Annotated in this window: 209 protein-coding genes, 1 tRNA gene, 2 pseudogenes and 1 riboswitch (2 of these 213 only partly in view); of the genes and pseudogenes, 81 read left to right on the top strand and 131 right to left on the bottom strand. The window is 70.5% G+C overall.

Annotated features, from left to right (window positions below):
- From QSV35_RS14680 to QSV35_RS14670, 3 genes are all read left to right on the top strand, one after another.
- Positions 1–1,065: the 3' portion of a cytosine permease gene (locus QSV35_RS14680; RefSeq protein ID WP_286289532.1), read on the top strand. 441 nt of this gene lie to the left of the window's left edge; the window shows 1,065 of its 1,506 coding nt (coding positions 442–1,506); its start codon lies off the left edge, out of view; its stop codon occupies positions 1,063–1,065.
- Positions 1,065–1,523, top strand: a complete 459-nt coding sequence (locus QSV35_RS14675; RefSeq protein ID WP_286289530.1) for a nucleoside deaminase — start codon at positions 1,065–1,067, stop codon at positions 1,521–1,523. The genes QSV35_RS14680 and QSV35_RS14675 overlap by 1 nt, the downstream gene beginning before the upstream one ends.
- Positions 1,524–1,599: 76 nt before the next feature.
- Positions 1,600–2,532 carry a carbamate kinase gene (locus QSV35_RS14670; protein ID WP_286289529.1) on the top strand — a complete coding sequence of 311 codons (933 nt, stop codon included), beginning with the start codon at positions 1,600–1,602 and terminating at the stop codon, positions 2,530–2,532.
- 71 nt (positions 2,533–2,603) lie between these two features.
- Here the strand turns inward: QSV35_RS14670 and QSV35_RS14665 are convergent, their stop codons facing one another.
- Both QSV35_RS14665 and QSV35_RS14660 read right to left on the bottom strand, forming a co-directional pair.
- On the bottom strand, positions 2,604–3,263 hold the full coding sequence (locus QSV35_RS14665; RefSeq protein WP_286289528.1) for a GntR family transcriptional regulator: 660 nt from the start codon (positions 3,261–3,263) through the stop codon (positions 2,604–2,606).
- 19 nt (positions 3,264–3,282) lie between these two features.
- Positions 3,283–4,752, bottom strand: a complete 1,470-nt coding sequence (locus QSV35_RS14660) for a chlorohydrolase family protein (protein WP_286289527.1) — start codon at positions 4,750–4,752, stop codon at positions 3,283–3,285.
- 251 nt (positions 4,753–5,003) lie between these two features.
- Here QSV35_RS14660 and QSV35_RS14655 point away from each other — a divergent pair, with 251 nt between their 5' ends.
- The 6 genes from QSV35_RS14655 (at position 5,004) to QSV35_RS14630 (ending at position 12,090) form a co-directional block, all read left to right on the top strand.
- Positions 5,004–6,017: an ABC transporter permease gene (locus QSV35_RS14655; protein WP_286289526.1), complete on the top strand. Its 1,014-nt coding sequence runs from the start codon at positions 5,004–5,006 to the stop codon at positions 6,015–6,017.
- Between the two features lie 61 nt (positions 6,018–6,078).
- Positions 6,079–7,794: an ABC transporter substrate-binding protein gene (locus QSV35_RS14650; protein WP_286289525.1), complete on the top strand. Its 1,716-nt coding sequence runs from the start codon at positions 6,079–6,081 to the stop codon at positions 7,792–7,794.
- A 58-nt stretch (positions 7,795–7,852) separates the two neighbouring features.
- Positions 7,853–8,854, top strand: a complete 1,002-nt coding sequence (locus tag QSV35_RS14645; RefSeq protein ID WP_286289524.1) for an ABC transporter permease — start codon at positions 7,853–7,855, stop codon at positions 8,852–8,854.
- Positions 8,854–9,882 (top strand): ABC transporter ATP-binding protein, encoded by a 1,029-nt coding sequence (locus QSV35_RS14640; RefSeq protein WP_286289523.1) that lies wholly within the window; start codon positions 8,854–8,856, stop codon positions 9,880–9,882. The genes QSV35_RS14645 and QSV35_RS14640 overlap by 1 nt, the downstream gene beginning before the upstream one ends.
- A complete protein-coding gene (locus QSV35_RS14635) occupies positions 9,879–10,892 on the top strand; it encodes an ABC transporter ATP-binding protein (protein WP_286289522.1) in 1,014 nt (337 codons plus the stop codon). Before QSV35_RS14640 ends, QSV35_RS14635 begins: the two co-directional genes overlap by 4 nt.
- 1 nt (position 10,893) lies before the next feature.
- Positions 10,894–12,090 carry an amidohydrolase family protein gene (locus QSV35_RS14630; protein ID WP_286289521.1) on the top strand — a complete coding sequence of 399 codons (1,197 nt, stop codon included), beginning with the start codon at positions 10,894–10,896 and terminating at the stop codon, positions 12,088–12,090.
- A 289-nt stretch (positions 12,091–12,379) separates the two neighbouring features.
- On the opposite strand, the gene tyrS is transcribed toward QSV35_RS14630, so the two are convergent.
- Together tyrS and QSV35_RS14620 are read right to left on the bottom strand one after the other, a co-directional pair.
- Positions 12,380–13,687: a tyrosine--tRNA ligase gene (tyrS, locus tag QSV35_RS14625; protein WP_286289520.1), complete on the bottom strand. Its 1,308-nt coding sequence runs from the start codon at positions 13,685–13,687 to the stop codon at positions 12,380–12,382.
- A gap of 45 nt (positions 13,688–13,732) precedes the next feature.
- A complete protein-coding gene (locus QSV35_RS14620; protein WP_286289519.1) occupies positions 13,733–14,701 on the bottom strand; it encodes an aldo/keto reductase in 969 nt (322 codons plus the stop codon).
- A 53-nt stretch (positions 14,702–14,754) separates the two neighbouring features.
- On the opposite strand from QSV35_RS14620, the gene QSV35_RS14615 reads away from it, so the two are divergent.
- Entirely contained in the window at positions 14,755–15,144 is a 390-nt protein-coding gene (locus tag QSV35_RS14615; RefSeq protein ID WP_286289518.1) for a MerR family transcriptional regulator, read from the top strand.
- A 4-nt stretch (positions 15,145–15,148) separates the two neighbouring features.
- The gene (locus QSV35_RS14610; RefSeq protein WP_286289517.1) at positions 15,149–15,742 is read left to right on the top strand and encodes a hypothetical protein; all 594 of its coding nucleotides are present in this window, start codon (positions 15,149–15,151) and stop codon (positions 15,740–15,742) included.
- Positions 15,743–15,745: 3 nt separating this feature from the next.
- Here QSV35_RS14610 and QSV35_RS14605 read toward each other — a convergent pair whose 3' ends face one another.
- The 13 genes from QSV35_RS14605 to QSV35_RS14545 form a co-directional block, all read right to left on the bottom strand.
- On the bottom strand, positions 15,746–16,381 hold the full coding sequence (locus QSV35_RS14605) for a SatD family protein (RefSeq protein ID WP_286289516.1): 636 nt from the start codon (positions 16,379–16,381) through the stop codon (positions 15,746–15,748).
- 77 nt (positions 16,382–16,458) lie between these two features.
- Positions 16,459–17,901 (bottom strand): argininosuccinate lyase, encoded by a 1,443-nt coding sequence (gene argH, locus QSV35_RS14600; RefSeq protein ID WP_286289515.1) that lies wholly within the window; start codon positions 17,899–17,901, stop codon positions 16,459–16,461.
- A complete protein-coding gene (argF, locus tag QSV35_RS14595; protein ID WP_286289514.1) occupies positions 17,898–18,857 on the bottom strand; it encodes an ornithine carbamoyltransferase in 960 nt (319 codons plus the stop codon). Before argF ends, argH begins: the two co-directional genes overlap by 4 nt.
- Positions 18,854–20,065 (bottom strand): acetylornithine transaminase, encoded by a 1,212-nt coding sequence (locus tag QSV35_RS14590; RefSeq protein ID WP_286289513.1) that lies wholly within the window; start codon positions 20,063–20,065, stop codon positions 18,854–18,856. The genes argF and QSV35_RS14590 overlap by 4 nt, the downstream gene beginning before the upstream one ends.
- Positions 20,062–20,961 carry an acetylglutamate kinase gene (argB, locus tag QSV35_RS14585; protein WP_286289512.1) on the bottom strand — a complete coding sequence of 300 codons (900 nt, stop codon included), beginning with the start codon at positions 20,959–20,961 and terminating at the stop codon, positions 20,062–20,064. The genes QSV35_RS14590 and argB overlap by 4 nt, the downstream gene beginning before the upstream one ends.
- Complete coding sequence (gene argJ / locus QSV35_RS14580; protein ID WP_286289510.1) at positions 20,958–22,115, bottom strand: bifunctional glutamate N-acetyltransferase/amino-acid acetyltransferase ArgJ; 1,158 nt, start codon at positions 22,113–22,115, stop codon at positions 20,958–20,960. Before argJ ends, argB begins: the two co-directional genes overlap by 4 nt.
- Positions 22,116–22,158: 43 nt before the next feature.
- Positions 22,159–23,208, bottom strand: coding sequence for an N-acetyl-gamma-glutamyl-phosphate reductase (argC, locus tag QSV35_RS14575; protein ID WP_286289509.1), 1,050 nt, complete (start codon positions 23,206–23,208; stop codon positions 22,159–22,161).
- A 224-nt stretch (positions 23,209–23,432) separates the two neighbouring features.
- Entirely contained in the window at positions 23,433–24,188 is a 756-nt protein-coding gene (locus QSV35_RS14570; RefSeq protein ID WP_286289508.1) for a dienelactone hydrolase family protein, read from the bottom strand.
- A 233-nt stretch (positions 24,189–24,421) separates the two neighbouring features.
- Positions 24,422–24,760, bottom strand: coding sequence for a GIY-YIG nuclease family protein (locus tag QSV35_RS14565; RefSeq protein ID WP_286289507.1), 339 nt, complete (start codon positions 24,758–24,760; stop codon positions 24,422–24,424).
- A 308-nt stretch (positions 24,761–25,068) separates the two neighbouring features.
- The gene (gene pheT / locus QSV35_RS14560; protein WP_286289506.1) at positions 25,069–27,591 is read right to left on the bottom strand and encodes a phenylalanine--tRNA ligase subunit beta; all 2,523 of its coding nucleotides are present in this window, start codon (positions 27,589–27,591) and stop codon (positions 25,069–25,071) included.
- Positions 27,591–28,631, bottom strand: a complete 1,041-nt coding sequence (gene pheS, locus QSV35_RS14555) for a phenylalanine--tRNA ligase subunit alpha (protein WP_286289505.1) — start codon at positions 28,629–28,631, stop codon at positions 27,591–27,593. Before pheS ends, pheT begins: the two co-directional genes overlap by 1 nt.
- Positions 28,632–28,674: 43 nt before the next feature.
- On the bottom strand, positions 28,675–29,373 hold the full coding sequence (locus tag QSV35_RS14550; RefSeq protein WP_286289504.1) for a response regulator: 699 nt from the start codon (positions 29,371–29,373) through the stop codon (positions 28,675–28,677).
- On the bottom strand, positions 29,370–30,986 hold the full coding sequence (locus QSV35_RS14545) for a sensor histidine kinase (protein WP_286289503.1): 1,617 nt from the start codon (positions 30,984–30,986) through the stop codon (positions 29,370–29,372). Before QSV35_RS14545 ends, QSV35_RS14550 begins: the two co-directional genes overlap by 4 nt.
- 184 nt (positions 30,987–31,170) lie before the next feature.
- On the opposite strand from QSV35_RS14545, the gene QSV35_RS14540 reads away from it, so the two are divergent.
- The 3 genes from QSV35_RS14540 to QSV35_RS14530 are packed head-to-tail and all read left to right on the top strand — an operon-like array spanning position 31,171 to position 34,120.
- Complete coding sequence (locus QSV35_RS14540) at positions 31,171–32,022, top strand: ABC transporter ATP-binding protein (protein WP_286289502.1); 852 nt, start codon at positions 31,171–31,173, stop codon at positions 32,020–32,022.
- Positions 32,019–32,966: an ABC transporter permease gene (locus QSV35_RS14535; RefSeq protein ID WP_286289501.1), complete on the top strand. Its 948-nt coding sequence runs from the start codon at positions 32,019–32,021 to the stop codon at positions 32,964–32,966. The genes QSV35_RS14540 and QSV35_RS14535 overlap by 4 nt, the downstream gene beginning before the upstream one ends.
- Before the next feature lie 59 nt (positions 32,967–33,025).
- Positions 33,026–34,120, top strand: a complete 1,095-nt coding sequence (locus QSV35_RS14530; RefSeq protein ID WP_286289500.1) for an ABC transporter substrate-binding protein — start codon at positions 33,026–33,028, stop codon at positions 34,118–34,120.
- A gap of 155 nt (positions 34,121–34,275) precedes the next feature.
- Here QSV35_RS14530 and QSV35_RS14525 read toward each other — a convergent pair whose 3' ends face one another.
- The 4 genes from QSV35_RS14525 to infC all read right to left on the bottom strand — a co-directional run bounded on the left by QSV35_RS14525 (position 34,276) and on the right by infC (position 36,666).
- A complete protein-coding gene (locus QSV35_RS14525) occupies positions 34,276–35,076 on the bottom strand; it encodes a TrmH family RNA methyltransferase (RefSeq protein WP_286289499.1) in 801 nt (266 codons plus the stop codon).
- 75 nt (positions 35,077–35,151) lie between these two features.
- On the bottom strand, positions 35,152–35,532 hold the full coding sequence (rplT, locus tag QSV35_RS14520) for a 50S ribosomal protein L20 (protein WP_286289498.1): 381 nt from the start codon (positions 35,530–35,532) through the stop codon (positions 35,152–35,154).
- A 29-nt stretch (positions 35,533–35,561) separates the two neighbouring features.
- The gene (rpmI, locus tag QSV35_RS14515; protein ID WP_172990219.1) at positions 35,562–35,756 is read right to left on the bottom strand and encodes a 50S ribosomal protein L35; all 195 of its coding nucleotides are present in this window, start codon (positions 35,754–35,756) and stop codon (positions 35,562–35,564) included.
- 94 nt (positions 35,757–35,850) lie between these two features.
- A complete protein-coding gene (gene infC, locus QSV35_RS14510) occupies positions 35,851–36,666 on the bottom strand; it encodes a translation initiation factor IF-3 (protein ID WP_286289497.1) in 816 nt (271 codons plus the stop codon).
- A gap of 88 nt (positions 36,667–36,754) precedes the next feature.
- Between infC and QSV35_RS14505 the strand changes: the two genes are divergently transcribed.
- Entirely contained in the window at positions 36,755–37,132 is a 378-nt protein-coding gene (locus QSV35_RS14505) for a DUF1844 domain-containing protein (protein ID WP_286289561.1), read from the top strand.
- On the opposite strand, the gene QSV35_RS14500 is transcribed toward QSV35_RS14505, so the two are convergent.
- Genes QSV35_RS14500 through QSV35_RS14465 form a run of 8 tightly spaced genes read right to left on the bottom strand, consistent with a single transcriptional unit; the run spans position 37,125 to position 43,934 of the window.
- Entirely contained in the window at positions 37,125–38,504 is a 1,380-nt protein-coding gene (locus QSV35_RS14500; RefSeq protein WP_286289496.1) for a pyridoxal phosphate-dependent decarboxylase family protein, read from the bottom strand. The genes QSV35_RS14505 and QSV35_RS14500 overlap by 8 nt on opposite strands.
- Positions 38,505–38,542: 38 nt before the next feature.
- Positions 38,543–39,541 carry a class I SAM-dependent methyltransferase gene (locus QSV35_RS14495; RefSeq protein ID WP_286289495.1) on the bottom strand — a complete coding sequence of 333 codons (999 nt, stop codon included), beginning with the start codon at positions 39,539–39,541 and terminating at the stop codon, positions 38,543–38,545.
- Between the two features lie 47 nt (positions 39,542–39,588).
- Positions 39,589–40,410 carry an SseB family protein gene (locus QSV35_RS14490; RefSeq protein WP_286289494.1) on the bottom strand — a complete coding sequence of 274 codons (822 nt, stop codon included), beginning with the start codon at positions 40,408–40,410 and terminating at the stop codon, positions 39,589–39,591.
- Complete coding sequence (priA, locus tag QSV35_RS14485) at positions 40,394–41,140, bottom strand: bifunctional 1-(5-phosphoribosyl)-5-((5-phosphoribosylamino)methylideneamino)imidazole-4-carboxamide isomerase/phosphoribosylanthranilate isomerase PriA (protein ID WP_286289493.1); 747 nt, start codon at positions 41,138–41,140, stop codon at positions 40,394–40,396. Before priA ends, QSV35_RS14490 begins: the two co-directional genes overlap by 17 nt.
- A gap of 54 nt (positions 41,141–41,194) precedes the next feature.
- Positions 41,195–41,830, bottom strand: a complete 636-nt coding sequence (hisH, locus tag QSV35_RS14480; protein ID WP_286289492.1) for an imidazole glycerol phosphate synthase subunit HisH — start codon at positions 41,828–41,830, stop codon at positions 41,195–41,197.
- On the bottom strand, positions 41,827–42,432 hold the full coding sequence (hisB, locus tag QSV35_RS14475; protein ID WP_286289491.1) for an imidazoleglycerol-phosphate dehydratase HisB: 606 nt from the start codon (positions 42,430–42,432) through the stop codon (positions 41,827–41,829). Before hisB ends, hisH begins: the two co-directional genes overlap by 4 nt.
- Complete coding sequence (locus tag QSV35_RS14470; RefSeq protein WP_286289490.1) at positions 42,429–43,511, bottom strand: histidinol-phosphate transaminase; 1,083 nt, start codon at positions 43,509–43,511, stop codon at positions 42,429–42,431. The genes hisB and QSV35_RS14470 overlap by 4 nt, the downstream gene beginning before the upstream one ends.
- Positions 43,512–43,571: 60 nt before the next feature.
- Entirely contained in the window at positions 43,572–43,934 is a 363-nt protein-coding gene (locus QSV35_RS14465) for a LysM peptidoglycan-binding domain-containing protein (RefSeq protein WP_286289489.1), read from the bottom strand.
- Between the two features lie 259 nt (positions 43,935–44,193).
- Here QSV35_RS14465 and lexA point away from each other — a divergent pair, with 259 nt between their 5' ends.
- A complete protein-coding gene (gene lexA / locus QSV35_RS14460) occupies positions 44,194–44,889 on the top strand; it encodes a transcriptional repressor LexA (RefSeq protein ID WP_286289488.1) in 696 nt (231 codons plus the stop codon).
- 142 nt (positions 44,890–45,031) lie between these two features.
- Entirely contained in the window at positions 45,032–46,666 is a 1,635-nt protein-coding gene (locus QSV35_RS14455) for a hypothetical protein (RefSeq protein WP_286289487.1), read from the top strand.
- A 59-nt stretch (positions 46,667–46,725) separates the two neighbouring features.
- Here QSV35_RS14455 and metE read toward each other — a convergent pair whose 3' ends face one another.
- Entirely contained in the window at positions 46,726–49,041 is a 2,316-nt protein-coding gene (gene metE, locus QSV35_RS14450) for a 5-methyltetrahydropteroyltriglutamate--homocysteine S-methyltransferase (protein WP_286289486.1), read from the bottom strand.
- 97 nt (positions 49,042–49,138) lie between these two features.
- Positions 49,139–50,089 (bottom strand): methylenetetrahydrofolate reductase, encoded by a 951-nt coding sequence (locus QSV35_RS14445; protein WP_286289485.1) that lies wholly within the window; start codon positions 50,087–50,089, stop codon positions 49,139–49,141.
- A 206-nt stretch (positions 50,090–50,295) separates the two neighbouring features.
- Between QSV35_RS14445 and QSV35_RS14440 the strand changes: the two genes are divergently transcribed.
- A complete protein-coding gene (locus tag QSV35_RS14440; protein ID WP_286289484.1) occupies positions 50,296–52,191 on the top strand; it encodes a dipeptidyl-peptidase 5 in 1,896 nt (631 codons plus the stop codon).
- 144 nt (positions 52,192–52,335) lie between these two features.
- Here QSV35_RS14440 and hflX read toward each other — a convergent pair whose 3' ends face one another.
- Complete coding sequence (gene hflX / locus QSV35_RS14435; protein WP_286289483.1) at positions 52,336–53,844, bottom strand: GTPase HflX; 1,509 nt, start codon at positions 53,842–53,844, stop codon at positions 52,336–52,338.
- Between the two features lie 82 nt (positions 53,845–53,926).
- Between hflX and QSV35_RS14430 the strand changes: the two genes are divergently transcribed.
- Both QSV35_RS14430 and QSV35_RS14425 read left to right on the top strand, forming a co-directional pair.
- Positions 53,927–54,568 carry a class I SAM-dependent methyltransferase gene (locus tag QSV35_RS14430; RefSeq protein ID WP_286289482.1) on the top strand — a complete coding sequence of 214 codons (642 nt, stop codon included), beginning with the start codon at positions 53,927–53,929 and terminating at the stop codon, positions 54,566–54,568.
- Between the two features lie 8 nt (positions 54,569–54,576).
- Positions 54,577–55,269: an RIO2 family protein gene (locus QSV35_RS14425; RefSeq protein ID WP_286289481.1), complete on the top strand. Its 693-nt coding sequence runs from the start codon at positions 54,577–54,579 to the stop codon at positions 55,267–55,269.
- Here QSV35_RS14425 and dapF read toward each other — a convergent pair.
- The 11 genes from dapF to QSV35_RS14370 form a co-directional block, all read right to left on the bottom strand.
- A complete protein-coding gene (gene dapF / locus QSV35_RS14420; RefSeq protein ID WP_286289480.1) occupies positions 55,256–56,110 on the bottom strand; it encodes a diaminopimelate epimerase in 855 nt (284 codons plus the stop codon). The two genes, QSV35_RS14425 and dapF, sit on opposite strands and share 14 nt — an antisense overlap.
- Positions 56,111–56,326: 216 nt before the next feature.
- Entirely contained in the window at positions 56,327–56,749 is a 423-nt protein-coding gene (locus QSV35_RS14415) for a GNAT family acetyltransferase (protein WP_286289479.1), read from the bottom strand.
- Complete coding sequence (miaA, locus tag QSV35_RS14410; RefSeq protein ID WP_286289478.1) at positions 56,746–57,663, bottom strand: tRNA (adenosine(37)-N6)-dimethylallyltransferase MiaA; 918 nt, start codon at positions 57,661–57,663, stop codon at positions 56,746–56,748. Before miaA ends, QSV35_RS14415 begins: the two co-directional genes overlap by 4 nt.
- Positions 57,660–59,207, bottom strand: coding sequence for a tRNA (N6-isopentenyl adenosine(37)-C2)-methylthiotransferase MiaB (miaB, locus tag QSV35_RS14405; RefSeq protein ID WP_286289477.1), 1,548 nt, complete (start codon positions 59,205–59,207; stop codon positions 57,660–57,662). Before miaB ends, miaA begins: the two co-directional genes overlap by 4 nt.
- A gap of 51 nt (positions 59,208–59,258) precedes the next feature.
- Positions 59,259–60,008, bottom strand: coding sequence for a regulatory protein RecX (locus QSV35_RS14400; RefSeq protein WP_286289476.1), 750 nt, complete (start codon positions 60,006–60,008; stop codon positions 59,259–59,261).
- On the bottom strand, positions 60,008–61,060 hold the full coding sequence (recA, locus tag QSV35_RS14395; RefSeq protein ID WP_286289475.1) for a recombinase RecA: 1,053 nt from the start codon (positions 61,058–61,060) through the stop codon (positions 60,008–60,010). Before recA ends, QSV35_RS14400 begins: the two co-directional genes overlap by 1 nt.
- Positions 61,061–61,296: 236 nt before the next feature.
- Positions 61,297–61,530 (bottom strand): DUF3046 domain-containing protein, encoded by a 234-nt coding sequence (locus QSV35_RS14390; RefSeq protein WP_286289474.1) that lies wholly within the window; start codon positions 61,528–61,530, stop codon positions 61,297–61,299.
- A gap of 2 nt (positions 61,531–61,532) precedes the next feature.
- The gene (locus QSV35_RS14385) at positions 61,533–61,841 is read right to left on the bottom strand and encodes a helix-turn-helix domain-containing protein (RefSeq protein ID WP_286289473.1); all 309 of its coding nucleotides are present in this window, start codon (positions 61,839–61,841) and stop codon (positions 61,533–61,535) included.
- Positions 61,842–62,002: 161 nt separating this feature from the next.
- The gene (locus tag QSV35_RS14380; protein ID WP_286289472.1) at positions 62,003–62,488 is read right to left on the bottom strand and encodes a CinA family protein; all 486 of its coding nucleotides are present in this window, start codon (positions 62,486–62,488) and stop codon (positions 62,003–62,005) included.
- A complete protein-coding gene (gene pgsA / locus QSV35_RS14375; protein WP_286289471.1) occupies positions 62,485–63,051 on the bottom strand; it encodes a CDP-diacylglycerol--glycerol-3-phosphate 3-phosphatidyltransferase in 567 nt (188 codons plus the stop codon). The genes QSV35_RS14380 and pgsA overlap by 4 nt, the downstream gene beginning before the upstream one ends.
- 84 nt (positions 63,052–63,135) lie before the next feature.
- On the bottom strand, positions 63,136–65,922 hold the full coding sequence (locus tag QSV35_RS14370) for an FtsK/SpoIIIE family DNA translocase (protein ID WP_286289470.1): 2,787 nt from the start codon (positions 65,920–65,922) through the stop codon (positions 63,136–63,138).
- A gap of 119 nt (positions 65,923–66,041) precedes the next feature.
- On the opposite strand from QSV35_RS14370, the gene QSV35_RS14365 reads away from it, so the two are divergent.
- Together QSV35_RS14365 and QSV35_RS14360 are read left to right on the top strand one after the other, a co-directional pair.
- Positions 66,042–66,794 (top strand): Pr6Pr family membrane protein, encoded by a 753-nt coding sequence (locus QSV35_RS14365; RefSeq protein WP_286289469.1) that lies wholly within the window; start codon positions 66,042–66,044, stop codon positions 66,792–66,794.
- 140 nt (positions 66,795–66,934) lie between these two features.
- Positions 66,935–72,190 carry an SCO7613 C-terminal domain-containing membrane protein gene (locus tag QSV35_RS14360; protein ID WP_286289468.1) on the top strand — a complete coding sequence of 1,752 codons (5,256 nt, stop codon included), beginning with the start codon at positions 66,935–66,937 and terminating at the stop codon, positions 72,188–72,190.
- A 6-nt stretch (positions 72,191–72,196) separates the two neighbouring features.
- Here the strand turns inward: QSV35_RS14360 and QSV35_RS14355 are convergent, their stop codons facing one another.
- The 3 genes from QSV35_RS14355 to QSV35_RS14345 form a co-directional block, all read right to left on the bottom strand.
- Entirely contained in the window at positions 72,197–73,873 is a 1,677-nt protein-coding gene (locus QSV35_RS14355; protein ID WP_286289467.1) for a ribonuclease J, read from the bottom strand.
- 37 nt (positions 73,874–73,910) lie between these two features.
- The gene (dapA, locus tag QSV35_RS14350) at positions 73,911–74,888 is read right to left on the bottom strand and encodes a 4-hydroxy-tetrahydrodipicolinate synthase (protein ID WP_286289466.1); all 978 of its coding nucleotides are present in this window, start codon (positions 74,886–74,888) and stop codon (positions 73,911–73,913) included.
- Positions 74,889–74,953: 65 nt separating this feature from the next.
- Entirely contained in the window at positions 74,954–76,318 is a 1,365-nt protein-coding gene (locus QSV35_RS14345) for a M50 family metallopeptidase (protein ID WP_286289465.1), read from the bottom strand.
- 63 nt (positions 76,319–76,381) lie between these two features.
- Here QSV35_RS14345 and QSV35_RS14340 point away from each other — a divergent pair, with 63 nt between their 5' ends.
- Positions 76,382–78,055, top strand: a complete 1,674-nt coding sequence (locus tag QSV35_RS14340; protein WP_286289464.1) for a Mur ligase family protein — start codon at positions 76,382–76,384, stop codon at positions 78,053–78,055.
- Between the two features lie 186 nt (positions 78,056–78,241).
- Here QSV35_RS14340 and dxr read toward each other — a convergent pair whose 3' ends face one another.
- Together dxr and QSV35_RS14330 are read right to left on the bottom strand one after the other, a co-directional pair.
- Positions 78,242–79,324: a 1-deoxy-D-xylulose-5-phosphate reductoisomerase gene (gene dxr, locus QSV35_RS14335; protein ID WP_286289463.1), complete on the bottom strand. Its 1,083-nt coding sequence runs from the start codon at positions 79,322–79,324 to the stop codon at positions 78,242–78,244.
- Between the two features lie 74 nt (positions 79,325–79,398).
- Positions 79,399–80,355, bottom strand: a complete 957-nt coding sequence (locus QSV35_RS14330; RefSeq protein WP_286289462.1) for an FKBP-type peptidyl-prolyl cis-trans isomerase — start codon at positions 80,353–80,355, stop codon at positions 79,399–79,401.
- A gap of 125 nt (positions 80,356–80,480) precedes the next feature.
- Between QSV35_RS14330 and QSV35_RS14325 the strand changes: the two genes are divergently transcribed.
- A complete protein-coding gene (locus tag QSV35_RS14325; protein ID WP_419956846.1) occupies positions 80,481–81,266 on the top strand; it encodes a lysophospholipid acyltransferase family protein in 786 nt (261 codons plus the stop codon).
- A 17-nt stretch (positions 81,267–81,283) separates the two neighbouring features.
- Here the strand turns inward: QSV35_RS14325 and QSV35_RS14320 are convergent, their stop codons facing one another.
- Entirely contained in the window at positions 81,284–81,760 is a 477-nt protein-coding gene (locus QSV35_RS14320) for an OsmC family protein (RefSeq protein ID WP_286289461.1), read from the bottom strand.
- A 43-nt stretch (positions 81,761–81,803) separates the two neighbouring features.
- Between QSV35_RS14320 and QSV35_RS14315 the strand changes: the two genes are divergently transcribed.
- Both QSV35_RS14315 and ald read left to right on the top strand, forming a co-directional pair.
- Positions 81,804–82,793 carry an asparaginase gene (locus QSV35_RS14315; protein WP_286289460.1) on the top strand — a complete coding sequence of 330 codons (990 nt, stop codon included), beginning with the start codon at positions 81,804–81,806 and terminating at the stop codon, positions 82,791–82,793.
- A 62-nt stretch (positions 82,794–82,855) separates the two neighbouring features.
- Positions 82,856–83,971 carry an alanine dehydrogenase gene (gene ald / locus QSV35_RS14310; RefSeq protein ID WP_286289459.1) on the top strand — a complete coding sequence of 372 codons (1,116 nt, stop codon included), beginning with the start codon at positions 82,856–82,858 and terminating at the stop codon, positions 83,969–83,971.
- 40 nt (positions 83,972–84,011) lie between these two features.
- On the opposite strand, the gene QSV35_RS14305 is transcribed toward ald, so the two are convergent.
- The 5 genes from QSV35_RS14305 to QSV35_RS14285 all read right to left on the bottom strand — a co-directional run bounded on the left by QSV35_RS14305 (position 84,012) and on the right by QSV35_RS14285 (position 92,680).
- A complete protein-coding gene (locus tag QSV35_RS14305) occupies positions 84,012–86,858 on the bottom strand; it encodes an FtsK/SpoIIIE domain-containing protein (RefSeq protein WP_286289458.1) in 2,847 nt (948 codons plus the stop codon).
- Between the two features lie 58 nt (positions 86,859–86,916).
- The gene (locus QSV35_RS14300; protein ID WP_286289457.1) at positions 86,917–87,741 is read right to left on the bottom strand and encodes a PP2C family protein-serine/threonine phosphatase; all 825 of its coding nucleotides are present in this window, start codon (positions 87,739–87,741) and stop codon (positions 86,917–86,919) included.
- A gap of 57 nt (positions 87,742–87,798) precedes the next feature.
- Positions 87,799–89,838 carry an ABC transporter ATP-binding protein gene (locus tag QSV35_RS14295; protein ID WP_286289456.1) on the bottom strand — a complete coding sequence of 680 codons (2,040 nt, stop codon included), beginning with the start codon at positions 89,836–89,838 and terminating at the stop codon, positions 87,799–87,801.
- Positions 89,835–91,568, bottom strand: coding sequence for an ABC transporter ATP-binding protein (locus QSV35_RS14290; RefSeq protein WP_286289455.1), 1,734 nt, complete (start codon positions 91,566–91,568; stop codon positions 89,835–89,837). The genes QSV35_RS14295 and QSV35_RS14290 overlap by 4 nt, the downstream gene beginning before the upstream one ends.
- A 137-nt stretch (positions 91,569–91,705) precedes the next feature.
- A complete protein-coding gene (locus tag QSV35_RS14285; protein WP_286289454.1) occupies positions 91,706–92,680 on the bottom strand; it encodes an aldo/keto reductase in 975 nt (324 codons plus the stop codon).
- 176 nt (positions 92,681–92,856) lie between these two features.
- Here QSV35_RS14285 and QSV35_RS14280 point away from each other — a divergent pair, with 176 nt between their 5' ends.
- On the top strand, positions 92,857–93,399 hold the full coding sequence (locus QSV35_RS14280) for a DUF4870 domain-containing protein (protein WP_286289453.1): 543 nt from the start codon (positions 92,857–92,859) through the stop codon (positions 93,397–93,399).
- Positions 93,400–93,445: 46 nt separating this feature from the next.
- Here the strand turns inward: QSV35_RS14280 and QSV35_RS14275 are convergent, their stop codons facing one another.
- From QSV35_RS14275 to QSV35_RS14260, 4 genes are all read right to left on the bottom strand, one after another.
- On the bottom strand, positions 93,446–94,900 hold the full coding sequence (locus QSV35_RS14275; RefSeq protein WP_286289451.1) for an aldehyde dehydrogenase (NADP(+)): 1,455 nt from the start codon (positions 94,898–94,900) through the stop codon (positions 93,446–93,448).
- The gene (locus QSV35_RS14270; RefSeq protein ID WP_286289450.1) at positions 94,900–96,084 is read right to left on the bottom strand and encodes an acyl-CoA dehydrogenase family protein; all 1,185 of its coding nucleotides are present in this window, start codon (positions 96,082–96,084) and stop codon (positions 94,900–94,902) included. The genes QSV35_RS14275 and QSV35_RS14270 overlap by 1 nt, the downstream gene beginning before the upstream one ends.
- Complete coding sequence (locus QSV35_RS14265; RefSeq protein WP_286289449.1) at positions 96,081–97,229, bottom strand: CaiB/BaiF CoA transferase family protein; 1,149 nt, start codon at positions 97,227–97,229, stop codon at positions 96,081–96,083. The genes QSV35_RS14270 and QSV35_RS14265 overlap by 4 nt, the downstream gene beginning before the upstream one ends.
- A gap of 81 nt (positions 97,230–97,310) precedes the next feature.
- Positions 97,311–98,279: a helix-turn-helix domain-containing protein gene (locus QSV35_RS14260; protein WP_286289448.1), complete on the bottom strand. Its 969-nt coding sequence runs from the start codon at positions 98,277–98,279 to the stop codon at positions 97,311–97,313.
- 137 nt (positions 98,280–98,416) lie between these two features.
- On the opposite strand from QSV35_RS14260, the gene QSV35_RS14255 reads away from it, so the two are divergent.
- From QSV35_RS14255 to QSV35_RS14230, 6 genes are all read left to right on the top strand, one after another.
- Positions 98,417–102,232, top strand: a complete 3,816-nt coding sequence (locus QSV35_RS14255) for a S8 family peptidase (protein WP_286289447.1) — start codon at positions 98,417–98,419, stop codon at positions 102,230–102,232.
- 73 nt (positions 102,233–102,305) lie between these two features.
- Positions 102,306–103,076, top strand: a complete 771-nt coding sequence (locus tag QSV35_RS14250; protein ID WP_286289445.1) for a GntR family transcriptional regulator — start codon at positions 102,306–102,308, stop codon at positions 103,074–103,076.
- Positions 103,057–103,773, top strand: coding sequence for a PDC sensor domain-containing protein (locus tag QSV35_RS14245; protein WP_286289444.1), 717 nt, complete (start codon positions 103,057–103,059; stop codon positions 103,771–103,773). The genes QSV35_RS14250 and QSV35_RS14245 overlap by 20 nt, the downstream gene beginning before the upstream one ends.
- 114 nt (positions 103,774–103,887) lie before the next feature.
- The gene (locus QSV35_RS14240; protein WP_286289443.1) at positions 103,888–105,438 is read left to right on the top strand and encodes a S53 family peptidase; all 1,551 of its coding nucleotides are present in this window, start codon (positions 103,888–103,890) and stop codon (positions 105,436–105,438) included.
- 210 nt (positions 105,439–105,648) lie between these two features.
- Positions 105,649–107,013 carry an NAD-dependent succinate-semialdehyde dehydrogenase gene (locus QSV35_RS14235; RefSeq protein ID WP_286289442.1) on the top strand — a complete coding sequence of 455 codons (1,365 nt, stop codon included), beginning with the start codon at positions 105,649–105,651 and terminating at the stop codon, positions 107,011–107,013.
- Positions 107,014–107,151: 138 nt separating this feature from the next.
- Positions 107,152–108,666: an APC family permease gene (locus QSV35_RS14230; RefSeq protein ID WP_286289441.1), complete on the top strand. Its 1,515-nt coding sequence runs from the start codon at positions 107,152–107,154 to the stop codon at positions 108,664–108,666.
- Positions 108,667–108,718: 52 nt separating this feature from the next.
- Here the strand turns inward: QSV35_RS14230 and QSV35_RS14225 are convergent, their stop codons facing one another.
- The 9 genes from QSV35_RS14225 to atpB all read right to left on the bottom strand — a co-directional run bounded on the left by QSV35_RS14225 (position 108,719) and on the right by atpB (position 116,219).
- Positions 108,719–109,471, bottom strand: a complete 753-nt coding sequence (locus QSV35_RS14225; protein WP_286289559.1) for a YaaA family protein — start codon at positions 109,469–109,471, stop codon at positions 108,719–108,721.
- Positions 109,472–109,544: 73 nt separating this feature from the next.
- On the bottom strand, positions 109,545–109,805 hold the full coding sequence (locus QSV35_RS14220; protein WP_286289440.1) for a F0F1 ATP synthase subunit epsilon: 261 nt from the start codon (positions 109,803–109,805) through the stop codon (positions 109,545–109,547).
- A gap of 1 nt (position 109,806) precedes the next feature.
- Positions 109,807–111,258 carry a F0F1 ATP synthase subunit beta gene (gene atpD / locus QSV35_RS14215; protein ID WP_286289439.1) on the bottom strand — a complete coding sequence of 484 codons (1,452 nt, stop codon included), beginning with the start codon at positions 111,256–111,258 and terminating at the stop codon, positions 109,807–109,809.
- A 21-nt stretch (positions 111,259–111,279) separates the two neighbouring features.
- Complete coding sequence (locus QSV35_RS14210) at positions 111,280–112,173, bottom strand: F0F1 ATP synthase subunit gamma (RefSeq protein ID WP_286289438.1); 894 nt, start codon at positions 112,171–112,173, stop codon at positions 111,280–111,282.
- 19 nt (positions 112,174–112,192) lie between these two features.
- Complete coding sequence (gene atpA / locus QSV35_RS14205) at positions 112,193–113,830, bottom strand: F0F1 ATP synthase subunit alpha (protein WP_286289437.1); 1,638 nt, start codon at positions 113,828–113,830, stop codon at positions 112,193–112,195.
- Positions 113,831–113,892: 62 nt separating this feature from the next.
- A complete protein-coding gene (locus tag QSV35_RS14200) occupies positions 113,893–114,684 on the bottom strand; it encodes a F0F1 ATP synthase subunit delta (protein ID WP_286289436.1) in 792 nt (263 codons plus the stop codon).
- The gene (locus tag QSV35_RS14195) at positions 114,684–115,235 is read right to left on the bottom strand and encodes a F0F1 ATP synthase subunit B (RefSeq protein WP_286289435.1); all 552 of its coding nucleotides are present in this window, start codon (positions 115,233–115,235) and stop codon (positions 114,684–114,686) included. Before QSV35_RS14195 ends, QSV35_RS14200 begins: the two co-directional genes overlap by 1 nt.
- A gap of 26 nt (positions 115,236–115,261) precedes the next feature.
- Positions 115,262–115,483, bottom strand: coding sequence for a F0F1 ATP synthase subunit C (atpE, locus tag QSV35_RS14190; protein ID WP_286289434.1), 222 nt, complete (start codon positions 115,481–115,483; stop codon positions 115,262–115,264).
- Between the two features lie 43 nt (positions 115,484–115,526).
- Complete coding sequence (gene atpB / locus QSV35_RS14185; RefSeq protein ID WP_286289433.1) at positions 115,527–116,219, bottom strand: F0F1 ATP synthase subunit A; 693 nt, start codon at positions 116,217–116,219, stop codon at positions 115,527–115,529.
- Here atpB and QSV35_RS14180 point away from each other — a divergent pair.
- A complete protein-coding gene (locus QSV35_RS14180; protein ID WP_286289432.1) occupies positions 116,209–116,343 on the top strand; it encodes a hypothetical protein in 135 nt (44 codons plus the stop codon). The two genes, atpB and QSV35_RS14180, sit on opposite strands and share 11 nt — an antisense overlap.
- A gap of 144 nt (positions 116,344–116,487) precedes the next feature.
- Here QSV35_RS14180 and QSV35_RS14175 read toward each other — a convergent pair whose 3' ends face one another.
- The 4 genes from QSV35_RS14175 to prmC are packed head-to-tail and all read right to left on the bottom strand — an operon-like array spanning position 116,488 to position 119,737.
- Positions 116,488–116,967 carry a Cg1360 family ATP-synthase-associated protein gene (locus QSV35_RS14175; RefSeq protein ID WP_286289431.1) on the bottom strand — a complete coding sequence of 160 codons (480 nt, stop codon included), beginning with the start codon at positions 116,965–116,967 and terminating at the stop codon, positions 116,488–116,490.
- Positions 116,964–118,130 (bottom strand): MraY family glycosyltransferase, encoded by a 1,167-nt coding sequence (locus QSV35_RS14170; protein WP_286289430.1) that lies wholly within the window; start codon positions 118,128–118,130, stop codon positions 116,964–116,966. The genes QSV35_RS14175 and QSV35_RS14170 overlap by 4 nt, the downstream gene beginning before the upstream one ends.
- A complete protein-coding gene (locus tag QSV35_RS14165; RefSeq protein ID WP_286289429.1) occupies positions 118,127–118,822 on the bottom strand; it encodes an L-threonylcarbamoyladenylate synthase in 696 nt (231 codons plus the stop codon). The genes QSV35_RS14170 and QSV35_RS14165 overlap by 4 nt, the downstream gene beginning before the upstream one ends.
- A 42-nt stretch (positions 118,823–118,864) precedes the next feature.
- A complete protein-coding gene (gene prmC, locus QSV35_RS14160; protein WP_286289428.1) occupies positions 118,865–119,737 on the bottom strand; it encodes a peptide chain release factor N(5)-glutamine methyltransferase in 873 nt (290 codons plus the stop codon).
- A 152-nt stretch (positions 119,738–119,889) separates the two neighbouring features.
- Between prmC and cysK the strand changes: the two genes are divergently transcribed.
- The 3 genes and pseudogenes from cysK to QSV35_RS14145 all read left to right on the top strand — a co-directional run bounded on the left by cysK (position 119,890) and on the right by QSV35_RS14145 (position 122,488).
- Complete coding sequence (gene cysK, locus QSV35_RS14155; RefSeq protein WP_286289427.1) at positions 119,890–120,828, top strand: cysteine synthase A; 939 nt, start codon at positions 119,890–119,892, stop codon at positions 120,826–120,828.
- Positions 120,828–121,397 carry a serine O-acetyltransferase EpsC gene (gene epsC / locus QSV35_RS14150; protein ID WP_286289426.1) on the top strand — a complete coding sequence of 190 codons (570 nt, stop codon included), beginning with the start codon at positions 120,828–120,830 and terminating at the stop codon, positions 121,395–121,397. Before cysK ends, epsC begins: the two co-directional genes overlap by 1 nt.
- A gap of 33 nt (positions 121,398–121,430) precedes the next feature.
- A pseudogene (locus tag QSV35_RS14145) lies at positions 121,431–122,488 on the top strand (DNA polymerase IV).
- Between the two features lie 34 nt (positions 122,489–122,522).
- On the opposite strand, the gene QSV35_RS14140 reads toward QSV35_RS14145, so the two are convergent.
- Positions 122,523–123,308 (bottom strand): SDR family NAD(P)-dependent oxidoreductase, encoded by a 786-nt coding sequence (locus QSV35_RS14140; protein ID WP_286289425.1) that lies wholly within the window; start codon positions 123,306–123,308, stop codon positions 122,523–122,525.
- 104 nt (positions 123,309–123,412) lie between these two features.
- Between QSV35_RS14140 and QSV35_RS14135 the strand changes: the two genes are divergently transcribed.
- Positions 123,413–124,000, top strand: a complete 588-nt coding sequence (locus tag QSV35_RS14135) for a TetR family transcriptional regulator (protein ID WP_286289424.1) — start codon at positions 123,413–123,415, stop codon at positions 123,998–124,000.
- Here the strand turns inward: QSV35_RS14135 and QSV35_RS14130 are convergent.
- The 16 genes from QSV35_RS14130 to QSV35_RS14055 all read right to left on the bottom strand — a co-directional run bounded on the left by QSV35_RS14130 (position 123,997) and on the right by QSV35_RS14055 (position 141,799).
- Positions 123,997–124,395 (bottom strand): phage holin family protein, encoded by a 399-nt coding sequence (locus tag QSV35_RS14130; protein WP_286289423.1) that lies wholly within the window; start codon positions 124,393–124,395, stop codon positions 123,997–123,999. The genes QSV35_RS14135 and QSV35_RS14130 overlap by 4 nt on opposite strands.
- A 90-nt stretch (positions 124,396–124,485) precedes the next feature.
- Positions 124,486–125,409 carry an endonuclease domain-containing protein gene (locus QSV35_RS14125; protein ID WP_286289422.1) on the bottom strand — a complete coding sequence of 308 codons (924 nt, stop codon included), beginning with the start codon at positions 125,407–125,409 and terminating at the stop codon, positions 124,486–124,488.
- Positions 125,410–125,652: 243 nt separating this feature from the next.
- On the bottom strand, positions 125,653–126,732 hold the full coding sequence (gene prfA / locus QSV35_RS14120) for a peptide chain release factor 1 (protein ID WP_286289421.1): 1,080 nt from the start codon (positions 126,730–126,732) through the stop codon (positions 125,653–125,655).
- Between the two features lie 32 nt (positions 126,733–126,764).
- Complete coding sequence (rho, locus tag QSV35_RS14115; protein WP_286289420.1) at positions 126,765–128,900, bottom strand: transcription termination factor Rho; 2,136 nt, start codon at positions 128,898–128,900, stop codon at positions 126,765–126,767.
- Positions 128,901–129,039: 139 nt separating this feature from the next.
- Complete coding sequence (thrB, locus tag QSV35_RS14110) at positions 129,040–129,978, bottom strand: homoserine kinase (protein ID WP_286289419.1); 939 nt, start codon at positions 129,976–129,978, stop codon at positions 129,040–129,042.
- Complete coding sequence (gene thrC, locus QSV35_RS14105) at positions 129,975–131,060, bottom strand: threonine synthase (RefSeq protein ID WP_286289418.1); 1,086 nt, start codon at positions 131,058–131,060, stop codon at positions 129,975–129,977. The genes thrB and thrC overlap by 4 nt, the downstream gene beginning before the upstream one ends.
- A gap of 1 nt (position 131,061) precedes the next feature.
- Positions 131,062–132,381 carry a homoserine dehydrogenase gene (locus QSV35_RS14100; protein WP_286289417.1) on the bottom strand — a complete coding sequence of 440 codons (1,320 nt, stop codon included), beginning with the start codon at positions 132,379–132,381 and terminating at the stop codon, positions 131,062–131,064.
- Positions 132,378–133,808 carry a diaminopimelate decarboxylase gene (lysA, locus tag QSV35_RS14095; RefSeq protein ID WP_419956845.1) on the bottom strand — a complete coding sequence of 477 codons (1,431 nt, stop codon included), beginning with the start codon at positions 133,806–133,808 and terminating at the stop codon, positions 132,378–132,380. The genes QSV35_RS14100 and lysA (QSV35_RS14095) overlap by 4 nt, the downstream gene beginning before the upstream one ends.
- A gap of 124 nt (positions 133,809–133,932) precedes the next feature.
- Positions 133,933–134,682: an LmeA family phospholipid-binding protein gene (locus tag QSV35_RS14090; RefSeq protein WP_286289416.1), complete on the bottom strand. Its 750-nt coding sequence runs from the start codon at positions 134,680–134,682 to the stop codon at positions 133,933–133,935.
- The gene (locus tag QSV35_RS14085; RefSeq protein WP_286289415.1) at positions 134,679–135,767 is read right to left on the bottom strand and encodes an LmeA family phospholipid-binding protein; all 1,089 of its coding nucleotides are present in this window, start codon (positions 135,765–135,767) and stop codon (positions 134,679–134,681) included. Before QSV35_RS14085 ends, QSV35_RS14090 begins: the two co-directional genes overlap by 4 nt.
- A 122-nt stretch (positions 135,768–135,889) precedes the next feature.
- The gene (gene argS / locus QSV35_RS14080; RefSeq protein ID WP_286289414.1) at positions 135,890–137,554 is read right to left on the bottom strand and encodes an arginine--tRNA ligase; all 1,665 of its coding nucleotides are present in this window, start codon (positions 137,552–137,554) and stop codon (positions 135,890–135,892) included.
- A gap of 26 nt (positions 137,555–137,580) precedes the next feature.
- Positions 137,581–138,369: a transglutaminase-like domain-containing protein gene (locus QSV35_RS14075; protein WP_286289412.1), complete on the bottom strand. Its 789-nt coding sequence runs from the start codon at positions 138,367–138,369 to the stop codon at positions 137,581–137,583.
- Between the two features lie 124 nt (positions 138,370–138,493).
- Positions 138,494–140,059, bottom strand: coding sequence for an ABC1 kinase family protein (locus QSV35_RS14070; protein ID WP_286289557.1), 1,566 nt, complete (start codon positions 140,057–140,059; stop codon positions 138,494–138,496).
- A gap of 56 nt (positions 140,060–140,115) precedes the next feature.
- On the bottom strand, positions 140,116–140,688 hold the full coding sequence (locus QSV35_RS14065; protein WP_286289411.1) for a PadR family transcriptional regulator: 573 nt from the start codon (positions 140,686–140,688) through the stop codon (positions 140,116–140,118).
- Positions 140,689–140,745: 57 nt separating this feature from the next.
- Positions 140,746–141,108, bottom strand: coding sequence for a DUF2200 domain-containing protein (locus tag QSV35_RS14060; protein WP_286289410.1), 363 nt, complete (start codon positions 141,106–141,108; stop codon positions 140,746–140,748).
- A gap of 10 nt (positions 141,109–141,118) precedes the next feature.
- Positions 141,119–141,799 (bottom strand): DUF899 family protein, encoded by a 681-nt coding sequence (locus tag QSV35_RS14055; RefSeq protein ID WP_419956844.1) that lies wholly within the window; start codon positions 141,797–141,799, stop codon positions 141,119–141,121.
- Positions 141,800–141,871: 72 nt separating this feature from the next.
- Here QSV35_RS14055 and QSV35_RS14050 point away from each other — a divergent pair, with 72 nt between their 5' ends.
- A complete protein-coding gene (locus tag QSV35_RS14050; protein ID WP_286289408.1) occupies positions 141,872–142,477 on the top strand; it encodes a TetR/AcrR family transcriptional regulator in 606 nt (201 codons plus the stop codon).
- A 4-nt stretch (positions 142,478–142,481) separates the two neighbouring features.
- On the opposite strand, the gene QSV35_RS14045 is transcribed toward QSV35_RS14050, so the two are convergent.
- Positions 142,482–143,756, bottom strand: coding sequence for an ATP-binding protein (locus QSV35_RS14045; RefSeq protein ID WP_286289407.1), 1,275 nt, complete (start codon positions 143,754–143,756; stop codon positions 142,482–142,484).
- A 19-nt stretch (positions 143,757–143,775) separates the two neighbouring features.
- Entirely contained in the window at positions 143,776–143,958 is a 183-nt protein-coding gene (locus tag QSV35_RS14040) for a hypothetical protein (RefSeq protein WP_286289406.1), read from the bottom strand.
- A gap of 55 nt (positions 143,959–144,013) precedes the next feature.
- On the opposite strand from QSV35_RS14040, the gene QSV35_RS14035 reads away from it, so the two are divergent.
- The 3 genes from QSV35_RS14035 to QSV35_RS14025 all read left to right on the top strand — a co-directional run bounded on the left by QSV35_RS14035 (position 144,014) and on the right by QSV35_RS14025 (position 146,997).
- On the top strand, positions 144,014–144,829 hold the full coding sequence (locus QSV35_RS14035) for an SDR family NAD(P)-dependent oxidoreductase (protein WP_286289405.1): 816 nt from the start codon (positions 144,014–144,016) through the stop codon (positions 144,827–144,829).
- On the top strand, positions 144,826–145,212 hold the full coding sequence (locus QSV35_RS14030) for a DUF302 domain-containing protein (RefSeq protein WP_286289404.1): 387 nt from the start codon (positions 144,826–144,828) through the stop codon (positions 145,210–145,212). The genes QSV35_RS14035 and QSV35_RS14030 overlap by 4 nt, the downstream gene beginning before the upstream one ends.
- Positions 145,213–145,347: 135 nt before the next feature.
- Positions 145,348–146,997: an MFS transporter gene (locus tag QSV35_RS14025; RefSeq protein WP_286289403.1), complete on the top strand. Its 1,650-nt coding sequence runs from the start codon at positions 145,348–145,350 to the stop codon at positions 146,995–146,997.
- Here the strand turns inward: QSV35_RS14025 and QSV35_RS14020 are convergent.
- The 5 genes from QSV35_RS14020 to QSV35_RS14000 form a co-directional block, all read right to left on the bottom strand.
- Positions 146,987–147,973: a carbohydrate ABC transporter permease gene (locus tag QSV35_RS14020; RefSeq protein ID WP_419956843.1), complete on the bottom strand. Its 987-nt coding sequence runs from the start codon at positions 147,971–147,973 to the stop codon at positions 146,987–146,989. The two genes, QSV35_RS14025 and QSV35_RS14020, sit on opposite strands and share 11 nt — an antisense overlap.
- Positions 147,958–148,881, bottom strand: a complete 924-nt coding sequence (locus QSV35_RS14015; RefSeq protein WP_286289402.1) for a carbohydrate ABC transporter permease — start codon at positions 148,879–148,881, stop codon at positions 147,958–147,960. Before QSV35_RS14015 ends, QSV35_RS14020 begins: the two co-directional genes overlap by 16 nt.
- Positions 148,881–150,269: an ABC transporter substrate-binding protein gene (locus QSV35_RS14010; protein WP_286289401.1), complete on the bottom strand. Its 1,389-nt coding sequence runs from the start codon at positions 150,267–150,269 to the stop codon at positions 148,881–148,883. The genes QSV35_RS14015 and QSV35_RS14010 overlap by 1 nt, the downstream gene beginning before the upstream one ends.
- 41 nt (positions 150,270–150,310) lie before the next feature.
- A complete protein-coding gene (locus QSV35_RS14005; RefSeq protein WP_286289400.1) occupies positions 150,311–152,032 on the bottom strand; it encodes a glycoside hydrolase family 13 protein in 1,722 nt (573 codons plus the stop codon).
- A 105-nt stretch (positions 152,033–152,137) separates the two neighbouring features.
- Complete coding sequence (locus QSV35_RS14000) at positions 152,138–153,154, bottom strand: LacI family DNA-binding transcriptional regulator (protein WP_286289399.1); 1,017 nt, start codon at positions 153,152–153,154, stop codon at positions 152,138–152,140.
- A gap of 162 nt (positions 153,155–153,316) precedes the next feature.
- On the opposite strand from QSV35_RS14000, the gene QSV35_RS13995 reads away from it, so the two are divergent.
- The 7 genes from QSV35_RS13995 (at position 153,317) to QSV35_RS13965 (ending at position 158,751) form a co-directional block, all read left to right on the top strand.
- Positions 153,317–154,198 carry a S1C family serine protease gene (locus QSV35_RS13995; RefSeq protein ID WP_286289555.1) on the top strand — a complete coding sequence of 294 codons (882 nt, stop codon included), beginning with the start codon at positions 153,317–153,319 and terminating at the stop codon, positions 154,196–154,198.
- 88 nt (positions 154,199–154,286) lie between these two features.
- Positions 154,287–154,670 (top strand): ArsR/SmtB family transcription factor, encoded by a 384-nt coding sequence (locus tag QSV35_RS13990; protein ID WP_286289398.1) that lies wholly within the window; start codon positions 154,287–154,289, stop codon positions 154,668–154,670.
- 3 nt (positions 154,671–154,673) lie between these two features.
- Positions 154,674–155,111 (top strand): SRPBCC family protein, encoded by a 438-nt coding sequence (locus QSV35_RS13985; RefSeq protein WP_286289397.1) that lies wholly within the window; start codon positions 154,674–154,676, stop codon positions 155,109–155,111.
- A 36-nt stretch (positions 155,112–155,147) separates the two neighbouring features.
- Positions 155,148–155,483 (top strand): YciI family protein, encoded by a 336-nt coding sequence (locus QSV35_RS13980; protein WP_286289396.1) that lies wholly within the window; start codon positions 155,148–155,150, stop codon positions 155,481–155,483.
- A 54-nt stretch (positions 155,484–155,537) separates the two neighbouring features.
- Entirely contained in the window at positions 155,538–156,929 is a 1,392-nt protein-coding gene (locus QSV35_RS13975; RefSeq protein ID WP_286289395.1) for an NAD(P)-binding protein, read from the top strand.
- A 151-nt stretch (positions 156,930–157,080) separates the two neighbouring features.
- Entirely contained in the window at positions 157,081–157,515 is a 435-nt protein-coding gene (locus QSV35_RS13970) for a VOC family protein (protein ID WP_286289394.1), read from the top strand.
- A 93-nt stretch (positions 157,516–157,608) separates the two neighbouring features.
- Positions 157,609–158,751, top strand: a complete 1,143-nt coding sequence (locus QSV35_RS13965; RefSeq protein WP_286289393.1) for a trans-sulfuration enzyme family protein — start codon at positions 157,609–157,611, stop codon at positions 158,749–158,751.
- A 12-nt stretch (positions 158,752–158,763) separates the two neighbouring features.
- On the opposite strand, the gene QSV35_RS13960 is transcribed toward QSV35_RS13965, so the two are convergent.
- Entirely contained in the window at positions 158,764–159,006 is a 243-nt protein-coding gene (locus QSV35_RS13960; protein WP_286289392.1) for a hypothetical protein, read from the bottom strand.
- A gap of 141 nt (positions 159,007–159,147) precedes the next feature.
- Between QSV35_RS13960 and QSV35_RS13955 the strand changes: the two genes are divergently transcribed.
- Entirely contained in the window at positions 159,148–160,368 is a 1,221-nt protein-coding gene (locus QSV35_RS13955; RefSeq protein WP_286289391.1) for a hypothetical protein, read from the top strand.
- Positions 160,369–160,419: 51 nt separating this feature from the next.
- Here QSV35_RS13955 and QSV35_RS13950 read toward each other — a convergent pair.
- Together QSV35_RS13950 and QSV35_RS13945 are read right to left on the bottom strand one after the other, a co-directional pair.
- Positions 160,420–160,492, bottom strand: a tRNA-Arg gene (locus QSV35_RS13950).
- 34 nt (positions 160,493–160,526) lie between these two features.
- Positions 160,527–161,360, bottom strand: a complete 834-nt coding sequence (locus tag QSV35_RS13945; protein WP_286289390.1) for an alpha/beta fold hydrolase — start codon at positions 161,358–161,360, stop codon at positions 160,527–160,529.
- Positions 161,361–161,399: 39 nt separating this feature from the next.
- On the opposite strand from QSV35_RS13945, the gene QSV35_RS13940 reads away from it, so the two are divergent.
- Complete coding sequence (locus QSV35_RS13940) at positions 161,400–162,041, top strand: TetR/AcrR family transcriptional regulator (protein ID WP_286289389.1); 642 nt, start codon at positions 161,400–161,402, stop codon at positions 162,039–162,041.
- On the opposite strand, the gene QSV35_RS13935 is transcribed toward QSV35_RS13940, so the two are convergent.
- Positions 162,032–162,949 (bottom strand): GbsR/MarR family transcriptional regulator, encoded by a 918-nt coding sequence (locus tag QSV35_RS13935; RefSeq protein WP_286289388.1) that lies wholly within the window; start codon positions 162,947–162,949, stop codon positions 162,032–162,034. The two genes, QSV35_RS13940 and QSV35_RS13935, sit on opposite strands and share 10 nt — an antisense overlap.
- A gap of 147 nt (positions 162,950–163,096) precedes the next feature.
- Between QSV35_RS13935 and QSV35_RS13930 the strand changes: the two genes are divergently transcribed.
- Positions 163,097–163,366: a hypothetical protein gene (locus tag QSV35_RS13930; protein WP_286289387.1), complete on the top strand. Its 270-nt coding sequence runs from the start codon at positions 163,097–163,099 to the stop codon at positions 163,364–163,366.
- Positions 163,363–164,343, top strand: a pseudogene (locus tag QSV35_RS13925) (serine hydrolase domain-containing protein); the annotation flags it as partial. The gene QSV35_RS13930 and the pseudogene QSV35_RS13925, both read left to right, overlap by 4 nt.
- A gap of 402 nt (positions 164,344–164,745) precedes the next feature.
- On the opposite strand, the gene QSV35_RS13920 reads toward QSV35_RS13925, so the two are convergent.
- From QSV35_RS13920 to QSV35_RS13910, 3 genes are all read right to left on the bottom strand, one after another.
- Entirely contained in the window at positions 164,746–165,066 is a 321-nt protein-coding gene (locus QSV35_RS13920; RefSeq protein WP_286289386.1) for a DMT family transporter, read from the bottom strand.
- A gap of 9 nt (positions 165,067–165,075) precedes the next feature.
- A riboswitch (guanidine-III (ykkC-III) riboswitch) is annotated at positions 165,076–165,140 on the bottom strand.
- A 52-nt stretch (positions 165,141–165,192) separates the two neighbouring features.
- The gene (gene trmB / locus QSV35_RS13915) at positions 165,193–165,921 is read right to left on the bottom strand and encodes a tRNA (guanosine(46)-N7)-methyltransferase TrmB (protein ID WP_286289385.1); all 729 of its coding nucleotides are present in this window, start codon (positions 165,919–165,921) and stop codon (positions 165,193–165,195) included.
- A 26-nt stretch (positions 165,922–165,947) separates the two neighbouring features.
- Complete coding sequence (locus QSV35_RS13910) at positions 165,948–166,784, bottom strand: DUF3097 domain-containing protein (protein ID WP_286289554.1); 837 nt, start codon at positions 166,782–166,784, stop codon at positions 165,948–165,950.
- Positions 166,785–167,074: 290 nt separating this feature from the next.
- Here QSV35_RS13910 and QSV35_RS13905 point away from each other — a divergent pair, with 290 nt between their 5' ends.
- From QSV35_RS13905 to QSV35_RS13890, 4 genes are all read left to right on the top strand, one after another.
- Complete coding sequence (locus QSV35_RS13905; protein ID WP_286289384.1) at positions 167,075–169,060, top strand: TPM domain-containing protein; 1,986 nt, start codon at positions 167,075–167,077, stop codon at positions 169,058–169,060.
- A gap of 50 nt (positions 169,061–169,110) precedes the next feature.
- Positions 169,111–169,953 carry a PspA/IM30 family protein gene (locus tag QSV35_RS13900; RefSeq protein ID WP_286289383.1) on the top strand — a complete coding sequence of 281 codons (843 nt, stop codon included), beginning with the start codon at positions 169,111–169,113 and terminating at the stop codon, positions 169,951–169,953.
- Positions 169,954–170,023: 70 nt separating this feature from the next.
- Positions 170,024–170,851: an arginase family protein gene (locus QSV35_RS13895; RefSeq protein ID WP_286289382.1), complete on the top strand. Its 828-nt coding sequence runs from the start codon at positions 170,024–170,026 to the stop codon at positions 170,849–170,851.
- Positions 170,848–171,279 carry a Fe-S oxidoreductase gene (locus QSV35_RS13890; protein ID WP_286289381.1) on the top strand — a complete coding sequence of 144 codons (432 nt, stop codon included), beginning with the start codon at positions 170,848–170,850 and terminating at the stop codon, positions 171,277–171,279. The genes QSV35_RS13895 and QSV35_RS13890 overlap by 4 nt, the downstream gene beginning before the upstream one ends.
- A gap of 124 nt (positions 171,280–171,403) precedes the next feature.
- Here the strand turns inward: QSV35_RS13890 and QSV35_RS13885 are convergent, their stop codons facing one another.
- From QSV35_RS13885 to QSV35_RS13875, 3 genes are all read right to left on the bottom strand, one after another.
- Complete coding sequence (locus QSV35_RS13885) at positions 171,404–171,871, bottom strand: SIP domain-containing protein (protein WP_286289380.1); 468 nt, start codon at positions 171,869–171,871, stop codon at positions 171,404–171,406.
- 65 nt (positions 171,872–171,936) lie between these two features.
- Positions 171,937–172,647 carry a tyrosine-protein phosphatase gene (locus QSV35_RS13880; protein WP_286289379.1) on the bottom strand — a complete coding sequence of 237 codons (711 nt, stop codon included), beginning with the start codon at positions 172,645–172,647 and terminating at the stop codon, positions 171,937–171,939.
- Positions 172,644–173,123 (bottom strand): carboxymuconolactone decarboxylase family protein, encoded by a 480-nt coding sequence (locus QSV35_RS13875; RefSeq protein ID WP_286289378.1) that lies wholly within the window; start codon positions 173,121–173,123, stop codon positions 172,644–172,646. Before QSV35_RS13875 ends, QSV35_RS13880 begins: the two co-directional genes overlap by 4 nt.
- Before the next feature lie 58 nt (positions 173,124–173,181).
- Here QSV35_RS13875 and QSV35_RS13870 point away from each other — a divergent pair, with 58 nt between their 5' ends.
- The 6 genes from QSV35_RS13870 to QSV35_RS13845 all read left to right on the top strand — a co-directional run bounded on the left by QSV35_RS13870 (position 173,182) and on the right by QSV35_RS13845 (position 179,184).
- Complete coding sequence (locus QSV35_RS13870; protein WP_419956842.1) at positions 173,182–174,129, top strand: alpha/beta fold hydrolase; 948 nt, start codon at positions 173,182–173,184, stop codon at positions 174,127–174,129.
- 115 nt (positions 174,130–174,244) lie between these two features.
- Positions 174,245–175,753, top strand: a complete 1,509-nt coding sequence (locus tag QSV35_RS13865; RefSeq protein WP_286289376.1) for an ABC transporter substrate-binding protein — start codon at positions 174,245–174,247, stop codon at positions 175,751–175,753.
- Positions 175,750–176,700, top strand: coding sequence for an ABC transporter permease (locus QSV35_RS13860; RefSeq protein WP_286289375.1), 951 nt, complete (start codon positions 175,750–175,752; stop codon positions 176,698–176,700). Before QSV35_RS13865 ends, QSV35_RS13860 begins: the two co-directional genes overlap by 4 nt.
- Positions 176,697–177,578, top strand: coding sequence for an ABC transporter permease (locus QSV35_RS13855; RefSeq protein ID WP_286289374.1), 882 nt, complete (start codon positions 176,697–176,699; stop codon positions 177,576–177,578). The genes QSV35_RS13860 and QSV35_RS13855 overlap by 4 nt, the downstream gene beginning before the upstream one ends.
- Entirely contained in the window at positions 177,575–178,390 is an 816-nt protein-coding gene (locus QSV35_RS13850; protein ID WP_286289373.1) for an ABC transporter ATP-binding protein, read from the top strand. Before QSV35_RS13855 ends, QSV35_RS13850 begins: the two co-directional genes overlap by 4 nt.
- On the top strand, positions 178,387–179,184 hold the full coding sequence (locus QSV35_RS13845; protein ID WP_286289372.1) for an ABC transporter ATP-binding protein: 798 nt from the start codon (positions 178,387–178,389) through the stop codon (positions 179,182–179,184). The genes QSV35_RS13850 and QSV35_RS13845 overlap by 4 nt, the downstream gene beginning before the upstream one ends.
- 162 nt (positions 179,185–179,346) lie before the next feature.
- Here the strand turns inward: QSV35_RS13845 and QSV35_RS13840 are convergent, their stop codons facing one another.
- The 7 genes from QSV35_RS13840 to QSV35_RS13810 all read right to left on the bottom strand — a co-directional run bounded on the left by QSV35_RS13840 (position 179,347) and on the right by QSV35_RS13810 (position 185,032).
- Positions 179,347–180,774, bottom strand: a complete 1,428-nt coding sequence (locus tag QSV35_RS13840) for an FAD-binding oxidoreductase (RefSeq protein ID WP_286289371.1) — start codon at positions 180,772–180,774, stop codon at positions 179,347–179,349.
- A 161-nt stretch (positions 180,775–180,935) separates the two neighbouring features.
- Positions 180,936–181,547, bottom strand: coding sequence for a GNAT family N-acetyltransferase (locus QSV35_RS13835; protein ID WP_286289370.1), 612 nt, complete (start codon positions 181,545–181,547; stop codon positions 180,936–180,938).
- Between the two features lie 24 nt (positions 181,548–181,571).
- Positions 181,572–182,273: a uracil-DNA glycosylase gene (locus QSV35_RS13830; RefSeq protein WP_286289369.1), complete on the bottom strand. Its 702-nt coding sequence runs from the start codon at positions 182,271–182,273 to the stop codon at positions 181,572–181,574.
- A 1-nt stretch (position 182,274) separates the two neighbouring features.
- On the bottom strand, positions 182,275–182,775 hold the full coding sequence (locus QSV35_RS13825; RefSeq protein WP_286289368.1) for a phosphoribosyltransferase: 501 nt from the start codon (positions 182,773–182,775) through the stop codon (positions 182,275–182,277).
- Positions 182,772–183,494 carry a type 1 glutamine amidotransferase family protein gene (locus QSV35_RS13820; RefSeq protein ID WP_286289367.1) on the bottom strand — a complete coding sequence of 241 codons (723 nt, stop codon included), beginning with the start codon at positions 183,492–183,494 and terminating at the stop codon, positions 182,772–182,774. Before QSV35_RS13820 ends, QSV35_RS13825 begins: the two co-directional genes overlap by 4 nt.
- A gap of 93 nt (positions 183,495–183,587) precedes the next feature.
- Entirely contained in the window at positions 183,588–184,121 is a 534-nt protein-coding gene (locus tag QSV35_RS13815; protein WP_286289366.1) for a DUF6611 family protein, read from the bottom strand.
- Positions 184,122–184,258: 137 nt separating this feature from the next.
- Complete coding sequence (locus tag QSV35_RS13810) at positions 184,259–185,032, bottom strand: SDR family oxidoreductase (RefSeq protein WP_286289364.1); 774 nt, start codon at positions 185,030–185,032, stop codon at positions 184,259–184,261.
- Between the two features lie 63 nt (positions 185,033–185,095).
- Here QSV35_RS13810 and QSV35_RS13805 point away from each other — a divergent pair, with 63 nt between their 5' ends.
- Complete coding sequence (locus QSV35_RS13805; RefSeq protein WP_286289553.1) at positions 185,096–186,463, top strand: bifunctional o-acetylhomoserine/o-acetylserine sulfhydrylase; 1,368 nt, start codon at positions 185,096–185,098, stop codon at positions 186,461–186,463.
- 201 nt (positions 186,464–186,664) lie between these two features.
- Here the strand turns inward: QSV35_RS13805 and QSV35_RS13800 are convergent, their stop codons facing one another.
- Positions 186,665–187,192, bottom strand: coding sequence for a hypothetical protein (locus QSV35_RS13800; RefSeq protein WP_286289363.1), 528 nt, complete (start codon positions 187,190–187,192; stop codon positions 186,665–186,667).
- Between the two features lie 83 nt (positions 187,193–187,275).
- The gene (locus QSV35_RS13795) at positions 187,276–188,205 is read right to left on the bottom strand and encodes a prenyltransferase/squalene oxidase repeat-containing protein (protein WP_286289362.1); all 930 of its coding nucleotides are present in this window, start codon (positions 188,203–188,205) and stop codon (positions 187,276–187,278) included.
- Between the two features lie 76 nt (positions 188,206–188,281).
- Here QSV35_RS13795 and metX point away from each other — a divergent pair, with 76 nt between their 5' ends.
- A complete protein-coding gene (metX, locus tag QSV35_RS13790) occupies positions 188,282–189,493 on the top strand; it encodes a homoserine O-acetyltransferase MetX (protein WP_286289361.1) in 1,212 nt (403 codons plus the stop codon).
- Between the two features lie 106 nt (positions 189,494–189,599).
- Here the strand turns inward: metX and QSV35_RS13785 are convergent, their stop codons facing one another.
- Together QSV35_RS13785 and QSV35_RS13780 are read right to left on the bottom strand one after the other, a co-directional pair.
- A complete protein-coding gene (locus QSV35_RS13785; protein WP_286289360.1) occupies positions 189,600–190,337 on the bottom strand; it encodes an NUDIX hydrolase in 738 nt (245 codons plus the stop codon).
- Positions 190,338–190,367: 30 nt separating this feature from the next.
- Entirely contained in the window at positions 190,368–190,691 is a 324-nt protein-coding gene (locus QSV35_RS13780; protein WP_286289359.1) for a thiamine-binding protein, read from the bottom strand.
- Between the two features lie 93 nt (positions 190,692–190,784).
- Between QSV35_RS13780 and QSV35_RS13775 the strand changes: the two genes are divergently transcribed.
- Positions 190,785–191,588, top strand: coding sequence for a MerR family transcriptional regulator (locus QSV35_RS13775; protein WP_286289358.1), 804 nt, complete (start codon positions 190,785–190,787; stop codon positions 191,586–191,588).
- Between the two features lie 52 nt (positions 191,589–191,640).
- Positions 191,641–192,516: a TrmH family RNA methyltransferase gene (locus QSV35_RS13770; RefSeq protein ID WP_286289357.1), complete on the top strand. Its 876-nt coding sequence runs from the start codon at positions 191,641–191,643 to the stop codon at positions 192,514–192,516.
- On the opposite strand, the gene QSV35_RS13765 is transcribed toward QSV35_RS13770, so the two are convergent.
- The 6 genes from QSV35_RS13765 to guaB1 form a co-directional block, all read right to left on the bottom strand.
- A complete protein-coding gene (locus tag QSV35_RS13765; protein WP_286289356.1) occupies positions 192,485–193,708 on the bottom strand; it encodes a glycosyltransferase 87 family protein in 1,224 nt (407 codons plus the stop codon). The two genes, QSV35_RS13770 and QSV35_RS13765, sit on opposite strands and share 32 nt — an antisense overlap.
- Before the next feature lie 67 nt (positions 193,709–193,775).
- Positions 193,776–194,618, bottom strand: coding sequence for an ADP-dependent NAD(P)H-hydrate dehydratase (locus QSV35_RS13760; protein ID WP_286289355.1), 843 nt, complete (start codon positions 194,616–194,618; stop codon positions 193,776–193,778).
- Between the two features lie 189 nt (positions 194,619–194,807).
- Complete coding sequence (locus QSV35_RS13755) at positions 194,808–195,875, bottom strand: hemolysin family protein (RefSeq protein ID WP_286289354.1); 1,068 nt, start codon at positions 195,873–195,875, stop codon at positions 194,808–194,810.
- On the bottom strand, positions 195,872–197,179 hold the full coding sequence (locus QSV35_RS13750; RefSeq protein WP_286289552.1) for a hemolysin family protein: 1,308 nt from the start codon (positions 197,177–197,179) through the stop codon (positions 195,872–195,874). Before QSV35_RS13750 ends, QSV35_RS13755 begins: the two co-directional genes overlap by 4 nt.
- A gap of 212 nt (positions 197,180–197,391) precedes the next feature.
- Complete coding sequence (pnuC, locus tag QSV35_RS13745; protein WP_286289353.1) at positions 197,392–198,090, bottom strand: nicotinamide riboside transporter PnuC; 699 nt, start codon at positions 198,088–198,090, stop codon at positions 197,392–197,394.
- A gap of 12 nt (positions 198,091–198,102) precedes the next feature.
- Positions 198,103–199,560, bottom strand: coding sequence for a GMP reductase (gene guaB1, locus QSV35_RS13740; protein WP_286289352.1), 1,458 nt, complete (start codon positions 199,558–199,560; stop codon positions 198,103–198,105).
- Between the two features lie 166 nt (positions 199,561–199,726).
- Between guaB1 and QSV35_RS13735 the strand changes: the two genes are divergently transcribed.
- Positions 199,727–203,416, top strand: coding sequence for a multifunctional oxoglutarate decarboxylase/oxoglutarate dehydrogenase thiamine pyrophosphate-binding subunit/dihydrolipoyllysine-residue succinyltransferase subunit (locus QSV35_RS13735; RefSeq protein WP_286289351.1), 3,690 nt, complete (start codon positions 199,727–199,729; stop codon positions 203,414–203,416).
- A gap of 13 nt (positions 203,417–203,429) precedes the next feature.
- Here QSV35_RS13735 and QSV35_RS13730 read toward each other — a convergent pair whose 3' ends face one another.
- Positions 203,430–204,794, bottom strand: coding sequence for an APC family permease (locus tag QSV35_RS13730; protein WP_286289350.1), 1,365 nt, complete (start codon positions 204,792–204,794; stop codon positions 203,430–203,432).
- Between the two features lie 187 nt (positions 204,795–204,981).
- Positions 204,982–206,526, bottom strand: a complete 1,545-nt coding sequence (locus tag QSV35_RS13725; protein ID WP_286289349.1) for a glycerol-3-phosphate dehydrogenase/oxidase — start codon at positions 206,524–206,526, stop codon at positions 204,982–204,984.
- Between the two features lie 25 nt (positions 206,527–206,551).
- Here QSV35_RS13725 and QSV35_RS13720 point away from each other — a divergent pair, with 25 nt between their 5' ends.
- The 3 genes from QSV35_RS13720 to QSV35_RS13710 all read left to right on the top strand — a co-directional run bounded on the left by QSV35_RS13720 (position 206,552) and on the right by QSV35_RS13710 (position 210,002).
- A complete protein-coding gene (locus QSV35_RS13720) occupies positions 206,552–208,201 on the top strand; it encodes an FAD-binding oxidoreductase (protein WP_286289348.1) in 1,650 nt (549 codons plus the stop codon).
- On the top strand, positions 208,198–209,106 hold the full coding sequence (locus tag QSV35_RS13715) for a diacylglycerol kinase (RefSeq protein WP_286289347.1): 909 nt from the start codon (positions 208,198–208,200) through the stop codon (positions 209,104–209,106). Before QSV35_RS13720 ends, QSV35_RS13715 begins: the two co-directional genes overlap by 4 nt.
- Positions 209,107–209,174: 68 nt before the next feature.
- The gene (locus tag QSV35_RS13710) at positions 209,175–210,002 is read left to right on the top strand and encodes a GntR family transcriptional regulator (RefSeq protein WP_286289346.1); all 828 of its coding nucleotides are present in this window, start codon (positions 209,175–209,177) and stop codon (positions 210,000–210,002) included.
- A 54-nt stretch (positions 210,003–210,056) separates the two neighbouring features.
- Here QSV35_RS13710 and nikE read toward each other — a convergent pair whose 3' ends face one another.
- From nikE to QSV35_RS13695, 3 genes are read right to left on the bottom strand one after another with little or no spacing between them, the layout of a single operon-like run.
- A complete protein-coding gene (gene nikE / locus QSV35_RS13705; RefSeq protein WP_286289345.1) occupies positions 210,057–211,802 on the bottom strand; it encodes a nickel ABC transporter ATP-binding protein NikE in 1,746 nt (581 codons plus the stop codon).
- The gene (locus QSV35_RS13700) at positions 211,799–212,752 is read right to left on the bottom strand and encodes an ABC transporter permease (protein WP_286289344.1); all 954 of its coding nucleotides are present in this window, start codon (positions 212,750–212,752) and stop codon (positions 211,799–211,801) included. The genes nikE and QSV35_RS13700 overlap by 4 nt, the downstream gene beginning before the upstream one ends.
- On the bottom strand, positions 212,749–213,705 hold the full coding sequence (locus QSV35_RS13695) for an ABC transporter permease (protein ID WP_286289343.1): 957 nt from the start codon (positions 213,703–213,705) through the stop codon (positions 212,749–212,751). The genes QSV35_RS13700 and QSV35_RS13695 overlap by 4 nt, the downstream gene beginning before the upstream one ends.
- Before the next feature lie 120 nt (positions 213,706–213,825).
- Here QSV35_RS13695 and QSV35_RS13690 point away from each other — a divergent pair, with 120 nt between their 5' ends.
- From QSV35_RS13690 to QSV35_RS13665, 6 genes are read left to right on the top strand one after another with little or no spacing between them, the layout of a single operon-like run.
- Positions 213,826–215,481 carry an ABC transporter substrate-binding protein gene (locus QSV35_RS13690; RefSeq protein WP_286289342.1) on the top strand — a complete coding sequence of 552 codons (1,656 nt, stop codon included), beginning with the start codon at positions 213,826–213,828 and terminating at the stop codon, positions 215,479–215,481.
- Positions 215,481–216,740, top strand: coding sequence for a M17 family metallopeptidase (locus QSV35_RS13685; protein WP_286289341.1), 1,260 nt, complete (start codon positions 215,481–215,483; stop codon positions 216,738–216,740). The genes QSV35_RS13690 and QSV35_RS13685 overlap by 1 nt, the downstream gene beginning before the upstream one ends.
- A gap of 51 nt (positions 216,741–216,791) precedes the next feature.
- Positions 216,792–218,177: an aspartate aminotransferase family protein gene (locus QSV35_RS13680; protein ID WP_286289340.1), complete on the top strand. Its 1,386-nt coding sequence runs from the start codon at positions 216,792–216,794 to the stop codon at positions 218,175–218,177.
- 9 nt (positions 218,178–218,186) lie between these two features.
- Complete coding sequence (locus QSV35_RS13675; protein WP_286289339.1) at positions 218,187–219,635, top strand: xylulokinase; 1,449 nt, start codon at positions 218,187–218,189, stop codon at positions 219,633–219,635.
- Positions 219,632–220,963 (top strand): diaminopimelate decarboxylase, encoded by a 1,332-nt coding sequence (gene lysA / locus QSV35_RS13670; RefSeq protein ID WP_286289338.1) that lies wholly within the window; start codon positions 219,632–219,634, stop codon positions 220,961–220,963. The genes QSV35_RS13675 and lysA (QSV35_RS13670) overlap by 4 nt, the downstream gene beginning before the upstream one ends.
- Positions 220,960–222,594, top strand: a complete 1,635-nt coding sequence (locus tag QSV35_RS13665) for a serine hydrolase domain-containing protein (protein ID WP_286289337.1) — start codon at positions 220,960–220,962, stop codon at positions 222,592–222,594. Before lysA (QSV35_RS13670) ends, QSV35_RS13665 begins: the two co-directional genes overlap by 4 nt.
- Before the next feature lie 6 nt (positions 222,595–222,600).
- Here QSV35_RS13665 and QSV35_RS13660 read toward each other — a convergent pair whose 3' ends face one another.
- Both QSV35_RS13660 and QSV35_RS13655 read right to left on the bottom strand, forming a co-directional pair.
- The gene (locus QSV35_RS13660) at positions 222,601–222,870 is read right to left on the bottom strand and encodes a zf-HC2 domain-containing protein (RefSeq protein ID WP_286289336.1); all 270 of its coding nucleotides are present in this window, start codon (positions 222,868–222,870) and stop codon (positions 222,601–222,603) included.
- Positions 222,867–223,514: a sigma-70 family RNA polymerase sigma factor gene (locus QSV35_RS13655; RefSeq protein WP_419956850.1), complete on the bottom strand. Its 648-nt coding sequence runs from the start codon at positions 223,512–223,514 to the stop codon at positions 222,867–222,869. The genes QSV35_RS13660 and QSV35_RS13655 overlap by 4 nt, the downstream gene beginning before the upstream one ends.
- 94 nt (positions 223,515–223,608) lie before the next feature.
- On the opposite strand from QSV35_RS13655, the gene aroA reads away from it, so the two are divergent.
- The 3 genes from aroA to bcp all read left to right on the top strand — a co-directional run bounded on the left by aroA (position 223,609) and on the right by bcp (position 226,611).
- On the top strand, positions 223,609–225,000 hold the full coding sequence (aroA, locus tag QSV35_RS13650; protein ID WP_286289335.1) for a 3-phosphoshikimate 1-carboxyvinyltransferase: 1,392 nt from the start codon (positions 223,609–223,611) through the stop codon (positions 224,998–225,000).
- A 21-nt stretch (positions 225,001–225,021) separates the two neighbouring features.
- Positions 225,022–226,065, top strand: coding sequence for a ribosome small subunit-dependent GTPase A (gene rsgA / locus QSV35_RS13645; RefSeq protein ID WP_286289334.1), 1,044 nt, complete (start codon positions 225,022–225,024; stop codon positions 226,063–226,065).
- Between the two features lie 78 nt (positions 226,066–226,143).
- The gene (gene bcp, locus QSV35_RS13640) at positions 226,144–226,611 is read left to right on the top strand and encodes a thioredoxin-dependent thiol peroxidase (protein WP_286289333.1); all 468 of its coding nucleotides are present in this window, start codon (positions 226,144–226,146) and stop codon (positions 226,609–226,611) included.
- Here the strand turns inward: bcp and QSV35_RS13635 are convergent, their stop codons facing one another.
- Entirely contained in the window at positions 226,612–227,022 is a 411-nt protein-coding gene (locus QSV35_RS13635; protein WP_286289332.1) for a histidine kinase, read from the bottom strand.
- A gap of 248 nt (positions 227,023–227,270) precedes the next feature.
- Between QSV35_RS13635 and QSV35_RS13630 the strand changes: the two genes are divergently transcribed.
- Positions 227,271–227,519, top strand: a complete 249-nt coding sequence (locus tag QSV35_RS13630) for a WhiB family transcriptional regulator (protein WP_286289331.1) — start codon at positions 227,271–227,273, stop codon at positions 227,517–227,519.
- A gap of 109 nt (positions 227,520–227,628) precedes the next feature.
- Here the strand turns inward: QSV35_RS13630 and QSV35_RS13625 are convergent, their stop codons facing one another.
- Positions 227,629–228,758, bottom strand: partial view of a sensor histidine kinase gene (locus QSV35_RS13625; RefSeq protein ID WP_286289330.1) — the 3' portion only. Its footprint extends 385 nt past the window's final position; only the last 1,130 of its 1,515 coding nucleotides appear in the window; its start codon lies beyond the right edge, outside the window — the gene reads right to left on this strand; it ends in the stop codon at positions 227,629–227,631.

Raw genomic sequence — 228,758 nt, 5'->3', positions numbered from 1 at the left:
GACGTCGTGTTCGAGCAGATCTGGCCCGGATACCGGAACTTCGCGGGGAGGGCAGAGTTCCTCGGGCTGCCGATCCCCACGCTGATCTCGTTCCTCATCATGCTGACGATCACGATCGCGCTGTACCTCGGCGGGCAGAAGTTCCTCGGGAAGTTCTCCAACTGGTCGTCGCCCGCCGTCTACGTGCTCGCGGTGATCGCCGTGGTCCTCGCGCTCGTCAACGCGGGCGGGTTCCAGAAGGCATTCGAGTTCCACCCGGTGGACACGCCGGTCACCCCGATCATCTTCATCGCGTGCGTCTCGGCGCTCGTGTCGAACTGGGCGGGTCCGATCGTGAACATCTCCGACTACTCGCGCAACGCGAAGGCGGCGCGCTACCCGGCGATCGGATTCCCCGTCGGCATGATCGTGTCCTACATCCTGTTCGCCGTCGTGACGGTCTCGTTCATGGCGAGCCTCAACGCGACGACCGGCGGGAAGTTCGACATCAACAACCCGGCGGTGTTCGTGGATGCGATCGGCTCGATCGGCAACCCGTTCGTCATCGTGCTGCTGATCCTGGCGTTCAACACCGGGGCGACGGCGTTCTGCGTCTTCGGCAACATGCTGCCGAGCGGACTGCAGCTGACCGCGTCGCTGCCCAAGGTCTTCACCGTGAAGACCGGCGGGCTCGTCGCCGCGGCCCTCGGCACGCTCATGCTCCCGTGGCTGTTCGTGAAGAGCACCGGCATCCTGTTCCTGTTCTACGGGTTCATCGGATCGATGTTCGGCCCCATCGCGGGGCTCATGCTGGCGCACTTCTTCTTCACGCGCCGCGGCCGGCTGCGCCTCGAGGACATGTACACGGCGGCCGGCTCCCACGGCCTGTACCGCCGCGGCATCAACACGAAGGCGGTCGTGATCCTGATCGTGAGCTTCGTGGTGACGATGGCGGGTGCGTTCACGCCTGAGATCGCGTGGCTCCACACGATCAACCAGTTCGCGTTCTTCGTCGGACTGATCATCGGGTTCGTCGGCTACCTCGTGGCGGGCGGCGCGCAGACGCAGACGGGGAAGGAGTCCTGATGGACGAGTACTTCCGGCTCGCGTGCGAGGCGACCCTGGCGGGGATGGATGCGGGCACCGGCGGTCCGTTCGGCGCGACGCTCGTCGACCCGGACGGGAAGGTCGTCGTCGCCGTCGGCAACACCGTCGGGCGCGACCTCGATCCGTCGGGGCACGCCGAGCTCGTGGCGGTGCGGGAGGCGTGCCGGACGCTCGGCACGCTCGACCTGTCCGGCCACACGATGTACGCGACGTGCGAGCCGTGCCCGATGTGCGTGGCCGTCATGATGCTCGCGGGAATCACGACGTGCCACTACGCCTCCACCGACGCGGATGCGACCGACGGCGGGTTCCCGGTCGATCACATCCGCGACTTCCTCGCCGGCACGCGGCCGGAGGCGTTCACCCTCGTCCACGAACCCGACGGACGTGAGGACTGCGCCGGCATCTGGACGAGCTGGCACGAGAAGACCGACTGAGACGGATGCCGCGGCCTGCGCAGCTGCCCGGCCGCTGCATCCCCTCCCCTGAACCACTGACAACGGAGAACATGACATGCGAATCGTCGTAGCCCTCGGCGGCAATGCCCTTGCCCGCCGCGGAGACCCCATGACCGCGGACCGGCTGCGCGCCAACGTCCGCTCCACGTGCGAGGCCCTCGCCGGCCTCGCCCGCGAGCACGAGCTCGTGATCACCCATGGCAACGGCCCCCAGGTGGGTCTGCTGGCGCTGCAGAACCTCGCCTACCGCGACGTCGCGGCGTACCCGCTCGACATCCTCGGCGCGGAGACGCAGGGCATGATCGGGTACGTCGTGCAGCAGGAGCTGTCGAACGCCCTCGACGGCGAGCGCAACGTCGCCGGCATCATCACGACGACCGTCGTCGACGAGAACGACCCCGCGTTCGAGCGTCCGACGAAGCTCATCGGCCCGCAGTACTCCGCCCATGACGCCGCCGAGGCGGCCGCGGAGTACCGCTGGACGATAGCGAAGGACGGCAAGGCGTTCCGCCGCGTGGTCCCCTCGCCGAATCCGATCCGGATCGTGCAGGCGCCGCTCGTGAAGCAGCTGCTGGAGAGCGACTACCTCGTCGTGTGCGTCGGCGGCGGCGGGGTTCCGGTGCGCACCGACGCCACCGAGAAGCGCCACTTCGGCGTGCAGGCCGTGGTCGACAAGGACCTCGCGAGCGCAGCGCTGGCCGCCGACCTCGAGGCCGACATGCTCATCATGCTCACCGACGGCGACTTCGTCAGCCAGGACTGGGGCACGCCGCAGCAGAAGGACATCCTCACCGCCTCCGTCGACGCGATCTCGGAGCTCAAGTTCGCCGAGGGCTCGATGCAGCCGAAGGTGGATGCCGCGATCCGCGTCGCGCGCGCCGGCGGCCGCGTCCTCATCGGCCCGCTGGACCGTCTCGACGAGCTGATGGCCCGCACGATCGGCACCGAGATCCGCCCGGAGCTCAAGGAGGGCATCGTCTACGTCTGACGATCCTCACGATGCAGCGCCCGCTCGGTTCGCCGGGCGGGCGCTGTGCTGTCGTGCGTGTCTCGGAGCCGCTACCAGCCGAGCCGGACGGCGAGGGCGCCCATGACCGACTCGCGGGCGAGTTCGAGGTGCGCGTGGGTGTGGGCACCGGCGGCCTCGACGTTGCCCTCGGCGACCGCGTGGAAGATGCGGCGGTGCTCCTCGTTGTGCTCGCTCTCGCGAGTCGTCGGCGTCAGCCGGAAGACCCACTCCATGCGCCCGAGCATCGGGGCGAGCGCGCGCATGAGGAGCGAGTTACCGGACAGCCGCACGACCTCGGCGTGGAAGTCGAGCGTCGCCTGCCCCGTGACATCGGCGTCGCTCGAGTCGATGCTGCGCCCGAGGGACTCGGAGAGGTCGTCGACCGCCTGCCCCTCGGTGCGCACCCGGCCTGCCGCCCGGCGCGCGGCGAACGGCTCGATGCACAGGCGCGCGTCGAACAGCTCCTCGATGTCGGCCCGGCCGACCTCGGCCACGCGCGCCCCGCGGTTCGGGAGCGCGACGACGAACCCTTCGGACTCGAGCCGCTGGAGCGCCTGACGGACCGGGATGCGGGACACGTCATGCTGCTCCGAGAGGTCGCGCTCCTTCAACCGGCTGCCCGGCTCCAGATCGCCCTCGACGATGCCGCGCCAGATCTCGCGGTACACGCCTTCGGCCCTCGCCGCGGCGGCGGGAACGCTGCTCAGCATCCACTTCCTCCGGCGGTTTCTAGGGCTGCTCGGCGGCTGTGAAGACGGGTGGGAACAGCTCGGTCTGCAGGTCCTGCCGGTAGTCGCGCTCAGGGTAGGCGGCGCGCATCTTCGCGAAGAGCACCTGCATGTCGCGGCGCACCGCGTCGAGGTCGACCCCGGGGATCTCGCCGTCGCGCATGACCGTGCGGCCGGCGACCATCGTGAGGCACGCGTCGCGGGCGCTGCCGGCCAGGACGAGCGTGCGCAGCGGGTCGTCGACGGCGCCCATCCGGACATCGTCGAGCCGGAAGGCGGTGAGGTCGGCCTGTGCGCCCACGGCGATGCGGCCGAGGTCGGGGCGGTGCAGCGCTGCAGCTCCGCCCAGGGTCGCCGCCTCGATGTAAGCGGCGAGGTCCCCGAACGAGAGGTCGTGGTTCTGCACCTTCGCCACCGATACGCCCGTGTCGATGCCGCGGATGAGGTCCGGCGGGAAGGAGTCGGTGCCGAGGGAGATCGTGAGCCCTGCGGCGCCGTACCGCGCGAAGGTCTCCAGCTCGGACCCGTAGCGGGCATTGGTGAGCGGGCAGTGCACGATGCTGACGCCCGCCTCCACCAGACGCCCGAGATCGCCCCGGTCCTCGCCGTGGACGCGCGGGTTGACATCGAGGAAGACGCCGTGCGGGACGATCAGGCGATCGTTCAGCAGGCCGCTGTCGGCGATCAGCTCGAGCGGCGTGCGCCCGAAGCGCTCGATGACGTACTCGCGCTCGAACTCGCCCTGCAGCGCGTGGAGGCGGACGAGCGCCCCCCGCGCGGCGGCCGCGGCCGCCGTGGCCTGGAGAAGCTCGCCGGTGAGGGTCTCGATCCGGCACGGGAGGAAGACACCGGTCAGGAGGGGATCCTCGCGCGCGGTGATCTCGTCGACGAAGCGTGCGGCATCCTCGAGGCCGCGCCATCCCTCCTGCTCGTCGAAGAGCACGTCGCGCGTGCCGTCGGCCTGCACGACGTTGACGCCCGAGCGGTAGCTGGGACCGAGGAATCCGCGCAGGCCGATGCGGCTTGCGAAGTCGGCCATCGCACGCAGCTCGTCGGCAGGCTCCGCCCATGCGGAGTGGACCTCGGAGGCGATCGGCATGAACGACGTGATGCCGTGCAGCGCGAGCTGGACGAGCGCGATCTCCCGCGTGCGGGCGCGCTCCTCCGGGGTGAAGACGGCGTGGCGGCGCTGGAAGTAGTCCGCCGACCACTGCAGGCGCCGCGCCTGTGCGGCATCGCCCCAGGAGTCCAGGATCAGGTGATCGATGTCCGACAGCGCATCGAGGTCGATGAGGCCCGGCATCAGGACGCTCTCGCCGAGATCGATCCGCTCGTCGTGGGCGGGCGCCTGGGCGGACGGCCCGACGAAGGCGATCCGGTCGTCCTCGACGAGGACGGCGCCGTCGGACAGCGTCCGGTGACCGGTGCCGTCGTACGAGATGACGTGGTCGGCGGTGACGAGCGTTCGCATCTGGCTCCTTCGCGCGGATGTGATTTGGTATCCCGATTGTAGGGAGGACCTCGCGTGTCTGGCAAGCGTCGTCGGCCGCGCCGGTGGATTTTCGATGAAGCTCCGCGAGTCTAATATCCTGATCAGGAGCTGGTTCTTGCCTGTTCAAGTCGAACTGAGACATGGTCAGATGCGCATCGTCGCTTGTTTTGGTATTCCACGTTGGTATACAGTTTGGCCATCCCCCTAGCCCGTGAGCATCAAGGAAGATTGTGACGGCAACTACTGCGGCGACGCCGAAGACGGAAGTCCTGCCCATCTCCTCGACCAAGGTCAAGACCGGCCGTTCGCTGCTGGGCACCGCCTGGCTGCGCATCCGGCGCAGCAAGATCGCGCTCCTCGCGCTGGGCGTCGTGGTCGCGCTGATCCTGTTCGCACTGCTCGCGCCGCTCCTGACGGCGATCGAGGGGCAGGACCCCTATACGACGCACACCGGGCCCGAGTACCTCGACAACTTCACCACGCCGGGTCTGCCGCTGCCGGGCTTCATGTACCCGTCCGCCCAGCACTGGCTCGGCATCGAACCGGGGCTCGGCCGCGACCTGTTCGCCCGCCTGGCGTACGGCGCCCAGATCTCGCTGCTCATCGCCCTGCTCGCGACGATCGTGTCGGTCACGATCGGCACCCTCATGGGCGCTGCGGCCGGCTTCTTCGGCGGGAAGGTCGACGCGTTCATCAGCCGCACGATCGACCTGTTCCTCGCCTTCCCGCACCTGCTCCTGGTGCTGTCCCTGACGCCGATCCTCGCGTCGCGACTCGCGAACACGCCCCTCGGCAAGGGCAGCTTCGTGCCCGTCGCCTCCCTCATCATCATCCTGGGCTTCTTCGGCTGGGCCTACCTGGCACGCGTCGTCCGCGGCCAGGTCCTCAGCATCCGCGAACAGGAGTACATCGAGGCGGCGCGCTCGTACGGTGCGAACCACCGCACGATCATCCTCAAGCAGGTCGTCCCCAACGTCATGGGCGTCGTCCTCGTCTACGCCACGATGATGATCCCGATGAACATCACCGCCGAGGCGGCGCTGTCCTTCCTCGGTGTGGGCGTCAAGGACCCGACCGCCTCGTGGGGCCAGATGCTCAACGCCGCGCAGACCGGCAACTGGTATCTCGCCGACCCGTGGTTCCTGATCGTCCCCGGCACCGCGCTCGTCATCTGCGTCCTCGCCTTCAACCTCCTGGGCGACGCCGTCAGCGACGCCCTCGATCCCAAGGCATCCCGCCACTGACCCGCGCCCGCATCCGCGGGCGTCCCCCCTGGAAACCCACATCACAGAGATGAGGAGAGGCATGAAACCTCGCAGCACAGCCATCATCGCGGTCGCCGCCGCGCTGGCCGTGACGATCACCGGATGCTCGGCGTCGAGCTCCGCACCCCAGCAGGCCGCGGCGTCCAAGGACCCGTACGCCGCGCACACCGTCAGCCCCGGCTTCACGACCAAGGGCGGCAACATCAATGTCCTGATGTCGAGCGACTTCCAGACGCTCGACCCGGGCAACAGCAACTACGTGCAGACGGCCAACGTCGGCCAGCTGTACTACCGGACGCTCACGATGGCGAAGGAGACCGCCGGCAAGCCGCCGACCATCGTCCCCGACCTCGCCACCGACACGGGCAAGGTCTCGTCCGACGGCCTCACGTGGACGTACACCCTGAAGGACGGCCTCACCTTCGAGGACGGCACGCCGATCACGTCCGCCGACATCAAGTACGGCGTCGAGCGCACGTACGCCCGCGACGTCTACACGCAGGCGCCCCAGGAGCTGAACGCCGCGCTCACCGACGACACGTACAAGGGCCCCTACACGGGCGGCGACCTCAAGGCCGTCGACACCCCGGACGCGAAGACGATCGTCTTCCACCTCAAGCAGCCGAACCCCGACTTCCCGGCGCTCGCGTCGCGCTCCAACACCGCGCCGGTCCCGCAGTCCAAGGACACCAAGCAGGATTACACGAACCACCCGGTCTCCTCGGGCCCGTACAAGATCGCGAGCTACGAGCGCGGGCGTGAGCTCAAGCTCGTACGCAACGACAAGTGGGACCCGAAGACCGACGCGAACCGCACGGCTCTGCCCGACACATTCACGTTCTCGCTGTCGACCGCCCAGGCCACGATCAGCCAGCAGCTGATCGCCGACAACGACCCGACGGCGCTCACGCTCGACTCGAACGGCGCCCTGCAGGCGTCCGACACATCGCGCCTGACCGACTCCGCAGTCGCCGCGCGCACGGCATCCGGCATCCTCGGCTGCACCGACGTGCTCGACATCAACACGACCACGGTCACCGATCCCGATGTGCGCCACGCGATCGCCCTCGCGATGGACCGCGCCGCGATCCAGGTGCAGTACGGCGGCCCGCGCTTCGGAAAGCTCACGAACTCGTACCTGAACGACGCGCAGGTCGGCTACGTCAAGGAGACCACCGACCTCGACATCACGGGCAAGCCGAACCTCGCGGAGGCCAAGAAGCTGCTCGGGGGGAAGACCATCCCGACGTCGCTCACGTACGGCTACTCGAACGCGACCGACCGGTACAAGAACCTCGGCACGGTGCTGCAGCAGAACCTCAAGGAGCTCGGCATCAACCTGCAGATGGTCGCGATCCCCGCGGCGAACTACTACACCACGCTCGCGGGCAAGGACATGCCCGACCTCGCTCGCGCCGGCTGGTGCGGCGGCGCCGCATCCGGTTCGACGCGCACGACGGTCGACCCGAACGTCGGCCCGAGCCTTGACGGCACCACCTACGGCTTCAGCAACATCCCGCGCTACTACGACGCGAAGGTGTCGAAGGAGATGTACGACCTGCGCGCCAAGAACGGCACGTCCGAGGAGATCAACACCGACTGGTCGAACCTCTACAACGAGGCGATGAAGACGTACCCCCTGGTGCCGCTCATCCGCTCGTTCACCAACAGCGTCGTCGGATCGAAGGTCCGCAACGCCCAGGTGGGGTACTTCTTCGGAAGCATCGACCTGTCCACCGTCGGCGTCGAGCACTGATTTCTCGCTGAAAGGAAGGGGCCGGCCGTGAGCGCGGCCGGCCCCGAACACCACTGACATGGTCGGATTCTTCACTCGCAGGGTGATCGGTCTCGTCATCCTTCTGCTGGTCGTCAGCTTCGTGACGTTCGCCCTCTTCCAGATCGGCCCGACGGATCCCGCAGCCGCCTCGTGCGGCCAGGAGTGCACGCCGGAGCGCATCGAGCAGGCGCGCATCGCGCTCGGGATGGACAAGCCGTTCCTCACGCAGTACCTCACGTACCTCAGCGGCTTCTTCCACAGCCGCATGATCGGCCCTCCCGGCGCGCAGCAGATGTGCTCCTGGCCGTGCCTGGGCATCTCGTTCCAGACGAACGAGCCCGTCACCACGATCATAGGGCGGGCGCTCCCGTTCACCCTGTCGATCGCGGTCGGCGCGATCGTCCTGTGGACCCTGTTCGGCGTCGGCTTCGGCCTCCTCGCGGCCCTGCGGCGCGGCAAGGGCACCGACAAGGCGATCGTGGGCGCCGCATCCATCGGCGTCTCGCTTCCCGTCCCTGTGACCGGCCTCGTCCTCCTCCTCGTCTTCGTCAGCACGCTGCACTGGCTGCCGTTCACGAGCAACACGATCTCGTCGCCGTTCGGACCCGCCGGCCCCGGCGCATGGGCGGCGAACTACTTCCTGCCCTGGGTCGCCCTCGCGATCCTCTTCAGCGCCCAGTACGTCCGCATCACGCGCAACAACATGATCGAGACGTTCGGCGAGGACTTCATGCGCACCGCCCGGGCGAAGGGGCTCTCGCGTCAGCGCATCGTGTTCCGCCACGGCGTCCGCGCGGGCATCACCCCGATCATCACGATGCTGGGCCTCGACATCGGCGTTCTCCTCGGCGGCGCCGTCCTCACCGAGCAGATCTTCTCGGTGCCGGGCCTGGGCTTCACCGCCGTGCACGCGGCGGTCGCCGGAGACCTCCCCGTCACGATGGCGATCACGATGCTCGCCGCCTTCTTCATCATCGCCGCGAACGTCGTCGTCGACGTCGTCTACGCCGGGATCGACCCCCGAGTGAGGATCAGCTGATGACCGCTCCCCTGCTGGACGTGCGCGATCTGCGCGTGACGTTCCCCACGGACGACGGGCTTGTGCACGCCGTCAACGGGATGGACCTGCAGGTCCGTCGCGGCGAGACCGTCGGCATCGTCGGCGAGTCCGGATCGGGCAAGACCGTCACGAGCCAGACCCTCATGGGCCTGCTCAAGGAGACGAACGCCCGGATCACGGGCAGCATCGAGTTCGACGGCGTCGACCTCGTGCCCCTGACCGAGACCCAGATGCGCCCGTACCGCGGGCGGAAGATCGGCATGATCTTCCAGGACCCGCTGTCGGCGATGCATCCGTTCGACAAGGTGGGCGTCCAGATCGCCGAGGCGTATCGCGTCCACAACAGCACGAGCAAGAAGGATGCGCGCAACCACGCGATCGAGATGCTCCGCAGAGTGGGCATCCCCGATCCCGTCGCGCGCTACGACAACTATCCGCACGAGTTCTCCGGCGGGATGCGGCAGCGCGCCATGATCGCGATGGCCCTGATCTGCGAGCCCGAGCTGCTGATCGCCGACGAGCCGACCACGGCCCTCGACGTCACGGTGCAGGCGCAGATCCTCGATCTCATCGCCTCGCTGCAGGCGGAGACCGGGTCGGCGGTCATCTTCATCACGCACGACCTCGGCGTGGTCGCGGAGGTCTGCGAGCGCGTCGTCGTGATGTACGGCGGGCAGGCGATCGAAGAGGGCGACGTGCGGGACATCTTCTTCCGCACCGAGCATCCGTACACCAAGGGGCTCATGGCGTCGATGCCGTCCATGACGGACGACGCCGGGCGCCTGACGCCCATCCCGGGGTTCCCGCCGTCGCTCATCGACCTTCCGCACGGCTGCATGTTCGCGGAGCGCTGCCCCGTCGCCCACCTCATCCAGGACGGGCGATGCTTCACCGATCGCCCGGCGCTGCGCGTCGTCGGCGACGGGCACCGCGCGCGCTGCCATCTCTCCGGCGACGAGGGGCGTGCGCTCGTCTCGCTTCAGGGCTCGATGGAGGTGGCCTCGTGAGCGCGCCGCTGCTGGATGTCGAAGGCCTCACGAAGCACTTCCCGATCAAGAAGGGCCTGGGCAAGCCCAAGGGCGTGGTCAAGGCGGTCGACGGACTGTCGTTCACCCTCGAGCGCGGATCGACCCTCGCTCTCGTGGGCGAATCGGGATGCGGCAAGTCCACGACCGCGCGTCTGCTCATGCGGCTGCTGACGCCCACGAGCGGTCAGATCCTGCTGGACGGCAAGGATGTCGCGCAGCTGAAGGGCAGGGAGCTGCAGGCGTTCCGGCGCCGCGTGCAGATGGTGTTCCAGAACCCCGCCTCGTCGCTGAACCCTCGGCAGAGCGTGGGGGCGGCGATCGCCGCTCCGCTGCGCGCGCAGGGCATCGAGCCCGAGGGCGGCGTGAAGCGCCGCGTCGAGGAGCTGATGGACCGTGTGGGCCTGCGGCCCGAGCACTACAACCGGTTCCCGCACGAGTTCTCGGGCGGCCAGAAGCAGCGCGTCGGCATCGCCCGCGCGCTCGCCCTGGCGCCGGACATCGTCATCTGCGACGAGCCGGTCTCGGCGCTCGACGTCTCGGTGCAGGCGCAGGTCATCAACCTGCTCCAGGACATCCAGGCCGACATGGGCATCTCGTACGTGTTCATCGCGCACGACCTCTCGGTCGTCAAGCACTTCGCCGACGAGGTCGCCGTGATGTACCTCGGCAAGATCATGGAGTTCGGCACGCGCGACGAGGTGTTCGAGACGCCGCGGCATCCGTACACGCAGTCGCTGCTGTCTTCGGTGCCGGCCCCGAACCCGGACGCCGACCGCACCCACCGCATCCGGCTCAGCGGCGATCTCCCCCACCCCTCGAATCCGCCGAGCGGCTGTGTGTTCCGGACACGCTGCCCGTTGTACGCGATGCTCGACGAGGAGCGTCAGAAGATGTGCCACGACATCGTGCCCACCGGTGCGGTCGCGTGTCACCACCTGGACCGAGACGATGATCTCGCCCTCGCCACCCCGATCCTCGAAGGAGCCTGACTTGCTGATCCGAGACGTCCGCCCCTGGGGCGCCGACCCCGTCGACCTCACCGTCGAAAGCGGTGTGATCACCGGCATCCGGCCGCACGACCCGTCGGACGCCGCCGACGTCGACGGCCGCGGCCGCCTCGTCCTCCCGTCGTTCAGCGACGTGCACGTGCACCTCGACTCGACGCGCGTCGGCCTGCCGTTCCGGCCGCACACGGGCGCGCCGGGCGTCTGGGCCATGATGATGAACGACCGGCTGAACTGGCGGAACACCGACATGCCCCACGCGGACATCGTCGCCGGGACCCTCGAGCGCATGATCGCGCACGGCACGACGCGCGTGCGCTCGTTCGCCCAGGTCGACGTCGACTGCAAGCTCGAGAAGTTCGAGTCGGTCGTCGCCGCGAAGGAGAAGTTCCGCGACCACGCCGACGTGCAGATCATGGTGTTCCCGCAGGCCGGCATCCTCCTCGAGGAGGGCACGCCCGACGTCCTCGAGGACGCCCTGCGCGAGGGCGCCGACGTCATGGGCGGCATCGACCCGTGCCAGCTGGACCGCGACCCGGTGCGCCACCTCGACATCGTGTTCGGCCTGGCCGAGAAGTACCAGGTGGATGTCGACATCCACCTGCACGAGCCCACCGACCTCGCGGTCTTCAGCACGGAGCTCATCATCGAGCGCGTCCGCGCGCTCGGGATGCAGGGCCGCGTGACGCTCTCCCACGCCTACGAGCTGGGCGGACGTTCGGAGAGCGCGAACCGCGCGCTCATCGAGGAGCTCGCCGAGCTCGACATCTCGATGACGACGGTCGCGCCGTCGGTGCGCAAGCAGCTGCCGCTCGTGGACCTCGTCACCGCGGGCGTCCGCGTCGGCCTCGGCGAGGACGGTCAGCGCGACTACTGGAGCCCCTACGGCAACTGCGATCTCCTCGACCGCACGTGGCAGCTGGCCTTCACGAACAACTACCGTCGCGACGACCTGTTCGAGCTCGCGCTCGCCGTCGCCACGATGGGCGGCGCCTCGATCATGGACCGCTCCGTCGCCCGCGTCGCGGGCCTCGGCGACCGGCCGGGCATCTCCGTGGGCGACCGCGCCGACCTCGTGATCGTCGACGGCGAGACGCCGACGAGCGCCGTGATGGACCGCGGCGCCGACCGGACGGTCATCCACGACGGGCGCGTCGTCGCCGACGGCCTCCGGGTCGTCTGATACCTCCGCTGCCGTCGTCGGTCGGGTCGCCGGCGGCAGCGGAATCGCGGAAGGCGGGCGGGGATGCGATCCCCGCCCGCCTTCTTGTCGATGGCGCCTCGCGACCCCGGCGCCTCGTTCTCCCGCCTTCTCGTGCAGACGAGCGGAGTCGATTCGACGAACGGAGTGCGTTTTGGCGGAAATCAAGACTCCGCCCCTCGAGCCGACTCCGCTCGTCGGTCGTGCCCGGACGAAAGCGAGAAGCGGGCCAGGGATGCAGCATCCCCGGCCCGCTCTCGTGAACTGCGACTCAGCGCTCGCCGACGAACACGCCGGCGAGGGTCTTCTTACCCCGCCGCAGGACGGACACCCCGCCGGGCAGCGTGCCGGTGACGAACGCGCCCTCGTCGGTCACCCGCTGTCCGTCCAGCGTGACCCCGCCCTGGGCGACGGCGCGGCGCGCCTCGCTGAGGCTCTGCACGAGACCCGTCTCCACGAGCGCCTGCGCGACCGACGTGTCGAGCGACACCTCGGCGTTCGGCAGCTCGCGCAGCGCGCTGCGCAGGACGGACGGATCGAGAGCCGTCAGGTCGCCCTGACCGAACAGCGCCTCGGAGGCCGCGATGACGGATGCCGTGGCATCCGTCCCGTGCACGAGGGTCGTGACCTCCTCCGCGAGACGGCGCTGCGCCGCGCGTCGGTACGGCTCGACCTCGACGAGGCGCTCGTACTCGTCGATCTCGGCGCGGGTCAGGAACGTGAAGATCTTCAGGCGCTCGACGACATCGCGGTCGTCGGTGTTGAGCCAGAACTGGTAGAAGGCGTACGGGCTGCACATCTCGGCGTCCAGCCAGATCGCGTTGCCCTCGCTCTTGCCGAACTTCGTGCCGTCGCTGTTGGTGATGAGCGGCGTGCCGATCGCGTGGACCGACCGCCCCTCGACACGGTGGATGAGGTCCGTGCCGCTCGTGAGGTTGCCCCACTGGTCGGAGCCGCCGGTCTGCAGGACGCAGTCGTACTGGCGGTGCAGCTCGAGGTAGTCGAAGCCCTGCAGGATCTGGTAGCTGAACTCCGTGTAGCTGATGCCCGCATCGGAGTTCAGGCGCGCGGCGACCGCATCCTTCTTCAGCATCGTGCCGACGCGGTAATGCTTGCCGATCTCCCGGAGGAAGTCGATCGCAGACAGAGGCGCCGTCCAGTCGAGGTTGTTGACGATGCGCGCCGCGTTGTCGCCGTCGAAGCTCAGGAACCGCTCGACCTGCGCGCGGAGGTTCCCGACCCACTCCTCCACGGTCTCGCGCGTGTTGAGCGTGCGCTCCGCGGTCGGACGCGGGTCGCCGATGAGGCCGGTGGAGCCGCCGACGAGTCCGAGCGGCTTGTGCCCGGCCAGCTGCAGACGCCGCAGCAGGATGAGCTGGACGAGGTTGCCGAGGTGCAGGCTCGCGGCGGTCGGGTCGAAGCCGCAGTAATACGTGATCGGGTCCCCGGCGAGCAGGGCGCGCAGCGCCTCCTGGTCGGTGGACACATGCACGAGTCCGCGCCACACGATCTCGTCCCAGACGTTCTCGAACGTCGGATCGTTGGCGGGCGCCGTCGCGCTCACGATGGTTTCAGACACCGATTCAGATTATCAGCGACGGATGCCGCGGCCCGGCGGACGCGGTCACGCCGGCGCATCCAGACGGGCGACCTGATCGGCCGTGAGCACGCGGCCGACGGCATCCATCGCTATGTCCAGCTGCTCGATGCGGCTGCCGCCGAGCATGGGACGCACGCCGTGTGCGACGTGCCACGCGAGCACCGTCTGCCCCCGCGTCGCGCCGAGCTCCCTCGCGACCTCGTCGAGCGCCTCGAGCCGGCGCGCGTTGCCAGGGTGGTCGTACTCCTCGGGCACGGGCTTCTCGGCGTTGTCGTATGCGCCCGACAGCAGCGGGGTGTACGCCCAGAGCTCGAGTCCGTGCGCGTCGGCGAAGTCGCGCTGCTCGTCGCTGAGCACGCCGAAGGGGTGGGAGGTCGGGTTCGTCCCGGGACGGGGCCGCAGATACGTGGCGTTCAGCTGCAGAGCATCGATCGGCACAGCGCCGACCGCGCGGGCGTGCGCACGAGCGCGCTCGACACGCCAGGCGGGGTGGTTGGATGCGCCGACACGGCGCGCAGCACCGGAGGCGGTGAGCTCGGAGAGCGCCTCGACGGTCTCCTCGATCGGCACGGAGCGATCCTCCTGGTGCAGCCACAGCAGGTCGACCGCCTCGACACCCAGCCGGTCGAGACTCCCCGCGAACGCGTCGCGGACGGCGCGCGCCGAGAGCCCGCTGCGAGACGCCGGCCACGATCCCGCCCATCGCGGTTCGGCCCCGAGCTTCGTGGAGATCCTGACGCGCTCGCGCGCTCCGGGGCGCTCGGCGAGCCAGCGGCCGATCACCCGCTCGCTCGCTCCGCCGAGGCCGTCGGCGCTCGCCCAGAAGCTGTAGCAGTCCGCGGTGTCGATCCAGACGCCGCCGCGCTCGACGAAGCGGTCCAGCAGCGCGAACGAGGTGCTCTCGTCCACGCGGGTGCCGAACATCATGGCGCCGAGGACGAGGGCGGATGCGGGGGCGGTCGAGGATGCGTAAGAAAGGGTCGATTCACTCATCCCGCCACTATGGGAGCTGGAGCGCGCTCCAGGTCAAGCCCTATCGTCGGATCATGGCGTCCACGTTCACCCCCGCGCAGGCTGCGGCCCGCTCCGGCTTCTCGCTCGACACGCTGCGCTACTACGAGCGCGAAGGCATCCTGCCGCCCGTGTCCCGCACCGCCGGCGGACAGCGCGCGTACTCCGAGGCCGATCTCGGCACACTCGGATTCCTGAAGTGCCTCCGAGAGACGGGCATGCCGATCGAACGGCTGCGGCGCTACGGGGAGCTGTGCCGGGACGACAGCACGCTTGCGCAGCGGATAGCCCTCCTCGAGGAGCACGCGACCGCGGTCGAGCGCCGGATCGAGGAGCTCCGCGTGCAGCGCGCGCGGCTCGACGAGAAGCTCGAGTGGTATCGCGCCGAGCTCGACCGGGACCGTCGGGGCCCCGTGCGAGACTGAGCGCATGCTGGTCGTCCCCCAGGCAACCCTCGTCGCCGCGCTCTCGATCTTCCTGTTCCTCGTGCTGTGCGGGGCGCTCGTCCTGATCGTGATGAGCCTCCGCCGTCCGACGACGCTGCCGCTCATCATCGCGGGATCCCTCGTGGCCTTCGCGCTCGTCGTCGTCGCCATCGCGCCCGTCAAGCTGCCGGCGCTGATCGGGATCATCGTCGCCCTCCTCGGCACCGCGGTGGCCGTCCTCGGCGGCAATCCGGTGACGCGGCGCGTGCTGGAGATCGCCACCCGCGGGCGCGTGCGCGAGACGGAGGACGGCGGCATCCTGGTCCCCGCCCCGGATGCCGCGGAGGGCGACGAGGAGGCCGTGCGGACGCTCATGCGCGGCGGCACGGTCATCGGCTACCTCGAACGCATCGCGGTCGTGCTCTCGATCATCGCCGGGTACCCCGAGGCGATCGCCGTCGTGGTGGCGGTCAAGGGCATCGGCCGGTTCCCGGAGCTCGCCGCGTCCGAAGCCCGCGAGCGGTTCATCATCGGCACGCTCGCGAGCCTGCTGTGGGCCGCGGTCATCGGCGGACTCGTGCGGCTCGCGATCTGGTGAGCCCTACGGCACGAGCAGGCGGTACCCCTCGACGACAGCGGAGGCTCCGGATGCGGCGAGCAGCTGCGACACGGCCGACTGGGTGACCCCCTCCTGAGCCGCCAGCGCGCGCTGCGTCGCGCCGAAGCAGCGGCCGTATGTGAGGCGCCGGGCGCGCTCCGACATCCCGCCGACGACCTGATCCCGCACGAGCAGATACGCGTTCGCGCGACGTGCCTCGGCGTGGACCGCATCCGACTCCCCCTGGTGGGCGATCACCCACGTGCGCGCGCTCGGCACGGCGCGCTGCTCCAGCGCGTGGACGTGGTCGATCGCGGGCCGGGCGGCCCACCAGGCCGGGCCGTCCGGGATGTCGCCCGTCGCCGACGGGACGAGCCCGGTCGGGCCGATGCCGAGCCCGAACCGGCACTCGACGATGTCGGGCAGTGCCAGCTGGACGAGGAGAGTCGTCGCCAGCGCCGCGTCGAGGGTCGGATAGACGCCCTGCAGTTCGTCGCCGACGGTGGGATGCAGCGGCGTCTGGGCGACCGGGAGGTCGGCGGCGACGCGAGCGATGGCGTCGTCGAGCGCACGCTGCGCCGCCTCGCGGTCGGGCATCCGACGCGAGCCGACGATATCGACGGTCATCGCCACAGGCATGCGATCAGTGTACAACTGATATCGTCAGAAAATAAGCTATTGGCTGATCATTTGTGAATGATCAGCTGCATCGGCGTTCAGAGCCCGAGCGCGTGCGCGGCTCCCTGCGACCGCGCGATGAGCTCCGCACGCTGCTCGGCGACGCGCACCGGAGCCGTTCCGCCGGCACCCGAACGCGACGCGACCGATCCCTCGATCGTGAGCACGTCGCGCACCGACGGGTCGAGGAGCGGCGAGACCTCCGCGAGGAGCTCGTCCGACGCATCCTCGAGCCCGATCCCGCGCTGCTCGCACGCGCGAACGAGTGCTCCGGACACTTCGTGGGCGTCACGGAACGGGACGCCCCGCCGCACGAGCCAGTCCGCGACATCCGTCGCGAGAGAGAAGCCTTCGGGCGCGAGCGCCGCCATCCGCCCCGTGTCGAAGCGGAGCGTCGCCACCATGCCGGCGAAGGCGGGCAGGAGCACCTCGAGGGTCGCCACGGCGTCGAAGACGGGTTCCTTGTCCTCCTGCAGGTCGCGGTTGTACGCGAGCGGCAGACCCTTCAGCGTCGCAAGGAGCCCGGCGAGGTCGCCGATGAGGCGCCCGGCCTTGCCGCGCGCGAGTTCGGCGATGTCGGGGTTCTTCTTCTGCGGCATGATGCTCGAGCCCGTCGAGTACCCGTCGTCGAGGGTCACGAAGCCGAACTCGCGCGTGTTCCAGATAATGACGTCCTCCGCGAACCGCGAGACGTCGATGCCGATCTGCGCCGCGATGTAGGCGAACTCGGCGACGACGTCGCGCGCCGCGGTGCCGTCGATCGAGTTCTCCGCCGGACGGCTGAGGCCGAGCTCGCGGGCGACGAGCGCCGGATCGAGGCCGAGGCTGGATCCCGCGAGCGCTCCCCCGCCGTACGGCGAGACGGAGGCGCGGGCCGACCAGTCGCGAAGGCGCTCGAGGTCGCGCACGAGCGGCCACGCGTGGGCCTGCAGGTGGTGGGCGAGCAGGATCGGCTGGGCGTGCTGCAGGTGCGTGCGCCCCGGCATGATCGCGTGCTCGTTCGCCTCCGCCTGCACGGTGATCGCGTCGATGAGGCGCAGGACGTCGCGCGCGATCGTACGCGAATGGTCGAGCAGGTACATCCGCGTGAGCGTCGCGATCTGGTCGTTGCGGCTGCGGCCGGCGCGCAGTTTGCCGCCGAGCTCCGGGCCGACCTCGGCGATGAGCGCCTGCTCGAGGGCACCGTGCACGTCTTCGTCGCCCGGCTGGGCGACGAGCGTGCCGTCCTGCACGCGTGCGGCGAGCCGGTCGAGCCCGCGATGCATCGCGACCGCCTCGTCGGCGGTGAGGAAGCCCGCAGCCTCGAGCGCCTTCGCGTGCGCGTGCGAGCCCGCGATGTCGTACAGCGCGAGCGCCCAGTCGAAGTGCGTCGAACGGCTCAGCTCCTGCAGTTCGGGCGACGGTCCGGACGCGAAGCGGCCGCCCCACAACGAGCCCTCGTTCGTGCCGTGCCCTTCATTCGTGCTCGGCGACGTGCTCATGCGGCAGCCCCCTCCTCGGACGAGGCCTCCGCGGCGCTCGCACGCAGCAGCCACACGAGCATCGCCTTCTGGGCGTGCAGGCGGTTCTCCGCCTCGTCCCACACGACCGACTGGGGGCCGTCGATGACCTCGGCATCGACCTCGTAGCCACGGTCGGCGGGGAGGCAGTGGATGAAGATCGCGTCGTCCTTCGCGAGCGCCATCAGCTCGTTCGTGACCTTGTACCCGCCGAGATCGCGCAGGCGCGCCAGCTTCTCCTCCTCCTTGCCCATCGACACCCACGTGTCGGTGACGACGACGTCGGCACCGGCCGCCGCCTCGTTGGGGTCGGTGTAGAGCGTGACCGATCCACCGGTCTCGGCCGCGCGGCGGTCGGCATCCGCGATGACGTCCTCGCGGGGCGCGTAGTCGACCGGGGAGGCGACGCGCACGTGCATGCCGGCGGTCACACCCGCCAGGACGTACGAGTGGGCCATGTTCGACCGGCCGTCGCCGAAGAAGGCCAGCGTGAGCCCGGCGAGCGAACCCTTGTGCTCACGGATGGTCAGGAGGTCGGCGAGCAGCTGACACGGGTGGAAGTCGTCGCTCAGCGCGTTCACGACCGGCACGCGCGTGCCGCGGGCCATCTCCTCGAGGCCCGCCTGCGCGTAGGTGCGCCACACGATGGCGGCGACCTGGCGCTCGAGGACCCGCGCGGTGTCGGCCGGCGTCTCCTTGCCGCCGAGCTGGCTGTTGGCGGTCGAGATGATGAGCGGGGAGCCGCCGAGGTCGGCGATGCCGACCGCGAACGACACGCGGGTGCGCGTCGAGGACTTGTCGAAGATCACCGCGACCGTCTGAGGACCGGCGAGGTCCTTGTTGGCCCAGCGGTCCTTCTTCAGCTCGACGGCGAGATCGAGGATCTCGGTCTGCTCGGCCTGGGTCAGGTCGTCGTCGCGCAGCAGGTGGCGGGTCATGCGGAGACCTCCAGAGAGGAAGAGACGGATGCGAGGGAGTCGGCGAACAGACGGGCGAACTCGTCGATCTCGACGTCGCCGATGTTCAGCGGCGGCGCGATGCGCACCGTCTCGTCGTTGGCTGCGTTGACGATGAGGCCGCGTTCCTGCGCGGCGGACACCACGAGCCCCGCGACGGCAGAGGTCAGCCGCACGCCGATGAGGAGGCCGCGACCGGTGCATCCCGATACGAGCGGGGAGCCGATGGCAGCCACCGCATCCCGGATCTGCGCACCGCGCACCGCGGCGTTCTCGACGAGCCCCGCGTTCTCGATCTCGCCGAGGACCGCCGCGGCGACCGCGGCGCCGAGGGCGTTGCCGCCGAAGGTCGAACCGTGCGTGCCCGGGTAGAACAGGTCGCTCGCGTCGCCGAAGGTGACGAGCGCGCCGATCGGGAAGCCTCCGCCGATGCCCTTGGCGACCGTGATCGCGTCCGGGACGATGCCGGCGTGCTGGAAGCCGAACCAGTCGCCGGTGCGACCGGCGCCGGTCTGGATCTCGTCGACGATGAGCAGGGCGCCGTGGCGCGCGGTCAGCTCACGCGCCGCCTGCAGGTAGCCGTCGGGGAGGTCGATGACACCCGCCTCGCCCTTGATCGGCTCGACGAACAACGCCGCCACGCGATCGTCGAGCGCCGCCTCGAGCGCCTCGATCGTCGAGTCGATGTGCTCGACGCCCGGCGTCATCGGGGCGAACGGCTCCTGCATCGCGGGCTTGCCGGTGAGGGCGAGCGTGCCCATCGTGCGCCCGTGGAAGGCGCCGGTGAGCGCGAGGATACGGGGTCGCACGACACTGCCGTCGGAGGCGAGACCGTGCAGGCGGGCGAGCTTGAACGCCGCCTCATTGGCCTCCGCGCCCGAGTTGCCGAAGAAGACTCGGCCGCGCTCCCCCGTGCCTGCGAGGCGCTTGAGGGCCGCCGCGAGCTCCAGCTGGGGCGGAGTGGCGAAGTAGTTCGACACGTGCGCGAGCGTCGCTGCCTGGCGGGAGACCGCCTCGACGAAGACGGGATGCGCGTGCCCCAGCGAGTTCACCGCGATGCCGGCGAGGAAGTCGAGGTAGCGTCGGCCGTCGGCATCCCACAGATACGCGCCCTCGCCGCGCACGAACAGCTCCATGCGGGGCCCTGAGTTCTTGACGAGATCCCGTGCGACGTCTTCGCGCCATGTCATTGCGAAACCACCTCCGTGCCGATTCCCTTCTCCGTGAACATCTCGACGAGCACCGAATGCGGGACGCGCCCGTCGATGATCGCCGCGGTCTCGACGCCGCCTTCGACGGCGTCGAGACAAGCCTGCATCTTGGGGATCATCCCCGACTCCAGCCCGGGCAGGAGCTCCCGCAGCTCGCCCGTCGTCAGATGCGACACGAGCGACTCGCGGTTCGGCCAGTCGGCGTACAGCCCGGGCACGTCCGTGAGGACGACGAGCTTAGAGGCGCCGAGTGCGATCGCAAGTGCGGCCGCCGCGGCGTCCGCGTTGACGTTCAGCGAGTGGCCCGGATTGTCGCGATCCGGCGCGATGCTCGAGACGACGGGGATGCGGCCCGCCGCGAGCTGGTCGAGTACGGGCTGCGGATCCACCTCGACGACGTCTCCGACGCGGCCGAGGTCGTGCTCGACGCCGTCGATCACGACGCCGCGGCGCTGGCCGCTGAACAGGCCGGCATCCTCTCCGGACAGGCCCGCCGCGAGCGGTCCGTGGGCGTTGATCTTGGCGACGAGCTGCGGGTTGATCTGGCCCGTCAGCACCATCCGGACGACCGTGATCGCCTCGGTGCTCGTCACCCGGTACCCGCCCTTGAACTCGCTCGGGATCGCGAGACGGTCGAGCATGCTCGAGATCTGCGGACCGCCGCCGTGCACCACGACGGGATTGACCCCGACGTAGCGGAGGTAGGCGATGTCCTCGGCGAAGGCGTTCTGCAGCTCGTCGGAGATCATGGCGTTGCCGCCGTACTTGATGACGACGATCTGGTCGCGGTACAGGCGCAGCCACGGCAGCGACTCGATGAGGGTCGCCGCCTTGGCGGACGCCTCGGCGGGGTTCGTGTGCTGCAGCTCGGTCATGAGGCGTAGGCGCTGTTCTCGTGGACGTAGTCGTGCGTCAGATCGTTCGTGAGGATCGTCGCCGCCTCCGCGCCCGCCCTGAGGTCGATCAGGAGATCCGTCGCGCGGGGCGTCAGGTCGACCTCGTCGCGCGGCCGGTCGGGGCCGCCCGCCGTGCACACGCGGACGCCGTTCATCCACACGTCGACGTCATAGGGGTCGAACGCGGCCTTCGTCGTGCCGATCGCGGCGAGCACGCGGCCCCAGTTCGCGTCGTTGCCGAAGATCGCGGCCTTGAAGAGGTTGTTCCGGGCGACGGAGCGGCCGACCTCGACGGCGTCTTCGACGGATGCCGCGTTCGTCACGCGGATCGTGATGTCGTGGCTCGCGCCCTCCGCATCCCGCTGCAGCTTCTCGGCGAGCTCGCCGCACAGCTCGGCGAGGGCCGCGGCGAACTGCACGGGGTCGGGCACGACCCCGCTCGCGCCGCTGACGAGGAGCGACACCTGGTCGTTCGTCGACATGCAGCCGTCGGAGTCGAGACGGTCGAACGTGGTGCCGGTCGCCGCGCGCAGGTGCGCGTCGGCCTCCTCCGCGGTCAGCACCGCGTCGGTGGTCAGCACCACGAGCATCGTCGCCAGGCCGGGGGCCAGCATCCCGGCGCCCTTCGCCATGCCTCCGATCGACCAGCCGTCGCCCTGTCGCACGGCGGTCTTCGCGACGGTGTCGGTCGTCATGATGGCGTGGGATGCGGAGTGGCCGCCGTCCGCCGACAGCTCGGCGATCGCCCGCGTGGTGCCGTCGAGCACCTTCGCGCGGAAGACCTCGTCGCCCGTGCCGATGAGCCCGGTGGAGCACACGAGCACGTCGCCCGCGCTCACGCCGAGGAGCTCGGCCGCCTTCTCCGCCGTCTGGTGGCTCGTCTGGAAGCCGAACGGACCGGTGAAGCAGTTCGCGCCGCCGGAGTTCAGGACGATCGCCTCCACGACGCCGTCCTGGATCGCCTGCTTCGACCAGATGATCGGGTTCGCCTGCGCGCGGTTGCTCGTGAAGACCGCGGCGCCCACCTTCAGCGGGCCGCGGTTGACGACGACCGCGACATCGGGCTTGCCGGTGGACTTCAGACCCGCGGCGACTCCCGCCGCCTCGAATCCTGCGGGGGCGGTGACGGTCACGGGGCGACACTCCTCTGATTGCGGTTCTTGTCCGCAGCGGCGCTCACGGTGCCACCGCGTTCACGGTCAGCGCGGTGCCTTCGGGAAGGCCGAGCGCGAGGTTCATGGACTGGACGGCGGCGCCCGCCGTTCCCTTCACGAGGTTGTCGACGGCGGTGACGACGGTCACGCGGTTCGCCTCCCGGTCGATGTGCAGGCCCATGAGCGCGGTGTTCGCGCCGAGGACGTCCGCCGTGCGGGGGAATCGTCCGTCCGGCAGGACGTGCACGAAGGTCTCGTCGACGTACGCGTGCTCCCACGCATCCCGGATCTGGTCGTCGGTCGCGCCCGGCGCGATCGGCGCGGAGCTCGTGGCGAGGATGCCCCGCGCCATCGGCACGATCACCGGGGTGAACGAGATGCGGACCTCGGTCGGGTCGGCACCGGCGGCCGCGAGCGCCTGCCGGATCTCCGGGATGTGGCGATGCACACCGCCCACGGCATAGGGGTTCGCGGTGCCGAGGATCTCGCTGCCGAGGAGGTGCGGCTTGAGGCTCTTGCCGGCGCCGGACGGACCGACCGCGAGGACGCTCACGATGTCGCCCGGGTCGATGACACCGGCGGCGACGCCCGGCGCGAGGCTGAGACTCACGGTCGAGGCGTTGCATCCGGGGGCGGCGATGCGCGAAGCGCCGATGAGGTTCGACCGCTGCTTGCCGTCGCCCGAGGGCAGTTCGGGCACCCCGTACGCCCACGGTTCGTGGAACGCGCCGCCGTAGAACCTGTCCCACGCGCCCTGCGACGTAAGACGGTGATCCGCGCCCGCGTCGATGACGAGCGCAGCGTCCTCCAAGGCGTCGGTGTACTGCCCGGACTGGCCGTGCGGCAGGGCGAGGAAGACCACATCGTGCCCGGCGAGGATCTCGGGCGTCGTGTCCTGGAGGGTCAGGTGAGCGAGCGAGCGCAGGTGCGGCTGATGATCGATGAGCGGCTGTCCCGCGTTGGAGTGCGCCGTGACGGTGCGGATCTCGACGTCGGGATGGGCGGCGAGGATGCGGAGGATCTCGCCCCCCGCGTAGCCGGAGGCGCCGGAGACGGCGACCGAATAAGGCATGCTTCAACCTTAGAGTCTGGGTGCTGGACCAGTGGACGGGCTCAGGTGCCGGCGACACCCACCCGAGACCTCTTCAGGTCCGCACGCAGGGGTCGCCTAGAGTCGGCGTCCGCCCAGACGTCGGCGCGCGGGAACGACGCTCGTGAGGAGCGTCGTGAGTCCCTGGGTCGCCGAAGACATGCCGCGACCATACCGGCCGGGCCGCGGCATCCGCAAATCGGGCGTCACACGTCGACCGGATCGAGGTGCTCGCCGAAGAACGTCAGGGTGCGCTGCCAGGCGTCGGCGGCTTCGCCGGCGCGATAGCGTCGGCCGCGGTCGTTGAAGAACGCGTGACCGGCCTCAGGGTAGACGACGGTCTCGAAGTCGACCCCTGCTCGGGTCATGGTCTCGCGCACGTCGGGCAGCGCGTCAATGAGACTCGGGTCGTTCTGCCCGTAGAACGCGAGCACCGCGCCGGAGATGTCCGGGATGAGCTCGGGGCTCGGCGCCGCGCCGTAGAACGGGACGGCGGCTCGGATGCGGTCGTCCGACGCCGCGAGGAGGTAGACGTACGTGCCGCCGAAGCAGAAGCCGACAGCGCCGATGCGTCCGGACGCGCCGTCCTGTCCCTCGAGCCAATCGACGACGGCCCGCAGGGCGCCGATCCCCCACTCCGCATACGCGGGTGCGCGGACGCCGGTCATCGCATCGCGCATCCGCGGCTGCGCCGCGACGCGGACCTCCTCGTCGGGGTCGTTCGTGAGGGCGAAGAGCTCGGCCCCGAGGGCGGGGGCGACCCCGGCATGGCTGAGGATGTCGGGGGCCGCGACGAGATAGCCCTGGGCGGCGAACCGGTCCGCGACATCCCGGGTGTGCGCGACGAGTCCCCAGATCTCGTGCACGAGGACGATCCCGCCCCGCGGCACGCCCGCCGGCCGCGCGACATACACGTCGAATGCGGTGCCGTCCGGGGCCTCAAAGGCGATCGTCTCGTTCATGGCCCCACGGTACGCCCGCTCCCGCCTCACCGGGCATGGTCGACGCGAGCGCAGTGACTACCGGTCCCCGAGCCTGTCGAGGGGTCGCGCCGAGTCAGCCCAGCTCATCGCTGTCGCAGATCCCCGAGCCCGTCACAGGTCGCAGTGAGCCTCGGCGCTTCAGACGCTCCGGTCCCCGAGCCTGTCGAGGGGTCGCCGCGCGCAGACGACGTCAACCGCTCGCCGTGAGGCGGCTACCTATCCGAGTGCCCCGACTCCGCGTCATCCGCCAACTTCGCGGAGGCTGCTGGCCCCGACCGCGCGAGGCGCGGCAGGTCGTGCCCACGCTCCTCGATCAGGGCCTCCTTCTTGGCACGACTCCAGTTCTGCACCTGTTTCTCGCGAGCGAAGGCCGCGCTGATCTGCTCGAATTCCTCCAGGTACACGAGGACCACCGGGCGCCTCTTGATCGTGTATCGCGCGGCGAGATGCTCGTCGTTGTTGTGTTCCCAGACACGAATCTCAGGATCCTTGTCCGTACTGCCTGTGTAGTACGAACCATCCCGGCAGCGAAGTATGTACACGTGCGGCATCCGCACATCGTGCACCGCCTGCTGCAACGCGCCCCGCGTGCGTATCCGATTAGTGGATAAGTCGCGGCTGCGACCCACGGTGGACGACCCCTCGACAGGCTCGGGGACCGAACGCGCAGCGGACGACCCCTCGACAAGCTCGGGGACCAGAATCAGATCAGCCGCGGCACGGCACAGCACCCGTCGCCGGCCGCCGAGCCTGTTCGAGGCGTCGCCACCCGCTGCTCAGCGGACGACCCCTCGACAAGCTCGGGGACCACAAACACACGACCCCTCGACAAGCTCGGGGACCAGAACTCCCTGCGCCGTCAGTCGCGGAGCTTCGCGCCGAAGCGCTCCTCGGTCACCGCGACGCCGGAGAGCTTCGCGTCGGTCGCCTCCGCGGCCGTCAGCGTCCGGTCGGCCGCGCGGAAGCGCAGCGCGAACGTGAGGCTCTTTGACCCCTCCGGCACCCCGGATCCGCGGTAGTCGTCGACGATGTGCAGCGACTCGAGGAGCGCGCCCGCGCCCTCGGTCAGCGCTGCGGCGACGGCCGCGGCCGGAACGTCCGCGGGGACGACGAGCGACACGTCCTGCGTGGCCGCGGGGAAGCCCGACAGGGATGCCGCGACGACCCGCTCGCCCGCGAGCGACAGCACGAGGTCGAGATCGAGCTCGGCGACGACGACGCGACCGGGCAGATCTGCGGCCTCGGCGACGGCTGGGAGCAGCTCGCCGACGTAGCCCACCTCGGTGCCGCCGACGCGGAGGACGCCCGCGCGACCCGGATGCAGCGCCGCACGCTGCCCCTGCTCGACGTCGATGTGCACGCCCGCGGCCGCCGCGACCGTGCGAACGGCGTCGAGCGCGTCGGACAGCCCGGCCGCGACCGCCTGCTGGCCGGGCTGCTTCGCGACGCGGTTGCCCGTCAGCAGGACCGCCACGTGCCGGTGCTGCGGCGGGATGGAGGCGTCGAGGTGTGCGAGGGTCGCCGCATCCGGTCGCACCGCGAGAGGCGGGACGGACGACGTGCCGTACGCGACACCGGGCTCCGGGAGGAAGACCAGCCCCGTCTCGAACAGCGCGAGATCGGTGAGTCCGCGCGACTCGTTGCGGTGTGCGACCTGCAGGAGACCCGGGACGAGCGAGCGGCGCAGATACGGCGCCTGGCCGTCCAGCGCGTTCGCGAGCTTGACGCTCGGCACGCTCTCGCCCGATGCGGACCCGTGCAGGTCGTTCTGCTCCTGCGTCGTGAACGGGAAGGACGGCGTCTCGACGAGCCCTGCGGCCGCGAGCGCATTGGCGACACGGCGACGGCCCTGCTGAAGGGGCGTCAGCCCGCGGCCCGACGGCGGGGTCGGCAGGATCGACGGGATGCGGTCGTACCCCTCGATGCGGCCGACCTCCTCCGCGAGGGTCCACTTGTCGGTCAGGTCGGGGCGCCACGTCGGCGGGATGACGTGCCACCCCTCGACAAGCTCGGGGACCGCGGATGACGCAGCCTCGACCTCGCAGCCGATGAGCCGCAGCGCGGCCTCGATCTCGCCGGCGGTGTAGTCGACGCCGATGAGGTCCTGCACGAACGTCGGCGGGAGGTGGATGCCGGCGACGAAGATCTCCGCGAAGAGCGCTCCACCGTAGTCGGGGTCGATCGTGCCGCCCGCGTACTCGACCATGAGGTCGGCGACGCGGCGAGAGGCGACGAACGGCATAAGGGGGTCGACCCCGCGCTCGAAGCGGCGGGACGCCTCGCTCGGCAGCTTGTGCCGGCGCGCGGTGCGCGCGATCGAGACGGTGTCGAACGCAGCCGCCTCGACGAGGACGTTGCGCGTCGTCTCGCTCATCTCGGTCGGTCCACCGCCCATGACGCCGGCGAGGCCGATGGGGCCGGACTCGTCGGTGATGAGGAGGTCCTCGACATCCAGCGTGCGCAGCTTTCCGTCGAGCGTCTCGATCTTCTCGCCCGGCGTGGCGCGGCGCACCGTGATGCCACCCTGCAGCTTGTCGAGGTCGTATCCGTGCGTGGGCTGACCGAGCTCGAGCATCACGTAGTTCGTGATGTCGATGAGGATTCCGAGCGAGCGGATGCCGGCGAGGGTCAGGCGCGCCACCATCCAGGCCGGCGTCGGCTTCGTCGGGTCGACGCCGCGCACGACGCGGGCGACGAACTCCGTCGCCCCGACGCGACCGCGGATCGGCGCGTCGTCCTGCACGGCGATCGGGAAGCCCGTGCCCGGCATGAGGTCGTGCGGGGCGTGGTCTGCCGGATCGCGGAATGCGGCGCCCGTCGAGTGCGAGTACTCGCGCGCGATGCCGCGGATGGACAGCGCGTACCCGCGGTCGGGGGTGACGTTGACGTCGACAGCCACGTCGTCGAGGCCCAGGAGCGCGATCGCGTCGGTGCCGGCGGGCGCGTCGATGCCGAGCTCGACCAGACGCAGGATGCCGTTGTGCTCCTCACCGAGGCCGAGCTCGCGCGCCGAGGCGATCATGCCGTCGGAGACGTGTCCGTAGGTCTTGCGCGCCGCGATCGGGAACGGGCCGGGAAGCACGGCGCCCGGGAGCGTCACGACGACCTTGTCGCCGACGAAGAAGTTGTGCGCGCCGCACACGATGCCGCGGGGCTCGGACTCCCCCACATCCACCTGGCACCAGCGGATCGTCTTGCCGTTGGACTGCGGCTCGTCGACGAACTCGAGGACCTGCCCGACGACGATCGGGCCGGAAAGCTCGAAGCGGTGGACGTCCTCCTCTTCGAACCCGACCCGCACGAGGGCCGCGAGGATGTCCTCCGGCGTCGCCTGCGCGGGGACCTCGACGTATTCACGCAGCCACGAAAGCGGGACGCGCATCACACCACCATCCCGAACTGCTCGCTGAAGCGGACATCGCCCTCGGCCATGTCGCGCATGTCCTGCACGTCCGAGCGGAACATCACGGCCCGCTCGACTCCCATCCCGAACGCGAACCCGGAGTAGACGTCCGGATCGATCCCGGCCGCCCTGAGCACGTTGGGGTTCACCATCCCGCATCCGCCCCACTCGATCCAGCGCGCGCCGCCCTTGAAGGTCGGGTGCCACAGGTCGAGCTCGGCGGACGGCTCGGTGAAGGGGAAGAAGTTCGTGCGGAAGCGGGTCTTCGCCTCCGGGCCGAAGAGCTGGCGCGCGACGTGGTCGAGCGTGCCCTTGAGGTTCGCCATCGTGATGCCCTTGTCGACGACGAGCCCCTCGAACTGGGTGAAGACGGGCAGATGAGTGGCGTCGAACTCGTCGGTCCGGTACACGCGCCCCGGGCACAGCACGTAGATCGGCAGCTCGCGCTCGAGCATCGAGCGCACCTGCACGGGGCTCGTGTGCGTGCGCAGCACGAGGTGCCGCGAGACGGGGTCGACGTAGAAGGTGTCCTGCTCCTGACGGGCCGGGTGATCGGCGTCGAAGTTCAGAGCGTCGAAGTTGTACCACTCGTGCTCGAGCTCGGGGCCTTCGGCGATCTCCCACCCCATGCCGACGAAGATGTCGGCGATCTCCTCCTGGAGGAGGGCGACGGGATGCCGTGCCCCGACCCGCGCGTGCTGGGCGAGCGCGGTGATGTCCACGCGCTCGGCCTCGAGGCGCGCGGCCGTCTCTGCCTCGGCCAGTTCCCCCTCGCGCGCGGCGAGGGCCTGGTTGACGCGGCCCCGCGCCTGGCCGACGAGCTTGCCGAACTCGGCCTTCTGCTCGGGGGCGACGTCGCGCAGGCTCGCGTTCAGGCGCGCCAGCGGCGAGCCTTCCGCGGTGTGTGCCGCGCGGGCGGCTTTCAAGGCTGCCGTGTCGGTGGCTGCGGCGAACGCCGCAAGCGCGGCATCCACCGCCTCGGCGACGGTCTCGGGGCTGATCTGGGGTGCGTCGGACACGAGAACCGAGTCTACCGGGGTGTGGCATACCGCCCTGCGGCCCTCAGCGGCGGACGGAGTACCTGTGCTCCGGGCGCCCCGTCGAGCCGTAGCGCAGCTCGAGGCGCACGAGTCCGGACTGCTCGAGCTGGGCGAGGGCGCGCTGCGCGGTGGCGCGGCTGATGCCCGCCTGCGTGGCGACGTCGGTCGCCGACACTCCCCCGGCGCCGGCCACGACGTCGTAGACGAGCCGCAGCGTCGGGGCGAGGCGGGAGGTGTCGACGGATGCGGCGGCCGCGGGCGGCGGGCCGGGAGCCGGCCGCATGAGGCCGAAGATGCGGTCGACGTCGGCTTGGGTCGCTTCCTCCGGGATCTGCCGCATGCGCGTATGCGCCTCACGGAATGCGACGAGGCGCTCGGCGAGATCCGTGAACCCGAAGGGCTTCACGAGGTAGTGGACGGCGCCGAGCTGGACCGCGGTGCGGAGGGATGCCGCATCCCGCGCCGCGGACACCACGATGACGGCGGGCGCCTGAGGCCCTGCGAGCAGGGTGCGCGTGACGTCGAGCCCGTCGCCGTCGGGCAGATAGATGTCCATCAGCACGAGGTCGGGCGACAGCCGCGCCGACTCGGCGATCGCCTCGGCCGCGGTGTGGGCCTCGCCCACGACCCGGAACCCGGAGACGCGCTCGACGAACCCGGCGTGCACGCGGGCCACGTGGTAGTCGTCGTCGACGACGAGGACGGAGATGTCGTCGGTCACGGCGCCTCGCCTCCTCCGGCCGTCGTTGCGGCTGCGGCGCCGTCGCGCGGGATGACGACGCGGAACACGGCGCCCTCCTCGTTCGTGACCGTCACCGTCCCGCCCACCTTCGAGACCGCGTCGTGCACGAGCGCGAGTCCCAAACCCGAGTGCCGCACGAGGGATCCGCGCTTGGTCGTGTAGCCGTCGTGGAAGATGTGGGCGATCTCACCGGGCGGGACTCCCGGACCGTTGTCCGAGACCGTGACGACGATCTCCTCGGGCGACTCGATGGCCGAGACCGTGACCCGCCTGGGCGCCGGCGCACCGGTGAGCGCGTCGAACGCGTTGTCGACGAGGTTGCCGATCACTGTGGTGAGCACACGCAGCCGGTCGGGCGCCTCGCCGATGGCCGTGTCTGGGTCGATCACGAGCTCGATGCCGCGTTCGCTCGCCTCCGCGGACTTGCCCAGCAGCAGCCCGACGATATGGGGCGAGCGGATGCGCGTGCGCAGCGTCTGGTCGAGGTCCGCCGACAGCCCGCGCAGCTCCGTCAGGTACTGCAGCGCCTCGTCGGGTCGGTCGAGCTCGAGGAGCCCGGCGAGCGCATGCATCCGGTTGGAGAACTCGTGCTGCTGCGCCCGCAGCGAGTCGGTGAGGCTGCGCGCCCCGTCGAGCTCGCGGGTCAGGCCCTCGATATCGGTCCGGTCGCGGAGGGTGACGACCACGCCGTGGGATGCGCCGGAGAGGATCACCGGCATCCGGTTCACCACGAGCCAGCGGTCGTCCGTCAGCACGATCTCGTCCTTGCCGCTCGTGGGGTCGGTCAGGGCGTCGCGCAGTGGACCTTCCGGGATGACGTCCTCCAGCCGCCGGCCGGTCACCGGAGGCACGTGGAGCAGCCGCTGCGCCTCGTCGTTGATGACGCTGATGCGACCGTCCGGGCCGATGCCGACGACGCCCTCGCGGATGCCGTGCAGCGTCGCCTCGCGCTCCTGCAGGAGCTGCGCGATCTCATCGAGTTCGAGACCGAACGTGCGTCGCTTCATGCGGCGCGCGAGGAGCCACGCGGCGATGGCCCCCACCCCGAGCGCGAGCGCGAACCACACACCGTACTGCGGCAGGCGGGCGATCAGCTCGCTCGAGACCGAGCTCTCCTGCAGCCCCACCGACACCTCGCCGACGATCGTGCCGTCCGGGCCGCGCAGAGGCACCCGGGCATTGGCGGTGACGCCGGTCGCGCCGTTGTCGACGCCGAGGTGGACCTGCCCGTCTGCGGCGACGAGCGGCTCCTCGATCTTCTGCCCGATGAGCGCAGGGTCCGGATGCGTGTGGCGCACGCGGTTGCGGTCGATGAGCACGACGTATGACGCGCCCGTCTGCCGCATCACCTCGTTCGCGGCATCCTGCAGGGAGGTGTCGCACGCGGTCGTGTTGTCCGCCATGCAGGCGCGCACATCGGGCATCGCGGCGACGGTCTGACCGATCGCCGCGACTCGGCGCTGGAATTCGCCGTCGATCTGCGCTCGAGCCGTCGTCGCGAACAGCCCGAAGCCGATCGCCATCGATGCCGTGAGGATCGCCAGCTGCGCCAAGAAGATCTGGGTCGAGATCTTCCGCATGCGTCGCTGCACGTCTCGATTGTGAGCGCACCCGCCGCATCCCACAACTCGCGCACGCCGCGACCGGTGAGCAGAACGCGCAGAACCCCGCGGAAACGCGCACAACGCACTCATGGCGCACAAGCGAGACACGACGGGTGCCGGCGCCGCACGATGAGTGAGCTCAACAGCACAACGGACAGAGAGGTCTGAAGAAATGGGCGACGCACTCAGCGCAGATGCGCCACCGGCTCCCGCCGCGGACACCTCGGCGCGCATCGAGATCATGGAACTGACGAAGCGGTTCCTCACCCCCACCGGCGAGCCGTTCACCGCCATCAAAGACGTCAGCCTGACGGTCGAGGCAGGCCAGTTCTGCGCCATCGTCGGTCCGACCGGCTGCGGCAAGTCGACGACGCTCGGCCAGGTCTCCGGCCTCGACAAGCCGAGCGCGGGTGCCGTGCTCGTCGGCGGGCAGACCGTCGAGGGCATCACGTCCGGGGTCAGCTACATGTTCCAGGCGGACTCGCTCTTCCCTTGGAAGACCGTGCTCGCGAATGTCATGGTCGGCCCCGTCCTGACCGGGACGCCGAAGCGACAGGCGATCAGCCTCGCCCGCGACTGGCTCCGCCGGGTCGGGCTCAACGGCTTCGAGGACCGCTACCCCCACCAGCTCTCCGGCGGCATGCGCAAGCGCGTCGCGATGGCGGCGGCACTCATCAACAACCCCCGCATCCTCCTCATGGACGAGCCCTTCGGCGCACTGGATGTGCAGACGAAGGCCATCATGCAGACCGAGCTCCTGCAGCTGTGGGAGCAGCTGCGGCCCTCGGTGCTGTTCATCACGCACGACCTCGACGAGGCCGTGGCCCTGTCGGACCGCGTCGCGGTCATGACCTCCAGCCCCGGCTCCATCAAGGACGTCTTCGACATCGACCTGCCGCGTCCGCGCGGCAACGTCCAGGATCTGCGCCACGAGCCGCGCTTCATCGAGCTGCAGAGCCAGATCTGGGAATCGCTGCGCGACGAGGTCACCCGCGCCTACACCCGAACGGCGGTTGCAGCATGAGCAGCTCCATCTCGACACCCCCCAGGACCGACGTCACCGGTCACGCGGGCTACGCGGCAGACGATCCGCGGAACTTCTACCGCCCGGAGTCCGAGGCCGAACTGCGTGCGAAGGGCGCAAAGCAGCGCGCGCGCCGCGTCGCCTGGGTCTGGGCCGGCCGGGTCCTCCTGTTCGGCATCATCTTCGGCGGCTGGCAGATCCTCGCCACGACGAAGCTCCCCGGCGCGAAGGACGCGATCGTCGATCCGTTCTTCTACGGCAAGCCGAGCGGGATCTGGGACAGCTTCGTGAAGCTGTTCACCCAGGGCACCGCGTTCGGGTCGATCTGGGAGAACCTGTGGGTCACCATCCAGGAGGCCCTCGGCGGATTCGTGCTCGGCACCATCCTCGGCATGATCGCCGGCATCCTGCTCGGCAGCAGCTCGTACCTCGCCGCCGTGGCCGGCCCCTACATCAAGGTCGCGAACGCCATCCCGCGCATCGTGCTCGGCGCGATCTTCATCGTCGCGCTCGGGCTCGGCATGCCGAGCAAGATCGTGCTCGCTGCGGTGCTGGTCTTCTTCGCCGTGTTCTTCAACGCCTTCCAAGGTGTGCGCGAGGTCAACCCCGACCTCATCTCGAACGTCCGGGTGCTCGGCGCCTCGCCGATGCAGGTCGCCCGGCATGTGACGATCCCGTCGGCCATGACGTGGATCATCGCGAGCCTGCACACCGCCTTCGGCTTCGCGATCATCGGCGCACTCGTCGGCGAGGTCCTCGGCGCGACGAGCGGCATCGGCCTCATCATCAGCCAGGCGATGGGCAACTTCGACCCGAACACGGTCTGGGCCTGCATGATCCTCATCGCCGCATTCACCCTCGTCTGCGAGTACCTCATCACGCTGCTCGAAGGCCGGCTCCTGCGCTGGCGTCCGCCGCAGCGGTCCGAGGCCGCAGCCATCTGAACCACCCCCACCCCACCAAGGAAATGCCGAGTGTCCTCGGCACATCGAAAGGAAGACTCATGAACAAGCGCGTTCTGAGCATCGTCGCGGCCGGAGCACTGGCGCTCGGCCTCGCCGGCTGCGCCAGCAGCGGCGGCTCGACGGCAGGCAGCACATCGGGAGGCGGCAGCGCCGCCATGCCGAAGGTGTCCATCATGGTCGGCGGCATCGACAAGCAGATCTACCTGCCGTACCAGCTCGCCCAGAGCCTCGGCTTCTACAAGAAGTACGGCGTCGACGTCACGCTCTCCACGGAGCAGAACGGCGGCGTGGGCGCCGAGGATGCGATGGCGTCCGGCCAGGTCGACTTCGCCGGCGCGTGGTACATCCACACGTTCGACTTCCAGAGCAAGGGCAAGGACGTCATCAACGTCGTGCAGCTCTCGGGTGCCCCCGGCGAGCGCGTGATGTGCAGCCCGAAGGCGAACGTGACGTCGGGCGCCGATTTCAAGGGCAAGAACATGGGCGTCACCGACCTCGGCAGCGGCACCGACGAGCTCACGCAGTTCATCGCTCACCAGGCCGGCGTCGCGCACACCGACTACAAGACCGTTGCGGTCGGCGCCGGCACCACCGCGATCGCCGCGATCAAGCAGGGCACCGCGGACTGCGTCATGACCACGCAGCCCACCGTCGGCGCGCTGACCAGCCAGGGCCTCGCCACCTCGGCGATCGACCTCGCCACCACCGCGGGCGCTCAGCAGGCGCTCGGCGGGGCGTGGCCTGCTGCCGGCCTCCTCGGCCGCGCAGACTGGGTCGCGGCGCACAAGGACGCCACGCAGAAGGTCGTGACGGCACTCGTCGCGACGATGCACTGGATCAACACCCACTCGGCCGCCGACATCGCCAACGCACTGCCGCAGCAGTTCGTCTCCAACGCGACGATCACGAAGGACCAGTACGTCGCGGGTCTGACCACGGACAAGGGCCAGTTCCTCCCGGACGGCATCATGCCCGCCGGTGGCCCGACGACGATCGCTGCGATGGAGAAGGCGCTCGGCACCGACATCTCGAGTGTCAAGATCGCCAACACGTTCACGCAGGACTACGCCAACGCCGCCAACAAGCAGCTCGGCACGCAGATCACCACCACCCCCGCGGGTGCGAACGGCTGATTCCGCCGGAGCCTGACCCCAACAGGCTCGGGGGCCGCACGTCTTCGGACGTGCGGCCCTTTCGCGCGCCCGCGACTCGTGCCGCTGCGCGACTCGTGCGCTGCGCGCGGCGGAGGTCAGAGCGGAGGTCGCCCGGCTAACAGCGGGATGCCGCGTCAGGAGCGCTGTGCGAACGCTGATTCGTAGAGGCAGACGCTCGCAGCGGTCGCGAGGTTGAGCGACTCGGCACGGCCGAAGATCGGCAGCCGGAGAGCGGTGTCCGCGATCGCGAGCGCCTCGTCGGTCAGCCCGCGCGCCTCGTTCCCGAACAGCCACGCGGTCGGCTCGGCGAGAAGGCCCTCGGCACGTGCGGCGAGGAGGTCGTCGCCCTTCACATCGGCGGCGACGACGCGCAGCCCCGCGGCGCGCGCGCGGTTCGCGACATCCTGGAGCTCGCCGCCCACCGTGATCGGCAGGTGGAAGAGCGATCCCGTCGTCGAGCGGACGACCTTCGGGTTGTACGGGTCGACGGTGCGCCCCGTGAGCACGACGGCATCGGCGCCCGCGGCATCCGCCGCCCTGATGATGGTGCCGAGGTTGCCCGGGTCGCGGACCTCCTCGCAGATCGCGATCAGCCGAGGCGACTCGGCGAAGACGTCGCGGATGGATGCCGGGAACTGACGGGCGACCGCGACGACGCCCTGCGGGGTCACCGTGTCGGCCATCGCGTCGAGGACCGCTTCGGTCGCGTATACGACCTCGCAGCCGGCCTCACCCGCGGTCGCGCGCAGATCCGGATGCCGCTCCATCGCCGACGGCGTCGCGAACAGGTCGACGATCGCCTCCGGCCGGCAGGCGAGCGCCTCGCGGACGGCCTGCGGTCCCTCCAGCAGGAACATCCCGGTCTCGTCGCGCGCGCTGCGCTTGGTCAGCTTGGCGACGGCGCGCACACGGGGCGACCGGGGATTCTCCAGCACGAGGTCAGTCTACGCATGACGAAGGGGCGTCTCCCCGCGGATGAACCGCAGGGAGACGCCCCTTCGAGGAAGGACTTACGCCTTGGGAGCGTTGACGTCCGCGGGCAGCGCCTTCTTGGCGACGTCGACGAGCGAGGCGAACGCCTTCGGCTCGTTGACGGCCAGCTCGGCGAGCATGCGACGGTCGACCTGCACACCGGCGAGACCCAGGCCCTGGATCAGACGGTTGTACGTGAGGCCGTTCTGGCGGCTCGCGGCGTTGATGCGCTGGATCCACAGGCGGCGGAAGTCGCCCTTGCGCTTGCGACGGTCGCGGTACGCGTAGACGAGCGAGTGGGTGACCTGCTCCTTCGCCTTGCGGTACAGACGCGAACGCTGACCACGGTAACCCGAGGCGCGCTCGAGGATGACGCGGCGCTTCTTGTGGGCGTTGACGGCCCGCTTGACTCTAGCCATTTCGTTTCGTTCCTAACCTTGCGGGCCGCTCAGCGACCGAGAAGCTTCTTGGCGACCTTCGCGTCGCCCGGGGCGAGCACCTGGTCCTGCGACAGACGGCGCGTGCGCTTCGTGGGCTTGCCCTCGAAGTTGTGGCGGAGGTTCGCCTGCTGCTTCATGATCTTTCCGCTGCCGGTGACCTTGAAGCGCTTCTTGGCGCCGGAGTGCGTCTTCTGCTTCGGCATTGTCGTTCCTTCGGTGGTGGGCCCCAGAGGGGCTTACTTGTGTATCCCGCCGAGCGGGAGTCTCAACCCGCGGATGCGGGAGTCTTGGGGAGTCCTACTCCGCCGCCGCCTCGGCGGCTGCGGCCTCGGGGGCCTCTGCGGATGCGGACTCGGGTGCGGCCCCGCTTCGCGCCTGGCGTGCCGCCTCTTTGTTGGCGGCGCGCGCGGCGTTCTGCTCGGTCTTCACCTCGGACTTGTTCTTGTGCGGCGCGATCACCATGACCATGTTGCGGCCGTCGATCGTCGGGTTGGACTCGACGGTGCCGAACTCCGCGACGTCCTCCGCGAACTTGCGGAGGAGGCGGACGCCCTGCTCGGGACGCGACTGCTCGCGGCCTCGGAACAGGATCATGGCCTTGACCTTGTCGCCGGACTGGAGGAAGCCCTCGGCGCGCTTGAGCTTGGTCGTGTAATCGTGGGCCTCGATCTTCAGGCGGAACCGGACCTCCTTGAGGACGGTGTTCGCCTGATTGCGACGCGCTTCCTTGGCCTTCTGCGCGGCCTCGTACTTGAACTTCCCGTAATCCATGATCTTGACCACGGGAGGCTTCGAGTTGGGGGCCACCTCGACGAGATCGAGGTCGGCCTCCTGGGCCAGGCGCAGCGCCACCTCGATGCGGACGACGCCGACCTGCTCACCCGCGGGTCCGACGAGGCGGACCTCGGGGACGCGGATGCGGTCGTTGGTGCGGGGATCGCTGATGCGGAACTCCTCTTTCGTGCGGGGGACGAGGCCACCACGGCACGGGAAGCGCCGCGGGCGGAAGAAGGATGCATTCCACCCGGGACGGTGCGCTCTGGCACCGGCTCCTGCACCCTGACTACCCCCGTGAAGGGGCGGAGTGCGTGACCCGGTAGCCTGGAACGGCATGCGCGGGTGGGATGTGGATCCTCTTTCGTCTCGGAGCAGAACGCTCCGGAGCCCGCAACAGTCTAGCAGAGAGTATGACGTGGAAACTATTCAGGGTCAGGACGACGATCGGCAGGCTCGGTGGGAGGAGCAGGAGCGGGTCGCCGCATCCGCTTCCCGCGACATCGCGGACGTCCCCGCCGTCGAGGTCATCACGACGACGGCCGTGCACCTCATGAGCGCCGCCGCGGTCAAGGTCGGCCTCGCCGACGACCCCGAACACCAGACCGACCTCGATGAAGCGCGCAAGCTCATCAACGCCCTGGCCGGGCTCATCACCGCCGGCGCGCCCGAGATCAGCGACATGCACGCACGGTCTCTCCGCGACGGCCTGCGGTCCGTGCAGCTCGCGTTCCGCGAAGCCTCGCCCGTCCCCGACCCGATCGGCAAGGGCCCCGGCGAGAAGTGGACCGGCCCCGTCACCTGACGGTCGCGAGCGCACGGGATGCGGCGGCCAGCGTCCGCGCCACCTCATGGTCGTCGGTCGCCCAGTTGCTGACCGAGAAGCGGAGCACAGAACGCCCACGCCACCGCGACGACGACGCGTAGGCGTCTCCCGCGGTGCGCAGAGCCTCGGCCCACGCGTCCGTGCGCTCGTCGGTGTCGAGCGCCGCGCACACCTGCGTGAACACGACGTCGTTCAGCACCTCGACGCCGGGAAGCTGCGCGAGCCCGATCGCGAGCCGCGAGGCGCTGCCGGCCAGCCGGTCGACGAGCGCGATCGTCCCCGAGCGCCCCATCGACCGCAGAGCGGCCCAGGTGGGCACGCCTCGCGCCCGACGCGACAGCTCGGGAACGCGATCGTGCGGGTCTGCGTGATCGACGCTCGCCGCCGTCTGCAGATAGGCCGCCGTCATCCCCATCGACGCGCGGAGCGCCCTCGCGTCCGCGACGATCGCGATTCCGCAGTCGTAGGGGACGCTCAGCGTCTTGTGCGCATCCGTCGTCCAGGAGTCGGCATCCGCGAGTCCCTCGGTGAGATGGCGAGTGCGTGGGGATGCCGCGGCCCACAGCCCGAACGCGCCGTCGATGTGCACCCACGCACCTTCCCGGTGCGCGATCGCGATCGCCTCGGCGAGCGGATCGATCGCGCCGGAGTGGAGGTTGCCCGCCTGCAGCACGACGATCGCCGGCCCCATGCCGTCCGCGAGCGCGCCCGCCAGAGCGGCCGGGACGATGCGCCCCTGATCGTCGGCCTCGACGACGCGCGGTGCGCCGAGACCGGCCATCCGCGCGGCGTGGTCGACGGTGTCGTGCCGCTCCGCGCCCACGACGAGGCGGACGCGGGGCGCGCCCGCGAGGCCGTCGTGCGCCGCATCCCAGCCCGCCTGCCGCAGCACCGCGTCGCGCGCCGTGACGAGGCACGTGAAGTTCGCCATCGTCGCGCCCGTCACGAAGCCGACGTCGGAGGTCGGCGGCAGCCCGAGGAGATCGAGGATCCACTCCCCCGCGAGCTCCTCCGCCGCCACGACACCGGGCGTCACCGCGCGGATCGCCGTGTTCTGATCCCACGTCGACACCAGCCAGTCGGCACCGAGGGCCGCGGGCTGCGCTCCCCCGATGACCCAGCCGTAGAAGCGCGGACTCCCCATCGCCATCACGCCCGGTTCCGCCGCGTCGGCGAGCCGCAGCACGACCGCGTCCGCATCCTCGCCCTCGTCGGGCAGCGTGCGCCCCAGCGCGTCCTTGACGGTCTCCGCGTCCGCCCGCGGTGCGATCGGGCGATCCTCGAGCCCGTCCAGCCACGCACGCGCGCGGAGGTGCGCCGCCGCGAGAGCCGCCTCGTGCCGATCCGCCATCCCCGCCCCCTCGCGATCCGATGTCTCTGCGACGTGCGTCAGCGCCGCGCCAGGAAGACCCGGAAGCCGGTCGGCGAGTCGACGGCGCTGACGGATCCGAAGCCGGCATCCGCGAGCGCCGACGTGACCCACTCGAGGCCCAGCGACGGCACCGAGCCGTCGCCGCCGGAGGCCAGGTTGTCCTGCATGCAGTAGACGAGGTCGATCGCGTAGGTCAGGACGGCGAACGGATCGGCGAGGTCGTCATCGAGGTCGCCGGTCATCGCCGTCTCCGCGATGAGGAAGACGCCGTCGTCGTCCAGCGCCGCGGCGACCGAGCGCGCCACGGCGGCCGGGTCCCCCATGTGATGCAGGCTGTCGAGACACGTGACGAGCGCGAACGGGCCATGGGCGCCGAGATGGTCCGCCGTCTGCCGGAGGAGCGTGACGTTCGGCGTGTCCGCCCGATCCGGGGCGCCCGGATCGAGGCCGAGCACGGTGCTGCGGGGAAAGGCCCGCGCCATCAGGACGGCGGCATCGCCGTTGCCGCAGGCGATGTCGGCGATCGCGGCGCCGGGCACGAGCCGCGCCCGCAGGGCGGGGTCGCCGGCGATCCACTCCTCGACGAGCGCCCCGGCATAGGCGGGCTCGTTGATCCCGCCGGCCGCGGTCGCGACCTCCGCGTACACGGCACCCTCGACACCTGCGCCCGTGCGCATCGCATCGGGGATGCGGCGGACCGGCTCCGCCGACAGGGCCATCACGAACTCGAGGATCGCCGCCATGTCCACCGGCAGTCCGCCGTCGAGGACGGCGCGCGTCTGCGGCTCGAGCGCGAACGCGCCGTCATCGTGCCGGGCGTGGCCCGCCGCGGTCATGGCGCGGAGCCACTGCGCGGTGTTGCGCTCGTCGAGCCCCGCGCGCGCAGCGATCTCCCCCGCTGTACCGCCTCCGTCCGCCAGCGCGGAGAGCGCGCCCGATCGGGCGCCGATCGCGACCACCTGCACGGCGAACATGCCGGAGAGGTGCTGGAGCAGCAGCGGAACGCCGTCGGGCATGGGCCCGACTATAGACCCGCCCGCCGACAAGCGCAGGGTCCCCGGGGTCACTCCCCGCGGCGGAGCTTCACTGTGAGGGAGTCGACGAGCACGGCGATGCGGTCATCGGCCGCCCATCGCCGGGCGAGGCGCGCCAGCACGGCGTCGAGCTCGTCCTTCTCGAGACCGGCGATGAGCTGCAGCACCACGACGAGCTCGGGCCCCCGCAGGCGACCGGTGGGATCCCCGGGCGCCACGGCGAGGTCGATCACGGCGAGCTCACCGGCGATGCTCCGCTGCAGCCCTTCGTAGACCTCCGGCGACCGGAAAGCCGGCTCCCATGCCAGCCCCTGCCCGATCGCCCACACGGCCGGACGCCGGAGCACGAACTCGGTGTCCGAGCCGGGATCGACGACGATCAGGTCGGTCTCGTCGCCGGCCGCGGCGAGCGCGGTGCGCACGCCTGCGGCGGGAATCGGCCGGGCCGAGGCATCCCATCGCCCCATCGCCTGCACCGATGTGAAGACCGGGAGGATGCGGCGCCCGTCGGGCGACGCAACCGTGACGATCGAGAGCTCCTGCGTCTTGTCGACCGGCAGACCGTTCACGCCGATGCCCTCGTCGCCCTTCTCGGCGACGAGCGGGATCAGCAGCCGCGCGGTGCGATACGCCTCGACGACGGCGACCTCGTCGCCTTCACCCGCACGGAACGCCTCGAGCGCGGCGAGCAGCGCCGGGTCGGCCGATCCGTCGTCGGCCGCGTGCGGATTCGCCTCGAACGAGCGCCCCGCCCACGGCTGACCCGCAGAGTCCGCGCGGTTCGCGTCATCGTGACCGTGCGGGCCGTGGTGGTCATGCCCGTGGTCGCGGGGATCAGTGTCCGGCGACATCCAGCGCCTCGGGCAGCGTGAAGGCGCCCGCGTAGAGCGCCTTGCCGACGATCGCGCCCTCGACCCCGAGCGGAACGAGGTCGCGCAGCGCCGCGATGTCGTCGAGGCTCGAGATGCCGCCGGAGGCGACGACGGGCTTGTCCGTGCGGCCGGCGAGCTCGCGGAGGAGTTCGAGGTTCGGGCCCTGGAGCGTGCCGTCCTTCGTGACGTCCGTGACGACATAGCGGGCGCACCCGGCGTCCTCGAGGCGTGCGAGCACCTCCCACAGGTCGCCGCCCTCGCGCGTCCAGCCGCGAGCGGCGAGAGTCGTCCCGCGCACGTCGAGGCCGACGGCGATCGCCTCGCCGTAGCGGTTGATGGCGTCCGCGGCCCATTCCGGGTTCTCGAGCGCCGCGGTGCCGAGGTTGACGCGCGTCGCGCCCGCGTCCAGCGCCGCATCCAGCGACGCGTCGTCGCGGATGCCGCCGGACAGCTCGATCTGGACACCGCGCACCTGGTGGATGACACGGCGCAGGATGGCCGCGTTGCTGCCGCGGCCGAAGGCTGCGTCGAGGTCGACGAGGTGGATCCACTCGGCGCCCTGCTCCGCCCACGCGCGCGCGGCGTCGACCGGGTCGCCGTAGCTGGTCTCGCTGCCCGCCTCGCCCTGGGTCAGACGCACGGCCTTGCCGTCCGCGACGTCGACGGCGGGCAGGAGCACGAGGCGGGGGGTGTCGGAGAACAGGGTCATTGACTCTCTCGGTTTCGGCTTTCGGAGGATGCGGCGGCCCGTGACCGCGCGCGTTCAGAGGGTGGCGATCCAGTTGGACAGCAGACGGATGCCGGCGTCCCCGGATTTCTCCGGGTGGAACTGCGTGGCCGACAGCGGTCCGTTCTCGACCGCCGCGAGGAACGGCGTGCCGTAGTCGCACCACGTCAGGACCGGCTCCGGGAAGGGAGCCGTCGTCTCGAGGTGCCACTGCTGCGCGCCGAAGGAGTGCACGAAGTAGAAGCGCTCGTCCTCGATGCCCGCGAACAGGCGCGAGCCGGCTCCTGCGCGCACCGTGTCCCAGCCCATGTGCGGCAGGACCGGTGCATCGAGCTCCGTGACCACGCCCGGCCATTCGCCGAGGCCCTCGGTGTCGTCGCCGCGCTCGACGCCGCGATCGAAGAGGACCTGCATGCCCACGCAGATGCCGAGCACAGAACGGCCGCCCGCGAGCCGGCGGTCGATGAGTTCGTCGGCGCGGATAGCGCGCAGCGCGTCCATCACGGCGCGGAACGCGCCGACGCCGGGCACCACGAGGCCGTCGGCTTCCTGGATGAGCGCGCGGTCGGCGGTCAGACGGGCATCGGCCCCGGCGGCGTCCAGCGCCTTCACGGCGGAGTGCACGTTGCCGCTGCCGTAGTCGAGGACGGCGACGAGCGGTCGCTCGCTCACAGGGCGCCCTTCGTGCTGGGGATGCCGGTCACCAGGGGGTCGAGCGCCTTCGCCTGGCGGAACGCACGGGCCAGCGCCTTGTACTCGGCCTCGGCGATGTGGTGCGGATCGCGGCCCCCGAGCACCCGGACGTGCATCGTGAGCCCGCCGTGGAACGCGATCGCCTCGAACGAGTGGCGCACCAGAGAGCCGGTGAAGTGGCCGCCGATCAGGTGGTACTCGAAGCCCGCGGGCTCGCCCTCGTGGACGAGGAACGGGCGCCCGCTGATGTCGACCACGGCCTGCGCGAGCGCCTCGTCGAGCGGGACGAGCGCGTCGCCGTAGCGGGAGATGCCCGCCTTGTCGCCGAGCGCCTGCCGGATGGCGTCGCCGAGCACGATGGAGACGTCCTCCACCGTGTGGTGCGCGTCGATGTCGGTGTCGCCGGACGCACGGACGGTGAGGTCGGTCAGCGAGTGCTTCGCGAACGCCGTCAGCATGTGGTCGAAGAACGGCACGGTCGTGTCGATCCGGCTCGTCCCGGTGCCGTCGAGGTTCAGCTCGAGCTCGACGGAGGACTCGCTCGTCGCACGGCGGAGCGAAGCAGTGCGCGGGGAGATCATGAGGCCGATCCTACCGAGGCGAGCGCGTCGAGGAACGCGGTGGTCTCCTCCTCCGTGCCGGCAGTCACCCGGAGGCTGTGCGGGATCCCGATGTCGCGGATCAGGACGCCGTGGTCGTACAGCTCCTGCCACGTCCCGGCCGGGTCGTCGACGTCGCCGAACAGGACGAAGTTCGTCCACGACTCGTACGCCGTATAGCCGAGCGCCTCCACCGTCGCCGAGATCCGGTCGCGCTGAGCGACGATCTCGCCGACCGCGCGCATCATGATGGGCGCGTGCCTCAGGGCCGCACTCGCCGCCGCCTGGGTCAGTGCGCTCAGGTGGTACGGCAGGCGCACGAGACGCAGTGCGTCGATCACATCCGGTGCAGCGGCGAGATACCCGACGCGGGCGCCCGCGAAGGCGAAGGCCTTGCTCATGGTGCGCGAGACGACGAGGCGCTCACGGTCGGGGAGCAAGGTCAGCGCGGATCGTTCGTCCCTCGGGGCGAACTCCCAGTACGCCTCGTCGACGATCACGATGCCGTCCGTCGCGTCGTAGACGGCTTCGACGACGTTGAGCGGCAGCGGCGTGCCCGTCGGGTTGTTCGGGGAACACAGGAAGACGACATCCGGAGCCGCTTCGGCGACCTGCTCGGCGGCCGACTCCGGCGTGATCGTATAGTCGTGACCGCGCTCGCCGGCGACCCACGTCGCTCCGGTGCCGCGCGTCAGCAGCGGGTACATCGAGTACGTCGGGCTGAATCCGAAAGCCGAACGTCCGGGACCCGCGAACGCCTGCAGCACGTGCTGCAGCACTTCGTTCGATCCGTTCGCCGCCCAGATCTGGTCGCGCGTCAGCCCGTGCCCGAGATAGTCGGCGAAGCCCTCGCGCAGAGCGGTGAACTCCCGGTCGGGGTACCGGTTGATGTCATGCAGCGACTTCGCGATCGAGTCGAGGATGTCGTCCGCGACCTCTTGCGGGACGGGATGCGTGTTCTCATTGACGTTGAGGGCGACCGGGAGCGGAACCTGCGGCGCGCCGTACGGCTTCATGCCACGCAGATCGTCCCGGATGGGCAAGTCATCGAGAGGGCTCACCCCGATATCGTACGGTGCCGTCGCCCCGCCCCTTCCGCCGGCGGTCATACGCCGACGCGCTCAGCGGCCGTCGTACTGCGCGGGGATCGCGAGCTCCTGCCCGGCCGAGACCGTTGCACCGCCGAGGGCGTTGAGCCTGACGATCGCGTCGACCACGTCGCGCGGGTCGGCGTGCGGGGCGACCTCCTCGGCGATCGACCACAGCGATTCGCCCGCCGCGACCGTCACCGTGCGGAAATGGGTCGGCGCCACCACGTCCTTCGCGGCCAACGCCGCTCCCCCGCCGACGGCCAGCGCGATGGTCAGACCGACGACCGCGGGAAGGGAGGCCAGTGCGGCGATGACGCGCCGGCCGCGGCGCGTGAGACGAAGCCGCGTGCGCGTGACGCCCGGTCCGTGCGCCGTGATGCCGATGCTGGTCATGTCATCCCCCTCGTGGTGGCGAGAGGTTCGCACCGGGCGCTCGGCCGGGAGCGCCGGGTGCGAACTTCTCTTCCGAAGTTACTTTCGATATTCTTGTGTGTCAAGCGGGTCGTCGAATCGGAATCGGATCCGGAGCGACACGCGGCCGGTTCCTCCGACATGTCGCCGGTACCGGATACCGTTTCGATACGAAGAGCACATCACCGACCTCCGACATTCGAAGACGACTGCCAGCCGCAGAAGACGGGAGAGCACCCTCATGACCGATACGCCGAACACTCCGCGCGAGAAGGCGGACCGGCCGCAGACGCGTCGCCGCAAGAGCCTGAGCGACAAGCAGATGGCGATCCTGGAGGTCATCCAGCGTTCGATCGCGCGCCACGGCTACCCGCCGAGCATGCGCGAGATCGGGGATGCGGTGGGCCTGAAGTCCCTGTCGAGCGTCACCCACCAGCTGAACCAGCTCGAGCTGAGCGGCTACCTCCGACGCGATGCGGGCAAGACGCGCGCGATGGAGGTGCTGATCGACATCCCGGGCATCGCGGCCGAGAACCCCGCCGACACCGCGCCGTCCGTCGGCGATGCCGCCCTCGTCCCCCTCGTCGGGCGCATCGCTGCCGGCGTGCCGATCACGGCCGAGCAGCAGGTCGAAGAGATCTTCCCCCTCCCCCGTCAGCTCGTGGGCAAGGGCGAGCTGTTCATGCTGAAGGTGTCGGGGGAGTCGATGATCGACGCCGCGATCTGCGACGGCGACTGGGTCGTCGTGCGTGCGCAGGCGACCGCCGACAACGGCGACATCGTCGCGGCGATGCTCGAGGGCGAGGCGACGGTCAAGACGTTCCGCCAGCGCGACGGCCACACGTGGCTCCTCCCGCGCAACTCCGCCTTCGAGCCGATCCTCGGCGATGAGGCGACGGTGCTCGGCAAGGTCGTCGCCGTCCTGCGCGCCGTCTGAGCGGAGGCCCGCGGCGGGCGTTTCCCCGTTTCACACGATCAGGTGGATGCCGCCGCTGTCCTTCTCCGCCACAATGGGCGCAAACGTCCTCGTCGACGTATGGGGAAGAGGTGCTTCGGAGCACCGAGAGAGGGGCACCCACGTGGCCGACACGATCGCGGAACCGTCCGCAGCAGATCCGACCGAAGCAGAGTCGAGCACATCCGATCTCGAGAAGCGGATCGCCGAGCTTGAGGCGGAGAACGCCCGTCTCGCCTCGGGATCCGGTGCGGGCGACGAGGTTCCGCCGACGAAGAAGAAGCCCAAGGGCGGCGGCTGGCGCGCTTTCGTGTCGGCGCTGTGCATCGTGATCGCGGCGATCCTCGTGCCGGTCTCGATCGTCGCCGCGTGGGCTCGCACGGAACTCGTCAACGAAGACGCGTTCGTCTCGACGCTGGCACCGCTCGCGGAAGACCCGCACGTCCAGAGCCTCATCATCGATGAGGCGATGACCGCCATCGAGTCCAAGGTCGACTTCAACCAGCTGACGGGGAACGTCATCGACGGGCTGACCGGCCTCGGCCTCGGCCCGCGTGCGAGCCAGGCGCTGAAGATGCTGCAGCAGCCGGCCGCGGACGGCCTGCAGAACCTGGTGGAGACCGGCGTCACGAAGGTCGTCCAGTCCCCGGCCTTCGCCGACGTGTGGGCGACGGCCGTCCGCGGAGCGCACCGCGCGCTGGTGACGACGGCCACCTCGGACGGCAACGGTGTCTTCGTGCTGACCGACCAGGGCCTCGGCATGAAGCTCGGGCCCATCATCGAGCAGGTCAAACAGAAGCTCATCGACAGCGGCGTGGGCGTGGCATCCCTCATCCCTGCCATCGACAAGACCATCATCATCGGCGACGGCTCCGCCGTCGGAACGATCCGCACCGTCTATGCCATCGCCGACACGGCGGGGTGGTGGCTGCCGCTGATCTCGCTCGGACTGTTCCTGCTCGGCATCCTGATCGCGCGCCGCCGGTCCACCGCCGTCCTCGGGGCGGGCGTCGGCCTCTTCCTCGGCAGCGCGATGCTCGCCTCGACCTTCTCGGTCGGGACGCTCGTCGTCGGGCAGGCGGCGAGCCAGCTGAAGGTGTCCGTCTCCGGGCTCGACGTGATCTACAGCGCGCTCGTCGACAGCATGCAGCACACGGCCCAGATCGGCGTGCTGCTCGGCGCCCTCATCGCGGTCATCGGCTGGCTGACCGGCCGGTGGTCGCCGGCACGACGCCTGCGCGGAATCGTCGGCGGCCTCAACGCGAGCGCCCGCTCGGCACTGGCCGCGCGCGGCGTGGACACGGGACGGTTCGGCGAGTGGATGGGACGCCAGCGCATTCTCGCGCGTTCGATCCTCGTCGTCCTCGCCTTCGTCTGGCTCTTCGCGCTCCGACCGCTCTCCGGCGGCGACATCTTCCTCGTCGTGATCGTGACGCTCCTCGTCATGTGGGCGCTCGAGCTGCTGCAGAAGCGTCCCGGCGACGCCCAGCGCGCGATCGCCGCGGCGCGTGGAGACGAAGGGGAGCTCGTGGCGCCCGGCGGGACGATCCTGGCCGCGGACGGCGTCGCGCTCGAGGCCGCGTCGAGCTCTGGGGCCGGCTCGGCCGCGAGCGACGCGGAGGCCGGGCAGGTGTCCGCGGAGGTCGCGGGCGAGTCCTCCGATGACGACAACGACACGGCGGAGATCCCCTCCCCCGACGCGACCGACACGGCCGAGATCCCGGATGCGCCCGCACCGGGTCGCCCTCGGAAGAAGTAGCCGTTCCCACGACGGGAAGGCCGGTGCACCGCACCGGCCTTCCTCGTCTCACACCGGGGTCACGCCGTGACGGCGATCCCCTCCCGCACGGACTGCGTCGCCGCGACGAGGTTCCGCAGCGCCGCAACGGTCTCGTCGTAGCCGCGGGTCTTCAGCCCGCAGTCCGGGTTGACCCACACCTGGCGGGTGGGGACCGCATCCACCGCCCGCTGCAGGATGTCCGCGATCTCCTCCGTGCCCGGCACGCGCGGCGAGTGGATGTCGTACACGCCGGGACCGATGCCGTGTGCGAATCCGGACGCGGCGATGTCGTCGATGACCTCTCCGTGACTGCGCGCCGCCTCGATCGAGGTGACGTCCGCGTCGAGTGCGGCGATCGCGTCGATGACGACCGCGAACTCCGAGTAGCAGAGGTGGGTGTGCACCTGCGTGGCATCCCCCGCCCCCGCTGTCGCGAGCCGGAACGCGCCGACCGACCAGTCGAGGTAGGCAGGCTGGTCGTCGAGCTTCAGCGGCAGGAGCTCCCGCAGCGCCGGCTCGTCGACCTGCACGATCGCGATCCCGGCGGCTTCGAGGTCGGTGATCTCGTCGCGCAGGGCCAGTGCCACCTGCCGGGCGGTGTCGGCGAGCGGCTGATCGTCGCGCACGAACGACCACGCAAGGATCGTGACGGGGCCCGTCAGCATCCCCTTCACGTGCTGGGCGGTGAGCGACTGCGCGTAGCGCGCCCATTTCACCGTGATCGGCGCGGGGCGGGAGACGTCGCCCCACAGGATCGACGGACGCGTCGCGCGCGACCCGTACGACTGCACCCAGCCGTGCTCGGTCACGGCGAATCCATCGAGATGCTCGGCGAAGTACTGCACCATGTCGTTGCGCTCCGGTTCGCCGTGCACGAGCACGTCGAGGCCGAGTTCCTCCTGCAGCTCGATCACGCGCGCGATCTCGTCGCGCAGGAACGCCTCGTACTCGTCCGTCGTCGACTCGCCACGCGCGTGCCGGGCCCGAGCGCGCCGGATGTCCCCGGTCTGCGGGAACGACCCGATCGTCGTCGTCGGCAGGAGCGGCAGGTCGAGCGCCGCATCCTGTGCTGCGACGCGCTCCTCGTAGTCGGAACGCGCGAAGTCGGTCCGTGTCAGCGCCGCCGCACGGTCTCGCACGGCGCCATCGCGCACGCCCGGGGCTTCCCGGCGATCCGCGAGGGCGATGGATGCGGCGGCCAGCTCGGCATCGATCGCCGCCGTGCCATCGGTCAGCCCCCGCGCGAGCGTCGCGATCTGCCCGACCTTCTGGTCAGCGAACGCGAGCCAGGACACGAGCCGCTCGTCGAGCGCGGTCTCCTCGGCGACATCGTGCGGGACGTGCTGCAGCGAGGTCGAGGTCCCCGCCGAGATCCCCGCCGCGCTGAGGGAGCGCAGGCTGTCGAGCCGCGCGAAGGCGCCCGCGAGGTCGCCCCGCCAGATGTTCCGCCCGTCGATCACGCCGCCGACGACGGTCTTCGACTCGAGACCCGGCGCCGTCTCCGGCAGGTCGCCGCGCACGAGGTCGACGGCGAGCGCTTCGACAGGGGATGCGGCGAGCGCGCGCCACGCGGCATCCGTCGCCTGCGCGTACGGCGTCGCGACGAGGATGCGGGGACGATCGGCCGACGTGCCGAGCACCGCGTACGCGCGCTCCGCCGCCGCGGCGAGGACGCCCGGCGTCACAGGAAGGCTCTCGCTGACGAGTGCGGGCTCGTCCAGCTGCACCCACTCGGCCCCCGCCGCGCGGAGGTCGGCGAGCAGTCGCGCGTACACCGGAAGAAGGTCGTCGAGACGGTCGAGCGGTGTCGCACCGGCGACGGTGCTCTTCGCCAGCGCGAGGAGCGTCACCGGCCCCACGATGACCGGGCGGACCGTGAACCCGTCTGCGCGCGCTTCGGCGACCTGCCGCGCGAAGCGGTCGGACGACGGCGCGAAGACGGTCTCCGGCCCGATCTCCGGAACCAGGTAGTGGTAGTTCGTGTCGAACCACTTGGTCATCTCGAGCGGCGCCCGCTCGGCGTCGCCGCGCGCGGCGGCGAAGTAGGCGGCCAGCCCCACACCGCCGTCCGCCTCGCGCAGCGCGTCGAAGCGCGCAGGAAGCGCTCCGACGGCCGCGGCGGCGTCGAGGACCTGGTCGTAGAACGAGAAGGTCTCCGGGATCGACGAGTCGTCGCGGCCGAGGCCGAGCTCTGCGAGCCGCTCGCGCGTCGCACGCCGGAGGTCGGCGGCGACGGCCTCGAGGGCGTCTGCGTCGAGCGTGCCGGACCAGTGGTGCTCGACGGCGCGCTTGAGCTCGCGGCGGCGCCCGATGCGCGGGTAGCCCAGGATCGTTCCTGCGGGGAAGGCGGTCATGTCGTGCTTCCTTTCGGTGGGGACTTCGTGGTGATGGAGGTTCGGGGTCGCCGAAGAGACCCGCCGGGCGTCCGGCGGATCGCGCGACGACCGCAGTTCAGACGGTGGTCAGGATGCCGGCTTCCCGCAGCACGGCGAGCACCATGTCGTGGTTGTTGAAGGCGTAGAGGTGCACTCCCGGCGCACCACCCGCGAGCACGTTCCGCGCGAGGTCCGCGGCGTACGCGATGCCGATCTCACGCTGACCCTCGGGCGTGGGCTCGACGTCGAGGGCGATCGCGAGGTCGCTCGGCAGCTTCTCCTCGGTGAGCTCGAGGACGCGCTTCAGCCGCTGCGGAGAGGTGATCGGCATGATGCCGGGGAGGATCGGGATCGTCACGCCGGCGGCGCGGGCCCGGTCGACGAAGCCGAGGTACTGGTCGGCATGGAAGAACAGCTGCGAGATCGCGAACATCGCGCCTGCGGCCTGTTTGGCAAGCAGCGTGTCGATGTCGTCGTGCGCGTGCCGCGAGCGCGGATGCCCGTTGGGGAAGGCCGCGACGGCGATCTGAACGTCCTCCCGGCGAGCCACGCGCACGGCTCCGGGAAGGACGCCCTCCTCCGCATACGGGGTGCGCTCGGCCTGCACGCGATCGATGAGCTGGACGAGCTGCGCCGCACTCTCGAGGTCCCCGAGGTAGACGTCGGCCGGGTCGACCCCTGCGGGCGGATCACCGCGGAGGGCGAGGAAGCTGCGGATGCCGGCGTCCAGGAACTCCCGGATGAGCGCGCTCGCTCCCCCGTACGTGTTGCCGACGCACGTGATGTGCGCGAGGGGCTCGACATCGGTCGTGTCCAGGATGTGGCGCAGCACCTCGAGCGACCGCCCTCCGATCGAGCCCCCGGCGCCGAACGTCACGGAGATGAACCTCGGATCGGCCGCCGCGAGCGCGGAGATCGTCTCCTTGAGGCGATCGAGCGGCACACCCGGTCGCGGCGGGTAGATCTCGAACGAGATCGGCGCCCCGGCGGGACCACCGGTGTGGGGGAAGGGCGACACGAGAGACATGGATCCTCTGGAGAGCACAAGGCCGGGACGGCCGCGGACGGCACCCCGGCTCCAGGAGAACGGGGGCGCAATGTCGCGGGCGGGTGCCGGGCTCGGCTGTCGCTCCGATCCGGCGCGTGCGTCCGGACGTTTCACCCACCGTAGCCCAGCGCGCGCACGCCGGGGCGGCGGTGTGACGGACTGTTTCACCGCGTAGCGTGGACCGGGTGAACCGCATCCTCCCCTACGGCTCGTGGCCCTCCCCGATCTCCGCGGCGGAGGCTGCGGTGTCCTCCCCGCGCATCGACGGCGCCTGCTTCGTCGGAGATGACGTCTGGTGGGGGCAGACGGTTCCCGCCGAACGCGGCCGCACCACGATCATGAGCCGCGCCGCCGGCGTGCTGCTCCCAGCCCCCTGGGACGCGCGCTCGCGCGTGCACGAGTACGGCGGCGGGGCGTGGGCGGCCACGTCGTCCGGTGAGCTCGTCTTCGTCGAGAAGACGGACCAGAGGGTGTGGATGCTGACGCCCGGCGGCGAACCGCACGCGCTGACCCCCGCGGCCGAGGGCGTCCGATACGGCGGGCTCACCGTGTCCGCCGGCCGGCTGCTCGCAGTGCGTGAGACGGATGAGTCCACGAGCCGCACCCCGCACCGCGACATCGTCGAGGTGCCGCTCGACGGCTCGGCAGCGGCCGACGCCGGTGCGATCTCGACGCTCGCCGGGGGCAGCGACTTCCTCGCCCAGCCGGCGCTCTCCCCCGACGGCGAGCGTCTGGCATGGGTCGCGTGGAACCACCCCTCCATGCCGTGGGACGCCACCGAGCTGCGTGTGGGCGCCCCGGGCTCCGACGAATGGGTCGTCGTGGCAGGCGGGGAGCGCCGAGCTCCCCTGCAGCCGCAGTGGGACGGCGACGACCTCCTTTTCGTCGACGATCCGGACGGGCGGTGGAACCTCTTCCGGTGGCGCAATGGCGACGTCGAGGTCGTGGCTCCCGCCGACTCCGACACGGGCGGCCCCCTCTGGGTGCTCGGCGAGCGCTGGTACGCGCCGGTGGACTCCGAGCCCGGCCGCATCGTCGCCGTGCGCACGAACGGGTCGGATGAGCTCGTCGTCATCGGCGCAGACGGTGTCCGGCCCGTGTCGCTTCCGGCGCGCGCCGAGCTCACCATCGAGGACGTCAGCGGTCCGCGCGTGCTCGTGTCAGGCTCCGGAGACGGCGGCCCGGGGCTCTGGCTCGTCGACCTCGACACCGGACGCGCGGAAGCGGTCGCGGGCGGCGTCGCCCGCTGGGGCGAGGAGTGGATGCCGCGCTCCCGCGCCGTCACGTTCTCCGGGACGCACGGCGAGGTCCACGCGTTCGCCTTCCCGCCGACGAACCCGTCCGTCGCGAGCCCGGCCGACGAGCTCCCGCCCTACGTCGTGTTCGTCCACGGCGGTCCGACCGCGCACGTCGGGGGCGCCGCAACGGCGAAGATCGCGTACCTCACGAGCCGCGGCATCGGCGTCCTCGACGTCAACTACGGCGGCTCGACCGGCTATGGGCGCGCCTATCGTGAGCGCCTCCTCGGACAGTGGGGCGTCGTGGATGTCGACGACGTGATCGCCGCTGCGCAGGGAATGGCAGGCGCGGGACTCGCCGATCCGCGGCGCATCGCGATCGCCGGAGGGTCGGCCGGCGGGTGGACCGTGCTCTCCGCGCTCGCGCGCAGCGACGTGTTCGCCGCCGGCATCAGCAGGTACGGGGTCGCCGACCTGCGTGCCCTGGCCGCCGACACCCACGACTTCGAGGCTCGGTACCTCGACGGGCTCGTCGGGCCGCTGCCCGAAGCCGAAGCGGTGTACATCGAGCGCTCACCGCTCTCGCATCTCGACGGCTTCACAGCGCCGCTGTTGATCGAACAGGGACTCGAGGACCCCGTCGTCCCGCCGGCCCAGTCGGAGGCCGTGCGCGATGCGCTCGCCGCCCGCGGCATCCCGCACGCGTATCTCGCGTTCGAGGGCGAGAGCCATGGCTTCCGCCGCGCCGAGACGATCATCCGCACGCTCGAGGCCGAGGTGGCCTTCCTCGGCGCCGTGTTCGGCTTCGAGCCCGATGGCGTGGAGCCTCTCGAGCTCAGCTGACACCGCGTGTTCGTTGAGCGAGCGGAGCGAGACGAAACGCGCCCAGCCGAGAATGCGGCGTTCACTGCGTTTCGACTCGGTCGTTCCTCACTCGCTCAACGACCTCCGCGGGTCGTTGAGCGAGCGGAGCGACACGAAACGTTTCTACGCCAGGAGGAAGGGCGCGAGCTCCGCGGCCAGCCGCTCGGAGACGTACGCGTGCAGGGCGGTTCCGCCCTCCTCGTGCGCCTGCGAGACGATGTGACCCGACTCGTGCGCCGCGGAGACGAGGTCGCCACGGTCGTACGGGACGAGCGCGTGCACCTCGACAGCCGGGAGCGGCAGCGCGGCCTCGACGGCGGCGCGCAGCTCCTCGATGCCCTCGCCCGTGCGCGAGGACACGAAGTACGAGTTCGGTGCGAGCCCGCGCAGCACGAGCCGCGTGTCGGCATCGACGAGGTCGGCCTTGTTGAAGACGACGATCTCGGTGGTGTCGCGCGCGCCGACCTCGCCGATGACGTCGCGGACCGTCGCGAGCTGCGCGGCGGGATCCGGATGCGACGCATCCACGACGTGCAGGAGGATGTCGGCATCCGCGACCTCTTCGAGGGTCGACCGGAACGCCTCCACCAGCTGGTGCGGGAGGTTCCGCACGAAGCCGACCGTGTCGGTCAGCGTGTAGACGCGGCCGTCGGCGGCTTCCGCACGGCGGACCGTCGCATCCAGCGTCGCGAACAGGGCGTTCTCGACGAGCACACCCGCGCTCGTGAGGCGGTTCAGCAGCGACGACTTGCCGGCGTTGGTATAGCCGGCGATCGCGACCGACGGGATGGTGTTGCGCTTGCGCTCGGCGCGCTTGGCGTCACGGGCGGGCGCGAAGTCGCGGATCTGTCGGCGCAGCATCGCCATGCGGGTGCGGATGCGGCGGCGGTCGAGTTCGATCTTGGTCTCACCCGGTCCGCGCGAGCCCATGCCCGCACCGCCCGCGCCGACCTGACCACCGGCCTGGCGGCTCATCGAGTCACCCCAACCGCGCAGGCGCGGGAGCAGGTACTCGAGCTGCGCGAGCTCGACCTGCGCCTTGCCCTCGCGGCTCTTCGCGTGCTGGCTGAAGATGTCGAGGATGACGGTCGTGCGGTCGATCACCTTGACCTTGACGACGTCCTCGAGGGCGCGCCGCTGGCTCGGGGCGAGTTCGGTGTCGGCGATGACGGTGTCCGCGCCGACCGCGGCGACGATGCCCTTCAGCTCCTCCGCCTTGCCGCGTCCGACGTAGGTCGCGGGATCGGGATGCGGACGCCGCTGCAGCACGCCGTCGAGGACCACGGCACCGGCCGTCTCGGCGAGGGCGGCGAGCTCGCGCAGCGAGTTCTCGGCATCCTCCGTCGCGCCCTGCGGGTGCACGCCGACGAGGACGACGTTCTCCAGACGCAGCTGCCGGTACTCGACCTCGGTGACGTCCTCGAGCTCGGTGGACAGCCCAGGGACGCGGCGCAGGGCGGCGCGCTCCTCGCGATCCCACTGCTCGCCGTCGGTATCGCCACCCGTGGTGGTCGCGGCATCCTGCAGTGCCTGCGCTGCTCCGAACGACAGCGCGGTCGTGCGGGATTCGGCGTGCGCGAGCACCCGGTCCACCGCATCCGTCCCGTCGGCGTCGTGCGACGTCTCCGTCATGTTCTCCTCTCGAGGCCCGAATCCGGGCATCATTGAACTCTAGCCTCCCGCGCGGGCGGCTGGCTCCGCTACGCTCGCACGTATGGGCCTCGACCACTACTTCACGTCGTCGCCCGCGAGTCCCGAGAACCTCCGCACGCTGCGCGTGACACTCGCCGGTCGCGTCGTCGAAGTGACGACCGCCGGTGGGGTCTTCAGCCCCGACCGGATCGACGCCGGCACGCAGGTGCTCTTCGCCAACACGCCGCCTCCTCCGTCGGGAGGTCACCTGCTGGACCTCGGGTGCGGGTGGGGGCCTGTCGCGCTGACGCTCGCCATGGAGGCACCGCACGCCACGATCTGGGCCGTCGATGTCAACGAGCGGGCGCTCGACCTCGTGCGACGCAACGCGGAAGCTCTCGACCTCTCGAACGTCAACGCCGCACTGCCCGATGATGTTCCCGACGACGTGACCTTCCGCTCCATCCGTTCGAACCCGCCGATCCGGGTCGGGAAGAACGAGCTGCACGGGCTCCTGGAGCGCTGGATCCCGCGGCTCGACGAGCGGAGCGACGGCTGGTTCGTCGTCAAGCGCGACCTCGGCTCCGACTCCCTGCAGCGCTGGCTCGCGGCGACCTTCGACGACGGCTACAGCGTCCACCGCGCGGCGACCGGCAAGGGATACCGCGTGCTCAAGGTGCGGCGGCACGGCACGCCGCCGACCGAGGCGATCGAGCTGCCGTAGGCGCCGACGTGGCGGAAGCCGATTCCCTCGCCGCCGAAGCGCTCTCGCGACTCGCGGACGACGCGGATCACCGCGATGCGGAACGGACGCTGCGTGCCGCAGCCTGGACGGATGTCGGCGCGGGCGACTGGGCGTTCGTCCTGGGTGCTCCGTCAGTTCGGCTCGTCGCGCGGATCAGTCCGTTCGATCCCGTCGGTCCTTTCACCGCGGCGCTGTATCGGAAGGCCGCGGGCACGCGGCGTGTTCCGCGCCTGTACGGCCATCGCCGTCTGGCAGGAGGCGGCGACCTTCAGCTGATGGAGCGGCTCGAAGGGGTGTCGGACGAGGATGCGGCGGCGTTCCGCCGTCGCATCGTCGCCGGAGACGCTGACCTCCACGACCTGATCACGGCCGTGCGGCGCATCCACGACGAGGCCCTGCGAACGCTGCCGTGGTGCGGGCCCCTCGACCTCAACCCCGGCAATGTCATGCGCTCGGCGGCCGGGACGCTCGTGCTTCTCGACCCGTTCTACGCCGACGGCCCGAACCTGTACCGAACCGCCGCCGAGCATCCCGAGATCGTGGTCGAGCGCATCCGCGAAGAGGAGCGCAGATTCATCACCGACATCCCGCTCACAGCGTCCGGACCGTGGGAGCCCGGGGCGCAGGACGCGCTGCGTGCAGGGCTCGCCGCCGCGGACGCCCGACTCAGGCGAGCGTGACCTCGCCGGAGAAGACGAGCGTCGCAGGCCCCGACAGATGGACGTGGCCGTCTGCCGTCACGCGGACGCCGAGCTCGCCGCCCGGGACGCGCACGACCCAGCGATCGGGAGCGGCAGCGCCTGCCCAGTCGCGGACAGCGAGGGCGGATGCGGCGACCCCGGTGCCGCAGCTGAGCGTCTCCCCCACCCCGCGCTCGAAGACCCGCATGCTGATGCTGCCGACCCCGTCGGTGACGAGCGGATCGGCAGGGACGACGAACTCCACGTTCGCACCGAGCGGCGGGTCGGGATGCAGCTGCGGCTGCGCGGCGAGGTCGAGCGCCTCGAGCTCCTGCTCGCTCGGGAGCGCGACCACGATGTGCGGGTTCCCGACGTCGACTGCGGATCCCGGCCGGGGGGCTCCCCCGCCCCGCGTGCGGACGAGCACATCGTCGTCCTCGATGCGGAAGTCGCCGAGATCGACCTCGAAACCGCGGTCGCTGCGGCTGACGGTCTTGACGCCGGCGCGCGTCCCGATGCGCTGCGGCGCGTCGAAGGAGGCGAGGCCCGTCTCCTCGAGGTACTTCGCGAAGACGCGGATGCCGTTGCCGCACATCTCGGCGATCGACCCGTCCGCGTTGCGGTAGTCCATGAACCACTCGGCGTCGACCGCGCCGGCGCCCTCGGCGATCACCGCGGAACGCACGACCCGGAGGATCCCGTCCCCGCCGATGCCGAACCGCCGGTCGCTCAGCGCAGCGACCTGGTCGGCGCTGAGGTCCAGCTCGCCGTCGGGGTCCGCCACGATCACGAAGTCGTTGCCCGTGCCGTGGCCTTTCGTGAAGGGGACGGTCGTGGCCATGACCCAAGTCTACGGGCGCGCCGCATCCTGCCGCCGTGTCGTCTCCCCGCGGCGGCCGTCCTGCCGCCGCCACCCGTCCCGATCGTCGCCACGCTGCTGTTCTGCGGCGGAATCGGACGGGCCCTGCCTGCGCCGCGTCGTTCGACGGTCGCAAGCCGTCGTTGTTCCGACGCTGCACGACGGAACAGGACCGATGGATCCGGCACAGGCGCCGTCTCAGTCGGCGATGAGACGCTTGCCCGTCGCCCAGGTCTCGAACGGCTCGTAGCCGAGGGCATCGTAGAAGCCGCGGGCCCCGCCGTTGTCGGGCCGGACCATGAGCTGGACCTTCGGGCACCCCATGGCGACGAGCCGCCCCTCCGCCGCCTCGACGAGCAGCCGGCCGATGCCCTCGCCGCGGCGCCCGGAGCTGCTCGCGAGGTAGTACAGCCATCCGCGATGACCGTCGTATCCGGCCATCACACTTCCGACCACGACGTCGCCATCGACGGCGACGAGGAAGAGCTCGGGCTGGACCGCGAGCTTTCGTTCGATGTCGCGATGCGGGTCGTTCCAGGGCCGGGTGATTCCGGCTTCATGCCACAGCGCCACGACGGCGTCGGTGTCGGGGATGTCGAAGGCGCGGACGGCGACGGTCATGCCGACGAGTCTGCCAGCGCGCCGGGGTCGGTCCCCGGCGCGACCCATTCGAGATCGCGATAGCGCTTGAACCAGGACACCTGACGGCGGGCGTAGCGACGCGTCAGCGCCTGCGTCTCGGCGATCGCCTCCGCCTCAGTCGCCTCGCCGTTCAGCTGCGCGAGTGCCTGCGCGTACCCGATGGCGCGGCGCGCGGTGACGCCGTCCTCGAGGCCGCGTGCGCGGAGACGTTCGACCTCGTCCAGCAGGCCGTCGGCCCACATCCCCTCGACCCGCGCGTCGAGGCGTGGCACGAGCACGTCGCGGTCGACATGGACCCCGACGATGCGGGTCGACGGGTGCCACAAGACCGGCTCCTCCGGAAGGGCGGCCCCATGCGTCGCCTCGCCTTGCGCCAGCACCTCGAGCGCGCGGACGATGCGTCGGCCGTTGCGCGGGTCGACCCGCTCGGCCGTCGATGGGTCGAGCGCGCGCAGCCGCGCGTAGAGGACGCCGGGACCTTCCGCCTCGAGCTGCGCTTCGAGCTCAGCGCGCAGTGCGTCGTCGTGCGGGGGGAACCGGAAGTCGAAGATGACGCTCGACACGTAGAGGCCGGACCCTCCGACGAGGATCGCATCGGCATCCCTCTCGTGGATGCCCGCGATCGTCCGACGCGCCGCATCCTGGTACCAGGCGACCGCGGCCTCCTCCGTCACGTCGAGCGCGTCGAAGAGGTGGTGCGGGATGCCGCGGCGTTCGGAGTCGGGGAGCTTCGCGGTGCCGATGTCCATACCGCGGTACAGCTGCATCGCGTCGGCATTGACGATCTCAGCTGGGACGCCGCGCACGGCGAGCGCCTCCGCGAGGTCGAGCGAGAGGGCGGTCTTTCCGGTTCCCGTGGCGCCGACGACCGCCCAGAGCCGCCCGTTCGTCACACGCCGATGCGGAGCGTCGGCAGGCCCAGGGAGACCGCCCCGCCGGGCGTCGAGCCGTGGGCCGGAACGGCGCAGGACTCGGCCTGCGCGCGATCCCACGCGTCGCCGGCACGGGTGCGGCGGATGCTCAGCGGCGTTCCGTCGGTCGCGTCGGCGAGCAGATGGAAGGGCGCCGCATGCGTGATCACGACGCTGACGACGTCGCCAGGGCGAGGGATGTCGGAGCCCGCCGGCACCTCGAAGTGCACGAGGCGGTTGTCCTCGGCGCGGCCCGTGAGGCGGTGGGTCGCGGCATCCTTCTTGCCTTCGCCGGTCGAGACGAGCACCTCGACCTCACGGCCGAGCTGCTTCTGGTTCTCCTCGAGCGAGATGCGCTCCTGCAGCGCGATCAGGCGGTCGTAGCGCTCCTGCACGACGTGCTTCGGCACCTGGTCGGCCATCGTCGCGGCCGGGGTGCCCTCGCGGATGGAGTACTGGAACGTGAACGCGGCGGAGAAGCGGGCGGCCTCGACGACGCGCATCGTGTCCTCGAAGTCCTCGTCCGTCTCGCCGGGGAAGCCCACGATGATGTCCGTCGTGATGGCGGCGGTCGGGATCTTCGCGCGGACGCGGTCGAGGATGCCGAGGAACCGTTCGCTGCGGTACGAGCGGCGCATGGCGCGCAGGATGCGGTCGCTGCCGGACTGCAGCGGCATGTGCAGCTGCGGCATGACGGCCGGCGTCTCAGCCATCGCGTCGATGACGTCGTCCGTGAAGGCGGCGGGATGCGGGCTCGTGAAGCGGATGCGCTCGAGCCCCGCGATCTCGCCGGCGGCGCGCAGGAGCTTGCCGAACGCCTGGCGGTCGCCGAACTCGACGCCGTAGGAGTTGACGTTCTGCCCGAGCAGCGTGACCTCGATCGCACCGTCCTCGACCAACAGGTTGATCTCGCTCAGAATGTCGCCCGGCCGGCGGTCCTTCTCCTTCCCGCGCAGGCTCGGGACGATGCAGAACGTGCAGGTGTTGTTGCAGCCGACGGAGATCGACACCCATCCGGAGTGGATCGCGTCGCGCTTGGTCGGAAGCGTCGAGGGGAACACCTCGAGCGACTCGAGGATCTCGAGCTCCGCCTCCTCGTTGTGCCGCGCGCGCTCGAGGAGCCGTGGCAGAGAGCCCATGTTGTGCGTGCCGAACACGACGTCGACCCACGGGGCCTTGTCGAGCACGGTCTGCTTGTCCATCTGCGCGAGGCAGCCGCCGACGGCGATCTGCATGCCCTCGTGGTGGTCCTTGCGGGACTTGAGGTGCCCCAGCGTGCCGTAGAGCTTGCCCGCGGCGTTGTCGCGGACCGCGCACGTGTTGATGACGACGATGTCGGCCTCTTCGCCGGGCGTCGCCGCGATGTAGCCGGCGCTCTCGAGCGACCCGGACAGCCGTTCGGAGTCGTGCACGTTCATCTGGCAGCCGAACGTGCGCACTTCGTACGTGCGCGCGCGACCGTCGGCAGCGATGGCTGCGGGCGACGGCGCGATGAGCGTCGGCGCGCTCTGGACCTCGTCAGACATGCCCTCCAGTCTAAGTGAGCGCCCGTCACGGGAGACCGCGACAGGGGGCGCTCAGCGGAAGCGCACCGATGAGCGCGAGCCACCACCCTCGTCGAGCGCCTGTCGTGCGGCGGTCATGGCGAGCGACCCGCCGTACCCGCGGCGGGACAGCTGCCCCACGAGCCGCCGGAGAGCGGTATCGCGATCGAGAGACGTCATGCTGCGCGCCTTGGTCCGCGCGAACTCGAGTGCCCGCTCCAGATCGTCGTCGGGAAGCTCGTCGAGCGCCGCGTCCGCGATGTCGCGCGGGATGCCGCGTTTGGCGAGCGTCTGCGCGATGACCTGCCTGCCCTGTCCCTTGCGGTCCACACCACTGTGCACGAGTTGGCCGGCCAGCGCCGCGTCGTCGAGGTAGCCATGCCGCTCGAACACGCGGATGACGGCGTCCACCGTCTCGTCGTCGAGGTCGCGCTCGGCGACCACGGCGCGCGCCTCGCGGACGGACAGCGAACGCGTGCGGAGCTTCTTCAGCAGCGTCTGCTCCGCCAGGTCGCGCTCGGCCTCCGGGTCGACGTCGTCGTCCGCGAGGTCGGCCGACCCGCCCTTGCGGTGCGCCGCCGGCTGTTCTTCGGGGTCGTCATCCCACTCTGTGCGCCAGGTCGCCTCCGCAGGCGCAGGGGGTCCGTCGTCGGCGGAGATCTCGTCGCCCGCCACATCGCGGGCTGACACCCGCCGCTCCCGCGCCGGGGACCCGTCGCCCGAAGGCGACCGGTCCCCGAACAGCGGGATGACGGGGGCGAGCCCGTCGTGTTCGTCGGGCATCAGGCCGGGCGGCGCTCGGCGAGCTCATCGGCGACGGCCGGGGCCTCGCCGCGCGGCACGCCGATGCCGAGCTTCTGCTTGATCTTCGTCTCGATGTCGTTCGCGACGTCCTCGTTCTTGATGAGGAAGTTGCGCGCGTTCTCCTTGCCCTGCCCGAGCTGCTCGCCGTTGTACGTGTACCAGGCGCCGGATTTCTTCACGATGGCCTGGTCGACGCCGTAATCGATGAGGCTGCCCTCGCGCGAGATGCCCACGCCGTACAGGATGTCGAACTCCGCCTGCTTGAACGGCGGAGCCATCTTGTTCTTGACGACCTTCACGCGCGTGCGGTTGCCGACCGCCTCGGCGCCGTCCTTCAGGGTCTCGATGCGACGGATGTCGAGGCGCACCGACGCATAGAACTTGAGCGCCTTGCCACCCGCGGTGGTCTCGGGCGAACCGAAGAACACGCCGATCTTCTCGCGCAGCTGGTTGATGAAGATCATCGTCGTGTTCGTCTGGTTGAGCCCACCGGTGAGCTTGCGCAGCGCCTGGGACATGAGTCGCGCCTGAAGACCGACGTGCGAGTCGCCCATCTCGCCCTCGATCTCGGCCTTCGGCACCAGCGCTGCGACGGAGTCGATGACGACGAGGTCGATCGCACCCGATCGCACCAGCATGTCGGCGATCTCGAGCGCCTGCTCACCCGTGTCGGGCTGCGAGACGAGGAGCTGATCGATGTCGACGCCGAGCTTCTTGGCGTACTCGGGGTCGAGTGCGTGCTCCGCGTCGATGAACGCGGCGATGCCGCCGGCGTTCTGGACGTTCGCGATCGCGTGAAGGGTGAGCGTCGTCTTACCCGACGACTCCGGCCCGTAGATCTCGATGATGCGGCCGCGCGGGAGACCGCCGATGCCGAGCGCGACGTCGAGGGCGATGGACCCCGTGGGGATCACCTCGACCGGAGCTCGATCGTCGCTGCCCAGTCGCATGACCGAGCCCTTTCCGAACTGCCGATCGATCTGGGCGAGGGCCGACTCGAGGGCCTTCTCGCGGTCAGCGGGTGAGGGCATGACGTGCTCCTTCAGCTCGTGTTCCGTCGCCTGTAGGCTGTCGCGCTCCACCCCGGACGGGAGGGATGCTGCGACAAGGCGTGGGTGTCATCCGACGGTCTTCACGCTATGAGGGGGCTCCGACATCCTGTCGTCGCTCCCTCGGTCCCGTGGAAAACGCGTGCTCGACACCTTCTGTGAAGGACACTACGCGCTCATCGAACAGAACTTCGACGACACGCCGCGTTTCGGCGGGCTCAGCGACCGGAGGCGCGACGAGGTTCGAGCCGTCCGACGCCGTGGCGGCGCGATTCCGGCACGTCCGTCTCAGCGCACAGCGCGAGCCACACCTCGCGCGGCGGCACGCCGGCGGCGAGCGCATCGGCGGAGGTCCGACCGCCGACCTGCGGGAGCGCCAGATCGAGGACGAGCGACAGTCCGCGCGCGCCGAACTCGGCTTCGACCGCTCGGTCGAACTCGCTGCGCCGCAACGTCAGCGCAGCGACAGTTCGGGCTCGACGGAGGCGAGCAGTTCGTCGGGAACGGTGTCGGGCAGGGTCTGCAGACCCTCGAGCACGGAGATGCGGTCGCCGACCTCGCGCATGATCGTCGAGATGGGGACGTCGAGGGCTTCGGCGACCGAGGCGAGGATCTCGCTCGACGCCTCCTTCTGCCCGCGCTCGACCTCGCTGAGGTAGCCGAGGGCGACCGAGGCGCGCCCGGCGACCTGACGGAGCGTGCGCCCCTTCTGCTGACGGAGATCGCGAAGGACCTCGCCGATCTCTTGCCGAACCAGAATCATCGCGGGCCCCCTTTACCGTGAATCTTCCGCTGTCTGGGTGGACAACAGTACAACACCGATCGCTGTCAATCTAATCCTCTGCGCCTGAGAATGTGCGGGACTCACCGCTTCTGTAACCCAACTGTTCACCGGGAGATTCCGATGGCCGGGCCCCCGTTCGCTCACAGCGAAACGGCCACCGCCTCGAGCGCCGCGCGCACGCTGCCCCGGCGCACGGCATCGCGATCACCCGGAAGGACGAGCGAACGCACCGCGGCCCCGTCCGGAGTCGCCACCGCCATGTGCACCGTCCCGACCGGCTGCCCGTCGGGCGAATCCGGACCTGCGATGCCGGTGGTCGAGACTCCGACGTCGGCGCTGGTGACGCGCCGGACGCCCTGGGCCATCTGCATCGCGACCTCAGGATGCACCGGCCCGTGCGCGGCGAGCAGCGCCGCATCCACCCCGAGGATCGACTGCTTGAGATCCGTCGCGTACGCCACCACGGCGCCCCGCACGTGGGCGGAAGCTCCGGGGATCGACACGAGGGACGCCACCACGAGGCCGCCCGTCAGGGACTCGGCGATCCCGATGCTCCACGCACGGCGGGCGAGGCCTTCCAGCACGACGCGCGCGAGCGCTTCGAGCTCGGCGTCCGCCGTGCTCATGAGGCCTTCGCGCGGCGGCCGCGCACCTCGCTGACGATGTAGTCGATGCCGCTGGCGATCGTGAGGATGATGGCGATCGTCATCGTGACGCCGTTGACCCAGAAGATCCAGTCCCCGACGAGGGTCCAGAGCGGGAGCAGGGCGAGCGACAGCGCCACGGCCTGCGCGACCGTCTTCAGCTTGCCCATCCACGCCGCCGCGAGCACGTGATCGCTCACCACCATGAACCGGTAGACGGTGATGCCGATCTCGCGCACCAGCACGACGATCGTGACCCACCACGGGAGCTCCCCGAGGATGGAGAGACCGATGAACGCGAAGCCCGTGAGCACCTTGTCCGCGATCGGGTCCAGGAGCTTGCCGAGGTCGGTGACGATCTCGTAGCGGCGTGCGATGTAGCCGTCGACGCCGTCGGTGGCGATCGCCACGATGAACAGCGCCGCCGCCCACCAGCGCAGCGGCCCGTCCGCGCCGTCGTCGGCGAGCAGCATCCAGAGGAAGACCGGCGCGCACAGGATGCGGACGATCGTGATCGCATTGGGGAGCTGACGGGGAACGGCCACGTCCTCAGTATCCTCTCCCCCGACACCCCGCCCATACGCTGGCGCGCCCGGAGCGGAGCCTGCGGGGACGTCGCACCGGCGCGGTCAGTCGCGGCCGGTCAGGCCCCACGCATCCTCGTCGCCCTCGTCCTCGACGACGGGGTAGCCCTCGAACTGCTTCTCGAGGGCGTCGACGCCGTAGCGGTCGTCGGTGAGCTCTTCTGTCGTCGCCTCGGCGGCGGACGCCGCCGGCATCGGGACATCCTCGCCGCGCAGACGGGCGAGAACGGCCGGCAGCTGGTCGGGGGTCACGAGCACATCGCGCGCCTTCGACCCCTCGGAGGGGCCCACGATCTCGCGGGACTCGAGGAGGTCCATGAGGCGCCCGGCCTTCGCGAACCCGACGCGGAGCTTGCGCTGCAGCATCGACGTCGACCCGAACTGGCTCGTGACGACGAGCTCTGCGGCCGCGAGGAGGAGCTCGAGGTCGTCTCCGATGTCGGCGTCGACCTCCTTCTTCTCCGCGACGGCCTGCACGTCGGCGCGATACTCCGGCCGTGCCTGCCCGGTGACGTGCGCGACGACCTTCTCGATCTCCTGCTCGCTCACCCACGCGCCCTGCACGCGCAGCGCCTTCGAGGCGCCCATCGGCAGGAAGAGCCCGTCGCCCTGGCCGATCAGGCGGTCGGCGCCGGGCTGATCGAGGATGACGCGCGAGTCGGTGACGCTCGTCACGGCGAACGCGAGCCGCGAGGGCACGTTCGCCTTGATGAGGCCGGTGACGACGTCGACGGACGGACGCTGGGTCGCGAGGACGAGGTGGATGCCGCTGGCACGCGCGAGCTGCGTGATGCGCACGATCGAGTCCTCGACGTCGCGCGGGGCGACCATCATCAGGTCGGCGAGCTCGTCGACGACCACGAGGAGATACGGGTACGGCTTCAGCACGCGCTCGCTGCCGACCGGCAGCTGGATCTCATCGTTCACCACGGCGCGGTTGAAATCGTCGATGTGGCGGAATCCGAACGACGCGAGGTCGTCGTACCGCATGTCCATCTCCTTCACGACCCATTGGAGCGCCTCGGCGGCCTTCTTCGGGTTCGTGATGATGGGCGTGATGAGGTGAGGCACGCCGGTGTAGGACGTGAGCTCGACGCGCTTCGGGTCGATGAGCACCATCCGCACCTCGGACGGCTTCGCCCGCATGAGGAGGCTCGTGATCATCGAGTTGACGAAGCTCGACTTGCCGGAGCCGGTGGAGCCGGCGACCAGGAGGTGCGGCATCTTCGCCAGGTTCGCGACGACGTAGCCGCCGCCGACGTCCTTGCCGACGCCGATCGTCATCGGATGCGTCGCGCTCGTCGCCGCGGCCGACCGCAGGATGTCGCCGAGCGTCACGATCTCGCGGTCGGCGTTCGGGATCTCGACGCCGATCGCGCTCTTGCCGGGGATCGGGGCGAGGATGCGGACCTCGTTGGAGGCCACGGCGTAGGCGATGTTGTTGGTCAGCGCGGTGATGCGCTCGACCTTCACACCCGGACCGACCTCGACTTCGTACTGGGTCACTGTCGGGCCTCGGGAGAATCCCGTGACCCGCGCGTCGACGCTGAACTGCTCGAAGACGTTCGTGATGGCGCGCACAACGGCGTCGTTCGCCTCGGACCGGGCCTTGTGCGGCGTGCCCTCGGCGAGCGCGGTGACCGACGGCAGCCGGTACGGGGCCGACGGAGGCATCCGGTCTCCCGCGCCTCCGATGCCGGCGAGCCCGGGCAGTTCGTCGCCGGAGTCGGGGGCGTCGTCGTGGATCGAGATGTCGGCGGTCGCGCGGGACGCGGCCTGGCGGACGCCTTCGAGCGCGGCCGCGTCGAGCACCTGCGTCAAAGCGTCGGCCGCGGGAATCGGCGGCAGCGGCGGAGTCGCGGGCGCCACGGGCGTCATGGCCTGCTCGAATCCCCCGTGGTGCGAATCGGAGCTCGGCGGCAGCAGCTCGGTGAGGTCCTGCGAGCCGATGCCCGGGGCATCCGGATCCTTCTCGCGGCCCGTCTTGTTGCGGCGCCAGAACGGGAGCGAGGCATCGCCGCCGTCCTCGGCCGAGGCGTCGGCGTCCGCCTTCTTCTCCTCCACCGGATCCTTCTCGACGCGCTCGGCGTCGAACATCCACGTGTAGAGGTCGCCGAGGCGCTTGCCGATGCGGTTCGGCGGGGTCTTGGTGAGGATGAGGATCGACAGCGCGCACAGGAGCGCCAGAGCGATGCCGGCGCCGATCTGCGTGAGGAACATCGCGAGCGGCTCGCCGATCATCCAGCCGAAGAGCCCGCCCGCCTTGCTGAGCGCGGGGAGGCCCTGGGCCGGCTTCGGACGCCCGCCGTAGACGTGGCAGAAGCCGGCGAGGGTCAGGACGAAGAGGACGAAGCCGATCCCGATGCGTCCGTTGTCGTGGACGGATGCGGGATGCCGGAAGAGCCATCCCGCCAACAGGATCAAGAGGACGGGCAGCACGAATGCCACTCGGCCGACGAGGCCTCCGGCGGTATACGCGCTGATCAGCTGGGCCGTGGGGTTGCCGATGAAGAACCACTCGACGACGGCCCCGGCGACCGCGAGCAGCACGATGAGGAAGGGCAGGCCATCGCGGCGCTGCTCCTTCTCGAGGGTCTCCGGGCCGAAGGCGCGGAACAGCCCGCCGGTGGCGTGCGCGAGACCCATCCACATCCGGGTGATCACCGGCGGCTTCGCGGGCTCGCCGACGTAGCGCTTGGGTGCCGGCGCGGGCTTGGCCGCCGTGCTCTTGGGCTTGGCGGCGCGCGACGACGGCGCGGGGGCCGCGGCCTTGCCGGACGCGCGACCGCTCGCGGTGCTGCTGCGCCCACTCGTGCTGCTGCTTCTGGGCATTGCTCCACGGTACGGCCACCGGCCGACATTCCCGCGGAACCACGCGGGAGAAGCGGTATCAGCGAGCGACCAGCGCCCCTCTTATCCGCACTGGGGAATCGTTCGAGAGGGGCACGCCCATGTCCTGGTCATCGTGGAGGATCGTCGCGGCGAGCATCGCCATCACCGGAGTGGTCGCGGGAGGCGTCGTGGATGTCGCGCGCGGCTTCCGACTCGGCGAGGACATGGGTCTCGTCGTGGCGGACTACTTCAGCTACTTCACCGTCGTCAGCGTCATCTCGACCATCGTCGTGCTGTTCATCGCCGCGCGGCCGCACGGCCCGCTGGCGACGCCCGACGGCATGGAGTCGCCCGCGCTCGCCGTGGCCCTCGCCACGACGAGCACCGCGATGATCATCCTCAGCATCGTGTACAACACGATGCTGAGGGGCCTTCCGCTGGTCCTCGCGACGCCGGACCCCGCGTGGGTCGCCTTCCTCGATCGATGGTCGGAGGAGACGATGCACGTCGTCCTGCCCGCGTACCTCGTGATCGACGTGCTCTTCGCCCCGCGGCGCCGGAGGCTGACGTGGCGCGCCCTCATCGGGATCGTCGGCATCCCGCTCGGCTGGGCCCTCTACACGATGGTGCGGGGCCCTCTCGTGGACGCGCCGGACGGGTCGACGCGGTACTGGTATCCCTACCCGTTCCTGGACCCGAACGGCCCGGAGGGATACCAGACGCCCCTCATCTACATCGGCGTCATCGCTGCGGCATTCCTGATCCTCGGCAGCGTGATGGTGCTTCTGACCCACCGGCACCGGAGCGTCCCGCGAGCCGACCGCGCAGATCGCGCCGTGGTCGCGCGCGCTCGACCGCGAGCACACGTCTGACACGTGCGGGGATGCGGCGGGCTCGAGCAGATTCGAGTCCGCCGCTGTCCCCCGAAATCCCTACATGCGCCGTTGCGCGCGCGGTGCGATGATGGATCATCCGAGGGTTTATCCCTCGTCTGGGGAAATGAGGCCCTCCCATGTCGGAGTCAGACCCACGCACGGTCCACCTCGACGATCCGGACGTCGGCCCGCCATGGCCGCCTGACCCGGCAGCCTTCGTCGACACCTCGCGATGCCCCGCGTGCTTCACCGCCATCACCGGCGCGCGATGCACCGCCTGCGGGCTCGACTTGACGATGCCGCAGCTCGCGGAGGTCCTCGACATCGGGCGCCGGTTCGAAGAGCTGGCGACCGAGCGCGCGGCGCTCATCAGCGCGTTGCGCGCCGAGCAGGCGTCGGCCGAACGCGCCGCGCGGGTGGCCGAGGACGCCCGCCGACTCGCGGAGGCTGCACGGGAGGCCGATGAGCGCGCCGCGCTCGAACGCGCGCGGGCCGAGCGGGACCGCGAAGCGGCACGAGCGGTCGCCGCCGCGGACGAACTCCCACCTGCTTCGAGCCTCCCGATGACAGCGGCTGCAGCCGAGACCACGATGCCGCCCGCCACTGACACCGGGACGGCACGGGCGCTCGCGCACCGGTTCAGCATGCAGTTCACGATCCTGGGCGTCGGCGTCATCCTCACCTCCGTCGGGGCGATCGTCTTCCTCTTCTGGGCCTACCTCGTCGTCGGGCTGGAAGTGCGGTCGATGATCATCGCCGGCGCGAGTGTCGGCGTTCTGGCGCTCGCATGGTTCCTCCGCCGCCGCGGACTCGTGCTGACCGGCGAAGGCGTCGGAGTCGTCGCGATCATCCTGCTGATGCTGGACGCGTGGATCATCCGCGCCAATCAGGCGTTCGGCACCGAGGCGATCCCGCAGCTCGCCTACTACGGCGCGGCAGCGATCGTGCTGGCCGCCCTGCTCGTCGTGGCCCGCCGTCTGACCTCCCTGCGCGTCGCGGGCTACGCCGCCGCCGGGCTCGCACCGCTCGGGGTCGCGATGCTCGCGGCATCCTTCGTCCCCGACACGGGGTCGACGCGGTGGTGGGTCGCCGGACTCGCGGCGCTCGCCATGGGCATCGCCGGAGTGCGGCTCCTCCCCCGCTCGCGTCCCGCGTGGACGCTCGTCGCGTTCAGCGGCACGATCGGCCTCGCGGCGATCGGCGGCGCATTCGATGCACTTCCCGACCTCCGCTGGCACGCTCTGATCTCCTTCGGTGCGGCCGCCGCACTGTGGGGCGGCCTCGCGTGGGCGGCGCGTGGGCGCCTGGAGGCGCGCATCCGCGCGATCTGCCTCGGACTTGCCGGCCTTTCGGCCGCAGCCGCGCCGGCCGTGGCCGCGGTGCAGGAGCTCTCGACGCGGGATGCGGGATGGGTCGCTCCGGCAGGTTCGGCCCTGGTCGCGTGCGCCATCGCCGCGTTCGCGATCGCCTTCCTACGGGTCCGCCCCGCAGCGGTCGCGTCGATGGATGCGGTCATGGCGGACGCGGCGACGGCGGACCCGACGGATGCGGTCGACGTCGCAGCGAACACGACGGATGCTGACGCAGCGGATGCTGACGTGGCCGATGTTCAGACCCCCGGTCCGCTCGCGCGCGCTCTGACAGCGCACGCGGGGACGCTCATCGCAGCGACGGTCGCCACGGTGGTCGCGCTTCCCGGTGTCGCTCTCGGGCTCGTCCGGCTCATGCAAGCCGCGGTCGCCGGATTCGCGGGCTGGAACGGCTCGGTCGGCGGGTCGGCCTTCGGGTCGGTGCGGTTCGTGATCGACGCCCCGGGACCCGCCGTCGCACCGCTCGCGCTCGCCGCGGTCTTCGCAGCGGTCCTGGCCGTGCTGGGCCGGCTGCGGTCGCTCCCTGTGCTCCCCGCGGCAGTGGCCGCCTGGGCGGCGCTGGTCGCCGCCACCTACCCCGCGGGAGTCTGGGGCGCCCTCGCCTACACGCTGCTGGCGGTCGCATCCCTCGCGCTCGGCGTCGTCGCACGGGCGCGGCAGCTGCGTGCCCTCGCCGCATCCGCGGAGGTCGCCGCCGGAGCCCTCCTGCTGAGCCTCGCGGCCGCCGATCCGCGTACGTGGCCGCTCGCGACTGCGCTGTTCCTCGCGGTCGCGATCGCGGGCTTCCTCGTCGCCGGCCGGACGTGGGACGGGGATGCGACACGCCGCTCCCGCGTCCTCCATCTCGCGGTCGCCGCGACGACGGCATGCGTCTCGGCCGCGTTCATCCCCGCATGGGCGATGACGATGAACGAGCCGCTCGTGGAGCCGTGGAGCAGCCCGTGGATGTGGGTCACGACGGCTGCGGCCGTCATCCTGGCGGTGCTCGTGGTGTGCCGTCGGCTGCCGAACGGCGAGACATGGGCCGTATCCGGACCGGCGCTCACCGCCGGGTTCGTGGGGCTTGCCGGCATCGTCGTCTCGCCCGCATCCGTCGCGTGGATGCCGACGCTCGCGCTCGCCCTGGTCGCCGGCGTCGGCGTCGCGGTGGACCGCCGGGTGCCGCTGCGCACGAGTCTCGCCGCCCTCGTGCCCGTCGCGACGGCCGTCGCAGCCTGGAATCTCGTGCCCGTCCTTGCGATCGACCACGGCTACCGATGGGTCGCCGTCGCCGCCGTCCTGCTCCTCCTGGCCGGGGCGGGACTGTTCATCCGTCTGCCGCGCGGCGCCGCGCCCGCCCTCGCCTGGTTCGTGTCGATCGGCGCGGTGGCCGCGATCTCGGTGGCGGCGTCCGCGGCCTCCGACCAGTGGTGGCTCGTCCTGCTGCTCGTCGCACCGATTCCGTACCTCGCGGCGGCCGTGACGGGTGAGCCGACCGCGGGCAGGTCTCCCTGGCGGCACGTGGCATGGCTGACGCCTGCGATCGGACTCGCGGCGCTGTGGACCGCGCTCGGGGTCTCGGGTGCGACGCTCGTCGAGGCGTACACACTGCCTGCCGCCGCGGTGCTGCTCGCGATGGCGATGATCCTCGCTGTCCGCCGCCCCTTGACGGACGCCTCGGCCGCGCGTGGGCGCGTCGCCCTCGCGTGGGCAGGGGCCGCCACCGCCGTGCTGCCGAGCGTCGCGGCGAGCGCGGATCCCGCCCTCCGGCCGATCCTCACCGTCTGCGCGGGAGCCATCGCCCTCGCGGTGTCGCCGTGGTGCACCGCCGGGTGGCGCGGCATTCCCGTGCGTGTCGTCGTCATCGCAACCGGCGGCGTCGCGATCGCGGGCGCCGCCGCCGTCCGGGGCACCGCGCTCGCCGCCCCCGGCGACTGGTCTGCGGATGCGTGGGCGCTCGCCGCCCTCGTCGGCGGTCTCGCCGCGGCCTTCCTCCTCGATCGCGCGACGGACCTGCCGCGCCCGATCGCGGGACTCGCGGCGGGACTCGCGATCATCGCCGGCTCCGTCCCCGCCGTGGTGCTCGCCGCCCGCCCTGCGCTGCCGATGTGGCTGCTGCTCGCGCCGGTCGTCGTGCTCGGCGTCGTGCACGTCGCGACCGGGCTGCAGCGACTGACGCCGCTCCCCCACCCGATCGCCCGGTGGACGGCTCTCGCCGCTCTTGCCACGCTCGGCGCCGCGACCGTCGTCCTCAGCGGCATCGACCCGTTCGACCCGGTCACCGCCCTCGTCGGCGCCTCGATCCTCCTCGCGGGCGTCCTCGGTCGGCGTCCCGGGCTCGCGTGGGCGGGCGCGGCCGCAGGGCTCATCCCGTCGATCGCCGCGAGCTCTCAGCCCGCGCTTCGCGCGCTCCTCCTCGTCGGCCTCGGCGCCGCGCTCCTCGTCGGCGCGCGGTGGGTCCCGAAGACCGTCCGAATGGTCCCGCTCCGCGAGATCGCGATCGCCGCGGCCGCGGCATCCACCGTGGGAGCCGCGGGGATGCGCGGGCTCGCCGTGGCGACCGTGCCCGCTCTCGCGCAGGCGGAGCCGTGGGGTGCGGCGCCGTGGGCAGCCGACCTCTGGGGGGCCGCGGCCCTGGCCGGCGGACTGGTCGCGGCCGCCCTCATGCTGCGCCTCACCGACGCCCCGGCCTTCGTGTCTCCGGGGATCGCGGCATCCGCGATCGCCGTCGCCGTCATGCCCGCCGTTGCGATCGCCGCACAGGGCGACCAGCCGACCGCGCTCCTGCTCGCACCGGTCATCGTCTTCGCGCTGCTGCGCGTGGCCGTCGCGATCCCGCAGAGCCGTCCGCTGTCGCATCCGCTCGTGACGCTGATCGCGGTGCTCGCGTCAGTCGTCCTCGGCGGGGTCACACTCGTCTTCGGCGACATCGACCCGTTCGACATCGTCACGGTCATCACGGGCGCCTCCCTCCTGGCCGGCGCGCTCATCTCCGGGCGCCGGTTCGGCGTGTGGGCGGGTGCGGCGGTCGCCCTTGTTCCGAGCGTGATCGCCAGCGGCGAGCCCGCCCTGCGGCCGGTGATCGTGGCAGGCGTCGGCCTCCTCCTGGCAGTCGCGCTGGTGTGGATCCCGCGGACGGTCCGCGGTGTTCCGTTGCGCCTCGTCGCCATGGTGGCGGCCGTCGTCGCGGGGACCGGTGCCGCGACCGTGCGCGCCCTCTCGCTCGCCCTGTTCCCGGGCGCGGTCCGAGAGGCCGTGCCGGGAATCCAACTCGACCGGACCGCCGCCGTCGAGCTGTGGGCGGGGATCGCTCTCGTGATCGGTCTCGGGGCGGTCACGCTGTGGTGTCGCCGCAACGCCGGCCGTACGCGGATCGAGCAGTGGATGACGGCATCCGTCGTCGTGGTCTCCGCGATCCCGGTCGCGCTCGTCGCAGGCATCGAGCGGCCTCTGGCGATCGCGCTCGCGCCCGTCATCGTCCTCGCGCTTCTGCACGTGGTCTCGGCGCTCCCCGCCGCGAGGCCCCTGTCCGACCCGCTCCCGGCCTGGACGATCCTCGGCACGCTGGCCGTCGTCAGCCTGCTCACTCTCGTCGGCCGCGCAGTCGATCCGTTCGACCTGGTCACCGCGACGGTCGGGCTCGCGATGGTCGCGGCGGGGCTCATCAGGATGCGGCGCACGCCGACGCTGCGCAGCTGGCCGGCGCTCGGTCCCGGATTCGCGGTGCTGCTCGTGCCGTCGCTCATCGCCGACTACACGGACCCCGTCACCTGGCGCCTCGTCACGGTCGGAATCGTGGCGCTGGCGACGATGCTCTTCGGCATCCTGCGCCGTCTGCAGGCGCCGTTCCTCCTCGGTGCGGCGGTGCTCGTCGTCCACGGCGTGACGCAGCTGTGGCCGATCATCGCCCGCAATTACGACCAGGTGTGGTGGTGGCTGTGGATCGCGATCGCCGGCGTCATCCTCATCGCGATCGCGGCGACGTACGAACGTCAGCTGCGCTTCGCGAAGCGGATGATCCGGACGGTGGCCTCGCTCCGCTGACCCGGATCACGCCTCGATGATGAGCGGCACGATCATCGGGCGACGCCGCAGGCGCTGGTTCACCCAGCGGCCGATCGTGCGGCGCACGACCTGCGACAGGGCGTGGTTGTCGCGCACACCGTTGCCGACGGCCTCCGCGAGGGCGGCTGTGATCTTCGGGATGACGTCCTCGAACACCGAGTCGTCCTCGGCGACACCGCGGGCATGGACCTCTGGGCCCGAGATGACCCGTCCGGTCGAGGCGTCCACCACCACGATCACGGAGATGAAGCCCTCCTCGCCCAGGATCCGGCGGTCCTTGAGGTCGGCATCCGTGATCTCGCCGACGGTCGAGCCGTCGACGTACACGAAGCCGATGTCGAGCTGGCCGACGACCTCGGCGACGCCGTCGCGGAGATCGACGACCGTGCCGTTGCCGCCCACGATCGTGCGCTCCTCGGGGATGCCGGTGTCCTGCGCGAGCTTCGCGTTCGCGATGAGGTGCCGGTACTCGCCGTGGACGGGGAGCACGTTCTTCGGCTTCAGGATGTTGTAGCAGTACAGCAGCTCGCCGGCGGCGGCGTGTCCCGAGACGTGCACCTTGGCGTTGCCCTTGTGCACGACGGTCGCGCCGAGCTTCGTGAGCCCGTCGATGACCCGGTAGACGGCGTTCTCGTTGCCCGGGATGAGGCTCGAGGCGAGGATGACGGTGTCGCCGGGGCCCACCTCGATCGCGTGGTCGAGGTTCGCCATGCGCGAGAGGACCGCCATCGGCTCACCCTGCGAGCCCGTGGACATGTAGACGATCTGGTCGTCGGGCAGGTCCTTGGCCTTCTTGTAGTCGATGAGGACCCCGTCCGGCACGTTGAGGTACCCGAGCTCCTCGGCGATCGTCATGTTCCGCACCATGCTGCGGCCGAGGAACGCGACGCGGCGCCCGTGGGCGGCTGCGGCGTCGATCACCTGCTGCACGCGGTGGACGTGGCTCGAGAAGCTCGCCACGATGACCCGGCGAGGGGCCTTGCCGATCACCTGGTCGAGCACGGGGCCGATGCTGCGCTCGAGCGGCGTGAAGCCGGGGACGTCGGCGTTGGTCGAGTCGGGCAGGAACAGGTCGACGCCCGCCTCGCCGAGCCTCGCGAAGGCGCGGAGGTCGGTGATCCGCCCGTCGAGGGGCAGCTGGTCCATCTTGAAGTCGCCGGTCGCGAGTGCGACGCCGGCGGGGGTCGTGATCGCGACAGCAAGCGCGTCCGGGATGGAGTGGTTGACCGCGATGAACTCGAGGTCGAAGGGACCCACGGTCTCGGTGTCGCCCTCCTTCACGGAGAGGGTGTACGGACGGATGCGGTGCTCTTTGAGCTTCGCCTCCACGAGGGCGAGCGTGAGCCCGGAGCCGATGAGGGGGATGTCGCCCTTCAGCCGCAGCAGGTACGGGACGGCGCCGATGTGGTCCTCGTGGCCGTGCGTGAGCACCACCGCGACGATGTCGTCGAGGCGGCCGCGGATCGGCTCGAAGTCGGGGAGGATCAGGTCGACGCCCGGCTGATGCTCCTCGGGGAACAGGACGCCGCAGTCGACGATGAGCAACTTGCCCTCGTACTCGAAGACGGTCATGTTGCGACCGACCTCGCCGAGCCCGCCGAGCGGTGTCACACGGAGAGTTCCGGGGGCGAGGGCGGTGGGGTCGTACACGGTGTCGGGCATAGAGCCTCCTCGGGATGCCACGCATCCCTGTCGGCGACTACCGGGTGGTGCCGTGCACCTTCGGCAGGGCACCGCCGGCGGCCGCGTTGCGGTCGGGGCGGAAGTTGGAGAAGTCGGCGCCGGGCACGTCCTTGACGAGGGCGAGTTCGTCCTCGATCATCGCGGCCTCCCACTCTTCGGGGCCGACGAGCGGCAGGCGCACGCGGGGGCTTCCGATGCGGCCGAGGCCGTGCAGGACGTACTTCGCCGACACGGTTCCGGGGACGTGGGTCATGAGCGCGCGCACGAGCGGCTCGAGGCGCTTGTGCTCGGCGGTGGCCGTGGCGAGATCGCCGCGGTTCACCGCATCCACGATCGTCCGATACGGACGCGACGTGATGTTCGCCGTGACGCCGATGAGCCCCGTCGCGCCGATCGACAGGTGCGGCAGCACGTTCGAGTCGTCGCCCGAGAAGTACATCAGGTCGGTCTGGTTGAGCACACGGCTCACCTCGCTGAAGTCGCCCTTCGCGTCCTTGACGGCGAGGATGTTCGGGTGCTTCGCGAGGCGCAGGATCGTCTCGTACTTGATCGGGACGCCGGTGCGACCGGGGATGTCGTACAGGATGACCGGCAGGTCGGTCGCGTCGGCGACCAGGCGGAAGTGCGTGAGGATGCCCGCCTGCGTGGGCTTGTTGTAGTACGGCGTGACGATCATGATGCCGTCCGCGCCGGCCTTCTCGCTCGCCTTGTAGAGCTCGATCGCGTGGGCGGTCTCGTTCGAGCCGCCGCCGGTGATGATGGTGGCGCGGCCGGATGCGACGTCCTTGCCGACCTCGACGAGCTTGAGCTTCTCGGCATCCGTCAGCGTGCTGGTCTCGCCGGTCGTGCCCGTCACGACGATGCCGTCGGCGCCGCCGACGATGACGTCGTCCATGTGCTTCTCGACGGCGGGCCAGTCGACCTCGCCGTCGGCCGTCATCGGTGTGACGAGCGCGACGAGCACCTGTCCGAAAGGATTGCCGGTGTGCGTCATGCCTTCAGGCTATCGGACCGGAGGCCACCGCTCAGCCGCGAATCCGTCCTCCGAGAGCGCCCGGGTCAGCCGAACAGCGAGACCGGATTGACGAGGTCGGCGATGATCAGCACAGCGCCCATCACGATGAGGGCGATGACGACGACATATGTGATCGGGACGAGCTTCGTGGCGTCGACCTGCGGGGGCGGGGGCCGGCGGAACATCTTCGCCCACGTACGACGCGCACCGTCCCACAGGGCGATCGCGACATGGCCGCCGTCGAGCGGCAGAAGGGGGATCAGGTTGAAGACGAAGAGCGCGATGTTCAGGGAGGCGAGAAGGCCCAGGATGCCGTTGACCCGGTCGAGCACCGGCGCATTCGCCGAAGCGACCTCTCCGGCCAGGACGCCGGCCCCGACGATGCTGAGCGGTCCGTTCGGGTCGCGCTGACCTCCCGTGACAAGGGTCGTCGCCGTCTCGTAGACCTTGACGGGCATCTGCCAGACGATGCCGGCGACGGCTCCGACGTTCTGCATCGCGGCCTGCGGCCCCGTCCAGATCGGCTGACGCACGTAGTCCTGCTGCGGGGTCACGCCGATGAATCCGACCTGGACGGTCGCGGTCGTCCCGTCGGCGTTCCTGACCGGCCGACCCTGCGCGTCCGTCTTGCCGCGCGTCGCGGAGATCGGCGTCACGGTCAGCGTCTGCGTCTGCCCATCGCGGCGGATCTCGACCTGCAGGGGCTGGTCGGGCGAATCGCGCACAATGGTCGACACGTCGGTGAACGTCGACACCGGCGTTCCGTCGATCGCGACGATCTCGTCGCCGGCCTTGAGTCCCGCGGCCGCAGCGGGCGCCACGGGATCGGTGGGTTCGCACGTCGTCCGCGCGGATGCGGTGGTGACGGCGCACTGCGACACCGCGGCGACCGTCGTCGTCGCCGTCTTCACGCCGATGCCGCTGAAGAGGAGCGCGAAGAGGAAGATCGCGAGGAGCAGGTTCATGGTCGGCCCGCCGAGCATCACGACGATGCGCTTCCAGATCGGCAGCTTGTAGAAGACGCGGTCGTCGTCTGCGCCGCGCAGCGTCTCGTCGTTCGCGGTGCGCGCGTCCTGCACCATCGTCGCGAAGAAGCCGCTGCCGGCACGTCCGTCACGGGCCTGTGCGGTTCCGGTGTCGCCCGCGATCGGAGCGCGTGACATCTCAGGAGACGGCGGGTACATGCCGGCCATCGAGATGTATCCGCCGAGCGGAATGGCCTTCACGCCGTACTCGGTCTCGCCCTTGCGGCGCGACCACAGCGTCGGGCCGAACCCGATCATGTACTGCCCGACGCGGACGCCGAACTTCTTGGCGGGCCACAGGTGGCCGAGCTCGTGCAGCGCGATCGAGACGGCGAGCCCCACGACCATGAGGAGGATGCCGATCACGAAGGCCACGACTGTCACCCGCCCCACGGTACTCGCGCGCGCTTTGAGTTCGCCCAACGGCCGGGGGATGATGGATGCGCCATGCCGACAACCCCTGCCGCACCCGCGAACCTGCCCCCCGTCCTCCGACCGGAGCACCCGCCCGTCCGCACGCTCGACGATCTCGCGCGGCGTTTCGGCGGCGAGCTCCGCGGCCCCTCCGACGTGACCCTGACCGGGATCACGCTGGCGACCGCCGACCTGCGCGCCGGTGAGGCGTTCGTCGCGATCCGCGGCGTGAACCGGCACGGCGCCGAGTTCGCGCAGACCGCGGCCGACAAGGGCGCCGTCGCCGTCATCACCGACGAGGACGGCGCGGCGATCGCCGCCGCATCCGGTCTTCCGATCGTCGTCGTCGACAACCCGCGCGCGCTTCTCGGCGACCTGTCTGCGTGGGTGTACGGCACGGGTCCGGATGACGACATCCCCACCCTCTTCGCGACGACGGGGACGAACGGCAAGACGAGCGTGTCGCACCTGCTCGAGGGGATCCTCGGGCAGCTCGGCGTCGTCACCGGTCTCTCCTCCACCGCCGAGCGGCACATCGCCGGTGAGGTCATCGTGTCGCGTCTGACGACCCCCGAGGCATCCGAGTTCCACGCGCTCCTCGCACTCATGCGCGAGCGCGGGGTCGAGGCCGTGGCCGTCGAGGTCAGCGCCCAGGCTCTCAGCCGTCACCGCGTCGACGGGCTCGTCTTCGACGTCGCCGGCTTCACGAACCTCAGCCATGACCACCTCGACGACTACGCCGACATGCGCGAGTACTTCGAGGCCAAGATGCAGCTCTTCCGCCCCGACTGGGCGCGCCGGGCCGTCATCTCGCTCGACTCCGAGCCGGGCCTCGAGGTCGCGGAGCGCAGCGAGGTGCCGTCCGTCACGATCGTGACCCCCGCGATCGCAGCGGACCCGGATGCCGGGGCCTCCGCCGACTGGACCGTCGACATCCTCGACGAGCGCCAGACCGGCACCGAGTTCCGCCTGACCTCCCGCGACGGGCGGACGCTCACGACGATCGTCCCCGTGATCGGACGGCACATGGCCGCCAACGCCGGACTCGCGATCGTCATGATCCTCGAGGGCGGCTACGCATGGGAGGACCTCGTCGGGGCGCTGGATGCCTCCGCCGGCGGCTCCGGGCGCATCGACGCGTATCTCCCCGGCCGCACGCAGCTCGTCTCGGGCGATCGCGGACCGGCGGTGTACGTCGACTTCGGCCACTCCCCCGACGCATTCGAGAAGACGCTCGCGGCCGTCCGGCACGTCACGCCCGGCAAGGTGCTGTTCGTCATGGGCGCCGACGGCGACCGCGACGCGACCAAGCGCCTCGACATGGGCCGCACCGGGGCCGAGGGCAGCGACATCTTCATCGTCACCGACCACCACCCGCGCTTCGAGGACCCGGACTCGATCCGGGCGACCCTGCTCGAGGGCGCGCGGCGGGCCGGCACCGCCACCGAGCTCCTCGAGTACTCGCCCCCGGAGCGCGCGATCATCGAAGCCGTCGCTCTCGTCGGCGACGGCGACGCGATCCTGTGGTGCGGTCCCGGTCACCAGGACTACCGCGACATCCGCGGGGTGCGCACGCCCTATTCGGCGCGCGAGCTCGCCCGGAGGGCGCTGCGGGATGCGGGATGGCCCGTGCCCGAGCCGCACTGGCCCGTCCCGTACCCCGAGGACGAGACCCCGCTCTCGGATCCCGAGCGGGAGTGGCGGTAGGGCTCACTTCCGCGCGTCGTCGAGCGGCCCACGGGTCGTTGAGCGTGCGACGGTCGTTGAGCGAGCGAAGAGAGTCGAAACGCAGAGACGAAACGCGGACACGAACGCGGCGAGCCGATCTCGCGAGGTCACCGCGTTTCGTCTCGGTCGCTACGCTCCCTCGCTCAACGACCGACGTAGGACGCGTCAGGCCTTGGCGATGGCGCGGTCCGCGGCATCCCGCGCCCAGCGCTCCGCCTCCGCGAGGGAGTCGCGCGTGAGGGCGTCCGGAGCGTCGTGCGCGTCGACCACGCGCCGGATGGTGTCGACGATGCCGAGGAACGGCAGCCGGCCCTCGTGGAACGCATCGACGGCCTGCTCGTTGGCCGCGTTGAAGACGGCGGGATAGGTCCCGCCTGCGCGCCCGACGTCCTTCGCGAGGCGGACCGCCGGGAAGGCGTCGTCGTCGAGCGGCTCGAACGTCCACGACGTGGCCTTCGTCCAGTCGAGCGGGCGCCCGACGCCGCCGACGCGGTTCGGCCAGTCGAGGCCCAGGGAGATCGGCAGCCGCATATCGGGGGGCGAGGCCTGCGCGATCGTCGAGCCGTCGCAGAACTCGACCATCGAGTGCACGATCGACTGCGGGTGGACGACGACGTCGATGTCGCCGAACGGCACGTCGAACAGAAGATGCGCCTCGATGACCTCGAGGCCCTTGTTCACGAGGGTCGCGGAGTTCGTCGTGACGACACGGCCCATGTCCCACGTGGGGTGGGCGAGCGCCTCGGCCGGAGTGACGCCCTCGAGCGAGTCGCGCGAACGGCCGCGGAACGGCCCTCCGGAGGCGGTCAGCACCAGCCGGCGCACTTCGGAGTGCGTCCCCGACCGCAGCGCCTGAGCGATCGCGGAGTGCTCGGAGTCGACCGGCACGATCTGTCCCGGCCGGGCGCGCGCGGTGACGAGTTCGCCGCCGACGATGAGCGACTCCTTGTTCGCGAGTGCGAGCGTGCGCCCCGTCTCGAGCGTCGCGAGGGTGGGCCCGAGCCCGACCGATCCGGTGATGCCGTTCAGCACGACGTCGGCTTCGACGTCGCGCACGAGCTGCTCCGCCTCGAGCGCGCCGAACGCGGTGTGCTCGACATCGAACTCGGCGGCCTGGGCGGCCACCGCATCCCGGTTCGAGCCGGCGGCGAGCCCCACGACCTCGAAGCGCGAAGGATTGGCCCGGATGACGTCGAGAGCCTGCGTCCCGATCGAACCGGTGGAGCCGAGGATGAGGATGCGCCGCACGCCGTCAGCCTACCCAGTCCGAAAACGGCGGATGCACCCTCCGGAGAGGGTGCATCCGCCGTGCTGAAGACGTCTTACTGCGCGGTCGCGTGCTGCGTGCCGAGGATGTCGACGACGAACACGAGCGTCGACTTCGCCGGGATCGAGCCCTGCGCGGTGTCACCGTAGCCATCGGCCGGCGGGATCACGACGAGGACCTGCGAGCCCACGGTCTGGCCTTCGAGCGCCTTCTGGAAGCCCTTGACCACGCCGGTGGTCTGGAAGCTCGCCGGGGTGCCGCGGGTCCAGCTGGAGTCGAACTCCTTGCCCGTGTCCCACAGGACGCCCTTGTACTGCACGAGAACCTGATCGCCGGATGCGACGGTCTCACCGTCGCCCTTCTTCAGGACCGCGATCTTGGTCTCGGTCGGCGCGGTCGCGCCCTTCGGGATGGAGATCGACGGCTCGCCGTTCTTCGCGAGCTTGACGGCGGGCATCCCGGCGGCGCTGGGGGTCTGGTCGGTGCCCCACGCCTTGGCGGGGACGACGCGCAGCAGGTCGAGGACGTAGACCTCGCCCGGCGCGGACTCGGTCCCCGGGAACGCGGCGACGACGCGCGTGCCGACCGGCGCGCAGCCGAAGACCTGGCCGAGCGGGCTGTCCGCGGAGATCTGCGAGGGCAGCACCTGGCCCTTGCCGTAGCCCACGGCGCCGAGCTTCGCGCCCGTCTCGGTGTTGTAGGCGGTGAGGGCGTACTCGACGAGGTCGCCGGCCTTCACCTTGGGGCCGGTGCCCTCCTTGACGACCACGCGCTGGATCTTGCTGACCGAGAGGCCCTTGTCGAAGGTGGCGGACGCCTCGCTGCCGACCTCGCCCGTCACCTTGACGGACTTGACGGCGGCGCCTTCGGCGGCGGCGGCGGAGCACAGGTCGGCGGATGCCGAGGCGGACGGCGAGCCGGATGCCGACGGGGAGCCCGACGACGAACAGCCGGCGAGCAGGAAGGCCGCGACGGCGACGGCGGACAGAGCGGCGATCGGACGAATGCGCACGGAAACCTCACGGAAGACGAACAGGAATGTACTTATCCTTCCCTATGATCGTGTGTCCGGGCTGGGAGGGACGCGTGCAAGACCCCATAACCGCGACGGAATGGACTGGAGAGTACCCTCGTGGGGTGACAGAAGCCGACACCTCCGCGTCCGGACCCTCGGAGCTCCCGGAGGACGATGACGCCGAACCCCGCACGGCCGGCTTCCTCTACGGGCTGATCCGCTTCATCCTCGTTCCGCTCGTGCGCGTGCTCTACCGCCCGCACATCGAGGGCAGGCACAACGTCCCCAAGCACGGCGCTGTGATCTTCGCGAGCAATCACCTGTCGTTCATCGACTCGATCGTGATCCCGGTTGCGTCGCCCCGGAAGGTCCACTTCCTCGCGAAGTCGAGCTACTTCGAGGGCACGGGCTTCAAGGGATGGGTCAACCGCGAGCTGTTCCTCGCGATCGGCGCGAGCCCCATCCGCCGCGGTGCGGGTCAGGCGGCGCTCGATGCTCTGGGCCAGAGCCGCCGCATGCTCGAAGCGGGGCAGGCGACCGCGATGTACCCGGAAGGCACGCGCTCCCTCGACGGCCGCCTCTACAAGGGCCGCACGGGCGTCGCGTTCCTCGCACTCCAGACCGGAGCCCCGGTGGTCCCGGTGGGGCTCGTCAACACGGACAAGATCATGCCGGTCGGCGCGAAGTTCCCGAGGCTGCGCCCGCGCATCGCGATCCGCTTCGGCGAGCCGCTCGACCTCACCAAGCACGGGACGGCGGAGTCGGGCAAGGCCAGGCGCCTGGCGACCGACGAGATCATGTCGTCGATCCACGCCCTCTCCGGCCAGGAGCTCGCGAACGCATACAACGAGGCTCCCGCGCACGGCATCGACCGGATCAAGCAGGTCCTCCCGCACGAGCGCCTCTGACGCACGGCGCCGTCCGCTCAGCCTCGGGCGACCTCGATCACGGGCTCGACGCGCACCGGGAAGTTCACCGAGTTCGCGATGAAGCACCACTCGTGCGCCTGGTGGTGGGCGGCGGTGGCCGCATCCGTCATCGACGCATCGGCGACCGTCACGTGCGGCCGGAGCACGACCTCGGCGAATGCACCGCCCCCCTTGCCGTCCTCGACCATCAGGCCGGACGCGTGGTCGGAGTAGGCGGTCATCACGACGCCGGCCGTCACGCACGCGTGAAGGTATGACAGCAGGTGGCATTCGGAGAGGGATGCCACGAGCAGGTCCTCCGGATTCCACTTCGACGGATCGCCGCGGAAGGGTTTGTCCGAGGAGGCGAGGAGGTCCGGCTTCCCTTCGATCGAAAGGGTGACCGACCGGTCGTATTCGCGGTATCCGCTCGTCCCGGTGCCCCGGTCGCCGGTCCAGACGGATGTGACGGTGTAACGGTGTTCGCCGAGCATTCCGTCAGTATTCCAGGATCGGCACCGGCGGTAGGCTGGACGGGTGCCGGAGACCTTCACAGCCGATGCCGCCGTCGAGCTCGCCGTCGTCGAACGCAGCGGATTCATCGAGTCGCGACATGTCGGATCGGCGATCGTCCTCTCTCCCGATGGGACCGTCGCGGGCACGTGGGGAGACCCCTCCGCCCTCGTCTTCCCGCGCTCCAGCATGAAGCCTCTGCAGGCGCTCGGCTCGATCACGGCGGGTGCGTCCGTCGAGGGACTCCAGCTCGCCCTGTCGACGGCGAGCCACACCGGCACCGACAGTCACGCCGCCGTCGTGCGCGAGATCCTCGCGGCCGGCGGCCTCGGGGAGGACGACCTCGGCTGCCCGCCGGCGTGGCCCGGCGACCAGTCCACGCGCGACGACATGGTCCGCGAGCTCGGGCAGCCGACACGCGTGCGCATGAACTGCTCCGGCAAGCACGCGACGATGCTCCTCGCATGCGTCGCCAACGAGTGGGACACGGCGACCTATCTCGAGCCGAACCACCCGCTGCAGATCCACATCCGCGAGCTGATCGAGCGGATGACCGGCGAGCGCATGGCGGCCACGGCCGTCGACGGATGCGGCGCCCCTGTCTACGCGATGACGCTCGCGGGGCTCGCGCGCGCCATCCACCGCATCGGCGGATCGTCTGAGTCGTCGCCGTTCGCGCTGCACCGCTCGGCCGGTGCGCTCGTGCGTGCCGTCCGCGAGAACCCGTGGGCGATCGCGGGGCCCGGGCGTCCCGACACGGTCCTCATCGACCGGCTCGGCGTCTTCGCGAAGGGCGGAGCCGAGGGCGTGCACGTGATGGTCGCGCCCGATGGCACGACCGTCGCGCTGAAGATGCTCGACGGCAGCGGCCGCGCGACGGCGGCCGTGGCCCTCCGCATCCTCGAGAAGGCCGGCGCTCTGCGCGCCGCCGACGTCGCAGACGCGATGTCCCTGCTTCCGCTGTCGGTCACCGGCGGCGGTCACGATGTCGGGAGCATTCGCCCGACCGTATGAGGGCGGCGCCCTGCCGCCCCGTCTGAAGCGCGCCCGAACGGCGCACAGAAAGAGCGATATCAATGAGGATCAGCGTTCCCACCGAGGTCAAGAACAACGAGTACCGCGTCGCGCTGACACCGGCCGGCGTGCACGGCCTCGTCTCGGCCGGCCACGAGGTCATCGTGCAGTCCGGCGCGGGCACCGGCTCGTCCATGCCGGACGACGAATACCTGGCGGCCGGAGCGACGCTCGTCGACGACCCCGCCGAGGTCTGGGCTCGTGCCGAGCTCCTGCTGAAGGTGAAGGAGCCGATCGAGTCCGAGTACCGGTACTTCCGCGACGACCTCGTCATCTTCACGTACCTGCACCTCGCGGCCGATCGCCCGCTCACCGACCGGCTCATCGAGTCGGGCGTGACCGCGATCGCGTACGAGACGGTGCAGCTGGCCGGCGGCGGGCTGCCGCTGCTCGCTCCGATGAGCGAGGTCGCCGGCCGCCTCGCACCGATGGTGGGCGCCTCGACCCTGATGCGCTCGTCCGGCGGGCTCGGGCTCCTCATGTCGGGCGTCCCCGGCACGCGTCCTGCGCGCGTCACCGTCATCGGCGGCGGCGTCGCGGGTGCGAACTCGGCCGTCATCGCCGCGGGCATGGGCGCCGACGTCACCATCTTCGACACCAACATCCAGCGCCTCCGGTTCCTCGACGACCACTTCCAGGGGCGTATCAAGACCGCCGCATCCAATCCGCTCGACCTCGACCGTGCGGTCGTCGACTCGGATCTCGTCATCGGATCGGTGCTCATCCCGGGCGCGAAGGCTCCGAAGCTCGTCACGAACGACATGGTGGCGCGGATGCGGCCGGGCTCCGTGCTCGTCGACATCGCGGTGGACCAGGGCGGCTGCTTCGAGGACACGCATCCGACGACGCACGACGACCCGACCTTCCGCGTGCACGAGTCGGTGTTCTACTGCGTGGCGAACATGCCGGGCGCCGTGCCGAACACGTCGACGTCGGCGCTGACGAACGCGACCCTCCCCTACATCCGGCAGATCGCCGGTCGCGGCTGGAAGGAGGCGCTGCGCTCCGACGCCGCCCTCGCGGGGGGCCTCAACGTCGTCGGCGGCCGTATCGTCAACGAAGGCGTCGCGACGGCCCACGGGCTCGAGCTGGCCTCCCTCGCCGACGCGCTGGCCTGACACCGTTCGTCGATCTGAGACACGAGGAGCCCCGGGGCGATCAGCCCCGGGGCTCCTTCGCGCCGACGTCGACCCTGACCGGGCGCGCACCCGGTCGCAGGAGCCACGCGCGGTCCGTGCCCGCGGCGCAGTACGGCGGCAGCTCGCGGTCGCCCGTCAGGGCGCGGAAGTCCGGCGCGCATGCGGCGTCGATCAGCAGCTCGTCGCGCTCGCGCACGGCTTCCAGCACCCGCCACCCGCGCTGCCAGGCCTCCGGGTCGCCGACGATCAGCGTCCGCTGCGCGCCGAGCAGCACCGCGGCGTCGGCGATGGTGCGCACGTCCACCAGGTCGAAACCCGGCCGAGAGGGCGGGCGGACTCCGCTCCGCAAGACGAGCCCGGTCACGGCGTCCGACGGCGCCCAGACGGACACTGGGGGCCGCGCGTGGGCCGCCACCGCGCGGGAGGCCACGGCGACCTGGATCGCCCGTCCGTCGAGTTCGCCACGCCCCGGCGGGAGATCGCGACGATACAGCTCCGCCGTTCCGCCCATGGCCAAGTGGTCGGTGCGGGATGCTGCGGCGAGAAGCAGGCGCCGTGAGATGAGCTCGACGACCCGCGCGCTCGGCCCCGACGGACGCTGGACGCCGACGAGGAGACGGATGCCGGCATCCCCGCCCCCACGGGCCAGTCGCTCGATCCGCTCGGCCATGACCTGTGCATAGTCGAGCGGGTACCGCGTCAGGAGCGCATCGAGATCGTCGACCACGACGACCGAGCCGGGAGCCGCGATCTGCGCGTGCTCGACGGCATCCCACGCCCCCTCCGGATCGGAGGGGACGACGATCAGTCGATCGTCGCCCACCTGCGCCGACAGGGTCGCCAGCGCGGTCGAACGCCCGCTCCCGGCCGCCCCGAGGACGACGAGGCCCCGCTCGCGGGGCCCGAGGCTGCCGCACACCTGGCGCTGGCGGTCGGGTTCGTCGACCAGCCCGATGACCAGTCCCTCGGGATCGAGGCCCTCGCGATCGGCAGGCCCGGGGACGTCGTCGATCCCGCCGAGGTCGTCGATGCGCCGGAGGTCGTCGAGGGACAGCTGCGCAGGGAGCGCGGGCATCCACGGCCTGCGCACGGCGGGCACGGGCGTGCACCGCTCCGCGACCGCGGCGATGAGCTCCGGGTCGGTCAGCGCGACCCGCATCCTGCGGGGCGCGTCGTCTGCGGCGCAGCGGAGGAGCGCCAGGCCGCGTGCCTCCGGAGCCCCGGGCAGGTCGGCCGCGGCATCGGTCCCGAGGAGTGCGCGACTGTCCGCCGCCTCGGTCACCCGCAGGCTGATCCGCAGCGGGCAATTGGCGAGGAGCGCGTCGCGGACGACCCCGGAGGCACGCTGCGTGCCGAGGACGAGATGCATGCCGAGCGCGCGCCCGCGCGCGGCGACATCCGTGAAGACGGCGTGCAGGTCGGGATGCGTGCCCAGAAGCGCCGCGAACTCGTCCACGACGATGACGAGCCGTGCGAGCTCGCCCCGCTCGTCGCCGATGTCGCGGACGCCTGCGGCGGCGAGCGCCGCCTCGCGGCGCCGGAGCTCCGCCCGCAGACTCTCCACGGCCCGCCGTGCGCCTGCCTCGTCGAGGTCGGTGATGACGCCCGCCACATGCGGAAGACGGCGCAGCGCGTCGAAGGCTGTGCCGCCCTTGAAGTCGGCCAGAAGGAACGTGACCTCGCCCGGCGGATAGGCCGCGCTCAGCGCGGTCACCCACGTCGTGAGCAGCTCGCTCTTACCCGATCCCGTCACCCCGGCGACGATCGCATGCGGGCCGTCGGCGACGAGGTCCACCGCCACGGGAGCCCCGCCCGCTGCACCGATGACGGCGGACAGCGTGCCCCGGCCGGATGCCGGTGCGCGATCGAGCGGCACCAGGTCGGCGAGCCGGACCGGGCCGCCGTCCGCAGCCCCGGCCGCCCCGGCGCGGGCCGCCAGGGCTCGAGCGAGCGCCGTGGCCTGCCCCACGGAGATCGCTTCGACCTCGATGGTGCGGGACTCCCCCGCGTAATGCAGCGTTCCCCTGCCCGGCGAGGTCAGCGTCAGCACGGCCGCGCAACGAGCCGGCACGGGGTCACCGGGGCGCACGCGGGCCACGAGCACGTCTGCGGACGGCGCCACCGAATCCGGCCCGCTCACACCGAGCACCACGGATGTCCGGCCGGGACCACCGGAGCGAACGCCGCCGGCACGTACGTGCGGGAGATCCCGCATCCAGGCGCGGTCGGCGTCCTGCGGCTCCAGCATCCGCAGATCCTCTGGAGCGTGCACGAGACAGGCCTGCAGGACGAGGGCGCGCAGCACCGCCTCGGCCAGGGCGTCGGGCCCGACGACCGCGACCCCGTCGGGCAGCGGCACGGTCACCGGCGCGCGGTCGAGCACCGCAGCGCGGGCGCGCAGCCGCGCGTCCTCAGGGCCGTCGCCTCCCCCGCTGACCCGCAGCGTGCTCTCGCGCTCGCCGCTGCCGACGACGAGCGCCTCGCCCCGGCCGGGAACGGGGCGCCATACGCCGGCGTCGGTGAGACACAGGGCCGCGGCATCCGGATGTCGTGTTCTGACGGAGGCACGCTCGACGTCATGCCGGTGCGCGATCTCGTCGGCGATGCGCGCGCGGGCTGCGATCGCCTCGCCCTCCGCCGTCCTCCGCGCGCGGCGCGCGGCGCGTGCTCCGTCGACGAGCGTCGCCCCGGCGATGAGCGGGCCGAGGGCCGCGAACCAGAGCATCGCGTACGAGCCCGTCGCAAGCGCCAGCCCTGCCGCGCCCACGATCGGGACGACCGACGCGAGGAGCGGCACCGCGGGCCGCCGCGGAGGGTCAGGCGGGACGGGCAGGGCAAGTGGTGCGGACGGGTCGGCGAAGGGCATCGCCCCAGTCAATCCACCGCCCGCGATCCGGAACGGGAACGGCCGGAGGTGTGGAGGGTTACGCCGCGTCGCCCTGCACGTCGTCCTCTGTGGAGGAGACGTCCTCGTCCTGCGTGGAGGAGACGGCGACGTTCAGCACGATGATCGTCACGTTGTCGCGTCCGCCGTTCTCCAGGGCCGCGGCGAGCATGGCCTCCACGGCCTCGGCGGGGTCGTCGTGCTCCGCGAGGAAGTGCTGGATGCCGTAGTCGGTCAGTTCCTTCGTGAGCCCGTCGGAGCACACCACGAACCGGTCGCCGTCCACGAGGTCCAGACGCACGTAGTCGGGGGTGACGCTGTCGCTCGGCCCTACGGCTCGGGTGATGACGTTCCCGTACGGGTGGTGCTCGGCCTCCTCGGGGCTGAGCCGCCCTGCGGCCACGAGCTCCTGCACGACGGAGTGGTCGGTCGTGATCTGGACGAGGCTGCCGTCGCGCGCGAGGTACACCCGGGAATCGCCGATGTTGAGGGTCACCCAGTGCGGGTCCCCCGCGTCGGTGTCGAGGTAGAGACCGGTGACCGTCGTGCCCGTGCCGTCGTCGGTCGCGCCGGGATGGCTCGCGATGTCCTTCACGGCCTTCGCGAGCGCCTTCTCGATCGACTTCGACGACACTTCACCCGTCTCAGCGACGGCGCGCAGGCGCTCGACGGTGCGGGCGCTGGCGATCTCGCCGCCGATGTGCCCGCCCATGCCATCGGCGACGATGAAGAGCGGGAACAGCGTCAGCACTGCGTCCTGGTTGATCTCACGGCGCCGCCCGGTGTCGGTGACCTCCGCCCACGACAGGTTGAGCTCCCCGTCAGGAAGCGCGACCGTGCGGACCTGCGTCGTCACCTCTGGCACGCGCGCCCTCCCCTTCGACCGTGCACGCCCGCGAGACCGTGGACGGTGCCTCACATCCTAGTGGACCGGGTCCACGTCGCCCGGGGCCGCGAGCGCGGCGGCCTGGGCGGCGAGCTCGGGGCCGAGGTCGTCCTCCTCCTCCGCCGCGCCTTCGAACTGCGCGTTGTAGAGACGCCAGTACGCTCCTCGCGCCGCCAGCAGCTCGTCGTGCGCACCCTGCTCCACGATGGCGCCGTTCTCCATCACGAGGATGAGGTCGGCGTCCCGGATGGTGGAGAGGCGGTGCGCGATGACGAACGACGTCCGGTCGATCCGCAGGCGCGACATGGCGCGCTGGATCAGCAGCTCGGTGCGCGTGTCGACGGAGGAGGTGGCCTCGTCGAGGATCAGGATGCGGGGGTCGGCGAGGAACGCGCGCGCGATCGTGACGAGCTGCCGCTCGCCCATCGACAGGTTCGACGCCTCGTCGTCGAGCACCGTGTCGTAGCCGTCCGGCAGCGCGTGCACGAAGCGGTCGACGTAGGCGGCGGTGGCGGCCTCCACGATCTCCTCCTCCGTCGCATCCGGTCGGCCGTACGCGATGTTCTCGCGGATCGTGCCGGAGAACAGCCACGTGTCCTGCAGGACCATGCCGGTGCGCGAGCGCAGATCGGCGCGGGTCATGGTCGTCGTGTCCACGCCGTCGAGTGTGATGGCGCCGCCGTCGACGTCGTAGAACCGCATGATGAGGTTCACGAGCGTCGTCTTGCCCGCCCCGGTCGGCCCCACGATCGCCACCGTGCTGCCGGGCTCGGCCTTCAGGCTCAGGTCGTGGATGAGGGGCTTGTCCGCCGTGTACCGGAAAGCGACGTCGTCGAACCGGAGGGTGGAGGCGCTCTCCGGCGCCGTGGCGGCAGGCTCGGGGTCGGGCGTCTCGTCCGGCTCGTCGAGCAGCTCGAACACGCGCTCCGCGCTCGCGACACCGGACTGCAGCATGTTGGCCATCGAGCCGAGCTGCGCGAGCGGCTGGGTGAACTGGCGGGAGTACTGGATGAAGGCCTGCACGTCGCCGATCGAGATCAGGCCGTTGAGCACCTGGATGCCGCCCACCACCGCGATCGCGACGTAGACGAGGTTCCCGATGAACTGCATCGCCGGCATGATGATGCCCGAGACGAACTGCGCGCCGAAGCTCGCCTTGTACACGGCGTCGTTCTCACCGCGGAAATCACGCTCGACCGCGCGCTGATGCCCGAAGACCTTGACGATCGAGTGGCCCGAGTAGGTCTCCTCGACGCGGGCGTTGAGGACGCCAGTGGCGGCCCACTGCGCGACGAACAGCTTCTGCGACCGACGCGCGACGAGCACCGTGACCAGCAGCGTCAGCGGGATCGTGACGAGGGCGATGACGGCGAGCAGCGGCGAGATCAGGAACATCATGACGAGGACGCCGACCACCGTCAGGAGCGAGATCACCATCTGCGACAGAGACTGCTGCATCGTCTGGCCGATGTTGTCGACGTCGTTCGTGACCCGGCTGAGCACCTCGCCGCGCTGGGTTCCGTCGAAATAGGACAGAGGCAGACGGTGGATCTTGTCCTCGACGCGCAGCCGCAGCCGGTGCATCGCGCGCTGCACCACCCCGTTCAGGATGCGCGCCTGCAGCCACGCGAACAGAGCCGCGCCGATGTACACGGCGAGGACCGTGAGCAGGATCGACGCGAGCTGCGCGAAATCGATGCCCTGCCCCGGGACGAACTGCATCGTCTTGAGAAGATCGGCCTGCTGCTGCTGGCCGTGCGTCATCATGTAGTCGATGATCTGCTGTTGCGTGGTGCCGGGCGGCACGTTCTTGAACTGCAGCGATGTGAAGCCTGCGACGACGACATTCGTCGCGTTGCCGAGGAGCTTCGGACCGATCACGTTGAGGGTCACGCTCACGACGCCGAGGAGGAGGACCACCACCAGGAGAGCTGCGTCCGGCCGGAGCGTTCCGAGCAGCCGCCTGGCGCTCGGCCCGAAGTTCTGAGCCTTGGAGACGGGCATGCCCATGCCGCGCATGGGACCTCCGCCCATCGGGCCTCGGCGCTGCGCCTGCTGTGAGGACTGGCCGCTCATGCCGCCTCCTCCACCGAGAGCTGCGATTCGACGATCTCGCGATACGTGTCGTTGGTCTGCGTGAGTTCGTCGTGGGTGCCGAGACCCACGACGCGGCCGTGGTCGAGCACGACGATCTGGTCGGCATGCTGGATGGTCGACACGCGCTGCGCGACGACGATGCGCGTGGCGTCCGGCAGATGCGTGTCGAGCGCGCGGCGCAGCGCCGCATCCGTCGCCAGATCCAGCGCCGAGAACGAGTCGTCGAAGATGTAGACCTCGGGACGCTTGACCAGTGCCCGCGCGATGGCGAGACGCTGCCGCTGGCCGCCGGAGACGTTCGTGCCGCCCTGCGCGATCTGCGCCTCGAGACCCTCGGGCATCGCCTCGACGAAGTCGCGGGCCTGGGCGAGCTCCAGCGCCCGCCACAGGTCGTCGTCGCTCGCCGCGCCGTCGCCGTAGCGGAGATTGGATGCGATGCTGCCGGAGAAGAGGAACGCGCGCTGCGGGACGAGCCCGATGCGCTCCCACAGCTCGTCGGGATCGTATTCGCGGACGTCCACTCCGTCGATCGTGACGGATCCGCCCGTGACGTCGAACAGGCGCGGCACGAGCCCGACGAGGGTCGTCTTGCCTGCACCCGTCGAGCCGATGATCGCGGTCGTAGTCCCGGGCTCCACCGCGAACGACACGTCGTGGAGCACCGGCGCGTCTGCGCCCGGATACGTGAACTCGACATGGTCGAACACGACGCGCCCGACGGGTGCGGGGGCCTCCTCCGCGACCGCGGGGGCGGCGACCGAGGGCTCGGTGTCGAGCACCTCGCCGATGCGCGTCGCGCAGACGGCGGCGCGCGGGATCATGACGAACATGAACGTCGCCATCATGACGCCCATGAGGATCTGCATCATGTAGCTGAGGAAGGCGAAGAGCGTCCCGACCTGGGTCTCGCCGTCCTGGATCTGGAATGCGCCGAACCAGATCACCGCCACGCTCGAGACGTTGAGGACCAGCATGACGGCCGGGAACATGAGCGCCATCAGATTGCCGGCGCGCAGCGCCGTGTCGCGGACGTCGCCGCTCGCGGTCGCGAACCGCACCTTCTCGTGATCCTCGCGGACGAACGCCCGGACGACGCGGATGCCGGTCAGCTGCTCGCGCATGATCTGGTTGACGCGGTCGATCTTCTTCTGCATCGACCGGAACGCGGGCACCATCCGCACGACGATGAGCGACACGATGATGAGCAGCAGAGGCACCGAGACCGCCATGAGCCACGACAGGCCCGGGTCCTCCCGCAGCGCGAAGATGACGCCCCCGATCGCCAGGATGGGCGCCGAGATCATGAGCGTCGCCGACATCTGCACGAGCATCTGCACCTGCTGCACGTCGTTCGTGTTGCGGGTGATGAGCGACGGCGCCCCGAAGCGCCCGACCTCCCGCTGGGAGAACCCGACGACGCGGTGGAAGATGTCACCGCGCAGGTCGCGCCCCATCCCCATCGCGAGTCGCGAGCCGAAGTAGACCGCGACGATGGCGCAGGCGATCTGCACGAAGCTCACTGCCAGCATGACGGCGCCGGTCCGCCAGATGTAGTCGACGTCGCCCTTGATGACGCCGTCGTCGATGATGTTCGCCTGCAGCGTCGGGAGCCACAGGGACGCGATCGACTGCGCCAGCTGGAAGACGACCACCCCGATGATGAGCGGCCACGCGGGCGACAGGTACCGCACGAGAAGTCTGCCGAGCATGTGGGTCCTTCCGGTGCACGGAGACATCCGCGACAGGTCCGTGCGGCTCACGACGTTACGCCGATAATCTGCACGTGTGCATCGACGGCCCTGCGCTGTCAGCGAACGACGGACGGCCGTCCGGGCCGCAAGGATCGTCAGGCCGGCGGAGGAGGCGGGAAGAGCGCGTCGATCGCGGCGAGATCGTCGGCGTCGGGCGTCCACGCCGAGGATGCGGCCGCATTCGCCCGCACCTGCTCCGGTGTGGTCGCGCCGGCGATGACGCTCGCGACGGAGGGGTGCGACAGCATCCATCCGTACGTCGCCTCGAGCATCGTGATGCCGCGCTCGTCGCAGAACGCCTGGTACGCCTCGAGGGCGTCCCAGGGTGCGTCCTTCCACAGGTGCGGGCGCTGGCGCATGATCCGGCTCGAGTCCGGCCCGCCCGCCCGGGTGAACTTGCCCGTGAGCAGGCCGTTGTAGAGCGGGAAGTACGGGAAGAAGCCGAGGTCGTACCGTCGCACGGCGCGCAGCACGTTCCGCTCCGCGTGCCGCTGCAGCAGGCTGTACTCGTTCTGCGACGACACGAACGGGATGCCGTGGCGCATGAGCGCCGTGAAGTGCGCCTCCGCGATCTGCCACCCCGAGAAGTTCGAGTGCCCGAGATAGCGGACCTTGCCCTCGCGCACGAGGTCGCCGAGCGCGTCGAGCGTCTCCTCGATGGGGGTGTCGTCGTCGGGGGTGTGCAGCTGGTACAGGTCGATCCAGTCCGTCTGGAGCCGCCGCAGCGACGCCTCGACGGCGCGTCGGATGTAGGTGCGCGACGCGTTCGCGCCGCCTACTCCGGGGGGCGTATATGCGGAGTGCCCGAACTTCGTCGCGATGACGACCTCGTCGCGGCGACCGCGCAGCGCTTCTCCCATCAGCGTCTCGGAGAGCCCGAACTCCTTGCCGTAGATGTCGGCGGTGTCGAGGAAGGTGACGCCGGCGTCGATCGCCGCCGCGAGCACTTCACGCGTGCCGTCGAGCGTCTCGGTGACCGTTCCCGCGCGGCCGAAATTGTTGCAGCCGAGCCCCGCCGCCGAGACGAGAAGACCGGATGCCCCGACCCTCCGCTGCTGTATGTCCGCCATGTTCCGCCTCTCGATTCCACCGCGCCGGACGCCTCCGGCGGGTCCACCCGAACCCGGCGTGGCCATTGCCGCCGCCTCGAGCCCACCACTACGGTAGCGATCAGGTCACGGACCCGTGCGCACACGCGTGCCCACGCCCGGGACACCCTCCGCCAATCCCAAGAAAGGCGCTTCCGATGAGCGACCCGAACGCCGCCGAGCCCGGGGACCCGAACACCCCTCCGCCCGCGCAGCCGCCGCAGCAGCCTGCGCAGCCGCCGGCATCCGAGCAGCCGCCTGCACAGCAGCCGCCGCAGTACCAGCCGCCGCAGTACCAGCAGCCGCCGCAGTATCAGCAGCCGCCGGCCGGGCAGCAGTACGCCTCCCCCGGAGCCCCGTACTCGGCCGAGACCGACAAACAGCTTGCGATGTGGGCCAACCTCGGCGGTATCGTCGGCTTCCTTCCGTCGCTGATCATCTGGCTGGTCGGCAAGGACCGCGGTCCGCGTACCAACGTCGAGGCGAAGGAGGCACTGAACTGGCAGATCACGATCACGATCATCCTCGTCGCGATCAACGTCCTCGGCATCGTCTTCAGCTTCGTGCTCCTGGGCTGGATCTTCAGCCTCCTGTGGTGGGCCGGCTACATCCTGAACGTGATCTTCTCGATCATGGGCGGCGTGCGCATCAACGCGGGCGGCAGCTACCGCTACCCGTTCAACTTCCGCTTCATCAAATGACAGCACGAAGGCCCGGATGCACGGCATCCGGGCCTTCGTCGTGTCATCAGACGGTCAGCACGCCGTTCTCGCGACGGAGGACGCCGAGCGGATTGCCGTCACGCAGTTCCCGCGGGAGCACCGCCTGCGGCGCATCCTGATACGCGACGGGGGCGAGGAAGCGCCGGATCGCCGTCGCGCCGACCGACGTGTGCACCGACGCCGTCGACGCGGGCCACGGGCCGCCATGGTGCTGCGCCCACGCGATCGCGACGCCCGTCGGCCAGCCGTCGTAGAGCACGCGTCCGGCGACGCGCGTGAGCGCGTGCGTCACGCGCGCAACGAGTTCGTCGTCGTCGGATGCGGCGTGCCGAACGGTGCCGGTGAGGCTGCCCTCGAGGAGGCCCAGCGCGGCATCGAGATCGCCGCCCGGAGCCGCGTCGTCATAGGAGACGAGGAGTGTCAGCGGGCCGAAGTGCTCCTCCTGGAACGCCTCGGGAGCGGCGGCGAACGCCGACGCCGTCGTCGCCGCGACCGTCGGCGCGGACTCGGTGCCCGCTGCTCCCCCGGCGACGGCGATCGTCGCCACGTCGGCCCGGGCCTCCAAGGCATCCGCACCGCGCGCGAACGCGTCCGTCATGCCGTCGGTGAGAAGGCGCTGGGCCGGCGCATCCGCCGCAGCCGCCCCGACGGCGGCCTCGAACCCGACACCGGCCGGGACGAAGACGAGTCCGGGCTTCGTGCAGTACTGCCCGCCGTCGCGCGTGAACGAAGCGGCGAGACCCGCGGCGAGGGCCGCCGCATCCTCCCGCACCGCCGCAGGCGTCACGACGACCGGGTTCACCGACCCGAGTTCGCCGTAGAACGGGATGGGGTCGGGCCGGGAGACGGCGAGGTCGAACAGCGCGCGGCCGCCGCGCGTCGACCCCGTGAACCCGACGGCGCGGACGAGCGGGTGGCGCACCAGCGCGATGCCCTCTTCGACGCCTTCCACCAGCACGAGGGCGTCTGCGGGAGCCCCCGCCTCGGTCAGCGCGGTGCGGGCAAGGTCCGCCACGCGACGGGAGAGCTCGGGATGACCGGGGTGCGCCTTCACGACGACGGGGCACCCGGCCGCGAGCGCCGACGCGGTGTCGTTGCCGAGCACCGAGAACGCGAACGGGAAGTTCGAGGCGGTGAAGACCGCGACGACGCCGATCGGACGCAGGATGCGGCGCAGGTCCGGACGCGGCGGGATGGTCGTCGGGTCCGGGGTGTCGACCGTCGCTTCGAGGTACCCGCCGTCGGCGCACACGTCGGCGAAGAACCGCAGCTGCGACGCCGTCCGGACGACCTCGCCCGACAGACGGGCCTCGGACAGGTGCGTCTCCGCGTGGGCGATCGCGACGAGTTCGGCGGAATCCGTCTCCAGGGCCGCCGCGAGCGCGCGCAGCCACGTGGCGCGGTCGGCGCGCGACGAGGATTCGAATCCGGATGCGGCCGCCGCGCGGACGGCGGCATCCACCGTGTCGACGGCGTCCATCAGAACGCGTTCAGACCGGTCATGGCGCGGCCGAGGACCAGCTGGTGGATCTCGTCGGTGCCCTCGTATGTGCGCACCGACTCGAGGTTGGCGGCGTGGCGCATGATCGGGAAGGCGTTCGTGATGCCGTCGCCGCCGAGGATCGTGCGCGCCTGGTGCGCGATCTCGAGAGCCTCGCGCACGCTGTTGAGCTTGCCGACCGAGATCTGCGCCGGAGTCAGCGCGCCGCGCTCCTTGAGCCGTCCGAGGTGCAGTGCCAGCAGCATCCCCTTCTCGACCTCCAGCAGCATGTCGGCGAGCTTCGCCTGCGTGAGCTGGTTCGCGCCGATCGGCTTGCCGAACACCTCGCGCGTGATCGAACGCCCCAGGGCCACCTCGAGGCACGAACGGGCGGCGCCCATCGCACCCCACACGATGCCGTAGCGGGCCTCGTTGAGGCAGCCGAACGGGCCCGAGAGGCCCTCGGCGCCGGGCAGCAGCGCGTCGGCGTCGACACGCACGCCTTCCAGCGAGATGTCGCACTGGACGGACGCGCGCATCGACAGCTTGCCGTCGATCGGGGTGGCGGTGAAGCCGGGGGTCTGCGTCGGCACGAGGAAGCCTCGGACGGCCTTCCCGCCCTCGCCGAACTCCGGGACGCGAGCCCACACGACGGCGACGTCGGCGAGCGACGCGAGGCCGATCCAGCGCTTGGCGCCGTCGATGACCCAGCCGTCGCCGTCGCGGCGCGCGGTCGTCGTCATCGCAGCGGGGTCACTGCCACCCTGCGGCTCGGTGAGGGCGAAGCATCCGACGAGCTCGCCGGCCGCCATGCCGGGCAGCCAGCGCTCCTTCTGCTCCTCGGATCCGTACTTGGAGATCGCGCTCATCGCGAGGGATCCCTGCACGGAGACGAATGTGCGCCAGCCGCTGTCGGCCGCCTCGAGCTCGAGGCACACGAGGCCGTACGAGACCGCACCGGCACCGGCGCATCCGTAGCCCTTGATGTGCATGCCGAGGAAGCCCGCCGCGCCGAGCTGCGGGATCAGCTCGCGGCGGAAGTGCTTGTTCTCGAAGTCCTCCTCGATGACCGGGAGGATGCGCTCCTGCGCGAAGGCGCGGGCCTTCTGCTGCCAGGCGCGCTCCTCGTCGGTGAGAAGGGCGTCGAAGTCGAAGACCTGGTCGATACGGGGTGCGGTGGTCATCGGGTTTCCTCTCTGGGGAGCCAGTCGGCGCCGTGCGACGCGTCGAGCGTCGGCGGCGGGGTCAGGTAGACGGCAGGGGCGGCGCCGAGACCTATCGGGCTCGAGACCGTGCGGCTCGCGCCGAGTTCGACGACCGGATCGAGGCCGAGACGGCCGGCGAGGGCGATGGCCTCGCCGACATCGTTGACGAGCCCGGACGGGACGCCGGCCGCGGCGAAGAGGTCGACCCATTCGGCGGCGGGGCGCCCCGCGAGCGCACGCTCGAGGTCGACGGTCAGCGCGTCGCGGTGAGCGACGCGGGCCGCGTTGGTGAGGAACCGCACGTCGTCCGCGAGAGCGGGGACGCCGATGACCGCAGCGAGCGCTGCGAACTGCTTGTCGTTGCCCACGGCGATGACCAGATCACGGTCGGCGGCGCGATAGACGGCGTAGGGCGAGATCGACGGATGCGCGTTGCCCAGCCGTCGCGGCGCAGTGCCGGTGGCGAGGGTCGACGCGGCCTGGTTCGTGAGAGCAGAGAGGAGGCTGTGGAGGAGATTCACCTCGACGCGCTGTCCGCGGCCCGTGCGGTCGCGCTCACGCAGGGCGAGCAGGATGCCGCTCACGGCATTCAGCCCGCACAGCACGTCGACGAGCGCGACGCCCGCCTTGGCCGGCGCACCGTCCGGGTCGCCGGTGATCGACATGAGCCCGCCGACGGCCTGCACGAGGAGGTCGTAGCCCGCCAGCGCCGCGCCCTCGCCCGCACCGAAGCCCGTGATGGATGCGTAGACCGCTCCGGGATTCGCGGCGGCGACGCTCTCATAGTCGAGGCCGAACCGGTCCATGACGCCCGGGCGGAAGTTCTCGACGACGACGTCCGCGGTGGTCGCGAGGCGCCACGCCTCGGCCCGGCCCGCATCCGTCGTCAGATCCAGCGCCACTGACCGCTTGTTGCGGTTGACGCTGTTGAAGTACGTGGCCTGGCCGGCCGCATCGACGGGCGGCATCCAGTGGCGCGTGTCGTCGCCGGCAGGCGGCTCGATCTTCACGACGTCAGCGCCGAAGTCGGCGAGCGTCATCGTCGCGTAGGGACCGGCGAGCACGCGCGAGAAGTCGGCCACGCGCACGTCGGCGAGCACTCCCCGCCTGGTGTCCTCGTGCATGTCGTCCTCGCATCCGTCGTCGCATGCCGTGAAGCCCGTCAGAGATTCATCCTATACCGAATCTTTAACGCGCCGAACCGCTCACAGCCACCCGCGCCGGACCGCCTCCGCCCCCAGCTGGAACCGTGACGAGACGCCGGCGAGCTCGATGAGCTCCGACACCCGCCGCTGGATGGTGCGCAGCGAGATGCCGAGCTGCGCGGCGGCAGCCGCATCCGTCAATCCGATCATGAGGAGGGACAGCAGCTCGCGGTCCTCGGCCGAATCCCGGCCCTCCTCCGCGAACAGCGGCCGCGCCGCCCGCCACGACGTCTCGAACGTCGCATCGACGAGGTCCAGCAGGCCGCTCTTGTGCAGGAGCAGAGCCCCGTCCGCCTGGCCGGGGCCGTGGGAGGCCATGGGGAGCAGGGCGATATCGCCGTCCGCGATGAAGAGCCGCGTCGGCAGGGCGGGCAGGACGCGCACTTCCTCGCCGTCGAGCGCCGCCTGCTTCGCGGCATCCATGAACCCCGCGCGCTCGAGGACGCCCGTCTCCACGATCGTCCGGTACCGCACGCCGCGCGCGAGCGCCCGCTCCTCCTCGAGGTTGTCGTCGCTGGCCACGAGCGCGACGTCGCTCAGGACGAAGACGTCGACGCGCTCCGTGGCGGCGGCCTGCAGCTGACCGAGACGCTGGCGCACGGCGTCCGCACCGACCACGACGTCGACGACGTCCGGCACCGCGCGCAGCGCCGCGCCTTCCCGGTAGACCGCGCTGAGCTCGACGAGGGTCTCGTGCGCAGCCGCGAGCCTGCGCTCCTGCTCGACGAGCAGCGGGCGCATCACGAGCGAGGGAGGGGATGCCACGAACCGGTGCGGCGAGGACGCCTGACGGGCCACGAACCCAGCCAGCTCCAGCTCGTCGAGGATCTGTCCCACGGACCCCGGGGACAAGGCCGTCTCGGCTGCGAGCTCGGCCGCCGAGGCCGCCGGTGCGGCGAGAAGCCGGCGGTACACCACCGCGTGGCCTCCGTCGAGACCCATCGCGTCGAGAGGACGGTCGTCGATCACCGGACGCCCTTCCTCAGTGCCGGTTCCTGGGTGCGGCCGCTGTGGCGGATCACGGTCATGACGGGCCTCCGCCACCACACTAGTGCGGGCCTGTGAAACCGTGATCAGGAATGATCCCCAGAACGGAAGGCTCCCCCATGGAACCTCAGAACAGGCGCGCCCGACGACGTGCGCGATCGGTCGTCGCGGCCCTCAGCGGTGTCGCGCTCGGCATCGGCGGCATCGCGCTCGCGGCACCGTCGATCGCGGCGACGACCGGCTCGTCCTCCGACTCACAGACGCCCCTCGTCGGCTCGGCGGAGGCGAAGGCGGCCACCTCGTCCGCGACCGTCACCCTGATCTCGGGCGACCGCGTCCGCGTCACCCGGACCGCCGACGGGCAGCCGGTCGCGCAGCTGCTGCCAGGCGACGACGGCACGGTCACCCCCTACGAGACCTACCGCGACGGCGACAACGTGTACGTCTTCCCTTCCACCGCGAGCGCCGCGCTCGCGAGCGGCCGGATCGACCGCGAGCTCTTCGACGTGACGGGCCTCGTCGCAGCGGGCTACGACGACGCCCACGCCGACGCGGTCCACGTGATCGCGCAGTACGACGCCGGAGCTCGCACGGTCACCGACGGGGCGCCGGCCCCGGTTCCGACGGGCGCGAGCGACGCGACCGCGCTCGCCTCCGTCAACTCGATGGCCTACGTCGTGGCCAAGTCGGATGCCCAGTCGGCATGGCAGCAGTTGACCGACGGCGGCTCCGCCTCCGGTACGGGGCTGTCGAAGCTGTGGCTCGACCGCCCCGTGAAGGCCACGCTCGCGGACTCCACGCAGCAGATCGGGGCGCCTGCGGCCTGGCAGGCCGGGCTCGATGGGAAGGGCAGCACCGTCGCCGTCCTCGACACGGGCGTCGACGCAGGACACCCCGACCTCGCCGGACGCATCGCTCAGGCGAAGGACTTCACCGGCTCGACGCACGGCACCGACGACCTCGTCGGACACGGCACGCACGTCGCTTCGACCGTCGCCGGAACGGGCGCCGCGAGCGCCGGGAAGGAGCGCGGTGTCGCGCCGGGCGCCTCCCTCCTCATCGGCAAGGTGCTCGGCGACTCGGGCGCCGGCTACGACTCCGACATCATCGCGGGGATGCAGTGGGCCGTCGCGAACCACGCGGACGTGATCTCGATGAGCCTCGGCAGCCAGCTCCCGGCCACCACGTGCGACGACCCCATCGCGCAGGCCGTCGACCAGCTGTCGGCCTCGAGCACGAGCCTCTTCGTCATCGCGGCCGGCAACATGGGCCCGCGGCAGAACACGGTCTCGAGCCCGGGCTGCGCGACCTCGGCCCTGACGGTCGGCGCGGTGGACTCGAAGGATGCGACCGCGTCCTTCTCCAGCCGAGGCCCCGTCGGCGTCAGCCACATCGTGAAGCCCGAGATCGCGGCGCCCGGTGTGAGCATCTTCGCCGCCGCAGCCGGCGGCCGAGGGATCTACGCGTACCGCACGATGTCCGGCACGTCGATGGCGACGCCCCATGTCGCAGGCGCCGCCGCTATCGCGAAGGAGCAGCACCCGACGATGACGGGGGCGCAGATCAAGCAGCTGCTCACGTCGTCGGCCGACCCGACCGTGCCGGGCGCGGCGCAGGAGGTCGGAGCGGGACGCCTGGACGTGGCGCGGATGCTGTCGCAGACCGTGACCGGTGACTCCACGGTCTACGGCGGCGCTTTCGACTACCCGCAGACCAAGGCGTACAGCGCGAAGAGCCTCACGTACACCAACAGCGGCGACACCGACGTCGACCTGCGGCTCACCGTCCAGAAGGTGACCGGGAACGACGGGAAGTCGGTGAACACGCCGCTCATCCGCCTGCCGCAGCACGTCACCGTACCCGCGCACGGCACGGTCGAGGTCCCCGTCACCGTGCAGCTCGGGGCGAACATCCCGGACAGCTCGCTCGGCGACATCACCGCGCAGATCGTCGGCACGAGCGGGACGCAGCGCGTCTCGACGGCGTTCGGCCTGTACACGCAGGCCCCCGCGGTCACGGTCTCGGTCACCGTCATCGACCGCAACGGCAACACGGCCAACGGCTCGTCGAGCGTCGATCTCGTCAACACCGACACGTCGATCGGCGAGCGGCGGTTCGTGAGCGGCAAGGAGCAGAAGTTCACCGTGCGGCCCGGGAAGTACTTCCTGACGTCGTACGACATCACGCCGACTCCGGGCAGCGTGGCCAACAGCCGTTCCGTGGCGCAGTCGCTCGCCTACCTCGCTCGACCCGAGCTGACGATCGACAAGGACATGAGCATCGTGCTGGACGCGCGTCAGGCGAGCCCGCTGACGGTCACCACGCAGCAGCCGACGGAGACGCGCAACACGACGCTCACCTTCGAGCGGATCTGGCAGAACGCCTTCGTCCACTCCGGCTCGCTGACGACCTCGGTCGGGACGAACGAGATCTACGCGCAGATCATCGGCAAGGTGGCCAAGGGTGACGGGTCGTTCGAGTTCGGGCACTGGGCGCACCAGATCGCCCCGATCGTGTCGTCGATGAAGACCTCGGACGGGCTGGCGCTGCATCCGCTGTCGGCGAAGCCCGGCATCGGCAACCTCGACGGGACCGGGACCGCGGACATCGTGTCCGTCGGCGCGGGAAACGCAGCCGACTTCGCCGGGGTCGACGTCAAGGGCAAGGTCGTCGTCGCGAAGCTCGCACTCGGAGCGAGCGACAGCTCCGCGCAGACGCGGGCGGCCGCGGCCGGCGCCAAGGCGCTGCTCGTGTGGCACGACGACCCGGGCACGTGGATCCCGTCGGCCGGCTTCAACACCATCCCGGTGCCGACCTACACGCTGCCGGCGAGCGAGGGCACCGCTCTGGCGGCGGCCCTCGCGGCAGGGCCGGTGTCCGTCACCTGGACGGCCAACGGCAAGACGCCGTACGCGTACTCGCTCGCCTTCTTCTCCGACGGCCAGCTGGTCACCGCGCAGAAGCACGACGTGTCGGACTCCTCGCTCGGCCGCATCGACAACTCGTACACGAGCATGGCGGGCGCGCCCGCTGACTTCGGCACGTCGGTGGCGGCGCAGCGTCCGAGCACCCTCGCGTACGCCGTCAACGCCTTCGACTACATCGGGGCGCCGAGCGCGCGGACGGAGTACTTCACGGCCGACGGCACGAAGTGGTTCCGCTCGGTGTACTCGAGCCTGCCGTTCAGCGAGTCGATGAACGACCAGTACCGCACGTTCACCCCGGGGCAGCAGCTCACCGACTCGTGGTACGGCGGCGGTGTGTCGCCGACGGTCCGCAAGGACACGAGTGGCACTCCGCAGCTGATCGCCGAGCGGCAGGGCGACCTGCTCGGCATCCAGACGACGTTCTGGGGCGACAGCGCGGGCCACTGGGCGGACCAGGGCAGCTTCGGCGACATCGGCAACATGCAGCTCAAGCGCAACGGGGTCCAGATCGGCGAGAGCTACGACCCGTTCGGCGTCTTCACGGTCCCGGCCCAGGACGGGACGTATGAGCTGTCGATGCACACGGAGAAGGTCGGCTCGCCGGCGAAGATCTGGAAGCGCTCCACGGCGGTCGACATGACGTGGACGTTCGCCTCGCACGACGACCCGAACGTCTACAGCCAGCCGCTGCCGATCCTGCTGCCGCGCCTGGACGTCCCCGAGGACGGCGTGAAGACGGTCGCGGCCGGCAAGGTCACCATCCCGGCGCGCTTCGACGCCAACCCCGGCTATGACGCGGGCGCGGTCTCGGCGGCGCGGGTGTGGACGTCCGTCGACGGCGGAACCACGTGGGTCGAGGGCACGGCGACGCTCACATCGTCCGGCGCCGACCTCGTCGTGGACCACACCGGTCAGACCGGCAAGCAGGTGAGCCTGCGGGTCGAGCTCACCGACGCGCACGGCGCCAAGGTCCTGCAGACGATCACACGCGCGTACGACGTGCGCTGATCGGGGATGCGGAGGGCCCGGGTCGCGTCACGCGGCCCGGGCCCTTCCGCATCCCTCGGCTATCGTGAGTCTCGTGTCGTCCAGAGTCGGTCCCGGTGCGCGCGAAGCCGTCTTCGCGCAGCTCGCCGACGCCGGGCGCGCCGAACAGGTCGCGCGGCGCATCACCGACGGAATCGTCCTCGGCGTCCTCTCCCCCGGCGAGCGCCTGCCCAGCGAGCCGGAGCTCGCGCGGCGCTTCGGCGTCGCCCTCATCACGGTCCGTGAGGGGCTCGGCATCCTGCGCGAGTCCGGACTCGTGGAGACCCGGCGCGGGCGCGAGGGCGGCAGCTTCGTCGTCCACGACGACGCCGAGCACCACGGCATCCTCACCGCGCGCCTGCGCAGTCTCAGCCAGGTCGAGATCGGCGACGTCGCCGTGTACTTCTCGGCGATCCTCGCGGCCGCAGCCGAGCGGGCCGCGGAGCGCGCGGCCCTCGGCGACGCAGCGCGCCTGGCCACGTGGCTCGGCGACGCCGACTTCGACGACGCCCCTGCCGCGCGCACCAATCAGAGCGGGTTCTTCCTGGAGCTCGCGGTGCTCAGCCAGTCGCCGCGACTCGTGCGGGAGCAGATCCGACTGCAGGCGGATGCCGGGCCCCTCCTGCTCCTCGGGCTCGACGAACCGGACGTCCGTGCGGCCGCTCTTGCGCACGACCATCGCATCGTGAACGCCATCGCGAAGCGCCGGCCGGCCCCCGCACGCGCCGCGGCGGGCTCTCTGATCGCGCTGCTCGCCGAACGGGTGCTGGCGGCGAAGGCGCGCGTCGAGAGAGGAGGCCGCCTCGATGAACCGCTCAGCGCATGACCTCGCCACCCTCGTCGACGAGCGCATGGACGTCGTGTTCGGGCTGCTCGACGCGTGGCGTGGAACGGTCGAGGAGGCGCTCGGCGCCGCACCGAGGCCGGCCGCGATCGACGAACTCGTCGCAGGCCTCGTCCTCCCCCGCCTCGCCGAGCCCAACGCCCTCGTCAGCGGCGCCGGCTTCATCGCCGACAGCGACGTCGTGTCCGCACGCGGCGTGCACTTCGCCTGGTGGCTGGGTCCGCTCGACGACAATCCGGTCCTGGGCGCGACCACCGAGCCCACGCGCCTCGACATCACGACGCGCGGCTACGCCGAGTACCTGCGCGACTTCCGGTCGCTCGAGTGGTTCCGTGCGCCGGCGACGACTTTCCAGGCGCATGTGACGGGGCCGTACGTCGACCACCTGTGCACGTGCGACTACATCCTGACGTTCACGTCCCCGGTCAGCTCGCCGACGACGAACGCCCTCGCCGGCGTCGTGGGGGCGGATGTCGCGGTGCGCCGCCTGGAACAGGACCTGCTGCCCGCCTTCCTGGACGCTGACGAACCGGTCGCACTCGTGAACGCCGACGGCCGCGTGGTGCTCTCGACGGCGCCTGCTCTCCAGGTGGGCACCATCGCGGACGCCGAGACCCGGGTCGCGTGCGCCCGGACGCCGTTCTCCGTCCTCGTGCGCCCGATGGCGCGGCGCGCCTGAGACGACAGGAGTCCTCTTCCGGCCGCCGTGCCCCCGATGCTACGTTCATCCCCGGTATGGCTGGCGCGGAGCGCTCCGAACCCGAAGCGCAGCGCCGCTGACGAGGAGGTTGGCATGTCACGAACCAGGGCAGCACTCGCATCTCTCGGCCTCGCGGCCGCGCTCGGCGTCTCCGTGTGGGCGGCGCCGCCGTCGACCGCGTCGCCGACGGCGTCACCGGGAGTCACGCCGTACGAGGCGAAGGCCCCCGATTCGGCATTCACCCCCGCGGCAGGCGCGTCCGGCCCGGCCGCGTGCACCCGGCCCGCTCCCGACGGGCGCGTGTCGACGACGATCCACTGCTACGCGCCGGATCAGCTGCGCGCCCACTACGGCCTCGGGCCGCTCGCCACGAGCGACGACGGCGCCGGCCAGACCATCGTGCTCGTGGACGCATACGGGAGCCCGACGGCCGCCGCAGACCTCGCCTTCTTCGCGCAGACGTTCGGCGGACCGGCCCCGGACTTCGAGGTGGCGGCACCGCTCGGCATGCCGAACTACACGAATCCGACCGGCAAGGGCGTCGGGCAGTCGGGACCGAATGCGGCCGCGGGCTGGGCCGGCGAGGCGACGCTCGACATCGAGTGGGCCTACGCGATGGCGCCCAAGGCGCACATCGTGCTGCTGGCCACGCCGCCCGCCGAGACGCAGGGCGTCCAGGGCCTTCCGAACCTGATGAAGGCCATCGACTGGGGCATCGCGAGGTACCCGGCGGGCACCGTCTTCTCGATGTCGTTCGGCACGGACGAGCAGACGTTCGGTTCGAACGCGGCGGCCGCGGCGACGCAGTTCGCGAAGTTCGACCAGACGTTCCAGCGCGGGCTCGCGAAGGGCGACACCTTCTTCTCGTCGTCGGGCGACAACGGATCCACCGGGATGACGAACGTCCACCGGTCGACCGTGGCCGGGGCCACGCCCGAGGTGAGCTACCCGAACGTCTCGCCCTTTGTCACCTCGGTCGGCGGCACACAGGTGCAGGACGGCTGGATGTGGAACCCGACGCAGGACGTGCCGTTCCTCCCGAGCGGCGCGCGGAACCCGGCCTACTGGTCGTGGAACCAGGGCGGCGACACCGAGGCCGCATGGAATGAAGGATGGGCGTCGATCGGCACCGGTGGCGGCCTGTCGACCATCTACCCGCGCCCGGCCTTCCAGGACGGCGTGGCCGGCATCGTCGGCAACCACCGCGGCGTCCCGGATCTCGCATGGAACGCCGCCATCAACGGGGGCGTGCTCGTGTACCAGACGTCCTACCTGGGCGGCTCGAGCCCGTGGGGCATCGTCGGCGGCACGTCGGCGGCCTCACCGCAGGCCGCAGCCGCGACGGCGATCGCGAACCAGGCGCGCAAGGCTGCAGGCGAGAACCCGATCGGCGACCTGAACAAGGCGATCTACGCGCCGTCGTTCGACAAGTCGGCGGCGTTCCTGGACATCATCCCGCAGACGTACGGCACGACCCCGAGCGGCGTGATCGACAGCAACCGGATGTGGGTCACCGCATCCGACGGCTCGCTGATGCCCGGACCGGTGACGGGGTACCCGACCACGACGGGTTACGACCTGACGACCGGATGGGGCAGCCCGATGCTTCCCGGGTACGTCGCACAGCTCGTCGCCGCGCAGTAGGCGGAACGGCACGATGGTGTCGCCCGGAATCCGCAGGATCCGGGCGACACCCGTGTCCTCGCGCCGTCGGCGGGTTCCCGCATCCACCCCCGCGTCGTCGCACGAGATACATCCCCCTCGCCAAATCAATCATTCACTGGTATATCTTTTTCGTGTGTTCGCAGCGCGGCGGGCGTGTGGCCCGGCGCGTGCATCCTGAAGGAGTCCCCCATGCCGTACGCCGTCACCGACCCGCTGACCGGTGAGGTCGTCAAGACCTACGAGACCATCTCCGACGCCGATCTGAAGGCCGCGATCGACGCCGCATCCGACGCGCACCGCACCTGGTCGAAGAACTCGACGGTCGCCGAGCGCGCCGCTCTGATCCGCCGCGTCGGCGAGCTGCACGCCGAGCGCGCCCAGCAGCTCGGCGAGATCATCGTCCGCGAGATGGGCAAGCCGATCGAGCAGGCCGTCGGCGAGGTCGAGTTCGCCGCCGCGATCTACGAGTACTACGCCGACAACGCCGAGTCGCTGCTGGCCGACCAGTCGATCGACCTCCTCGCGGGCGAGGGATCGGCGTTCATCCGCCGCTCGTCGCTGGGGGTCCTCCTCGGGATCATGCCGTGGAACTTCCCGTACTACCAGGTCGCCCGCTTCGCCGGCCCCAACCTCGTGATCGGCAACACGATCCTGCTCAAGCACGCGGAGCAGTGCCCCGAGTCCGCGGCCGCGATGGAGCAGATCTTCCGGGATGCCGGGTTCCCCGCAGGCGCGTACGTCAACATCTACGCCTCCCACGATCAGATCGAGACCGTCATCGCCGACCCGCGTGTGCAGGGCGTCTCGCTCACCGGCTCCGAGCGCGCCGGTGCGAAGGTCGCCGAGATCGCCGGCCGCTACCTCAAGAAGGTCGTGCTGGAGCTCGGCGGGTCCGACCCCTTCATCCTGCTGTCCACCGACGACCTCGACGCGACCGTCGAGGCGGCGGTCCTCGCCCGCGTGGACAACAACGGGCAGGCGTGCAACGCGGCCAAGCGCTTCATCGTGGTCGACGGCCTGTACGACGCGTTCCTCGAGAAGTTCACCGCCGCGATGAACGCCGTCGCCGAGGGCGACCCCAAGCAGGAGGGCACTGGCCTCGGCCCGCTCTCGAGCGAGCGTGCGGCGGAGATCCTCGCCGAGCAGGTCTCCCGTGCCGTGTCGCAGGGCGCCACCCTCCACTCGGGCGGCGTCCGCCGCGACAACTACTACTCCGCGACGATCCTCACCGACGTCCAGCCCGGCAGCGACGCCTTCCACGAGGAGTTCTTCGGCCCGGTCGCGCAGGTGTTCCGCGTCGCCGACGAGGGCGCCGCGGTCGATCTCGCCAACAACACGCCGTTCGGTCTCGGCTCCTACGTCTTCACGACCGATGCCGATCAGGCCCTGCGGGTCGCGGACGCGATCGAGGCCGGCATGGTGTTCGTCAACCTCGTCGCAGCGGACGGTGCGGAGCTGCCGTTCGGCGGTGTCAAGCGCAGCGGCTCGGGCCGTGAGCTCGGCCGGTTCGGCGCCGACGAGTTCGTCAACAAGAAGATGATCCGCATCGGCTGACCCGAGCGATCCGGCAGGATGCGGACCCGCATCCTGCTCCCCCATCTCACACGAGGGATGAACGTCGCCGCCTCTGAACGGGGCGGCGACGTCCATCCTGCCTGCCCCTCACCGAAAGAACCCGAGAGAAAGACACCTATGTCTTCCGAACCCACCCCGGCCTCGTCGCTCGACGACGCGGCACATCTCGAAGTCCTGGGCTACCAGGAGAACTTCAACCGGTCGATGAGCTTCTGGGCGAACTTCGCCCTCGGCTTCACGTACCTCTCCCCGCTCGTGGGCGTGTACTCGCTGTTCGCGACCGCGCTCGCGGTCGGCGGACCGCCGTCGATCTTCTGGATCTTCATCGTCGGCGCCGGCCAGCTGCTCGTCTCGCTCGTGTTCGGCGAGGTCGTCTCGCAGTACCCGATCCACGGCGGCATCTATCCGTGGGCGCGGCGCCTCTGGGGCCGGCGTTACGCATGGATGGCGGCATGGGTCTACATCTGGGCCATGATCGTGACGATCACCGCGGTCGCCGAGTACGGCTCTGGCTTCCTCGCAAGCCTCTTCGGCATCACCGTCACCCCGCTGTCGACCCTGCTCCTGACGCTCGCACTGCTGCTCGCCGCGCTCATGCTGAACTTCTCCGGCACGAAGACGATGGCCCGCGTCGCGCAGATCGGTCTCGCCGCTGAGCTCGTCGGCGTGATCGGCGTCGGCCTCTACCTCCTGATCTTCCAGCGCAAGCAGGAGTTCAGCGTGTTCTTCGACACCATGGGCGTGCAGGGCGACGGCCCCTACATCACCGCGTTCTTCGGCGCAGCGCTCGCCGGCCTGTTCCTCTTCTACGGGTTCGAGGCGTGCGGCGACGTCGCCGAGGAGGTCGCGAACCCGGCCCGCCGCATCCCCCGCGCGATGATCCTGACGATCCTCGTCGGCGGCGTCTCGGCGCTCTTCTCCTTCGGCGGATACGTCCTCGCCGCCCCGGATCTGCCGGCGATCGTCTCCGGCAAGGAGACCGACCCCATCCCCGCGATCCTGGAGTCGACGCTCGGATCGGTCGGCGCGAAGATCTTCCTCGTCGTCGCCGTGACGGCGTTCCTCTCGTGCGTCCTGAGCCTGCAGGCGGCGGCGAGCCGGCTCCTGTACTCGTTCGCGCGCGACGGGATGCTGCCGGGTCACCGTTGGCTCTCGAAGGTCACCCCTCGCACGAAGGTGCCGGCGAACGCCCTCATCGTGGCGTGCACCATCCCGGTGCTGCTCGCGCTGCTCATCTTCGTGAACGAGGACCTGCTGAACTCCGTCACCGCGTTCGCCGTGCTCGGCATCTACGTCGCGTTCCAGATGGTGGTCCTCGCGGCCCTCCGCCAGCGCTTCAAGGGCTGGAAGCCCGCCGGGCCGTTCTCCCTCGGCCGCTGGGGCATCCTGGTGAACATCGTGGCGCTCGCCTACGGCATCTTCGCGATGTTCCTGCTCGCCCAGCCCGGGTCCTCGGGCAACCTGTTCGCGGACTGGATCGTCCTCATCGGGCTCGGCGTCGTGCTCGGCACGGGGCTCGTGTACCTGTTCGTCGCGCGCCCCGACCGCAAGTCGACGGCGCCGGCGGGCGACGCGATCATCGTCGCGGACGCGATCCGCGAGCGGACGGGAGCTGTGCGCACCCTTCGCTGACGCGCGGAATCAGGATGCGGCCCGGGAGCACTCCCGGGCCGCATCTTCGTGTTCAGACGACGAGGTCGAGCTCTCCGGGAGCGGCACCGGGGCGCAGGACGAAGCCGGCCTCCTCCGCCCAGCGCAGGAGGCCGGCAGCGGTCGTCGCGCGCGGACGCGCCTGCGCGAGCGCCCGGACGAGGGCGCCCTTCGCGTGCTTGTTGAAGTGGTTGAGGGCCCGGGCGGTGCCGTCGGGTCCCTCGGCGACCACGCGCACGTACCGTGACGGAACGCCGTCGGGCACCGGCCCCAGCGCCGCGTACGCCTCGGAGCGCAGGTCGAGGACGAACGACGGGGATGCGGCGGCCACCGCCGCGGTCACCGCCGCCGCCCAGTGGCGCTTCAGCGCGGCAACGCCCGGCAGCGACGTGTTCGCCGCGAGCCGGTACGAGGGGATCGCATCGAGGGCCCCCACCGGACCGAGCGGTGCCGAATGGATGAGGACGTGCGCCCCGAGCCAGCGGCGGGACGCCGCATCCAGCGTCCCCGCATCCAGCGCGTCGAACAGGACGCCGGTGTACCGGTCGACGGCGGGCATCGTGGGCGCCGTCCGCATCGCGGCGTTCACCGCGATCTCGGGGCGTTGGCGCTCGCTCAGCTTCAGGACCCGCGCTGCCTCCTCCGCATCCGCGGAGAGCGCCACGAGCGCGTCGACGACCACTTCGCGCTGCGTGCGCAGGGCGGGAAGCGCGAGTCGGTCGAGGTCGAGCGGTCGCCCCCCTCCTCCGGGATGCTTCGTCTCGCTCGGCGGCAGCAGGATCAGCAGCACGTCGATGCCCCTTCCGGAGATGCGGAACCGCCCCCTGCCCGAAGGCAGAGGGCGGTTCCGGGGTGGTTCGTCAGGAGACGAGGGCCGCGCGGCCTGCGACGATCGTCACGACGTCGTTCTCCACGGAGAGGAAGCCGTCCTTCGCCTCGGCGACGATGCGCGTGTCATCGGCCTGCGTGATGCGCACCTGGCCCTCGGCGAGCATCGCGAGCACCGGCGAGTGACCGGCCATGAAGCCGATCTCGCCGATGAGGGTCTTCGCGACGACGAGCGACGCCTCACCCGACCAGATCTCCTCCTCGGCCGAGACCAGGCTCACGTGCAGCGGCATGTCAGCCGTTCTCCTTCTGGATCTGCGCCCACTTCTCCTCGACGTCGGAGATGCCGCCGACGTTGAAGAAGGCCTGCTCGGCGACGTGGTCGAAGTCGCCGCGGACGATCGCGTCGAACGACTCGATGGTCTCCTTGATCGGCACGGTCGAACCTTCGACACCCGTGAACTTCTTGGCCATGTAGGTGTTCTGCGAGAGGAACTGCTGGATGCGGCGCGCACGCGACACCACGATCTTGTCCTCTTCGGAGAGCTCGTCGACACCGAGGATCGCGATGATCTCCTGCAGTTCCTTGTTCTTCTGGAGGATCTGCTTCACGGCGGTCGCCACGCGGTAGTGGTCCTCACCGATGTAGCGCGGGTCGAGGATGCGGCTCGTCGAGCTCAGCGGGTCCACGGCCGGGTACAGACCGCGCGACGCGATCTCACGGCTGAGCTCGGTCGTCGCGTCGAGGTGCGCGAAGGTCGTCGCGGGGGCCGGGTCGGTGTAGTCGTCGGCCGGCACGTAGATCGCCTGCAGCGAGGTGATCGAGTGACCGCGCGTCGAGGTGATGCGCTCCTGGAGCACGCCCATCTCGTCGGCGAGGTTCGGCTGGTAACCCACCGCGGACGGCATGCGGCCGAGGAGCGTCGAGACCTCGGAACCGGCCTGCGTGAAGCGGAAGATGTTGTCGATGAACAGGAGCACGTCCTGCTTCTGCACGTCGCGGAAGTACTCCGCCATCGTCAGGGCCGACAGGGCGACGCGCAGACGCGTCCCCGGCGGCTCGTCCATCTGGCCGAAGACGAGGGCCGTCTTGTCGAAGACGCCCGCGTCCTCCATCTCGTGGATGAGGTCGTTGCCCTCACGCGTGCGCTCGCCGACACCGGCGAACACCGACACACCACCGTGGTCCTGCGCGACGCGCTGGATCATCTCCTGGATGAGGACCGTCTTGCCGACGCCCGCACCACCGAAGAGGCCGATCTTGCCACCCTGCACGTAGGGGGTCAGGAGGTCGATGACCTTGATGCCGGTCTCGAACATCTGGGTCTTCGACTCGAGCTGGTCGAAGCTCGGCGCCTGGCGGTGGATGCCCCAGCGCTCGGTGATCTCGATCTTCTCGCCCGGCTCGGCGTTCAGGACGTCGCCGGTCACGTTGAACACGCGACCCTTGGTGACGTCACCGACCGGAACACTGATGGGGCCGCCGGTGTCGCGCACCTCCTGGCCGCGGACGACGCCGTCGGTCGGCTTCAGCGCGATGGCGCGGACGAGGTCGTCGCCGAGGTGCTGCGCGACCTCGAGCGTGATCTCCGTCGCCTCGTCGCCGATCGTGATCGTCGTCTTGAGCGCGTTGTAGATGTCGGGGATCGAGTCGTGCGGGAACTCGATGTCGACGACGGGCCCGGTGACCCGCGCGACGCGGCCGACGACCGCGGTCGCCTGCTCGTCGGGTGCGATGAGAGTCATTGTCTTCTCTTTCGTGTGGTCTTACTTGCCCGATGCCAGAGCGTCGGCGCCGCCGACGATCTCGGCGATCTGCTGCGTGATCTCGGCCTGGCGCGCGTTGTTGCGCAGGCGGGTGTAGTCGGTGATGAGCTTGTCGGCGTTGTCGCTGGCCGACTTCATCGCCTTCTGGGTCGCCGCGTGCTTCGCCGCCGACGACTGCAGGAGCGCGTTGAAGATGCGGCTCTGGATGTACACCGGCAGCAGCGCATCCAGGACCAGGCTCGCGTCCGGCTCGAAGTCGTACTCCGGGAAGACGGTCGTGCTGTCCTCGGGCGCGTCAACGACCTCGAGCGGCAGCAGGCGCACGTTCTCCGGCGACTGCGTCATCATGCTGATGAAGCGGTTGAACACGAGGTGGATCTCGTCCACGCCGCCGTGGTCGCCGCCGAGGTTGAACGCGTCGACGAGCGTCTGCCCGATCTCGACGGCCGTCTCGAAGTGCGGCGTGTCGGTGTCGCCGACCCACTGCGCCTGGCTCGCCAGGTGACGGAACTGGAAGTACCCGACGGCCTTGCGACCGATGAGGTAGTAGACCGGCTCTTTGCCTTCGGCACGCAGCATCTCGGCGAGCTCGAGGCCCGCGCGGATGATCTGCGAGTTGAAGGCGCCCGCGAGACCGCGGTCGGAGGAGAAGATGACGACGGCGGACCGCGTCACCTTCTCGCGCGCCGTGGTCAGCGGGTGCGACGCGTTGGAGCGCGTCGCGACCGCCGACACCGCACGCGTCACCGCGCGCGAGTACGGGGACGAGGCGCGCACGCGCGCCTGCGCCTTCTGGATGCGCGAAGCCGCGATGAGTTCCATCGCCTTCGTGATCTTCTTGGTGGTCTGCGCAGAAGCGATCTTCTGCTTGTAGACCCGGAGTTGTGCGCCCATGGTGCTGTTACAGGCTCCTTCAGCCCCGGCGGCCCTTGACGATCCGCTCCTGCTCGACCTCGTCGGCGCTCGTGGCCTCGTGCTGCTCGTTGCCCGGCTTGTCGATCGCGTGGCCCTTGCCGAGGAACTCCTCGAGGAACGCGTCCGTCAGCTTCTCGAGCTCCGCCTTCGTCGCGTCGTCGAGGACGTTCGTCTCGCGCAGCGTCTGGAGGATGGTCGAGTTCAGGCGCAGGTGCTCGAGCAGCTCGCGCTCGAACTGCAGGACGTTCTCGACCTCGATCGCGTCGAGCTTGCCGTTGGTGCCGGCCCAGATCGAGACGACCTGCTCCTCCACCGGGTACGGCGAGTACTGCGGCTGCTTCAGGAGCTCCGTCAGGCGGGCACCGCGCGCCAGCTGGCGACGCGAGGCCGCATCCAGGTCGCTCGCGAACATCGCGAACGCCTCGAGCGAGCGGTACTGGGCGAGCTCGAGCTTGAGCGTGCCGGAGACCGACTTGATCGACTTGACCTGCGCGTCGCCGCCGACGCGGGACACCGAGATGCCGACGTCCACGGCGGGACGCTGGTTCGCGTTGAACAGGTCGGACTGCAGGAAGATCTGGCCGTCCGTGATCGAGATGACGTTGGTCGGGATGTACGCCGAGACGTCGTTGGCCTTCGTCTCGATGATCGGGAGACCGGTCATCGAGCCCGCGCCCAGCTCGTCCGAGAGCTTCGCGCAGCGCTCGAGCAGACGCGAGTGCAGGTAGAAGACGTCACCCGGGTAGGCCTCGCGCCCCGGCGGGCGGCGGAGGAGGAGCGACACGGCGCGGTAGGCCTCGGCCTGCTTCGACAGGTCGTCGAAGATGATGAGGACGTGCTTGCCGCCGTACATCCAGTGCTGGCCGATGGCCGAGCCGGTGTAGGGCGCGAGGTACTTGAAGCCGGCGGGGTCGGATGCCGGGGCCGCGACGATCGTCGTGTACTCCATGGCACCGGCGTCCTCGAGGGCGCCCTTCACGGACGCGATCGTGGAGCCCTTCTGGCCGATGGCGACGTAGATGCAGCGGACCTGCTTGTTCTCGTCGCCCGACTCCCAGTTGGACTTCTGGTTGATGATCGTGTCGATCGCGATGGCGGTCTTGCCGGTCTGGCGGTCGCCGATGATCAGCTGGCGCTGGCCGCGGCCGACCGGGATCATCGCGTCGATGGCCTTGATGCCGGTCTGGAGCGGCTCGTGCACGCTCTTGCGCTGCATGACGCCGGGCGCCTGGAGCTCGAGGGCGCGCACGCCTTCCGACGCCACCTGGCCGAGGCCGTCGATCGGGTTGCCGAGCGGGTCGACGACGCGGCCGAGGTAGCCGTCGCCGACGGGGACCGAGAGGACCTCGCCGGTGCGGGTGACCTGCTGGCCCGCCTCGATGCCCGCGAAGTCGCCGAGGACGACGACGCCGATCTCGTGCTCGTCGAGGTTCAGCGCGAGGCCCTTGGTGCCGTCCGCGAACGTGACGAGCTCGTTCGCCATCGCGCCGGGGAGGCCCTCGACGTGGGCGATGCCGTCGGCCGCGTCGACGACCGTGCCGACCTCGGTCGCAGCGGCCCCGGTGGGCTCGTACGCGGCGACGAAGTCCTTCAGCGCGTCACGGATGACGTCGGGGCTGATGGAGAGTTCTGCCATTGTCTTCCTTCGTTCGTGGGGCCGCAGCCCCGAAGTCTCCGCCGTCGGCGGCAAATCTTGGTTCAGCCGGCGAGGCGCCGACGCAGGTCGGCGAGGCGCGCCGACACGCTGGCGTCGATCACGTCGTCGGCGACCTGCACGCGCAGGCCTCCGACCACGGTCGGGTCGATCACGGAGTTCAGCGACACCGGGGTGCCGTACTTCGCGGCGAGCGCGTTCGACAGTCGCTCGGACTGCGCTGCGCTGAGCGGAGCGGCCGAGTAGACCGTCGCAACGGTGCGGCCGTGCTGGGCTGCGGCCAGGCGCATGCCCCACGAGAGCAGCTCGCGCACACGACGCTCACGCGGTTCGCGGATGAGCGACGACGCGATGAGCACCGTCGCCTCGCTGGCGCGACCGCGCAGGAGCGACTCGACGAGCGACCCCTTCGCCTCGGACGCGCCCATCCGGCTGCCGAGCGCGAGCTCGAGGTCGGGGTTCGCGGCGACCGTGCGGGAGAAGCCGAACAGCTCCCCCTCGACGTCGGCGGACGCATCCGCCTTCGTCGCGGCGCGGACCGCGAGCTCCTCGAGGGCGGTCACGAAGTCGTCCTCCGACGACCAGGACTGGCCGGCGGCCACCTCCATGAGCGCGATGGCCTGCGCCGACAGCGCGGACCCGTACACGTCGCGGACGACCTTGGCGCGCGCCTGGGGCGCCGCGGCCGAGTCGGCGAGCGCCCCGCGCAGCTGCGGCGACGCGCTCAGGGTCCGCGCCGCGGCGAAGAGCTCGCCCGCGACGCCGAGGTCGGCGATGGGCGCCGCATCCAGCGCCGCAGTGCTCGCCGCCACGGCCTGAGTGGTCGCGCTGCCCATCAGGCCTTGCCAGCCGTCTCGGACGCCTCGAGCTCAGCGAGGAAGCGGTCGACCACGGCCTGCGCACGCGCGTCGTCGGAGAGCGTCTCGCCGATGACACCGCCGGCGAGGTCGAGGGCGATCGTGCCCACCTCACCGCGCAGCTGGACGAAGGCGGTCTGCCGCTCGGCGGCGATCTGCGCCTGCGCGTTCGAGGTCACGCGGGCGGCCTCGGCCTGCGCGTGCTCCTTCGCGTCAGCGACGATGCGCGCGCCCTCGGCACGAGCCTGGTCGCGGATCGCGGCCGCCTCGCCACGGGCGTCGGCGAGCTTCGCGTTGTACTCCTCCAGAGCCGCGGTGGCCTTGGCCTGCGCCTCGTCGGCGCGGTTGATGCCACCCTGGATGGCGTCGGCGCGCGCGTCGAGCATCTTGTTCATGTTCGGCAGCAGCTTCCAGATGACGAACACGAGCACGATCACGAACGCGAGCGTGCCCCAGACGAGGTCCGGGAGCGCGGGGATCACCGGGCTCTGGGTCTCCGCCGCGGCTGCGGTGACGAATGCTGCAAGCATTCGGACTCCTTAGCTGTGGGGGCCGATTACGGCTTGGGGAACGGGATGAACGCGACGGCGATGGCGATGAAGCAGAGCGCCTCGGTGAGCGCGACGCCGAGGAACATGAGGCTCTGCAGGCGGCCCTGGAGCTCAGGCTGGCGGGCGACGGACTCGATGGTCTTGCCGATGACGTAGCCGACGCCGATACCGGAGCCGATGACGGCGAGGCCGAATGCGAGAGGGGCGAGCTGTCCGACGATGTTCACGGGACGGTTCCTTTCGAGGGTGGTTGTTGTGCGGCCGGAGCGATCAGTGCTCTTCGGCGACCGCGAGCTGGATGTAGATGGCGGAGAGGATGGCGAAGACGTAGGCCTGCAGCGCTGCGATGAACAGCTCGAGCACGGTGAACGCAAGGCCGAACGCGAACGAGCCGATGCCGAGAAGGCCCAGCAGGTTGCCGCTCGCCAGCACGGTGAAGAAGAAGAACTGCGTTGCGGTGAAGCAGAGAACCAGCAGCATGTGGCCGGCGATCATGTTCATCGTGAGTCGCAGCGTCAGCGTGACCGGCCGGACGATGAAGGTCGAGAGGAACTCGAGCGGCGCGATGAAGACGTAGAGCCACGCGGGCACGCCCGGGGGAAAGAGGGAGTCCTTCCAGAACTTCATCCCCTTCTCCTTCATGCCCGCGTAGATGAACATGACCCAGGAGACGAGGGCCAGCACGAGCGGGAGGCCGATGGCCGCCGTGCCCGCGAGCTGCAGGCCGGGAATCGTGCCGGTGAGGTTCATGCACAGGATGAGCCAGAACATCGTCATGAGGATCGGCTCGTAGCGACGGCCGCGCTCCTCGCCGAGCGTGTCGTAGATGATGCTCTTGCGGGCGAAGAGGAAGACGCTCTCGAACGCCCCCTGCCAGCGGCCCGGGACGATCTTGAGGTTGCGCGTTCCGGCCCAGAACAGCAGGACCAGCAGCCCGACGATGAGGAGCCGGATGAGCATCATCCGGTTCAGCTCGAACGGTGTGCCCTCGAACGCGATGACCGGCGGGAAGAAGTCGTTGATCGACGGGCCGTGGAACCCGCTGTCATCCGCAGCGGCGACGGTGATCAGGGAAGCGAGGTGGTAAGACAGCTTAGGCTCCGACTTCGGGGCACCGGAATACGATGCGACGGCGGGTCAGGTGAGTCGTCTGAAGCTGACGCGCTGAGACGCGCGGGCGCAGGCGCCGAGCGGGCGACGACTCCCCAACCATATCAGGAAACCTTCAGGCTCACGAATCCGTGGAGGGCTTCGAGGGGTCGTCGGAATCGCCCGGAAGGGGAACCTCTCCGACGTACGGGACACGCACTCGGGCGAACACCACGAGGTCGACGATGAGGGATGCGAGGGCCCCAGCGACGGCGGCGAAGAAGAACACCCAGCCCACGATCCAGGGCTGCGCGCGCAGCACGAGCATTCCGACGATGAACAGGACGACCTTCACGAACCAGCCGCCCATGACGACCGCGAAATACCCCGTCGACATCAGCTGGTCTCCGGGAAGGCGCGCGCCGATGAGCATCGTGACGACCGTCAGGCCGAAGAAGAGTCCCGCCATCAGCACGCCGGCCAGCGCGCTCCACAGGCCGTTCATGCCGGCCACGAGGTACCCGACGACGCAGCCGACGACGGCGAGGATTCCGATCGTTATGCCGGCCCAGCGGAGCGTCTCCCGCATGATGATCGTCGACGTGCGGTGCTGGTAGTTCATGACTGGGTCTCCGAGGATGTGCGGGCGGCCGGTGCGGCCGTGCGCCCGCGGGCGGGGGTGAAGGTGATGACGAGGCACGCGGCGATGCCGATGACCCCGAAGGCGACGCCGATCCAGTACTGGCCGAACCAGTCCTGCCGCGTCGCGACGTACATGAGCAGGACCGAGAGCCCGATGATCGCGGTCCACGCGTAGAAGATCAGGACGGCCGCACGGTCGGAGTGGCCCATGTCGAGCATGCGGTGGTGCAGGTGCTTGCGGTCGGGCGAGAACGGCGACTTCCCCGCGCGCAGGCGCCGGATGACGGCGGACCCGAAGTCGAGCAGCGGCAGGACGACGATCACGACGGGCAGGATGATCGGCATGTACACGCCGATGACCTGCGAGCGCCCCATGAGCTCCGGGTTCGACAGCTCCGGCGAGTACTGACCCGCCAGCGCGATCGCCGACGTGGCCATGAGCAGGCCCAGCATCAGGGCGCCCGCATCCCCCATGAACAGCTTCGCGGGACTCCAGTTCAGCGGCAGGAAGCCGGCGCACGCACCGACGAGCACCGCGGCGATGAACGACGAGAGGTTGAAGTAGCTGCTGGCGCCGACGTCCCGCACGAACAGGTACGAGTAGGCGAAGAAGATGCCGTTCGCGATGAGGCAGACGCCGGCGACGAGACCGTCGAGGCCGTCGATGAAGTTGACGGCGTTCATGACGATGACGATCGCGAAGAGGGTGATCGTGAAGCTCACCCAGCTGGACCCCACGGCCGTGCCGCCGATCGGGAGCGAATAGATCTGCAGCTGCCCGATCCACGCGATGATGCCGGCCGCGAGGAACTGCGCGCCGAGCTTGATCATCCAGTCGAGGTCCCAGAGGTCGTCGGCGACCCCGACGATGACCGTGATGCCGGTCGCGGCCAGGATCGCGTAGATCTGGGTCGGATCGGTCCAGATGATCGAGAAGAAGGGATTGTGCGCGGACACCACGAAGGCGGCGACCACCCCCAGGAACATCGCGATGCCGCCGAGGCGGGGCGTGGGGGTCTTGTGGACGTCGCGCTCGCGGATGCCCGGATAGAGCTTGAACTTGAGGCTCAGCCGCCAGACGGCCCAGCCGAGGCACAGTGTCACGGCCGCGGTGAAGAGGACCGTGAACAGATACTGCTTCACGCGGAGCCGTCCGTGCCGTCCAGCGGCGGGTCCGGTTCGAGCAGGTCGCCGAGCACCTCGCGCAGGCGGGCGCGGTCGATCGCACCCTCGCGCAGCACGCGCACGATCGGGTCGCTTCCGCCGACGAGGGTCGTGGCATCCACGATCGTCGACGGGATGCCGGTCTCCACGATGCCGTCCTCGAGATAGACGGCGACGCTCTCGCCGAGCATGTCCCGGGCCTGGGCCGCCGTGAGCGCAGCGGCCACGCCCGTCTTGTTGGCGCTGGAGACTGCGAGCGGCCCGGTCTCCTCCAAGAGTTCCAGCGCGAACCGGTGGGCGGGCATCCGCACGGCGACGGTGCCGCGGGTCTCCCCGAGGTCCCACGTGAGCGACGGCTGCGCCGGCAGCACGATCGTCAGCCCCCCGGGCCAGAAGGCGTCGACCAGCGCCTCGACGGGTTCGGGCACTTCGGAGACGAGCGCCCGCAGCGTCGCGCGGCCGGAGACGAGGACGGGCGGCGGCTGCTGGCGGCCGCGGCCTTTGGCCTCGAGCAGGCGCGCGACGGCGGCCGGCGAGAACGCGTCGGCGGCGACGCCGTAGACGGTGTCGGTGGGCAGGACGATGAGGTCGCCGCGGCCGATCGCCTGACGCGCCTGACGCATCCCGGCCAGCAGCTGCGTCTCGTCGCGGCAATCGAAGAGGGAGGACATGGCGGCTCCAGTCTATTTCAGATGGCCCGGATCCCCCGCGGCTCAGGGATGCAGTGCGGTGGTGACGCGGTCGCGCATCGTCAGATCGGGATGCGTCGCCCCGGCGCGCCACCCGTCGGCGGCGAGGATCGCGCGCACCGCCTCCCCCTGCCACTCGCCGTGCTCGATCGCGATGAGGCCGCCCGGGCGGGCGAGGACGAGCCCCACACCGCTCAGGACGCGCACGACGTCGAGCCCGTCGGCTCCGCCGTACAGGGCCTGCGGCGGATCGAACAGCCGCACCTCGGGGTCGCGCGGGATCGCGTCATCGGGGACATACGGAGGGTTGGAGGCGACGACCGCGACGGTGCCGGCGAGCGGCTGCAGCGTCCGGGCCGCGTCCGCGAGGTCGCCGAGCGACACCTCGAGGTTGCCGGGCGCCAGCCGTGCGGCGTTGCGCGACGCCCACGCGAAGGCCTCAGGAGACCTCTCGACGGCGTAGACCCGCGCGTGCACGACCTCCGTCGCCATCGCGATGGCGATCGCACCGCTCCCCGTGCCGAGATCGACGGCGACCGGTTCCTCCGACGCGTCGGAGCGCAGCGCATCGATCGCCAGCTGTGCGAGCAACTCGGTCTCCGGGCGCGGGACGAATACGCCGGGCCCGACCTCGAGCTCGAGATGGCGGAAGGGGGCGCGACCGGTCAGGTGCTGCAACGGCTCGCGCGCGGCGCGTCGTGCGACGAGCCCGGTGAAGGTCGCGGCATCCACCGCGGTCACGGCGTCCCCGCGGATCGCAGCCGCCTGCACTCCCCCGCGCGTGAGCGCGAGCACGTGCGCCGCGAGGAGTTCCGCATCCACCCTCGGGTCGGGAACACCCGCCTCGGCGAGGGTTCCGACGGCGGAGCGCAGGAGGGCGTCGAGCGAATCGGTCATGGCCCACCCACACTATGCGCTCGATCGCATGCGCTCGATCGGGAACATCTGACGGGCCGCCTGTGCTGAGATGAAGCGTCACATTCGGGCGCGCGCGTACACGCGCGTCCTAGGCTTTCGTCGTCCAGAGACATCACCCGAAAGGCATGGGCATGCCCGGCATCCACAACGACATCACGACGGCGTTCGGCAACACGCCCCTCGTCCGCCTCAACAAGGTCACCGACGGCGCCGGCGCCGAGGTGTACGCCAAGCTCGAGTACTTCAACCCCGGGTCGAGCGTCAAGGACCGTCTCGGCATCGCGATCGTCAACGCCGCGGAAGAGGCGGGGGCGCTCGAGCCCGGCGGCACGATCGTCGAGGCAACCTCCGGCAACACGGGCATCGCGCTCTCGCTCGTGGGCGCCGCGCGCGGGTACAAGGTCATCCTCACGATGCCCTCCTCGATGTCCAAGGAGCGCCGCCTGCTCCTGAAGGCGTTCGGTGCCGAACTCGTCCTCACCGACCCGACTCTGGGCATGAAGGGCGCGGTCGCGGAGTCGGAGCGCATCGCCGCCGAGACCCCGGGCGCGATCCTGGCCAAGCAGTTCGAGAACCAGGCGAACGCCGCCATCCACCGCAAGACCACCGCCGAGGAGATCTGGCGCGACACCGACGGCGACGTCGACATCTTCGTCGCGGGCATCGGCACCGGCGGCACCATCACGGGCGTCGGCCAGGTGCTCAAGGAGCGCAAGCCCGACGTCAAGGTCATCGCGGTCGAGCCCTCCGCTTCGCCGCTCCTGTCGACCGGAACCCCGGGACCCGCGAAGATCCAGGGCATCGGCCCGAACTTCGTGCCGCCGATCCTCGACACCACCGTCTACGACGAGGTCGTCACCGTCGAGTTCGAGGACGCCCTGGCCACCGCGCGCGCCCTCGCCGCGACGGAGGGCCTCCTCGTCGGGATGTCGAGCGGCGCTGCCGCGTGGGCCGCGATCCAGGTCGCCCAGCGCCCCGAGAACGCCGGCAAGAAGATCGTCGTCATCATCCCCGACACGGGCGAGCGCTACCTCTCGACCGCGCTGTTCGAGGACCTGCGCGAGGACTGATGAACGCCTGGGATCGCGTCCGGGAGGACATCGCCGCAGCGCGACTGCGCGACCCCGCGGCTCGCGGGTCGCTGGAGATCGCCCTGCTGTACCCCGGCCTGCACGCGATCTGGGCGCACCGCCTGTGGCACGCCCTGTGGATCCGGCGCGCGCGCTTCATCGCGCGTGCCGGATCGCAGGTCACCCGCTGGCTGACCGGAATCGAGATCCATCCCGGCGCCCTGATCGGCCGCCGGTTCTTCATCGACCACGGCATGGGCGTCGTCATCGGCGAGACCGCCGAGATCGGCGACGACGTGATGCTCTACCATGGTGTGACGCTCGGCGGTCGCACGCGCGACCATGGGAAGCGGCACCCCACGCTGGAGGACGGCGTCGCCGTCGGCGCGGGCGCCAAGGTGCTCGGCCCCATCACCATCGGCGCGGGCAGCGCCGTCGGCGCGAACGCTGTCGTGACGAGGGACGCGCCCCCGGACTCGGTGCTCGTCGGCATCCCCGCCAAGGTGCGCCATCGCCGCGCCGGCGAGGACACGCGCGCGATCCTCACCGCACCGGAGTATGTGATCTGACGCCCGTCGGCACCCCGGCGTAGCCTCGGGGGCATGCACTGGGTGCTGCACGTCGACCTCGACCAGTTCATCGCCGCGGTCGAGGTGCTCCGCCGGCCCGAGCTCGCCGGGCTCCCGGTCATCGTGGGCGGGCGCGGCGACCGACCGAACGCGCGGTCGTCTCGACGGCGTCGTACGAAGCGCGGGTCTTCGGCGTCGGGTCGGGGATGCCGCTGCGCATCGCCGCGCGGAAGATCCCGGACGCCGTCATCCTGCCGGTCGACGCGCCGGCGTACACCGCCGCATCCACCGAGGTCATGGACACGCTGCGCGCGCAGCCGGGCGCCGTCGTGCAGGTGCTGGGCTGGGACGAGGCATTCGTCGGCGTCGAGACCGACGACCCGGAGGGATACGCCCGCGCGATCCAGCGCGCGGTCCTCGAGCGCACGCGCCTGCACTGCAGCGTGGGCATCGGCGACACGCTCGTGCGGGCGAAGATCGCCACCGGCTTCGGCAAGCCGCAGGAGGTGTTCAGGCTCACCGCCGAGAACTGGTTCGAGGTGATGGGCGATCGTCCCGTCATCGACCTGTGGGGCGTGGGCTCCAAGGTGTCGAAGAGGCTCGATGCGCTCGGCATCCACTCTGTCGCGGAGCTGGCTTCCGCGCCCGAGCAGGCGATGCAGGCGGAGTTCGGCCCGCGGATGGGCCTCTGGTACCGCGAGCTCGGTCGCGGTGGGTCCTCCGCGGTCGTCGACGACACGCCATGGGTGCCGCGCGGGCACAGCCGCGAGACCACGTATCAGGTCGACCTCGCCGATCGCACGGAGATCGAGGCGGCGGCGCGCGTGCTCCTGGAGCAGGTGCTCGAGGATGCGGAGAACCGCCCGATCGTCGGGCTCGGCCTGAAGGTTCGCTACGCGCCGTTCACGACGAAGACGTTCACGAAGCGCGTGGCGCCGACGACCGATCGCGAGACCGTGACGGCGAAGGCGATGGAGCTCGTGGCGAAGATCGCTCCCGATCGCCCTGTGCGCCTGCTCGGACTCCGGGTGGAGCTCGCGATGCCCGACGATGCGCGCGACGGACATACGCCGACGCGCGGCGGATGGTGATCCGCCGCGCGTCGCGGTGTCGAAGGAATCGAGATCAGAAGTGCGTGCCGCCGTCGATGCGCACCTCGGTGCCGGTGATGAACTTCCCGTCGTCGCTCGCGAGCATCGCGACGACCGAGGCCACCGTCTCCGGCCCCGCGAAGCCCTGACCGAGCGCGGGCTGGAGCTTCATGAAGAGCATCATGTCGGCGTCCTCCGGAAGGCCCGGGCCCTGGCTCTGCTTCGACTGCCCGCTGCCGTCTGTCATGCCCGACGAGATCGAGCCCGGCTGCACCGAGGTGAAGCGGATGCCCTGCTTCGCATACTCGGCGGCGAGCGCGTGGGTCATCGACTGGACGCCGCCCTTGCTCGCCGCGTAGGCGGCCATGTACGGGTGGGCGAACATCGCCGACGTGGAGCTGAAGTTGACGACCGCCGCGCCGTCGCCCTCGAGCAGTGCCGGGATCGCCTCCCGGATGACGAGGAACGTGCCGACGAGGTTCACGCGGATGACGGTCTCGAACTGGTCGAGCGTGGTCTCGTGGGTGTGCGACGAGCGCAGGATGCCGGCCGCGTTCACGACCGCGTCGAGGCCCCCGAGCTGCGCGACCGCGGCGGCCACGCCGTCCTTCACGGACTGCTCGTCGGAGATGTTCATGACCACCGTCCCGAGGCGGTCGGCCGCATCCCCCGCCTTCGCGACCGTGTCCGCGAGGCCGGCTTCGCTGACGTCGGCGGCGACGACCCGGCCGCCCTCGGCGAGCATGCGCAGCACGGTCGCCTGCCCGATGCCCGAGCCTCCACCGGTCACCAGCACGCGGCGGCCTTCGTAGCGGTTCATCTCGTTCTCCTTCGTGTTGTCGTTGACGTTGTCGTTGATCTGAAAGACACGATACGCCTACTTGGCACGTTGTGCCAGAGTGTCACTCGAGATACGCTCAGAGCGTGATCGAACGCGCGCCGACCCTCACCGAGCGCCGCAAGGCGGCGACGCAGCTCGACATCGCGCGCGCCGCGGCCCGGCTGTTCACCGAGCAGGGCGCGCAGGACACGACCGCCGATCAGATCGCGACGGCCGGAGGCGTGTCGCTGCGCACGTTCTACCGCTACTTCCGCACGAAGGAGGATGCGGTCTCTCCCCTGCTGACCGTCGGCGCCGATGCGTGGCGCGCGCACCTCGTCGGCATCCCTGTCGGCACGCCGCTGCGGCCAGCGGTCGAGGACGCGATCCGGGCCACGCTGTCGGAGGCGGATTCCGAGGGTCTCGCCCTCACCCGCGGCCTGCTGCGGGCGACCGTCGAGGATCCCGATCTCGCCGACGTCTGGTATCGCGTCAACCACTCCTCGGAGGCGGCTCTGCTGCCCGTGCTCGCGCATGCGGCCCCGGATGCGGACGCGCTGACGCTGCGGCTGGTCGCGGTGGCCGCGACCGATGCCATCCGCATCGCGTTCGAGATCTGGGCGGAGGGCGACGAGGCGTCCGCTCCCGTCGACCTCGCGGCCCGGTGCTTCCGGCAGCTGTCGGGCGGCTAGGACTTCTTCTGCTGGATCGTGTCCTTGAGGAAGATGCCGGGCAGCAGCCACGTGGCGAGCGCGGTCACGAGCCACACGACGAGGGTGCCGACGATCCAGGCGACCGGGCCGTCGATGCCGATTCCGGCTGCGGGGATGATGACGGCGATCAGCAGCGCGATGAAGGTGGACACAAGGCCGATTCCACCCACGAACGCCGGTGCCCGACGGGTCGCGACCTTCATGATCCACGGTGCCAGCACGCTCTGCAGGACCGCGAAGATCACGACGGCGAGGACGACGCCCCACCAGTTGTTCCAGTGCAGGGAGAAGCCCGGCAGCAGCAGATCCGCGATGACGAGGCCGAGGAAGGCTGACACCAGCCAGATGCCGGCGCGGATGAGGAACCTGATCACAGCGCGAGCCTAGCGCGCGCCCTGCGCCAACCTCGTTGACTTGCCTTGGATGTACACGACACGCCGCGCGCGGCGTACATCCAAGGCAAGTCAACGGAGGGATGATGCGCGAATAGCGCGGCGGATCTCCGCGAGAAGCGGTCCAGTGTCCCCGAACAGCATCTGTGAGGTCACTCGGACGACATGCCAGCCGGCAGCCATGAGCGCCCGATGCTTCCTGAGATCGCGATTCCACTGGTCCCGATCCGTACGGTGGTGGTCGCCCTCGTACTCCAGCGCGATCTTCCTCTCCGGGTATCCGAGGTCGATCGTCCCGAGATACCGGCCGCGGTCATCGTAGACGTCGAGGTCGGCCACGGGTTCCGGGATGCCTGCATCCACAATGGTCAGGCGAAGCCACGTCTCCGGGCGGGATGCGGCCCCTGCGCGAACGCGCGGGAGCGCCTCACGCAACGCCAGCGCACCCTTGCGTCGGAACGGGATCGCATCCTCCAACGTCGTCGCGGAGGCCAGTGCTGCGCGCTTCGATCCGCCATGCGGGCCACCGACACGGTCGGTCCAAAGGAGGGCGTCCGCCGCGGCGACGAGATCGTACGGATGTCGGAGAATCGTGCCGAGCAGCGCCCACGTGGCCGCCGGCGAGGTGACCGGGAGTCCTGTGCCTGGGTGCGTTGCGAGTTCCACGCGACGACCGGCGAGCTGATGCCCGCGGACGCCGACCCCGCGCGGCGCACGATGCGGAGCGCAGACCGACACGTGGAGCTTGTCGTCGGCGAGCAGCGGCAGTGGGATGGCCCACACGAGGGCCGCTGTGGTGTGGGAGAAGAACTCGTGCACGGCCATGTAGGACGCGAATTGCGCGGCCGCATCCAGGATCCTCGCCTGCTGGACCGCCGCCGCGCTTTCGCCGCCGGAGAGGAGCGGCAGACGGCGCACAGAATAGAGTCCGTTGAAGGGGCGCACGAAGCGCTCGCTTCGGAGGTCGCGGCGGGTCAGCCCGCTCTTCAGCGCCACCCCTGCACGGAATGCCGAAGCCCTATCGAGATCTTCCATCCCGCGACCATGGCATGCACCGCGGAATTCCGGCGCGATTTATCCACAGCGCGCCACCTGACAGCCCGTGCCTTGGGACGCTCGCAACGTCACCTCTCGTTGACTTGCCCTGGATGTACGGGCCGTACGGCGTGTCGCGTACATCCAGGGCAAGTCAACGAGATGAGGACGGGCTGGATTCGATGCGGTGGCGCAGTGTGCGGGTCAGGAATCTGCGCCGAGGGCGGCGAGCCGCTCCTCCTCGTCGGCGCGGATCGCCGAATCGATGACGGGCTCGAGGGCGCCGTCCATCACCTGGTCGAGGTTGTAGGCCTTGTACCCGGTGCGGTGGTCGGCGATCCGGTTCTCCGGGAAGTTGTACGTGCGGATGCGCTCGGACCGGTCCATGCCCCGGATCTGCGACTTGCGCGCGTCGGAGGCCGCTGCATCCAGCTCTTCCTGCTGCCGCGCCAGCAGACGCGCGCGGAGGACGCGCATGCCCGCCTCGCGGTTCTGCAGCTGCGACTTCTCGTTCTGCATCGACACGACGATGCCGGTCGGGAGGTGCGTGATGCGCACCGCGGAGTCGGTCGTGTTGACCGACTGCCCGCCCGGGCCCGACGAGCGGAAGACGTCGATCTTCAGGTCGTTCGGATTGATCTCGATCTCGTCGGGCTCATCGACCTCGGGGAAGACGAGGACGCCCGTCGTCGAGGTGTGGATGCGGCCCTGCGACTCCGTCGCCGGAACCCGCTGGACGCGGTGCACGCCGCCCTCGTACTTGAGGTGCGCCCACACGCCCTGCGCGGGGTCGGAGCCGGAGCCCTTGATGGCCACCTGGACGTCCTTGTAGCCGCCGAGGTCGGACTCGTTGCGCTCGAGGATCTCGGTCTTCCAGCCCTTCGAGGCCGCGTACTGCAGATACATCCGCAGGAGGTCGGCGGCGAACAGCGCGCTCTCCGCTCCGCCCTCGCCCTGCTTGATCTCCATGATCACGTCGCGGGCGTCGTCGGGGTCGCGCGGGATGAGCAGCCGCCGCAGGCGCTCCTGCGCCTGGGCGAGCTGCTCCTCCAGCACGGGGACCTCCGCGGCGAACGCGTCGTCCTCACGGGCGAGCTCGCGCGCCGCGTCGAGGTCGTCGGAGGCCGCGAGCCACGCCTCGTGGGCGTGCACGATCTTCGACAGCTCGGCGTACCGACGGTTCACGCGCTTCGCACGTGCCGCGTCGGCGTGCACGGCCGGGTCGGAGAGCTCCTCCTGGACGGCCTTGTGCTCGTCGATCAGCGACTGGACGGACTCGAACACGACGACCCTTCGACAGGCTCAGGGACCGAGGATCAGCGGATGCTGTTGTCGTGCGCGTGGCTGTGCCCGCCGGCATGGCTCTCGCGCACAGGCGTCGGGATCGACTTCTGCATCTGCACGAGGAACTCGACGTTGGACTGCGTCTCCTTGAGCTTGCCGAGGACGACCTCGAGGGCCTGCTGCGGGTCGAGGCCGGCGAGGGCGCGACGCAGCTTCCACGTGATCTTGACCTCGTCGGGGCTGAGGAGCATCTCCTCGCGCCGCGTGCTCGACGCGTTGACGTCGACGGCCGGGAAGATGCGCTTGTCCGCGAGCTGACGCGACAGGCGCAGTTCGCTGTTGCCGGTGCCCTTGAACTCCTCGAAGATGACGTCGTCCATCTTGGAGCCGGTCTCGACGAGCGCGGTGGCGAGGATCGTGAGCGATCCGCCGTTCTCGATGTTGCGCGCCGCGCCGAAGAAGCGCTTGGGCGGGTAGAGGGCGGATGCATCCACCCCACCGGTCAGCACGCGACCCGACGTCGGTGCCGAGATGTTGTAGGCCCGGCCGAGGCGCGTGATCGAGTCGAGCAGCACGACGACGTCGCGGCCGAGCTCCACGAGGCGCTTCGCGCGCTCGATGGCGAGCTCGGCGACGGTGGTGTGGTCCTCCGCGGGGCGGTCGAACGTCGAGGCGATGACCTCGCCGCGGACGCTCCGCTGCATGTCGGTGACCTCTTCGGGGCGCTCGTCGACGAGAACGACCATGAGGTGGACCTCGGGGTTGTTCTTCGCGATGGCGTCGGCGATCTGCTGCAGGACGATCGTCTTGCCGGCCTTCGGGGGCGCGACGATGAGGCCGCGCTGGCCCTTCCCGATCGGAGCGACCAGGTCGATGATGCGCTGCGTCAGCTTCTCCGGCGCGGTCTCCAGGCGCAGGCGCTCCTGCGGGTAGAGCGGCGTCAGCTTGCCGAACTCGACACGGGTCGCCGCGTCGTCGACCGACAGGCCGTTGACGGCGTCGACCTTGACCAGCGCGTTGTACTTCTGCCGACCGGACTGCTCACCCTCGCGCGGCTGCTTGATGGCGCCGACGACGGCGTCGCCCTTGCGCAGGTTGTACTTCTTCACCTGGCCGAGGCTGACGTACACGTCGCTCGGGCCGGGCAGGTAGCCGGAGGTGCGGACGAACGCGTAGTTGTCGAGCACGTCGAGGATGCCGGCGATCGGGATGAGGACGTCGTCCTCGCCGATCTCCGTCTCGAACTCGTCGGACGGGCCGCCGGTCTGACCACGGCGCTTGTTGCGCTGGCGGTTGCGGCTGTTCGCCTGCTGAGCGTTCTGGCCCTGGTTGTTCTGGTTCTGCGGGCCGTTCTGGTTCTGCTGGGCCTGCGGCTGCGCCTCGGCCTCCGCCTTGTCAGAGCCCTCGGCGGATGCCTCACCCTGCTCCTGCGCCTGCTGGCCGCGGCCGCGCGAACGGCTGCGGCTGCGCGAACGGCTGCGCGACGGGGTCTCGGCGGCGGCCTCGTCGGCCGGCGCCTCGGTCGCCTCGGCCTGCTGGGCGGACTCGTCGGCCGGCGCCTCCACGGACTCGGCGCTCGTCTCGGCGATCTCAGCGGCCGTCTCGGCGGCGACCTCGGCCGGGGCAGCCTCCGCGGGGGTGTCGGCAGGCGCCTCTGCGGCGACCTCCGCGGCCGGCTCGGCGGGCACGTCGGTGCTCTTCGCCCGGCGCGGGGCGCGCTTGCGCGGAGCCTTCACCGGCTTCTCGACCGGCGCCTCTTCGACGGCGACCTCGACGGGCGCCTCGGTGACGACCTCAGCGGCGGGCTCGGCGACGACTGCGGCCTCGCCGGCGGCGACCTCGAACACGGCCTCCTCGGCGGCCTCGGCCACCGCTTCGGCGATGACGGCCTCCTCGGCGAGCTCTTCGGCGACGAACTCCGCCTCTGCCGCGGCGACGAGGTCGCCCTCGGCCACGAGCTCTTCGGCAGCGGCCTCGGCCACGACGGCCTCCACGGCCAGCTCCTCCGCGGCGGTCTCGGCGGTCACCGCGACGGCGGCGATCTCCTCGGCGTCCGGCTGGATGTCTTCGGCGATCTCTGTCGCCTCGACGGTCTCGCCCTCGACGGCCGCTTCGGCGCGGTCGGCGGCGGGCACGCCGTCGTTGTGGATCTCGGAGATGGACTCCACGAGTTCTCCCTATGTGAAACGAATGGAAACTGCACGATCGTGCGGAGCGCCGCGGAAAACGGCATGCGCAAACTGGCCTCGGGGCCCGGGCGCGGGGTTATGCAACGATTCGCAGAACTGCGTCGGAGGGCAGATTCACCTAGTCGGTGGCATCCTCCGCGTGCACCCTCACTGTACCACCCTTGAAGTCGACGGCCAGCATCAAGGGGGTCCACGGGGTGTCGACGACGGATGCGGCGACATCCGCCGCCGCGAGTCGCTGACCCGGCCCGTCGGCGAGGACGAGCACGCTCGGACCCGCCCCGGAGACCACGGCGGCGAACCCCGCGTCGCGGAGCGCCCGGACGAGGCGGTCGGTCTCCGGCATCGCCGCGGCGCGGTAGCTCTGGTGGAGCCTGTCCTCCGTGGCAGCCAGCAGCAGGTCGGGGCTCTGGGTGAGAGCGGCGATCAGCAGCGCGGAGCGCGAGACGTTGAACACCGCGTCCTCGCGCGTGACGTGCTCGGGCGACAGGCTTCGCGCGACCTCGGTCGACATCGTGAAGCTCGGGACGAATACGAGCGGCGAGACGCCGCGGTGCACGAGCAGCTTCTTGTGCTGCGGACCGAACTGGTCGACCCACGCGATCGTGAGGCCGCCGAACAGCGCCGGGGCGACGTTGTCGGGGTGGCCCTCGATCTCGGTCGCGAGGCGCAGGAGGGTGTCCGGGCCGAGCTCGACGTCGCCCTCGAGCAGGCCCTTGGCGGCGAGGAGCCCCGACACGACGGCGGCACCGGACGAGCCGAGACCGCGGCCGTGCGGGATCACGTTGACCGCGCGCAGATGGAGCCCCGGCATCCGTCGGCCTGCCGCTTCGTAGGCGTAGGCGATCGAGCGGACGACCAGGTGGGAGGCGTCGAGCGGGACAGAGTCGGCGCCCTCCCCCTCCGTCTCGATGACGAGCTCGCCCTCCGGCAGCGCCGTGACGGTGAGCTCGTCGTACACGCTCAGGGCGAGCCCGAGCGTGTCGAAGCCGGGGCCGAGGTTCGCGCTCGTCGCGGGGACGCGCACGACCACCCGGCGCCCGGCGGCGGGTGTCACGCGAGCGCTCCGGGCACGAGTCCGAGGACGGATGCGACCTCGCCGGTCGAGGCGTCGACGACCGTCGGCTCCGCCTGCGTGCCGTCGGTCTGGCGCAGGCCCCAATGCGGGTCCTTGAGACCGTGGCCCGTGACCGTCAGCACCACGCGGGCGCCGGCGGGGATGACGCCCGCCTCGGCGCGGTCGAGGAGACCGGCGACGCTCGCAGCGGAGCCCGGCTCGACGAAGATGCCGACCTCGGCGGCAAGGATCTTCTGCGCGGTGAGGATCTTGTCGTCCTCCACGGCGCCGAACCAGCCGTCGGTCGCGTCCCGCGCCTCGAGGGCGAGGTGCCACGACGCAGGGTTGCCGATGCGGATCGCGGTCGCGATCGTCTCCGGGTTCTTCACGATCTCGCCGCGGACGAGCGGGGCGGAGCCTGCGGCCTGGAAGCCGAACATGCGGGGCACCCGCGTCGAGATGCCGCGTTCGGCCTCCTCGCGGTAGCCGCGCGTGTACGCCGTGTAGTTGCCGGCATTGCCGACCGGGATGAAGTGGAAGTCCGGCGCGTCGCCGAGCTGCTCGACGATCTCGTACGCCGCGGTCTTCTGGCCCTCGATGCGGTCGGGATTGACCGAGTTCACGAGGTGCACCGGGTAGCTCTCGGCGAGCTCGCGCGCGATCTCGAGGCACTCGTCGAAGTTGCCGCGGATCTGGATGAGACGCCCGTCGTGCGCGACGGCCTGGCTGAGCTTGCCCATCGCGATCTTGCCCTCGGGCACGAGGACGGCCGCGGTGATGCCGGCGTGGGCCGCGTACGCGGCGGCCGAGGCCGACGTGTTGCCCGTGGAAGCGCAGATGACGGCCTTCGCGCCGTGGTCGATCGCGCGGGAGAGTGCGACCGTCATTCCGCGGTCCTTGAAGGACCCGGTGGGGTTCATGCCCTCGAACTTCACCCACACGTCCGCACCCGTGCGGCGCGAGAGCGCCGGGGCCGGCAGGAGCGGCGTGCCGCCCTCGCCGAGGGTGACGACCGTGGAGGTCTCGGTGACCCCGAGACGATCCGCGTACTCGCGGAGGACTCCGCGCCAGACATGTGCCATGTCAGTCTCCTTCCACGCGCATGACCGAGACCACGCGCTCGACGACGTCGCTCTCTGCGAGCCGGTCGACGGTCTCGCTGAGGTCCTGCTCCAGGGCTTTGTGGGTGCCGATGACGAGGCGCGCACGGGCGCCGTCGCCGGGGGCGAGGGTCTGCTCGAGGGTCGCGATCGACACGCGCCCTTCGGACAGGATGCCGGCGACCGCCGCCAGCACGCCCGGGAGGTCGTCGACCTCCAGCGTGATCTGGTAGCTCGTGACGACACGGCCGATCGGGAGGACGGGGAGGTTGGCCCTCGTCGACTCCCCCACGCCGACGCCGCCGGCGATGTGGCGGCGCGCGGCCGAGACGACGTCGCCGAGGACGGCGGATGCCGTCTGGACGCCGCCGGCGCCCGCGCCGTAGAACATGAGATCGCCGGCGGCCTCGGCCTGCACGAACACGGCATTGTTGACGCCGCGGACGTTGGCCATCGGATGCGTGCGCGCGATGAGCGCCGGGTACACGCGGACCGAGATGGCCTCGCCCGACGCGCTGACGTCGCTCGCACCGCTGAGGCGCTCGCACACCGCGAGGAGCTTGATGACGTAGCCGGCGTGACGGGCTGCATCCATCATCGCCCTGTCGATGCCGAGGATCCCCTCGCGGTGGACCGCCTCGAGCGGCACCGCGGTGTGGAACGCGAGGCTCGCCAGCAGCGCGGCCTTCTGCGCGGCGTCGTAGCCCTCGACGTCCGCGGTGGGGTCCGCCTCCGCGTAGCCGAGGCGCTGCGCTTCGGCGAGGACGTCCGCGAGCTCGGCGCCCTCGGTGTCCATGCGGTCGAGGATGTAGTTCGTCGTGCCGTTGACGATGCCGATGATGCGCTGCACGCGGTCGCCGGCGAGCGAGTCGCGCAGCGGCCGGATGATCGGGATGGCGGCGGCGGCAGCGGCCTCGTAGTAGACCTGTGCGCCCACCTGGTCGGCGGCGTCGAAGATCTCCGTGCCGTGGGTCGCCAGCAGCGCCTTGTTGGCCGTCACGATGTCGGCGCCCGAGTTGATCGCCTGCAGGATCCGGGTGCGCGCGGGCTCGATGCCGCCCTGCAGCTCGATCACGATGTCGGAGCCCACGATGAGCGACTCGGCATCGGTCGTGAACAGCTCGCGCGGAAGGTCGACGTCACGCTGCGCGTCGACGTCGCGCACGGCGATGCCGGCGAGCTCGAGACGCGCGCCGGCGCGGTCGGCCAGCTCGTCCTCATGGCGCAGCAGGAGCGCGGCCACCTGGGATCCGACCGCGCCGGCTCCCAGGAGCGCGACGCGCAGGCGACGGTAATCGGTCACTTCTCACCTTCCGTTGCGGCGACGACGCCGAGGTCGCGGGCGAGCAGGTCGGCGACCGTCTCCCCGCGGACGATGACCCGCGCCTCGCCGCCGCGCACGGCGACGACGGGAGGACGGGGCGTGTAGTTGTAGTTGCTCGCGAGCGAGAAGCAGTAGGCGCCAGTGGCGGGGACGGCGAGGAGGTCGCCCGGGGCGACATCGCCGGGGAGATACTCGGCATCCACCACGATGTCGCCTGACTCGCAGTGACGACCCACCACGCGCACGAGGGCGGGAGCCGCATCGCTCGTGCGCGATGCGAGCCGGGCGGAGTACTGCGCACCGTAGAGGGCGGGGCGGGCGTTGTCGCTCATGCCGCCGTCGACGCTCACGTACAGGCGCGTGACGTCGTCGGAGACGACGACGGGCTTGACCGTGCCCACCTCGTAGAGCGTCACCCCGGCCTGGCCGACGATCGCACGACCCGGCTCGAACGCGAGGTTCGGCACCGGGATGCCGCGCACTTCGCACTCGCGGGCGACCGCGTCGACGATGCCGTCGGCGAGCTGCTCGATCGGCTCGGGGTCGTCGACCGACGTGTACGCGATGCCGAAGCCGCCGCCGAGGTTCAGGACCGGGACGTCTCCGCCCTCGAGGAGCGCGGCGTGCACCTCGACGAGGCGCGACGCGGACTCGGTGAAGCCCGACGAGCCGAAGATCTGCGAGCCGATATGGCAGTGGAGACCCATGAAGACGAGGCCCGGGATCTCACGGATGCGGGCGACCGCGTCAGGCGCGTCGACGAGCGACAGTCCGAACTTCTGATCTTCATGGGCGGTCGCCAGGAAGTCGTGGGTCTCCGCGTGGACGCCGCTGCGCACCCGCAGAAGCACGGGCTGCACAGCTCCCCGGCGCTCGACGATCGCGGCAAGCCGCTCGAGCTCGATGAGGCTGTCGATGACGATCGAGCCGATGCCGACCTCGACGGCGCGCTCGAGCTCGGCGACGCTCTTGTTGTTGCCGTGGAAGCCCATGTGGAACGGGTCGGCGCCGGCGGCGAGAGCCACCTCGAACTCTCCCCCGCTGCACACGTCGACGGCCAGACCCTCGTCGGTGACCCAGCGCACGACCTCCGTCGACAGGAACGCCTTGCCCGCGTAGTAGACGCGCGCTTTGGCCCCGCGGCGCGCGACCGCCGCGCGGAACGCGTCACGGGTGCGGGCGGCGTGCGCGCGCACCTCGGCCTCATCCAGGACGTAGAGCGGCGTGCCGAAGCGCTCGCGCAGCTCGGAGGTCGCGACCCCGCCGATGTACAGCTCCCCTTCGTCGTCGCGGGCGGCGGATGCCGGCCAGACGACGGGTGCGAGACCGTTCGCGTCGGGGCTTCCATCGGCGGACTGCGGCACGGCGAGCCAGGTCGGAACCAGCGGACGGTGGGACGCGGTCACGGGTGAAGGGCCAATCGATGAAGTGTCTCAGCGAGGTCCTGCGCGGCGCGTGTGTGAGCGCCGGGCGAGGCCGCTCGCGCTCCGGGGGTTCTTGAAAGTCTAGGGCACGCCCGGCGGTGCCCCGTCAGGCGCAGGTCCCCTTCTCCTGGAGCGACTTGTCGTGCGCGATCGCACCGTCGATCGCGAAATGCGTCACCAGCTCGTTCCCCGTCACGGCGACGTCGGTGAGCGTCACGCCGGCGGGCAGGTACTGCGCGATGCAGACCGGCCAGTCGCGCACGACGGCGGATGCCGCATCCCCGAATCTGCTCTTCACATCGGCGGCGGACAGCTGCGCTCCGGCGACCTTCACGTAGTCGGGGGTGAGGATGAGCTTCCCGTCCTGCGCGCTCGGTGTCAGGCCCACGGCCACCGGAACGGAGAGCCCGAGGAGGTTCAGTGTCTTCGACATCGTGACGTCGGGTTCGGCGAGCCCGACGGTGTCGGCCGGGAAGCCCTTCACCGTCGAGAGGAGCCGCTGCAGCTCGGCCTCGTCGATCGTGACGGTGGCGGTCGCGCTCTCGATGTCGCCGCTGCCACGCGTCGGGACGCCGGTCGCGTGCACGCTCACGTCGCCGGTGAACTCCCCGACCGTGACGTTCTGCGACGACACCGTGATGTCATCGATCGTCCCTCCGATCAGCTGCGGGAGCACCGCCCCGGAGACCGCCACATCGATCTGCTGGTCGGCGGGCAGCGCCAGGGTCTCGATGACCTGCTCGCGAACGGTCGACGTCACGATCTGCGAGGCGACCCACTCCCCCGCGAACCATGCGCCGACGGCGAGTACGACGACGCCCCCGACGCTCGCGATCCAGATCCAGGGCTTCTTCATCCGCAGGTGCCTTTCGCTTGCAGGGCGGGATCGGTCGCGATGCCGGGATCGACGGAGAAGTCCGCGACGACGGTCTGCTGCGACAGGTGGATGCCGCTGAGGGTGAGACCCTTCGGGAAGGCCGATGCGACGCACACCGTGCGCGGCGCGAGCATGCCTGCGGCGAGCCCCCCGAAGCGCTGGCGGATCGTGTCGGCCGACATCTCGAACTTCCCGACCTGGAACGCCGACGGGGTGAGTACGAGCTCGCCGTTCGCCACCGAGGGCGTGAATGTCACGACGACCGTCACCTTGCTGAGGAACTGCGCCGGATTGAGCGTGACCGTGAGGTTGGAACCCGAGACCTTCAGCGAGCCCGGGACGGTGTCGCCCAGCGACCCGGCGAGCGTCGTGACGGCGTCAGGCGACATCGAGACGGATGCGGTGGCGCTCGAGGGCTGCCCTCCGCCGGTCGGGACGCCCGTGGCGTGGAGGGTCACGGTGCCGCTGGCGCCGCCAATCGGAATGTTGGGCGCTGCGACGTCGAGGGTCGTGAGGGTGCCGGCGATGACCTGTGGCAGCACGGGGTCGGTGAGGCCCACCTTGACGGTCTGCGGATCGGAGATGCCGAGCGCCTTGGCGGTCTGCTGCTGGACCGCAGACGTCACCGCCTTCTCGGCCCACGCCTCGCCCGCGAACCACCCGATCGTGCCGGCGATGCCGAGGACCACGACGACTGCGAGCGTCCAGATGAGGGCCGCACGACCACGGCGACGGGCCTTCGGCGGCTTCGGGGGCGCGCCGGCCGTCGGGACGTAGGTCTCCGGCGGGGACGGGGGCGCGCCGACGACGGGAAGCGGGAGGGTCGTCGCCTCCGGCTCGGCGGCGGATTCCGCAGGCCCGGATGCCGCGTCCCCCGTTGCCGGCCCTGCTTCCGCCGGCACGATCGGCTGGCGCGCCGTCGCATCGTGTCCGGCCCACGCAGGAGCGCCGGCGCCGGCATCACGCGTCGGAGAGGCGCTTTCCGCGCCGCCCGTGGATGCCGCATCCGTCCCGATCCGCTCGATGGGGATCGTCGGGTGATCCGCATCGACGGGTTCGGGCACGTCCGCCGCATCCCCCGGACCGGCCGGAATGGGCGGGCGCGGAGGCAGAGGCGGACGCGGAGGGATGACGAATCCCGCGGATCCGTCAGCGGGCGGTCGCTCGTCGCGCTCGTCCATGGCCGTCACATGCGCTCGGGGGCGCTCACTCCGAGAAGGCCGAGGCCGTTGCGCAGCACCTGGCCGGTGGCGTCGTTGAGCCACAGGCGCGTGCGGTGCACGGGCTCCACGGGAGCGTCGCCGAGGGGGATCACGCGGCGGTTGTCGTACCAGCGGTGGTAGAGCCCGGCGAGCTCCTCGAGGTAGCGCGCGACGCGGTGCGGCTCGCGAACCTCGGCCGCATACGCGACGATGCGGGGGAACTCGTTGAGGGCGCCGAGGAGCGCCGACTCGGTCTCGTGGTCCAGCAGCTCGGGGGCGAACTCCGAGCGGTCGACACCGGATGCGGCCGCGTTGCGTCCGACGTTGTGGGTCCGCGCGTGGGCGTACTGCACGTAGAAGACGGGGTTGTCGTTCGTGCGGCGCTGCAGCACGTCGAGGTCGACGTCGAGGTTCGAGTCCGTCGAGCTGCGCGTGAGCGCGTAGCGCGCCGCATCCACCCCGACGATCTCGACGAGGTCCTCGAGGGTGACGACGGTGCCCGCGCGCTTCGACATGCGCATCGGCTGGCCGTCCTTGACGAGGTTCACCATCTGGCCGATGAGGACCTGCAGATTGACGGTCGGCTCGTCGCCGAACGCGGCGCACATCGCCATCAGACGCCGGACGTAGCCGTGGTGGTCGGCGCCCAGCATGATGATGCAGCGGTTGAAGCCGCGCTCGCGTTTGTTCAGGTAGTACGCGAGGTCGCCGGAGAAGTACGCGGCCTGCCCGTCGGACTTAATGATGACGCGGTCCTTGTCATCCCCGAGCTCCGTCGAGCGCAACCACGTGGCGCCGTCCAGCTCGAAGATGTGGCCGAGCTCGCGCAGGCGCGCCACAGCACGCTCGACGGCGCCCGAGTCGTGCAGCTCGTTCTCATGGAAGTACACGTCGAAGTCGACGCCGAACTCGTGGAGGCTCTGCTTGATCTCGGCGAACATGAAGCCGACGCCGAGCTCGCGGAAGGCCTCCTGCTGCGCGGCGGGGTCGAGCGTGTCGATGTCGCCCGGATACGCCAGGGCGACGCGGCGCGCGATGTCGCCGATGTAGGCGCCGCCGTAGCCGTCCTCCGGGGTCGGCTCGCCGCGGTGCGCGGCGACCAGGCTCCGGGCGAAGCGATCGATCTGCACGCCGTGGTCGTTGAAGTAGTACTCCTTCGTGACCTGGGCGCCCTGGGACATGAGGATGCGGGCGATCGCGTCGCCGACGGCCGCCCAGCGTGTGCCGCCGAGGTGGATCGGGCCGGTCGGGTTCGCCGAGACGAACTCCAGGTTGATGACCTCGTCGGCGCGGCTGTCGTTCGTGCCGAAGGCGGTGCCGGCATCCACGATCTGCTTCGCGAGCGAGCCCGCGGCCGCGGCATCCAGCCGGATGTTGATGAAGCCGGGTCCGGCGACCTCGACGCCCGCGACTCCGGGGGTCTCGACGAGCGCCGCCGCGATCTCGCCCGCGAACTCGCGCGGGTTCGCGCCGACGACCTTGGCGAGCTTCAGGGCGGCGTTGGAGGCCCAGTCGCCGTGCTCACGGTTCTTGGGACGCTCGAGCGGCAGGTCGGCGGCCGTGAGGCCCTCGCTGGAACCGGGGCGTCGCGCCTCCGCGAGCGGGGCGATGACGGCGAGGAGTGCGGCGGAGAGCTGTTCGGGTCCCATAGGCGGTCCAGTCTACGGCGCAGGCTTCAGGCGATCTGGATGAGCGCCGAGTGATCGTCGTGATCCAGCGGCGCATCGGTCTGCGCATCGACGCGCAGGCGCTTCAGCGACACCGCCCCGCCGTGGTAGCTCAGCCACGCGCAGGCCGCCGCATCCACCCCTGTCGCGATGCGGACGAGACCGTGACGGTTCGCGAGCCGCGTCGCGTCCACGACGTGCCAGGCGCCGTCCACCCACGCCTCGGCGACGGCGTGGAAGTCCATCGGGACGAGCCCGGGCGCGTAGCACGCGGCGTAGCGGGCGGGGACGTCCATCGCGCGCAGGAGGGCGACGACCGAGTGCGCGTAGTCGCGGCACACGCCCTGGCCCTTCGGCAGGATCGTGACGGCGCTGTCGGTGCCGGAGGAGGCGCCACGCGTGTAGGCCAGCGTGTCGGCGACGTAGTCCGTGACGGCGATCACGAGCTCGGCGCCGGACAGGCCGCGGAACTCGCGGCGCGCCTGCGGGAACAGGATGTCGGACTCGCTGTATCGGCTCGGGCGGAGATACGGGATGAGCTCGAGCTCGGGCGTCCGGGTCGGGGCGTCCTGCGTCTCGACGACAGCCCGGTAGCGGACTTCGAGAGGGCCTTCCAAGCTCCGGATGCGGTGGAACCGGGTGCCGTCGGCGGCGACGAGTTCGACGGGCTCGATGTCCTGGCTGAAGGTCAGGGATTCGCTTTCGAGAGGCACATCCGCGCGGGTCGCGATCTGGAAGATCAGGTCGACGGATGCGGCCGTCTCGAGATCGATTTCGGCGGAGACGACGCGGGGCACCGAAGCATCCTACGTGGCTTGCGGAGGACGCGCTCGCCTCGCCCCTTTGACGCCGACTTGCGGCGAATGGCGGGTATCGACTCGGCGATTCCCGCCATTCGCCGCAAGTCGATACCTCGGGACGCTACCGCCTTCCGCCGCCGAAGAGGGCGAGCACGAGCGGGATCACCGACACGGACATGAGGACGATCCCGAAAGTCGACGGGAGCAGCACGGCCCCGGCGACGAGGAGACCCGCGAAGACGACGGCCCAGAGGATGCGGCGCCCCATCCGTTCGAGCCGCGCGAGGCGCTTGTCGACCGCGGGCACCGAGACGGAGACCCGTCCCTCCTCGAGCCGCGAGATCGCGCCGTCGAGGCGCTTGGGCAGGCGCACCAGCATCCCGGCTTCGCCGACGAGGTCACCGATCGCACGGCTCCCCTCCGTCGCGAGGAGTCGCGAGGCGAAGGGCTCGACCGCATCCCAGATGTTGAAGTCGGGGTCGAGCGTGCTGCACACGCCCGAGGTCAGCGACATCGCACGGATGACGAGGAGGAAGTTCTCCGGCAGCTGGAACGGCAGCGCCCGCACCACTTCGCCGAACTCGCGCCCGAAGTCGCGGAACTCGCGCTCGTCGACCTCCCGCAACTGCGCGAAGCCCATCCCGCCGAAGCGCGAGAAGAGCTCCGTCACGGCGCGTTCGAGCTCGGTGGTGTCGGCGGACGGCAGGAGGACGCCGACCTCCCGGATGCTGTCCACGAGACCGCGCCCGTCGCGCGACGCGATCGCGACGAGGAGTCGCCGCAGGCCCGTGCGCAGGTCGTCGGGAACGGCCCCCATCATCCCGAAGTCGATGAAGTCGAGCCGGAACCCGCCGTCCGTGAGCGGCATCACGAAGATGTTGCCCGGATGCGGATCGGCGTGGAAGAAGCCGTTGTCGAACAGCTGCTCGAACATCACCTGCGCGAAGGTCTGCGCGACCGCTTTCGGGTCCACCCCCGCAGCCTTCAGCGCCCCGACGTCGCTGATCTTGATCGCGGTCACGTCCGACAGCGTCAGGACGCGGCGTGTCGTGCGCTCCCACGCGATCTGCGGCACGCCCACGCGGGCGTCTCCGGCGAAGTCGTCCGCGAAGCACTCCGCGTTGGCCGCCTCCTTCAGATAGTCGATCTCGTCGAGGCTCGTGGCGGCGAACTCCTCGACGAGCGAGGGCAGATCGACATGGTCGGCGACGACGCGCACGCGGCTGAGCCATCCCGCCACGCGGCGCAGCGCGGACAGGTCGATCTCGACGATGTCCGAGATGCCCGGACGCTGCACCTTGACGATCACCTCGTCGAAGCCCGCATCCAGCGTCATCAGGCGCGCGCGGTGCGCCTGACCGAGGGATGCGGCCGCGACCGCCTCCTCGTCGAAATAGGCGAAGATGTCCACGAGCGGCACGCCGAGCTCGGCCTCCGCGAGCGCGCGGATCTCGGCGAACGGGACGGCCGGGACCTCGTCCTGGAGCCCGGCGAGCTCGTCGGTGATCGCGGGCGGCAGCACGTCGAGGCGCGACGACAGGAACTGCCCCACCTTGATCATGAGCCCGCCGAGCGCGACCGCCAGCACGTGGAAGCGCTGCGCGATGCGCGTCAGCCGGGCCGTGCGGGTCTTCTTCGCATGCTCCGCGAACCCGATCCGCGGCAGCACGAGCTCGTACCACCACATCTCCACGATGTAGCGGGCCGCGAACCGCAGGATGCGCCGATAGCGCGCGCCCCCGGTCACCCCTGCGCGAGGATGCTGTAGAGCCTGCGGCGGGCCTCTTCCAGGACCGCCACGGCCTCCGCCACCTGCTCGGGCGAACCGGTGCGCCCGACCTGGGCGGCGGCCTGCGCGAGCTCGATGCCGGCCTTCGGCAGCGCGCCCATTCCGGACGACCGCTGCGCTTCCCACGGGGCTGCGCGGCCCGCGGCCTCTTCGGCCGCATCCCGCCCGGCATCCGTCAGCGCGTACGTCTTGCGCCCGTCCGCTTCGGTGGCCTCGATGAGCCCCTCGTCGGCGAGGAGCTGGAGCGTCGGGTAGACGGAGCCCGCGCTCGGCTTCCACGATCCGCCGCTGCGCTGCTCGATCTCGGAGATGATCTGGTACCCGTGCATGGGCTGCTCGGCGAGCAGCGAGAGCACCGCCGTGCGCACGTCACCGCGAGCCATGCGGGGCGTCGACGTGCGCTGCTCGAACATCGAGCGCAGCTGGTCGAGGAACTCCCACGGGTTCGGACCGCCCGGTCCGCCCGATCCGGAGCCGAAGTTGGAGCCGAACCCACGGCCGAAGCCGGAGTCGAAGGAACCGTTCATGAGGACCTCCTCGGGCGAGCCTCCCGTGAGGCCCAGCGATATATAACGATATATCGTTCAGGCCTTCTCGGGAAGGGGTCTGCGCAGCACCTTCTCCATCGCCTTGCCCTTGGCGAGCTCGTCGACGAGCTTGTCGAGGTAGCGGATCTTCTGCATGAGCGGATCCTCGATCTCCTGCACCTTCACGCCGCACACGACACCCGTGATGAGCGAGGCGTTCGGGTTGAGGGAGGCATCCGCGAAGAACTCCTCGAACGTCGACTCCTCGTCGAGCTCGCGCCGCAGCGCCGGCTCGTCGAAGCCGGTCAGCCACTCGATCGCCTCGTCGAGCTCTGCCTGCGTGCGGCCCTTGCGCTCGAGCTTCGCGACATACAGCGGATAGACCGACGCGACGGTCGTGGTGAAGATCCGGTGCTCCATGCCCTCCAGGCTATTTCGCGCCGTAGCGTTCCGCGATGGTCTTCGACGACGGCCAGCGGCTGTATGCGTCGTCCTGCGGCCAGCCCTCCGGGACGTCCTGCCAGGCCTCTTGACGGCCCCACGGAAGGATGTCCATGAGACCGAACGAGAACTGCAGCTGCTCCGCCCCGCGGCCGGTCGTGTGCCATGTGCGATAGACGTCGTCGCCGTCGCGGAGGAACACGTTGTACGCGAATCCGCCGTCCTTCGGCGCATCCACATCGGCCCCGAAGTCGCTGCCCGCGGTGGAGTACCACTCCATGCGGTTGCCGACCTTCTCCTTGTAGGCGAGCGCGGCGCCGATCTCCCCCTGCGTCACGATCACGAAGCGCGCGTCGTACGGCTCGAGGAATTCGAGCCGCGTGTACAGCGCCGTGGAGCCGGTGCACCCCTGGCACTGCCACTCGGCGCCGTCGTGCCACATGTGGTGATAGGTGATGAGCTGCGACTTCCCGTCGAACAGGTCGACGAGGCTGACCGGACCGTCCTTGCTCATGAGGACGTATTCCGGCATCTTCACCATCGGCAGCCGTCGGCGCTGTGCGGCGATCGCGTCGAGCTCGCGCGTCGCGGCCTTCTCACGCACGCGAAGCTCATCGAGCTGCTGCTTCCACGAGTCGCGATCGACGACGGGCGGGAGTGCGGTGGTCATCATCTTCTCCTTCGATCCGCGGTAATGTGAACAGCGTACACATCGGCTCCGACACGCAACAGGGGGCTCTGGATGCCGCAGCCGGCCGTCGCCCGGGCGACCTATCACCACGGCAACCTGCGCGAGGCGCTCATCGACGCCGGGCTTGCACTCACCCGCGCCGGCGGCGCGTCCGCGCTCGTGCTGCGCGATGTCGCCCGAGTCGCGGGCGTCTCACCCAGTGCGACCTACCGGCACTTCGCGGATCGCGAGTCGCTCCTCGTCGCCGTCGCGACCCGTATCCAAGAGCACATGGCCGAACGCATGGTGGCGGAGCGTACGGATGCGGCACTCCCCCCGGCGCGTGACCGCCTGCGCGCCGTGGGCCTCGGCTATATCGGCTTCGCGCTGGCCGAGCCGGGATGGTTCGACGTCGCGTTCTCCGAGATCCCCGTGCGAGGCGACGGCGAGCTTCCAGCTCCGCTCGCCTCGCTCGTGGAGGCCCTCGACGGGCTGGTCGCCGACGGTGCGCTGGCCGCGTCCGCACGCGCCGGAGCGGAGTGGCCGTGCTGGTCGGCGGTGCACGGCTTCGCGCTGCTCGCCCTCCGCGGCCCGCTCCGCGGCACGCCCTCCACCGCCGTGCGAGCCGCCGCCGAACGCACCGTGGACGCCATCATCGGCGGGCTCCTGGCCGGCTGACCCGTCAGAGGCGTGCGATGGTCTCGATGTCGGCGCGGAACTCGTCGATCTCCTCGGGCGACACCGTCGCCCTCGTGCTGCCGAGCGCCCGTTCGTAGTCCGCTGTCGTGAGGGCGGATTCCTCCTCGCCCGGACGAAGGGCTCGGGCCAGAGCCTCCTGAGAAGCGCGCCGCGCCGCATACTCGATGTCGGCGGGGGTCAGCCCCTCGCTGTCGGCGACGAGCCTGTCGACGTCGATGCCGGTCGCCGATTCGGGCGGGATGTAGCGCCCCCAGATCGCGCGTCGGGCATCCGTGTCGGGGAGCCCGATCGGGATCACGTAGTCGAAGCGGCCGTGGCGGAGGAACGCCGCATCCAACGCCCTGACGAAGTTCGTGGCGCAGATGAGGAGCCGCCCCTCGCGGTCGCGGAAGTCCGCCACGAGTTTCAGCAGCTCGTTGGTGACCCCCTGCATCGGCGACGGGGGGATGCCCCCGCGCCGGGATGCGATCTCCTCCACCTCGTCGATGAACACGACGGCGTGCTCGAGCTCGTCGATCTTCTCGAACGACGCGCGCAGCGCGCCCGCGAGCCCCGCTCCCCCGTCGGCGAGGCGCGAAGGGAAGAGCTCGACGAACGGCCAGCCCAGGCGGGATGCGACCGCTCGCGCGAACGTGGTCTTCCCCGTGCCGGGCGGGCCGAACAGCATCACCGCGCGCGGCGGCACGACGCCGAACCGCTCGGCGAGCTCGGGATGGGCGAGCGGCGTGACGAGGCGCTCCTCGAGGAGCGCCTTCTCGTGCGCCATCCCAGCGACCCGCTCCCACAGGTGCCGCGGCAGGATGCGGCCGCCGAGCTCCTTCAGTGCGTCGATCTCCCGCCGCTGCGCCGGCATCGCACGCTCGAGGTACCGCACGGACCGATGGACCTCGAACGAGTTCGCCGTGAACGCCTCGAGACCTTCGGCCTCGGGGATCAGCACCGACAGCTTCGCGAGTCCGAGCGGCGCCATCCGGCGTTCGAGTTCGTGGAGGAGCCCCGCGCTGACGTCCGCGGGCGAGGCCGCGTCGGCGACGCCGAAGAAGACGATCCACCCCTGCGCATGCGCCGCGCGGCCGACCGCCGCGCCGACGAGGAGGTCGCCCTGCACGGCGACGACGGCGTAGTCCTCCTGGCAGGAGGCGATCACCTCGGCGAGCGAGTAGATGGGCCACGCGCTGTCCTGCGCGACCTGGCCCCACAGGCGCACGATCTGATCGAGGTCATCTCCGTGGAAGTCACGGATGTAGGTCCTGGTCATCGGTGCGCCCGTCTCCTCGTCACGGTTCCTCTTCGGCCTCGAGCAGGTGGTCCGGGTCCACCGACGAATCGTCGGTCTCGGAGTCCTCGACCGCTTGCGAGGCCTGCGCTTCGGCGAGGGCCTCCGCCTCGGCGTCGACCTTCTCCTCATGGTGCTTCCTGCCGAACATGATGACCCCATTCTCGACGCCGTCGATCCGCATCCGCCCTCACGTTACGCCCGGTGTGCCGCGCCCAGGACAGCACTAACGTGGGCGCATGACAGACGTCGCGCTGGTCACCGGAACCTCGTCCGGTATGGGGATGCACACCGCTGTGGAGCTCGCGGCCCGAGGGCTGAGAGTAGTCGCGACGATGCGCGACACGACGCGGTCGGAACGCCTGACGCAGGCGGCCGCCGAGCGCGGAGTGGAAGTCGAGGTGCACGCCCTCGACGTCACGGATCATGCCGCCGCGGCGGGTCTCGTCGACCAGGTCGGACCCGTCGACATCCTGGTCAACAATGCAGGTCAGGGGTCGGTGTCCACGGCGGAGCAGCTGACGATGGCGCAGATCCAGGCGCAGCTCGACATCAACTACCTCGCCCCGGTGAACCTCGCGAAGCTCGTGCTGCCGGGCATGCGCGAACGCGGGCGCGGCAGCATCCTGACCGTGACGAGCGTCGGCGGGACCGTCGGCCAGCCGTTCGCTGATGCCTACTGCGGGGCGAAGTTCGCCGTCGAGGGGTTCATGCAGTCGCTCGCGGTCGTCGCCGAGCGATTCGGCGTGCACGTGCGCGTGGTCGAGCCTGCAGCGGTGTCGAGCGAGTTCGTCGCCAACGTCGTCCGACCGACGGAGCCCGGCCCGTACGACGAGCTTCTGAACGCGTACGCCGCACGGACGGCCGGAGCCTTCGCAAACGCACAGACGCCGCAGGCCGCCGCCGTCGCGATCGCGGATGCCGCCTTGTCATCCGAGAGCCGGTTCCGATGGCAGACCTCGGACGGCGCCACCGCGTTCGTCGGCGTCTCCCTCGCCGACCTCGACGGAGAGCGCGTGCTCGGCTTCACCCGGCCCTGGATCGCATCATCATGATGATCACCACGGATGCCGCGGGGACGGTCGACGAGGTCGTCCAGCGGCTGACCCGCGAGCTGGATGCCCGCGGCATCCGGATCTTCGCGACCATCGACCATGCGGCCGGCGCCCGTGAGGCGGGCCTGGAGCTCGCCGACGAAGTCGTCCTGATCTTCGGCAGCCCAGCCGTGGGCACGGCCCTCATGCAGTATGACGCGGCCGCCGGCCTGGACCTCCCTCTGCGGATGCTCGTGTGGGAAGACGGCGTCCGTACGCGCGTCGGCTACCACGACCCGCATGAACTCGCGGGCTCCTACCGTCTTGCGGCAGCGTCGGGCGTGCTCGACAAGCTCGCCGTGCTGCTGAAGTCGCTCGCCGCTTCGGTCGCACGGGACGGCTGACGGAGCTCCCGCTCCTCCGTCACCCCCGGGTGCTTGCCTGCTCAGCGCGGACACCCGGTCTCCGAGGTCGGCGCGAATCTGTCAGTCACCAATGAGGCCTGCCAGGAGCCTCGGAGGATCCGCCACAATGGCCACGTGTCGGAGAGTGCGGTCGGTTCGGCGTGGGCTCCGCTGCGGCGACCGGTGTTCCGGTCGCTGTGGCTGGCGCAGACGGGATCGAACCTGGGCGGGTGGATGCAGACCGTCGCCGCCCAGTGGTTCCTCGTGCAATCCGGGGCGGGTTCGGCTGTCGTTGCGTGGGTCCAGGCCGCGAGTCTCCTGCCGGTGCTGTTCCTGTCGCTCTTCGCGGGCGTTCTGGCCGACCGCCTCGACCGCCGGAGATGGCTGCTCGCGATGAACATCGTGTCGGCCGTCCTCGCTGTGACCCTCACCGCGCTGTCGTGGACCGGCATCCTCGCCGCCCCGTCCCTGCTGATCATGACGTTCCTCCTCGGGAGCTCGGCTGCGCTGACGATGCCGGCGTGGCAGGCCATCCAGCCCGACCTCGTCCCGCGCGAGGAGATCCCGGCCGCCGCGTCGCTCGGCAGCATCACCGTCAATGCGGCGCGCGCGGTCGGACCCGCGATCGCGGGGATGCTGGTCGCCCTGACCGGGCCGACCCTCGTCTTCGCGCTGAACGCGGTCTCGTTCCTCGGCGTCGTGCTTGCTCTGGTGCTGTGGCATCAGCCGCGGCAGGAGAAGAGCGGATGGCGGGAGCCGCTCGGCCAGGCGATGGCCGCCGGCGTCCGTTATCTCGTCGCGGGCCCCGTCGTGCGGCGTCTGCTGCTTCGGGCCCTGCTGTTCGCGATTCCCGCCAGCGCACTGTGGGCCCTGCTCCCGTCCGCAGCCGAGGGCGAGATGGGACTCGGCGCCACCGGATACGGCCTGCTGCTCGCGATGCTCGGCGTGGGGTCGATCATCGGGGCCGTTCTCATGCCGATCGCGGTCAAGCGCCTCTCCCCCTCGATCGTGCTGGGATCGTCCGCGGTGCTGTTCGCGCTCGGTACCGTCTGCGTGGCGTGGTGGCCGCTGCCGGTCGTGCTCCCGGTGCTGCTCGCGGCAGGCATCGCCTGGACCGGGACGCTCACAACCCTCAATGCGGCGATGCAGCTGAGCGCTGCCCCCTGGGTCCGGGCCCGCGCGATCTCGGTCTACCTGATCGTCATGCTGGGAGGGCAGGGCGTCGGCGCCTTCCTGTGGGGCGCGGTCAGCGCCGCGGTCGGGGTCACGACGACGCTCGAGATCGCCGCCGGACTCCTCGTCCTCACGGGACTCAGCGTCATCGTGCTGCCGCTGCATCCCGACACGAACCGGCTCGATCGCACGATCGTGCCGTACTGCTCCCCGGAGCCCCAGCTGATCTTCGAGCCGGACCCGACCGACGGGCCCGTCGTCGTCTCGATCGTGTATCGGGTGACGCCTGCGAACACCGACGCGTTCCTGTCCGCCGTGGTCGCCCTCCGCGACAGCCGTCGCCGAACGGGGGCGACCGAATGGGCGCTGGAGCGCTCCGGCGAGCGCGGCGACCAGTACCGGGAGGAGTTCCGCGTCCGCTCCTGGGGCGAGTACCGGGCATCTCGCGCGCAACGATGGACCGGCTTCGACGCATCCGTGATCGCCGCCGTCCTCGATCTCGCCGAGGTGCAGTCCGAGTCGCACGAATTCGTCGTCCGACTGCCCGCGCGGCGGCATCAGGCGGCGCGCCGCACGCGCACCACGCCTTCAGCCGGCACGCCTACCCCTTGACCGCGCCGCCGAGCCCCGCACCGGACAGGAACGTGCGCTGGAACACGAGGAAGATCGCGACGGGGATGAGGCTCGCGATCGTCAGCGACGCGAGGTAGACGCCGAGGTCGGTCGAGGACTGGATCTGCGGGAGGCGCACGGACAGGGGCTGGATGCCGATGTCCATGAGCACCAGGTTCGGCCACAGGAAGTCCGCCCACGCCGCGTTGATCGCGAAGATCGACACGACCCCGAGGATCGGCTTCGACATCGGCAGCACGACCGACCAGAAGAGGCGGAAGTTGCCCGCGCCATCCGTGCGGGCCGCCTCGAAGATCTCGCGCGGGATGCTCTCGAAGAACCGCATGACGAGCAGCACATTGAACGCGCTCGCCCCCGCGGGCAGCCACACCGCCCAGAACGTGTTGATGAGCGAGTGCCCGATGAGCGGCGGATGCAGCACGGTCAGATACAGCGGGACGAGCAGCACGACGGCGGGGACGAAGAGCGTCGCGAGCACCAGCGCGGTCAGGACGCGGCCGTAGCGAGGTCGCAGCACCGCGAGCGCGAACCCCGCGGTCGTCGCGACGATCATCTGCACGGCCCATTCGCCGGCGGCCATCCAGATCGTGTTCCAGAAGAAGTCCTGGATGTGGACGTCGTTCCACGCGCGGGTGACGTTCGACCAGGCCACTCCATTGGGGAAGATCCGCATCGGCATCGTCAGGGTGTCCTGCGTGGGAGTGATCGCGGACTTCGCGAGCCACAGGAGCGGAAGGAGGCCGGTCACGACGAGCGCGGCACCCAGGACGACGTTGATGACGACGTTGCCGGTGCGGACTCCGGTGCGCCGACGGTCGGCCTGCCCGAGGATTCCACGGTCCGTCGCGTCCTCCGCCGGCCGGGGGCTGCGGGCGCGGCGCCGCACCGACTTGGCCGCCACGGGCTCCTGCAGCGGGAGGTCGGCGGGGATCGTGGTGGTCACTCTTGGCTCCATCTGCGCGTGATGCGGAAGTAGACGATCGACAGCACCGCCAGGAAGATCGCAAGCAGGAGGCTCAGCGCCGTCGCCTTCCCGTACGCGCCGCCGAGGCTGTTCTGGAACGCGTACTGGTAGATCAGCAGCAGGATCGTGACGGTCGCGTTGTTGGGCCCGCCGCTCGTGAACAGGAACGGCTGCAGGAAGACCTGCGCGGTCGCGATGATCTGCAGGATGAGGGTGATGAACAGGATGCCCCGCAGCTGCGGCAGCGTCACGTGCCAGATCTTCTGCCAGATGTTGGCGCCGTCGACCTCCGCCGCGTCGTAGAGCTCCGGTGCGACCGCGCGCAGCGCGGCCAGGTAGATGATGACGGTCGCGCCCGCGCCCGCCCACGTCGCCTCCAGCACGAGCGAGGGCATGGCGGTCGCCGCATCCTGGATCCACGGCTGGGGCGGGATGCCGAACCAGCCGAGGATCGTGTTGAAGACGCCGTTGGGGCCGGCGTCGTAGAAGACGGTCCACAGGAGCACCGCGACGACCGGCGGGATGATGACCGGGAGGTAGGCGAGGACGCTGAACAGGCCCCGCATCCTGCGCGTCTCGCTCATGAGGACCGCGGCGATGAGCGGGATCGGGTATCCGAAGATGAGCGCCAGGAACGCGAAGTACGCGGTGTTGCGGATGGCGACGTAGAACGTCGGATCGGCGAAGACGGCCTCGAAGTTGGCCCAGCCCACCCACACCGGATCGGTGACGAGGTTGGTGTGCTGGAAGCTCATCACGATCGCCTCGACGATCGGCGTCCACGAGAAGACGCCGAAGATGACGAGCAGCGGCAGGAGGAACAGGAGCGTCGACAGCCCCCCGCGCCGCACCCACGTGAGGGGGGTGCGGCGCGGGGCGCGAGTGGCGGTGGTCGTCATCAGCCCTTGCCGTCTGCGTCGATGAGCGCCTGGACCTTGACGTTCACGGCCTTCAGCAGGCTGTCGACATCCGCGTTCTGATCCGTCAGCACCGCCTGCACCACCCCGTCGAGGGCGCCGTACAGGTCCTGCGTGTGCGCCGGTGGCTCCGGCACGATCTGCTGATCGAAGATGCCCGTGTTGAACGGCTTCAGGTTGTCGGCGGGGATGTTGGCGTAGGGCTTGATCCACTCCTGGTTCTGCTGCCACGTCGCCTTGTCGAACACCGGCAGCGTGGGTGCGTTGACCGCCTGGTTTCCGGCCTTCAGCGTCTCGGCGTTCTTCACGGCCGCGTTCTTGTCGGCCGTCGGCTGGGTGCGGTAGAAGTCGATCCACTTCACGGCCGCCGCGATCTGCTCGGGCGAGTCCTTGACGTTCACGACGTCGACGTTGCCGCCGGAGAGGATGCCGGCGGTGGAGTCCGAGGCGACCGGGAACGTGGTCACGCCGTACTTCGTCTGGTCGAACCCGTTCGCCTGCATGAGCGAGCCGATGACGTCCGATCCGCTCATGTACATGGCGACCTGGCCGGCCGCGAACGCCTTGTTGATGCCCGACCAGTCGAACAGGAAGTTCGCACCCATCGAGTCGTCGCCCCAGCGCATGGACTTCAGCCACGCGAGACCCTGCTTGGTCTGTGCGTTGTCGGCGGTGACGGTGACCTTGCCGTCGGATCCGACCGTCTCCAGGCGCCCGCCGAGAGACTGCGTGAGCGTCGCGAGGTTCCAGCCGCCCGTGTTGTCCTTCGTCATCTGCATGTAGCCGGCGACCCCCGGGACCTTCTCGGCGATCGTCTTCGCGTCCGCCTGGATCTCCGCGAGCGTGGTCGGCGGCTTGTCGGGGTCGAGGCCCGCCTTCGTGAAGATGTCGCGGTTGTACGACAGGGCCATCGCGTACGGACCCCACGGGATGCCGTAGATCTTGCCGTTGTCGCCCGTGGCGACGTTCAGTACGTTCTTGTTCCACTTGGCGGCCGTCGACGTCTTCTTGAAGTCCGTCGTGATGTCCGCGAGCTGCCCGTTGTTGGCGAGCGTCTTCGAGTCGGTGAAGGGCACATTGAAGACGTCCGGGAGCGTGCCGCCGGCGAGCTCGGCGGCGAACGTCGAGCCCGTCCACTGGTACTCGATCGCCTTGACGGAGATGTCCGGGTTCGCCTTCTCGAACTCCTTCACGCGGGCCGCGAGCGCGTTCAGCGCGTCGGCGGTGGCGCCCGGGAGAACCGGGGCGACAACGAGATGGATCTTGCTGTCGCCGCCGCCGCTGCCGCCGCTGCCGGAGCAGCCCGCGAGCGCGCCGACGGTCGCCACAACGGCGGCACCGGCGAGCAGGACCTTGCCTGGTGACTTCATCGTCATTCCTTTCGTGTGAGGCCTGCGCCTCGGTGGGAGGCTCATGCCTCGGGGGAATCCGCGTCGCCTCGAGGCGCGGATCCGGTGGTGGGTGTGCTGGTTCTCAGCCATGCGGCCGAGTCGCCCGGGAGGAGTCCGCCCTCGAGCGGCGAGCTCGAGAGCAGCACGTCATCGTGCGCGGGCAGGGCGACGGGGGCGTCGCCCGTGTTGACGACGCAGACGAACGAGTCGCCGCGCCGGAACGCGAGGATGTCGGGGTCCAGCCCCTCGATCCAGTCGAAGGCCTCGCCGGCGTCGTCGACGAGGGCGCGACGCCCGCGGATCGCGTCGCGGTAGAGATTGAGCGTCGAGGACGGGTCGGCGTCTTCGCTCTGAACGGTGAGGGCGCTCCACCCCGCGGGCTGCGGGAGCCACGTCGTCATGCCGTCCGGGCTGAAGCCGAACGGGGGGCGGTCGCCAGTCCATGGCAGGGGAACCCGGCATCCATCCCGCCCCGGATCCACCCCGCCGGACCGGAAGTGCATCGGGTCCTGGATGAGCTCGAGCGGCAGGTCCTCTACCTCGGGGAGGCCGAGCTCGTCGCCCTGGTAGATGTACAGACTGCCGGGGAGGGCGGCCACGAGGAGCGCTGCGGCCCGAGCTCGGTGGAGGCCGAGCGCCGGGTCGGTCGGGACGCCGAACCGCTTCTTCAGGAACGCGAACGTCGTGTCCTCGCGGCCGTACCGCGTGACGGGCCGCGTGACGTCGTGGTTGCTCAGCACCCACGTGCTCGGTGCGTTCACGGGCGCGTGGGCCGTGAGCGTCGCGTCGATGGAGGCGCGGAAGGATGCGGCGCCCCACGGCCGCGCGAGGAAGTCGAAGTTGAAGGCGGTGTGCATCTCGTCGGGGCGCAGATAATTCGTGAAACGCACGATGTCGGGCACCCACACCTCGCCCACGAGGATCCGCGTGCCGGGGTACTCGTCGGCGGTCGCACGCCACGAGCGGTAGACGTCGTGCAGTTCGTCGCGGTCCTCGGTGGGGTGGTCGGGCTTCTCGCCGACCTCGGGGAGGTCCGCATCCTTGATGAGGAGGGCGGCCGAGTCGATGCGGACGCCGGCGACGCCGCGATCGAACCAGAACCTCAAGATGTCCTCGTGCTCACGCCGGACGTCCGGGTGGTTCCAGTTGAGGTCGGGCTGCTCGGGGGTGAAGAGGTGGAGGTACCACTCCCCCGGTGTTCCGTCGGGGTCGGTCGTGCGCGTCCACGTCTCGCCCTGGAAGTTCGACACCCAGCGGGTCGGCGGCTCGTCTCCGTTCGGCCCCTTGCCGGAGTGGAACCAGAACCTGCCTCTCTCCGAGCTTCCCGGCACAGCCGCGAGGGCGTCCTGGAACCACGGGTGCCGATCACTGACATGGTTCGGGACGACGTCGATGATCGTGCGGATGCCGAGCGCAAGGGCCTCGCGGATGAGCGCCTCCGCCTCGGGGAGCGTGCCGAACCGCGGGTCGATGTCCCGGTAGTCCACGACGTCATATCCGCCGTCGGCGAGCGGGCTCGGGTACCACGGGTTGAACCACAGCGCGTCCACACCGAGGCGCTTCAAGTACGGGAGATGCGCCCGGACACCGGCGAGGTCACCCGTGCCGTCGCCGTTCCCGTCGGCGAAGCTGCGCACGTACACCTGGTAGATGACGGCGCTGCGCCACCACAGCGGGTCGGCGTCCGACGGCTGGACCGCCGCCGGAGCGGCGACGGTCTCGGTGAGGACATCGGTGTCCACGGTGCTCCTGATGGTTCGGGGGTTCTGTGATCGCCACAGTAACCATCCGAACAATCAGATGCAAGAACGTAACTAACTTACGTAAATTTCAAACTACTTGCGATTTCATGCGGACATTTGCACAACGGGACCGGTCGTGCTGCGCAGCACGAGCTCGGGCTCGAAGAGCAGTTCGTCGCCGGCCTCCACCTGCCCGGAGATCTGGGCGAGGAGCAGCTCGATGACCGTGCGCCCCATCGACTCGATCGGCTGGCGGACGGTCGTCAGCGGCGGCTCGGTGCAGCTCATGAGGAACGAGTCGTCGAAGCCGACGATCGACACGTCGCCCGGCACCGCGCGGCCGCTGCGGCGCGCCGCGCGCACGGCGCCCAGAGCGAGCGGGTCGCTCGCGCACACGATCGCGGTGGCCCCGTTCGCGAACAGGCGGGATGCCCCGGCCTGGCCGGATTCCAGCGAGTACAGGCCGCGCACCACGAGCGCCTCGTCGAACGGGATGCCGGCGCGCTCCAGCACCGCGCGGGCCGACGCGAGCTTGCGACGGGAGGGGATGTGATCGAGCGGACCGAGCAGCAGCCCGATGCGCCGGTGTCCCAGCTGCAGCAGGTGCGTGACGGCCTGGTCGGCTGCGGCCGCGTCGTCCGTCGAGACGGTCGCGAAGTCGAGCTCGTCGACACGGGCGTTGACGAGCACCGTCGGGAGGTTCACCTGCCGCAGCCGCTCGTAGTGCGCGTGCTGCGCGTCGGCCTGACTGTAGTTGCCGCCCAGGAAGACCACACCGCTCACCTGCTGCTGCAGGAGCAGGTCGACGTAGTCCGCCTCGGTGATGCCTCCCGCGGTCTGGGTGCACAGCAGCGGGGTGTACCCGTTCTGGGTCAGTCCGCCGCCGATGATCTCCGCGAGCGCGGGGAAGATCGGGTTCTGCAGCTCGGGGAGGACCAGACCGACCAGGCGCGACCGCTCGCCGCGCAGCTTCGTCGGACGCTCGTACCCGAGCACGTCGAGCGCCGTCAGCACCGCCTGGCGCGTGGCATCCGACACTCCTGGCTTGTCGTTGAGGACGCGACTGACCGTCGCCTCGCTGACTCCGACCTTCTTGGCGACCTCGGCAAGACGTTTCGACATGCGCACACTCTACGCAAGAAATTGCGTGAAATCACGCAAACATGCGCAAGATCCGGCACGTCCGCCGTGCGCGAACTCGACCCCCGCCCTCGCGCGCCGGCGCAGACTGATTCCGTGAGCGACACGGATGCGGACGCGCTCGACGCGTACTCGGCGACGGTCATGCGCGTGACGGAGGCGGTGCTCCCCTCCGTGGCATCCGTGGAGGTGCGCACGCGGCAGGGCGCCGGCGCGGGCAGCGCGTCCGTCATCACCGGCGACGGTCATCTCCTGACGAGCGCGCACGTCGTGTCCGGCGCGCTCTCCGTCTCCCTGGCCTTCTCGGACGGGACGAGCGCGGGTGCGCACGTCGTCGGCGCCGATCCGCTGTCGGACCTCGCCGTGTTGCGCGCCGACGGACCGACTCCCCCGCCGGTCCGGCTGGGGGACGCGGCGGAACTGCGCGTCGGCCAGCTCGTCGTTGCGCTCGGGAATCCGCACGGGCTCGCCGGCAGCGTCACCGCCGGCATCGTCTCGGGGCTCGGCCGCTCCCTCCCGACCCAATCGGGACGCGTCATCGACGAGGTGATCCAGACGGATGCGGCCCTCAACCCCGGCAACAGCGGCGGGGTGCTCGCGAACGGCGCCGCGAAGATGGTCGGGGTCAACACCGCGGTCGCCGGGATGGGGCTGGGCCTCGCCGTCCCCATCAACGCGACGACGCGCACGATCATCGACTCGCTGCGGACGACGGGTCGCGTGCGCCGAGCCTGGCTCGGCGTCGCCGGAGCCAAGGTCCGCCTGGAGCCGGCCGTCGCCGCGAAGGTGGAGTCGGACACCGGGATGCAGGTCGTCTCGGTCGTCGCCGGCAGCCCCGCCGCACGGGCTGGGGCGCGACCGGGCGACATCGTCATCTCGCTCGACGGCATCCGGATCCTCGATCCGACCGGCCTGCAGCGGGTCATGGTCGAGGGCGCCATCGGCCGGCGCATGGAGATGACGGTGTGGCGCAACGGCGCCCTCGTCGACGTCGTCGCGGAGCCGGAGGAGCTGCGCACGGCGTGAGTCCCCTCACCGCGCCCGAAGCCGCCCGGCTCGGCGCCCCGAACGCTCGCAGTTGACGCCCGGCGATCGACCGCATAGTGTAAACCACATGGTTTACGGAGCTGCTCCGGCCCCGCTGGGCGAGGTCGAGCTGGACGCCGTCTTCGCGGCGCTCGCGCATTCTGCACGGCGCGCGGTGCTGCGCGAGGTCGTGGCGAGAGACCGGCCCGCGACGATGGCCGTCCTCGCCGAGCGCCTCGAGATGTCGCCGCAGGCACTCAACAAACACCTCGCGTCGCTGGAGCGCGCACGGCTGATCACACGGTCGCGGGTCGGACGGATCACGAGCGCACAGGCCAGTCCCGAGGTGCTCGACGCGGCGAAGGACTGGATCGTCGCCATGACCGACTACTGGAACGCGCAGCTCGATTCGCTGCAGAGCTATATCGACACGCTCGGACGACCTGCCCCGACCGCTCAAGAGAAGGACTGATCCGTGTTCAACACCCTGTTCACCGCGAACGTCGAACGGAGCTTCGCTCTCGACATCGAGACCATGTGGGAGCTGTGGACCGATCCGCAGCATCTCGGCGCATGGCATCGGCCGTCGTTGGAATTCGGTCCGACGATCGCCACGGTGGACCTGCGACCGGGCGGCACGTACCGACTGGAGATGCTGGACCCCGAGGGGCAGGTGCAGGCCGTCGGCGGCACCTACCTCGATATCGACCGCCCGCATCGCCTCGTGTTCACGTGGCGCTGGGACGGCTCCGACAACGACACGCGCGTCGAGGTCCGTTTCGCGGATGCGGATGGAAGCACGACCGTCACGATCGTGCATACCGATTTCGTCGCGCAGGCGGAGGCCGACATGCATGCCGCCGGGTGGGCCGGCTGCCTCGAGACGCTTGCCGCACTGTACCGAACGCCCTGAGACCGAACACATCGGACCCGACTGGAAGGAATCATCATGACCAAGTTCGTCTTCATCTACCACGCCCCGCAGACCCCCGCCGACGCCACACCCCCGGACCCCGAGGAGATGCAGCAGGTCATGGGCGCCTGGATGCAGTGGGCGGAGAAGGTCGGCCCCGGAATGGTCGACTTCGGGACCCCTCTGGCAGGCGGCGTGCACGTCACGACCGACGGCGTCGCCCCGAGCACGCAGGACGTCGTCGGCTACACGATCATCGACGTGGAGAATGCCGACGCGGCCCTCGAACTGGCCAAGGCGCACCCGCACCTGAACATGCCCGGAGGCTGCAGCATCGAAGTCCACGAGGCGCAGCCCGTCCCAGGCATGTGAGGCCCTGACTCAGACCCCGGGCACGGCGTACGATCGTGCCCGGGGGCGAGTCGGATGGAAACCGATTATCTGATCGTCGGAGCCGGCGCTGCCGGACTGGCTTTCGCGGACACGCTGGTGGACGAGACGGATGCCGCGATCACGCTCGTCGACCGCCGCACCGAGGTCGGCGGGCACTGGCAGGATGCGTATCCCTTCGTCCGCCTGCATCTGTCGTCTGCGCTGTACGGCGTGAACTCCACACCGCTCGGAGACGACCAGCGCCAGACGTCCGGTCGAAACGCCGGCTTCTACGAGCAGGCGACCGGCGCCGAGGTCTGCGCGTACTTCGATCGCGTCCTGCACGAGCGGCTCGAGGCGAGCGGACGCGTGACCTTCCTGGGTGGGCACGACCACCTCGGAGAGGATGGTGCGGGGGCGCAGGCTGTTCGCGATCTCGCGACGGACCGCGTCATCCACATCCAGCCGCGACGCAGAGTCGTCGATGCGCGCTACCTGGAAGCATCCGTTCCGGCCACTCACCGTCCGTCGTTCACCGTCGCGGGCGACGTGCGATGCGTCCCGGTCAACGACCTCCCCCGGTGCGTGGACGACCACGACCACGTCACGATCCTGGGCGGCGGCAAGACATCGTTCGACGCCTGCCTGTGGCTCCTCGATCACGGCGTGGAGCCGGACGACATCCGGTGGGTCCGGCCGCGGGAGATGTGGCTGACCGACCGGGCGGGGATGCAGCCCCTCGATGACGTGGGCACGCTCATGGACGGCCTGTCGCGCGAGACCGAGGCGTGCGCCGAGCTCGATCGCCCCGTCGACATCCTGGAGCGGCTGGAAGAGCTCGGCCGATTCCTCCGAATCGACGAGACGCGGCTGCCGACCCGGTGGGTCGGCACGATGGTCAGCCGCCCCGAGGTCGACTCGCTGCGAACGATCACCGATGTCGTCCGGCTCGGCCATATCGCGTCGATCGAGGCCGATCTCCTGTCGCTGACCGACGGCGAGGTGCCTTCGCGCCGCGGAAGCCTGTACGTCGACTGCTCGGCGGCCGGCCTGAACCAGAACCCGCCCCGCCCGGTCTTCACGGGCGATCGGATCACCATCCAGAACGTGCGCCACAATTCGCCGAGCTTCAACGCCGCGCTGATCGCCTGGGTCGAAGCCCGCCGTGAGGAGCACGACAAGAATCGGCTCACCGCCCCCAACCGGTATGTGTCCGATGCCGACGACGCCATCGGCGTCCATTGCCGGTCATGGATGACGGAGGCGACCTGGCGTCAGGATCGAGAGCTCTCCACCTGGATCGACGCCAGTCGCCTCAACCTCACCCATGGACTGCGAGACCACCTCGCCGAGCCCGTGGCGCGTGCGGGGACCCAGCGCTACCTCGAGACGGTGGGCGCGGCCGTCGCACGACACCAGGATGCGGTGCACGCGCTCTTCGGCTGAGCAGGTGAAGGCAGGAAGACTCTTCCACTTTTGTTGTCGCCACGGTAAAATTCGCGGAACTGGGGAAACTCATTCGCGCGCCCGAATAACCGGGGCGCTCGCCCTGGGTCGGCGCGGGACAGCGAACATCCCCAAGGGACCGAGGAACATCATGTTCGACAACCTCATGGCAACGGCCGTCCTCCCCGCATCGGACCTCGACCGCGCAAAGCGCTGGTGGCACGACGTCCTCGGCCGGGACCCCGTGTACACCGACGACGAGGGCGGGAACCTGTACTACGAGGTGGGCGGGATGTTCGTGCTGGTGTACCGCACCGACTTCGCCGGCACAGCGAAGAACACGGCGTTCAACCTCGTCACCGACAACCTCGACCGCGACGCGACCGCCCTCCGCACACACGGCGTCGTCTTCCACGACTACGACTTCCCCGGGTTGAAGACCGTGGACGGGATCGCCCAGCTCGGCGACCTCCGCGGTGCGTGGTTCAGCGACAGCGAGGGCAACATCTTCGCGATCAGCGAGCCGTCGCCGGAGATGATGGAGATGGCGAAGAGCATGCGCCAGGCGGCGGCAGGCGGGTCCTGAACCGTCCCACGAAGTCAGCTCGGAAACCAGAAATCCCAGGCATCGCCTGGGATTTCTCTCTCACGCAGAGGAGCCGCTCAGACCGAGGACTCGATGTACCCGCCGTCCGTCGCCGTCGCCCCCGCGTGGCGACCGGACACGATCACCGTGCAGGCCGGAAGACCCGCGCGGACACCCGGCGCACCGATGAATTCGCCGATCGCCCTGAGCAGCACCTATGTCCACGACGCCGAGAAGGCGTACGGGCGAGACGGCAACGACGGCTGGGGAGCGTTCGAGGCCGCCATGGGTGCCCTCGACGGTGGCCGTGCCGTCGCGTTCGCCTCCGGGCTCGCCGCCGCCACCGCGATCGCGGACCTCGTGCCGACCGGCGGGATCATCGTGCTGCCGACCGCCGCCTACTACGGCGTCACCAACATCTTCTCCCGCATGCAGGCGCACGGCCGGCTCACTGTGCGCACGGTGGACCCGGGCGACGCCGACGCCGTCCTCGCCGCGGCCGAGGGGGCCGACATGGTGTGGATCGAGTCGATCGCCAACCCCACGATGGTCGTCGCCGACATCCCCGTGATCGCCGCCGGCGCCCGAGAGCGCGGCGCGTTCACCGTCGTCGACGCGACCTTCGCCACCCCCCTGCGCCAGCGACCGCTCGCCCTGGGCGCGGACATCGTCCTGCACTCGGCGACCAAGCTCATCGCGGGACACTCGGACCTCCTGCTCGGCGTCGCCGTCACCAGCTCGAATGCGCATGCAGACTTCCTCGCGGCCCACCGCCACGACCACGGCGCCATCCCGGGAGGACTCGAGACGTTCCTCGCCCTGCGCGGATTGCGCACCCTCGACGTCCGCCTGGAGCGGGCGGAGGCCAATGCCGCCGAGCTCGCGCGACGGCTGGAGGCGCATCCGAGGGTCACTCGCGTGAACTACCCGGGCCTGCCCGGCGACCCCCAGCATGAGAAGGCCTTGCGCGTGCTGCCCGGCGGGTGCGGGAACATGCTGTCCTTCGAGATCGACGCGACGCCCGAGCAGACCGACGAGATCCTCTCGGGCCTCGCGCTGATCACGCATGCGACCAGTCTCGGCGGGGTCGAGACGCTCATCGAGCGCCGCACGAGATGGGCCGCCGAGGAGGCAGCGGGCGTCCCCATGACGCTGTGCCGGCTATCGGCGGGCATCGAGAACATCGAGGACCTCTGGACCGACGTGAACGAGTCGATCCATCGCGTGATCCGCTGACCAGGACCTCCGCTATCGAGCGACGGTGATCACGGTCTTGCCTGAGCGCCGGGCGGCGGGGTTTAGTGCGGTGACCGCATCCTCTATCGACGCGACGGTTCCGACGCGGGACCGAAGGCGTCCGTCGTTCGCACCGAAGTCGAGGGCAGCCTCCCTGTCCTTCGCCCGCCCAGTGGCGATGACGTAGGCGCCGGACTCCCGCGCCAGCTGGGTGACGATCGAACCGACCGCACCGGCGGCGCCGTGCGCCAGCACGGACTGCCGCGGAGACCTTCGCGCGGTCCTCGACCCCCGCATCTCGCAGCGCCCCGACTCTGGCCGACGGACCCGGTGAGCGGTACCTTTGACCATCGGGCCTCGGGGATCCGAGAGGCCTCAAACCGCGAGGGAGATCCTGTGGCGGGCACCTCGGAACGCGCGCAGGGCACCGTCCATGTGATCGGCGGCGGCCCGGTCGGCCTGTTCCTGGCCGCACTGCTGCAGTCCGTCCCCGGTCAACCGGTGCGGGTCTACGAGAAACGCCCGGAGTACACGCGGACCCGGATGGTCACGCTCGCCCCGTATCTCCTGGCGGACACCATCGAAAGCTACCGTGCGGACACGATCGACGGCCAGCACGTCGAAGCCATCTTCGACCGGGTCGAGTTGGAGACGAGACTCGCCTACCGGCACTCCGTCGCCTCCGACCTCCGGGCGCTCGTGGAGGAGTGGACGCAAGGCTTCGTCCCGCTCAACACCATCGAACGCGGTCTCACAGAGCTGATCCGCTCGCGAGGATCCGGCGACGTCGAATTCGCCACCGCCGACCTGGGGGCCGACGCAGCACTCGCACTTGCGGAGCCCGACGACGTGATCGTGGACTGCGGCGGGACGCGTGCCGTCCTTCGTGATCGGCTGGCGGTCGGCGATCAGTCCGGGGCGCGGGGCGCGAACACGTGGCTGCTCAATCTGGAGCACGCGCTCATGGTCACCTTCCTCTACGACGCGCCGTTCGAATGCGACGAGTTCTGCAAGTACTACAAGAACCTCGAGAACACCGGCTACAAGTTCATCCCGTCCGTCAAGCGGACGAGCTACGACGGCGACGTCACGCACGTGACAGGCATCGTGAGCATCAGCCGGGCGGAGTTCGAGGCCATGCCGCCCCAGTTCACCGGTGCCTGGCTGCGCGAGCACTTTCCGCTCATCGCCACCTCCATGGACGGATTCATCAACCGGATGAAGCAGCAGAGCCCCGGCAACGTCGTCGGCGACCTGGAGATCGTCCGGATCCCGCTCAACGTCTATCACGCCTGGAACACGACGTCCCGCCGATGGCACGAGTCGGGTCTGGATCACCCGCTGGCGCGCACCCCGGTGTTCCTCCTGGGCGATTCAGCGATCGGGTCGCCGTACTTCCAGTCCATCTCACTCGGTTTCGAGTGCGCCTTCCATCTGGCCGGGCACCTCGCGAACACCCAGTTGCCGCTGGGTGTCGTGTTCGAGCGGTACGAGACATTCATGGGTCAGCAGTGGCTGCGCGTCTACATGCGCAGCCAGATGATCAAGCACAACAAGGATCTGCTGCAGGTCGTCGACGACACCAACGGCCTGCTCTCCCAGTTGCACATCTACTGAGCCGCCATCCGGAAACAAGAAATCCCAGGCATGACCTGGGATTTCTCTCTGCGCCCCCGACAGGAATCGAACCTGCGACCTTTGGTACCGGAAACCAACGCTCTATCCCCTGAGCTACGGAGGCGTACCGATCGAGGTTATCACCTGCGGACCGCCCCTCACGCCGCCGGCACAGGTGCAGGGAGAGCGACGGACGCCACCGCATCCAGAACCTCGGGCGCGGCCAGGATGCCGTTGTGCCCGCGTCCCGCGGTCAGCAGGATGCGCGACGGCCCCGGCCACATCGCCGCGATCGCCGGCGCGGCGGCAGCGGGGACCATGCGATCGTCCCGATCGTGGACGATGAGGATCGCGGCATCCGCGGCCGCGGCGCCCGCATCCGGGCTCATCGCGATGGCTGCCATGACGGGACCGAGCCGGCGCGCGAGCCGTTCCGACACCGCGGACGTGACGCCGTCCGGCAGTCCGACCTGGGCGGCATACGCCTGCATGACGGCATCGGTCGACGGCGGCGCGGAGATCGAGACCACGCTCCCCCGCACGAGGCCTGCACCCCGGGCGCGGCGCGCCGCGAGACCGCCGAACGAGTGCCCGACGATGACGTCGAATCCGTACGCTGCGTCGAGCGCGCGGATCGCCTCGATCCACATCCCGATGTCGGCCGTCACACCGCGCGTCTCGCCGTGCCCGGGCGCATCGAACGCGACGACGGTCGCCGCGCCCGACAGCCGGGCAATGAGGTCCGCGAACTGGGCCGAGCGGCCGTTCCAGCCGTGCACGAGCAGGATGCGGCGCTCCCCTGTCCCCCACCGGTAGACGGCCATCCGGTGCCGTCCGACGACGAGCGTCGAGCGCTGCGCGGCGTCCATGACCGATCGTTGCGTCGGCCGGACGCGCATCAGCCGTCCGGGCAGAAGCATCAGCCCCGCGGCGGCGCGGGCGGTGAGTCGGGGCATCGAGCGGGACGCGACATCCAAGAATCTCGAAGGCATGACTGCACTATACATACGAACGTGCGTATAGTTAACTCCGTGAGCACGATCGAGACGGACGGACGGCGCGCGCGGGGCGCCGCATCCCGCGAGCGGATCCTCGCCGAGTCGACCGACCTCGCCACGACCGTCGGCCTCGACGGGGTCACGATCGGCCTGCTCGCCGAGTCGACGGGGCGCAGCAAGAGCAGCATCGCCACCCTCTTCGGGACGAAAGAGGCACTTCAGCTCGCGACCGTGGATGCGGCCGCCGATATCTTCCGCCGCCAGGTGGTCGACCCTGCGCGCGCACTCCCCCGCGGACTCGACCGGGTCGTCGCACTGCTCACCGCACTCCTCGCGTACTCGCGGACGCGCGTCTTCTCGGGCGGCTGCTTCTTCCAGGCGTGCGCAGCCGACATGGGCTCGAAGCCCGGCCCCGTGCGCGACGCGATCCGCGACCACATCGCGAGCTGGGAGGGATACCTCGAAGCACAGGTCGCCTACGCGGTCGACAGCGGCGAGCTCACCGGGGATGCGCACACCCTGACCTTCACTCTTCTCGCGCTGTACGAACTGTCGAACGCCCGCTCGGTGCTCACCGGCTCAGAAGAGCCTTACCTGGCCGCGGTCGCCGGGATGACGGCCGTCCTCGAAGCCGCGGGCGCGGAACCCACTGCCGCACTCGGCTCCTACGCGTAGTCGGGCCGGATCCCGGCGAGCGCGTCGCGCTGCTCGCGAGACAACCGGTCGGGTCGCGGCCCGAGCTCATAACCCGCCTCGGTCTGGTGGAGCAGGAACGGATCGGCCAGGAGCGGCCTCCGCTTCAGCAGGTCGAGGGCGGCGTCGATGCGATCCTGCGCCCATCCGAGCGCGCTCGCCAACTCAGCCGGCGCCATCGGACGTCGCGCGCACCCGAGGGCGGCGACGAGCACGCCGGCGTCGTCCATACCGGGATCGCCGACCTTCGCGCCTTGCATCTGCTCGCTGAGATCGCCGAAGAACCGCCCCATCCTGGCGAGGCGCATCCCCGCCACCGTCTCCGCACCGAAGACGGCGATGCCTCGCTCGGCGACATCGGCGACGCCGGCGTGCCCGCTGGAGTCGGCGCGGACGGCGCGCGTCCACACGTCGTCTGCGACCGAGTAGCGCTCGCGCCGGCTTCCCGGCTCCGAACGACGCTCCACGAGATCCATGTCCTCGAGCGCGCGGATCGTCTTCGAGACGGACGCCGGGCTCACCCGGAGCCCTCGCACGAGATCCGCGGCCGTGAGGCCGCTGTCGGCGGTCATCAGGTCGGCGAACACACGGGCCGACGTCTTCGACATGCCCGTCGCCGCGAGGTACGCGGCCAGCTCGTCGACGTACTCACGGCGAAGGTCGGCGGGAGCGGCAGGGATGTCGGCGTCGTCGTGCCGACGGGACGGATGCCGGGCCGCATCCTGGGCCCGCTGGGGCGCATACGAGCGATGCCCGTTCCGCGCGACCTCGCGGCTGACGGTCGAGGTGGGCCGCCCGATCCGGCGCCCGATCTCTGCGTATGAGAGCCCTTCGGCCATTCCTGCGGCGATCGACCGCCGGTCGTCGATCGAGAGACGGCCTCCGGCCATGCGATCCTCCGAGCCCGCACGATCGCAACATGGTGAGTTGCGTTCAGATGCATCCTACGCAACGATCCGTTCGATATCCATGCTGTTGCGTTGACGATGCGCAAAACGCAACGTAGCGTTTCGACGATCAGAAACACAAGGAGGCACGTGATGCACATCCTGGCCATATCGACCGTGACCGACTCGGACCGGTTCTGGGACGGCATGAAGAAGGCGCACGGCCGTCTGCCGCGGGGCGCGGCGTGGCGCGCGGCGGTCGCCGACACCGGCGGCACCCGGGCCGTGAACGTGATCAGCCACGACTCGCTCGAGGCGGTCCAGACGTTGCTCGACGAGCACGCCCACGGCGCCGCGATCACGGAGTGCTTCGAGGCCGACGCCGCCAACGCGGTCGGGCTCCCCCGGACCGCACGATGATCGATCTCGCTCGGCTCGGGCCGCGGTTCGATGAGATCTTCGCGGAGTACCGCACGCCGGGCGCCGTGATCGGCGTGCGGCACCGCGGCGAGACGACGGAGTACGCCTACGGCGTGAAGGACGTCACGACGGGCGAGCCGGTGCGGGCCGACACGCTCTTCCAGTGCGGGTCGATGACGAAGGCCTGGACGGCGACGGCTCTCATGCAGCTCGTGGACACAGGGACGGTCGAACTCGATGAACCGGTCCGTCGATACCTCCCCCGCTTCGCCGTCGCCGACCCCGAGGTGAGCGCGCGGGTGACCACGCGCCACCTCCTCCACCACACGAGCGGCATCGAGGAAGCCTACGGAGACCCGGGCGAAGGCGAGGACGTCTACGCGCGGATGGTGGACGGCATCGCCGACGCTCCGCAGGTGAGCCCGCTCGGCTTCACCCACGGATATAGCGCGGCGCTCGGCTACGCGATCCTCGCCCGCATCATCGAGGTGAGCGACGACAAGCCCTGGCACCGCGCGATGGCGGACCGGCTGTTCGGACCGCTGGGGCTCGCGGGCACATCGGCGTGGCACGAGGAGATCGATCCCGATCGCGCGGCGCGCGGTCACCTCGTTCCTGCGCACGGCGCGGATCCGATCCCGACCCCGGTGGATCACCTACCCCGCGCGTTCGGCGCGGGCGGCGGGATCAGTTCCACCGCACGGGAGGTTCTCGACTTCGCCCACGTGTTCCTGCACGACGGGGTCGCGGCGAACGGGCGCCGCATCCTCTCGGCCGCCGCGCTGGACGAGATGATGACGTCCCGCGTCCCGATCCCCGATCCCTACACGCTCGGTTCGGAGTGGGCGCTCGGCCTCGTCGTCAGCGACTGGAAGGGCCAGACGGTGTACGGGCACGACGGCAGCACGATCGGGCAGAACGCGCGCCTGCGCATCCTGCCCGACGACGACCTCGCCCTCGTGCTGCTGACGAACGGCGGTCCGCGCGAGAGCCTCTACAAGCAGGTGTTCGACGTGATCCTCGCCGAGATCGGCACCGTCCGGATCCCGCCCTTGCCCGCCCCCGATCCGCGTGTGCGCATCGACGCCGCGCGCTATGTCGGGGTCTACGAGCGCCCGGGCACGAGCTTCGAGGTCGTCATCGAGGACGGGCGACTGCGGCTCGGACACGACGTCGATCCGTTCCACGCCGCGATCCTCGGACTGCCCGATCGGATCACGTACGACCTCCTCCCCATCAGCGACACGCAGTTCCTGATGCCGGGCGCTGACGAGTCGGAGGACCCGCAGACCGTCGCGCTGTTCGACATCGAGGACGGTGCGGCCCGCTACCTCCACACGAACGCGCGCCTGTATCCGCGCAGGCGCCAGCCGCCGCGGTCAGTGCTCGCCGACCAGCTTCAGTCCGACGACGCAGCCGACGAGACCGAGGATGAGGAGCATCCGGACGATCGAGAAGGGTTCGGCGCCCGTGATCATCGCGTAGGCGACGGTGAGCGCGGCCCCGATCCCGACCCACACGGCGTACGCGGTGCCGGTGGGGATGTCGCGCATCGCCCACGCGAGACCGCCCATCGAGGCGAGCAGGCCCACGCCGAAGACGACGGTCGGCCAGAGCTTCGTGAAGCCTTCTGACTTGCCGAGCGCGGTCGCCCAGACCGCCTCGAGCACGCCGGACACGATGAGAACGACCCACGACATGGCTGACTCCATGGCCAGTCTTGTCGCACACCGGGTACTGATCCGTCGTCCGGGGATCCGGTTCGGGATCCGGACCCCACGCTACCCGAGCAGGCTGTGCACCCTCTGGGCAGCGGGTCGCGCGGGTCAGACCGTGACGTAGGCGAGATCGCGGATGTCGCGGCCCTTCGCCGCGCCCTTGCGCTCGAACGCCGTGACGACGCGGCCCTCGAAGCGCGCGCCCCACTCGCCGTCGAACGCCCGCGCGAAGCCGGGCGCAGCATCCATCACCTCGCGCATCTGGAGCGCGTAGTCCTCCCAGTCGGTCGCGAGCCGCAGGGTCCCGCCCGGCTTGAGCGCGGCGCGGACGATCTCCGCGAACGGAAGCGTGATCAGCCGCCGCTTGTTGTGCTTGGCCTTGTGCCACGGGTCGGGGAAGAAGATCCAGAGTTCGTCGACGGATGCCGCGGGCAGCAGATTCTGCAGGACCTCCGGCGCGTTCGCCTCGGCGAGGCGCAGGTTCCGGATGCCGGCGCGGTCGGCGTCGAGCATCGTGCGGGCGAGGCCCGCCCGGAACACCTCCACCGCGAGGAAATCGACCTCGGGGCGGGTGGATGCGGCGTGCACGATCGCGTGCCCCTGGCCGGAGCCGATCTCCACGACGAGGGGCGCTTCGCGTCCGTACACCTCGGCGACCTCGACAGCGCTGCCCGCGGCGACGCTCGTGCCTGCGACATCCCGCTCGAACGCGAGCATGTAGCGCGGACCGAGCTCCGTCCAGGCGCGCTCCTGAGCCTCCGACATGCGGCCGCTGCGCCGCACGAACGACACCGGATGTTCGCGATACGTCGGCTTGTCGGCGGAGGTTTCAGGCATCCCTCAAGGCTAATCGGCCCTCGTCCTCAGTCAGCACTGACGAAGTCGATGAGCTCCTCGACGCGGCCGAGGAGCGTGGGCTCGAGGTCGCGGTACGTCGTCACGCGGGCGAGGATCCGCTGCCACGCGCGGGCGAGATCGGCCTGATCGTCGGCCGGCCAGCCGAGGGCGCGGCACACGCCGACCTTCCACTCGATCCCCCGCGGGACGACCGGCCACGCGGCGATGCCGAGCGCGCGCGGCGTGACGCACTGCCACACGTCGACGTAGGGGTGCCCGACGATGCGCACGTGCGCGCCGTGCGGGCCCCGCTCGACAGCCTCCGCGATGCGGGCCTCCTTGGACCCGGGCACGAGATGGTCGACGAGCACGCCGTAGCGGCGGTCGGCGCTCGGAGGGTCATCGTGCAGCGCCGCCTCGAGCAGGTCGACGCCCTGCAGGAACTCGACGACGACGCCCTCGTGGCGCAGGTCGTCGCCCCACACCTTCTCGACGAGCTCGGCGTCGTGCTTGCCCTCGACGAGGATGCGGCTGGCGCGCGCGACCCGGGCGCGGCCGTCGGGTGCCGCGAAGGAGCCGGATGCGGTGCGCTGCTTCCCCGCGGGAGCCTTGGGCGCCGGCACGGTCAGCACGACCGCCTGCCCCTCGATGAGGAAGCCCGGTCCGAGCGGGAACATCCGCCGTCTGCCCTTCCAGTCCTCGAGCTCGACGAGTCCGCCCGAGACGCCGACGACCGCTCCGCAGTAGCCGTCCTCGATCACCTCGACGACGAGATCGCGGGATGCCTCGACCCGTGGCAGCGGGCGCTCGCGCGCCTTCTTCCACCCGGGCGCGAGCACATCGGATCCGTACCGGTCGTCCACGTCCACCTCCGGAGGGGAGCGTACCGGCCCGGGCCACTTCTCCCCTGCCGGGCGCGCGGCATCGCGGTCACGATCTCCCCGGCCCGAGGCGCGCCGCACCCTCGAAGCCGCTCTCGGGTCCCGGCGTCCGGCATCGCGGATTCACAGACGCCGCCTACCTTGATGTCCGGGCGGCTGAATAGACTCGGAAAACGGTGCTGTGCGCCACGCAGCAGTGCCGAAGACGGACGGCGACCCGCGCCGTCGGAGGGGGTTCGATGCGCTCGGTGGTTTCGTCGAGACGTGGGCCGGTGACGTCTGCGATCGTCGCCGTGGTCGCCGCGGTGGCGGCGATCGTGCTCGCGTTCGGGCCCGCATCCGTCGCGTCCGCCGCGCTCACCCCCGCGACCGACCCGGTCACGCTCAAGCGCGGCTACGTCCTCGACGACTCGGGCGTGCTCACGCCCACACAGGAGAAGGCTGCGCAGGCCCGGCTCGAGAAACTGTCGCGCGACACCGGCCTCGACATGTGGGTCGTCTACGTCGACTCCTTCACGAACCCGTCCAGCCCCGAGCAATGGGCGAACCAGGTCGCCGAGAACAACGGACTCGGGCCGAACCAGTACCTCCTCGCGATCGCGACGGGCAGCCGGCAGTTCTATCTGTCCGGCGACTCGGCGGGGCCGGTGAGCGCGAGCCAGCTCTCCCAGATCGAACAGCAGGACATCCAGCCGAAGCTCGCGAACGACGACTGGCTGGGCGCGGTGGATGCCGCGGCCGACGGCCTCACCGCCGCGAAGAGCGGCGCCGGCGGGTCCACGACGCTGACCGTGGTGCTGCTGATCGCGGCGATCCTCGCCGTCGGAGCGGTGATCTGGGTCCTCGTGGCGCGTCGCCGGAAGGCTCGGGCGGTCGCGACGGCTCCGGCGGTCGCCGCCCCGGTGGATCTGGAGCAGCTCGAGCGGGACGCGTCCGCCGCCCTCGTGGCGACGGACGACGCCATCCGCACGAGCGAGCAGGAGCTCGGCTTCGCGACGGCGCAGTTCGGCGAGGCCGCGACGACCGAGTTCCAGGCGGTCCTCGCGGCGGCCAAGGCCGCGCTCGACGAGGCGTTCGGCCTGAAGCAGCAGCTCGACGACGACGAACCGGACACCGACCAGGAGCGCGCCGACTGGAGCACCCGCATCCTCGAGCTCTGCAAGAACGCGAACGACGGCCTCGACGAGAAGGCGAAGGCGTTCGACGAGCTGCGCAAGCTGGAGCAGGACCCGGCAGGCGCCCTGGCACGCACGTCGGCTGATCGGGACGCGGCGGCCGCCGCCATCGACACCGCGACGGAGCACCTCGCAGCCCTCGCGCAGTCGTACGCGCCAGAGGCGCTCGCCACGATCACCGACAACGTCGAGCAGGCCACGCAGCGCCTCGATTTCGCCGGCTCCGAGCTGACCGCCGCTCAGGCGGCGATCACCGGCGGGGATGCGGGAGCCGCCGCGCTCCACCTGCGCGCGGCCGAGGAGGCCGTCGGACAGGCGAAGCTGCTCGAGCAGGCGATCGACTCGCTCGGCGCCGACCTCGCCGCGGGCGAGACCCACGCCGCGGCGCTCGTGTCCGAGCTCGACACGGATGTCGCGACGGCGCAGGCGCTGCCCGATCCCGACGGCCGGGTCGCCGGCGCGATCGCGGAGGTGCAGCAGGCGGTGGCCGCGGCCCGTTCCGACATGGCCGGCACGCAGAAGCATCCGCTCGCGATCCTCCAGGCGCTCGATGTCGCCAACACCCGCATCGACGGGGTCGTGCAGGGCATTCGGGATGCGGCGGCCCAGGCCGACCGCGACCGTCAGGTGCTGTCCCAGCAGCTGCTGCAGGCGCAGGCGCAGGTCTCGGCCGCAGAGGACTACCTGACCGCGCGACGGGGCGCGATCGGAGCCGACGCACGGACGCGGCTCGCCCAGGCCGGTGCAGAGCTCGTACAGGCCCAGCAGCTGCAGACGACCGATGCCGCCGAGGCCCTCGCCCACGCGCAGCGCGCGAATCAGCTGGCCTCCGAGGCCCTTTCGCTCGCCCAGCAGGACGTGGGTGCGTTCGCACCCGCGGGGGCTCCGGCCCCTGGAGGTGGCGGGAACATGATGGGCGCCGTGCTCGGCGGCATCATCATCAATTCGCTTCTGAGCGGCGGCTCGCGGGGTGGCGGGTTCGGCGGAGGATTCGGCGGGTTCGGCGGCTCAGGCGGCGGATTCAGCCCAGGAAGTTTCGGCGGCGGCGGTACCCGCGGTCGCCGCGGAGGCGGTCGCTTCTAGCCGCTCGGGCGCGGCGACCCCTCGACACAGACCGAAGGAAAGGAAAACAGATGGCCACCAAGCAGTCCATCTTCGGGCGAATCTCCACGCTCGTGAAGGCGAACATCAACGCGCTCCTCGACAACGCCGAGGACCCGCAGAAGATGCTCGACCAGCTCGTGCGCGACTACACGAACAGCATCGCCGACGCCGAATCGGCCATCGCGGAGACGATCGGCAACCTGCGTCTCCTCGAGCGCGATCACGCCGAAGACGTCCAGGCCGCGGCCGAGTGGGGCGGGAAGGCCCTCGCCGCGAGCCGCAAGGCCGACGAGCTGCGGACGGCCGGCAACACGGTCGACGCCGACAAGTTCGACAACCTCGCGAAGATCGCGCTCCAGCGTCAGATCAGCGCCGAGAACGAGGCCAAGGCGGCCGAGCCGACGATCGCGAGCCAGACCGAGGTCGTCGAGAAGCTCAAGGACGGCCTCAACGGCATGAAGGTCAAGCTCGAGCAGCTCAAGGCCAAGCGCAGCGAACTGCTCGCGCGTGCCAAGACCGCCGAGGCCCAGAACAAGGTCGCCGACGCCGTCAAGGCGATCGACGTCCTCGACCCGACGAGCGACATCGGCCGCTTCGAGGAGAAGGTGCGCCGCCAGGAGGCGCTCGCCCAGGGCAAGCAGGAGCTCGCCGCATCCTCGCTCGACGCGCAGTTCGAGAGCCTCGACGACATCGGGCAGCTCACCGAGGTCGAGGCGCGCCTCGCCGCTCTGAAGGCCGGCAGCACGGCACCCGCGGTCGGCGCTGCCGCACCGCAGGCGGCGATCAGCGCCGCGGCCGACGACGACGAGGAGACCGCGGACGCGACGGCTCGGCTCGCGGCCGAGCTCGCCGCCGACGACTCCTCCCGCTGAGCGATCGGGGATGCGGCGCGCGCCGTCGCATCCCCGATCCACAACCCCGCGCAACGCGCGACAATGAATCATGGCCCGCTTCGTGATCGTCCCCCAGTGGCAGGGTTCTCCCTCTTCCCGCGCGATGCAGCTGATCGACGGCGCGCAGGCGATCGCGGGCGATCTGCCGCGCGCCGCGTGCACGATCGTGGAGATCCCGTACGAAGCGGGTGAATCCGTGGAGACCGGCATCCATCGGTTCAGCGCTCTGGCGCGCGTGCGCGCGCTGACGGAGCAGGCCCTCGCCGAGCACGATCACGGCGACACGGTGGTCGTGATCGGCGGCGACTGCGGCATCGCGGTCCCCTCGGTCGAGCGCGCCGCCGGCCGCCACGCGAACCTCGCAGTGATCTGGTTCGACGCCCACCCCGATCTGCACACTCCGGACTCCTCGTCATCGGGCGCATTCAGCGGCATGGCCCTCAGAGCTGTCCTCGGCGACGTCCCCGCGCCGCTCGGCCTCGAGCCCGGCACGGTCGTCGCCGAGCGCGTGATGCTCGCCGGCGCGCGAGACTACGACCCGGCCGAGGAGGAGATCGTCACGACGATCGGCATCGCGGTGCGGGATGCGAACGACATCGCGGATGCGGAGGCCCTCGCCGAGGCGATCGCGGCGACGGGGGCCGAGGCGGTCTATGTGCATGTCGATCTCGACGTGCTCGATCCGGCGAACATCGCGGGCGTCACCGCACCCGTCCCGTTCGGCGTCAGCGGCGCCGAACTCGTGGCGGCGATCGCGGCGGTGCGCGCACGTCTTCCGCTGGCGGGAGCGAGCATCACCGGGTTCGCACCTGCGACGCCCACGGCGGCCGTCGACGACCTCGGAACGATCCTGCGGATCGTCGGGGCGCTGGCGTGAGCCCCGCCGCGGGCTGGGAGGCCGATGCCGCTCGCGCCGTCGAACGCGGGAAGCGATGGGAGCGCCTCATCCCCGCGTTCCTCCTCGACTCGCGCGTGAGCCTCGTCGGCTACTGGTACGGATGCACCGTCGGCTGGGTGTGGGGCACGCTGTGGAGCACCGGCTCGATCGAGAAGCGCGGCGGACTGTGGGTGTTCCGCGGGCTGCCCGCCTGGGCATTCCCGCGCGGCGGCGTCTGCGTCGGAGGGTGCTATCTGACGGGCGACCTCCCGGTCACCGACAGCGTGCTGCGCCATGAGGCCGTGCACAAGGCGCAGTGGCGCCGGTACGGGTTCCTCACGCCGATCCTGTACGCGCTCGCCGGGCGCAATCCGCTGCGCAACCGTTTCGAGATCGAAGCGGGCCTCGCCGACGGCAACTACATCTGAGTCGTCGCGCTGCCTCCCCCGCGGCTCGTTGAGCGAGGGAGGAACGACCGAGACGAAACGCAGCGACGGCCCGAGAGCGACTCGCCGTGCTCCGCTCGCTCAACGACCGGCAGGAGCGGAATCGTCAGCGGGGAAGCAGGCCGAATCGCTCGGGGGCATCGATCGCGGCGGCGGGGACGCCTCGGCGCTCGGTGAGGTGCTCGACGATGTCGGCCGTGCCGAGGTAGCCACCGAGCAGGTGCACGTGCGCGACCTCGGCCTCGGCCTCGGCGGAGCACAGCATCTCATCCGCCCACGCCGTCACGGCCCGGGCGAGCGCACGGCCGGACGCGCAGCGACGGCCCGTCCCGGGCTCGCCGGTGCGGGTCGACCGGTCGAGGAACGTGACCGTCATGCGTGCGGGGGCGGTGACGGGCGCGATCCAGGATGCGTCCGGCACCTCGACGAAGACGCGTCCCGTCGCGCAGAGCGGCAGCGTCGCGAGGAGCAGCTCGAGCTCGACCAGCGACGTCTCGTCGGCGGCCACGAGGTATGCCGCACCCGCCCGGCGGGCGGAGCGCCGGGCGGCACGGGTCGGGAGCACAGTGGACATCGCATCCATCGTATCCGACTTCATTAGGCATGCCTAACCTGACCTCGGCCGCCTAGGAACACGCCTCAGACGCCGAGGAGTCTCCCCCGCAGCTCCGTCAGCTCCGCGGCGGTCAGTCCGCTGTCGCGCAGGTATCCGGTCGCCGAGCCATGCCGGTCGGCGACGTACGCCAGCATCCCCCGCATGACCGAGGCGGGCGAGCGCGTCGCGAGCTCCTCGAGGTGCACGGCATCGGGATGCAGGGCCTTCAGCCGCGTCACGACCGCGCGATTGCGCGCCGCAGGCAGCAGCGACTCGGTCCGGGCGTAATCGGCGACGACGGCATCCTCGTCGACGCCGGCCGCCGCGAGCGCGAGCGCCACGGTGACCCCTGTGCGATCCTTCCCGACGGTGCAGTGGACGAGGACGGGCGAGCCCCCGGCGATCCCCCGTACGACCTCGGCGATGGATGCCGCGGAGTCGTCGATGAGCGCGCGGTACATCTCCTCCAGCGACAGGTCGCGGGTGAAGAACGACTCCACCGAACCGAGGAACAAGGGCACCCGGTGCACGGCGAGCTCGAGGCCGGCGAGCCGGCTCGGCGCGTGCGTCACCTCGTCGTCGTCGCGCAGGTCGATGATGCTGCGGATGCCGAGGTCGCCGATCGCCGCGGTCCCCGCGGGCTCGAGGCGTGCGAGGTTCCCCGAGCGGAACAGGACGCCCTCGCGCACGCGTGCGGGCCCGGCGGACAGTCCGCCGACGTCGCGGAAGTTGACCGACCCGGCCGGTGCGATCATCCGGCGGCCGCGGGCTTGCGCGGCGGAACCGGGTAGCGCCCCGCGATCGCGATGCGGTTGAACGAGTTGATCGAGACGAGCAGCCAGCTCGCGGCGACGTACTCCTTCTCGGTCAGGATGCCGCCCACGTGGTCGTAGACGTCGTCCGGGATGCCGTCCTCGTGGATGAACGTGAACGCCTCGGTCAGTTCGAGGCCGGCGCGCTCCCGCTCGGTGAAGACGCCCGACTCCCGCCACGTCGCGATCTGCGCGATCGTGTCGATGTCGAGCCCCGCCTCCACGGCACGATCCAGATGCACCCGCACGCAGAACGCGCAGCCGTTCAGCTGCGACGCGTGGATCATCATGATCTCTTTGAAGCGGTCGTCGATGCCCGAGTCCGCGGCGATCTGGTTCACCGTCTGGGTGAAGCTGTCGAGGGCACGATAGGCGTCCATCGCGGAACGGGACAGGTGGACACGACGCTCTGCACTCATGACGTCAGACTATCCGCGCCCCGGAGGTGCGCGGCGGGCGGCGGATAGGATGCGAGCCATGTCCGATGACTTCGACGAGTTCTCGTTCCTCGCAGCGCAAGCGGCGTCGATCGGGGTGGACGGACCGCTCCCCCGCGGCGAGCGGTTGAACCTTGCACTGCCCGACGGCCGGACGCTGAGCGCCCTGCGCTACGGGCCGACCGGCACCGAGGCGCCCGTCGTGACGTTCCTCCACGGCGCAGGCCTCAACGCGCACACGTGGGACACCACCATCCTCGCGATGGGCGTCCCCGCACTCGCGATCGACCTCGCGGGCCACGGCGACTCGTCATGGCGGGAGGATGCGGCGTACGTTCCGCGCGTGCTGGCCCCCGACGTCGTCGCGGCCCTCCGCGCCTGGACCGATGCGCCCCAAGTGCTCGTCGGCCAGTCGCTCGGAGCCCTGACCGCAGCGGCGGTCGCCGCATCCACCCCCGAACTCGTGCGGGAGGTCGTCCTCATCGACATCACCCCCGGCATCGACCAGAACGGCAATGCCGCCCAGCTGCTCGCGTTCTTCGCGGGCCCCACCGACTGGGCCACGCGCGACGATCTCGTCGACAAGGCGCTCGCGTTCGGTCTCGGCGGATCGCGGGATGCGGCGACCCGCGGCGTGTATCTGAACTCCCGCGTGCGGCCCGACGGGCGGGTCGAGTGGAAGCATCACTTCGCCCACCTCGCGGCCGCGGCTGCGAACGCCGGCCCCTCGACGAGCTCGGGGACAGGGCAGAACGACGCGATCTCCGCCGTGCTGGCGGAGACGGGATGGGACGACCTCGCGGCCATCGCGTCGCCGATCACCTTCATCCGCGGGGATCACGGCTACGTCACGGGTGCCGAGGCGGAGGAGTTCTCGCGGCGGGTGCCCACGGCATCCATCGTCGTCGTGCCCACCGGGCACAACGTCCAGGAGGAGATCCCGTCGGACCTCGGGCGCCTCCTCGCGGAACACGTTGCGCAACCGTGACGTTGCAAGAAAGGCACGCCGAAATCGTGTCGCAACGAGGTCCTAGGCTGAGAAGCAGCTCAGCTGCGACCCGATGACGCGCTGAGCGATCGCTTTTGCGAAAGGACCCTCCCCGATGCCCCGCCGCACTCCCCTCGTCGCCGCAGCGCTCCTCGCCTCGGCCGCGCTCGCTCTGACCGCCTGCACCGGCGGCGGCTCGTCCCCCTCGAGCTCGAAGGCGGCCGCCGACCCGAACGCGACCGTCAACGTCCGGCTCGTGCTGGAGCCTGGCAACCTCGACATCCGCCAGACGGCCGGTGCCGCGCTCGACCAGATCCTGGTCGACAACGTCTATCAGGGGCTCGTGTCCCGCACGCCCGACGAGAAGATCGTCCCCGCGCTCGCGAGCGACTGGACGGTGTCACCTGACGGCCTCACCTACACGTTCACCCTGCGCGAGGGCGTGACGTTCGACGACGGTCAGGCGCTGACGCCCGAGGATGTCGTGTGGTCGCTGCAGACCCGCAAGGACACCGCAGCATGGAGCGACTCCGGCCGCCTCGCGAACGTCGCCACGATCGCGGCGGAGGGCCAGAAGATCACCCTCACGCTCACGAAGCCCGACTCGAGCCTGCTGTGGAACCTCACCGGGCGCGCCGGCATCATCCTGAAGAAGGACGACACCGTCGACTACAAGACGAAGGCCAACGGCACAGGTCCCTTCGTGCTCACCTCGTGGAAGCAGGGCGACAGCATCACGTTCCAGCGCAACGACAAGTACTGGGGCACCAAGGCGAAGGCCAAGGAGATCGTCTGGGACTACATCCCCGACAACCAGGCCGCCCTCAACGGCGCGCTCGCCGGCGAGCTCGACGTCGTGACCGGCTTCGACGCCAATCTCAAGAAGCAGGTCGAGGCGAACGGCGACTTCGCGTTGAAGCTCGGTTCGGCCACCGACAAGTTCGTCCTCGCGATGAACCAGAAGAGCGGCCCGCTCGCCGACAAGCGGGTGCGCCAGGCGATCCGCCAGGCGATCGACCACGACGCGATCGTGAAGGCGAACGGCTCCGGCGTCCCGCTGTACGGCCCGATCCCGAAGCCCGACCCCGGCTACGAGGACCTCTCGAAGGTCGCCCCGTACAACCCCGACGCGGCCAAGAAGCTGCTCGCCGACGCCGGTCAGAAGAATCTGTCGCTGACGCTCACGATGCCGTCGTTCTACGGCACGACGATCCCGCAGCTGCTGGTCTCCGACCTCAACAAGGTCGGCATCACGCTCAAGGTGAACTCGGTCGACTTCTCCACGTGGCTGCAGGACGTCTACACGAACCAGGACTACCAGCTGAGCCTCGTCGACCACGCCGAGGCCCGCGACTTCGAGAACTGGGCGAACCCGGACTACTACTTCACGTACGACAACCCGCAGGTGCAGAACCTCTACGCGCAGTCCCTCGCCGCCACGAGCGAGACGGATGCGACGAACGACCTCTCCCAGGCCGCACGCATCGTCTCGAACGACATGGCCGCCGACTGGCTGTTCAACTGGAACTCGGTCGTCGCGGTCGCCACGAACGTGAGCGGGATGCCTGTCGACAACATCAACGCCCGGATCAACGCAGCACAGCTCACCAAGAGCAAGGGGTGATCCGCTACACGCTGACCCGACTGGTCCTGCTCCTGGTGGGACTCGTCGTGGCCAGCGTGCTCATCTTCCTCGCGCTCCGGGTGCTGCCCGGCGACATCGCGACCCTCATCGCGGGAACGAGCAGCACCCCGGCGCAGATCGCGGCGATCCGCCAGCAGCTCGGACTCGATCAGCCGCTGTTCACGCAGTTCGCCGACTGGATCGGCGGTGTCGTCCGCGGCGACCTCGGAACGTCGCTGCGCACCGGGTCGACCGTCGCGAGCGAGCTCGCCGAGAAGGCGCAGGTCACGGTCCCGCTCGGCATCATGGCGCTCACGATCGCGCTGGTCTTCAGCATCCCTCTCGGCGTCCTGTCGGCGATGCGGCGCGGGCGCCCCGAAGGCACCGGGCTGAGCGTAGGCGCACAGGCCCTCGCGGCGGTGCCTGTCGTGTGGGCGGGCATGATGCTCGTCGTCGTCTTCGCGGTGTGGCTCGGGTGGCTGCCGGCGCAGGGCTTCCCGCGGGCCGGATGGGCGGATCCGTGGGCGGCGTTCCGCGCCCTCATCCTCCCCGCCGTCACGATCGGCATCGTGGAAGGCGCGATGCTCTTCCGATTCGTCCGGAGCGCCACGCTGCAGGCCGTCGGCGAGGACTACGTGCGCACGGCCGCGGCGAAGGGGCTCACACGCGACCAGGCGCTCGTGCGGCACGGCCTCCCGAACGTCGGGCTCTCGATCATCTCGGTGCTTGGCCTCCAGATCGCGGGCATCATCGTGGGCGCGGTGATCATCGAGCAGCTCTTCTCGCTGCCCGGGATCGGACGGATGCTGGTCGCCGACGTCGCCGCCCGCGACCTCCCGAAGGTGCAGGGCGAACTCCTCGCGCTCACGGCGTTCGTGCTCGTCATCGGATTCTTCGTGGACCTCGCGCACCGGATCATCGACCCCCGCCAGCGGGAGGCGTCATGACCTGGTTCGCGCGGCTGTGGGCGACCTCGACCGGGCGCTTCGGCGTCATTGTGGTCGTGGTCGTCGTCGCCACCGCGATCGTGTCGCTCTTCTGGACGCCGTTCGATCCCGGCGCGACGGACGTCGCGAACCGCTGGGCGCTCCCGAGCTGGCCGCACCTCCTCGGCACGGATGCCACCGGGCGCGACCTCCTGAGCCTCATCATGGCGGGCTCCCGCACGACGGTCGTCGTCGCCGTCGGCGCCGGGATCATCGCCACCGTCATCGGCGTGGCCCTCGCCGCCCTCGGCGCGCTCACCGCCCGCTGGATGCGCGAGTCGGTCGCGGTGTTCGTCGACATCCTCATCGCCTTCCCCGTGCTCATCATCGCGATGATGATCGCCGCCGTCTTCGGCGGATCCCTGTGGGTCGTCATCTGGTCGGTCGGGATCGGCTTCGGCGTCAACATCGCCCGCGTCACCCGGCCAGAGCTTCGGAGGGTGCTGCAGAGCGACTTCGTGCTCGCCGGACGCGCGTCTGGACTCACTCCCGCGCAGAACCTGTGGCGGCACCTGCTGCCGAACGTCGCGCCGGTGTTCATCGTCCAGCTGTCGTGGGCCATGGCCGTGGCGGTCCTCGCCGAGGCGGGGCTCTCCTACCTCGGCTTCGGCGCGCCTGTCACATCGCCCTCGTGGGGCGTGCTGCTGGCCGACCTGCAGCAGTACCTCACGGTGCATCCCCTGTCGGTCCTCTGGCCGGGCCTCGCGATCGCGTTCACCGTCTTGGGCCTCAACCTCCTCGGCGACGGTCTGCGCGAGTCGACCGACCCCACCCTGTCGCGCCGTCGCTCGCCGTCGGCGGGCCGGGCGCGCCAGCACCAGCCGGAGGTGGTCTCGTGACGCTCGAGGTGCGCGACCTCGTCATCGAGGCCGGCGGTCGTCGCGTGGTCGACGGCGTGTCGTTCGACGTCGCCGACGGTGCACGGATGGGCATCATCGGAGAGTCCGGGTCGGGCAAGTCGCTCACGGCGCTCGCGATTCTGGGGCTCCTCCCCGACGGCGCTGCGGCAACCGGCAGCGTCCTCTGGAACGGACAGGAGATCCTCGGACTCCCGGACCGCGAGCTCGCCGAACTCCGCGGCGACGACATCGGCATCGTGTTCCAGGAGCCGCGCACCGCGCTGAATCCGATCCGGACGGTCGGCCGCCAGATCGCCGAGTCCGTCCGCATCCACGAACGCGTGTCGAAGAGGGATGCGCGCGCCCGTGCGGTCGCGGAGGCCCGCCGCGTCTCGCTGCCGGACCCGGAGCGCGTCGTCGACCGCTATCCGCACCAGCTCTCCGGAGGGCAGCGCCAGCGTGTGGCGATCGCGATGGCGCTCGCGTGCCGCCCGCGCCTGCTCATCGCGGACGAGCCGACGACGGCGCTCGACGTCACCATCCAGGCCGACATCCTGAGCCTGCTCGGCGATCTCGTCACGGAAGACGGCATGTCCCTCGTCTTCATCACGCACGACCTCGCCGTGCTCTCGCGCATCGCGACGGACGCCGTTGTGCTCGCCCGCGGGGAGGTCGTCGAGCGCGGACCGGTCGCGCGGCTCCTGGCAGCGCCCGAGTCGCACGTGACGCAGGGGCTCGTGCGCGATGCGACGGCGACGCTGTGGAGCCCCACGCACACGACTCTGCCCGAACCTCCCGGGGAGGCGTCATGACGCTCGTCCGCGCCCGCGGCCTGACGCGCAGGCATCCCGTCCCGAAGAAGACGCTCTTCGAGAAGAAGACCTTCACGACCGCGCTCGACGACGTCGACGTGGATGTCCGCGAGGGCAGCGCCCTCGGCGTGATCGGCGAGTCCGGGTCCGGCAAATCGACGCTCGTGCGGCTGCTCCTCGGACTCGACACCCCGACGGAGGGTTCCATCGAGTTCGACGGGAGAGACGTGGATGCGGGCGCCTCCGCCCGCGACCTCCACTGGCTGCGGCGCGAGACCGGGATCGTCTTCCAGGACCCGTACGCGTCGCTCGATCCGCGGATGAACGTCGGCCGCATCGTCGGCGAGCCGCTGTGGGCGCTCGACGTGCTCGAAGGGTCCGCCGCCCGCCGCGAGCGCGTGGCCGAAGTCCTCGCCGATGTCGGTCTCGAACCTGACATGGCGACGCGCTACCCGCACGAGTTCTCCGGCGGCCAGCGGCAGCGCATCGCCCTGGCCCGCGCGATCGTCCACCGCCCGCGCTTGCTCGTCGGCGACGAGCCCATGTCGGCGCTCGACGTGACGGTGCGTGCGCAGATCCTCGCGCTTCTCGCGAAGCTCCGCGAGCGCGACAAGCTCACCCTCGTGATGGTGTCGCACGACATCGGGGTCGTGCAGAACCTGTGCGACGAGGTCCTCGTGATGAAGGACGGTCGCGTCGTCGAGGAGGGACCGACGGAGAAGGTCCTGCTGCATCCGCAGGCCGCGTACACGCGGCATCTGCTGTCGTCGATCCCGACGCTCCCTGCCCGCTGAGACGTCGCCCGCTCAACGGCCTTCTTGCGGGTCGTTGAGCGAGCGAGGAACGAGCGAGACGAAACGCGGCGAGGTTCCGAGATCAGCTCGCCACCTTTCGACTCGCTTCGCCCGCTCAACGACCCGTAGATCGGTTGTCTGCGAGTCCTCCGGCGACCCGACTCAGTCGACCGGGTGGTTCGACCGGACGAGCCCGGTCGGGTCGTACTCGCGCTTCACGGCGCGCAAGCGCTCCAGGCCGTCGTCCCACAGGGTGTCGGCTGTGCGCGCGCTCTCGACGAAGTTGATGTAGCTCTGCGCCGCACGCCGGGGCGCGAGGGCCGACATCACGCGCGCGACCGAGGCGCGCACAGCCGCCTGCGCGTCGGGGGTCGGCGCGATGCCGACCGCATACATCGCGAACTCCGCATCGAAGGCGCGCACCGCTCCCCCGTCTGCCGGCGCGCGGTCCGGCGACAGTGCGCCACCCAGGTGACGCAGCTCGAACGAGAGCAGCGCGGTCCCCGATCCGACGCCCACGGCTTCGACGATGCCGGCGAGGTCGTCTGCATCCACCGTCGTCAGCAGCATCCCATCGCCGAGGCCCGGAACCGGCCCCGGAGGGTCCATGTGCAGGAGATGGAGGTCGGTCATCGGCGTCTCGTGGATCGTGTCGATCTCCGGCCGGAGCGCGCGCAGCGGCGCGAGCAGCGCGGCCGTGAGGTCCGCGTCGAACAGCGACACGGCCTCGATCGCGACGAACGAGCGTCCCGCGAGGTGCGGGGGCAGGTCGGGCAGCGGCGGCAGGTGCAGGATGCGGCCGACGGACGTGATCTCGTCGGGAGCTGTGTCGACCCACGAGCGCCACGCCGAGAGCACGGTCTCGACCTGCTCGGCCGGCCACAGCATGGTGCCCGCCTGCACGCTCGTGATCGAGAAGAGGCGCACGTGGATCGCGGTCACGATCGCGAAGTCGCCGCCGCCGCCGCGCAGCGCCCAGAAGAGGTCGGCGTGGTGCGCGGCATCCACCGTCTCGACGTCGCCGGACGCGGTCACGACCTCGAACGCGAGGACGTGGTTGGCCGCGAGGCCCTTCGCGCGGGCGAGCCAGCTGAGGCCGCCCCCGAGGACGTAGCCGGCGACGCCGACATCCGCGGACGACCCGGCGAGCGCGGCGAGCCCAGCCTCGGCCGCCGGCGCGACGACATCGCCCCACACGGCTCCGGCCTCGACGCGGGCGCGGCGGCGCTCGGCGTCGATCCGCACCTCGCGCATCGCGGAGAACCGGACGAGGATCGTGTCGCGCAGCGACTGGTGCGCGAGCGGGCCGGCGTTGTGCCCTGTGGTCTGTGCGGCGACCCGCATCCCGAGTCGGATCGCCGTGCGGACGATCGCGACGACGTCGGCCGTGGTCTCCGGAACCGCGACGGCTGCGGGACGCTGATCGACCGCGAGGTTCCAGGCGCGGCGCGCGTCATCCCAGCCGTGGTCGCTCGGGAGGACCAGAGACCCGGTGATCCGGCCCGCGAGCTCGCGCAGGGCGTCGGTGCGCCGATGAGGCGCTTCGGTCGATTCCCCGCGTGCGGGCAGGGCGAGAGTGGTGTCGTACATGCTCTTCCTCGGTGCTCGGGCGCTCATGCGCCGCTCGGGCACGCGACGCCACAGACGTCGCGGCAGGCACGGCGCAATCGTCGCGCGCTCGTGACCCGGAGAACAAGAGGAGCTGGGTCGCGTCCTGATACGCGATATCCCCAACTGTTTTACGAACGCGGTCAGCGAGCGAACAGCCGGGTCTTCTTCGCCGGCTTGAGGCTCTTCTGCAGGTAGATCGTCCCGAGCCAGCGCCCGAACTTGAAGCCCACCCGGCCCATGCGCCCCACCTCGACGAAGCCGAGCTTCTCGTGCAGCGCGACGGATGCCTCGGCCCCCTTGTCGCTGACCACGGCGACGATCTCGCGGAGGCCCTTCTCCCGGCACGCGTCGATGAGGGCCTCCAGCAGCGCCCGGCCGAGGCCCTTCCCCGCCGCCGCCTGCCCGAGGTAGATCGAGTCCTCGACCGTGTAGCGGTATGCCGACTTCCCGGCCCACGGCTGCACCAGCGCGTAGCCGAGCACCTGGCCGGTGGGCGATTCTGCGACGATGAACGGCAAGCCGAGCTTCCCGAGGTGCGCGAACTTCTCGCGCCATTGCGCGACGGTCCACTGCTTCTCGTCGAACGTCACGACCGAGTTCGTGACGTAGTAGTTGTAGATCTCGCGGATGTCGGGGATGTCGGCATCCGTCGCGGGGCGGATCGAGAAAGAGAACGGCGCCTCCGGCTCTTCGACCGGCCGCAGGTGGGCGGGCAGGTGCCGCCGGCCCTTCTCGTATTCCTCCTCGAGCATGCGGGGAAGCCTACGCGCGCCGCATTACAGGCTGATTTCCGGCAGGCGCCAGTCGACAGGCTCCGCGCCCTGCTCCTCGAGCAGCGCGTTTGCGCGCGAGAACGGCCGCGAGCCGAAGAACCCGCGGCTCGCCGACAGCGGCGACGGATGCACCGACTCGACGATCGGCGTGTTCCCGAGGAGCGGGCGAAGGTTCGCCGCATCCCTCCCCCACAGGATCGCGACAAGCGGCCGATCGCGCGCCACGAGCGTGCGGATCGCGTGCTCGGTGACCTTCTCCCAACCCCAGCCGCGGTGGGATGCGGGCGCCCCCGGCGCGACCGTGAGCACCCTGTTCAGCAGCATGACGCCTTGATCGCTCCACGCGGAGAGGTCGCCGTGCGCGGCGCGCGGGATGCCGAGGTCGCTCTCGAGCTCGGTGTAGATGTTCGAGAGGCTCCGCGGCAGCGGACGCACGTGCGCGTCGACCGCGAACGACAGGCCGATCGGGTGGCCGGGCGTCGGATACGGGTCCTGACCGACGATCAAGACCTTGACGGCGTCGAGCGGTCGGCCGAACGCGCGCAGCACGCGGTCGCCGGCCGGCAGGTAGTGCCCGCCCTGCGCCACCACTCCGCGGAGCCGCTCGCCGAGCGCGGCGATGTCCGGGGCGACGGGCGCAAGAGCCGACGCCCAGTCCCCGTCGATGAGACCGGCGTCGGCGAGCTCCGGCAGGGACATCGCCATGTCAGGCGGAGGCCTCGGCGCCCGTGTCCTCCTCGACGACCGTGCCCTGCGCCGACCAGGGGAAGTCGATCCACAGATCCGTGGCCTTGAACGCGTAGTCGGGCTGGATGATCGTCGTCGGCTTCGTGTAGATCGTCACCGAGCGCACGTCCGCGCCCTTCTCGCGCAGCAGGCGCACGGCGAGCTCGAGCGTCCGGCCGCTGTCGGCGACGTCGTCGACCAGCAGCACACGGCGGCCGTCGAGATAGTTCATGTCGAGCTCGGGCGGCAGCACCGCGGGCGCATCCAGCACCGTGCCGATGCCCGTGTAGAACTCGACGTTGATCGCGCCGCAGTTCTTCGCGCCCAGCCCGTAGGCGATGGCGCCGGCCGGCAGCAGCCCGCCGCGCGCGATCGCGACGACGACCTCCGGCGCGAAGCCGTCCGCGACGATCGCCCGCGCGATCGAACGGGTCGCCTCGCCGAATCCGTCCCAGGTCAGGACTTCTCGCTCCTGTGTCATGCCGTGGCCCCCATCGTGCCCACCAGGACGCCCTGTTCGGACGCCGTCACCCGCCAGACGCTTCCTGCGCCGGCCACGCGCAGAGCGCCGCTGCCGGCGATCAGCACGGTGTTCTCGTCGATCCCGACGCCCGCATCCACGAGGCCCGCCTCCGCCGCCGCGACGAGGCGCGACAGCGCGCCCCACTGCGCGACGTGGACGTCGACCGACACGTCGACGAGCCCGATGCCCGGCAGGACGGTCACGTCGTCGAGATCCTCGGCGACGTCCTCGGGGGCGATCGGCACGCCGCCGATGAGCCATCCGCCCACGAGCGCGTTCGCCGCTGCGATCGCGGAGCCGGCGGAGAAGCCGAGGTACGGCACGCCGTCGCCGACGAGGTCGCGAATGGCTTCGAAGTGCGGCTCGATCGCGTCACGGTATGCGGGGGTCAGCCCCCCGCCGATGAGGATGCCGTCGACGTCCGCGAACGCGTCCGAGGGCACGACCGCGCCCTCGGCCACTGCCGTCACGTGCGGCGCGACGTCGCCGGCAGGAGCGAGGGCGGCGATGAGCTTCTCGACGTGCTCGTCGGCATCGTCGCGGATCGCCACGATCGCGACGCGAGGGATGTCGCGCTGTGCATGCGCTGCCCGCTCAGCCGCCTCGCGCACGAACGCGGCGTACGCCACACCGTCCGGCTCGTCCTGCCAACCCCCGCCGACGAGGTGAACGCTCATGTGGGCCTTTCCGCTCGGCGTCGCATCCGCCGCGCGGAGAGGTGCCGAGCACCGGCCGCGCAGTCCTCCCAGCGTACCGAGTGGCGGCCTCGGTCAGCGGCCCGATCGGCTCAGCTGACCGACCTTCTCGTAAGCCGTGTGCCAGACCTGCTCGTAAGCGACCCGCGTGAGCTCGCCGCGCCGCCAGGCGTCCTCCGCCCCGCTCAGGTCGACGGCGATCGCACGGGCAGCACGCGACAGCCGGCGCGAGGGGTCGTCGGGCACGCCCGGAACCTCGATGCCGCCGAGGCTCCGCACGAGGTGACGGGTGTCGCCGGCGCGGTGCGCGAGTGCGACGCACACGAGGGCCGACACGATCACGCCGAAGAAGAACCCCGCCGTCGGACCGACGATGCCGGAGAGGACGACGGCCACGGCGATCGCCGTCGCGATGCCGATCAGCGGCCACGCTCGCCAGACGCGGAGCCGATGACGCTGATCGCTGGTGATGCCGGGCGGATAGACGATGACCTGCCGGCGGATGACGCCGTACCGTTCGAAGGACGTCACGAACCCGCCCCAGTCATGCGCGCCCAGCGGATGCCACGGCAGCGCCGTGCGCGCGGGATGCTCGTGGAGATCGCTCATGATTCCACGGTGCGCCTCTGCGGGCTGACTGGCGCCGATCCTCACGAGATCCGAACGCTCTCGCGGCGGATTCACCCGGAAATCGCTCGGCGGCGGGCCGATTCCCCTCGAATCCCCAAGGAACGCGCAGGCGCCGTTCAGTCCCTCACGCGAAGCGGCCCGCGGGAGAGCATGTGGGCCGCCGCCTGGGCAACCGGACGCACCGTGACGAGATCGAGGTTCACATGCCCCGGCGCGTTGACCGCGTAGGCGATGACATCGGCGACGTCACCCGCACTCAGCGGGTTCTCGACACCGTCGTAGACCTTGGATGCCGCGTACTCGTCGCCGTGGAGACGGTTGAGGGCGAACTCCTCGGTGTGCACCATCCCGGGCGCGATCTCGATCACGCGGATCGGCTCGCCGTTCAGTTCGAGCCGCAGGGCGTGGGCGAGCATCGCCTCGCCTGCCTTCGCCGCGTTGTACCCGGATCCGCCGGGGTATGCGACCTGGGCCGCGGTGGACGTCACGAAGACGAGGTCGGCGTATCCGCTCTGGGATGCGGCGACCCGCAGCTGCGGGAGGAGCGCCGCCGTCAGGCGCTGGGCCGCGAGGACATTCGCCTCGAACATCCAGCGCCAGTCCTCGGCATCCCCGGTCTCCACGCGGTCCGTGCCGCGTGCGCCGCCCGCGATGTGCAGCACGGCGTCGACCGGGCCTGACTCTGCGAGCCATCCGGCGAGCGCGTCGATGTCGCTCTCCTTGGTGAGGTCCGCGGCATACGCCGCCGCGCCGATCTCCTGCTCGAGCGCGGCGAGCCGGTCGGCGCGGCGCGCGACGGCGACCACGTCCCATCCGGTCTCCCGCAGCGCTCGCGCGGTCGCCTCCCCGATCCCCGAGCTGGCACCCGTCACCACGGCACGTCGCGTCATGCCTCCACCGTACCCGCCCCCTGGTTACGTAACATTTCCGCTTCGTTGTTGACACGACGCCGCATCCGTACTGTCGAAGACACCCGCACAGACCACAGGAGTTCGCATATGTCCGCTGCAGAGAACTGGCGTTTCGAGACCAAGCAGATCCACTCGGGCGCCGCGCCCGACCCGGTGACCAAGGCCCGCGCCACGCCGATCTACCAGACCACGTCGTACGTGTTCGACAACGCGGATCACGCGGCGAACCTGTTCGCCCTGGCCGAGTTCGGCAACATCTACACGCGCATCCAGAACCCCACGCAGGACGTTCTCGAGCAGCGCCTCGCCGCGCTCGAGGGCGGCACCGGCGCACTCGTGCTGTCGTCGGGCCAGGCGGCCTCGACCTTCGCGATCCTGAACATCGCCGAGGCGGGCGACCACTTCGTCGCGTCGAGCTCGATCTACGGCGGCACGTACAACCTCTTCAAGTACACGCTCGGCAAGCTCGGCATCGACGTCACGTTCGTCGAGAACCAGGACGACCCCGAGGAGTGGCGTCGCGCCGTCCGCCCGAACACGAAGGCGTTCTTCGCCGAGACGATCGGCAACCCGCGCATCAACATCCTCGACATCCGGACGGTGTCCGACATCGCCCACGAGAACGGCGTCCCGCTCATCGTCGACAACACGATCGCGACCCCGTACCTCATCCGTCCGTTCGAGCACGGCGCCGACATCGTCATCCACTCCGTGACGAAGTTCCTCGGCGGCCACGGCACCACGATCGGCGGCGCCATCGTCGACGGCGGCACGTTCGCGTGGTCGCAGAACGTCGACAAGTTCCCCGGTCTCACCGAGCCCGACCCCTCGTACCACGGCGCGTCGTACACGACCGCCGTCGGCGACGGTCTCGCGTACATCATCAAGGCGCGCGTCCAGCTGCTTCGCGACCTCGGCTCGGCGATCGCCCCGCAGAGCGCGTGGAACCTGCTGCAGGGCGTGGAGACGCTGTCCCTGCGCATCGAGCGTCACGTGCAGAACGCGCAGGAGATCGCCGAGTGGCTCGAGAACCACGACGACGTCGCCTCGGTGAACTACTCGGGCCTGCCGACCTCGCCGTGGTACGCCGCCGCCAACCAGTACGCACCCAAGGGCGTCGGCGCGGTCCTGTCGTTCGAGCTCAAGGGCGGTGTCGAAGCGGGACGCGAGTTCGTGAACTCGCTGACGCTCTTCAGCCACCTCGCCAACATCGGCGACGTGCGCTCGCTCGTCATCCACCCGGCATCCACGACGCACTCGCAGCTGACCCCGGAGCAGCAGCTCACGTCGGGTGTCACGCCCGGCCTCGTCCGCCTGTCCGTGGGCCTCGAGAACATCGACGACCTGAAGGCCGACCTCGACCAGGCTCTCGCCGCCGCGCGTCGCCTGTCGGAGGCCGCCCGCGCGTAATCCCTCTCGGTCCCCGAGCTTCGCGGGGCCGGATGCCCGCCCCTGTGTTCGGGGGCGGGCATCCGTCGTCCGGGGCCGGCACGTGAGCGGCGCGTGCGAAAAGACTGGTCCATCCAGGCGACACGCCGTCCGGCCTCGCCCCGATCGGCGTGTCGCCCGCTCTCACCAGCCTTTCGACACGGGACGCGGGATCCGTCTCGATCAGGCGGAAGCGCCGCGGATGCCGGTCTTCTCGCTCACCCGGAAGGCGGTGGCGGCGAGCACGTAGAAGGCGACGTCCGCGACGACCTTCCCGGCGATGAGGGCGAGCCCGGTGTGCGGGACGACGAACAGCGCCACGGTCAGGAGCCCGGGGCGGATCAGCAGTGTGTCGATCAGCTCGGCGGGTCCGAACTCCACCACCAGCAGCCCGAGAACCCGCAGCAGGATGCGTACCCGTCCGCGCCCAGGGAGATTCCGGCGCTGCTCCCGCCAGACGGCGATGCCCGCGACGGCGTAGAAGCCGACGCTCTCAGCGATCGAACCGACGATCGCGACGACGACGGCCGGCGCAGCGGCTTCCGATACGAGGAGGCCCGCCGCGACCATCGTCAGGGTGCCCGATATCTCCGGTGGCGCATAGCGCTTGATCCAGAACCAGAGGGCCGCGAGCCGGGGGTGCCGCGGCGCGGCTGCCGTCTCGGATCCGGCGGGAGCCCGGTCCTCCCGGACGGCTTCGAGGGTGCTCATGCCAGGACGGAGCACTCGCGCCGCAGGGGTGATACCCGGGAACCGGGATCTCCGTGCCGCCGCGGAGGTTCACGGGCGCGAGGTCAGCCGGCGTCCCACCAGCGCAGCACGCGCATGGCGCGGAGCGTCACCCAGCGGCTGGGCGCGCCCTCGCGGTCGTCGAACTCCCGCCACACCGGGCCCTCGTGACGCAGCTCGAACGGGAAGCGCCCCTCGGCGTCCGCCTTGCTGCGCAGGAGCTCGATCGCCCCGGTCGCGCGCGGATCGCGCAGGTCGGCGCGACGCAGGTGGTCGAGTCCGCGGAGGATGTCGTAGAACCACCGGGTGGGGTACGCCAGCATGGTTAACCGGAGGTCGGCCGGCTCCCCCGTCGAGCGCCGGCGGAACATCCCGCGCTCGAGGAGGTACTCGGTTCCCGCATGGCGCGCGGCGGTCGCCTCGTCCGAGGTTCCGCCCGCCTGCTCCCATGCGAGTAGTCCGTCGAGCACGCAGATCGTCGAGTGGAACGACGACACCCGCACCCCCGCGGGTGCCCAGCAGTTCCAGCCGCCGTCCGGGAAATGCCAGTCGAGGAGCGTCGGCACGATGGCATCCCCGCCCGCGCCGAAGTACGCCGCGGTCGTGAGCGCCGTGCCATTGATGCACGGCTCGGTCTCGCCGTCGAAGTAGGGCCGGCCGTCCCATGTGACTTTCTCCCGTACGAGTGCGATCGCCCGCTGCGCCTGCGGGCTCGCGGGATCGATCCCGAACTCGCGCAGCTCCTCCAAGGCGAAGTGCGTGGCCGTCCAGGCGTCGAAGAACGGCCTGTCCTCCTGCGCCCAGCCGGGGCGGTACACGCCTCCGTCCCAGAGGCCGTCGGCTGTCTGCCGCGCGAGCAGCTCGGCGCCCCATCCCTCCGTCGCGACGCGGGCGCGCTCTGCGCCGACCTCTGCCGCGGGTGCATCGGTCAGATCGCGCAGCACCTGCCATCGGATCGCGGGGTCGGAGTCCAGCATCCACTCGATGACGTCCATGCGCGAGAGGCTACCGACGACTGCCGACATCCGTAACAGACCGGGGCCACGTGCATCCATCCGGGAGAATGTATGGATGGACTGGCAGACCTCCGAAGACACGGTGCCGTCGGCACCGGTGACGGAGGCCGACGCACGGTCGCTCCTCGGGCGGCCGCCGACGAGCGGTGCATGGCGCGACGGGGATCCGATCGGCGACCGGCGGTTCGCTTCCTTCGGCGCCTTCCGCACCGAGGGCGGACGCGATCTGCCCGCATTCCGGATCGCGTATGAGACGTGGGGCGAGCTCAACACCGCGCGCGACAACGCGGTGCTGGTCCTCCATGCGCTCACCGGCGACAGCCACGTGCGCGGCGCGGCCGGCCCGGGCCACCCGACGAGCGGCTGGTGGGACGACATCGTCGGCCCCGGCTGCCCGATCGACACCGACCGCTGGTTCGTCGTCGCACCCAACATGCTGGGCGGATGCCAGGGATCGACCGGTCCCGCGAGTTTCGGCCCGACGGGCGGAGAGTGGGGCGCGCGATTCCCCTACCTCACGACGCGCGACCAGGTCGTCGCGCAGCGGCACCTCGCCGACGCGCTCGGCGTCGACGTATGGGCGGCCGTCATCGGCGGATCGATGGGCGGGATGCACGCGCTCGAGTGGGCGGCGACGTTCCCCGACCGGGTGGCACGCGTCGGCATCCTCGCGGCACCGCCGGTCAACACCGCCGACCAGATCGCGCTGAACTCGGTGCAGCTCGAGGCGATCCAGATCGACCCCCGCTTCCAGGGCGGCGACTACTACGACGCGGGCGACGGCGACGGCCCGCACCGCGGCCTCGCGCTCGCGCGGCGGATGGCACTCCTCAACTACCGGAGCCCGGCCGAGCTCAACCTGCGCTTCCAGCGGTCGTGGCAGTCCGGCGTGAGCCCGCTCGGCCACGGCGGACGCTTCGCCGTGGAGTCGTATCTCGACTTCCACGGCAACAAGTTCACGCGTCGGTTCGACGCGAACAGCTACATCACGCTCGTCGAGGCGATGAACTCGCACGACATCGGCCGCGACCGCGGCGGGGTCGAGGAGGCGCTCGCCTCGATCACCGCGACCGCTCTCGTGCTCGGGATCGACAGCGACCGGCTCTTCCCGATCGACGGGCAGCACCGCATCGCGCGCTCCGTCCCGAACACGCTCGACGGTGACACGGCCGTCGTCATCTCGAGCGACTTCGGCCACGACGGCTTCCTCATCGAGACCGAGGTCGTCGGCATGCACCTGCGGCGCCTCCTCGACGCTTCCGCCTGACCCCGCCGTGGTTCTCCTCCGTCTAGCGGAGGCTCAGGATCGGACGGAGGATGCGGATGCCTCATCCAGCCCTCCCCTCGGACGATCCCCTCCGCTCAGCGGAGGATCAGCCCGCGGTGCGGGTGTAGATCCAGGGCAGCGCACCGATCTCGAGACGGTGGCGGGCGGTGGATGCCGGTGCCGCCGCATCGACGTACTCGCCGTCGTCCTGCCACATCATCATGGGCCCGGACTCCCCCGTCCGAGCCACCGAATCGAACCGCTCGAACCGGACGGCCTCGACGAGCGCAGGCACCGCGGCGAAGCCTGCGAGCGAATGCAGCGTGACCCACGTCGGCGGGTAGAGGACGACCTCGCCGCGGGCGTGCCGCTCGAGCATGTCGTCCGGACGGACCCACTCCGCCGAGACGACCTCGTCGGCGGACAGCATCCATTCGGCTGTCTGAGCGCGGGCGACGAAGAACCACGTGCGGATGCGCAGCGGGATCCCGGGAGGCGGATCCCACACCGACAGGGTCCGCAGCGCCTCGACCTCGAACCCCGCCTCCTCGTGCGTCTCCCGCACGGCGGCGTTACGAGCGACGTCCTCCTCGGGGTCGTCCGGTGACGGCCGATCGGATGCCTCGACCTTCCCACCCGGGAACACCCAGGCACCCGCGAACGAGCCCCGCGCAGGCCGCTCGATCATGAGCACCTCGACGCCGGACTGACCGTCACGCACGACGACCGCCGTTCCCGCGACCGGGATGTCCGGGTCCTCCGCATCCTCCGGCAGGCGAGGTCTCGCATCGCGGGAGGCGTCGAGGATCGCGCGGAAGGACCGCTGGGCGGGGGTTTCGCTCACCCGCTCAGCGTATGCCCGCACGCCGGGGCGTCAGTCGTCGAGCTCGTCCTCGGACGCCTCGAGAGCAGCCTCGAGCCGGTCGATCTTCGCGTCGAGCTCGCCGGTGAATCCGGGCCGGATGTCGGCCTTCAGCACGAGCGACACGCGCGAGCCGAATGCCCCGACGGCCTCGGTGGCGCGCTTGACGACGTCGAAGACGTCATCCCACTCCCCCTCGATCTCCGTGAACATCGACGTGGTGCGGTGCGGCAGGCCGGACTCGCGGACGATCCGCACGGCGGCGGCGACGGCATCGTGGACGGAGCCGTCGGAACGGCCCGTTCCGCTCGGGGCGACGGAGAAAGCGACCAGCATCCTTCCACGCTACCCGCACCTCCGTCCGTGATGACGACGGAGGTCGCCGTGTGCACCGCGGCGAATAGAGTCGTCCGGGAAGGAGGCGCCCGGATGACCCGTCCCATCGCAGCCGACGGGATGACCGTCGGAACCATCGCCGAACTCGTCGGCGTGAGCGTGCGCACCCTGCACCACTGGGATCAAACCGGGCTCGTCGTGCCATCGGGACGGACAGCGGCGGGCTATCGGAGCTATTCGCACGAGGACCTCGGACGGGTGCATCGCGTGATGGTCTACCGAGAACTCGGCTTCTCCCTCGCCTCGATCGCCGCGATCCTGGACGACCCGGATGCCGAGGGGACGGAGCAGCTCCGCGAGCACCGGCGCCTGCTGGCGGCGCGGATCTCGGATCTTCGACGGATGGCCGTCGCCGTCGATGAGCTCCTGGACCGCAAGGAGAAGGGCGAGGCGCTCACCGCGCGGGAGCAGACCGAGATCTTCGGCCGCACCTGGCGCCAGGAATGGGCCGAAGAGGCGCAGGAGCGCTGGGGCGGGACCGAGCAGTGGCGGCAGTTCGAGGAACGCGCCGAGGCGCTGTCGTCCGAGGAGCGGGTCGCGCTCGGTGAAGCGGGCGCTGAACTGTTCGAGGAGATGGCCGATGCGAAGCGATCAGGAGTCGAGGCATCCGGCCCGGCCGGGATCGCACTGGCCGATCGTCATCGCGAGATGCTCGGTTCGATGTGGGCGTGCACGCCGTCGATGCACGCGGTGCTCGGCCGGATGTTCGTCGACGATCCTCGATTCCGAGCCGAGTTCGACGAGATCGAGGACGGATTGAGCGGCTGGATCGCGGCCGCGATCTTCGCCGCCGCGCGGGTTCGTGGGATCGACCCGCGCCGCGCTCGGTGGGAGTAGGACGCGGCGCCGCGCTTGACCCTCACGCAACGTCAGGGTCAACGCTCGGGAGATGCCCGCAACCGCGCTTCTGCCAGGACCCGGCACTGCACCGGGAGATGCCCCGTTCGTCGACAGCGCCCGCCATCCAGCGATCAGGCGTGTCTCGGACGTCATCCGCTCCCGCTCCGCGACCCCTCGAACCCTCCTCCTCGACGACGCACACAGTATCGAGCGCGCGATCCACGCCGGCGTGGGCGTGGAGGCGATCTACGCGACAGTGAAGCACGCGGATGAAGCGCAGCGGCTGCACGAGGGAGCGCCTTTGGCCGACCGGGTGATCGTCTCGAAGGACGTGATGCGGTCGCTCCTGCCTCGCGACAACGCGCCGCGGATGCTGGCGCTCGCGCGTGCTCCGAGGGCTGCGCGCTGGGGAGACATCTCGGCGGCCGCCGGCGACGTGCTGGTGCTCGACGGCGTGCGCATCACCGGGAACATCGGCGCGATCGTCCGCAGCGCATGCGCGCTCGGGGCGGCCGGCGTCGTGCTCCTCGACAGCGGGCTGCGCAGCGCGTACGATCGCCGCCTCGTCCGAGCCAGCCGCGGGCTGGTATTCGAGCTGCCGACGGTGCTCGCCGAACCGCACGACCTCGTGTCGTTCCTGCATGCGGAGGGGATGCCGCTGGCGGGACTCAGCGCAGACGCCGACGCCCCGCTCGAGCACATCCGACGGCACGCGGGCCGCATCGCGATCCTGATCGGATCGGAGCGGTTCGGCGCATCCGATGCTCTCGACGCCGTCACCGCGGCGCGCTACGCCGTTCCGATGGCGACCGGCGTCGAATCCCTCAATGTGTCCGTCGCCGCTGCGCTCGCGCTCTACGAGCGCAGCGGGGCGCGACGATGCGCGGGCTCGGCTACGGCGCGGCGACGGGCTGCGGGCGCTTGACCCGGCCGGCGACGGGAACACGCACGAGCCGCACGAGCGCCCACACGAGGAGGGCCACCGTGAGGGCGGTGCGCAGCGTCATGAGAACAGCCGCGAACGGGTCGCCGACGAGCAGCTCCCGGTAGAAGATCGGGTACTCGAGGAGCGTGACGAAGGCCAGGACGAGCGCCACCGTCGCGGGCCCCCGCCAGCGCCGCCGGTCGATGACGAGCCCGACGATGAGCGGCGCCGCGATCCACGTCACGTACTGCGGGGAGCCGACCTTGTTGAAGACGATCATCGCCAGCACGAGCGACAGCGCGAGCGGCGGGAAGAGGGCGTGGAAGGATGCGCGCTCCCATGCCTTGAACGCGCCGATGACCGCGATGGCGAGCACGGCGATCGCGAGGAGAGGGGTCATCAGTGCGATGACGACATCCTCGCCCGGTCCGTGCAGGCTGAACGTCACGAGACGCGAGTCCCAGTACAGGGCGGAACCGGGGATGTGGAGCACCGTCTGCCACAGGTACACCGTCGCGACGGGCGCCTCCAGCTGGAGGCCGCGGACCGTCTGGTCGCCGATGAACCCGAACACGTACTTGCCACCGCCCGCGACCACGACGCCGAGGATCGTGAGTCCCGTGACGATGAGCGCCGCTCCGACGATCGCCATGCGGCGCCGCACCGCGATCACGGCGGCTGCGATGAGCGCAGCCGGCCACACCTTCATCCAGGTCGCGATCGACAGCAGGATGCCGCCGAGCCACGGTCGACCGACCAGCCACAGGCATCCGGCGAGCGCGAGCGGCACGGTGAAGCCGTCGAGCCGGTACATCCCGACGGGGCCCAGCAGCGCGATGAAGCACAGCCAGAACCACGCGCCGACGTTGCGGCCGACCGACCTGCCGCGACCGACCAGCATCCAGAACGCGAGGGCGTCCGCGACGGTCACGAGGATCGCCCACGCGGCCGTGTAGTTCTGCGTGATCCAGACGAAGCCGTGCGCGAGGATCATCGGGATGAGCGCGAGCTGCGGATACACCCACGGCTCCGTGATCCCTACGATGCCGTGCCCGGTCACCGCTGCCGTCGACCACGGCTCGTACACCTTGTAGACGTCGCCCATCGGCTCCATCGGAAGGAGGAAACCCAGCACGGCGACCGCCGCGTGGACGAACACGAAGGCGACCCACAGCACGGCTCGTCTCGACACGGTGTCCCATCCTACGTGGCGCGCACCCCTGCTCCCTGAACGGCGTCCCGTCCGGCAGCCGGCGCGGTCACTCGGCGCGGGGAACCGACCCGACGACTTGCGCCACGGCGTGCGGCAGGCAGGATGCCACCTCGAGCGCCGTGATCGGCCCTCCGCGCGGCGGCAGAGCGCCGGCGGCCACCGACGCCGCCTGCGCGTGCAGCCACACTCCTGCGGCGGCGCGGCGCGCGAGGACGGCGGGATCCGCTGTAGGAGTCCCGGCGACCACGGCGCCGATCGCGCCGGCGAGGACATCCCCGGCGCCCGCGGTCGCAAGCCACGGCGGAGCGATCGAGATCGCCGTCGCCCACCCCCCGGGTTCGGCGACGATCGTGACGGCCCCCTTGAGGACCACGACGGCACCGAGGACCGACGCGGTCTCGAGGGCGGATGCGGCGCGCTCGTCGTCCGCTTCGCCCGTCTCCGGCAGCCCGAGGCGCGCGCGCAGGCGGGCGTGCTCCCCCGCGTGCGGGGTGACGACCCACGCGTGCGCGCCGGGCTCCGCCAGGTCGAGCGCGCCGGCATCGACGACGACGGGCTCGTCGGCCGCGAGGATGCGGCGCAGCGCCTCCGTGTCTTCGGGGGTGCGGGTGGCCGCATCCATCCCGGATCCGACGACCCACGCCTGCACGCGGCCGGTCCCGAGGACGGTCTCAGGGCGCCGCTGCAGCACGAGCTCCTCGGCACGCCGAGGGCCGACGTAGCGGACCATGCCGGCGCCGGCACGCCATGCGGCCTCGACGCCGAGCACCGCGGCGCCCGGATACGCGTCGGATCCGGTCCGCATCCCGACCACGCCGCGCGAGTACTTGTCGTCGGACGCGTCGGGACTGCGCACGATCGCGGCCGTGTCGGCGAGGGTCCACTCCATGCGAGTCAGGCTACGCGTCAAGTCGACGGGTCGTTGAGCGAGCGACGGTCGTTGAGCGCGCGATGCGAGATGAAACGCGAAGACGAACGAGGGGAGCCGATCTGTCGGACCCTCTGCGTTTCGTCTCGGTCGTTCCTCCCTCGCTCAACGACCCGCGCAAAATCAGAGGTCGTCGACCGACCCACGACGTCAGCGGTCGAACCGGCCACCGCGACGCGTGGCGTCCTCGACCTCGCCGACGAGCTCTTCGAGCACGTCCTCCAGGAACAGCACAGCCGTCGTCTCGCCTTGCTCGTCGCGGACCTCGGCGAGGTGCCTGCCCGCCTTCCGCATCGCCGCGAGCGCGTCCTCGAGATCGGTCGTCTCCAGGAGCGGGACCATTCGATGGATGCGCTTCGCCTCGATGGGCCGCAGCGCCCGCGACTCGGAGTTCGGCCCCTCGGCGGCGCGCAGGATGTCCTTCAGGTGGACGTAGCCGACCGGCGTGCCCTCGCCGTCGACGATCACGTACCTCGAGAAGCCGTGCTTGGCGACCGCGCGCTCGATCTCGTCCGGGGTCGTCTCGAGCGGCAGCGTGACGAGGGATGCCACGGGCACGGCCACATCCTTCGCCTTCTTGTCGGTGAACTCGACGACGGCGGCGACTGTTCCGGCCGCATCGTCGAGCACGCCCTCAGCGCGCGAATGCTCGACGATCGTCGCGACCTCCTCGAGGGTGAAGGTGGAGTTGGCCTCATCCTTCGGCTCGACCCGGAAGAGCCGCACGATGTGGTTCGCGGTCCAGTTCAGCGCGACGATCACGGGGCGGAACACGACCGACACCCACACGAGCGGGGTCGCGAGGATCAGCACCGCGCGGTCGGGCATCGAGAACGCGAGGTTCTTCGGCACCATCTCGCCGAAGACGACGTGGAGATAGCTCACGAGCACGAGCGCGACGACGAAGCCGATCGCATCCACCGCCGCCGTCGACAGGTTCGTGAGACCCAGAGGACCCGCGAGCAGGTGATGGATGGCGGGCTCCGACACGTTCAAGATGATCAGCGAGCAGATCGTGATGCCGAGCTGGCTCGTGGCGAGCATGAGCGTCGCGTGCTCCATCGCATAGAGCGCCGTCTTCGCGGACCGCGAGCCCTTCTCGGCGCGCGGCTCGATCTGCGAGCGCCGCGCGGAGACCACCGCGAACTCCGCCGCGACGAAGAAGCCGTTGAAGAGGAGCAGCACGACGAGCCAGACGATTCCCGCCCAGTCGTTCATCGGTCGCCCCCTTCCTCGGGTGCGACGGGTCTCGGGGTGTACCGGATGCGGTCCACGCGCCGCCCGTCCATGCGGACGACCCGCAGGGTGCCGTCCTCCGTCTCGACCTCGTCGCCGACCGCGGGGATCCGCTCGAGGACGCTCATGAGGTACCCGCCGACGGTGTCGTACACGTCGCCCTCGGGGACGCGGACGCCGGCGCGGTCGCGCAGCTCGTCGGGCCGGAGGTCGCCGGGGAATGTCAGCGACCCCTCGCCGCGCACGATGCCCGCGACGCGGCGGTCGTGCTCGTCGAGGACCTCGCCGACGATCTCCTCCACGAGGTCTTCGAGGGTGACGATGCCGGCGGTGCCGCCGTACTCGTCCACGACGACGGCCATCTGGTAGCCGCGGGCCCGGAGCTCCGACATGACCGCGTCGAGGTGCACGGCCTCGGGCACGCGCAGCGGCTCGGTCGCAAGCGCTGCGGCCGGGACATCCGCCCGTCGCTCGCGCGGCACGCTCACGGCGGCCTTGAGGTGGACGATCCCGATGATGTCGTCCATCGAGTCGTCGTAGACCGGGAAGCGGCTGTGGCCGGTGCGGCGGGCGAGCTGGATGACGTCGTCCGCCGATTCCTCCGCCTGCAGCGCGTGCATGCTCGGGCGCGGCGTCATGACATCGGCGGTCGTCAGGCGTGCGAAGTTCAGCGAGCGGTCGAGGAGGGATGCGGTGTCCGGCTCGAGCACGCCCGCGCTCGCCGAGCGGCGCACGAGGCTGGAGAGCTCCTCCGCCGTGCGCGCGCCGGACAGCTCCTCCTTCGGCTCGACGCCCACGGCGCGCAGGACCCCGTTCGCGCTGCCGTTCAGGAGGCTCACGGCGGGCTTGAACACCGTGGTGAAGCCGACCTGGAACGGCATGACGACCTTCGCCGTCGCGTGCGGCAGGGCCAGGGCGAAGTTCTTCGGCACGAGCTCGCCGAGGATCATCGACACGATCGTCGCGATCGCGACGCCGAGGAACACGGCGACGGCGTTCGCCGCTCCCTCGAGCCCGCCCAGCAGCGGCCGCAGCAGGTTCGAGATCGCCGGCTCCATCGTGTAACCGGCGAGCAGCGTCGTAAGCGTGATGCCGAGCTGCGCGCTCGACAGCTGCGTCGATGTCGACTTCAGCGCGCGGATCGTGAGTCCGAGCCGGCCCTCGCCCCTCGCCTGGCGCGCTTCGAGATCGGCACGGTCGAGCGTGATGAGGGAGAACTCGCTCGCGACGAACAAGCCCGTCCCGACCGTAAGGAGAAGCCCCACGCCCAGCATGACGTAATCCATCACGCGTCACCCCCTCGTGCGGGGGCGGGTCGGTGGGGCGGGCGTCTGCAACTGGGCGGGTCGTCCATTGTGCCGTCCATTCTACGGGAGCGCGCAGCGCGCTCCCCGATTGCCGTACCCGGTGGAACGCGCTCAGGCGTCCTGCACGCGCGGCGCCGCCGAGCGTGCGGGAGGCGCAGGCGAGTCCGGGCGCGGCGCTGTCGGCTCGCCGGCTAACGGACGGTGGGGTCGGGATGCAGCGTCTCGACCGCGGGCTTCGCGCGCCGGTCGGCGCGCGCCCACACGATGAAGCCCGCGATCGTGAAGCAGCCGTAGAACACGTACATGAACCCGGTGGCGTAGTAGCCGGCCTTGAACAGCAGCGGCACGCCGACGATGTCGACGGCGACCCAGATGAGCCAGAACTCGGTCCAGCCCTTCGCCATGCCGTATGTGGCGAGAAGGGACCCGACGAAGGTCCAGGCATCCGCCCACACCGGGTCGTAGGAGCCGAGCGCGGTGAACAGCGGAGTCAGCGCCGCCGTGCCGACGATCATCGTCCCGATGAGGGCGAAGCGCGTCGGCCAGGACGCCCAGCGCGGGACGACCGCCGTGCCCTCCTCATCCTTCGCGTGCTTCCAGCGGATCCAGCCGTAGATCGACACCGTGATGAACATGATCTGCCGGCCCGCCTGGCCGAGCAGCGCGGGCGCGGAGCTGTGCGGGTTCACGATGCTCGCGAGGAACACCGTGAGCAGCAGCACGTTGCCGATGATGCCGACCGGCCATGCCCAGACCTTGCGGCGCATGCCGCCGAGCGCGCTCGCCAACCCGAACACGTTGCCCGCGACCTCGCGCACGAGCAGCGTCTGACCGCCCGGCAGGGCGATCGTCGAGTTGAAGGCGTCGGTGAGCCACCGCAGGAAGTCCATCGATGGACAGTTCTACCAGCTGACGGGCAGGGCCTTGCCCTCCTCGTAGCCGGCGGCGGACTGCAGGCCGACGAGCGCGCGCTCGTGGAACTCCCGCACCGTGGCGGCACCGGCGTAGGTGAAGGACGACCGCACGCCGGAGGTGATCATGTCGATGAGGTCCTCGACGCCCGGACGCAATGGGTCGAGGTAGATCTTCGAGGAGGAGATGCCCTCGGCGAAGAGCTCCTTCCGGGCGAGCTCGTACGGGTCGAGCCGGCCGAAGCGCTCGTGCACGGCCTTCGTCGACGCCATCCCCCACGACTCCTTGTACAGACGGCCGGACGCATCCGACTGCAGGAGCCCCGGAGCCTCGATCGTGCCGGCGAACCAGGAGCCGATCATGACGGATGCGGCTCCCGCCGCGAGCGCGAGGGCGACGTCGCGCGGGTAGCGGACCCCGCCGTCGGCCCAGACGTGCGCACCCATCACCCGGGCGGCCTCTGCGGTCTCGAGCACGGCCGAGAACTGCGGACGCCCGACGGCGGTCATCATGCGTGTCGTGCACATGGCGCCCGGGCCCACGCCGACCTTCAGGATCGACGCGCCGGCCGTGACGAGGTCGTGCACGCCCTCGGCGGTCACGATGTTGCCGGCGGCAAGGGGGATGCCGAGATCCAGGTCGGCGATCGTGCGGAGGGCGCGCAGCATCCCCTCCTGGTGTCCGTGCGCCGTGTCGACGACGAGGACGTCGACGCCCGCTCCGGCGAGCGCGCGGGCCTTGGCCGCGACGTCGCCGTTGATGCCGACGGCGGCCGCGACGATGAGGCGGCCGGAGGCGTCGACACCGGGGCGATACAGGTTCGAGCGCAGGGCGCTGCGGCGCGAGAGCGTGCCGACGAGCATCCCGTGGTGGAGGATGCAGACCATCTCGGCGTCGCTGTCCACGATGAGGTCGAACGCGTGGCGCGGGCTCTCCACATCGTCCGCGTCGATCGCGACAGGGCGGGTGCGGGCGAGGTCGCCGAGCCGCGCGTCCGGAAGAGCGGTGCCGAGACGGGATGCCGGGACGATGCCGGCGATGTCCTCGATGCGGATGCCTTCCGCCGACGACACGGCGACGACGACGCCGTGCCCCTCGATGGGCGGGAGGAGGCGCGCCGCATCGGCGACGGTGGCGTCGGGCGGGAGCACGAGCGGCGTGTCCCACTGGACGGGCTGGTCCTTCACCCAGCGGATCGCCGCATCCAGCTCCTGCAGGGGCATGTCCTGCGGGAGCACGCCGAGTCCGCCGCGACGGGCGAGAGTCGCCGCGAGCCGCGCCCCGGTCACGGAGTTCATGTTCGAGGACACGAGCGGGAGCGTCGCCCCGCTGCCGTCGCCCGGCGACAGATCGACGTCGAGACGGCTCGTGACACCCGACCGGCGGGGCACCAGGAAGACGTCGGAATAGGTGAGGTCGACCTCGGGATCGTCGCCGTAGAACTCCATGTCTTCAGGGTACTGAATCCGCGATGCGGATATGGATTTCCGCATGAGCGTAACGAGCGCAACCAGGCGCGGTCTAGAGGACTGGGTTAGGCTTAACAGTCGCGCGTGTGCTGGATCCGCGCGCGCGAAGCCCACGATCTTCACCGATGAAAGCAGGCGATCGACTGTGTCGAGCCAGGTGACCGGCGCCGGTACCGCAAACGAAGGAGAGTTCGGAGCCAACGAGTGGCTCGTGGAGGAGCTCTACGAGCAGTTCTCGAAGGACCGGAACGCGGTCGACAAGGAATGGTGGCCCATTCTCGAGTCGTACGGCAAGGCGCAGGCATCCGCTGCTGCGGCCGGCACGCCCGCTGCTCCCCCGACCACCCAGCCCTCGACCGAGACGAAGCCCGTCACGGCGCCCGTCCCCGTCATCGGCAACCAGCCGGTCGCCCGCACGACGACCCGGCCCGCGGCCCCGCAGCCCGTGCCCGCGCAGGCGCCGAAGGCTCAGCCTTCGGTGGGCGAGGCATCCACCGAGAACGACGTCGTCACGGTCCTGCGCGGCATGCCGAAGACGCTCGCCGCCAACATGGACGAGTCGCTGACGGTACCGACCGCGACGAGCGTGCGCACCGTCCCGGCGAAGCTGATGATCGACAACCGCATCGTCATCAACAACCACATGTCCCGCACCCGCGGCGGCAAGGTGAGTTTCACGCACCTCATCGGCTGGGCGCTGATCCAGGCACTCAAGGAGTTCCCCAGCCAGAACGTCTTCTACGCCGAGATCGACGGCAAGCCCTCCGTCGTCGCGCCGGCGCACATCAACCTCGGCATCGCGATCGACGTGCCCAAGCCCGACGGCACCCGTGCGCTCCTGGTCCCGAGCATCAAGCGCGCCGACACGCTGACGTTCGGCGAGTACCTCATCTCCTACGAGGACCTCATCTCGCGCGCCCGCTCGAACAAGCTGACCGCGGCCGACTTCCAGGGCACGACGATCTCGCTCACGAACCCGGGCGGCATCGGCACGGTGCACTCCGTCCCCCGCCTCATGAAGGGCCAGGGGTGCATCGTCGGCGCGGGCGCCCTCGAGTACCCCGCCGAGTTCCAGGGCTCGAGCGAGAAGGTGCTCGTCGAGCTCGGCATCGGCAAGACGATCACCCTGACCAGCACGTACGACCACCGCGTCATCCAAGGTGCCGGCTCCGGCGAGTTCCTGAAGAAGGTGCACGAGCTCCTCATCGGGCAGCGCGACTTCTACGACCACATCTTCGCCGCGCTGCGCATCCCGTACGCGCCGATCCGCTGGAACGCGGACATCAGCGTCGACATCGCCGAGCGCGTCGACAAGACCGCCCGCGTGCAGGAGCTCATCAACTCGTACCGCGTGCGCGGCCACCTCATGGCCGACATCGACCCGCTGGAGTACCGCCAGCGCATGCACCCCGACCTCGAGATCGAGTCGCACGGCCTCACCTTCTGGGACCTCGACCGCGAATTCGTCACCGGGGGCTTCGGCGGCAAGCGCGTCATGAAGCTGCGCGACATCCTCGGCGTGCTGCGCGACTCGTACTGCCGCACGATCGGCATCGAGTACATGCACATCCAGGACCCGGTGCAGCGCCAGTGGTTCCAGGACAACCTCGAGGTCAAGTACCAGAAGCCCGGCCATGACGAGCAGATGCGCATCCTCGGCAAGCTCAACGAGGCCGAGGCGTTCGAGACGTTCCTGCAGACGAAGTACGTCGGCCAGAAGCGCTTCAGCCTCGAGGGCAGCGAGTCGCTCATCCCGCTCCTCGACGAGATCCTGCAGGGTGCTGCGACCGAGGGCCTCGACGGCGCCGCGATCGGCATGGCCCACCGCGGCCGGCTCAACGTGCTGACGAACATCGCCGGCAAGACCTACAGCCAGATCTTCCGCGAGTTCGAGGGGTCCGTCGCGATCGGCTCCAAGAGCGGTTCGGGCGACGTCAAGTACCACCTCGGCACCGAGGGCGTGTTCATCGCCGACGGCGGCGAGGAGCTGCCGGTGCTGCTGGCGGCGAACCCGTCGCACCTCGAGACGGTCGACGGTGTGCTCGAGGGCATCGCCCGCGCCAAGCAGGACCGCAAGCCCATCGGCACCTTCACGTGGCTGCCGATCCTCGTGCACGGCGATGCCGCGTTCGCCGGTCAGGGCGTCGTGATCGAGACGCTGCAGATGTCGCAGCTGCGCGGCTACCGCACGGGCGGCACCATCCACGTCGTCGTCAACAACCAGGTCGGCTTCACGACGACCCCGATCGACGGCCGCACGTCGGTGTACGCGACGGATGTGGCGAAGACCATCCAGGCGCCGATCTTCCACGTGAACGGCGACGACCCGGAGGCGGTCATCCACGTCGCGGAGGTCGCCTTCCGCTACCGCCAGAAGTTCCACCGCGATGTCGTGATCGACCTCGTCTCGTACCGCCGCCGCGGCCACAACGAGGGCGACGACCCGTCGATGACGCAGCCGCTCATGACGAACCTCATCGAGGGCAAGCGCTCCGTGCGCCGCCTGTACACCGAGGCCCTCGTCGGCCGCGGTGACATCACCGAGGAGGAGTACGACAAGGCGAAGGCCGACTTCCAGGGGCGCCTCGAGGTCGCGTTCGCCGAGACGCACGAAGCGGAGACCGGGGCGACCCCGATCGTGAACGCGGATGCGGTGCTCTCCCCCGTGATCGGCGAGCTCGAGATGTCCGGCGTCCCCGTGGAGGTCGTGAACCTCGTCGGCGACGCCTTCGTCAACAAGCCCGCCGGCTTCACGGTCCATCCGAAGCTGCAGCAGCTGCTCGACAAGCGCCACGATATGAGCCGCAACGGCGGGATCGACTGGGCGTTCGGCGAACTGCTCGCGTTCGGCTCGGTGCTGGTCGAGGGCACCAACGTGCGCCTCGCCGGCCAGGACTCGCGCCGCGGCACCTTCGTGCAACGCCACGCGGTCCTGCACGACCGCGCGAACGGCCAGGAGTGGCTGCCGCTGTCGAACCTGTCCGACAACCAGGGCCGTTTCTTCGTCTACGACTCGCTGCTGAGCGAGTACGCCGCGATGGCGTTCGAGTACGGCTACTCGGTCGAGCGGCCCGACGCGCTCGTGCTGTGGGAGGCGCAGTTCGGCGACTTCGCCAACGGCGCCCAGTCGGTCATCGACGAGTACCTCTCGTCGGCCGACCAGAAGTGGGGCCAGCAGTCGAGCGTCGTGCTGCTGCTGCCGCACGGCTACGAGGGCCAGGGACCGGACCACTCGTCCGCGCGCATCGAGCGCTATCTGCAGCTGTGCGCGCAGGACAACATGACGGTGGCCCGCCCGTCGACGCCGGCGTCGTACTTCCACCTGCTGCGCCGCCAGGCCTACTCGCGCCCGCGCCGCCCGCTCATCGTCTTCACGCCGAAGGCCATGCTGCGTCTGCGCGGTGCGACGAGCCCCGTCGAGGACTTCACGACCGGCCGGTTCCAGCCGGTGCTCGACGACGACCGCGGCGTGGCGAAGGATGCCGTCAAGCGCGTCGTGCTCACCGCCGGGAAGCCCTACTGGGATCTCAAGGCCGAGCTGGACAAGAACCCCAACCCCGCGATCGCCGTCGTGCGTCTGGAGCAGTTCTATCCGGCGCCCATCGACGACCTGAACCGCGTGCTCGCGGCCTACCCGGACGCCGAGCTCGTGTGGATGCAGGACGAGCCCGAGAACCAGGGAGCCTGGCCGTTCATCGCCCTCGAGGTCGCACCGCAGCTCGGTCGCGCCATCGGCGTGGTGTCGCGCCCGGCGATGGCCTCGACCGCGACGGGCTCGCCGAAGGTGCACGCGGCCGAGGCTGCCGAGCTCATCCGCAAGGCGCTCACCGTCTGATCGGCGGCGGGCGTCAGCCCGCGACGTCCTCGGCGGCGCTCAGCTTCGGCTGGGCGCCGTCGTCGTGTGCGACCCGATGCTCCGCGGAGCGGTCAGGGTCCACCGCATCCGCGATACCGCCCACGACGGCCCGACGGCGCATCCGGCGCCAGAGCGTGACGGCGACAGCCGCCGCCGCGAGGATGATCGCGGGCAGGAGGTGCGCGAAGTTCAGCACGAGCAGCGCGAGCGACAGCACCGCGGCGACGAGCGCCATCCACCACCCTGGCGTGCGCAGGGGAAGGATCCGCAGCGCCGCGATCATCCCGAGCGCGTAGATCGACACCATGTTGCCGGTGTGGATGAGGATGAAGGTCTGCAGGTCTCCGCCGGTGGCCACCGCGGCGCCCGTGTACGCGAGCGCGATGACGAACGTGAGCAGGATCGCCCGGCGCGGCACCCCGCCCGCCTCCGCCCCGGGCGCGAGCACGCGCGGCAGATCGCGCGTGACGGCGAGCGAGGCGCCGAGCTTGCCGAACGCCGCGATGTAGGAGTTCAGCACGCCCAAGCACACGATGCCCGCCGCCGCACCGACCACGAGCGGTCCGACGCCCGGGGCGGCGCTCACTGCGAGCGTGACGAGCGGCACCGCGCCGGCGCCGGCCTCGTCGCCCAGGACGCCGACCGTGACGATCTGGAGCAGCACGTAAGCCGCCCCGGTGATCGCGAGCGCGATCGCCGTCGCAATCGGGATCGCCCGCCGCGGATCGCGGAACTCGCCGGAGATGTGCGTGCCGACCTCCCACCCGGCGAAGGCCCAGACGAACAGGCTGATCGCCGTGCCGACACCGACCCAGCCGTGCGGGAGGAACGGCGCGAAGTGCGCGGTCTCGACGTGCGGGAAGGACGCGGAGACGAGGAAGACGACGATCGCCGTCAGCGTCCCGGTGAGGACGAACTGCACCCACCCCGCGGTGCGCACCCCCAGCATGTTGATCGCGAACGGCGGCACGAGGATCGCGAGCCCGATGAGCGGCACGGCCGAACGGTCGATGCCCGCGATGGCTGTCACGTAGTCGCCGCCGAGGAGCGCGAGAACCGGGAAGCCCGCGGCGACCCCGAAGTAGAACCAGTAGCCGGTGGCGCGCGCGGCCGTGGGTCCGACGGCCCGCCGAACATAGCTCGCGACCCCGCCCGGGTCGGGATACCGCGCGGCGAGGGCGGCGAAGGTTCCCGCGAGCGGGACGGCGAGGAGGATCACCGCCAGCACCGCGACGACGGATGCCGGCCCGGCCACACGCGCAGCGAGCCCCGGGAGCACGAGCAGGCCCGTGCCGAGGATCGCCGCGACGTAGAGGGCTGTGCCCTGGAGGACGCCGATGCCGCGATGCGAGGTCACGATTCCCAGTTTGCCGGGGACCCCCGACATCCCTGACCGACTCGGTGTCGAAAGACCGGTCACTCTCCTCGACACGCCGGTTCTCGCCCGACTGCTCGGCATGTCGGGACCGACGACCAGTCATTCGACACGCAGGCGGCGACACGCAGGCGGGAACACGCAGGCGGGGACGTTCGGGAGCGAGGGTTCAGGTGGGGGTCACGCCGGCACGCTCGAAGGCGGATGCCGCGGCATCCATCGACGCCTCGCGATCCTCCGCGACGAGCCCGAGCCGCGTGCGCCGATCCAACAGGTCGTCGATCGTCAGAGCGCCCTCCACAGCGACGCCCCAGTGCAGCTCCTGCGCGGTGACCTCGCGCGCGGCCCCCGGCCCCGACGGAAGCCGCGACACGTAGGGGGCCTCCGCCCCGTACCGCCGGACGTACCGTGCAGGCCCGGCGATCTCCCCCAGCCGCGCCCGGGGCCACGCCCCCACGAGCGGCAGGTCGCGCGTCCGCGACATCGGGCCGAAGCCGCGGCGGCGCACGACCTCGTCGATGCCGTCCTCGGCCATGCGGCGGTAGGTCGTGAGCTTGCCGCCGACGACCGAGAGCATGCCGGATTCCGATTCCACGATCGCGTGCTTGCGCGACAGATCGCTCGTCTCCTCCCCCTCGGGTCCCGTGAGGAGCGGCCGCAGGCCGGCGAACGTCGCGACGACGTCGTCTCGCGAGAGGGGCGAGGCGAGCACGCCGTTGATGACGCCGAGGAGCTGGTCGATCTCGGCGTCCGTCGCCCGTGGCACGTCCGGCACCTCCTCGCCCGCGGGGACATCGGTGAGGCCGATGTAGGTGCGGCCGTGGGGCGCCGGGACAGTGAAGACGAAGCGGCTCGACGACCCGGGAAGGGGCGCCGTCAACGACACGTCGGACCACCCGAGTCGCGCGGTCTCCACGACGAGGTGGGTGCCACGGCTCGGGCGGAGGTGCACGTGCGGGTCGACCTGCCCGGCCCACACCCCTGTCGCGTTCACGACGGCGCCCGCGTGCAGCTCGAGCTCGTCGCCGGTGAGTTCGTCGCGCACGACAACCCGGTCGCCGGTCGCGGAGACGGCGCGCACGCGCGTGAGGACGGATGCCCCGTACCCGGCGGCCGTCCGCGCGACGGCGACGACGAGGCGGGCGTCGTCGAAGAGCTGCCCGTCCCATCCGTGCACGCCGCCGCGCAGCCCCTCCCGCCGTACAGCGGGAGCGAGGGCGGCGACCGACGAGGGCGAGAGCGCTCCGGGCGCTGCGAGCACGCGGCCGGGCGTGCGCACGACCCGGCGCAGCCCGTCGCCGAGCGCATACCCGGCGCCGACGTACGCCCCGCGGGCGAGCGCGCCGGGATCGTGCAGCGGCATGACCTGCGCGAGCGGGCGCGTGAGGTGCGGCGCGATGCGGGTCATGAGCAGCTGCCGCTCGTACGCCGATTCGTAGGCGATGCCGACCTGCCCGCTCGCGAGGTAGCGCAGCCCGCCGTGCACGAGCTTCGAGCTCCAGCGGCTCGTGCCGAAGGCGAGGTCGTGCGCCTCGACGAGCACCGTGCGCAGCCCTCGGGATGCCGCATCCAGCGCCAGCCCCGCGCCCGTGATCCCCCCGCCGATCACGACGACGTCGACGTGGGGGTCGTCTCCGAGGACTTCGAGTTCCCGCGACCGCCGGCGCGCGGAGAGCGCGGAAGGATGCGGCGTGCGGCCGAGGATCCGAGTCACCCGGCGAGTTTGCCATACTGTGCGCATGGCCGCGACGACGCCCCCCGAGCTCCCCGCTGTCCCTGAGACCCGCCCGCGCATGACGTGGGACGCATGGGGCACAGACGAGGACGTCCGCCGGCTTCCCGCCGCGGCGCGATTCCTCGCGGCGCGCATGCTGCGGGGGGAGCCGCATCCCGTCCCCCGCATCCCGTCGCCGCGCGTGAGCCCGTCCCGTCTCTCCGTCGACGACCTGACCGCGCTGCGGAGCGCGGCCGCGGCGACGACGGATGACGCCGCCCGGGCGCTGCACCTCGGCGGCAAGAGCACGCCCGACCTCCTCGCCCGCCGCGACCCGGGCACGCAGCAGGCGCCCGACGCCGTGGTGAGCCCCGCGACCCACGACGAGGTCGCGGCGGTCCTCGCGATCTGCGACGCGCGCGGCATCGCCGTCGTTCCGTTCGGCGGCGGCACGAGCGTCGTCGGCGGGGTCGAGCCCGCAACCGGCACCCACCGCGCCGTCATCGCACTCGACCTCGAAGGCACCGCCGGGCTGCTGCGCTTCGACGGCACGTCGCTCCTCGCGACGTTCGGCGCGGGGACCACCGGCCCCCAGGCCGAAGAGCTCCTCGCCGCGCACGGCTGCACGCTGGGGCACTTCCCGCAGAGCTTCCGCTATGCCTCGATCGGCGGGTTCGCCGCGACGCGCTCGAGCGGTCAGGCGTCGCGCGGCTACGGCCGGTTCGACGATCTCGTTCACGGGATGCGGTTCGCCTCTCCCGTGGGCGACCTCGACCTCGACCGCGCCCCGGCGAGTGCGGCCGGTCCGGATCTGCGGCAGCTCGTCCTCGGCTCGGAGGGTGCGTTCGGCGTCATCACCGAGGTCACCGTGCGCGTGCACCGGCTGCCGAAGGCGACCCTCTACGGCGCGTGGACCTTCAAGAGCTTCGCGGACGGCGCCGAAGCCGTCCGCGCCCTGACGCAGCGCGGCATCCGTCCGACCGTCCTGCGCCTGTCCGACGCGACCGAGACGCGCGTCAACGCGGCCCTCGGCGGGCACGTCGCGCGCATGCGCGGATGCCTCGCGGTCGCGACGTTCGAGGGCGCGAGCAAGCGGGAGGCGAAGGCGGCGCGGGATGCCACGGCCGCCGTCTTCGCGAAGCACCGCGGCAAGGACCGCGGCGAGGCCGCGGCGCGCTCGTGGGAGCGCGGACGTTTCGCCGCGCCGGCCCTCCGCGACGCGCTGCTGGACATCGGCGTCCTCGCCGAGACCCTCGAGACCGCCGCCACATGGACCGACCTCGCCGGACTCAAGGACGCCGTGACGGTCGCCCTCACCGAGGCGCTCGCCGACACGAAGCCGATCGTCCTGTGCCACATCTCGCACGTGTACCCCGCGGGCGCATCGCTGTACTTCACGGTCGTCGCGGCCCTCACCGCCGACCCCGCCGCGCAGTGGGCTCGGGCGAAGGATGCGGCATCCCGCGCGATCGTCGCGGCCGGCGGCACGATCACCCACCATCACGCGGTGGGGCGCGACCACCGCCCGTACCTCGAGGACGAGATCGGTCCGCTCGGCGTCCATGTGCTCCAAGCCGTCAAGGCGACGCTCGACCCGAACGGCATCATGAATCCCGGCGCGCTCGTCGCCGTCCCCGAGCGGCGACCGTCGGCCGACGACGAGATCCTCGCGTGACGGTCGCCCTTCTCGCGAACCCAGCCGCGCGGGCCGGCGGCGGCACGGGTCCGGCGGAACGCGCCGCGGAGCGCCTGCGCGCGCACGGGATGGAGGTCGCGATCGTCTCCGGCGGGAGCGCCGCCGAGTCGACGAAGCTCCTGCGGGCGGCGATCGAGCTGGATGCGACGGCCGTCGTCGTCGCGGGCGGCGACGGCACGTTGCATCTCGCGATGCAGGAGGTCGCGGGAACCGGCATCCCCCTCGGGATCATCCCGGTGGGCACGGGCAACGACCTCGCCGCCGTCGCGGGCCTGCGCGAACTCGACGTCGAGACGGCGACCGACACCATCGCCGCCGGCGTGACGAAGGACATCGACCTGGCTCGCGTCACGCGCGCAGACGGTTCGACCGAGCTCTTCGGCACCGTGCTCGCGAGCGGATTCGACTCGCGCGTCAACGACCGGGCGAACGCGATGCGCTGGCCGCGCGGCGGGTCGCGTTACAACATCGCGATCCTGATCGAGTTCCTGACCCTGCACGGCGTGCCGTTCTCCCTCGACCTCGAACTCGCCGACGGCACGCGGGAGCAGCTGTCCGGCGATCTCGTGATGGCGACCGTGGGCAACGGTCGGACCTACGGCGGCGGGATCCCGATCTGTCCGGATGCGGACCCCGCTGACGGGCTGCTGGACGTGACGCTCGTCCGCCCCGCGGGGCGGCTGCACCTGCTGCGGCTCCTGCCGCGCGTGTACAGGGGCACCCACACCACCGTGGACGAGGTCTCGACGCGCAGGGTGCGCTCGATCCGGCTCGACGCGGCGGGCGTCACGGCCTACGCCGACGGAGACCCGATCGGCGCGCTGCCGCTCACGATCGACGTCGTGCCCCGCGCGCTGCGACTGTTCACGCGCGACTCTCCCTGACGATCCGAGGCGTTCTCATGCCTGGTATGACAACATATAGCAGGTCGAGGTCGCATGAGAGGATCGCCATGGCTGCGTCACACCCCTCCACCCCGCAGCGCTCCGCGCCCGCGCGGACGCTGCGCTACCAGCACGTCTACGACCTCGTCATCGAACTGATCGAGGAGCAGGGCCTGCGCGAGGGCGCTCGACTGCCCAGCACCGCCGAGCTCGCGGAGCTCGCCGGCGTCAGCGTCATCTCCGTGCGACGCGCGCTCGACGAACTCGACCGAGACGGCAAGATCGTGCGCCACCAGGGGGTGGGCACGTTCGTCGCGCCGCAGCGCATCCTGAGCACGCCCTCGGCGCGCGGCGGCCTGCTGGAGACGCTGACCTCCGCCGACCGCGGGCTCGAGCTGACCACGGAGCTCATCGGGCTCATCGTCGGCATCCCGAGCGCGAAGCACGCCGCGGCCCTGCGGATCGACGAGGGCGCTCCCGTGTGGGAGATCTCGCGCGTGCGCCGACTGGGCTCGACGCCGAAGGTGCTCGAACGGGCCGTCGTGCCGCTCAGCCTCGTTCCGTCGCTCGACGAGAAGCACCTCGCCACGGGTGGCTCGCTCTATGGATTCCTGGCCGAGAAGCACGGGTTCGTCGACGAGTACGTCGAGCAGGCCATCGAGGTCGACCGCCCGACCTCGTGGGAGCGCGAGCATCTCGAGCTGGGGCCGCGCGCGGACGTGGTACGGATCCGCGGGGTGAGCGCGGACGCGGCAGGCGTGCCGTTCGACTCGTTCCAGCAGACCTACCCCGCGCACGACTTCGTGTTCTACATCTCCGGTTCCTCGGACCGGCGCCTGGTCGAGCCGACGCACAACGGGCCGTGGAGCGTGCAGTCGCTCGGCGGCGGCTCCTGAGCAGCTTCCCGAACAGACCCGGCTTGCATCCGGGACGGATGCCGACAGGTCCCGTCAGCGGACGGCTCGTGCGGGATCCGGGCTCGGCACGCTCGCCAGCAGCCGCTCGGTGTACTCCGCGGTCGGCTCGTGCACGATGCTCCATGGGTCGCCCTGCTCGACGATCCGGCCCGCGCGCATGACGACGATCCGGTCGGCGTAGGCCGCTGCGGTGGACAGGTCGTGGGTGATCATGAGGATCCCCATCCGGTGCGAGTGCCGCAGCCTGTCGAGCAGCTGCAGCACCCCTGTGCGAACCGACACGTCCAGCATCGACACGGGCTCGTCGGCCAGCAGCAGGTGCGGGCGGAGCACGAGGCTCGCGGCGATCGCGACGCGCTGGCGCTGACCTCCGGACAGCTCGTGCGGGAAGCGGGCGCCGAACACGTCGGGATCGAGCCCCACATCGCTGAGGGCCTCCGCGACGCGCTCCCTGCGCTCCGTTCTGCTCCCCTCGCGGTGCACGATGAGCGGCTCCATCACGGCATCCCGCACCCGGAACCGCCCGTCCAGCGCCTCGTAGGGGTCCTGGTAGATCATCTGCACGTCCCGGCGCAGCGGGCGCCACTCCCGCGCGCGCAGGCCGGCGACCTCCGTGCCGTCGATGCGGATCGAGCCGCTCGCGACAGGGACCATGCCGAGGATCGCCTGAAGCGTCGTGGTCTTGCCGCAGCCGGATTGCCCGACGAGCGCGACGAACTCGCCCTCCGAGACCTGGAGGTCGATGCCGTCGACGGCGGCACCGTTCGCCCGGTCTCGCTCATCGGCCGCGTCGTCGCGCACGTTCGTGGTCATGATCGTCTCGGTGGCCGCCATCGGGCTGGGCGACAGCGACAGGTCGATGGCGCCTGCCGGCGTCGATGCGCCGCGACCGCGCTTGCGCCCGCCCTGCCCGTAGACCACGCGCAGCGCCGAGACGTCGAGCAGTGGCGCCGCTGGGGCGGGCTCCTCCCGCGGGGTGACGGCGAAGAGGTCGGGGGTGGCATCGAACAGCTGACGCGTGTACGGGTGGGAAGGATCGCGATACAGCTGCTCGATCGGACCGTCCTCGACGATCCGCCCGTCGCGCATGACCGCGGCGCGCGTGCACGCCTGGGCGACGACGCCGAGGTCGTGCGTCACGAGCACGAGCGCGAGTCCCAGCTCGTCCGACAGCCGGGCGAGAAGTCGCAGGATCTGATCCTGCACGACGACGTCGAGGGCCGTGGTCGGCTCGTCGGCGAGCAGCACCTTCGGGTCGCACGAGAGTGCCATCGCAATGACCGCGCGCTGCTTCATCCCGCCGGAGAGCTGATGCGGGTACTTCTGCTGCGTCCCGGCCGGGAGCCCGACGAGGGAGAGCAGCTCGTCCGTACGCCGCTCAGCGGCCCGGCCCTTCGCGATCCCGTGGATCTCCATCGCCTCGCGCACCTGCCACCCGACCGTCTTGACCGGGTTGAACGCGCTCATCGCGCCCTGGAACACCATTGCGATATCGGTCCAGCGGTGCGTGTGCATGCTCGTCTCACCCTGGCGCATGGCGTCCACGCCGTCGATCAGCACGCCGCCGGAGACGGTCGCGCTCGCGGGCAGCAGGCCCATCGCCGCGAGGATCGTCGTCGTCTTCCCGGAGCCGGACTCGCCGACAAGGCCGACCCGCTCCCCCGGGGCCACTGCGAGGTCGAGGTGCTCGACGACCTGCACGGGATCGCCGCGTCCGTCGCGGGGGTCGAACCAGACGTTCAGGTCGCGCAGCTCCAGCGCATTGGCCGATCCGCTCACAGCTCATCCTTCCCACGACCGACGAGCGGTCGCAGCCGCCACGACTTCGCCGACAGGTACGACACGCGCAGCCGGGGGTTCAGCGCGTCCTCGATCGAGTTGCCGATGAGGTAACAGCCCATGATGAGCAGCGCCACCCCCACGCCCGCCGGGACGATCGCCCACCACGCGCCGGTGCTCACTGCGTCCCGCTCGAACGCATGCTCCATGATCGTTCCCCACGTGACGGCCGTCGGGTCCGAGAGCCCCAGGAACGCGAGCGCCGTCTCGTTGAAGATCGCGACGGTGATCGCCAGCACCGCGTTGGCGATCAGCAGCGGCCCCAGCTGCGGCAGGACGTGGCGGACGATGACGCGTGTGTTCCCGGCGCCGATCGCCACGGTGCGGCGCACGTACACCCGCTCGCGGAGGGTCTTGGCCTGAGCGCGGATGACGCGGGCCGTGCTCGTCCACATGAGAAGCCCGATCACGATGATGACGTGCACGAGGCTCGGCCCCCACACGGCCGCGACGACGATCATCAGCACGATCTGCGGGATGACGATGAAGTAGTCGGTGATGCGCATGAGCACCGAGTCGACCCATCCGCCGAAGTAGCCGGACAGCACGCCCACGGTCGCGCCGATGACGATCGAGATGACCGCCGCGACGAATCCGACGACCATAGACACGCGGCCGCCGAGGATGACGAGGCTCAGCACGTCGATGCCGCCGTCGTCGCACCCGAGCCAGTGCTCCGGCGAGGGCGGCTCGAACACGGCGCAGCTCGGCTCGGTCGTGCTGTAGGGCATCAACCAGTTCGCGAACACCGACGCGAACGTGAAGAACGCCACGATGGAGAGCCCGACGATCGCGGGTGGCGTCGCGAAGCTGGCCACCATCTGCGTCCACGATGACGATCGGGACGGGCGGCGCGACGCCTGTTCGGCGGTTCCTGTCGCTTGAGTCATCGGGACAGCCTCGGATCGTATCGGTAGTACAGCAGGTCGGCGATGTAGTTCAGCACCACGACGACGACCGTGATGAACAGGAACCCGCCCTGCATCATGGGGTAGTCGCGCTGCAGCACGGCGTCGTATAGAGCGCGCCCGACGCCTGGCCAGGAGAAGATCACCTCGACCAGGATCGCGCCGCTGACGATCGCGCCGAGCGCGAGGGCGACCTGCGTGATGATCGGCAGCGCCGCGTTGCGCAGCGCATAGGAGCTGATGATCCGGCGCCGCGGAAGGCCCTTCGCGCGAGCGGTGAGCACGTAGTCCTCGCCGAGCGTGTCCAGCATCGCGGAGCGCACGATCAGCGCGTCTTCCGCGTAGAGCGTCAGCACGAGGGTGGTGACCGGCAGGATCATGTGCGACAGCTGATCGAGGAACTGCTCCCACGGTGTCTGGCCGACGGCGAACGGGTCGCTCATGCCGACCGACGGCAGCACGCCGGCGAAGAGGATCAGCAGCATCATGCCGAGGAACTGCGTCGGGAACGCGTAGAACACGACGGCGAGGTTCGTCGACAGGTGGTCGCCGATGGTGCCGCGGCGCACCGCGGAGTACACGCCGAACGCGATGCCGATGACGATCGCCAGCACGGTCCCCGTCGCGACCATCGGCAGCGTGTTCGCGAACGCCTGCATGAGGTTCTCGAAGACCGGCTGCCGGTTGGCGAACGAGACGCCGAGATTTCCGTGGAAAAGCTGGCCGAGGTACAGCAGGTACTGCTGCCAGATCGGCTTGTCGAGGCCGAACTCCGCCTCCAGCGCCTGTTTCAGCGCCGGCGACGCGTTCGGCACGCGGGAGATGCGCGCGACCGCGTTGCCCGGCAGCACGCGGAAGAGCACGAAGTTGATCGTGATGGCCACGAACACCGTGACCACGGCGAACAGCGTGCGTTTGACGACGTACGCGCGCATTGCACCTCGATTCCGATCGGCGACATTGCTTGACTCGGTCCTGCAGCTCAGTCATCATACTAAGCGCACAAAGAATACCCACTCGGCACGCTCGACGTGCGCAACCGCGGAGGTGTGGTGATGAGGACGACCCGAGTCCGATTCCAGGCAGCGGCGGCATTGGTCGCCGGCATCCTTCTGACGGGCGGCCTCTCCGCCTGCAGCAGTTCAGGCTCCGGCACGTCGAGCGTGCTGCGGATCGGCGCCAGCGCGACGATCGACTCCCTCAACCCGTTCGTGTCCAGCTCGGACTACAGCAGCGTCGTGTACGAGTACTCGTATCCGCACCTGACCGAGTACGACACGAAGGACCTGTCGATCGTGCCGGCGTTCGCGACGTCCTGGAAGCGGTCGGCCGACGGCCTCACGTGGACCTACGACATCCATCACGGCGCGAAGTGGTCGGACGGCAAGCCGCTGACCGCGGCGGATGCCGCCTTCACCCTGTCGATGATCATGAAGTATCAGGACGGCCCGACCGGACAGCTCGCCGGCTTCATCAGCGGCATGACCAGTGCGACGGCCGACGGTGACACCCTGACGGTCGTCTACAGCAAGCCGGCCGCGAACGTCCTCGCCCAGATGACGCAGCTCCCGATCCTCCCGCAGCACGTGTGGGAGCCGCTCGCCACCGGAGACGGGAAGAAGATCACGACGTTCCAGAACGGCGCGCCGATGGTCTCCGGCGGCCCGTTCCGCCTCACGTCCTACAAGAAGGACCAGCTCGCGCTGTTCGACCGCAACCCCGAGTGGTGGGGCGCGACGAAGCCGAAGATCACCGGCTTCGGCCTGCAGTTCTTCGCGAACGACGACGCCATGGTGACCGCGCTGAAGACCAAGCAGGTCGACATGATCGGCGAGTCGACGCCCGCGACCGCGGTGGACACCCTCAAGAAGGCCGGGATGACGGTCGTCACGAACCCGAGCGCGGGCTTCTACGACTTCATCATCAATACGAACCCGAAGAAGAAGAATCACCCCGAACTGCTGGATCCCAAGGTGCGCGAGGCGTTCGAGTACGCGATGGACCGCAAGGCGATGGTCGATACGGCATGGCTCGGGTACGGCACACCCGGTTCGACGATCGTCGCGCCGGCCACCGGCTTCCACGACGACTCCGTGCAGGGCCTCCCCTTCGACGTCGCGAAGGCGAACGCGATCCTCGACTCCCTCGGCTACAAGCCCGGCTCGGACGGCATCCGCGTCGCAAACGGGCAGCCGATGTCGTACCAGGTCATCTTCCCCACCGAGATCAACGGCGCCGGCGACCGGATGTTCCAGATCATCCAGAACGGGCTGAAGAAGGCGGGCGTCAAGCTCTCGATGCGCAAGATGGACACGGATGCGGCGACCACGGCGATCAACGGGGCTAACAACACCTACGACGACTTCGATCTCGCGATGTGGGACTGGATCCCGCCGGTCGACCCGGACTTCCAGCTGAGCGTGCTCACGTGCGCGCAGTGGGGGAACAACAACGACAGCGGCTACTGCAACCCCGCCTACGACCAGATGTACGCCGAGCAGAGCACGGCCCCTGACGACGCGACGCGCCGCCAGATCGTCGATCAGATGCAGAAGATGGCGTTCGACGACCGCCCGTACATCGCGCTCGTCTATCAGAACGTCATCGAGGCGCACTCCCCGGACTGGACCGGATTCCTGCCTTCGCCGCTCGTCGGCTCTGTGAACAATCTGTCGACGCAGACGCTGCTGCAGGTGCATCGGGCCGGCTGATGGCGACCACGATCGACTCGGCGCCCGACCTCGCCGCGGCGCGGGCCGCGACGACGGATGCGACGGTCGTCCGGCCGGACCCGTCGCATCCGTCCGGGACGTTCGCGGCGGCCCTCGCCGCGGCGGGATCCTGCGGGGGCGACGTCATCGTCGAGCTCGATCCGGCCGCCGACACCGAGCTGATCGCGACGGGCCTCGCGGCCGGAGTCTGGCGCTACGCCAGACCGGGCGTGCCTGAGCTCAGCCGGTCGCTCGTCCTCGTGGGCGCCGCTGAGGCGCCCCTCGCCCGCGCGCGCGTGATCGCGCGCGCCGAGGCGTGGGTGCGGCAGCTCGTCGAGACGCCCGCGAACCTCCTCGGGCCCCGCGCCTTCGCCGACGAAGTCAGGCGCTTCGCCTCGGAGCACTCCCCTGCGGTCGTCGTCGCGGTGTGGGACGCCGAGGATCTCGCCGCCCAGGGCTTCGGCGGCACGCTCGGCGTCGGCGGCGGGTCCGCCCAGCCGCCGCTCGTCATCGAGCTGCGCACGCCCGGAGACGGGCCGGTCACAGCCCTCGCCGGAAAGGGCATCACGTTCGACTCCGGCGGGATCGACCTCAAGCGCGACCAGGGCGAGCTCGCGTGGATGAAGACCGACATGGCGGCCGCCGCATCCGTCGCCGCCGCCGTGATCGCCATCGCGACCCTCCGCCCGGGGCTGCCGCTCCACGCGATCCTGCCGGTCGCCGAGAACATGCCCGGCCCGGCCGCGCTACGCCCGGGCGATGTCGTCGCGCACCCCGCCGGGCGCACGACCGAAGTGGTCGACACCGACTGCGAGGGGCGCCTCGTACTCGCCGATGCTCTTGCATGGCTCGCCGCGACCGGGCCCGCTCGCCTCGTCGACGTCGGGACGCTCACCGATTCCGGCGGCGTCGGCACCGCCTACTGGGGATGCTGGGGCACCTCCCCCGCCCTGGCGGCCGAGGTGACTGCGGCGGGCGGCGCCGCCGGCGACCCGGGTTGGGCCCTGCCGCTGCATCCCTCCTACGACGCGCTCCTGTCCTCCCGCGTGGCCGACAGCGCGAACGCGCCCACCGATGCGCCCGACACCGGCCAGGTCGCGGCGACCTATCTGCGGCCGTTCGCGGGAGACGTCCCGTGGCTGCACATCGACAACGGCTCGGGCGCCTGGCTGGAGCGGGATGCCGGCGGCTGGCCGGCCGGCCCGACGGGCACGCCGCTGCGAGCGCTCATCCGCTGGTTGTCCATCGTCGATTCATAGTCTATATACTCTGTATAATAAGTGACGATTGAACCACGAGACGAGCGACCGATGACGACGCAGACCACGACCTTCCCGGCGGACTTCGCCGCGCGCACCGCCGCGAGCGCCGCGCTCTTCGAGCGGGCCAAGCGCAGCGTCCCCGGCGGAGCCGGCAGCACGGCACGGCTTCCGCGCAACGGCTGGGAGCCGTACCCGCTCTTCATCGCCGACGGTGAGGGCTCGCGCATCCGCGACGTCGACGGCCACGAGTACATCGACTACCTGCTGGGCCTCGGCCCGATGATCCTCGGTCACCGGCACCCGGGCGTGACGCAGGCCGTCGTCGACGCCGTCCGCGACCTCGGCACGTGCTTCGGCCTCCCGTACGAGCTCGAGATCGAGGCCGCAGAGAAGGTCGTCGCGGCCGTGCCGTCGCTCGAACAGGTGCGCTTCACGAACTCCGGCTCCGAGGCCGTCGGCACCGCTGTGCGCCTCGCCCGCGCCACCACCGGGCGCCGGCTCGTCGTGCGCTTCGAGGGGCACTACCACGGGTGGCAGGACACCGTCTACTGGTCGAATCACGTCGATCCGCACCGCGCGGGCCCCGCCGCGCATCCCCGCCCCGTCGCGATGGGCCCCGGCGTCCCGGCCGAGCTCGAGGACACGCTCATCGTGCTCAGCTGGAACGACCCGGAGAGCTTCGCCGCGCTGATGGCCGAGCGCGGGGACGAGGTCGCCGCGGTGCTCACCGAGCCCGCGGTCTTCAACACCGGCTGCATCCTCCCCGAGCCCGGCTACCTGGAGCTGCTGCGCGAACTCACCCGCACGCACGGCGCGATGCTCATCTTCGACGAGGTCATCACGGGCTTCCGGTTCGCGCGCGGCGGAGCGCAGGAGTGGTTCGGGATCGACCCCGACCTCACGACGTTCGCGAAGGGCATCGGCGGCGGCTTCCCCGTCGCGGCGGTCGGCGGCACGCGCGAGGCCATGCGACTCGTCGCCGACGGCACGTACTCCCACTCGGGGACGTACAACGCCAACGTGGTGCAGTGCGCCGCGGTCTCCGCGACGATGGACGTGCTGGCCCAGCCCGGCCTGTACGAACGGCAGCGGGCGCTCGGCGATCGCCTCGCCCGCGGCCTCGAGGCCATCGCCGACGAGAACGGCGTGCCCGCGCACGTCACGGGCATCGGCACCGTCTTCCAGCTGTGGTTCACCGACCGCGAGATCCGGAACTGGCGGGATGCCGCGGCCCATGCCCGCGAGGACGTGTTCACCCGGTGGTACCAGGAGATGGTCGTGCGCGGCGTGCTGTTCCACCCGCTGCAGTTCGAGAACCTCTTCGTGTCGCTCGTGCACACCGACGCCGATATCGACGAGACCCTCAACGCGGCCTCCGACGCGATGAGGGTCGTCGCCCGCGACGCGGTGCGCACCTCGGGTGCCGCCCTCTAGAGTCGCCGCATGCGTGTGGATGCAGGCACGGACGCCCTGACGATCGGGATCGACCTCGGCACGAGCGGTGTCAAGGCGGTCGCCCTCGATGCGGCGGGGCGGCCCGTCGCCCGTGCGCGTCGGACCTATCCGACGGTTCGGGAGGAGCCTGCTGCAGCCGAACAGGAACCGGCGCAGTGGATGTCGGCGATCGACGAGGCGCTGCAGGAGCTGGCCGCGAGCGCCGCGCCGGCGCGGTGGGCGGCGATCGGGCTGTCGGCCATGCTGCCCACGCTCGTCGCCCTCGACGACGACCTCCTCGCCGTCGGCCCCGCTGTGACGTGGGAGGACGGGCGCGCCGAGCAGGAGGCAGGCGACCTGAGCGCCCGGTTCGGCGAGGACGAGCTGTACCGGCGCACCGGACAGCGCGTCGACGCGCACTATCTCCTGCCGATGTGGGTGCGACGCGAACGCCGCGACCTCGCGGTCGCCGGCGCCAAGGACTGGGTGCACGCTCAGCTGACCGGAGCGCTGCTCACGGACCCCTCCACGGCCGCCGGCTTCGGCGCGTTCGACCTCGAGGCCGGCGCGTGGGATGACGCGATCCTGACGGCGGCGGGCTCTCCCCGCGTGCCGCGCGTCGCGCCCAGCGGCACGACGACACCGCTGCTCCCCGAGGTCGCCGAGCGGTGGGGCTGCGCGGCCGGGATCCCGGTGGTGCTCGGTGCGGCGGACTCGGTCCTCGGCGCCTACGGCCTCGGGGCGCTCGGCAGGACCGGAGCCGTGGCCGCCATCGCGGGGACGAGTACCGTGCTGCTGGCGGCGGCATCTGATCCCGTCCGCGATCCGCTCGGGCGCTGGCTCGTCACCCCGGCGCTCGACGGCTTCGGGCTGGAGATGGACCTCATGACGACGGGCTCCGCCCTGCAGTGGCTCGCGACGCTGACGGGGACCGACGTCACGGCGCTCGTGGCCGAGGCCGCGGCGTCCGATCCGGAGGCGTGTCTCGTCGTCCTCCCCTACCTCGGGCCCGGCGAACAGGGCGCGCTGTGGGATCCGCGCCTGGCCGGCGCGATGTCAGGGCTCACGCTGCAGACGACGCGGGGCGACCTCGCGCGCGGCATCCTGGCCGGCATCGTCCTGGAGATGCGCCGCTGCCTCGGGGTCCTCGCCGAGGCGACCGGCCGCCCGCACGCGCCGGTCGTGCTCTCCGGCGCGGGTGGGCGGGCGGACTTCTTCCGACAGGACCTCGCGGACGCCACCGGCCGACCGATCGTCTTCGACGACGCCGAGCACGACCACTCGGCGGTCGGGGCGGCACGGTTCGCCGCCCAGACCGTGTCCGGCACGGTCCTGGATGCGACGCCCGGGAGGCGCACGAGCACACCCGATCCCGCCAGAGCGGACTACTGGGCAGCGCGGTTCGAGCGCCACGAGGCCGCCCGCCTGGCGCAGACCCCCGTGAAGGAGCGGATATGAACCGAGACGACCGCATCGGCCCCGCAGACATCGACCTGAGCGTGCATCCCGAGACCGCCCGCCTCGACGCGGACGGACGGCTGCTCGTGGGTGGATGTGCCGTCGCGGACATCGTGGCCGAGCACGGCTCCCCCGCGTACATCGTCGACGAGGAGGCCCTGCGGCGCACCGTGCGGCGCTACGTGTCCGCGTTCCGAGACCGCCATCCGCGGTCGCACGTCCTGTTCGCCGCGAAGAGCTTCCCCGCCGCCTCCGTCATCGGCATCACCGCGGACGAGGGATGCGGCACCGACGCCGTGGCGGGCGGCGAGCTGCGCCTCGCGCTGGCAGCCGGTGCGGACCCCGCCCGCGCGGTGCTCAACGGCAATGCGAAGACCGACGACGACATCCTCGTCGCGCTGCGCGCTGGAGACGGCCGGGGCGTGCGGTACATCGTGATCGACAACCTGGACGACGTCGAGCGCATCGCCCGCCTCGCCGCGGAGCTCGACCGCGACCCGGTGCCGGTGCTGCTGCGCGTGAGCCCGTCGCTGCAGGCGCACACGCACGAGGCCCTTGCAACCGGCCACGACGCGTCGAAGTTCGGCATCCCGTCCGCGCAGGTCGAGGACGCGATCCGCGCGATCCGGGCGGAGCGCCTCGTCGACCTCCGCGGCCTCCACGCCCATGTCGGGTCGCAGCTGCTGGATCTCGACCAGTTCGATGCCGAGGCCGCCGCCCTCGCCGAGTTCGAGCGCTTCGGCGTATACGACCTCGGCGGCGGGCTCGGCGTGCGCTACGTCCCGGGCGACGAGGCCCCGACGATCGAGGAGTATGCGGAGCGGATCGTCCGCGCGGTGCACCGGCACCTCGGCGACGACGTCGAGCTGCTCGTGGAGCCGGGCCGTTCGATGATCGCGCGAAACGTCGTGACGGCGTACCGGGTGGTGACCGTCAAGCGCGGGATGCGCACGCATGTCGCCGTCGACGGCGGCATGGGCGACAACCTCGAGGTGGCCCTGTACGGACAGCCGTTCGCGCCCGCCGTCATCGACCGCAGCGGTCCCGCGGAGATAGTCGACATCGTGGGCAAGCACTGCGAGTCGGGCGACTACCTCGCCCGCGACGTTCGCGTGCCGCGACCTGAGGTCGGCGACCTCGTCGTCATCCCGGTGACGGGCGCATACTGCTACACGATGTCCAACAATTTCAACACGAACCTGCGGCCGCCGGTGCTCCTCGCCCGGGACGGGCGCACGCGTGTGGCGGTGCGCCGGGAGACGTTCGAGGACCTCGTGCGACGCGAGCAGATCGTGTCGCAGGAGGCGCTTCTGGGCGTGAGCGCATGACAGACGCCGCGAGCGCTCTCGAAGCCGCCGTCGGCATCGCCGAGCGCTGGGCGGTGCCCGGCGGCGTGGTCGCCGTCTCCGACACACGCGGCCTCATCGCCGAGCGCGCGTTCGGCGTCTCGGACGTCGAGGCGAGCGGTCCCGTGCGCCCGGACCACCTGTTCGAGATCGGCTCGATCAGCAAGGTCGCGACCGCGATCGCGGTCCTCCAGCTCGTGGACGAGGGGATGCTGCGCCTGGACCAGCCGGTGCGCGACGTCCTCCCGTGGGTGCCGCCCGCCTTCGGCGACGAACGGCTCACCGTCGCGCATCTGCTCAGCCACTGCGGCGGACTCGTCGCGAGCATCGACGCCGTCCCCGACGAGACCGGCCAACTGGCCGGGTTCGTCGGTGATCCTGCCGTTCCGGGAGGGCGATTCCACTACTCCAACGTCGGGTTCCTGCTGCTCGGCCGGATCGTCGCCGCGCTCTCTGGAGTGCCGTTCCCGGAGCACGTCCGACGCCGGGTGCTCGAGCCCACGGGCATGGCGGACTCCGTCGCTGCGGTCATCCATGACGACTACGGACGACTCGCGCGGGGCTCGCAGCGGCTGCACGACGACCGCCCGTGGCTGCCCGGCGACGCGCTGATCCGCGCACCGTGGCTCGAGGTCGCCGGCGCCGACGGCAATATCGCCGCGACCGCCGCGGACCTCGCCCGCTTCGGCAGGACGCTGCTGAACGGCGGGCATGCCGACGACGGAACCCGCATCCTGTCCGCGTCCGCGTTCGCGGCCATGACGGCGCCGACCGCGCCGGGCGGGGAGGACGTCGTGGATCTGCCCGGCATCCCCTCGCCCGACTCCAGCCGATACGGGCTCGGCATCAACGTGGAGCAGGGACCCGGCGGCACCGTCCTGACGCACGGCGGTGGGATGGTCGGCTACGCGTCGTTCCTCCTGATCGACAGCGGCGGCGGTCTCGTCACAGCCGTCGTCACGAATGCGGACGGAGACGCGCCCGTCGCCGAGGCGATGGCCCGCACAACCGCGTCGGCGCTGCGCGGAGTGCCGGTCGAGGCGGTCCCCGATCCCGCGATCTGGGACACCGTCGCCTCTCCGGCGACGGCGGGGCGCACCGGCGACTTCGCAAGCGTCGACGGGTCTCGACGGATCAGCGTGCACACCCGAGGCGACCGGCTCGAGCTCGAGACGGACGGCGAGACCGCCCCGCTGCTGTGGACCTGGAGCGGACGGGCAGCCACGCGGCATCCCTCCCTCCGCCGCCATCACCTCGGATACGAGGACGGCGCGTGGACGTGGGGTCCGCTCGTCCTGCGACCGGCCGGCGCACCGGCACCGGCGCCGATACGCCTGTCCCCGGAGCACCGAGCCCATTGCGGCCACTACCGCGGCTATTCGCCGTGGTTCACGAACTTCCGCGTGGTCGATCGCGAGGGCGCCCTCGTGCTCCTCGCGACCGGAGGTGTCGAGGCGCCGACCGAGGACGTGACGCTCATCCCGCTCGGCGACGGCCGGTTCCGGCTCGGCCAGGGAGAGCCCGAGACCATAGCCTTCGGGCCGCCGGTCGACGGCGGGTCGCCCTGGGCCGAGCGCGACGGATGCCGCTACTCCCGGGCGTTCACGCCCTGACGCGGATCAGGCGGATGCCGACTCGGTCTCGACCGAGATCACGGTCGTCTGGGCCCGCACGATCGCCAGCACCTGCTCGCGCAGTTCGACGGGTGCGTACTCCACGCACGAGCGCTGCACGGCCTCGGTCAGGGTGCGCGCCACATGCGCCTCGTCCTGGCAGCCCGTGCAATGGGCGAGGTGCTCCTCGATGTCGGCACGCGTCGTCGTGCATGTCTCGTTGCGCAGGTACTCCTCGAGATCCCGCTGCGCCTTCTCGCAGCCGCAGTCACTCATTTCCCACTCCTCGATGATTTCGCGCCGGACGCGGTGTCGATTCCGCGCTCGCGCGCATAATCGGCCAGCAGCTCACGAAGCATCCGCCTGCCACGATGAAGGCGGCTCATGACCGTGCCGATCGGTGTTTTCATGATGTCGGCGATCTCCTGGTAGGCGAAGCCCTCGACGTCTGCGAGGTACACCGCCAGCCGGAAATCCTCTGGAATCGCCTGAAGGGCGTCCTTGACGACGGATGCGGGCATCCTGTCGATCGCCTCCGCCTCGGCCGAGCGCGTGCTCGATGCCGTGGTCGATTCCGCTCCCCCGAGTTGCCAGTCCTCGAGGTCGTCGATGGTGCCCTGATAGGGCTCGCGCTGCTTCTTCCGGTACGTGTTGATGTACGTATTGGTGAGGATGCGGTACAGCCACGCTTTGAGGTTCGTGCCCTGGGTGAAGGTCTTCCACGACGCGAACGCCTTGACGAACGTCTCCTGTACGAGGTCCGCCGCGTCGGCGGGGTTGCGCGTCATCCGCATGGCAGCCGCATAGAGCTGATCCATGTAGGGAATCGCCTGCTCCTCGAACTGGGCGCGTGCATCGACGAGGGCGTCTGCCTGATCGTTCATCACGCGCCAGTCTACGGTGGTGGCCGGTGCCGGCATGGTGCCGTCCGATGTCGCACCGAGACGTTCCAGCGTTGCGATCACTGGCTCTCCTTCGCGGTGTTGGGTGACCTCTTCAGTAAGGTTGGAACCGATGACCCACGCCCGGTATTCCCCTGATCGCACCGAGACGCATGCCTCGGCCGCCGGTGGCGCGGTCGCGCCTGAGACCTGGGCCGCTCCGGTCGCCGCGGGTCAGCTGCGCGCCACGGTCACCGTGCCCGGTTCGAAGTCGCTGACCAACCGCGAACTCGTGCTCGCCGCCATCGCCGACGCCCCCAGCCGGCTCACCGCCCCCCTGCATTCCGACGACTCGGCGCGCATGGTCGGGGCGCTGCGCGCCCTCGGCGTCGGCATCCGCGCGACGGAAGGGCGCGGGCCGTTCGGCGACGACCTCATCGTGACCCCGCGCTGGCCGCTGCAGGACGGCGCCACGATCGACTGCGGCCAGGCCGGCACCGTGATGCGCTTCGTCGCCCCGCTCCTCGGATTCGCGCGCGGAGAAGTGACGCTGACCGCGCACGAGAGCGCGCTGCACCGTCCGATGGGCACCATGATCAAAGCCCTGCGCGACATCGGCGTCGACATCGACGACGGCGGGCACTGGGCGCTCCCCTTCGCGGTCCGCGGCCATGGCCACGTGCGCGGCGGCGAGGTCGTCATCGACGCGAGCGCGTCGAGCCAGTTCGTCTCAGGGCTCCTGCTCGCCGCTTCCCGCTTCGACGTCGGTCTGCACCTCATCCACCAGGGCGACCGGCTGCCCAGCATCCCGCACATCGACATGACGGTCGAGACGCTCGCCCACCGCGGCGTCCACGTCGAGCGCCCCGCACCGGGCGAGTGGGTGGTGCCGGCGGGCAGCATCCGCGGCAAGGACGTGTCGATCGAGCCCGATCTCTCCAACGCGGCGCCGTTCCTCGCCGCGGCGATGATCGCCGGCGGCTCGGTCTCGGTCACCGGCTGGCCGCTGCACTCGACGCAGCCGGGGGCGCTCCTGCCCGAGATCCTGGGTCTCATGGGCGCCCGCGCGGCGCGACGCAGCGGCACGCTCACGGTGACCGCCGGCGAGGGCATCGCCGGCGTCGACCTCGACCTGTCCGCAGTCGGCGAGCTCACCCCGACGATCGTGGCGCTCGCCGCATTCGCCGACGGACCGTCGAACCTCCACGGCATCGGTCATCTGCGCGGCCACGAGACCGATCGCCTCGCGGCGCTCGTCGCGAACCTGCAGGCCGTGGGCGGGGAGGCCCACGAGACCGACGACGGGCTGCGCATCATCCCCCGGCCGATGCACGGCGGCCTGTGGCGCGCCTTCCACGACCACCGCATGGCGACGACGGGCGCGCTCATCGGGCTCGGCGTCTCCGGCGTCGAGGTCGACGACATCGGCACGACCGCCAAGACGATGCCCGAGTTCCCGGAGCTCTGGGCGGACATGCTCGAGGCGACGACGGACACCGCGCCGCTTCGCGACATGGCGTCGTGAGCGCGTTCGGATGACGGTGCGATGAGCTGGCTCGAACCGGACGACGAAGACGACGAGCCCGAGTTCGATGAGGCGGATGTTCGCGTCCGTCCGAATCCGAAAGCCAATCGCCCGCGCACCAAGCGCCGCCCGGCGCACGCCGATGCGCAGATCGCCCGCGTCCTCGGAGTGGATCGCGGCCGTTACACCGTGCTCGCCGGCGAGGATACGCCGGACGAGCACGAGGTGACCGCCGCCCGCGCGCGCGAGCTCCGCAAGATGCCGATCGTCACGGGCGATCGGGCACGCGTCGTCGGCGACACGACCGGAGACGAGGGAACTCTCGCCCGCATCGTCGGCATCGAGGAGCGCACGACGCTCCTGCGACGCAGCGCCGACGACACCGACCAGGTCGAGCGCGTGATCGTCGCCAACGCCGACCAGATGCTCGTCGTGGTCGCCGCTGCCGACCCCGAGCCGCGCGAGCGCCTCGTCGACCGATACCTCGTCGCGGCGCTGGATGCGGGCATCCGTCCGCTCCTCGTCGTCACCAAGACCGACATCGCCGATCCGACCGCGTTCCTCACCCACTTCGAGGGGCTCGATCTGCGCGTCTTCCGGAGCGCCCGCGACAAGATGCCCGTGGACGAGATCGGCGCCGCGCTCGTCGGCCATTCGACCGTGTTCGTCGGGCACTCCGGCGTCGGCAAGTCGACGCTCGTGAACGCGCTGGTGCCGAGCGCGCAGCGCGCGACGGGGCACGTCAACGAGGTCACCGGCCGCGGCCGCCACACCTCCAGCTCGACGGTGTCCCTGCGCTACCGGGGCGACGAGGGAAGCGGATGGGTCATCGACACGCCCGGCGTCCGCTCGTTCGGCCTCGGGCACGTCAACCCGGACAACATCCTCGACGCGTTCACCGACCTCGCGACGGTCGCCGAGGACTGTCCGCGCGGATGCACGCACCTCCCCGACGCGCCGGACTGCGCGATCGTCGAGGCCGTCGAGGAGGGGCGCCTCGGCCCGACGGGCGCCGCCCGCCTCGACTCGCTGCAGCGCCTGCTCGCGACCTTCGCCGAGCGCTGAGCCCGAGCGCTGAATCCGAGCGCTGAGCACAGGCGCTGTGCCCGAGGCATCCCTCGTCCCGCGCCGTAGGCTGGGAGGATGACGACGCCCGCTCCCGGTACCGCTGCCCCCGACTTCACGCTCGACGACCAGGACGGCTCGCCGGTCTCGCTGCACGACCTGCGCGGCACGCGCGTCATCCTCTACTTCTACCCGGCGGCGATGACGCCCGGCTGCACGAAGGAGGCGTGCGACTTCCGCGACAGCCTCGGTTCGCTCCAGGGCGCCGGCTACAAGGTCGTCGGCGTCTCCCGCGACACGGCCGCGAAGCTCCGCGAGTTCCGCGAGCGTGACGGGCTGACCTTCCCGCTCCTCAGCGACCCGGACCACGCCGTGCACGAGGCGTACGGCGCGTGGGGCGAGAAGATGAACTACGGGAAGAAGATCGAGGGCGTCATCCGCTCCACGTTCGTCATCGACGAGGACGGCGTGGTCGTCCAGGCGCTGCACAACGTCAAGGCCACGGGCCACGTCGCGCGCCTGCGCACGCTCCTCGGCATCGACTGATCAGCGGCCGGTGTCGTCGCCGCCGTCCGCAGCCTTCTTGTCGGCGGCGGCCCGGCGCGCGACGACGATCAGCAGGCCGAGGACGACGAGCGCAGGGATGCCGAGCCCCAGCGCGATCAGCGGCTGCGCGTCGCCGCCCGTGAGCGCGCCGATCGCGACCGCGATGATCAGCAGCTGGGTGACGATGCCGCCCGAGCGGCCCCACGACCATCCGTTCCAGATGCCGAGCGCGAATGCGCCGACGGCCGCCCCGCCGAGAACCGTGAGGACGATCAGTGCGATCGCGCTGACGGCGGAGTCGGTGTCACCCCCGGCGAGCGCCACGATCTGCCAGCCGGCGAGCGCGAGGACGCCGATCGCCTCGACGCCGACGACCGCGGCGGCCACGCGAGCAAGCGGGGATGTGGGCATGGGCGAACACTTCCTCTGAACCGGGCGCCCCGGGTTGTGGACACCCTCCAAGCCCTCCGGCGAACGCACAGCAAATCGCACAGAAAGCACTCGTCCGAAGTCTTGATTCGGCCGAGGCGCTGTGAAAGCATGGAACACGTTGTGCTCCCACAGCGGCGTGGGGCGAGCGTCACGCTCGCGCACCACTCAGAGCGTAACCCAAGCTCTGGCATCATCTGACCGTCCATCCGTCATCAAGGAGCACCACCATGGACTGGCGCGACAAGGCCGCCTGCCTCACCGTCGACCCCGAACTGTTCTTCCCCGTGGGGAACACCGGTCCGGCCGTCGACCAGATCGAAAAGGCGAAGGCTGTCTGCGCCCGCTGCACGGTCACCGAGATCTGCCTGCAGTACGCCCTCGAGACCGGTCAGGACTCGGGCGTGTGGGGCGGTCTCTCCGAAGACGAGCGCCGCGCCCTCAAGCGTCGCGCGGCCCGCGCGCGACGCGCCGGCTGAGCCGCTCCGCGAACATCAGCGCCGCGCCGGAACATCCGGCGCGGCGCTTCGCTGTCCGCTCGTCGAGTACGCGGCGCCGCGGTGGATGCCGGCCTCCGACGCGGTCGGGTCAGTCGACGATGGCGATCTGCTCCGTGAACGGCTGGTCGATGTAGCGCAGCGGGATGTCGATGGTCACCTCGGTGCCGTTGCCGACGAGCGTCTGCCAGTCGATCGTGCCACCGAGCTCGCCCTGGATGAGCGTGCGCACGATCTGCGTGCCGAGACCCTGGCCCACGTGCCCCTCCGGGAGGCCGACGCCGTTGTCGCGCACCGACACGGCGAGGTGGTCGGCCGTGCGGTCGGCCTCGATGACGACTTCGCCCTCGGTGCCGGCGAGCCCGTGCTCCACCGCGTTGGTCACGAGCTCGGTGAGCGCGAGCGAGAGGGGTGTGGCGTACTCGCTGGGCAGCGTGCCGAACTTCCCGACGGTGCGGGTGCGGGCGTGCGTGCCGGCGCCCGCGGCCACCTCGGCGACGAGCTTCAGGACCCGGGCGAACACCTCGTCGAAGTCGACGTTCTGTGCAAGACCTTCCGAGAGCGTGTCGTGCACGACCGCGATCGCCGACACGCGGCGCATGGCGTGCGTCAGGGCTTCGCGGGCTTCCTCGGAGTGGGTACGGCGCGCCTGGATGCGCAGCAGCGACGCCACCGTCTGCAGGTTGTTCTTCACGCGATGGTGGATCTCGCGGATCGTCGCATCCTTCGTGATGAGCTCCTGCTCGCGGTGGCGCAGTTCCGACACGTCGCGACAGAGGACGATCGCGCCGGTGCGGGTGCCGTGATTGCGCAGCGGAATGGCGCGCAGCGCGACGGTGACGCCCTGCGCCTCGACATCCGAGCGCCACGGAGCACGGCCGGTCGCCACGAGCGGGAGGGACTCGTCGAACTGCCGCTTGGAGGGCAGGATGCGGGTGATGATCTCGATGAGGGGCTCGCCCTCGAGCTCGTCGTCGAAACCCATGCGGTTGAAGGCCGACAGCGCGTTGGGGCTCGCGAACGTCGTCACGCCCTCCGCGTCGACACGGATGAGACCGTCGGATGCGCGGGGCGCGCCACGACGCGGCGAGGTCGGCGCCGTCATGTCGGGGAAGTCGCCGGACGCGATCATGCCGAACAGTTCGTCTGCGCACTCGTTGAACGTGATCTGGGCACGCGACGGCGTGCGGATCTCGCCGAGGTTCGTGTGGCGCGTCAGGA

The organism is Microbacterium candidum, assembly GCF_030315975.1.
GTDB classification, from domain to species: Bacteria; Actinomycetota; Actinomycetes; order Actinomycetales; family Microbacteriaceae; genus Microbacterium; species Microbacterium candidum.
Note: the sequence above shows the minus strand (reverse complement) of the source record. Positions and strands in the feature narration are given on the sequence as shown.

Excerpts from the sequence above, each read along its gene's own strand:
- QSV35_RS14065 (WP_286289411.1), bottom strand. The coding sequence starts at position 140,688 with ATGAACGGTTCCTTCGACTCCGGCTTCGGCCGTGGGTTCGGCTCCAAC.
- lysA (WP_286289338.1), top strand. The coding sequence starts at position 219,632 with ATGAACCGAGACGACCGCATCGGCCCCGCAGACATCGACCTGAGCGTG.
- cysK (WP_286289427.1), top strand. The coding sequence starts at position 119,890 with ATGCCCGGCATCCACAACGACATCACGACGGCGTTCGGCAACACGCCC.
- QSV35_RS13770 (WP_286289357.1), top strand. The coding sequence starts at position 191,641 with ATGCCCGCAACCGCGCTTCTGCCAGGACCCGGCACTGCACCGGGAGAT.
- QSV35_RS13660 (WP_286289336.1), bottom strand. The coding sequence starts at position 222,870 with ATGAGTGACTGCGGCTGCGAGAAGGCGCAGCGGGATCTCGAGGAGTAC.
- QSV35_RS13665 (WP_286289337.1), top strand. The coding sequence starts at position 220,960 with ATGACAGACGCCGCGAGCGCTCTCGAAGCCGCCGTCGGCATCGCCGAG.
- miaB (WP_286289477.1), bottom strand. The coding sequence starts at position 59,207 with ATGTCTGACGAGGTCCAGAGCGCGCCGACGCTCATCGCGCCGTCGCCC.
- QSV35_RS13975 (WP_286289395.1), top strand. The coding sequence starts at position 155,538 with ATGGAAACCGATTATCTGATCGTCGGAGCCGGCGCTGCCGGACTGGCT.
- argS (WP_286289414.1), bottom strand. The coding sequence starts at position 137,554 with ATGGGACCCGAACAGCTCTCCGCCGCACTCCTCGCCGTCATCGCCCCG.
- QSV35_RS13700 (WP_286289344.1), bottom strand. The coding sequence starts at position 212,752 with ATGACTCAAGCGACAGGAACCGCCGAACAGGCGTCGCGCCGCCCGTCC.
- atpA (WP_286289437.1), bottom strand. The coding sequence starts at position 113,830 with ATGGCAGAACTCTCCATCAGCCCCGACGTCATCCGTGACGCGCTGAAG.
- QSV35_RS14035 (WP_286289405.1), top strand. The coding sequence starts at position 144,014 with ATGACAGACGTCGCGCTGGTCACCGGAACCTCGTCCGGTATGGGGATG.
- QSV35_RS14385 (WP_286289473.1), bottom strand. The coding sequence starts at position 61,841 with ATGATTCTGGTTCGGCAAGAGATCGGCGAGGTCCTTCGCGATCTCCGT.
- QSV35_RS14355 (WP_286289467.1), bottom strand. The coding sequence starts at position 73,873 with ATGCCCGACACCGTGTACGACCCCACCGCCCTCGCCCCCGGAACTCTC.
- QSV35_RS13635 (WP_286289332.1), bottom strand. The coding sequence starts at position 227,022 with ATGCCCACATCCCCGCTTGCTCGCGTGGCCGCCGCGGTCGTCGGCGTC.
- QSV35_RS14650 (WP_286289525.1), top strand. The coding sequence starts at position 6,079 with ATGAAACCTCGCAGCACAGCCATCATCGCGGTCGCCGCCGCGCTGGCC.
- QSV35_RS14045 (WP_286289407.1), bottom strand. The coding sequence starts at position 143,756 with ATGACCAGGACCTACATCCGTGACTTCCACGGAGATGACCTCGATCAG.
- epsC (WP_286289426.1), top strand. The coding sequence starts at position 120,828 with ATGAACGCCTGGGATCGCGTCCGGGAGGACATCGCCGCAGCGCGACTG.
- QSV35_RS14060 (WP_286289410.1), bottom strand. The coding sequence starts at position 141,108 with ATGGAGCACCGGATCTTCACCACGACCGTCGCGTCGGTCTATCCGCTG.
- trmB (WP_286289385.1), bottom strand. The coding sequence starts at position 165,921 with ATGCCTGAAACCTCCGCCGACAAGCCGACGTATCGCGAACATCCGGTG.
- QSV35_RS14285 (WP_286289454.1), bottom strand. The coding sequence starts at position 92,680 with ATGGCGGACATACAGCAGCGGAGGGTCGGGGCATCCGGTCTTCTCGTC.
- QSV35_RS14270 (WP_286289450.1), bottom strand. The coding sequence starts at position 96,084 with ATGACCACCGCACCCCGTATCGACCAGGTCTTCGACTTCGACGCCCTT.
- QSV35_RS13840 (WP_286289371.1), bottom strand. The coding sequence starts at position 180,774 with ATGTACGACACCACTCTCGCCCTGCCCGCACGCGGGGAATCGACCGAA.
- QSV35_RS14445 (WP_286289485.1), bottom strand. The coding sequence starts at position 50,089 with ATGTCTCTCGTGTCGCCCTTCCCCCACACCGGTGGTCCCGCCGGGGCG.
- QSV35_RS14200 (WP_286289436.1), bottom strand. The coding sequence starts at position 114,684 with ATGGGCAGCGCGACCACTCAGGCCGTGGCGGCGAGCACTGCGGCGCTG.
- QSV35_RS14415 (WP_286289479.1), bottom strand. The coding sequence starts at position 56,749 with ATGACCGTCGCCGTCCGCGCCTTCGACATCCCCGACACCGACGCCGTC.
- QSV35_RS14540 (WP_286289502.1), top strand. The coding sequence starts at position 31,171 with ATGGGCGACGCACTCAGCGCAGATGCGCCACCGGCTCCCGCCGCGGAC.
- QSV35_RS13695 (WP_286289343.1), bottom strand. The coding sequence starts at position 213,705 with ATGCGCGCGTACGTCGTCAAACGCACGCTGTTCGCCGTGGTCACGGTG.
- metX (WP_286289361.1), top strand. The coding sequence starts at position 188,282 with ATGGACTGGCAGACCTCCGAAGACACGGTGCCGTCGGCACCGGTGACG.
- QSV35_RS13825 (WP_286289368.1), bottom strand. The coding sequence starts at position 182,775 with ATGACACAGGAGCGAGAAGTCCTGACCTGGGACGGATTCGGCGAGGCG.
- hflX (WP_286289483.1), bottom strand. The coding sequence starts at position 53,844 with ATGACGGAGACGTCGCACGACGCCGACGGGACGGATGCGGTGGACCGG.
- priA (WP_286289493.1), bottom strand. The coding sequence starts at position 41,140 with ATGACCCTGTTCTCCGACACCCCCCGCCTCGTGCTCCTGCCCGCCGTC.
- QSV35_RS14360 (WP_286289468.1), top strand. The coding sequence starts at position 66,935 with ATGTCGGAGTCAGACCCACGCACGGTCCACCTCGACGATCCGGACGTC.
- QSV35_RS13680 (WP_286289340.1), top strand. The coding sequence starts at position 216,792 with ATGACGACGCAGACCACGACCTTCCCGGCGGACTTCGCCGCGCGCACC.
- QSV35_RS14165 (WP_286289429.1), bottom strand. The coding sequence starts at position 118,822 with ATGTCCTCCCTCTTCGATTGCCGCGACGAGACGCAGCTGCTGGCCGGG.
- QSV35_RS14645 (WP_286289524.1), top strand. The coding sequence starts at position 7,853 with ATGGTCGGATTCTTCACTCGCAGGGTGATCGGTCTCGTCATCCTTCTG.
- QSV35_RS13795 (WP_286289362.1), bottom strand. The coding sequence starts at position 188,205 with ATGGACGTCATCGAGTGGATGCTGGACTCCGACCCCGCGATCCGATGG.
- argH (WP_286289515.1), bottom strand. The coding sequence starts at position 17,901 with ATGAGCACGTCGCCGAGCACGAATGAAGGGCACGGCACGAACGAGGGC.
- QSV35_RS14010 (WP_286289401.1), bottom strand. The coding sequence starts at position 150,269 with ATGAAGTCACCAGGCAAGGTCCTGCTCGCCGGTGCCGCCGTTGTGGCG.
- QSV35_RS14320 (WP_286289461.1), bottom strand. The coding sequence starts at position 81,760 with ATGCTCGGCGAACACCGTTACACCGTCACATCCGTCTGGACCGGCGAC.
- QSV35_RS14640 (WP_286289523.1), top strand. The coding sequence starts at position 8,854 with ATGACCGCTCCCCTGCTGGACGTGCGCGATCTGCGCGTGACGTTCCCC.
- QSV35_RS14620 (WP_286289519.1), bottom strand. The coding sequence starts at position 14,701 with ATGAGTGAATCGACCCTTTCTTACGCATCCTCGACCGCCCCCGCATCC.
- QSV35_RS14275 (WP_286289451.1), bottom strand. The coding sequence starts at position 94,900 with ATGGACGCCGTCGACACGGTGGATGCCGCCGTCCGCGCGGCGGCCGCA.
- guaB1 (WP_286289352.1), bottom strand. The coding sequence starts at position 199,560 with ATGGAGTTCTACGGCGACGATCCCGAGGTCGACCTCACCTATTCCGAC.
- QSV35_RS14295 (WP_286289456.1), bottom strand. The coding sequence starts at position 89,838 with ATGAGCGGCCAGTCCTCACAGCAGGCGCAGCGCCGAGGCCCGATGGGC.
- QSV35_RS14465 (WP_286289489.1), bottom strand. The coding sequence starts at position 43,934 with ATGACCAGCATCGGCATCACGGCGCACGGACCGGGCGTCACGCGCACG.
- pnuC (WP_286289353.1), bottom strand. The coding sequence starts at position 198,090 with ATGGACTTCCTGCGGTGGCTCACCGACGCCTTCAACTCGACGATCGCC.
- QSV35_RS14610 (WP_286289517.1), top strand. The coding sequence starts at position 15,149 with ATGCTGGTCGTCCCCCAGGCAACCCTCGTCGCCGCGCTCTCGATCTTC.
- aroA (WP_286289335.1), top strand. The coding sequence starts at position 223,609 with ATGACCCACGCCCGGTATTCCCCTGATCGCACCGAGACGCATGCCTCG.
- QSV35_RS13865 (WP_286289376.1), top strand. The coding sequence starts at position 174,245 with ATGCCCCGCCGCACTCCCCTCGTCGCCGCAGCGCTCCTCGCCTCGGCC.
- QSV35_RS14570 (WP_286289508.1), bottom strand. The coding sequence starts at position 24,188 with ATGAACGAGACGATCGCCTTTGAGGCCCCGGACGGCACCGCATTCGAC.
- QSV35_RS14235 (WP_286289442.1), top strand. The coding sequence starts at position 105,649 with ATGCCGTACGCCGTCACCGACCCGCTGACCGGTGAGGTCGTCAAGACC.
- metE (WP_286289486.1), bottom strand. The coding sequence starts at position 49,041 with ATGACCGCCTTCCCCGCAGGAACGATCCTGGGCTACCCGCGCATCGGG.
- QSV35_RS13655 (WP_419956850.1), bottom strand. The coding sequence starts at position 223,514 with ATGCCGGCACCGGCCACCACCGTAGACTGGCGCGTGATGAACGATCAG.
- QSV35_RS14015 (WP_286289402.1), bottom strand. The coding sequence starts at position 148,881 with ATGACGACCACCGCCACTCGCGCCCCGCGCCGCACCCCCCTCACGTGG.
- QSV35_RS13810 (WP_286289364.1), bottom strand. The coding sequence starts at position 185,032 with ATGACGCGACGTGCCGTGGTGACGGGTGCCAGCTCGGGGATCGGGGAG.
- argB (WP_286289512.1), bottom strand. The coding sequence starts at position 20,961 with ATGACCGAGCTGCAGCACACGAACCCCGCCGAGGCGTCCGCCAAGGCG.
- QSV35_RS14140 (WP_286289425.1), bottom strand. The coding sequence starts at position 123,308 with ATGAACCGCTACGAAGGCCGCCGCGTGCTGGTGACCGGTGGAGGCTCG.
- QSV35_RS13815 (WP_286289366.1), bottom strand. The coding sequence starts at position 184,121 with ATGAGCGATCTCCACGAGCATCCCGCGCGCACGGCGCTGCCGTGGCAT.
- QSV35_RS13720 (WP_286289348.1), top strand. The coding sequence starts at position 206,552 with ATGGCCGCGACGACGCCCCCCGAGCTCCCCGCTGTCCCTGAGACCCGC.
- QSV35_RS13690 (WP_286289342.1), top strand. The coding sequence starts at position 213,826 with ATGAGGACGACCCGAGTCCGATTCCAGGCAGCGGCGGCATTGGTCGCC.
- QSV35_RS14070 (WP_286289557.1), bottom strand. The coding sequence starts at position 140,059 with ATGTGGTGGTACGAGCTCGTGCTGCCGCGGATCGGGTTCGCGGAGCAT.
- QSV35_RS14280 (WP_286289453.1), top strand. The coding sequence starts at position 92,857 with ATGAGCGACCCGAACGCCGCCGAGCCCGGGGACCCGAACACCCCTCCG.
- QSV35_RS13800 (WP_286289363.1), bottom strand. The coding sequence starts at position 187,192 with ATGAGCACCCTCGAAGCCGTCCGGGAGGACCGGGCTCCCGCCGGATCC.
- QSV35_RS13755 (WP_286289354.1), bottom strand. The coding sequence starts at position 195,875 with ATGAACGACTGGGCGGGAATCGTCTGGCTCGTCGTGCTGCTCCTCTTC.
- QSV35_RS14430 (WP_286289482.1), top strand. The coding sequence starts at position 53,927 with ATGGGCCTCGACCACTACTTCACGTCGTCGCCCGCGAGTCCCGAGAAC.
- QSV35_RS14400 (WP_286289476.1), bottom strand. The coding sequence starts at position 60,008 with ATGCCCGACGAACACGACGGGCTCGCCCCCGTCATCCCGCTGTTCGGG.
- QSV35_RS13710 (WP_286289346.1), top strand. The coding sequence starts at position 209,175 with ATGGCTGCGTCACACCCCTCCACCCCGCAGCGCTCCGCGCCCGCGCGG.
- QSV35_RS14000 (WP_286289399.1), bottom strand. The coding sequence starts at position 153,154 with ATGTCGAAACGTCTTGCCGAGGTCGCCAAGAAGGTCGGAGTCAGCGAG.
- QSV35_RS13685 (WP_286289341.1), top strand. The coding sequence starts at position 215,481 with ATGGCGACCACGATCGACTCGGCGCCCGACCTCGCCGCGGCGCGGGCC.
- QSV35_RS14500 (WP_286289496.1), bottom strand. The coding sequence starts at position 38,504 with ATGGCGGATCGGCACGAGGCGGCTCTCGCGGCGGCGCACCTCCGCGCG.
- QSV35_RS14605 (WP_286289516.1), bottom strand. The coding sequence starts at position 16,381 with ATGCCTGTGGCGATGACCGTCGATATCGTCGGCTCGCGTCGGATGCCC.
- thrC (WP_286289418.1), bottom strand. The coding sequence starts at position 131,060 with ATGGCACATGTCTGGCGCGGAGTCCTCCGCGAGTACGCGGATCGTCTC.
- QSV35_RS14590 (WP_286289513.1), bottom strand. The coding sequence starts at position 20,065 with ATGACATGGCGCGAAGACGTCGCACGGGATCTCGTCAAGAACTCAGGG.
- QSV35_RS14535 (WP_286289501.1), top strand. The coding sequence starts at position 32,019 with ATGAGCAGCTCCATCTCGACACCCCCCAGGACCGACGTCACCGGTCAC.
- QSV35_RS14245 (WP_286289444.1), top strand. The coding sequence starts at position 103,057 with ATGAACCGCTCAGCGCATGACCTCGCCACCCTCGTCGACGAGCGCATG.
- QSV35_RS14665 (WP_286289528.1), bottom strand. The coding sequence starts at position 3,263 with ATGCTGAGCAGCGTTCCCGCCGCCGCGGCGAGGGCCGAAGGCGTGTAC.
- infC (WP_286289497.1), bottom strand. The coding sequence starts at position 36,666 with ATGCCGTTCCAGGCTACCGGGTCACGCACTCCGCCCCTTCACGGGGGT.
- QSV35_RS13855 (WP_286289374.1), top strand. The coding sequence starts at position 176,697 with ATGACCTGGTTCGCGCGGCTGTGGGCGACCTCGACCGGGCGCTTCGGC.
- QSV35_RS14305 (WP_286289458.1), bottom strand. The coding sequence starts at position 86,858 with ATGCCCTTCGCCGACCCGTCCGCACCACTTGCCCTGCCCGTCCCGCCT.
- QSV35_RS14020 (WP_419956843.1), bottom strand. The coding sequence starts at position 147,973 with ATGGAGCCAAGAGTGACCACCACGATCCCCGCCGACCTCCCGCTGCAG.
- QSV35_RS13820 (WP_286289367.1), bottom strand. The coding sequence starts at position 183,494 with ATGAGCGTTCACCTCGTCGGCGGGGGTTGGCAGGACGAGCCGGACGGT.
- QSV35_RS14180 (WP_286289432.1), top strand. The coding sequence starts at position 116,209 with ATGAGCATCATCCGGTTCAGCTCGAACGGTGTGCCCTCGAACGCGATG.
- QSV35_RS13870 (WP_419956842.1), top strand. The coding sequence starts at position 173,182 with ATGTCCGATGACTTCGACGAGTTCTCGTTCCTCGCAGCGCAAGCGGCG.
- QSV35_RS14050 (WP_286289408.1), top strand. The coding sequence starts at position 141,872 with ATGCCGCAGCCGGCCGTCGCCCGGGCGACCTATCACCACGGCAACCTG.
- argF (WP_286289514.1), bottom strand. The coding sequence starts at position 18,857 with ATGACCCGCCACCTGCTGCGCGACGACGACCTGACCCAGGCCGAGCAG.
- QSV35_RS13835 (WP_286289370.1), bottom strand. The coding sequence starts at position 181,547 with ATGCTCGAGGAGGAATACGAGAAGGGCCGGCGGCACCTGCCCGCCCAC.
- rsgA (WP_286289334.1), top strand. The coding sequence starts at position 225,022 with ATGAGCTGGCTCGAACCGGACGACGAAGACGACGAGCCCGAGTTCGAT.
- hisB (WP_286289491.1), bottom strand. The coding sequence starts at position 42,432 with ATGATCTCCCCGCGCACTGCTTCGCTCCGCCGTGCGACGAGCGAGTCC.
- QSV35_RS13965 (WP_286289393.1), top strand. The coding sequence starts at position 157,609 with ATGTACCCGCCGTCCGTCGCCGTCGCCCCCGCGTGGCGACCGGACACG.
- QSV35_RS13885 (WP_286289380.1), bottom strand. The coding sequence starts at position 171,871 with ATGTCCACTGTGCTCCCGACCCGTGCCGCCCGGCGCTCCGCCCGCCGG.
- QSV35_RS14195 (WP_286289435.1), bottom strand. The coding sequence starts at position 115,235 with ATGCTTGCAGCATTCGTCACCGCAGCCGCGGCGGAGACCCAGAGCCCG.
- QSV35_RS13995 (WP_286289555.1), top strand. The coding sequence starts at position 153,317 with ATGCGCGTGACGGAGGCGGTGCTCCCCTCCGTGGCATCCGTGGAGGTG.
- QSV35_RS13970 (WP_286289394.1), top strand. The coding sequence starts at position 157,081 with ATGTTCGACAACCTCATGGCAACGGCCGTCCTCCCCGCATCGGACCTC.
- lexA (WP_286289488.1), top strand. The coding sequence starts at position 44,194 with ATGACCGATACGCCGAACACTCCGCGCGAGAAGGCGGACCGGCCGCAG.
- QSV35_RS14675 (WP_286289530.1), top strand. The coding sequence starts at position 1,065 with ATGGACGAGTACTTCCGGCTCGCGTGCGAGGCGACCCTGGCGGGGATG.
- QSV35_RS14175 (WP_286289431.1), bottom strand. The coding sequence starts at position 116,967 with ATGAACTACCAGCACCGCACGTCGACGATCATCATGCGGGAGACGCTC.
- QSV35_RS13900 (WP_286289383.1), top strand. The coding sequence starts at position 169,111 with ATGGCCACCAAGCAGTCCATCTTCGGGCGAATCTCCACGCTCGTGAAG.
- QSV35_RS14030 (WP_286289404.1), top strand. The coding sequence starts at position 144,826 with ATGATGATCACCACGGATGCCGCGGGGACGGTCGACGAGGTCGTCCAG.
- rpmI (WP_172990219.1), bottom strand. The coding sequence starts at position 35,756 with ATGCCGAAGCAGAAGACGCACTCCGGCGCCAAGAAGCGCTTCAAGGTC.
- rplT (WP_286289498.1), bottom strand. The coding sequence starts at position 35,532 with ATGGCTAGAGTCAAGCGGGCCGTCAACGCCCACAAGAAGCGCCGCGTC.
- QSV35_RS14365 (WP_286289469.1), top strand. The coding sequence starts at position 66,042 with ATGTCCTGGTCATCGTGGAGGATCGTCGCGGCGAGCATCGCCATCACC.
- QSV35_RS13830 (WP_286289369.1), bottom strand. The coding sequence starts at position 182,273 with ATGGCGATGTCCCTGCCGGAGCTCGCCGACGCCGGTCTCATCGACGGG.
- QSV35_RS13980 (WP_286289396.1), top strand. The coding sequence starts at position 155,148 with ATGACCAAGTTCGTCTTCATCTACCACGCCCCGCAGACCCCCGCCGAC.
- QSV35_RS14220 (WP_286289440.1), bottom strand. The coding sequence starts at position 109,805 with ATGCCGCTGCACGTGAGCCTGGTCTCGGCCGAGGAGGAGATCTGGTCG.
- QSV35_RS13990 (WP_286289398.1), top strand. The coding sequence starts at position 154,287 with ATGGTTTACGGAGCTGCTCCGGCCCCGCTGGGCGAGGTCGAGCTGGAC.
- QSV35_RS14495 (WP_286289495.1), bottom strand. The coding sequence starts at position 39,541 with ATGCCCGACGGCGTTCCGCTGCTGCTCCAGCACCTCTCCGGCATGTTC.
- QSV35_RS13630 (WP_286289331.1), top strand. The coding sequence starts at position 227,271 with ATGGACTGGCGCGACAAGGCCGCCTGCCTCACCGTCGACCCCGAACTG.
- QSV35_RS13760 (WP_286289355.1), bottom strand. The coding sequence starts at position 194,618 with ATGGAGTGGACCCTCGCCGACACGGCCGCGATCGTGCGCAGTCCCGAC.
- dapA (WP_286289466.1), bottom strand. The coding sequence starts at position 74,888 with ATGACGCACACCGGCAATCCTTTCGGACAGGTGCTCGTCGCGCTCGTC.
- QSV35_RS13750 (WP_286289552.1), bottom strand. The coding sequence starts at position 197,179 with ATGGATTACGTCATGCTGGGCGTGGGGCTTCTCCTTACGGTCGGGACG.
- QSV35_RS14340 (WP_286289464.1), top strand. The coding sequence starts at position 76,382 with ATGCCGACAACCCCTGCCGCACCCGCGAACCTGCCCCCCGTCCTCCGA.
- bcp (WP_286289333.1), top strand. The coding sequence starts at position 226,144 with ATGACGACGCCCGCTCCCGGTACCGCTGCCCCCGACTTCACGCTCGAC.
- QSV35_RS13935 (WP_286289388.1), bottom strand. The coding sequence starts at position 162,949 with ATGGCCGGAGGCCGTCTCTCGATCGACGACCGGCGGTCGATCGCCGCA.
- QSV35_RS13675 (WP_286289339.1), top strand. The coding sequence starts at position 218,187 with ATGCGTGTGGATGCAGGCACGGACGCCCTGACGATCGGGATCGACCTC.
- QSV35_RS14530 (WP_286289500.1), top strand. The coding sequence starts at position 33,026 with ATGAACAAGCGCGTTCTGAGCATCGTCGCGGCCGGAGCACTGGCGCTC.
- atpD (WP_286289439.1), bottom strand. The coding sequence starts at position 111,258 with ATGACTCTCATCGCACCCGACGAGCAGGCGACCGCGGTCGTCGGCCGC.
- QSV35_RS13920 (WP_286289386.1), bottom strand. The coding sequence starts at position 165,066 with ATGTCGTGGGTCGTTCTCATCGTGTCCGGCGTGCTCGAGGCGGTCTGG.
- QSV35_RS14230 (WP_286289441.1), top strand. The coding sequence starts at position 107,152 with ATGTCTTCCGAACCCACCCCGGCCTCGTCGCTCGACGACGCGGCACAT.
- QSV35_RS14565 (WP_286289507.1), bottom strand. The coding sequence starts at position 24,760 with ATGCCGCACGTGTACATACTTCGCTGCCGGGATGGTTCGTACTACACA.
- QSV35_RS14090 (WP_286289416.1), bottom strand. The coding sequence starts at position 134,682 with ATGAAGAAGCCCTGGATCTGGATCGCGAGCGTCGGGGGCGTCGTCGTA.
- dapF (WP_286289480.1), bottom strand. The coding sequence starts at position 56,110 with ATGGCCACGACCGTCCCCTTCACGAAAGGCCACGGCACGGGCAACGAC.
- recA (WP_286289475.1), bottom strand. The coding sequence starts at position 61,060 with ATGCCCTCACCCGCTGACCGCGAGAAGGCCCTCGAGTCGGCCCTCGCC.
- QSV35_RS14240 (WP_286289443.1), top strand. The coding sequence starts at position 103,888 with ATGTCACGAACCAGGGCAGCACTCGCATCTCTCGGCCTCGCGGCCGCG.
- QSV35_RS14290 (WP_286289455.1), bottom strand. The coding sequence starts at position 91,568 with ATGCTCGGCAGACTTCTCGTGCGGTACCTGTCGCCCGCGTGGCCGCTC.
- QSV35_RS14660 (WP_286289527.1), bottom strand. The coding sequence starts at position 4,752 with ATGCGAACGCTCGTCACCGCCGACCACGTCATCTCGTACGACGGCACC.
- ald (WP_286289459.1), top strand. The coding sequence starts at position 82,856 with ATGAGGATCAGCGTTCCCACCGAGGTCAAGAACAACGAGTACCGCGTC.
- QSV35_RS14210 (WP_286289438.1), bottom strand. The coding sequence starts at position 112,173 with ATGGGCGCACAACTCCGGGTCTACAAGCAGAAGATCGCTTCTGCGCAG.
- QSV35_RS14490 (WP_286289494.1), bottom strand. The coding sequence starts at position 40,410 with ATGTCGCCGGACACTGATCCCCGCGACCACGGGCATGACCACCACGGC.
- QSV35_RS13875 (WP_286289378.1), bottom strand. The coding sequence starts at position 173,123 with ATGAGTGCAGAGCGTCGTGTCCACCTGTCCCGTTCCGCGATGGACGCC.
- atpB (WP_286289433.1), bottom strand. The coding sequence starts at position 116,219 with ATGATGCTCATCCGGCTCCTCATCGTCGGGCTGCTGGTCCTGCTGTTC.
- QSV35_RS13945 (WP_286289390.1), bottom strand. The coding sequence starts at position 161,360 with ATGCCTTCGAGATTCTTGGATGTCGCGTCCCGCTCGATGCCCCGACTC.
- argC (WP_286289509.1), bottom strand. The coding sequence starts at position 23,208 with ATGCCTTATTCGGTCGCCGTCTCCGGCGCCTCCGGCTACGCGGGGGGC.
- QSV35_RS14265 (WP_286289449.1), bottom strand. The coding sequence starts at position 97,229 with ATGCACGAGGACACCAGGCGGGGAGTGCTCGCCGACGTGCGCGTGGCC.
- QSV35_RS13880 (WP_286289379.1), bottom strand. The coding sequence starts at position 172,647 with ATGATCGCACCGGCCGGGTCGGTCAACTTCCGCGACGTCGGCGGACTG.
- QSV35_RS14055 (WP_419956844.1), bottom strand. The coding sequence starts at position 141,799 with ATGACCACCGCACTCCCGCCCGTCGTCGATCGCGACTCGTGGAAGCAG.
- QSV35_RS14615 (WP_286289518.1), top strand. The coding sequence starts at position 14,755 with ATGGCGTCCACGTTCACCCCCGCGCAGGCTGCGGCCCGCTCCGGCTTC.
- QSV35_RS14670 (WP_286289529.1), top strand. The coding sequence starts at position 1,600 with ATGCGAATCGTCGTAGCCCTCGGCGGCAATGCCCTTGCCCGCCGCGGA.
- QSV35_RS13775 (WP_286289358.1), top strand. The coding sequence starts at position 190,785 with ATGACCCGTCCCATCGCAGCCGACGGGATGACCGTCGGAACCATCGCC.
- QSV35_RS14040 (WP_286289406.1), bottom strand. The coding sequence starts at position 143,958 with ATGCGGATCGACGGCGTCGAGAATGGGGTCATCATGTTCGGCAGGAAG.
- QSV35_RS14370 (WP_286289470.1), bottom strand. The coding sequence starts at position 65,922 with ATGCCCAGAAGCAGCAGCACGAGTGGGCGCAGCAGCACCGCGAGCGGT.
- QSV35_RS13780 (WP_286289359.1), bottom strand. The coding sequence starts at position 190,691 with ATGCTGGTCGCTTTCTCCGTCGCCCCGAGCGGAACGGGCCGTTCCGAC.
- QSV35_RS14255 (WP_286289447.1), top strand. The coding sequence starts at position 98,417 with ATGGAACCTCAGAACAGGCGCGCCCGACGACGTGCGCGATCGGTCGTC.
- pheT (WP_286289506.1), bottom strand. The coding sequence starts at position 27,591 with ATGCGCGTCCCGCTTTCGTGGCTGCGTGAATACGTCGAGGTCCCCGCG.
- QSV35_RS13845 (WP_286289372.1), top strand. The coding sequence starts at position 178,387 with ATGACGCTCGTCCGCGCCCGCGGCCTGACGCGCAGGCATCCCGTCCCG.
- prmC (WP_286289428.1), bottom strand. The coding sequence starts at position 119,737 with ATGACCGATTCGCTCGACGCCCTCCTGCGCTCCGCCGTCGGAACCCTC.
- QSV35_RS13895 (WP_286289382.1), top strand. The coding sequence starts at position 170,024 with ATGGCCCGCTTCGTGATCGTCCCCCAGTGGCAGGGTTCTCCCTCTTCC.
- QSV35_RS14380 (WP_286289472.1), bottom strand. The coding sequence starts at position 62,488 with ATGAGCACGGCGGACGCCGAGCTCGAAGCGCTCGCGCGCGTCGTGCTG.